Consider the following 228,627-nt stretch of genomic DNA (forward strand, 5'->3'; position numbering starts at 1 on the left):
TGGAGCCGGGTAGCCGTGAAAGAAGGGCTGACGCTTGCCCAAGGCTACACCACTGAACTTTTGCTCACATCAGTAATCGTCATGATAGTGCTCAGCGAATTGAACTACAGGTTTGTCGAGGTTCCATTGCGACGGAAAGGTGCCGAAATAGCACGTCAGAAGATGGAGAGCGTTTTCACCGATGGCGTGGCCAGCAACCACCACGCAAAAACAAGGACGCCGCGGAAAGAATTTTCGTAATCAGAAAAGTGAACGGATTATTTATAGATGAGTAATGAAATATTCGAAAACCACTGACAAAATAAATCCCGCTTCGGCGGGCTTTATGCGCTTTAAATATTTGTTCTGATTGCGAATGTGGGAAACGCAATATTGAGAATAGATGCTTTTGGCCGCTCTCTGCCGGACACGGTTACAAAGCCTTCCGGTCAAATCCGATGCAATCGGTGGTCAAGCGGAGTGCAATTTCGCGCCTGACGACCAAACCAGTACTGCCCACGCAAAAAACCCTTCCTGCGTTTCAACACAGGAAGGTTTTTTTTGTTTGCGGCCGATCAGTCTTTAGCCTGGCTCAACTTGGTGAACAGCTCGGTCGGTACTTTCTTGCCGTTGGAAATGAACTGGTTGGTGCGGAACTTGTACACCTCACCCTCGGACAGGAAACCGTCGCCGTTGGTGTCCATCGCCTTGAATTCCTCAGTGCCCTTGGGCGCCACCGCCAGCAGTTCCTTGAGCGACACGCGGCTGTCATCATCGGTGTCGGTGCGCGCGAAAGATGCATCGCCGCACTTGCCTTCACCGCACTTGCCCTCGGCCTGGGTCTTTTGCGCGCTGGCTTCGGCACCGCACTTGCCTTCGCCACACTTGCCTTCGCTGGTCTTTTCCGCAGCGGCCAGTTGATAGCCTTGAGGCAAGGCTTCAGCGGAAAACACGGTGGAAGCGAAATTGATACCGCCGACCAGTGCAACAGCGATCAGGCCAACGCGGGTTTTGTTCGGGAACTGGATACGAGACATGTTGATACTCCGGAGCAATGGCGTGGCTGGACCATTCTGGTCGTGCCACAAGGGTTAACTAACCTGGTTGCGAGGTGCGTTGTGCATCTCGCTTTGGCAGGTCTATTGGGCCCCAGTGGTGTATCCGGGCTGTATCCGCAAAGCGCTGGTTTTGTATGGCTGTATCAAGATGCCGCGCCTTGATACACGGCGATACAACAAAAGCCTCAAGCTACTACCCTTCATTGACGACCTAGACCTTACAACTCAAGGAGCGTCAGACATGAACGGTAAATGTATAGCAGCGGGATTGAGTCTTTTGTTCGCACTCAGTGGTGCGTGCCTGGCGGCGCCGGGCACCATCAGGTTTCAAGGCAGCATTGTCGAGCCGGGCTGTCAGTCACGCGTAGGGACGGATGGCACATTCGAACTTTACCAATGCTCTGCCCAGAGTCGCGCGATGGGGATTGAGGCAAACACCATCGCGCCAACCGCCAGTGTTAGCGCTGTCGGTCAAACCAGTACCCACGTCAAACTGCTCGCTGACAGTGGTCGAGAAGGTCGCTATTTCGATCAGCAGTATGTGTTGGTGGATGATGCAGGCTCGCCGGTCCGTTCCGGAAACTACTTGATTACCCTCAGCATGCCTTGATCACGGGGCGCGCGCAGGACGTCTTCGTCCGACCGAAGCACCTGTTTAAAAAGGTTGTAGGTTATTTCCTGAGGGCTACAGGACCTTGCGTCGTTGCCTACGGTTACGCCAGAATCCGCCGGCTTGTGCGTCCGGGAGCTGCTCAGTAACTTGGTTCGCGTCACTGCCCATCAGTGATCGGGTTTAGTCGCCCGTGGTTTTCTAGTGAAGTGCACAAGCTCTGTCAGTCAGGCATTCCCATGCTTGCACTTGATGGTAGCTGTGCGCAGGTTGCCTTCGGGCGCGCCGGTTTGCTAGATCCCCGGTCGACTAACCTGCGTACAGCTGCCTCCCCTTTCGTTTAGTCGCTAGAGGGGTGGCGCTCCATACAAGGATCTAGCTTATGTTCAAGGTCACCCCCAACCCGCCGGACACCGATCCGACTTCCCCATACGAACCCGATTCAAACAAGCTCAACGAGGCCGCCGAACGCGCGCTCGCCTTCCATTTCCCCTCGACTGCCGACATCAAAGCCACTCCACGTACACCCAGCACTTTGTTTACCGTGGACCCTGAGGTCGATACCGAAACCCTGGTGGTTTATCTGGTCGAAACGCTGGCCTCGGTCGATGTGATGGTGCATCAGTTGGTGGATCATCTGGACGGCGGATCGCGCAATGCCCTGCTGGGGATTTCCAACAGTGTGATGTTGGCGGAGATCACGGCGAATCGGGTGCTGGACCAAATCGACCCGCGCGAATAAACACTGAGTCTGTGGCTAACGCTGACCCTGTGGCGAGGGGGCTTGCCCCGGCTCGGCGGCGAAGCCGTCGCAACACCTGACTGCACCATCTGACTGAAGAAAAGCGGGGGGGCCGCTTCGCAGCCCAACGGGAGCAAGCTCCCTCGCCACAAATGTCGGCAGGCTCAATTAGCGCAACAACACATACATCGCACTGAATCATTGGCAGACACTAACTCTGTAGCTAACACCGCCCCCGTGGCGAGGGAGCTTGCTCCCGCTGGACTGCGCAGCAGGCCCTGCTTTTCAGGTGAAGAGCTGGGGCCGCTACGCGACCCAGCGGGAGCAAGCTCCCTCGCCACAGGTTTTGTGTGTTTGATGTTGGCTGGGCTATCACTAGTTCGGGTCCAGCAACCCACCACTCCAGTTACGCGACACCCGGCTGCCGGTGAATTTCGCCACCCCCATGCCCTGGGGTATCAGGCGATCGCGATAGCGCGTCACCAGGCGCCCCGCTTGTTCGGCGTGCAGCACCACTTCGGAGGATGGATCACCCGGCCGCCCGAGAATCCGTGCAAAGCGCTGGCCTTCCTCGACGAAATCCCCCAGCTCTTTTTCGAAGATCAGCACGCCGGGTTGCGGGGCGATAATGGTTTCCATGTGGCCCATTTCCACGGCTTCGACGGGCCAGTCCGCGGGCGCCACTGACTCATCGATGACGCCGCACCCGCACAGCCAGTTGTACAGCCCTGCGGCATCCGACTCGGCGAAACGATCACTGACATCGCCCTGCCCGCGCAGCTCCAGGGTGGCGGCCATGCGCCCTGCTGTGGCTCCGTCGCGTATCCACGGGGCAATGATGGTTTCCTCGAAGGAGCCATCGCCGCCGTCATCCCAGATGATCGCCACGTCCATCTTCATCGCCGCCGCCAGTTCGCGCCCACGGGGCCAGAAACTGCGGTGTACGTAGAGGTACGGCAAGGCCTCGTCATCGGTGTGCAGGTCGAGCATCACATCGGCCGGGGCGGCCAGTTGCACCAGTTGCTTTTGCCATTGCTGAACGCAGGTCGAAGGTCGTTCCATGGCTGCCGACTGGTCGAACGCGCGGTTGAAGTTTTGCCCGGTGGCGTCGTGATAGCGGCCGAGGATCCGCCCCTGGCGAAACTGCCCGATGCCCAGCGGATTGGCCTGCGGTACCACAGTCACCTGGCCCTTGAGCCGGCCTTGGGCCTCGGCGACCTGAAGCCGTTGCATCAGCAGGTGCAGGACCAGCATCCCGGCGATTTCATCGGCATGAACGCCGGCCTGCAGGTGCACGTTTGGCCCGCTGCCGTCACCTGCATAGCGCCAGGCACCGACCCGCACGGCGTCACCGTTGTTGTTGCGAACACTGAACGAAATATCCTGCGGCATTGGCTTTCCCTCCCGACATGAACCTTGAAAAACGTTGTATCGCTGCTGCCGAAGCTGGTGATTGAACAGACGTTCAACTAAGCTCGGCATCGTGGAACCTCACCCAAGGACAGCCTTGTGACAACCGATGCCCCGAAAAACCGCCGCGCCGAACCCGATGACCGTCGCGAAATGCTGGTGGCCGCCACCCTGCGTTGCCTGGGTCGCGACGGTCACGCCGGGATTTCCGTGCGACGCATCGCCACCGAAGCCGGGGTCTCCGTGGGGTTGCTCAACCATCACTTCGGCAGCATCGAGGCACTGATCGCCGACACCTACCAGCGGCTTGCAAGCGAACTGACCACCGCCCTGCTCCAGGAAATCGAGCAGGCACAGACACCCGCGCAAAAGATCGATGCCTTCCTGGAAGGCTCGTTCTCGCCCAGGGTCATGGACCCGAAACTGCTCGGCGTGTGGGTGGTGTTCTGGAGCCTGATCCGTCACTCCGAACACGTCAGCCAGTCCCACGAAAAAAGTTACCGCGCCTACCTCGATCTGATCCGCCAGTTGCTCGACGGGCTGGCCGCCAGCGAAGGCTTCGTGATTCACGACACCCGCCTGGCGGCCATCGGCTTATCGGCGATGCTCGACGGTCTCTGGCTCGAGTGGTGCCTGAACCCCGAGACCTTCAGCGCCGCCAACGGACTGCATATCTGCCGCTGCTGGATAAAGGGGTTGCGTCACGGAGCATTCAGCTCCGACGACGTCCTGTGACGGATGCCGACCGAAGATCATCGCCAGGGTGCCACTGACGGCGATCAGCCCGGCGCCGATCATCAACGACATGTCCATCAGCGTGCCCCAGACCAGGCTCGACAGGGCAAACGCCCAGATCAGCCCGGTGTATTCGAACGGCGCGAGCAAGGTCGCGGTGGCGCGGCGGAAACTGGCGAACAACAGGAACTGGCCGATGCCGCCCACCAGGCCGGCGCCGAGCATGCCCAGCCAGGCGGGCGTCGGTGATGGCGTGTGGGTCCAGGGCAGTGCGACCGCCATGCAGATCACGAACACCACGTTGGTGATCAGCATCTGCTCCAGCACTGAGGTCTGCTCATCCACCTGACGCAGTTGGATATAGGTGAACGCCCAACACATCGCCGCCAGCAGGGTCAGTACGATCGGCAACGGATCGGTCATGTGGTCGGGGCGACAGGCAATGACCACCCCGACAAAACCGAGGATCAGGCTGAACCACTGCCAGCCGCTGGCGCGCTCCTTGAGGATCACCGCCGCCAGCACCGTGACCATGATCGGCGCGGAAAAATACAGGGTAGTCATCTCGGCCAGGGTCAGGTCCCGGGCCGCCGTGTAGTACAGCACCCAGGCGACGATCGACAACAGGCCGCGCACCACCAGCAGGCGCCGGCTGGGTGAATGCCAGGCCTGGCGGATGACGCGCAGACGGCCTGCCAGCAGCACCGCCACGACCACCACGGCGGCGCGCCAGAACAGAATGGTGACCACCGAATAGTCAGCCACCAGCCATTTGATCAGCGCATCCTGAAACGACAGGAACGCATAGCCCAGGACGCACAGGCCAATGCCTTGCAGCGAGCGGTCAACCGTTGGCGAACTCATCAGGCCGACCTGCGCACGGGCGTCCCGCGCCGCTCGGCAAAGGCAAACAGCGCTTCGATCACGAACGTCAGGCAGACATACACCCCGGCCACCAGCAACAGGGGTTCGTACACTTGCAGGGTTTGCGCGCGGACCACGTTGGCGGCGCCGAGCAGATCGATCACGGCGATGGTCGAGGCCAGCGCCGTGGACTTGAGCAGCATCACGGTTTCCCCGGCCAGGGTCGGCAGCAACAGGCGCATCGCCCGGGGCAAGCGTACCCGCAGCAAGGACTGGCGCGCGGTCATGCCGAAGGCCGAGGCCGCTTCCATTTCACCCTTGGGCACCGCCAGCAGGCCACCGCGAATCACTTCGCCGACATAAGCCCCCACCGACACCACCAGGGCGAACACGATGTACCAGTAACCATCGCGCAGGTACGGCCAGAGGAAACTGCCGCGAATCAGCGGGAACTGGGCAAACAGGCTGCCCAGGCCGTAGTAGAAAATGTAGATCTGGATCAGCAACGGCGTGCCACGGGTGACGCTGGTATAGAACAGGCTGACCTTGGCGATCACCCTGTTTTTCGAGATCCGCGCCAGTGCCACCAACACCGCCAGGACAAAACCGAACACACTGGCGATCAATAGAATCGTGAGGGTGGTTTGCAGCCCCCGGCCCAACAGTGCCGCGTATTCAACTATCCACGCTGGAATCATTTCATTCTCTCTGCCGGTTCAGTCAACAAGAGGCATCCAGCGACGAATGCGTCGCTCCAACCGTCCCGAAAGGTAGTTGGACACCAGCGTCACCGCGTAATACAACGCGGCGGCCGTGAGGTAGAACAACAGATAGTGGCGCGTCGACCCCGCGCCTTGCTTGGCGGTGTACAGCAGCTCGTTGGTGCCGACCACGCTGATCAGCGCACTGTCCTTGACCAGGTTGATCCACAGGTTGGCCATCCCGGCCATGGCGTAAGGCGCCATGATCGGCAGCGTGACCCGGCGAAACAGCCCGAAACCGTTGAGGCCGAACGCCTTGGCCGCTTCGATCTGGCCGAAGGGAATCGCCTGGATCGCCGCGCGGAAAATCTCCGAGGCGTAGGCGCCCTGCACCAACCCCAGCACCACGATGGCCGCCAGCGGGCCGCTGACATCGACCACGCCGTAGCCGAGCTCGGTCATCAGCGAGTTGAGGAGCATGGAGCCGACGTAGTACAGCAACAGAATCAGCAGCAACTCCGGCACCGCCCGGAACAACGTGGTGTAGCCGCGCATCAGCGCTGCAATCGGCTTTGGTGCGCCGAGCTTGAGGCACGCCACCACCAGTCCGATGGCCAGCCCGAGCACAAAGGCCCCGGCGGAAATCTGCAGGGTCATCCAGAGCCCCTTCAACAGCGCACTGCCCCATCCCTGCTCGGTGAAATTGATCAGATCGAACATTGCCGGCATTTCACTCTCCAGTTGGAGGACACGGTCCCCTGTAGGAGCGAGCCTGCTCGCGATAGCGGTGGTTCAGCCACCCGGTTGGTGACTGTCATGCCCTCATCGCGAGCAGGCTCGCTCCTACAGGTTTTTGCTTGTATGCCTGGGATCAGAACGCAGGCTTCACGCTGGTGCCGAAGTAGCTCTGGGACAGCTCGTCGTAGTCCTTGCTCGCCAGCAATTCCTGGATGGCCTTGTCCAGTTTGGCCTTGAGTTCGGTGTCGTCCTTGCGCATGCCGGCCCCTACGCCTTTGCCGAATATCGGGTCGTAAGGCACGGTGCCGAGGTAGGCCAGGTCCTTGGCATCCGGGGTCTTGATGAACGCGGCCATGGCGGTGCCGTCGGCCATCATCAGGTCGATGCGGCCGGCAATCAGGTCGGCGTTGGCCGAGTCCTGGGTGTCGTAGTACTTAACGTCGGCGATTTTTTCGTAGTAGGTCTTCAGGTAGCTGGCGCTCACGGTCGAGTTCTGCACGCCGATGATCTTGCCCTTGATGTCGTCCGGGTACTTCTTCACCGACGCCTCTTTCGGGCCGACGACGGCAATCGCCGAGTCGTAGTAGGCCTTGCTGAAGGCGATCTGTTTTTCGCGCTCCTCGGTCACCGACATCGAGGAAAAGATCACGTCGATCTTCTTCGCGAGCAGCGACGGAATGATGCCGTCCCATGCCACTTCCTTGATCTCGCAATCGGCTTTCATTTCGCTGCACAGTTTGTGGATCAGGTCGACTTCGAAGCCCTTCCACTCACCGTTGGCCTGTTTTTCGGTGTACGGCGGATAGGGTTCCGCTGCCACCGCGAACCTGATCGGCTGTGCTTGAGCTGAGCTCATGCCGACCAGCATTACGCAGGCCGCACCGGTCAACCAGTTTGCAAAACGTCGATTTCCCATGTTGTTTTCCCGTCTTTTTATGATGAGTTAGCGAGTCTGATGAGCGTTGACGAATTGTCGGCAACGCTCGCTGCGTGGGTGTACGAACACTTCGTCCGGCGAACCGGTTTCCTCGATCAGCCCTTGATGCAAAAAGGCGACTTTGGAAGAGACATCGCGTGCGAACGCCATTTCATGAGTCACCAGGATCATGGTCCGGCCTTCTTCGGCGAGGGAGCGGATCACCCGCAGCACTTCCCCGACCAGTTCCGGGTCGAGTGCCGAGGTGGGTTCATCGAACAGCATGACCTTGGGCCGCATGGCCAGGGCCCGGGCGATGGCCACCCGTTGTTGCTGTCCCCCGGAGAGAAACGCCGGGTACTCGTTGCGCTTGGCCGCCAGCCCGACGCGTTCGAGCAGGGCTTCGGCCCGTTCAGTGGCCTCCGCACGGCTTTCACGCAGGACCTGGGTCGGCGCTTCGATGAGGTTTTCCAGCACCGTGCGATGGGGCCAGAGGTTGAAGTTCTGGAACACCATGCCCAGGCTGGAACGGATGCGCACCAGCTGTTTGGCGTCCGACACCAGCGGTGCGCCGGGACGATTCTGGTTAAGGTGAATGCTTTCGCCATCGACCAGGATGCGTCCCTGATCCGGCACTTCGAGCATGTTGATGCAGCGCAGCAAGGTACTTTTGCCCGAGCCACTGGCACCGATCAGGGAAATCACGTCGCCTTCGCGGGCAGTCAGGGAAACGCCCTTGAGCACTTCGATATTGCCGAAGCGTTTGTGCAGGCCATCGACCTCGATCATGGTCTTGACCGCGACCGGTTCGACGGTCGCGGTGCTGGTCACCGTGCCGATTACCGGCCTCGGCGCTTCACCATTGAGCACCTGGACAAAGCCGCGAATGCGCTGGCAGGCCTGGGCCAGGCGCTCGTCACTCAAGGTGAACGACAGCCGTACAAACCCCTGGGCCGGCTCACCGAATGCCGCCGCATCCAGCACCGAGACACCGGCTTCGCGCAGCAGGCGCCAGGCGAATTCCAGCGAGGTCAGGCCGGTGCCGCGCACGTCCACCAGCACGAACATGCCGGCATCGGGGTTGAGCACGCTGATGCCCGGGCAATCCGCCAGGCCGGACACCACCAGATCGCGGCGCCGACGATAGATCTCGCGCATGCCGTGGGTGACTTCGTCATGGGACTGCACGGCCTTGAGCGCCGCTTCCATGACAAACCCGGGCAAGCCGTACAGCATGCTCAGCACCAGGGTTTCGACATGGTTGACCAGGGCTTCATTGGCCACGACCCAGCCGATGCGCCAACCGGTCATGGCATGGGATTTGGACAGACTGCCGATCACCACGCAGCGCTCGGCCATGCCCGGCAACGCCGCCAGGCTCAAGTGTTCACGCTCGTAGGCGAGGCTCTCGTAGACCTCGTCCACCACCACCCACAGGTCATGGGCGATGGCGAGTTCGGCGATGGCTTGCAGCTCTTCGCGATTGAGTACCACGCCGGTGGGGTTGTTCGGGTTGGAGAAGAAGATCGCCCGGGTGCGCGGGGTGATGGCCTTGGCCAACACGGCGGCATCGAGGCGGAAACCCGAGTCCGCTGCGCAGGGCACCCGCACCAGCGTGGCGCCGGACGCCTTGAGCGTGGCTTCGTAGGTGACGTACATCGGATCGAAGGCAATCACTTCGTCGCCGGCACCGAGCAGGCACATCGAGGTGGCGAACAAGGCGTTCTGCGCACCTGCCGTGAGAATGACGTTCGACACCTGCAGCTCGCGGTCGATCAGTTGGCTGTAGCGGCCGGCAATGGCCTCGCGCAAGGCCTGGCGGCCGGCGATTTCGGTGTAGTGGGTATCCCCTTCACGCAAGGCGTGGATCGCGGCATCGGTAATGAAATCGGGGGTGGGGAAATCCGGGTCGCCGACGCTGAGGATGATCACGTCCTCGCCTTTGCGCTGCGCCGCGCTGGCCGCGTAGTGGATATCCCAGGCGGCAACGCCTTGGCCACTGATCCGTTCAACAAAGGGTGAAAACCGCATGCCAGTGCCTCGTTCGAATTGAAGAAACGCAAGCCCGCAACCAGCCGGGGGAAGGTGGCCCCCAACATAGTCCAGACTGAACACTCGTTCAACAGAAAACTCGCGAGGCTTCGCGTTCAGCGCAAACAGGTCGTTTTCACGACAGTCGCGCCGTTTTTCAGCACGGCGCGATCAAGCGACGTGAAACGATTTTGCTGACCGCTCCCAGCGCCAGAGCCAGGAGAATCAGCCCCGCGGCCACCGTAAACGTCAACCGCATCCCCTGCGAGATGGCCTCAGGTTGCGCCTGCAAAATATCGTCGCTGGCCGTGGAAAAGGCGAACACCGCGCCCATGACCGAGGCGCCCGTGACCAACCCGAGATTGCGCGACAACCCGAGCAAACCGGAAACCACACCACGCTGCTGCGGCGCAATGTCCGACATCACGGCGGTATTGTTGGCCGCCTGGAACAGCGCATAGCCGGCGGTGAGGACCACCAGCGGCGCGAGGTAGCCGAGTACGCCGAGACTCATCGGCACGACAGGAAGGATGCAGGCGCCGGTCAACATGGCAATCAGCCCGACCGTGCTTGAACGCTGTGCGCCCCAGTGATCGACCAGCCGCCCTGACGGCACGCCGGCCAGTGCTGCCACCAGCGGACCGGCCGACATCACCAGCCCGGTAGCCGCCACGCTCAAACCCAGCGCACCCGACAGATAGAACGGGCCGACCACCAGGGTGGCCATGACCACCGTGGTCACCAGGGTGCTCATGGCGAACCCTGCACTCAGCAGCGGATTGCGCAACATCGCCAGTTTGACCAGCGGCGACGCGGCGGTCTGCTCGACGAACACGAACACCGTCAGCCCGATCACCGCGACCAGCAGCAGCGCTGTATTGAGCGGGCCGAAGCTGCCACGTCCAAGGGTCATTGCCAGCGCGTAAGCCAACAGGGTCAGGACCAGTACCAGCGTGCCGAGCGCGTCGAAGTCTGGTCGGGTGGCCTTCATCTCGTGGAGATCCACCGGCAAAAAGCGCCAGGCCAGTCCCATCGCCAACACCCCCAAGGGTACGTTGAGCAGAAAAATCCCCTGCCAGCCCACCTGGGCAATCAACACGCCGCCAAGCGTCGGCCCCAATGAGGTGCCAATCGCCGACATCGTGCCGAGCACGCCCATCGCGCTGCCCGTTTTTTCCTTGGGCACCGCCCCGCTCACCAGCGCCATGGTCAGCGCCATCATGGTCGCCGCGCCGACGCCCTGTAAGGCCCGGGCAGCAATCAGCAACCACAGGTTGGGCGCCAGGGCGCAGAGGATCGAGGCGACGGTAAACAGCGCAATGCCTATCAGCAGCAATCGCCGCCGCCCCATGAGGTCGCCGAGCCGGCCAACGCTGACGATCAGCGCGGTGATGCTCAGCAAATAGGCGAGCACCACCCACTGCACGGCCTGGAACGACGCTGAAAACGCCTCGGCCAATGTCGGTAAGCCCACGTTGGCAATGCTGGTGCCCAGGGATGACAGCAGCATGGATAACGATAGGCTGGCCAAGCCGCCCCGGATCGATATGGACTTCATTTTCTCGTGACTCCGTAAACAGGTTGTCCGAAGCCTAAGCCCGGCCATAACATGGCGGAAGACGCAGCATTTGCACTTTATACGTGCATATAACGCCACCTCATCCACAAATCATTGTGGGAGCCCTGTGGCGAGGGGGCTCGCTCCCACAGGAATTGGTCCAATGCCCGATCTGAATCTGTTGATCACCCTGAACGTGTTGCTCGAAGAAGGCAGTGTGGCCCGCGCTGCAAAGCGTTTGCGCCTGAGCCCGTCGGCCATGAGCCGGGCGCTGGCGCGATTGCGCGAAACCACGGGCGATCCGCTGTTGGTGCGGGCCGGGCGCGGGCTGGTTCCCACGCCCCGGGCGCTGGAGCTGCGTGAACGGGTCGGCGCGCTGGTGCAGGACGCCGAAGCCGTCCTGCGCCCCGCCGAGGCACTGGACCTCGATCAACTGGTGCGCACCTTCACCCTGCGCACCAGCGACGGCTTCGTGGAAAATTTCGGACCGTCACTGATCAACCGCATCCACCAGGAGGCACCCGGTGTCCGCCTGAATTTCGTGCAGAAGCTGAACAAGGACAGCACCCTGCTGCGCGAAGGCTCGGTGGATCTGGAAACCGGAGTGATCGGCGAATCCACCAGCCCGGAAGTGCGGACCCGGATGCTGTTTCGCGACCGGTTCATTGGCGTCGTGCGCAAGGGCCATGCACTGACGCGAGGCGAGATGACGCCTGTTCGTTATGCCGCCGCCCGGCACATCCTGGTCTCGCGCCGGGGCCACGAGAAAGGCGTAATGGACGACGCCTTGAACGAGCTGGGACTGAAGCGGGACATCGCCACCATTGTCGCCGGTTTCTCTTCGGCGATTGCATTGGCGCGGGCTTCAGACCTGGTCGCCAGCGTACCGCAGCGGCACGTCGGCAACCTGTGCCAGGGGATGTATTGCTTTGCCCTGCCGTTCCCCACGCCGCCCATCACGGTTTCGATGCTGTGGCACCCGCGCATGGACGCCGACCCGGCCCATCGCTGGTTGCGCGGTTGTGTGTGGGAGGTGTGCAGCCAGCAATGACCCGATGGCCCGCCTATTCCTTCAGGATCAGCAGTGCTTCGCCTTTTTTCACGATGTAGGTCGCCAGCTCCGAGGCCTTGCCCTGGCCCACGTTCTTCGCCACATGGGCGACGCCTTCGGGGATGTACAACGAATCACCGGCCTTGAGCGTCACCGATGCCCGACCTTCCAGCTGATACTCAAAAGTGCCGCTGATCACATGAGCCACCTCTACGCCCGGGTGAGCATGTTTGGGCGAGGTCACGCCCGGATCGAAGTCCACGAGCACCTGAAGGACTTCGCGGTTGGCGGCGCCCAGGTCTTGGCGTACCAGGTCGGTGCGATGCAGGCCCTGCTGCCAGCTTTTCATCGCCGGGGCCGGCTGTGCTTCCTGGGCTTGAGAGAGGCTCGCTACGGTGGCGAGCCCTGTGGCGGCCAGGACCAGACCAAGCTTGCCAAGGGTGTGACGGGTGTGGGTACGCAACATTGTCTTTCCTCCAGTTGAACCACGCCAGACCGCGCCGAAAATGGCGCGATACCGGTAGTTCCATTTGAAGGCCGCCGTGTATCGCCCGGGTGTCGGGAAACGGCGGTTTTGTATGCCCGGGTAACGGCGGGCGTTGCGGATACCTGCGGATACAAACGGGCCGGCACGCCATCGTGCCCACTGGCATCGTGGTCAATGCCGAAAATGAAGTGACCGCGACCCGATCCCACTCAGGTCGCGGCAAGTTCTGCTTTTTGACTACGCCAGATCGAAGCGATCCAGGTTCATCACTTTGCTCCACGCAGCGACGAAGTCCTTGACGAACTTCTGTTGCGCATCGGCGGTGGCATAGAACTCAGCCAACGCACGCAGTTGCGCGTTCGAACCGAACACCAGGTCAACCCGGGTGCCTGTCCACTTCACCGCACCGGTCTTGCGATCGCGCCCTTCATACTCTTGCCGGGCATCCGACACCGGCTTCCACTCCACGCCCATATCCAACAGGTTGGTGAAGAAGTCGTTGGTCAAGGCTTCCGGACGCGTAGTGAACACACCGTGTTTGCTCTGGCCGACATTGGTATTCAACACCCGCAGCCCACCCAGCAATACCGTCATTTCCGGGGCGCTGAGCGTCAGCAGTTGCGCCTTGTCGATCAGCAGTTTTTCGGCCGGCACACGGTACTGTTGCTTCAGGTAATTACGGAAACCATCGGCAATCGGTTCAAGGAAACCGAAGGAGTCGACATCGGTCTGCTCCTGGCTGGCGTCCATGCGTCCTGGTGTGAAAGGCACCGTCACGCTTTGGCCGGCATTTTTCGCGGCCTGTTCCACGCCCACGCCACCGGCTAGCACGATCAGGTCGGCCAGGGAGATTTTCTTGCCACCACTATTGAACTCGTTCTGGATGCTTTCGAGTTTTGCCAGCACGCGGGCCAGTTGTTCTGGCTGGTTGGCCTCCCAGGACTTCTGCGGCGCCAGGCGCAAGCGCCCGCCGTTGGCACCGCCGCGTTTGTCGGAGCCACGGAAAGAGGAAGCCGCCGCCCAGGCCGTAGAGACCAGCTGCGAGACTGACAGCCCCGAGGCGGCAATTTTGCCCTTGAGCGCGGCAACATCGCTGTCATTGACCAGCGGATGATCGACAGCAGGGATCGGGTCTTGCCACAGCAGCTCTTCGTTCGGCATTTCCGGGCCGAGGTAGCGCGAGAGCGGCCCCATGTCACGGTGAATCAGCTTGTACCAGGCGCGAGCGAAGGCATCGGCCAACTGGTCCGGGTTGGCCAGGAAGCGCCGGGAAATCGGCTCGTAGATCGGGTCGAAACGTAGCGACAGGTCCGTGGTCAGCATGGTCGGATCACGCCGTTTGGACGGATCAAAGGCATCCGGAATGGTGCCGGCGCCAGCGCCGCTTTTCGGCTTCCACTGGTTTGCCCCCGCCGGGCTCTTGGTCAGCTCCCATTCGTAACCGAACAGGTTTTCCAGGTAGTTGTTGCTCCACCGGGTTGGCGTGGTCGTCCAGGTCACTTCCAGACCACTGGAGATGGCGTCGGCACCGCTACCGGTACCGAACGTGCTCTTCCAGCCCAGGCCCTGCAGTTCGAGGCCGGCGGCTTCGGGCTCAGGCCCGACATGGTCGACAGAACCGGCACCGTGGGTTTTGCCGAAGGCGTGACCGCCTGCGATCAGCGCGACGGTTTCCTCGTCGTTCATGGCCATGCGCGCAAAGGTTTCACGGATGTCCTTCCCGGCGGCGACCGGATCAGAGTTGCCTTCAGGGCCTTCGGGGTTTACGTAGATCAGGCCCATCTGCACGGCGGCGAGTGGGTTTTCCAGATTGCGCTCTGCGGGAGTTTGCCCGGCATCTTTGCCATAACGCACGTCGCCACCCAGCCACGTGCTTTCCGAGCCCCAGTAGACGTCTTCGTCCGGTTCCCAGACATCCGGGCGGCCGCCGGAAAAACCAAAGGTCTTGAAGCCCATGGATTCCAGTGCGACGTTGCCGGTGAGGACGATCAGGTCGGCCCAGGAGATTTTATTGCCGTACTTTTGCTTGATCGGCCACAGCAGCCGACGGGCCTTGTCGAGGCTGACGTTGTCCGGCCAGCTGTTGAGCGGTGCAAAACGTTGCTGGCCGGAACCGGCGCCGCCCCGGCCGTCACCGGTGCGATAGGTGCCTGCGGCGTGCCAGGACATGCGGATAAAGAAAGGCCCATAGTGACCGAAGTCCGCTGGCCACCAGTCCTGGGAATCGGTCATCAATGCGGTCAGGTCTTTTTTCAGCGCCTGGAAGTCCAGGCTCTTGTAGGCTTCGGCGTAGTTGAAGTCGCCCCCCAACGGATCAGACTTGGGCGAGTGTTGACTCAAGATCTTCAGGTTCAGTTGGTTCGGCCACCAGTCGCGGTTCGTCGTGCCACCGCCAGCGGCGTTATTGAACGGGCATTTCGATTCAGTTGACATGGCATCTCCTCTTGATTTTGTTTTCAGCTAATCATCCTTAAGCGTGGATCCGGATCACCGATTGAAGAAATAGCTTTTCGGTATGGGATCCATAGCCTTGAGGCTATGACGGCCCAGTGATCAGTCGCTCCAGAACATCCATTAAAGTACCGGACGGGGAAACTGTCGCTTCATCTGGGGGAGATAGCTGATAAACAGCTCAAATCAGTCAGGATATTGGCAATGCTTCCATGATCCGGGACAACAGTGGCGACGACGATTCGGACCGCCATGGCGCCTGCGCCATTCAGGGCATTCCTGCACTCAATAAAAAACCGGCCTTTCAGCCGGTTTTTTCATTTCACTCAACAGCACTTCGGTCCGGCTTTACTGCCGTAACGGGCCTCCTGGCGCTCGCGGAAGAACGCCTCGTAGTCCATCACCGGTTTGTCCGGGTGCTTGGTCTGCATATGCTCGACGTAGTTGTCGTAGTCGGGCATGCCGACCATCAGGCGCGCGGCCTGACCGAGGTATTTACCGAGGCGACTCAGGTCATTGAACATGATCAGGCATCCGGCAGCGCTTGATATGGCGCTTCTTTATCCGTGCGTTCCTTGGTGCCCCAGGCAGCAATGCCGACCTTGAGCGCGAAGAACAGGATGCTGAACACCACGAACAGGAACAAAGCGGTCAGCGTTGCATTGGTGTAGGCGTTGAAGATCACGTGCTGCATCTGGTCGATGCTCTTGGCCGGGGCCAGCACCTGACCATTGGCCAGCGCATCGCTGTACTTCTTCGCCAGGGCCAGGAAGCCGATCGCCGGGTTGGCGTCGAACAGCTTGATGAAGCCGGCGGTGGTGGTGCAAATCAGCAGCCACACGGCCGGCAGCAAAGTCACCCACACATAACGCTGGCGCTTCATCTTGATCAGCACCACGGTGCCGAGCATCAACGCGATACCGGCCAGCATCTGGTTGGAGATGCCGAACAGCGGCCACAAGGTGTTGATGCCACCCAATGGATCGATCACACCCTGATACAGCAGATAACCCCACATGGCCACGCAACCGGCGGTGGCCACCAGGTTGGCGGTCCAGGATTCGGTGCGCTTGAGCGCCGGCACGAAAGAACCGAGCAAGTCCTGGAGCATGAAGCGCCCGGCACGGGTACCGGCGTCGACCGCAGTGAGGATGAACAGCGCTTCGAACAGGATCGCAAAGTGGTACCAGAACGCCATGGTGTTTTCACCCGGCAGGACGCTGTGCAGGATCTGCGCGATACCGACCGCCAGGGTCGGCGCACCACCGGCACGGGCCAGGATGGTGGTTTCACCGATGTCGTGGGCTACGGCTTGCAAGGCTTCCGGGGTAATGGCGAAGCCCCAGCTGCTGACGGTTTGCGCAACGGTCACCGCATCGGCACCGACTACAGCGGCCGGGCTGTTCATGGCGAAGTACACGCCCGGATCGATCACGGAAGCCGCGACCATGGCCATGATCGCCACGAACGATTCCATCAGCATGCCGCCGTAACCGATGTAACGGGCATGCCCCTCACTGGCAAGCAGCTTGGGCGTGGTGCCGGAAGCAATCAGCGAGTGGAAACCGGAGACCGCGCCACAGGCGATGGTGATGAACAGGAACGGGAACAGCCCGCCCTTCCATACCGGGCCGGTGCCGTCGATGAACTGGGTCAGCGCCGGCATTCTCAGCTCGGGCATGGTCACCAGAATGCCGATCGCCAACGCGACGATGGTGCCGATCTTGAGGAAGGTAGAGAGGTAGTCACGCGGTGCCAGAATCAGCCACACCGGAAGAACGGCAGCCACGAAACCGTAACCGATCAGCATCCAGGTGATCTGCACTCCGGTAAAGCTGAACGCCTTGGCCCACACCGGGTCAGCGGCAATCTGCCCGCCCAGCCAGATCGAGCCCAGCAGCAGGAACACGCCGATGATCGAGATTTCACCGATGCGGCCCGGGCGGATGTAGCGCATGTAGATGCCCATGAACATCGCGATCGGGATCGTCGCCATGACCGTGAACATGCCCCAAGGGCTTTCGGCCAGGGCTTTCACGACGATCAGCGCCAGCACCGCGAGGATGATGATCATGATCAGGAAGCAGCCGAACAGCGCGATGGTGCCAGGGATGCGGCCCATTTCTTCACGGACCATGTCGCCCAGGGAGCGACCGTTGCGGCGGGTGGACATGAACAGGACCATGAAGTCCTGCACCGCACCGGCCAACACCACGCCGGCAATCAGCCACAGCGTGCCGGGCAGGTAGCCCATCTGCGCCGCCAATACCGGGCCGACCAGAGGGCCTGCACCAGCGATGGCGGCGAAGTGGTGACCGAAGAGTACGTGTTTGTTGGTCGGCACGTAGTCCAGACCATCGTTATTGAGCACAGCCGGAGTGGCCCGATTAGGGTCGAGCTGCATCACTTTATTGGCGATGAACAGGCTGTAGTAGCGGTAGGCAACGAGGTAGATGGCGACGGCTGCGACTACGATCCACAGGGCGTTGATCGCTTCGCCGCGGCGCAAGGCCACGACACTCAGCGCAATCGCTCCCAGGACAGCCACGGCAAACCAGGCGAGGTGTTTAGCCAGATGGGGCATAACGTGTCTCCTGCCGACAGCCAGTGACTGCGGCGGTAATTTTTATAATTGTGTCCGCAGTGCGGAGCTGGCCCAATATCCGCGCATGCCGTCCACAAATAAATCCGCGTTACTACGTACGTGGCGTCTACGTAGTTCTACGTAGACGCCACAGATCCCCTGTGGATTGACTACTGGATCTGGAGCCATCTCCGGTCAAATGTGGGAGCGAGCTTGCTCGCGATAGCGGACTGTCTGCCACATCACTGCTGAATGTGCCGCCCTCATCGCGAGCAAGCTCGCTCCCACAGGTTCTGCATTTCAACTGAATGGACATAACGGCCACCGGTCATTCCGTCCAGCAGCGCTACTGGCCGAGCGCCGGTTTGGCATATGATCCCGAGCCTTCGCGCGGGCAGGAGTCAACATGCAGCTCAAACACAAGATCGTCGCCCTCGGGATTCTGCCGCTGGTGCTGGCCATTGCCGTCATCTGCGCGCTGGTGATATCCCTCAACCGCCAACTGGGCGATCAACAGGCGCAACTGATCGAAGACAGCATTCTGGCGAGCAAGCGCGCGGAACTGAAAAACTACGTGGAAATGGCGCAAAGCCTGATCGCGCCGCTGTACGACGACGGCCACGGCAATGCCTACGCCCAGCAAAAAGTGCTGGAAGAACTGCGCAAGCTCAGCTTCGGCATCAACGGCTACTTCTTCGTCTACGACCACGAAGGCCGCAGCCTGATGCATGCGCGCCAGTCGGAACTGGTGGGCCAATACCTGTGGGACATGAAAGACCCCCACGGCCTGCCGGTGATCCAGGCGCTGCTCAAAAGCGCGCAATCGGGCGAAGGCTTTCAACGCTACGCCTGGAACAAGCCCTCTTCCGGCCAGGTGACCGACAAGCTCGCCTACGTGGTGATGCTCGATCGCTGGGGCTGGATGCTCGGCACCGGCATCTACCTCGAAGACGTCGAGCGCGCCACCCAGCAGGCCCGCGCCGAAGTGGCCATGGGCATCCGCAAGACCATGATGGCGATTGCCGTGGTCGCCCTCGTCGCGGTGCTGTTTGTCTTCGCCACCGGCATGACCCTCAACGTCAGCGAACATCGCCTGGCGGACAAGAAACTGCAGCGCCTGACCCAGCGCATTGTCAGCCTGCAGGAGGAAGAACGATCCCGGGTGTCCCGCGAGTTGCACGACGGCATCAGCCAGGTGCTGGTCTCGATCAAGTTTCAGTTCGAACTGGCCAGCCATCTGCTGGAACGCGGACAAGCCCACGACAAGGGCTTGAGCACGCTAAAGGACGCCACCGAACGCCTGGGCGATGCCATCGGCGAAGTGCGCAGTCTCTCCCACGACCTGCGCTCATCCTTGCTCGACACCCTCGGCCTGCCGGCGGCCATCGGCCAATTGGCTGCCGAGTTCGAGCAGCGCAGCGGGCTGACCGTGACCTATGACGAAAATGAATTCGACTGCCAACTGGTCGACGGCGCGGCTGTGTCGCTGTTCCGCATCGTCCAGGAAGGCCTGACCAATATCGAACGCCACGCGCAGGCGAAGAACGTGTCCATTACACTGCGCGGCTGCGACGAGTCCGTGCGGCTGACGGTGGTCGATGACGGTATCGGTTTCAACGTCGCTCAGGTCGAACGTCGTCAGGCGGGCATTGGCTTGCGTAACATCCGCGAACGCGTCGAACATTTTGGCGGGCGCTTCGATTTGATCTCGATGCCGGGCAGAAGTGAGCTGGACGTACGGCTGCCGATGAAACCTGGCGCAAAACTACAAGAGTGAAACCTTGCATGAACCTGCCCTCCCCGATCCGCGTCGCCCTGGTCGACGATCACTCCCTGGTCCGCGACGGTATCAAGGCGCTGCTGGCCGTGATGTCGCCCCTGGAAATGGTCGGCGAAGCGGAAAACGGCGCCGATGCCATCGAGATGGTCGGACGCTGCCAACCGGACCTGCTGCTGGTCGACATCAGCCTGCCGGACATGAACGGCCTGGAGCTGACCCGCGTGCTGCGCAGCCAGTACCCGTCGCTCAAGGTGCTGGTGCTGAGCATGTACGACAATTACGAATACGTCAGTGAATCGGTGCGCTCCGGCGCCAGCGGCTACGTGCTGAAAAACGCCCCTTCACGGGAAATCATCGCCGCCATCGAAGCCATCAGCAGCGGCGGAACCTTCTACAGCGCGGAAATCGCCCAACGGCTGATCGCCGACAGGAACACCGATAACGAACTGACCCCGAGGGAAAGCCAGGTCTTGTCGAAAATGGCCCAAGGCTTGAACAACAAGGAAATGGCCCGGGAACTGGACATCAGCGTGCGCACGGTGGAGACACACCGCTTGAGCATCCGGCGCAAGCTCAACATCGACAAGCCGGCGGCGTTGGTCAAATACGCGATTGATCACGGACTCATCTCCCGCTAACACCTCTAGCCCTGTGTTCACTGCAAAAACCTGTGGGAGCGGGCTTGCCCGCGATGGCGGATTCACATTCAACATTGGTGGCGACTGTCACACCGCTATCGCGAGCTCGCTCCTACAGGGACAAGCAAATCATCCATTGACTGCATCAATAGTCACCATCAACTCAATGAAGTTCTCTTAAAAAATCCACGGCGTAACATCTGCTCCATACCAACCCATAAGCACCCCGGAGCACACGATCATGAAACGCCAGACCCTCCTCAGCATCGCTTTCTCGGTTTTCGCAGTTAACGCTTTCGCCGCAAACTCCGCTCAACCAGTGGTCGCTGAAGGCGGCTCGGATCGTCTGATTGAAGGCCGTGTGGCCGAGGGTGGTTCCGATCGCCTGATCGAAAACCGCGTCGCCGCCGATGGCTCCGACAAACTGCTGCAGAACCGCGTTGCCGAAGGTGGCTCTGACAAACTGCTGCAGAACCGCGTCGCCGAAGGCGGCTCTGACAAATTGCTGCAGAACCGTGTTGCCGAAGGTGGCTCGGATCGTCTGATCCAGAATCGCACTGCCTGAATAAGTTGCTCTGCCACCGCCCCACAAAAAAACCGGCCTGATCAGCCGGTTTTTTTGTGTTGGTCAGCCTGACAGTGCCCTGAGACCCTCAGGCCAGGCTCTCGACAGCCTCACCGCTGCTTGCCCGTTGAGCATCCAGCAGCACATCCAGAGTGATGAGGAACAGGTCGTGGCTCATGATGCCGGTGCACACCGTTGATAGAATCTGATTCCCCGCCTCGTCTTTTAGAGTGACCTTCTCACTCCAGACATTTAAATCGACTGAAGAAAGGGCCGATACCGGGACTTTACGTCCATCAACTTCCAGAAACTCACGTGTCACAATAATTGTTTGTGTGACGACATTCAGGAAGTCCCCCCCGATTCGCTTGCGCCAGACCTGCCCAGTCGGCACATACTTGAAAGTCACTGCAGCGCCAGACTCAAGCTTGTTCATCACAACCGGCAAACGCTCGCGGACGTGCAACTCACGCACCAACTGCTGAAAGTCCTGAAAGCCTTTCAGAGACTCGATGACGCGATGAAATGGCTCACTGTCATTACGACGGTACGCCAGGTTGGTGATCAGGCCAGTGAACGCAGCTTGCCCTGAGGCGAACAGGTAAAGGTCTTCTATTTCAGCAAACGCCGTATATTGTTGCTGCTTCCCCGTGAGAGCAACAATGCCGTGTTCATAAACCTCATAATGCGTCCCGCGCAACTTTTTCTGCCAAGTATAAAGTCCGAACAGAACGGCCGAAATGACGACCAGCAAGCCACTGACGGAATAGATCAGCAACTGCGGGCTGGAACCACGGCTGGTGTTCGCCCCGGAGCTGGCCACCGGCAACATGGTACCCAGGTACAACACAAATCCCGCCAGGCCCAACAAGACGATTGCGAACAAAAGCATGAAGATCAGAAAGCCTTTGCCGTGACGGAAGGTAGTGATCAGTTGACCTGTCACTGCTGGTGTGGGTGTGGGTGTGGGTGTGGGTGTGGGTGTGGGTGATTGCTGCATGAGATGGTTACTTCCCTAGTAGTTGATTTAAAAACACAGTAATCCAGACAACTATGTCTCATTGAGAGTCGTTATCTGTGAATACACTGTCGACTCCATTGCAAACCTTCAGATACAGGTTGTACGGTTCAGCCCATTGATCACAAAATCAAAGGGCTGCCCAAATAATTTAGCATCTCGCTCGACGGAATTGTTAATCTTCCACTCTAATTAGACAGACCTTCAAAAAGTTTGGCTGTTTCTTGCGCCCCAAACCGCCTTTTCAATACAACCTCTTTCCCCATATACACTCAACAACTCTGTGTAATTTCCTTAAAAGCGACTCCTCTTAGCCCTTGTGACTCTACAGCGTCTTTGAATACTTGACTGACATATAGCACTTGCGGATTTTCAGGGACGCGAAAAATCTCACCCTTATAACTTTCGGGGACTTTTAACACCGCCTTGTATACTACGTAGCCACCCTCCCCCTTATCAAAATCCGATTGATCAACATCAAATGCATCTGATAGTTGCTCGGTAATAAACACTGCGACATCCCCCGCACGCGGCCCGAGCAGATTAACCCTAGGAAAAACCTGCAAAAAACCAAGCGCACCATATGCTTTTTCAGAGACAACCAAGATAGGCCTAAAAAAGGTAAAAAAATCAGAAAGTGCGGATTTATTTTTATCATCGCTATTATAAACGACGCGATAAACCTGCTTTTCAGACTCTAAGGTTGCGTCACCATACGCGAGCTTTGTAGCGAACTCTTGCAGACTTTCCACCTGATCCGCATCGACCAATGTTTTATATTTGTCATTTTGCGTTATTGAATAAATTTTCATAAATCACCCAAATAATCCGGACCACTGAGCATCGCGAGGACTCGTAAGCAATGTATTACGAATCCTATCGATCGTCTTCAAAACCATCGGCTTACCACCAGCCTTATCTGCACTAATTATAAGCTGGTTAACACTTTCAAAATAAGAATTTGGATGTTTACCATTATGCAGGATCCCCGGCACGCTCGAGTCAACGTTATTGCGATTAGGCAAAAACACTCCATTGACCGCATCATCCACATGAATATCATGCTTTGCCAGAACCGCTCTCGCAGGAGCTGCAAGCTTAGCGGTATCACCAACGATATGATGAGCAGCAGAGTTTGCGGGGCGGGGAGTTCCACCTTTTGTCATATTGTTACTTAGTGCCTTGGAGCAAAGCCCCAGTGGATCGATCCATCCCGTAGGACCAGGAGCATATTTATATAAATTATCTCCCCCATCCAACCCAATCGGATCCTGCGTAACAAACCGCCCCACCTCCGGATCGTAATACCGAAACGTGTTGTAGTGCAGCCCCGTCTCGTCATCGAAATACTGCCCCTGAAACCGCAGGTTCTGCTCGACCTCATTGACCGCCAGCTTTTCAACCGCCCCCCACGCCTTGTACGTCGCCTGCCAGACAATGCTCCCGTCCGCGTCAGTCATCTCCAGCGGCGTACCGATCTGGTCAGTATGGAAGTAGTAAAGCTTCTGCTCTTCACCTTCCGCCTGGTCGACCCGCGCCAACGGCGCATAACTGCCCGGCTCATACAGATACAGACTGCTCTGCCCCGGACGCTCCTCACGCAGCATCCGCAAGCCCTGCCACAAAAAGTGCTTCTGCTCGGTCTTGCCGTTGACCTCTGAAACCTTGGCAACCCGCCGCCCGAGGCTGTCGTACCGATACGCACCGGTACTTTCCAGCTTGCCGTTGACCAGCGTCTCGGCCCGCACCAAGCGATTTTCACAGTCATAAACAAACGTCTGCAGCTTGCCCATGCCGCTGTGTTTTTCAATCAGGTTGCCCCACGCATCGTAGGCATATTCCTGGTCCCGCCAGCGCTTGAGGCGGTTGTCCTTGACGTGGTCAAACTGGCTGGTGTTGAAGTTCAGCCGGTTCGCCGCGGCGTCGTAGCGGAACTCTTCGCTGTCGAGCAACTGGCCGGTGTCGCGGCTGTGCAGTTGGCCGTTGGCTTCGTATTGGTACTTGATCTCGCCACGCAGTTTGTCGAGGGAGCGGGTCAGTTCGCCGGCGGGGTCGTATTGGTGACGGCGATGGATCGGGTTGTAGGCGTGCTCGACCAGCAGGTCGGGCTGGATGCCGGGGTTGTGGATTTTCGAGAGCTTTTCCGCCGGCAGGCGCGAGGCGAACTGCCAGCTCTTGCGGCCCAGGGCGTCGTAGCCGAAGCAGCTGGTGAGTGTGCCTTGGGTGCGCAGGACTTCGCGGTGCAGGTCGTCGCGCTCGATGTCGCTGATCAGTTGCCCGTCGAGGTTGAGTTGGTGCAGGTGGCCGCTGCCGTAATACAGGTGATTGAGGTGTTGGCCGGTGGGCAACGTCAGCGTGGTGAGGTTGCTCAGTGGATCGTATTCGTAGGACAAGGCGCCTTGCGCTGTCGTCTCCTCAATCAAGCGACCTAGCAGGTCGTAGGAGAATTCGAGCTTCTCTTCGCTGACCCCGAGCTGCTTGCCCTGCGCGGTTGGCAGGCGCTGGATCGACAGCAGGCGATCAGCGTCGTCATACACATAGTCCTGACGGGCATCGGCATTGAGCTTGGCCAGCAACCGGCCAATACGGTCGCGCTCGAACTCGGTGCGCCGTTGTGGCCGCTCGCCGCGTTCGCCGTAGCCGGTTTCATCGACCTGGGTCAGATGTCCGCCGAGGTTGTAGCTGAAGCGCCGGGTCAGGTTGTCGATGCGTTTTTCTTCGATCAACCGGTCGCACGCATCGTAGGCGAACTGGTACGCCGCGTTGTTTTCGTTGATCAGTGCGGTAAGGCGAATCGCCGGGTCGTATTCGTAGCGGATGCGCTGGCCCTTGGCGTCCTGGCGGCTGCTCGGCAGGCCGCGGGCAGTGCGCAGCAGTCGGGTGGTCTGGCCTTTGCCGTCGGTGTGCGTCAGCACCTGGCCGAGGGCGTTGTAGGTAAACGACTCGGCGCTGCCGTCCGGGTGGTTGATGCGCAGCACTTCGCCGTCGGGTTTGCGTTCCAGCGTGGTGGTCTGGCCCAGCGCGTCGGTGACGGCGACCAGATGCTGGCGCTCGTCGAAGCGGTACGTGGTGTTTTTACCCGAGCAATCCTGGAAACGTTCGACCTGGGCCAGGGTGTTCCACCACAGGTATTTGGACTTGCGCGTCGCATCGATGATGGTGTGCGGCAGGCCGTCATCGCCGTTGAGGTATTCGGTGGTGTGGCCGAGGGCGTCGACTTCGGCGATGAGGTTGCCCTTGTCGTCGTAGCGGGCTTGCCAGGTGCTGCCGTCGGGGTAGTCCACCTGCGTGATCAGCGGGGTCAGGTGGTGATAGCGGTATTTGATCGCGCGCCCGAGCGGGTCGGTCTCTTCGAGCAGGCGCGAGTACTCGTCGTACTTGAGCGTGATCCTGTTGCCGTCGGGTAACGTCAGGCCGGTCATGTTGCCCGTGTCATCGATGTCGATGACGTAGTGCTCGCCACCGAAGTCGCGGCTGGCGGTGACGCGATGATCGGCGTTGTAGTGAATCTCGGCCTCGCGCCCGAGCACGTCGGTGACCCGCGTGACTCGTGCCTTGATGTCGTAGCGGAACTGGAAGCGCTCGCCATCGCTGGTCCAGTGCTCAACTACCCGTTGCTGGCCGTCGAAGTGTTCCCAGCGATAGTTGCAGGTCAGGCCCAGGGCGTTGCTGTGGGTAGCCATTACGCCGTCGATGTAGCTGAAGCGGCGCACTGAATCGCCGTTGCGGTTGATGACTTCAGTGAGCTGGCCGTTGTCGTCGTAACGGTACTGCACCAGGGTTTCAACGGCCTCGTTGTCGACCACGCGCCTGACGTCGGTCAGGCGGCCCAGCGGGTTGTCGTAATGCAGATGCACCCGCACGCCACCGGTGGCGCTGATGTCGGTGAGCGTGCCTTCGGCGGTGTGGGTGAAATGCAGGAAGTGGCCCAAAGCGTTTTCGATGCGTTGCAGCTGAACGGGGATGTTGTCGTCCGCGATTTCGCCGAAATAGAAAAAGCTGTTGTCGAGGGTTTGCAGCAGGTAGTGGCCGCCTTCGGTGCGGACCAGATACACCTGTTCATGGGGGTTGTAGATGCGCTCCCCCGGCTGCACGTCCACGAACGGAACGCTGCGCCCCTGATTATCGGTGAGGTAAACGAAGGTGCCACTGCGACGCAGGCTTTGCTCCCAGGGCAAGACCCAGCCCTTGCCGAGCACGCTGTCGACGCTCAGGTCGCTGGCATAGAAGCGCGACCATTGAATCGGCATCAGGCCCGGCAGGCTGAAGTCGGTTTCGTCGGTAATGACCTTGCGGCCCGTGGTGGCGTCGACCGGGTTGCCGATCAAACCACCCACCGCACGCTCGATAGCCGGCCCCACGACGTAACGCGAGGCAACCTCACCGGCGACGAACCCGGCGGTGAATTTCAGGGCGCAGGGCATGATGGCTTTCATGCCGGCCTGGGTCCCGGCCTTGATCAATTGGGCGATACCGCCCGCCGCACCGGCGACCGCCATGAGGATGTCAACCGTGGTCCGCAGCCAACCGGGAATCTCGTCGTCCACTGGCAGATAGCGGTAGGTGCCACCACCGATGAATACATTGTCCGAACCGCTGGAGAGTGTCGCACCGCAAGTCATCTTGTCGCCCTTGCGGGCGGCCGCCGTGCCGTTGATGAAGACGTTGGTCGAGCCCTCGGCGACCTTTACCGGACCGGGATGCTTGTCACAGGCGCCCGTGCTCTTTTCGACGTGAGCCGCCTTGCGACTGTTGATGAACACGTTGGGCGACGCGGTGACGATGGTCCCCGCGGGTGAAGAAAACATACTGCCTATCTTCTCCCCGGCCGCGGTGAGCAGGCTACCTCCGACGCCTGCGGCCAAACCCGCCAACAAAGCCACGCCAAACCCGCAGGTAAACGTCGCGATCGCCACCGTGGCGACCAGCGCTATGCCAAGCGCTGCGCCGATGAGAAACCCGCCCAGGGCGCTGGTGTGCGACAGTTCATCGCCAAACCTTGCGGCTTCGAACATGGCCGTTACTCCTGTGCGCTGGAGTCGGTCTGGGGGACGCCGGGCTGGCGAGGCTGAAAGCTCGCCAGCAGGTCTATCCAGTTCTGAGTCTGCTCGCTGCTGAAGTCAGCCTGGGCGGTGGTGGAAAAAATGATCGCGCGTCCAGGCTCGATCAGAAACGCCGCCTGGCGCTGATAGAAAGGTCGGCCATCGGTCATGTAATACGCATCGATCTGCACGCCCTCGATCGGCGCCGTGGTCGACAGCGCAACGGCCTTCTTCCCCAGCAGCGTGTAGCCGCGCAGCCTGGACGCGAGCATCTTGATCTGACGTTCGACATAGGCTTTGAGCACTTCGCCGGGCAGCAATGTGTCCCGGGAAATGGTGATGCTCAACGGCGCCGGAATACTCGACCCCAACACAAACATGTTCACCGTGCGGTCCTGAAAACCTTGCGGCAACGCGATGCTGCCTTCCTGCAACTCATAATCCATTCTGGGTAACTTCCTTGAATCAAAAAAATTTGGCGTTCAGCGCACGGCAAGGCCGTCGAGCATGCCGTCAAAATCAACCAGCCAGAGACTGAGCACGGGCCGGGCCGGATCGATCTCGCAAGCAATAGTCAGCCATTGCGCATCGTCACGCCCGGCGACAGGCACCAAGGCACCGACAAGGCGCGCGTGGCGATCGGCATGACCGGACTTGAAATGCAGATCCACGGACTTCGCCGCACTGCCGGCCACGCTGACATCGCGCTGGCGGATGATGCGCAGGTCCGGGTGTTCCTCGCGAAACGCCTGCACCGCAGCCTCGAAAAGCTGCTCCAGCGTCTGCCCCTGTTGCACATCTCGACGCTTGATCATCAGGCTGACCGGCTCACCTTCGTGCTCGAGGGTGGTCTGGACCTCCCGGAAATTGAACCCCGTCGGGAATGCCAGGTTGAAACCACCGAAGGTGAAACTGCTGGGCGTATCTTGCAGCGCCACCACAGGTACGGGTTCCGGCTCGGGCTCAGGCCGAACGAGGAGCGCGTTCTGCTGGGCAAGGCGTTCGGCCTCCTCCCGCGCAATACGCTTTTCGGAAATGCGATCGTAGAGACTGACTCTGGTCATGGCGCCGTTACCTCAATCATTGACCCTGACCTCGGAACCGGTGATCTGGGTCGTGCCGGTACTCGTAGTGGTGATCGCCTTGCCTTTGATCTCGATGCCGTCCGGCGTGAGGGTGATGCTGCTGTCCCCCACCTGAAGAATGATGTGCTGATTGGCACTGACCTGAATGAACTGGTTATCGACCTGAATCGTCAGCGAGCCTTCCTGGACATTCATCACCGTGTCTTTCTTGATCGTTTCGGTGTGCGTACCACCGACAGTGATCGTGCGGTTGCTGCCGACATTGTGGGTCTCGTCGACCTCGATCTCGGTGTCCATGTTGCGCTCGGCATGCATGATGATCTGCTCGGCGCCGGACTTGTCGTCGAAGCGGAAGAAGTTCGCGTTGCTGCCCTTCCCCTTCATCGACCGCGTCAGGAATCCGCTCTGGGTCTTGTTCGCCGGCAGCGACCATGGCGGGGTGTTCTGGCTGTTGTAGAGGCTGCCCATGATCAGCGGGCGGTCGGGGTTGCCGTCGAGGAAAACGACAACGACCTCGTCACCAACGCGGGGAATCAGGATACTGCCGAAACCGCCACTGGCACCGGACTGCGCGACGCGGACCCAGCAGGAACTCTTGTCGTTGAACTCGCCGTAGCGGTCCCAGTGGAACTGTACTTTTACCCGGCCAAGTTCGTCGGTGTAGATCTCTTCGCCGGGTGGGCCGACGACGATGGCGGTTTGTGGACCACTGATCAAAGCCCGCGGGGTACTCATCGGTGCTTTGAATGGAATCTTGCGGCGGATACAAATGAATTGGTTCTGGTAGAACGCCTCTCCGTCACCGGTATAGTTATTACGCCCGAAGTGTTTCACGCTCAAAATCAGGAACTGCCTATCCTCTACAGCACCTTTGTCATGATCGTAATGTTGAGTCAATTCGAAATAGTAGCCAGGCTGCATGGCACGACAGTTACTTTTGCCCTGAAAGGTCTTGCCCTGTACTTCCATTGCCTCCAAACGATTGCGTGCTATTTGTTGACCATGCTCTGGATCTGAATAGCCGTAGAGCCCTTCGTACTCAAACACCTCGTACTGCCCCACATCGCCTTGCTTGGCGATAGTCTGGAGTTGCACCTGATTTGGGAAATTAGGCTGTTTGTAATCAAATGACTTCAATGACAGTCGTGTCGAATGGAGAGTACGCTGCGATGACCATTCAGTAATGGAGTCAGACTCTTCAGTGACAGAGGCCGTGTGGAAACGGATAGTCGGCTGATCGGGCAACGGTTCAAAGTTAAGGCTCTCATCAAAAATGACCATGCGATGATCATCTTCACTGTGCTCGAAATTAAAAAACAAGCCTTCCTGCTGCAGGAGTCTGAGTACAAAATTGAGGTCCGACTCCTGATACTGCGTGCAATAACTGACAGGTTTTAAAGGCCGGCTCAATCTAAACTCATAGCTGGCCAAACTGAGGTAATAGGAAAAAACCTCTGTGATGATCTCTTCAATGGTCTTATCTTGAAAAATCCGCGAATCACGACGCCGACTCAGTATCCACAACCAAGGTACAACCTTGGCCACGTATTTGGCGACACCGGCGTTGGCACCAACGTGATTGAAGTGCGAACAATGGCCATTGATAATTTTCGTGCCACCATCCGCTAAAGCTATTTCCATGGACACTTTCTTGCCGATCAACTTTTTAAGTTCGATCGTGGCGTCGGTGGACAAAAGCTGCAATTCATATTCAAACAGCAGCGAAAGCCCCTCCTCACCGCCGAAGCTTTCCAGGATCAGTTCCTGCTCAGGTGGCAACGGGGAATCGAAGGTGATGAGCCGATTATTCTGAGCGGTAAACTGCCCGATGAGTTCCGATATCATGCGTTGCATCCTGCAAAAATTGGCCTGAAGTCGGCGATGGAAACCTCTTGAAAGTTCTTTGTCAAGGCAACGAAACACTTCAGAATGATGGCAATTCGCCTGTTTGATTTTATTTTTCTGTCAGTGCACCCTTCGCCACGGGAGCTTGCCACGTACGGCGAGCAAACATGCATACAGGGAGTTCGTCATGAGTTTGAGTGAGACACAACTCAAGCAGCTGGACCGAGACATGGACAGTAATCAACGCGAAATGGTCGTCCTGAGCATGGACGACGCAAACGCGATGATGGCAGAACGCAATGCCTCCTCAAGTCCTGGCACACAGTCACCGCAAATTTGTTACCGAACGCAACCGGGCATGCTGGATGGTCTTTGGGGAAGCACCCAATCCATTTACAACGCAACCATACATCCTTTCGTCAATACCACATGGGGTACACCGGTAGCCCTGGGCGCCTATGACGCTTACAACGTCACTCGCTTACTCAATGATATTGGCGGGTTTGGGACCAAGATTCGGGTTCTGATTAAAAACGGAAAGCAGTATGTCGTTCTGACCGGATATCCGGGATTACGGAACCGTTTGAAAGGCACTCGCTATGGGATTCGAAATGCTCAACTAGTTGAAGTTGGTATAGGTAGATATGGCATTCGCGGATCCTCGATAAAAGGATTTAAACTTTCTTGCTATGTTGCGGTTGGTATTGAAGTTCTGGAATGGGCTTTCAATGACGAGGCTGTTCTTACTGACTTGTTTGCGGGTGTTGGTGTTGAGTTGATTAAAGCAGGGATTGCGACTGCGGTTGGGTATGCGGCTGCAATGATAGCCGGAACCTTACTTACCTTCGCTGCACTTCCGGCCGTAGTCGGTGCCATCTTCGTATTCGCCATCGGTTTCGGCCTGAATACACTGGATGAAAAATATGACATTAAAAACAGTATAAAATCCGGAATGCGTTATGCCGTGGACAACGTGCGCCATCTGCATGAACAAGTGACCAGCATTAGCGCTAAAGACCTGCAGCTTTATACAGAAAAAGTCGCTGCCAGCATCATAAACGAAATTATTGATCAGACATACGACAAAACAAAATCCTGGATCCTCCGAAAAATCCAGCCCGGCGATCTGCCGCTACCTAACTGGCCACCCCCTCCAGAGCTACCCAACCTTTCAAATTTTAAACTCCCTAAGTTCTAGGTTTCTAATGAACAGAAAATCATGCGCTTCTGAGCATACCATGTCTCCGCTAGCCTTCAGATCCCTTGCAGTAGCCTTCTTTTTTTGTATGATTCTGACCGGCGCTTTTTCACTGTATTGGCTTTGGGATGACGTGTTGCCAATCTACGGGCGCATCTACCGAAACGCTCCTGTTGTAGAGACTCCCTATTTAGCGTTCGCCCTACTTATGGCGCCTCCTGGTCTCTTGGGCGCTATCATAGGAGCCTCCATTGCCGCGTGGACTGGAAAAAAATTTGATCCGCCCAATAACTCTTTTTTACATCGATTTACAACACTAATGATATACCTCTCCGTCAAGACAATAATTTATATTGTGCCCGCCATAATGGTCCTGACCACGCTTACGTTGCTCTACAAAGACTATACCCCTTGCCCAAAACTACTGAGATCAGGTTCGGCATGGCATTTATTCTGGGTTAACGATGAAAGAGCATGTTTTAAACCCACTCGCTACATCAATGATAACTGGCCTTGTAAAATGATCGGCAATCAGGAGGTATGCATACAGGTGGACGGCAGGTGAACAGGGATAACACTCAATCCATCTATTTCGCAACCGTACCTCCTTTCGCCAATACCACTTGGAGCACGGCGCTAGTCTTGGGCGCTTTTGATTCATGCAGTATCAGCCGTTTGCCCAGCGATATTGGCGAATTTTAATCAAGGTGCGCGATACGTCATTTTGACCGGATATCGGGCTCTATGGGATTCGAAATGCTCAACTAGTTGAAGTTGGTATAGGTAGATATGGCATTCGCGGATCCTCGATAAAAGGATTTAAACTTTCTTGCTATGTTGCGGTTGGCATTGAAGTTCTGGAGTGGGCTTTCAATGACGAGGCTGTCCTTACTGACTTGTTTGCGGGTGTTGGTGTTGAGTTGATTAAAGCGGGGATTGCGACTGCTGTCGGATATGCAGCCGCAATACTTCTCGGAGCCTTTATTACCTCCGCCGCATTTCCGGTCGTAGTCGGAGCTATTTTTGTATTTGGCGTTGGCATCGGATTAAATGCACTAGACAGTAATTTCGGCATCAAATACAGTGTAAAATCTGGAATGCGGTATGCCGTGGAAAACATACGTAAGCTACATAACCAGGCAACCAAAATTACCGCTAAAGACCTGCAACTTTATACGGAAAAACTCGCTGTCAGCATCATCGATCAACTCCTTGACCAAGCATACGACGAAACAAAAAACTGGATCCTCCGAAAAATCCAACCCTCCGACATCCCTTTGCCTGGGTGGCCAAAAGCCCCCGTGCTACCCGATCTATCAAAATTTCAACTTCCTAAATTTTAGGTTTCTGATGAATAAAAAGTCCTATGCAACTGAACCAACCTTGTCTCCGTTCACTTTCAGATTACTTGCGCTCGGCCTTATTTTTTGCATGATCCTGATGTTTTTTCTATCATTATATTGGCTTTGGTATGATGCGCTACCAATCTACGGACGCATCTACCGAAATGCTCCCGTTATAGAAACCCCGTATTTAGTGTTTACCATGCTTATGGCACCTCCTGGCCTCTTGGGCGCCATCGTGGGAGTCTCCATTGCGGCGTGGAATGGCAAGAAATTTGATCCACCCAATAACTCTTTTTTAGATCGATTCCAAACACTAATGATTTTTTTATCAGTCAAGATATTAGTTTATATCGTCCCTGCTATTATGATCCTGACCACGCTTACTTTACTCTACAGAAACTACACACCTTGCCCAAAGCTTCTTATCTCTGGGTCAGCTTGGCAGTTGTTTTGGGTAAACGATAAAAACGCATGCTTCAAGCCCACTCGCTACATCAACGACCACTGGCCATGCAAAATGATTGGCAATCAGGAGGTGTGCATACAGGTGGACGGACGATGATGGCTTAAGACCCGACCAAATCTGACTACATTCTTCAAATACCCCGAACGTCCTTACATCACCTTGTGTCAATGGTTTCAAGGGGGGGGACACGCAATCCATCTACAACGCAACCGTGCATCCGTTCGTCAATACTACCTGGGGAGTTCCGGTAGCCTTGGGCGCCTATGATGCTTACAACATCGGCCGCTTGCTCAGTGACATTGGCGGGTTTGGGACCAAGATTCGGGTTCTGATTAAAAACGGAAAGCAGTATGTCGTTCTGACCGGATATCCGGGGTTGCGTAACCGATTGAAAGGAGCTCGCTATGGGATTCGAAATGCTCAACTAGTTGAAGTTGGTATAGGTAGATATGGCATTCGCGGATCCTCGATAAAAGGATTTAAACTTTCTTGCTATGTTGCGGTTGGTATTGAAGTTCTGGAATGGGCTTTCAATGACGAGGCTGTTCTTACTGACTTGTTTGCGGGTGTTGGTGTTGGTGTTGAATTGATTAAAGCGGGGATTGCGACTGCGGTTGGGTATGCGGCTGCAATGGCGGCAGGAGCATTTTTTACCGCCGCTGCATTTCCGGTCGCAGTTTGAACACTTGTTGTATTCGGCATAGGTATTGGGTTAAACGTTCTGGACGCTAATTATGGCATCAAAAACAGTGTGAAATCCGGAATGCGTTACACTATTGACAACATAGAAAAACTACACGAGCAGGCGACAACAATCAGCGCTAAAAACTTGCAAATTTATACCGAAAAAGTAGCCACCAGCATCATAAACGGACTTATTGATCAGGCTTACGACGAAACAAAATCCTGGAACCTCCGAAAAGTACAGCCCTACGTTCTTCCACTACCTAGCTGGCCTAAAGCCTCGGAACTACCAAATATTTCAAAATTTAAACCTTTTAAATTTTAGGTCACTTATGAATAACAAATCATGCGAATCTGCACACGCCATGTCACCGCTGACCTTCAGATTCGGTGCTTTGGCCTTTGTCTTTTTCATGATACTGATTGGCATATTTTCGCTATATTGGCTTTGGGAACACGTGCTGCCTATCTACGGCCGTATTTACCGAAACGCTCCCGTTGTAGAGACTCCTTATTTAGCATTCGGCCTACTGATGGCGCCGCCCGTTGTATTGATCGGGGTCATAGGAGCCTCTATTGCCGCTTGGACGGGGAAAAAATTTGACCCGTCAGAAAACCCATCCTTATTTCGCCTCCAAACACTAATGTTATACCTCTGCTTTAAAACAATAATTTATGTAGTGCCAGCCATCATGATCCTGACCACACTTACACTGCTCTACAGAGACTACACCCCATGCCCTAAACTTCTTATCTCTGGGTCAGCTTGGCAGTTGTTTTGGGTAAACGACAAAAATGCCTGCTTCAAGCCGACTCGCTACATCAATGATCACTGGCCTTGTAAAATGATCGGCAATCAGGAAGTGTGCATACAGGTGGATGGAAGGTGAATTGCATGAAAAACAGCCAGGTTAAAGTTGATGATGGGAGCGGCCCAGCCAGTTTCGTCACGGAGACGGCGCCGCACTTTATATATTGATTTTTATACAAACCCAAGATCATCTCGGCGAGTGCTTAAAAGTTATCCTGACTGACATCTTAACAAGTCCCTGACCGTTAATTTTTAGCCTCCTAAATTCCAGGCTCACAATGAACAACAATGCAAGTTCGTCCGAACGCATCATTTCAGCATTAAAATTCAGACTAATAGCACTTACAGTTATTTTGTCAGCTTTAATTGTCGGAGCTTTATCAGCGTACTGGCTTTGGGAGGACATGTTACCTATTTACGGACGCATCTATCGAAACGCTCCGATTGTAGAAACTCCCTACTTGGTTTTCTGCCTACTGATGGCGCCGCCTGCCCTGCTGCTTGGAGTCATAGGCGCTTCAATTGCTGTGTGGACTGGAAAAAAATTTGACCCGCCAAATAACTCGCTCTTACACAGATTCTCAACACTAATGATGTACCTCTCGGTCAAGACAATAATTTATATTGTGCCCGCCATAATGGTCCTGACCACGCTTACATTGCTCAACAGAGGCTACACTCCTTGCCCAAAGCTGCTTATCTCTGGGTCGGCCTGGCAACTGTTTTGGGTAAACGACAAAAACGCATGCTTCAAGCCGACCCGCTACATCAATGACCACTGGCCTTGCAAGATGATTGGGAAACAGGAAGTCTGCATACAAGTCGATGGGCGATAAGTCATCAGAGTAAAAATCCTTAAGTGAGCCCCCAATGACAAAGCTCCTGAATCGTTTGAAGATACTGTTCGGACAAAAAATTGTCCCTCCACCAGCCTCCACCGAACAGGTGGTTGATACAGCCCCCGTGTTCGAATTGAACAAGACACTCTCGCCAATGGAAGAGAACCTGGCTTGGCTGCCAATCAATAGTGATCCAGAGGTTTTTGTATCGTTAAAACCGCCCGCCTGCCCGGATCTAAGGCTTGTGGATAGCCACCTGCTGCTGCGCTATCGGTTGTTTGTCACCGAGAACACCCCGATCCGGGCGGCATCAGCGACACAGATAAACTACGATGAAGCCAGCCAACTGGCTCGATACTTATATGAGCAAGGAACGGACCTGGGTTATTGTCGAGGTACTGAATCCACCTTCGAAATCTATTGGCTCATGCAATGTGCTTCCATTGTTGCGCTACTTGGCTGCGGACGACAATCGGAACAATTCCTCTTATATAGTAAATATGTTCATTACTATCAGGACTTCCCCTTGATTAGAGAACAGGTTCAAATGTTTGATGAATACGTTGCCCTGGGCAATAAGGCATATGCGGGAGATGGCAGGAAACACTGACCAGTTGACTCATTGACGTCGCTGTACGATGGCATGGCCTCACTCAACGACATTGTCCTGCGTCAGAATGCAACCCCCCTGTCGGACGAAAATAACGAACTGCAGAGGCTGCTATCAGACCCGCCTGCCCACGCCTGCCGATGCTGACAGCCCTTACGACTGCCAGCACAGCCCTCCCTCAAGCCTGCTCAAATCGCTGTTGCAGCAAGTGCCGCGCAGCGCCTGCACTGAGGTAGGCGCCAATCAGTTCCGCCAGTTCCTTACCCTTGAGTTTTTTGTCGTCGCGGCAGAATTGAATCAACTGCAACTGGACCCGGCGCTTTTTCCTGTTGAGCTTCGCATTGGGCGAAAAGAACGAGCGCGAGGCCAACTCAGGCAAGGGGGCGTCGTCTTCCAGCAGCAGATCCAAGTGCACCCCCTGCCCCACTTGCAGAGCAAAATCGGCGATGTGCCGGATCGGCAATGGCGCCTTGAGATTAGCGAAAACGAAGTGCTCGGGAGTCAGCAGCAAAGCAGTCTTGTTCGCCCGCTTGAGCATGCGCACCGAGAACGGCAGCAGGCACGCCATCAAGACGACCAGCCCGCCGCCAGCACCCTGCATCATCGATTTGCTCTCCCCCAAAGCCGGCGGCGACAGCAACGGCAAAATCAGTAGACCCAAGCCCGACAGCAACAGGAGCGTGAAGCAAATCAGGGTAATCCACCCGCGCAATCGTGCGCCTTCATGCAGACGGACTTCGTCCGCGACACTGTCGGCCTGGGCACGCAACTCTTCCACGGCCGTGGCGTCCTGCTCCACGTAATGATCGAGAAAATCCTCGGTCATGCGGGCACGCAACGCCTGGGGATCGGCGAAATAACGATCCATCGCGACACAGGCTTGTGCCGCGATGATCGGGCGAGTCCCACGGCTCACCGCTTCTTCGAGCGCGACTTGCAAGGAAGTAACTCGCTCGCCATTGGATGGATGAGTGTCCGACGGATGAGGCAGGCTGGTGCCATTTCCTCCTCGGGCAGGGTCAGTGACTGCGCGGCCAGCTCCTGCACCACACTGGTCGGCAAGTCACGGGACAGGACTTGCCCGGCACTCGAGTTGGTCGCGCGGGCCACATGGGTAAATACACTCTGCTGCAACAACGGGTCGATGGCAGAGATGCGCACCAACGCCGAGGCCGCGGCGACATTCCCCGCCAACTCTGCGCCCGCCGCGTCTGCCGCCAATTCCCGCACGCGGCTCCAATGGTTCACCGCATGGTCGAACCGCTCGAGAAAAAACTCACCGAGCATGAAGGCCGGCCACAGTATCGTGCGTTGCAGCACATCGCTATGGAGCAAGGTTTCGGCAATCACCCCAAGGCTGCGGCCAATGCCATCGTAGATCGGCACGAAGCGCAAGCTGTATTCGGTATCGGCGCCGGCGAAGTGCGCCAGTTCGTGCCCGATCACCGCGCTGGTTTCTTGTGTATCGAGCAGTCCCAGGTACACCATCGGCACGTGCAGGGTTCTGCCCTTTAGCGTGGTCTGCGACGGGAGCAGATCGACGTCGCTTGAGGTGACGTAAAAACCTTCGGCCATGCCCAGAACGATGTGCTCGGGAGGTAGTGCGCCGAGTCGATCGGCCAGGCCGCGAACATACGCCCATAACTGCGGAGCCTGTTCTGCCGAGACCTCCTGACAGAGGACGGGCATCGGCGTCGACTCGAACATGTGCAGCATCACGGGTAACTGCTTGCCCATCTGCCAGATCGAGTACAGGAAGCCGAATATCACCATCATTGCAATGGCTATCAACTTGATTTCACCTGCGAGCATTTGTCCCGCATGCCAGAACACCAGGCTTTCGAAAGTCAGGATGCCCGCGACTGCCGCACCCATGAAGACGATATGGCCCACCAGCAGGTAAGGCAGGGTACGACTGACTTCCGTAAAGTTGTACAGCAGCTGTTCACGAGACCGGCTTGCACGGGATCCGGCCCAACCGAGCCAGAGCAAACCCGATACGCCGATCAGCGAGGCCATGATGCCAAGGACGACGACACCTTTGGCCAAAAAGATTCTCACCGCATTTACCGGGATCAGAGTGTCAAACGCATCTTCGACCTCCTCCAGACGAGACAAGGCCAACACTACGTCCACCCGTTCACCGTCGAAATCGACTGAGATAGCGCTGGAGCCTCGTTTCCTGGAAAGCGCCTCGAGCTGCGGACGAATATCGATCAGGTCAGCCCGGACCCTGGCGAACTGCCGACCGGCCTCACTGCTGCGTTGCAACTCCCAGATGCCAATCAAACCAAGGCAAAGCGGCAACAGAACAAGTACGGCAATGAGTTTCAAATGCTTCATGATACTTGGCCTCAATCGTTGCGTCGCCCATATAGCCATGGCGAGCAAAAAATCCGTTTAAAAAAGGCGTGGAAGTCCTTTCGCGATTGCACAACCCGCCATGAAGTTACCAAGGCGAAGTTGTACCTGGCGCTTTATACAGAAATGCCACCGACCTGTAACTCTCACCCCCCCAAACACTCGTTCATTCACCCATTCCTTCCGGACAGCGGACACCCCGCCTCATCGATACTTCTTACAAACAACCTCAAAACTTCCCACAAAACTTGTTTTTTCAGCGATGGCACCCGCTCGCTTTTGGTGAACCGGCTCACCTATTTACAATTTGAATTGCACAAAAAATTGGATCCAACACTCTTGCCAAACCCTTGATACAGCTGGGTTTCACGACTCTTTGTAAGTTATTTCCTACAAGTAGTGGCACGTAGACAGTATTGCGATATGTATCAAAAACGCGAAAAAATCCGCTCCCGATTTGAACTTCTCGATTTCTTTGCTGCCCTACACAACGCTGATGGCAACTCAATATCTTTATGCCAGCAAGCCAGACTAAAACATTTCTGGCCGCAAGTTTTTTTGATGTCAAACATCAGCAATCACAACTCGTGAACAGGTGTTCAATCGAGAAATTAGTAGCTCTTCACGCCCAGGTTAATCCGGGTAGCGATCGTGGAGTGTTCAAGGACGATGTACCGATGACTCAGACGTTTTTTGATGTTGAAGCATTGATCAAGCTGCGAAGCCAGACCCGGGCCATTTCCGATGCGCTCAAGGCGCAGGCTTCGGATTATCTGGCGACCCTGGCTTTGCTGATCCGTCCGCAAGCGTTTTTCGGTGAGTACCTGCAGGGTGCGCAACGCAGCAGCGGGCGTGAGACCCAGCACCACTTCAAGGAACTCAAGGAGCTCTACGACCGCATCGGCTCAGGCGCTCCGTTCCAGCTGGTCAACGAACTCGAAGTGCCCCTCAACCTGCTCAGTACCACCCCGCAACTGTTTGCGCTGGAGTACGACAAGGTGCTGTCCCAAAGCGGCCAATCCATTCGCATCACCAGCCCCGTGCGCTGGGTGGTGGGGTTCAGTTCGTTCGACCTGGCCCGTTTTCGCACTGTCATCAAAGACCCCAATCGCAGCAGCGCCGAGCTGTACCGCTTCGTGGTGCATTACCTGGTGCTGTTCTACTGCCTGAGCAAGTCGCCCGGCATTAGCCGCCTGCTCGAAGGCCTGCGTTTTCCCGTCAGTTTCGAACGTTTGAAGGAGTTCGGCGACCTGCCCTTCTGCGTCATCAGCTCGCCGGTTCGCTCGCAACTGCCCGACGAGGCGGTGATCCGCAGCAGCACCCAGATTGCCGGCAACACCAGCTTCGAAGAGTTGGTGGGCCACGCAAACATCATGGAAATGAACGATGAAATTCGTCAGCGCCTGCTGCTGACGATCGAAGGAATGTAACGCGCTCGGCCACCCATTGAACCGACACGCAAACGACTTGCAGCGATTTGTTCGCACAGGAGATCACGATGGCGAAGAAGGAAAGTACCCAGCACAAACTCGACCGCGTTCGCGCGCCTCGGGTCCACATCACCTACGACGTGGATATCGGTGACGCTCAGGAAAAGAAAGAGCTGCCCTTTGTCGTCGGTGTGCTGGGCGATTTCTCCGGCAACCCGCTGGAGCCGCTGCCGAAGCTCAAGGACCGCAAGTTCATTTTCATCGACCGCGACAACTTCAACGGCGTGCTCAAAGGCATCAAGCCGCGCCTGACCTACCGCGTCGACAACACCCTGGCCAAGAACGGCACGCAGCTGGGGGTCGAGCTCAACTTCAACGCTCTCGAAGACTTCGAACCGCAGAACGTGGTCAAGCAGGTCGAGCCGCTGCGCAAGCTGCTGGAAGTGCGCAACAAGCTGGCGGACCTGCGCAACAAGATGGGCGGCAACGACAAGCTCGAAGAGCTGCTCATGGACGTTTTGCAGAACACCGAGAAGTTGAAAACCCTGGGCAAGGAATTCGGCCGCGAAGCCGCCGTTCCAGCCACCGACGGCAAAGCGTAGGAGCCTGACGATGAACGACAAGCAAACCGTGACTCAACAGGACAGCACGCTGGTTGAAGTGGACAGCTTCACCGCGCAATCCTCGCTGCTCGACAGCATCATTTCGCAAAGCCGCGTGGCCCGCTCCGAAACCGAGCGCAGCCGCACCCGCGACCTGATCGGCGAATTGGTCAACCAGATCCTGGAAGGCGAAATGACGCCGAGCAAGGACCTGATCGCCGTGCTCGATGCGCGCATCGCCGAGATCGACGCGATGCTCTCCGAGCAGATGAACGAGATCATGCACGCCAGTGAGTTCCAGCAGCTGGAAGCGTCCTGGCGCGGCCTGAAGTATCAGGTCGACCAGACCGAGACCAGCACCACACTGAAGATCCACCTGCTCAATGCGTCGAAGAAAGACCTGGTGCGCGACCTCAAGGCCGCTTCCGAATTCGACCAGAGCGCGCTGTTCAAGAAGATCTACGAAGAAGAATACGGCACCTTCGGTGGTGCACCGTTCGGCATGCTGCTGGGTGACTACGAGTTCAACCGCAGCCCGGAAGACATGTACCTGCTCGAAGAGATTTCCCACGTCGCCGCGGCCGCCCACGCACCGTTCATCTCGGCGGCCTCGCCTGAGCTGTTCGGCTGGGATTCGTTCACCGACATGTCCGGCCCACGGGACCTGGCGAAGATTTTCGACACCGTCGAATACGCCAAGTGGAAGTCGTTCCGCGCCTGCGAAGACTCGCGTTATGTCGGCCTGACCCTGCCCCACGTGCTCGGTCGCCTGCCTTACGGCCCAAATACCACGCCGGTCGAGGAATTCAACTTCGTCGAAAGCGTCGATGGCCGTGACCACAACAAGTACCTGTGGATGAACGCCGCCTACGCGCTGGGCACCCGGGTCACCGACGCGTTTTCCCGCTACGGCTGGTGCGTGGCGATCCGTGGCGTCGAGGGTGGCGGTCTGGTGGAAGGTCTGCCGACCCACACGTTCAAGACCGATGACGGTGAAATCGCCCTCAAGTGCCCGACCGAAATCGCCATCACCGACCGCCGTGAAAAAGAGCTGTCGGACCTCGGTTTCATTCCGCTGGTGCACTGCAAAGGCACCGACTACGCCGCGTTCTTCGGCACCCAGTCGGCGCAGAAGCAGAAACAGTACAACACCGACATCGCCAACGCCAACGCCCGGCTTTCCGCGCAGTTGCAGTACATCTTCGCCACTTCACGCATCGCCCACTACATGAAGGCGATCATGCGCGACAAGATCGGCAGCTTTGCTTCACGCAAGGACGTCGAGTTGTTCCTCAACAAGTGGCTGTCGAGCTACGTGTTGCTGGACGACACCGCGAGCCAGGAAGCCAAGGCCAAGTTCCCGTTGCGCGAAGCCCGCGCCGAGGTGTTCGAGGTGCCGGGCAAGCCGGGGGTATACAAGGCCGTGACCTACCTGCGCCCGCACTACCAACTGGACGAGCTGACCGCTTCGTTGCGCCTGGTCGCTGAATTGCCGCAATCGACCCGCGGCTGATCGAGCACATTGCCAGGGAGGCAATATGACAAGTCAACACAAGCTGTTGCCATCTCTGCTGGACCGATTGCTGGACGATCGTCCGCATCAGTCCATCGAAACGTCATCGCAGCGCTTGTGTTCGCTGGCCGATTACAAGGCCAGCATCGTTCGCGACCTGGAAATCCTGGTCAACACCCGCCAGTCCCTGGTCGCCAACGAGCTGGACGGTTTCGTCAACCTGAGCGGCAGCATCCTCGACTACGGCATGCCGGACTTCACCAGTCGCAGCGTGCTTGATCCGAAGGATCGCCTGCTGATCCAGCGGCAGCTGGAGAAAGCGATCACGGACGGCGACCGGCGCTTTAACAGCGTCAAAGTGCAACTGCTCGCCCAACAGACCGGCCAACGCATGCTGACCTTTCGCGTGGACGCGGTCCTGCGCCTGCAAGACGTCACCCGTCAGGTGTCCTTCGACGCGGTGCTGCAGGTCAACACCCAGGAATACAAAGTGCAGAACCTCAACTGATGCTCGACGAACTGCTGCCCTATTACGAAAAGGAACTGTCGCACCTGCGCTTTTTGGGCCAGGAGTTCGCGAGCCAGTATCCGAAAATCGCTTCGCGGTTGCTTATCGAGGGCGATAACTGCGAAGACCCGCATACCGAGCGCTTGATCGAGGCCTTCTCGTTCCTGTCGGCGCGGGTGCACAAAAAACTCGACGACGAGCTGCCGGAAATCGTCGAGTCGTTTCTCGAAGTGCTGTACCCGCATTACCTGCGCCCTACCCCGTCGATGTCGATCGTCGAGTTCAACCTGGGCAAGCAGGAAAAAGTCACCGAAGCCTTCCGCGTGCCCCGGCACACCGAACTCAGCGCCAACCCGATCGATGGCGTGGTGTGTAAATTCCGCACCTGCTACCCGGTCGAGCTGTGGCAGGTGGCGGTGCAACAGGCGTCGTTCATCGAGATGGAACGTTCGGCGTTCAATGGGCACAGCGCCGACCTGGTGGCGCGCTTGCGCATCGGCCTGGTGGCCACCTCAGACGTGATGTTCGGCAAGCTGGAGCTGGACAGCCTGCGGTTCTTCCTCGACGGCGAAAGCACGTTGATGCTGCAGCTCTACGAACTGCTGTTCAACAACCTGGCCAAGGCCACGCTGACCTTCGAAGATCAGGGGCGTACGCGCGAGGTCGTCTTGCCAGCCAACGCGTTGAAAGCCGTCGGCTTCGGTCGGGACGAAGGCCTGGTGGACTACTCCGAGCGCTCGTTCCTCGGTTACCGCCTGCTGCACGAGTACTTCACCTTCCCCGACAAGTTCATGTTCTTCGACCTGTCGGGTTTTGCGCGCATTCTGGCCGGCAAAAATCTCGAGAAAGTCGAGGTCAATTTCTACTTCTCCGACTACGACCTGAGCGATCGCCTGGCGCGTCTGACGCAGAACATCGGGCGCAATAACTTCAAGCTCAATTGCACGCCGATCATCAACCTGTTCCGCCAGCAGGCCGAGCCGATCAAGTTGACCCACGCCCAGCACGAGTACGCAGTGACGTCGGATGTGCGCCTGCAAGGCTCGGCCGAAGTGGTGTCCATCGATCGCGTACGACGGGTGCGCAAGGTGGGCAGCATCGATCAGGTGGGCACCTGCCATCCGTTTTTCGAACCCCGTGGCGATCAAGGGACGGGCCAGAGCTTCTGGATTGCCCGGCGCCGTGCGCTACAGAGCGGCCAGCGCGATGGCTCGAACGTGTTTATCCGAGTGGTGGATCGCGAGCTGGGGCTGATGGAGGCCAACAACGATACGTTGAGCATCCGCCTGACCTGCAGCAATGCCGACCTGCCCCTGATGTTGCCGTTCGGTGGCGAGCGCGGTGATTTCAATATCCTGGGCAACTCGGTGATCAAGGACATCCGCTGCCTGCGCAAACCCACCGCCACCGTCCGGGTGCCGCTGGGCAACGGCGTGATCTGGCGGCTGATTTCACACCTGTCGCTGAACCACATGTCGCTGGTGTCCCGTGGTCGCGAAGTGCTGCTGGAACTGTTGTCGCTCTACAACTACCGCAACGTGTCGGCGATCCGCAAACAGATCAACGGCATCGTCTCGGTCAACAGTGAACCGGTAGTCGCGCGCATCGGCCACCCGCGGCCGAACTTCGTTCGTGGTGTCGGCATCACCCTCAATTTCGATGAAAGCCAATACACCGGCAGCGGTGTGTTTCTGTTCGGCATGGCGCTCGATCACTTCTTTGGTCAGTACTGCTCGATGAACAGCTTTACCCAATTAACCCTTCGCAGCTTGCAGCGCGAAAAGAGAGTCGTCCAATGGCCACCGCGAACCGGCGATCAACCCCTGGTCTGATCGACCAGGCAAGGGCTGAGCCGCACCGATTCGAGTTTTTCCAATTGGTGCGCCTGCTTCGCCTGCATTACAGCAGAACCGGGCGCATGGACCTGCAAACTCGACCGCACGAAGACCCCCTGCGTTTTCGCTCGCAGCTGTCGCTCAACTTCCCGGCCAGTGAAGTCAGCGATCTGCAGTTCGAGCGTGAAGGCAAGGTGTCCGTGGCCGGCCTGCCGCTGTCCGAAGTGCAAGTCACCTTCATGGGCCTGGTCGGGCCCTCGGGTGTGTTGCCGCGCCCGTACACCGAGCTGTTGATCGAGCGGCACATCCAGTACCGGGATGACGCGGCCCATGCGTTCCTCGACATCTTTTCGCACCGCATGACCACGCTGTTTTACGAGGCCTGGCAAAAGTACAAGTTCTACATCGAGTACGAACGCAACGGCACCTCGGATTTCGACCGTTACCTGCTCAACCTGGTGGGGCTCGGCCCCGAGGCGCAGAAGCAGAAATTCGACAGGCAAGGCTCGCCCCTGCGCCGTGAATTGTTCAGCTATTTCTCCGGCCTGTTCGCGCAGAAACCGCGCAACGCGTTGAACCTGGAAGCGATGCTGACTTTCTATTTTTCCCTGCCGTTCAAGGTCAAGCCGTTTGCCGGTCGCTGGTTGAAACTCGACGCCAGCCAATGCACACAACTGGGGCGCAAGAACGCCGTGCTCGGGCAAAGCGCCGTGGCCGGCAACCGGGTCTGGGACTACCAATCGTGCGTGCGCATCGAGACGGCACCACTGGAGCTGGCCGACTATCAACGCTTGCAGCCGGGCAGCGTCGACTACCAGAAGCTGGTTGAGCTCGTGCGCTTCTACGTCGGCGCGGAACTCGACTTCCAGTTGGCGCCCAGGCTCAAACCGCAGTCCGTGCCCGTCGCCCGCCTGGGTCGTCAGGGCAACGTTTCCCTGGGCCGGCTCGGCTGGCTCAAACGACCAGGCGTCGACGTTGAACCATCCCGCTGCGCCCTCTTCCACATTCCTTTTGATGGGGTCTCCCTGTGAACCTGAAGTCCCTGTTCGCCAAGCTGAACGACACCAGCCGTACCGCCACCGAAAGCGCTGCGGCGCTGTGCCTGTCGGAACACCACTACGATGTCGAAATCGAGCACCTGTTGTTGCAATTGCTCGACAGCCACGACAACGACCTGCCGGCCATCCTGCGTCATTACGACGTAGTGCCTGAACGCTTGCAGGCGCAATTGGTGACGGCACTGGGGACCTTCAAGAAAGGCAATACGCGCACCCCGGCACTCTCCCCGCACCTGACCCGCATGATCGAACAGGCATGGGTCCTGGCCTCCATCGAGTTCGGTCAGGCGCAGATCCGCACCGGCCATCTGTTGCAGGCGTTGCTCGATGACGACGAGCTGCGCCGGGTGGTCATCGCCGGCGCCGCCGAGCTGGAGAAAATCAACGCCGACGATTTGCGCGTGAATCTCAACGCGTTGGTGGAAGGCAGCGCCGAGTCGCAACAGGCCAAGCCACTGGACACTACCGGCGGAGCTAGCACCAGCCCAATCAAAGGCAACGGCAAAACCCCGGCCCTCGATCAATACACCATCAACCTGACGCAAAGCGCTCGCGAAGGCCGGATCGATCCGGTGCTCGGTCGTGAGTTCGAAGTGCGGCAGATGGTCGATATCCTCACCCGCCGCCGCCAGAATAACCCGATCCTGACCGGTGAAGCGGGCGTCGGCAAAACCGCCGTGGTCGAAGGCCTGGCCCTGCGCATCATCCAGGGTGACGTGCCGTCGGTGCTCAAGGGCGTCGCCGTCCACACCCTGGACCTGGGCCTGTTGCAGGCCGGTGCCGGGGTGAAAGGCGAATTCGAAAACCGCCTCAAGTCGGTCATCGAAGAAACCAAACGCAGCCTGCACCCGATCATTCTGTTCATCGACGAAGCGCACACCCTGATCGGCTCGGGCGGCCAGGCCGGGCAGAACGACGCCGCCAACCTGCTCAAGCCAGCCTTGGCTCGCGGGGAACTGCGCACCATCGCGGCGACCACCTGGGCCGAGTACAAGAAGTACTTCGAGAAAGATGCCGCCCTCGCCCGCCGCTTCCAGGTGGTGAAGGTCGAAGAGCCGGACGAAGACAAAGCCATCCACATGCTGCGCGGCCTGCTGGCCAAGATGCAGGAACACCACAAGGTCACGGTGATGGACGAAGCACTGGTGCAGGCCGTGCGCCTGTCCAATCGCTACATCACCGGGCGCCAACTGCCGGACAAGGCCGTCAGCGTGCTGGACACCGCGTGCGCCCGGGTCGCCCTGGGGCAATCGGCGCAGCCTGGGCCGCTGGAAGACTGCAAGCGCCAGATCGACAACCTGCAGGCGGAAATCTCGGTACTGCAACAGGAAGCCGCCAAAGGCAGCGACCATGCCCGACGCTTGAACACCCTCAATACCGAACTGCTCAGCGAACAACAGACCCGCGATGCCCTCGAACAGCAATGGCAACGCGAGCTGCAACTGGTGGAGAAACTCGGCGCTCTCAGCCACCCGGAAAATCACTCACCCGATGCAGGCGAAATTGCCGCGGTGCGCGCCGAACTGACCAGCGTCCAGGGTGAGCAACCACTGGTGCATGCCCTGGTGGATGGCGGCACCATCGGTGAAGTGATTTCCGGCTGGACCGGCATCCCGCTGGGCAAAATGCTGCGCGACGAAATCGAAACCGTGCAACGCCTGCCTGAGTTGCTGGGCGAGCGAGTGCTCGGCCAGGACCACGCACTGCAGGAAATCGGCAAGCGCATCAAGATTTCCCGCGCCCGCATGGAAGACCCGAACAAACCGATCGGCGTGTTCCTGTTGCTCGGCCCGAGCGGCGTCGGCAAGACCGAAACCGCACTGGCGCTGGCCGACACCCTGTATGGCGGCGAGCGTAACGTCATCACCATCAACATGTCCGAGTACCAGGAAGCCCATACCGTATCGAGCCTCAAGGGCTCGCCACCGGGCTACGTCGGCTACGGCGAGGGCGGCGTGCTGACCGAGGCGGTGCGACGCAAGCCGTACAGCGTGGTGCTGCTCGATGAAGTGGAAAAGGCCCACCCGGACGTCCTCGAACTGTTTTTCCAGGTGTTCGACAAAGGCGTGCTGGATGACGGCGAAGGTCGCGAGATCAACTTCCGCAACACCGTGATCATCCTCACCTCCAACACCGGGACCGACCGCATCATGCAGTGGTGCCTCAATGCCCAGCCGCAACCGACGCCGGAAGACATCGTCGACGGGCTGCGTGACGTGTTGAACCAGGTGTTCAAGCCGGCCTTCCTCGGCCGCCTGACCATCGTCCCCTACTACCCGGTCAAGGACGCGATCCTTGAGCGCATCGTCGCGCTCAAGCTGGAGCGCATTCGCCAGCGCTTCGAGCGCAATCATCAAGCCGTCTTGAGCTATGACGAGGCGCTGGTCAAGGCCATTGCCTCGCGCTGCACGGAAGTCGACAGCGGCGCCCGCAACATCGACAACATTCTGTCCAAGACCCTGATGCCGGAACTGGCCCAGCGGGTCCTGGAGCGCATGGCGCAGGACAAACCGATTCAGAGTTTGAACATCGAGTTGGGCAGCGACGGCGATTTCGCCTATCGCCTGAACTGATCGGGCATTTACAGGTAGTGGTCATGGACAACAGATATTCAGGGAAGCGTCCCGAAAAGACGGCGTTGGCTAAATGCCTGACGGCAATGGCGATGATGGCGGTACTGAGCGCCTGTGGCGTCACCGACCGGGTCGGCAAGCGGGTCGACGATACGTGGGCCGGCGACATGCTGTTCGACGACAACGAGAAAGTCATCCTGACGTCCGACGGCGGTAACCAGCTCAATCCCGACGCGTCCGGCAAGCCGCTTTCAGTGGTGCTGCGCGTGTACCAGCTGACGTCGCTGGAGCGCTTTGCGTCGGTGGATGCCGACTCGCTGTGGGACGACCCGCAAAAGGCTCTCGGCAATACCCTGCTCGAAAACCGCGAAATCACCTTGTTGCCGGGCATGGGGCAAGTCGACAAGTGGCCGCTGAACAAGGCTGCGGGCTATGTCGGCGTCGCGGCTTTTTTCCGCACCGACGACAACAGCCGCTGGAAGGTCGCGTTCGACGCCAACTCCCTGCGCAAGGACGGCATCTGGTTCTCCTCCGACGGCCTGCGGGTGCTGGTGGACAACAACACCGTATCCGCCGTCAGCGGTGTCGACGTGCTGAACAAACCCAAGACCCAGGAGCAACTGGCCAAGGCCGCCGCCCAGCCCGACCCGTCTGCCGAACCGACACTGACCGAACGTGTTCAGGACGCCGTGGTGCAAAAGGTCCAGGACAAAGCCGTTGGCTCTGCGCAAAAAGCCGTGGACTCGAAATTGAATTCATTATTGGAAAGCGCTCAATGAGTAAGCAAAGCCGGGTGATGTGGTCCGAAGGCATGTTCCTTTTGCCACAACATTTCCAGTATCAGGATGAGTTCCACCAGCATCAGCTGGCGCAGGCGACCCTGCGCAACACGCCTTTTCACTGGGGCGTGCAGTTGCTGGAAGTGGACGAGGAAGCCCTCGCCACCGGTTCCCTGCAGCTCAAGCGTCTGAAGCTGGTGTTCCCCGACGGCAGCTTGTTCGACGCGCCGCAGCACGACCCGCTGCCGGCGGCCCGGGACTTGAAGGACCTGCTCAAGGGTAACGACCTGAAGGTCTACGCCGCGCTGAAACTGCCTGAGCCTTTCGGCCTGAACTACGTCGAAGACGGCCAGGAGCAAAAAACCGGGCGGCGCTTTCGCAAGCAGTTCGACACCTTGCCGGACCTCAACGAAGGCGACCTGGAAAACGAAATCACCAGTCTGCGCCTGAACGTGGTGATGCTGATCGACGGCGACAACCTCGATGGCTACACCTGGTGCCCGATTGCCCGGCTGTCGCGCAACAACATTGGCGGCTTCAACCTCGACGGGCATTTCGTACACCCGACGCTGCACCTGGGCACCCACGACACCCTGATCGGGCTGGGCAAGCGTTTGCTCGGTGCCTTGCAATCCAAGAGCAAGGCGCTTTCGGGCCGTCGGCGCGAGCGCGCGGACCAGATTGCCGAGTTCGGCTCCAGCGACGTGACCCTGTTCTGGCTGTTGAACACGGTGAACCGTGCCCACCCGGCCCTGGCGCACCTGCTCGCGCATCCGCGCCTGCACCCCGAGCGCTTGTATCTGTTCCTGGCCGAACTCGCCGGCGGCTTGCTGACGTTCTCGCTGGACACTCAGCTCAACGACATCCCCGAGTACGACCACCACGACCCGGCGGCCTCGCTGGTCAAGCTCGACGAAATGATTCGCGTGCTGCTCGATAACGTGGTGCCGAACCAGTGTGTGGTGATCAACCTGACCCAGACCAAACCCTCCTACTGGCAAGGGCAGTTGCACGACCCACGTCTGGCAGAGGCGGACTTCTACATCTCCGTGCACGCCGACATGCCGGGCTCGAGCCTGCTGGAACTGGTGCCACGGGCGTTCAAGGTCGGCTCGCCGGAAGACATCGAAGTGGTGGTCAACAGCGCCATGCCGGGGGTCACCCTCAATCATTCGACCCGCCTGCCCAATGCGATTCCGGTGCGACTGGACAATCACTACTTCTCCATCGAGCCCCATGGTCGGGTCTACGAACGAATGATGAGTGCCCAGGCCATCTCTTTCTATGCGCCCAGCGCGTTCACCAACCTCAAGCTTGAACTGATGGCGGTACTCAAATGACCGAAGCCGTACTGCAAGGCGCCGTTACCGCCGCCCGTGAAAAACCGACCCTCAAAGATCTGGTGCAGGACTTCATCAGCATGGCGCTGATCGTGCGCAAGGGTCGCCAGGTGACTTCGGTCAGCGCCTTCGAGGCGAGCGTCGACACCTTCTTCAAGGCGCTGGAACGCGATGCCCGTGGCGCCAACTACAGCGTTGAACAGGTGAAAGACACCCAGTACGCCCTGTGCGCGTTTCTCGATGAAAGCGTGCTGCGCCCCCTCGAACCGGGTGTTGAAGCCAACCCTTTGCGCAGTCACTTTGAATTGCAGCCCTTGCAGTTCCGCTATTTCGGCGTCCACCTGGCCGGCGAAGGCTTCTTCGAAAAAATCGATGCACTGCGTGGCGACGTCAAACAGAACCTCGACGTGCTCGAGGTTTACCACCTGTGCCTGGCCCTGGGTTTCGAAGGTAAGTTCAGCCTCGGGCAAAAGGACCAGTTGCGCTACGTGGCCAATACCCTGGGCCAGGATATCGCACGTTTTCGCAAAACGCCCAAGGCCCTTTCGCCTGATTGGGCGTTGCCCGACCAGGTTTCGCAGATGCTGCGCCATGAAGTTCCCCTCTGGCTCTACCTGGCGCTGATAGCGCTGGTCTGCACGGGTGTCTACCTGACGCTGGACTGGCTGCTGGCCAAAGACCTGGCCGCATTGTCCGAACAAATCAGCCAGCTGTTCAGTGCCTGAAAACAGGTCAGGTAATCGAGTCAGGAAGACATGAAGACATTATTGCGCTCGTTGAAAAGTTTTTGGTTCCTCGTTTCCGTCCTGTGGCTGGCGAGCCTGGCGGTCTGCTGGTTCGTGGCCCCGCACGTAAGTCGGCTGCGCGGTTATGCGCCGGAGGCAATGGCGATCGTCAGCGCCTTCTACCTGCTGATCATTGTGCTGCGTCAGTACAAGCGCATCCGCGCCGAGCACAACCTTGAAAACCTGGTACAGATCGAAGTCGATCGCTCGCTCAAATCCACCGGTGAATTCCGCGATCAGCAAGTGCTGCGCGAACGCCTCAAACACGCCATCGCGATGCTGCGCGCCGACCGCTCGGCCGGTGGCGGCGGCTCGTCGGCGCTTAACGATTTGCCGTGGTATCTGGTGATCGGCATGTCGGCAGCGGGCAAGACCTCATTGCTGACCCGCTCCGGCCTGTCCGCCAGCATTGCCAGCAGCGCCAACGACACTGAAAGCGGCACCCGGCATTGCGATTGGTATTTCAGCCCCGAGGCCGTGATGATCGATACGGCCGGCCGTTACCTGCGGGACGATCCGTCGGTCAGTGAATTCGCCGCCTTCCTGCGGCTGCTGAAAAAGCAGCGCAGCAAAGCCGCGGTCAACGGTCTGGTGTTGGTGGTGAGCCTGCCTGAACTGCTGGCGTACAGCGCGGCCCAGCGCAACGAACTCGCCGCGCAATTGGTGTCGCGCATCGAGGAGTACAACGATTGCCTGGACGCCAACCCGCCGATCTACCTGATGCTGAGCAAGACCGATCAACTGCCGGGCTTCAGCCAGGCATTTGAAGGCCTGGACCTGAACGAGCGCCAGCAGCCGCTGGGCATGACCTTCGGTTTGTCCGAGATCCGCAACCAGGGCCTGCACACGGTGCTGGATGTCAAGCTGGCCAACCTGCACAGCCATATTCGTCGTCACGTCGACGCCCAGATGATTGCCTTGGGTGCCGATGCCAACAGTGCCTTGCTGAACTTCCCGAACTATTTCACCGAGCTGTCGGGGGTGCTGGAACAGTTTCTCCAGCACTTCGCAGAGACCCGTCGCAACGGTGCGCCACTGTTGCTGCGCGGGCTGTATTTCACCAGTGCCCTGCAGACCGACCAGCAACTGAGCCAGGTGTATGAAGACGACCTGGCCGAGTCGTTCGCATTGCAACCGGAACAAGAGCAAGCGGAACATGAGCAACCGCAGCAAAGCAGCGGCAAGAAAATCAGCGACCGCAGCTACTTCATCACCGATACGTTCCGTCGGGTGATTTTCCCGGACCGTGACCTGACCCTTTATCAGTCGCGCCTTGGCAAGAACACCTCCGCCAGCCCTGTCCTGCTGGGCCTGGCGGTGCTGACTGGAGTCGCGTTCATTGGCTGGCAAGCCCTGTCGTTCCAGAACAACCGTCAGTGGCTGGCCTCATTGCGCGAGCAACTGACCGAGCTGCAACAGTCCCCGGACCGCGCCGGGCTGCTCGCCTCGGGCCAGGGCCTGGAACTGCTGCGCGACCAACTCTCGGCCATCGAGAAGCACCACGCCAAAGGTGTGCCGTTGCAACTGGGCGCAGGCCTTTACCGCGGTGACGACATCTACCGCGTCGCACAGACCGCCTACTTGCAGCAACTGCGTACCCAGGCGCTGGAGCCTGTCACCCTGCAACTGCAATTGCAGATGCGCGCTTTCAATGAATTCGCCAAGACCATGGATGCGCAGAACAGCTTTGCGCCTGCATCTTCCAAAGCCAACTCAGTCAAAGCTCGCGCATCGGGCCAGAAACTGCCAATTCGCTTGAGCAACCTGCCGCGCAGTACCGGTGATGTGGCCAGCCGCCTGAGCGGCGCAGCCAAGGGTGCCGCCCACAAGGCACGGGGCGAAGCGCTAACGGCACTGCGCAACCCGGCCACGGCGAGCGACGCCGCGGATCTGTCGGCGACCACCGGCGGATTGTCGTTGTCCGAAGAAATGCTCGGGCGACTGGATGAGCGCCAGGTCGCATCCATCATCGAGTCCTATAACGCCCTCAAGCTCTACCTGCTGCTGACGCAACCGGGCACCCATCCGGACCCGGAGTTCGTCGGCGTCGCGTTGCCGGTGGCCTGGGCCAATACCGCCAGCGCCGAGAATCCTGTCAGCACTACGGTCATCGAGGACAACTCGCCGGTCTACGTGCAATTGCTCAAGAATGGCCAGGCACCGACCTTGTCGCGTAACGAACAGCTCATCAGCGAAACCCGCAACAGCCTGAAGTCCTTCATGATTTCCAGCTCGCTGGTGGACCGTGAATACCTGCGCCTGCAACTGGAATCCAGCCGGCAGTTTCCGGCGGTCGGCTTGAGCGACCTGGTGCCAATGCCCGGCCGTCAGTTGCTGTACGGCACCGAGGCGGTCCCGGCGATTTTCACCCGTCAGGGCTGGGAGCAGTTCCTCAAGCCTGAGCTGATCAAGCTGGTGTCGGGCAACCTGCAAAACGAATCGGACTGGGTGCTCGATGGTGAAGGCGGCGACAGCATCGTGCAGAAAGCCAACTTCATCCGTGAGTTCATGACGCGCTACAAGCGTGACTACACCCAGGCCTGGTACACCTTCATCGACAGCGTGGGCGTTCGTCATTTCACCGACATGGCCAATGCGACCCAGCAGCTGTCGCTGCTCAGCGACGTGCAGAACTCGCCAGTGAAAATCCTCCTGGCGGCGGTCAACGACAACACCCAATGGGACGTCCCGGCCCCGCGCGAAACCCTGCCGGCGGGCATCAAGCCCGATGACGGATTCTGGAGCGGGATCTTCGACGGCAAAAACACTTCGCCAGGCGCGCTGATTTCGCCTTTGCCGGCGGTCGACGACGGCAGCCTGGCCAAACGCTTCGAGCCAGTGTCGCGAGTGTTCGCCGTGCAGAACGCCGAAGGCGCCGACAGCACGATCATGGACCGCTACCTCGCGGCCCTGCGCAAGCTCAAGGTGCGGATGAACAACATCCAGCGCTCCCAGGATGTTGGCAAGAGCAGCAAGCAGCTGATCAGTGAAACCCTCGAAGGGCTGCCAAGCGAAGTGACCAGCGTGCGCAACTATGTCGAGACCACCGTCGATACCAGCCAGGGCGGCCTGTCCGATTCGTTGCAGGGCCTGTTCAGCCTGCCGATCCAGTTTGCCTGGGAAACCCTGCGCGACCCGGCCGGCCAACAGATTGCCAAGGCCTGGGCGCAGCAGATTGCCAAGCCCTGGGAGCAGGTCATGGCGCACCGTTACCCGATTGCGCCCGGCAGCCGCAATGAAGCCTCGGTCAAGGATCTGCAGCGTTTCGTCGACCCGGAATCCGGGCTGCTGCCGAACTTCAAGCGTAACGAAATCGGCAACCTGTCCGGTGGCGAAGGCCTGGGGATGAGCAGCAACAGCAAGGCAACGCCGCTGGTCAACCCGAACATGGTCAACAGCATCGACAAGGCCAGCTCGTTGGGCCAGGTGATCGCCAGCCTGTCGGACCGCGACAACGGCTTCGAGATCATGCTCGAGCCCTCCGCCAACCTGACCGACATCATCTTCACCCTCGACGGCCAGGTGCAGCATTACCGTAACGGCAAGACCAGTTGGAGCCGCTTCTCCTGGCCGGGCACGACCACCACGCCGGGCGCACGCCTGGATGTGGTGACCCTGACCGGCGAACGCATCACGGTGTTCGACTACCCGGGCCGCTGGGGCCTGCTGCGCATGAATGACAGCGCACGGGTCAACGATCTGGACGGTATCCAGCAACGCTTCAGCTGGAACACCAGCAGTGGCCCGGTCAGCCTCGCCGTGCGTAACTACGGCGGCGTCAAGCTGACTGACCTGGCCAACGTCAAGGCATTGAGCGCGCTCAACGCCAAAGAAGGTCAGGCGCTGTGAGCAGTTGGAACTTGAACCGGGGAACCGGCCAATGATCGGCTGCTTTGGCAAGGTGCCCGCGAGCCCGGATTTCGTCAGCCTGCAAGGTGCGGGCGACGACGTCTGCGAGTTCGACAGCTGGCTTCAAGGTGCGCTGGCCGCCCTGCAGCATCGCGAAGACTGGCGCGAGCTGTTCGACGCGTTGCCGGTGTGTTTTTTCAGCTACCGCGCACGCAGCGGCAACTGGTTGCTGGGCGGGTTGATCAGCTCGAAGGATTCGAGTGGACGGCGTTATCCGTTCTTCATTTTCCAGACGCTCAAGGCCAGCGAAACCGAGCCTCTGGTCAATCCGTTCACCCTGGGCGAACTGTTCAGCGCACAGATCAGGCCGTTGCTGCACATGGCGGTCCAGGGCGAAGGCGCGTCGGTGCTGTTCGAGCGCATCAAGGCCCTGCGCCCGCTGCAAGGCCAGGACTTCGAGTTGTTCCGGCGCGTGCATGACAAGTTCCTGGTGAACTTCAACCTGCGCGATATCAGTACCGCGCTCGAAGGGGCCTACCCGGAGTTCGTCACCAACGCAGTGCTGACCCGGCTTCAGGCCCTCAGACGGCACCTGGCTCACGCGACGCCCATCGGCATCGCCCTGCCCTTGCCGGCGGAACGGGGCTTGAAAAATCCGACAGCCGATCTGTGGGTCACCTGGCTGACGCAGATGACACCTGAACGTGCCGTGCCGCAGATCAGCCTGTTGGCGGACGACTTCATGCGTCCCCGACTGATCTGCTTTGCATCACGAAATACCAGTGATGCCTATCGCCTGCTGACCGGCAGCAATGAGCGCTCGCACAGCTATGACGTGCTGGCGTCCTTCGAGGCCTTTGACGAGCAGCATCGCAACCACGTCTTTCCCGAAATCGACCGCCCTCTGGGTGACGTTATCGACCGTTTTGTCGATGCCCTGGATTCGAAGTCCGTATGAACAAGATCAAGTATTACTTCTTGCGCTATCAGCCCTACATTCTCGGGGTGTGCTTTTTCCTCACGATCTTCGTGGTGTGGGGCATCGGGCGCGCGTTCGACTTCAGTTCGCTCAACAGCCTGTTGACCGGCATCGGCGTGTTCCTCGGTCTGTCCGCCAGCTATGTGCTCCTGCTTTATCGGGGCGCGTCCCGGCATCACAACCTCGAAGGCCTGCTGCGCGAGGATGCCGATCAGGCGGTGTTGAACGCGAGCCCGGCGGATCGCGAAGAAGTCAGCCTGTTGCGCGAGCGGTTACTGCAAAGCATCGAGCGCTTGCACAGCAACAAGCCACGGGGCAGCAACCCCAAGGATGCGCTGTATGCCCTGCCCTGGTACCTGGTGGTGGGTCAGCCTGCGGCGGGCAAGAGCACCATGCTCTATCAGTCGGGTCTCAACTTCCCTTACGCCGAGCGTGAGGGTGTGCGCGTCGCAGGCCTGGGTGGCACCCGCAACTGCGACTGGTTCTTCAGCTCCGAAGCGGTGCTGCTGGACACCGCCGGCCGCTACATGAACAACCAGGAAGAGGCCGGCAAATGGCGCGCGTTCCTCCAGCTGCTGCGCCAGCATCGCCAGCGCCGGCCGCTCAATGGCCTGATCGTCACCGTCAGCATCCACGACATCCTGCAAGCTTCGCTGGAAGATCAGGAGCGCATCGCCAAACGCCTGCGCGAACGCATCCAGGAAACCCATGCCCTGCTGGAAGTGCGCCTGCCGGTGTACCTGGTGTTCACCAAGTGCGACCTGGTGCCCGGTTTCGCACCCTTCTATCGCCAACTCGATGAAACCGCCCGCGGTGAAGTCATGGGCAAGACCTTCTCCCACAAGGGCTATGAGCAGGCCGACTGGGGCCATCGCTTCGGCGTCGCGATGGACGAACTGGTCAGCTATTGGCAACAGGTGGCGAGCCAGCAGTTGGTCACGCAAGACATCCAGATCACCCGGCAGGATTCGGCGGTGTATCGGTTCCCGCTGGAACTGGCAGCCCTCAAGCCAAGGCTTCAACTGTTCGTCGATGCCCTGTTGCGCGCCAACCCTTATCAAAGTGCGGAACTGCTGCGCGGCTTCTATTTCACCAATGCGCTGGACGCAGACCAGCCGGAACTGGGCGGACACGCACGCCAGGTGACCGAGCGTTTTTCGCTGGAAAGTGATCAGGCGATCGCCAACGGTCACGCGCAACCGCGCCCTTTGTTCATCAACAGTCTGTTCCGCAAAGTCATCATTCCTGACCAGCATCTGGTGGCGCTCTACACCACCAACCATCGCGAACGTCGGCGCCGAGCGACCTGGATCGGCGGTGCCGCAGTGGTCGCGGTGCTGTTGTGCAGCCTGTTGGGCTGGTCGTACGTCAACAACAAAAACACCCTGCAAAGCCTCTCGGCAGAACTGACTCAGGCTGGCGTCGACGACCGTTCAGTAGCCGCTCAGTACACCGATTGGCAAACCCTGGACCGCCTGCGTTTCTGGACCGCGCACTACTACGCGCAACACCACGACGAAGGCGTGCCGCTGCGCATGCGTCTGGGGCTTTATCAGGGTTACAAGGTCGAGCCGCTGGTGCGCAGCCGCTATTTCGACCGCCTGGAAAGCGTGATGCTCAAGCCCACGGCCAACAACCTGACCCGCTCGTTGTACTTGCTGACCACCCTCAAGGTCTATCAGCGCAATGCCAAAGAGCTGATGCCCGTGACCGGCGTGGACAGCGTCGAACCCAAGGCGCTGCCCAACGACAATCGGGCGCAATCCATTGCCGCGTTCGGCAAGGCGACGCTGGACACCTACGTCATGTTGTCCCGTGCACAACGGGAAAAGGCCGACCCTGGGTTCCTGAAAGCGAAAATCCCGGATTACTGGTATCCGGCAATTGCCCGCCAGGTCGGCAACGCCAGTGTCGCCGCCTCGGACTATGAATTTGCCAGCCGCCAGATCAATTTCTACAGCGACCAGATTCACCAGCCGGACGTGCCGCGGATCCTCGACAACGCGTTCCTGATCTCCAGTTCGCGCAATTACATCAACAGCCTACTGACCCAGTCGTTGCGCTCGATCGAAACCATCACGCTGGAGTCGGACACCCTGTTCGCTTTCGCCCGTGCGGATTTCCAGAGCCTGAAGACTGAAGGCCAAAGCCAGCTCAGCGCGATCGCCGGCAAGCTGCTCAGTACGCCCAACATCGGAAAAATCATCATCGCCGGGCACGCCGATCAGCTCGGCGATCCCCAAGGCAACCTGCAGGTTTCCAAACAGCGAGCGCAAACCATCAAGACCTATCTGGTGGGCAAAGGCGTACCCGGCGAGCTGGTCGAAGCCGTCGGCGAAGGCAGCAACAAGCCCTTGGTCAAGTGCGATATGCAGCAGCCAAGGGCCCAACTGATCCGCTGCCTTGAGCCTAACCGGCGGGTAGAAATCGAAGTGCGGGCACTCAACTGAGTCGCCAGCGCTTGTTGTAGAAAAACCGGCGCCTGGGTTCTCGCCGAGGCTGCCGTAACACACCTCTCTTGATCGTTTCAAAGAGGTTAAAGCGAAGGGCTGTGATCTGTTTGCAGATAACACCCTTTAAATGAAGGTAAGGAGAAAATAGAAATGGCATTTGACGCATACATCCAGATCGACGGCATTCCAGGTGAAGTTCTGGACGACAAACACAAGGATTGGATCGAAGTGCTGGGCTACGAGTACGGCGCAACCCAGGCGACTTCCGCGACGGCCAGCTCTTCGGGCGGTGCTTCGTCGGAGCGTGTTGCGTTGAGCGACTTCAGCATCCGCAAAGCCGTGGACAAGGCCTCTCCCAAGCTGTTCGAAGCCTGCTGCAAAGGCACCCACATCGCCAAGATCCAGCTGAACGTGAACCGCGCCGGTGGCGACAAGGTGACCTACCTGACCATCAACCTGGAAGAGGTCGTGGTGTCGTCCGTGAAAGCGGTCGCTGGTGGCAGCCAGAACGGTGAAGATAAATCCGTTGGCGATCTGCCGATCGAAGAAATCACCTTCAACTTCGCGCGCATCAAGACCACCTACACCCAGCAGAGCCGTGCCGATGGCCAGGGCGGCGGTAACGTCTCCGGTGGTTGGGATCGCACCACGAACAAGCCTGTCGCATAAAACCGTGGTAATGACGGGCCGCGCACGCGGCTCGTTTTCGGCACCGTGCCTGCCCGGCGGGCGCGGTGTTCTTTTATTCTGATCAGAGTTTCCCATGTCTGAATTTCTCAACGACCTTTCGCTGGCCGAACTGACCGCGCCCATCAATGAGGGGAGCGGCGAAGACCTGAGCTTTTCCACCTTGTTCGATCAGGTGAAAGAAGCACGGCGAGCAGACCCCGATTACCTGACCCAAGGTGACTGGCAAACCGATCTGAAGTCATCCGACTGGGATCTGACCCTCACCCTGGCTGCCCAGGGCCTGGCTCGACAGAGCAAGGACCTGATGCTCGTCGCCTGGCTCAACGAGGCCCTGGCGCACAAGTACCATTTCACCGGTATCACCTTCGGCCTGACCCTGGCCGAACGCCTGCTGGACAATTTCTGGACCGGCCTCTTCCCCTCCCTCGAGGATGGGGTCGATGAACGCGCTGCCCGGCTGGCGTGGATGAAGACGTCGCTGGCGGATGTGGTGGGCGGACTGCCCATCACCCAGGGCCAACCGTACGGCCTGCTGCGCTATGACGAATCCCGGCACGTCGAAAACCTGGCGTTGCAGAACCCCCAGGCCATGCGCGCCGCCCTCGACGAAGGCAAGATCAACGCCGAGGTGTTCCAGCGTTCGGTGGTGCTGACCGACTCCGATCACCTGCGCCAGAAAGCCGGCGAAATCGCCGCCAGCCTCAATGCCTGCCAGCAACTGCAGAGCACCGCCGACAGGCTGTTCGGCCACGACGCGCCGAGCTTTGCCGGGCTCCATGACGTGTTGTCCCGCGCAGGCCAACTGGCCGAGAAACTGCTCAAGGATCGCGGCATCGAACTGAACCCGGCCCCTGTCGCTCCCACCCCGGCCGTCTCCGAAAGCGCTGGCGCACAACCCACAGGTGCCGCAATGACCCAGACCCAGCAAGACATTCCAGTCACGCCGCTGCGCACCACACCGCAAACCCGCGACGAGGCATTCACCCTGCTCGCGGGTATCGCGCAGTTCTTCAAGCAGACCGAACCCCAGAGCCCTGTCCCCTACCTGATCGAACGCGCGATCAAATGGGGCAACATGCCGCTCGAGGGTTGGCTCAACGATGTGATCAAGGACAGCAATGTGGTGGACAACATCCGTGATGTGCTGGGGACGAAGGAGGCGAAGTCCTGACGACCATCAGGTAACGCCATCCCCTTCCTTCTAGCCCACCCTGAAAGATCAATAGATAACCTGTGGCGAGGGAGCTCGCTCCCGTCGGACTGCGGAGCAGTCCCTCTATTTATTGGCCATTTCGCTCTGGAGCGCCCAACGGGAGCAAGCTCCCTCGCCACAGATACAGCGTTCGCCCCTTCCTCAACAACATTCCCCCCCACCCGGCGTAAACCCGTGCCTGCCGTTTGTCCGCTGCTGCCCGTGGCGCACATTTTTGCGTGCCATCCAGCCAGAAACTCCGTTCAGGGACTTGTGCTTCCGGTATTATGGTATACCATCAGACGCACAGACACCCAAACCTCTACGGAGCAGCTCATGAGTTTCGAAATCCGCAAGATCGTCAGCTATGTCGAAGAAACCTTTATTGAAGGCGGCAAAGCCACCGATAAGCCCGTGACCATGGTCGGTCTGGCCGTGGTGATGAAGAACCCCTGGCTGGGCAACGGTTTCGTCGAAGACCTGAAACCACAGATCCGCGCCAACTGCTCCGACCTCGGCGCACTGATGGTCGAGCGCCTGGTGGGCATCATTGGCGGCGCCGAGAAGATCGAGGCTTACGGCAAGGCTGCGGTGGTCGGCGCCGACGGCGAGATTGAGCACGCTTCGGCGGTGATCCACACCCTGCGCTTCGGCAACCACTACCGCGAAGCGGTCAAGGCCAAGAGCTACCTGAGCTTCACCAACAAGCGCGGCGGCCCGGGCACTTCGATCCAGATCCCGATGATGCACAAGGACGACGAAGGCCTGCGTTCGCACTACATCACCCTGGAAATGCAGATCGAAGACGCACCGCGTGCCGACGAGATCGTCGTGGTCCTGGGTTGCGCCGACGGCGGCCGCCTGCACCCGCGCATCGGCAACCGCTACATCGACCTGGAAGAGCTGGCAGCCGAAAAAGCCCAGTAACCGGCCAGCAGAACGACAACAAGAAGGCATTGCAGGAGCGCTCCATGATTCGGCTCACCGCTGAACTCACCCCGGCTGGTACCAGTTACCTGGCGACCGGCCAAGGCCAGCCCGTGGTCTTGATCCACGGCGTGGGCCTGAACAAAGAAATGTGGGGCGGCCAGATCGTCGGCCTGGCCACGCAGTACCGCGTCATCGCCTACGACATGCTCGGCCATGGCGCCAGCCCGCGCCCTTCGATCGGCACGCCGCTGCTCGGCTATGCCAACCAGTTGCTGGAGCTGCTCGACCATCTGCAACTGCCCAAGGCCACGGTGATCGGTTTTTCCATGGGCGGGCTGGTGGCGCGGGCCTTTGCCCTGCACTACCCGCAACGCCTGGAAGGCCTGGTGGTGCTCAACAGCGTGTTCAACCGCAGCGCCGAACAGCGCGCCGGGGTCATCGCCCGCACCAGCCAGGCTGCCGAACACGGGCCGGACGCCAATGCCGAAGCGGCGCTGTCGCGCTGGTTCAGCCGCGAATACCAGGCGGCGAACCCGGCGCAGATCGCCGCGATTCGCCAGACCCTGGCCGGCAATGACCCTCAGGGTTACCTGACCACTTACGAACTGTTCGCCACCCAGGACATGTACCGCGCCGACGACCTGGCCAGCATCCAGGTGCCGACGCTGATCGCCACCGGCGAACTGGACCCCGGCTCGACCCCGGAAATGGCCCGGCAACTGGCCGAACGCATTCCCGGCGCGACCGTTGCCGTGCTCGCCGAGCAACGGCATATGATGCCCGTAGAGTCTCCGCGCCTGGTCAACCAGTTGTTGCTGGAGTTTCTGCAGACCGCGCACTCCCAACAAAACCAGATCAAGGGGATCGTTGCATGACACTCGCACGCTTCCAGATGTGCATCGGCGGTGAATGGGTCGATGCCCTGTCCGGCAAGACCTTCGAAAGCCTCAACCCGGCGCTGGCCAAGCCTTGGGCCGAATTGCCCGATGCCGACGAAGCCGATGTCGAGCGCGCCGTACAAGCCGCGCAAACCGCTTTCGACAGCCCGGCCTGGCGCGGTTTGACCGCCACCGCGCGCGGCAAATTGCTGCGCCGCCTGGGCGACCTGATCGCCGAGAACAAGGAACAACTGGCGCAGCTGGAAAGCCGCGACAACGGCAAGCTGATCCGCGAAACCCGCGGCCAGGTCGGCTATCTGCCGGAGTTCTTCCACTACACCGCAGGCCTGGCGGACAAGCTCGAAGGCGGCACCCTGCCGCTGGACAAGCCGGACCTCTTTGCCTACACCGTGCACGAAGCCATGGGCGTGGTCGCCGCGATCATTCCGTGGAACAGCCCGCTGTACCTGACCGCGATCAAACTTGCGCCGGCCCTCGCCGCGGGCAACACCATCGTGATCAAGCCGTCGGAACACGCCTCGGCAACGATTCTTGAACTGGCGCGTCTGGCGCTGGAAGCCGGGATTCCGCCGGGGGTGGTCAACGTTGTCACCGGTTATGGCCCGAGCACCGGCGCCGCCCTCACCCGCCATCCGCTGATCCGCAAGATCGCCTTCACCGGCGGCGCGGCCACGGCGCGGCATGTGGTGCGCAGCAGCGCGGAGAACTTCGCCAAGCTGTCGCTGGAACTGGGCGGAAAATCGCCGAACATCATCTTCGCCGACGCCGACCTCGACAGCGCGATCAACGGCGCCATCGCCGGGATCTATGCCGCCTCCGGGCAGAGCTGCGTGTCCGGTTCGCGCTTGCTGGTGCAGGACGAAATCTACGACGAGTTCGTCGGTCGTCTGGTGGAACGCGCCCAGCGCATCCGCATCGGCAACCCCCAGGACGACAACAGCGAAATGGGCCCGATGGCCACCGCGCAGCAACTGGCCGTGGTCGAAGGCCTGGTGGCCGATGCCATCGCTGAGGGCGCGCGCCTGCGCCTGGGCGGCAAGCGTCCGGCCAATCTGGGCGACGGCTGGTTCTACGAACCGACGCTGTTCGAATGCGACCGCAATTCGATGAAGATCATGCAGGAAGAAGTCTTTGGCCCGGTGGCTTCGGTCATCCGTTTCAAGGACGAAGCCGAAGCCCTGGCGATTGCCAACGACTCGCAGTTCGGCCTCGCCGCCGGCATCTGGACCCGCGACCTGGGCCGCGCCCATCGCCTGGCCCGGGACGTGCGTTCGGGGATCATCTGGGTCAACACCTACCGCGCGGTCTCGGCCATGGCGCCGATCGGCGGCTTCAAGAACAGTGGCTATGGACGCGAAAGCGGCATCGATTCGGTGCTGGCCTACACCGAGCTGAAAACGGTGTGGATCAACCTGTCCCAGGCACCGATGCCTGATCCCTTCGTGATGCGCTAGGAGTCCTGGAAAATGATCGAACCCGGCATTTACAAAGACGTGATGAGCTCATTTCCGTCCGGGGTCACGGTGGTCACCACCCTCGACCCGGAAGGCGGCATCGTCGGCATCACCGCCAGCGCCTTCAGTGCGTTGTCGATCGACCCGGCACTGGTGCTGTTCTGCCCCAACTACGGCTCCGACACCTACCCGGTGCTGCGCGACAGCAAGCAGTTCGCGATTCATTTGCTGTCCGCCGAGCAGACTGCCGAAGCCTATGCCTTCGCCGGTAAAGGCAAGGACAAGGCCAAGGGCATCGAGTGGCACTTGAGCGATTTGGGTAACCCGATCCTGGCCAAGGCCACGGCGATCATCGAGTGCGAACTGTGGCGCGAATACGACGGCGGTGATCACGCGATCATCGTTGGCGCGGTGAAGAACCTGATCCTGCCCGCGCAACCGGTGACGCCGATGATCTACCACAAAGGCAAGCTGGGGCCGCTGCCCACCCTGGCCTGACGGATCTACACAATCCCTTGTGGGAGCGAGCTTGCTCGCGATGACGGACTGACATTCAACATGTATGTCGACTGATACACCGCTATCGCGAGCAAGCTCGCTCCCACAGGTACTGCACCAGACTGATAAGTCTTCATTCTTTCCAGGAGCCGGCATGAGCCCAGCAGCCTCGCAACTGTTCCGCCAACAGGCCTACATCAATGGCCAATGGCTGGACGCGCCGGATGGCGCCTATCAGGACATCTTCAACCCGGCCACCGGTGAACTCATCGGCCGGGTGCCGAACCTCGGTGCCGAGCATGCGCGCCTGGCCATCGACGCCGCCAACAAAGCCTGGCCGGCCTGGCGCGCACTGACCGCCAAGGAGCGCAGCAACACGCTCAAGCGCTGGCATGCCTTGATGCTGGAAAACGCCGACGCCCTGGCCGAAATCCTCACCCTCGAACAAGGCAAGCCACTGGCAGAAGCCAAGGGCGAAATCCTCTACGCCGCGAGCTTCATCGAGTGGTTCGCCGAAGAGGCCAAGCGCATCTACGGCGACACCATCCCCAGCCACAAGGGCGATGCACGCATCGTGGTCACCAAGGAGCCGATTGGCGTCGTCGCGGCCATCACGCCGTGGAACTTCCCGGCAGCGATGATCACCCGCAAGGCCGGCCCCGCGCTGGCGGCCGGTTGCCCGTGCATCGTCAAGCCGGCCCCGGAAACGCCGTTCTCGGCACTGGCCATGGCCGCACTGGCGGAACAGGCTGGCATTCCAGCGGGCATCTTCAACGTGATCACTGGCGATGCCATTGCCATCGGTGGCGAGCTAACCGCCAGTCCAAAGGTTCGAAAACTTTCGTTCACCGGTTCCACCGCCATCGGCAAGCTGCTGATGGCCCAGTGCGCGCCGACCCTGAAAAAAGTCTCGCTGGAACTGGGCGGCAACGCGCCGTTCATTGTCTTCGACGACGCTGATCTGGAGCGCGCCGTTGAAGGCGCGCTGATCGCCAAATTCCGCAACGCCGGGCAGACCTGCGTCTGCGTCAATCGCTTCCTGGTGCAGGACGGTATCCACGACGCCTTTGTCGCGCGCCTGGCCGAGCGGGTTTCACAACTCAAGGTCGGCAGCGGTTTCGATGATGGCGTCACCCAAGGGCCGCTGATCAACGAGCGTGCCGTGGCCAAGGTGGAAGACCATGTGCAAGACGCGCTGGATCACGGTGCGCAACTGCTGTGCGGCGGTGAACGCCATGCATTGGGCAATGGCTTCTTCCAGCCGACGGTGCTCATCGGCGTCACCACGCAGATGAAGGTCGCCCGGGATGAAACCTTTGGCCCGTTGGCCGCCGTGTTCCGTTTCGACACCGAGGCCCAGGCCGTCGAGATGGCCAACGACACCGAGTTCGGACTGGCCGCCTATTGCTACACCCGCGACCTGGGCCGCGCCTGGCGCATGAGCGAAGCGCTGGAGTACGGCATGGTCGGGATCAACGAAGGGCTGATTTCCACCGAAGTCGCGCCGTTCGGCGGCATCAAATCCTCAGGCTTGGGCCGTGAAGGTTCCAAGTACGGCATCGAGGATTACCTGGAACTCAAATACACCTTGATGGGCGGCCTCTGAGCCCACGGGAGCTACGCAAATGAACAACGAAAAGTATGAACAAGGCCTGAAGATCCGCACCCAGGTGCTGGGCGAAGCCTACGTCAACCGTTCCATCGAAAACGCCGACGACTTCACCCGACCGTTGCAGGAAATGGTCACCGAATATTGTTGGGGTCATGTCTGGGGTCGTGAGGGTTTGTCGCTCAAGGAGCGCAGCATGATCAACCTGGCGATGATCTCGGCCCTCAACCGGCCCCATGAACTCAAGCTGCATGTGCGCGGCGCCTTGCGTAACGGCCTGAGTCGTGAGCAAATACGCGAAATACTGCTTCAGGTCGGCATTTATTGCGGTGTCCCCGCTGCCGTAGACAGTTTCCGGCTCGCCCGTGAAGCCTTCGCCGAAGCCGATGCCGAGGCCTCCAGTTAACCCTTGGCTGTTTGATCTGACCGGGCACCCAGATTCCCGTAATCGAAGTGCTCTTTTTGCATGGACAGCCACAATCAGAGCGGACCCCATGAAACGCCTGCCACTCGACGACAGCTTCAAGGTCAATCGCAACCCCGTTACCCTGCGCGAAATCGTGCTGGATAAACTGCGAAGCGCCATCATGAACTTCCAGCTCCTGCCGGGAGACCGTCTGGTCGAACGCGATCTGTGCGATCGCCTGGGCGTCAGCCGTACTTCCGTGCGCGAAGCCTTGCGTCACCTTGAATCCGAAGGCCTGGTGGAATTCGCCGATGCCAAGGGCCCGCGTGTCGCGATCATCACCCTGGCCGATGCCGTGGACATCTACGAGCTGCGCTGCGTACTCGAAGGGCTGATCGTGCAACTGTTCACCCTGCGCGCCAAGGCCAAGGACATCAAGGCCCTGGAAAAAGCCCTGGAAGAAAACCGCAAGGCGCTCAAAGACGGCGAACTGCAACAGGTCATCGACTCGGTGCAGGGTTTCTACGATGTGCTGCTCGAAGGTTCGGGCAACCATGTCGCGGCCACTCAGCTGCGCCAGTTGCAGGCACGCATCAGCTACCTGCGCGCGACCTCGGTGTCCCAGGAAAACCGTCGTGGCGCCAGTAACCAGGAAATGGAGCGCATGGTCGAGGCGATCAAGGGCGGTGACCCGCTGGCCGCCCACCAGGCTTGCGTCGACCACGTGCGTGCGGCCGCTGCCGTGGCCCTGGATTACCTCAAGCGCAAGCAGGAAGAAACCGGCGACATCCCGGCGATCACCCAACCCATCGCGCTGAAAGAACCGCGCATAGGTCGCTGACATGTTCAGCCCGAGCTTTTGCCCCAAGTGCGGCAGCGCAGACCTTAGGTCACAGGTGCCGCCGGGCGATACGCACGAGCGCCTGATGTGCCGCGGTTGCGGCTACATCCACTACATCAATCCGAAGATCATTGCCGGCTGCATCATCGAGCAGGACGGCAAGTATTTGCTGTGCCAACGCGCGATTCCGCCGCGTCCGGGCACCTGGACCTTGCCGGCGGGCTTCATGGAAAGCGGCGAGACCACCGAGCAGGCGGCCTTGCGCGAGGTCTGGGAAGAAAGCGGCGTGCGCGCGGAAATCGTCTCGCCCTATTCGATTTTCAGCGTGCCGCAGATCAGCGAGGTGTACATCATCTTCCGCGCCATCGCGCTGGAGATTACCGGGCAGTACGGGCCGGAAACCCTCGACTACCGATTCTTCGCGCCCGAGGAGATTCCCTGGGACAGCATCTACTATCCGGCGATCCGGCAGATCCTTGAGCGTTATATCGAGGAGCGGCAGGCTGGGGTGTATGGCATCTATATGGGTAATGATGACAGCGGCAAAATCCATTTCATCCGCTGATAGCCGTGGATTTTGATCTGCCACCTGTGGGAGCGAGCTTGCTCGCGATAGCGGTGTGGTAGGCGGCATGGATCTTTACGGGTGTACATATCCGTTTCTGCGGTAACGGCCACTTATGGTTCCGCTCTTACAGCCAGCCCTTTCAAGGTCTTCGTTTAGAACCTCCTAAAACTCCAGTCAGGGTGACGAAAACGATGTGGGCAGAAGTTCTAGCACGGTTTGAAAAAAAGACACCGGCCAGTGTCATGACCAAGTTGATACTGGAGCAGGCTGTTCCTGCCGAATGGGTTGATCAGGTGTTCGAAGAACACCGTCAACGCCAATACCCGCGTGAGCTTTTGTTTTCGACCATCGTTGAACTGATGTCCCTTGTTTCATTGGGTTTGCGCCCTTCCTTGCATGCCGCTGCCCGCCAGATGGATGACCTACCGGTTACCTTGGCGGCGCTCTATGACAAGGTCAGTCGCACAGAGCCTGCATTGCTGCGGGCGTTGGTCACAGGGAGCGCTGAGCGCCTGACCCCGACGATAGAGGAGTTGGGTTGTCCCGCCATTTTGCCTGGCTGGCAATTGCGCATTGTCGACGGTAACCACCTGCCTTCTACCGAAAAACGCTTGGGGGCTTTGCGCCGGGAACGAGGTGCGGCCCGGCCAGGGTTTTCAGTCGTGGTCTACGACCCGGACCTGGATCAGATCGTCGACTTGCAACCTTGCGAGGATGCCTACGCGAGTGAACGCGTCAGCGTGCTGCCGTTGTTGGCCCGCGCTACTAAGGGTCAGCTGTGGATGGCCGATCGGCTGTATTGCACGCTGCCCGTCATGCAAGCCTGCGAGGAAACGCAGGCTTCGTTCATTATTCGCCAGCCAAGCAAACATCCACGGTTGATGGAGGAAGGCAGCTGGCAAGAACCTGTGGCGGTTGAATCCGGCACGGTGCGCGAGCAAATCATCGAACTCAAAGGTGGTCATCGCTGGCGCCGAGTTGAACTGACCCTGCAAACACCTACCGAATCAGGCGACTGCGTGATGTGGTTCTGGAGCAACTTGCCCGACACCATCAGCGCCGTGCAAATCGCCGATTTATATCGTCGTCGCTGGAGTATCGAAGGGATGTTCCAACGCCTGGAATCGGTGCTGGACAGTGAAATCGAAAGCCTTGGCGCTCCCCGGGCGGCCTTGCTGGGTTTTGCTTCGGCGATCTTGGCCTACAACGTCCTGGCAGTGCTCAAACGTAGCGTGGAACAGGCTCATCGCGAGACATTGCCTGAAGGTTGGGAGGCTTCGATCTTCCATCTGACCGTGCAAGTGCGTAGCGGTTACGAGGGCATGCAGATCGCGTTACCCTCAGATTACCTGCCCCTTCAAACGACCCTGGAAACGCTGGCAATGCGACTGTTGGCGCTGGCCAGGAATATCAAGCCCAAGCAAGTGGCCAAAAGCATACGCGGTCCCAAAATCGCCAAACCCAAGGAGTGGCTGGACGGCAAAGCTGCGCATGCTCATGTGTCGACCGATCGGGGGCTTAAGGCCCATAAAGGGAAAACACCTTGAAAGGGCTGGCCGTAATTGGATGGACTCGCCCGCGCCGAGGCGTCAATGCGCCACGGGGGCAGTCTAAGAAGCCACCGACAGCGAGGGCGAATCCATGAAAAAGAATACGACGGTTAAACAGTCCCTGTCTCCAACCGATCTATCGACATGCACGACAGTGGCAGTCGATCTTGCCAAGCAGATATTCCAGGTCGCGGGGGAAGATGCCCTTGGCCAAGTGCTTTACGAAGAGCGAATCAAGTCGCGTGAAGCCTTTCATACCTTCCTGCGCAAACTGCCGCCAACCGTAGTGGTGCTGGTAGAAACGGGCCCAGGCGCTCAAGCATGGGCGCGGCAGCTACAGGCTCAGGGCAATCTGGCGCGAATTCTTCCGGCGCAACTTGTGGCCAAGCACCGCAGCGGCGCCAAAAATGATCGTAATGATGCCCGGGCCATATTGCGTGCGGGGCGCGACAGCAAAATTGCGGCGGTCCCCATCAAAAGTGCCACAGCACTGGCCATGCAGGCCTTGCACCGTGCCCGGCAGGGTTATGTCCGTCGGCGCACAGCCATGAGTAACCAGATGCGGGGCTTGCTGATGGAACACGGTATAACCCTGGCACAAGGTGATGTCGCTATCAGTCAGACCCTGCCTCGGGTGCTGGAAGACGCGACACAACCATTGCCAGACATATTGCGTGAGCTGATAGACGAGCTGCTGGGCGAGTGGCGTCAGTTAGGCGAACGGATCAACGTGCTGACCGGTCGCCTGGAGAGCGCCGCGAACGAGGATAAAACAGCCCGGCGACTGATGACCGTGCGCGGTATCGGCCCGATCATCGCCACAGCGCTTTTGGCCAAGGAGACCGAACCTGAACGTTTTGCCAATGCACGCCAGTTCGCGGCCTACTTTGGCATGGTGCCTGAGCAGAACAGCAGTGGGCAGAAGATTCGCCTGGGCAGGATGAGCAAACGAGGCGACAGCTATGTGCGCAGCCTGATGGTTCAAGGGGCTCACGCGGTATTGAGGCATTTGCGCCCTGATTCAGAGCAGCCCGACGATCGTCGGTTGCAACGTTGGCTGGGTCGACTGGGACGCAAGGAAGCGGCGATACGGTTGGCGAACCGCAACCTTCGAATCGTTTGGGTGCTGCTACAAAATGACCAGACTTACCGCAGCCAACCGGCCAATGGCCGGCCAGCTGCGCCAAGTTACTGATCGACAGCGTTCTGCCTCCGGGGCGCCAAGGCGCTCCAGCCCCTGCTAGAAAACATTGACCCCAGGTCAGACCGTCGCGGATCGATGCCTGCGCCCTTACCGGCCTTCGAGGCCTGAACGTAATCGGCATGCCGCGAGCTCAACCAATGTTGGCCAGAAGCCGAAGACAGCTTCCTCGAACAGGCCTTATACATAGATGCAACCGGGTAGCAGTGTTTGAAAAGCAGGTAGACCGTAGGGGCGAGTCCATACATAAGGGCGAAACCGCCAGCCGCCGTTACCGCAGCAACGGATATGTACTCAGTCGCTTTTCAGAGCGGCGCCATGCCCTCGACAATAATCACCTCAGCCAAAGCCACCCCCTCACGATACCCCCTCGCCTCCTGATACAACGCCGAGTGATAGCAAGCCACCGCCTGCTCATAGGAATTAAACTCGATCACCACACTGCGCTGCGGCGTAGACCTACCTTCCATCGCCTCGCTACGCCCACCCCGCGCCAGAATCCGACCGCCATACAGGGCAAACGCCTTCGGCGCCCGCTGGGTGTATTGGCTGTATTGATCGGGGTCGGTGATATCCACGTGAGCAATCCAGTACGCCTTCATAGTGACCTCTCGGTTTGTTTTGTATTATGGTATACCACATTACCAATCCAACAAACACTGAGACTCCAGCATGGCCTTCAACAGCATCGAAGAAATCATCGAAGATTACCGCCTCGGCAAAATGGTCCTGCTGGTCGACGATGAAGACCGGGAAAACGAAGGCGACCTGTTGCTGGCCGCCGACTGCTGCACGCCCGAAGCGATCAGCTTCATGGCCCGAGAAGCCCGGGGCCTGATCTGTCTGACCTTGACCGACGAGCACTGCAAACGCCTGGGCCTGGAGCAGATGGTGCCAAGCAATGGCAGCGTGTTCAGCACCGCATTCACCGTGTCCATCGAAGCCGCTGTCGGCGTCACCACCGGCATTTCAGCGGCGGATCGGGCACGCACCGTGGCCGCTGCCGTCGCCGCCAACGCCGGCCCTGCCGACATCGTGCAACCGGGCCATATCTTCCCGTTGCGCGCCCGCGAAGGCGGCGTGCTGACCCGTGCCGGCCATACCGAAGCCGGATGCGACCTGGCACGCCTGGCCGGCCATACCCCGGCCTCGGTGATCGTCGAAGTGATGAACGATGACGGCACCATGGCCCGCCGCCCGGACCTGGAAGTGTTCGCGCGCAAGCACGGGATCAAGATCGGCACCATCGCCGACCTGATCCACTATCGCCTGAGCACCGAACACACCATCGTGCGCATCGGTGAACGTGACCTGCCGACCGTGCACGGCACCTTTCGTCTGATCACCTTTGAGGACCGCATCGAAGGCGGTGTCCACATGGCCATGGTCATGGGTGATCTGCGCCGCGACGAACCGACACTGGTGCGCGTGCATGTGATCGACCCGCTGCGTGACCTGGTCGGTGCCGAGTACAGCGGACCGACCAACTGGACGTTGTGGGCAGCCTTGCAGCGCGTCGCCGCCGAAGGCCACGGCGTGGTGGTGGTGCTGGCCAATCACGAATCTTCCCAGGCGTTGCTCGAACGGGTGCCGCAATTGACCCAGCCGCCCCGGCAGTTCAGCCGGTCGCAATCGCGGATCTATTCGGAAGTGGGCACCGGTGCGCAGATCCTGCAGAACCTGGGCGTCGGCAAATTGCGCCACCTCGGCCCGCCACTGAAGTATGCGGGCTTGACCGGGTATGACCTGGAAGTGGTGGAGAGCATTGCGTTTACCGAGTGATTCCGAGCCCTGCCTAAGACCTGTGGCGAGGGGGCTTGCCCCCGTTGGGGCGCGAAGCGCCCCCCAGCGTCATTAAGACAGACCCAGTCACTCGATTGTGCGACTGCTTCGCAGCCGAACGGGGTGGTGCGGCATTCCGGCAAGCCCCCTCGCCACAGGTCTGCATTCGATTACAGGAAAAAATCCACCTTTGGCTGATAGCCGGTACGGCAAAGTGCTTGCACAAAGTTTGGAATACCATAATATGATATTCCATAGACCGAACAGTCAGTACTGACTCGACGGGCCTACTGCTCCCGATAGGCGGGCACTCCAAAGCCCCGCTCATAAACACAACAATGAGGGCGTGAAAATGGTGTTGAACAAACGTGCGACCGCGGTTCTTTTTGCGGGACTGCTGAGTGTGACCAGCCAGGCATTGCTAGCGGCTGAAAGCGTCAACTTCGTGAGTTGGGGCGGCAGCACCCAGGATGCGCAGAAGCAGGCCTGGGCCGACCCGTTCAGCAAGGCCAGCGGCATCACCGTGGTGCAGGATGGCCCGACCGACTACGGCAAGCTCAAGGCCATGGTCGAGAGCGGCAACGTGCAGTGGGACGTGGTCGACGTCGAAGCCGACTTCGCCCTGCGCGCCGCCGCCGAAGGCTTGCTCGAACCCCTCGATTTCAAAGTCATTGAACGCGACAAGATCGACCCGCGTTTCGTCAGCGACCACGGTGTCGGTTCGTTCTTCTTCTCCTTCGTCCTCGGCTACAACGAAGGCAAGCTTGGCGCCAACAAGCCTCAGGACTGGTCCGCGCTGTTCGACACCAAGACCTATCCCGGCAAACGCGCCCTCTACAAATGGCCAAGCCCTGGCGTGCTGGAACTGGCGCTGCTGGCCGACGGTGTAGCGGCGGACAAGCTCTACCCGCTGGACCTGGACCGTGCGTTCAAAAAACTCGACACCATCAAGAAAGACATCGTCTGGTGGGGCGGCGGCGCGCAGTCGCAGCAGCTGCTGGCCTCCGGTGAAGCGAGCATGGGCCAGTTCTGGAACGGCCGGATCCACGCCCTGCAAGAAGACGGCGCCCCGGTCGGCGTAAGCTGGAAGCAGAACCTGGTCATGGCCGACATCCTGGTCATTCCCAAGGGTTCGAAAAACAAGGACGCTGCGATGAAGTTCCTGGCCAACGCCAGCAGTGCCAAGGGTCAGGCGGACTTCTCCAACCTGACCGCCTACGCCCCGGTCAACGTCGACAGCGTGGCGCGCCTGGACTCGGCGCTGGCCCCTAACCTGCCGACCGCTTACGCAAAGGATCAGATCACTCTTGATTTCGCGTACTGGGCCAAGAACGGTCCGGCCATCGCGACACGGTGGAACGAATGGCTGGTCAAATGAAAATGACGGCAACCGCGTCTCGTCCATCCACTGCCACCGGGAGCGCCACTGGCGCTGCCGGTTCGGCGCCCGCCAAGGCAGCTGTGATGACGCAATCTGCTTCCTTGGCCCAGCGCTGGCGTGGCGCGAGCAACCTGGTGCCCGCCCTGCTGTTCCTCGGCCTGTTCTTTCTCGCGCCGTTGATTGGCCTGCTCTTGCGCGGCGTGCTGGAACCGGTGCCGGGCCTTGGCAACTACGAGCAACTGTTCGCCAACTCGGCCTATGCCCGGGTGCTGCTCAACACCTTCTCGGTGGCCGGCCTGGTGACGTTGTTCAGCCTGTTGCTGGGCTTCCCGCTGGCCTGGGCGATCACCCTGGTGCCGCGTGGCTGGGGTCGCTGGATCCTCAACATCGTGCTGCTGTCGATGTGGACCAGCCTGCTCGCCCGCACTTATTCCTGGTTGGTGCTGTTACAGGCCTCCGGGGTGATCAACAAGGCGTTGATGGCGATGGGCATCATCGATCAACCGCTGGAGATGGTGCACAACCTCACCGGCGTGGTTATCGGCATGAGCTACATCATGATCCCGTTCATCGTGCTGCCGTTGCAGGCGACCATGCAGGCCATCGACCCGATGATCCTGCAGGCCGGTTCGATCTGCGGCGCCAGCCCCTGGACCAACTTCTTCCGGGTGTTCCTGCCGCTGTGCCGGCCGGGGCTGTTCTCCGGTGGTTTGATGGTGTTCGTGATGTCCCTCGGTTACTACGTGACCCCGGCGCTGCTGGGCGGTGCGCAGAACATGATGCTGCCCGAGTTCATCATTCAGCAGGTGCAGTCGTTCCTCAACTGGGGCCTGGCCAGCGCCGGCGCCGCGTTGCTGATCGTGATCACGCTGGTGTTGTTCTACTTCTACCTGAAGCTCCAGCCGGAATCCCCGGTTGGCGCCAGCAACGCGAGGTAAGCCGTCATGCTCCTGACCCCCAATGCCATGAGCCGGCGCATGCGCTTCGGCCTGTATGCCACCACCGGGCTGATCGGTCTGTTCCTGCTGCTGCCGATCGTGTTCATCGTGCTGCTGTCGTTCGGCTCGTCGCAATGGCTGGTGTTCCCGCCACCGGGCTGGACGCTGAAATGGTACGGCCAGTTCTTCTCCAATGCCGACTGGATGAACGCGGCCATGGCCAGCCTGAAAGTCGCGGTACTGACCACGTTCTTCGCCGTCGCCTTGGGCTTGCCCACCGCGTTTGCCTTGGTGCGCGGCCGTTTTCCCGGCCGGGAAATGCTCTACGGTCTGTTCACCCTGCCGATGATCGTGCCGCTGGTGATCATCGCCGTGGCGGTGTACGCGCTGTTCCTGAAACTGGGTTACACCGGGACCATGTTCGCGTTCGTGGTCAGCCACGTCATCGTCGCGCTGCCGTTCACCATCATCTCGATCATCAACTCGCTGAAGCTGTTCGACCAGTCGATCGAGGATGCGGCGGTGATCTGCGGCGCCTCGCGCCTGCAAGCGGTGTTCAAGGTGACCTTCCCGGCGATCCGTCCGGGCATGGTGGCCGGCGCCCTCTTCGCCTTCCTCGTCTCGTGGGATGAAGTGGTGCTGAGCGTGATGATGGCCAGCCCGACCCTGCAAACCCTTCCCGTGAAAATGTGGACCACCCTGCGCCAGGACCTGACGCCCGTGATCGCCGTCGCCTCGACGCTGCTGATCGGCCTCTCGGTATTGGTCATGGTGATCGCCGCCGCTCTGCGCCGGCGCAACGAAATCAGCGCTTGAGCGCCAGGAGTACGACATGAGTGCAGTGATCAAAGATTCCGCGCAGCAAAATGACAAACCCCTGGTCAGCCTGCGTAACCTGAACAAGCACTACGGCGACTTTGCCGCCGTGGACAACATCTCGCTGGACATCAAGGACGGCGAATTCCTCACCTTCCTCGGCTCCAGCGGCTCGGGCAAAAGCACCACGCTGTCGATGCTGGCCGGCTTCGAAACCCCGAGCAGCGGCGAGATCCTGGTCAACGGCCAGTCGCTGGTGAACGTGCCGCCGCACAAGCGTGATATCGGCATGGTGTTCCAGCGCTACTCGTTGTTCCCGCACCTGTCGGTACGCGACAACATCGCCTTCCCGCTGGCCATCCGCAAACTGGCCACCGCCGAGCGCGAGCGCCGGGTCGATGCGATGCTCAAACTGGTGCAACTCGAGCAGTTCGCCCATCGCCGCCCTTCGCAACTCTCCGGTGGTCAGCAGCAACGAGTCGCCATTGCACGGGCGCTGGTCTATGAGCCACGCATCCTGCTGATGGACGAACCCCTCGGTGCACTGGACAAGAAACTGCGTGAAGACTTGCAGGATGAACTGCGTCAGCTGCATCGGCGCCTGGGCATCACCATCGTCTACGTGACCCACGATCAGGAAGAAGCCATGCGCCTGTCCCAGCGCATCGCGATTTTCAGCCACGGCAAGATCGTCGGCCTGGGCAGCGGCTATGACCTGTACCAGAACCCGCCGAACGCCTTTGTCGCCTCGTTCCTCGGCAACTCGAACTTCCTCAAGCTCAAGGCCCAGGGTAATGCGGTGGCGACCTTCGAGGGGCAACCGCTGTCGATCCGCCTCACCGCCGGCCTGCAAACCGATCAGGACGTGCTGCTGATGGTGCGTCCGGAAAAAGCCCTGGCCCTGAGCAATGAACAAGCCCTTGCCGAACCGCTGGCCGCCGGCTGGAACGAAGTCTCGGCCAAGGTCGTGGAAGTACTGTTTCTCGGCGAAAGCCAGACCTGCAGCGTGGTCACCGCCGGTGGCACCTCGATGACGGTCAAGGCGCTGTCCGCCGCCGGCATGCCACTCAAGGCCGGCGACCCGGTGCGAGTGCGCTGGGCCACGGCGGATGCCTGCGTGTACACCGAGTGGGCCGAAAGCGACCTGAACAAGGCTGCCGGCGCTCACTGATCCATTGGCCTGCGCGCGCGGGCCACTATAATGAGTCACCCTCGGGCCATCACAACGTCGGGTTGTGGTGGCCTTTTTTCTGTCGCCTGTAAGATAAATTGGACAACGGATTCCTAAAATCCCGGTTTAATGCTAAATAGTGCTCAGTATTTTTAACACCCGACCCTGTCGTGCCACACAGTGCAACGAGAATAACGATATGAAAGTCCATTTCGAGAAAAGTGAAGTGTTTGGGACCCTCCACCTGCAAGCGGCGGTGGCAGCATGATCGAAGTTACCGAAGTTTCCATTGCCGAGCTGCGCGCTGCGCTCGAATCCGGCCAGACCACCTCGGTTGAACTGGTCCAGGCTTATCTCGCGCGGATCGACGCCTATGACGGCCCCGAAACCCCTACCGCGCTGAACGCGGTCGTGGTTCGCAACCCCGAGGCGCTCGCCGAAGCGCAGGCGTCCGACGCCCGTCGCGCCAAGGGCCAGACCCTGGGAGCGCTGGACGGTATCCCTTACACGGCCAAGGACAGCTATCTGGTCAAGGGCCTCACCGCCGCTTCCGGCAGCCCGGCCTTCAAGGACCTGGTCGCCTATCGCGATGCGTTCACCATCGAACGTCTGCGTGCTGCCGGGGCCATCTGCCTGGGCAAGACCAACATGCCGCCGATGGCCAACGGCGGGATGCAGCGCGGCGTCTACGGCCGCGCCGAGAGCCCGTACAACGCTGACTACCTCACCGCCCCTTTCGCCTCCGGCTCATCGAACGGCGCGGGTACTGCCACTGCCGCAAGCTTCGCGGCTTTCGGCCTGGCGGAAGAAACCTGGTCGAGCGGTCGTGGCCCGGCCTCGAACAATGGTTTGTGCGCCTATACGCCTTCGCGCGGGGTGATCTCGGTGCGCGGCAACTGGCCGTTGACCCCGACCATGGACGTGGTCGTGCCGTTCGCCCGGACCATGGCCGACCTGCTCGAAGTGCTCGACGTGGTAGTGGCCGATGACCCGGACACCCGCGGCGACCTGTGGCGCCTGCAACCCTGGGTGCCGATCCCGAGCTCGTCCTTGGTGCGCCCCAAATCCTACGCGGCGCTGGCCGCCAACAGCGAAGCGCTCAAAGGCAAGAAGTTCGGCATCCCGCGCATGTACATCAATGCCGACCCTGAAGCCGGCACCTCAGAAGCACCGGGCATCGGTGGCCCGACCGGCCAACGCATCAACACCCGTCCTTCGGTGATCGGGCTCTGGGAGCAGGCGCGCAAGGCCCTCGAAGCCGCGGGCGCCGAAGTGCTCGATGTGGACTTCCCGCTAGTCTCCAATTGCGAAGGCGATCGTCCTGGCGCGCCGACCGTGTTCAATCGCGGCATCGTCTCCAAGGAATTTTTACACCATGAACTGTGGGACCTGACCGCCTGGGCCTTCGATGATTTCCTGCAAGCGAACGGCGATCCCAAACTGAATCGCCTCGTCGATGTCGACGGCCCGCAGATCTTCCCTCACGACCCGGGCACCCTGCCCAACCGCGAGGGCGACCTGGTCGCCGGCATGGACGAATACGTGCGCATGGCCGAGCGTGGCATCACCCCGTGGGACCAGATCAGCACGATGCCGGACGGCCTGCGCGGACTGGAAAAGACCCGCAAGATCGATCTGGAAGACTGGATGGATCGCCTGGGCCTCGACGCGGTGCTGTTCCCGACGGTCGCCGATGTGGGCCCGGCGAATGCCGATGTCGATCCGCAATCGGCGGATATTGCCTGGAGCAACGGTGTGTGGGTCGCCAACGGCAACCTCGCCATCCGTCATCTGGGCGTGCCAACGGTCACCGTGCCGATGGGCGTGATGCCGGACATCGGCATGCCGGTCGGCCTGACGTTTGCCGGGCGCGCCTATGACGACTCGTCGCTGCTGCACCTGGCGTCGGCGTTCGAGTCGACCGGAAACAAACGCATGATCCCGCCGCGTACCCCGCCATTGGTCGCTGACAAGCGCTGACCCGTAAAACCGTGGCGGCTCACTCGAGCCGCCATCTTTTGGCGAATGCTCAAGGATCAACCTGAGCCATCAGTTCGGGAATCGATTCCGGCCGCTTGGCATAACGCTGCGCCAGCACCGCACAGACCATCAGTTGAATCTGGTGGAACAGCATCAGCGGCAAGATCAGCAAGCCAATGGTGCTACCGGCAAACAGCACCTGCGCCATCGGCACACCGGTCGCCAGGCTTTTCTTCGAACCGCAGAAGAGAATGGTGATGCGGTCTTCCTGATTGAAGCCGAATGCCTTGCCGAGCACGGTCGCGGCCACCAACACTAGCGCCAGAACGATGCAGCAGACCAGCACCAGCCCGACCAGATCCAGCAATGGAATCTGCTGCCACAGGCCTTCGATTACTGCCTCGCTGAACGCACCGTAGACCACCAGCAAAATCGAACCCTGATCGACGAACTTCAACCAGCCCTTGTTGCGCGCCACCCAGTTGCCGATCCAGCGCCGCGCGATTTGCCCGGCAATGAACGGCAGCAGCAACTGCACGCTGATCTTGAGGATGGCGTCCAGGGTCGAGGCGCCTTCGCCGTGGACATTCAGCAGCAGGGTCACCAGTAACGGCGTGAGGAAAATCCCGAACAGGCTGGATGCCGCCGCGCTGCAAATCGCCGCCGGGATGTTGCCCCGTGCCAGCGAAGTAAAGGCAATCGCCGACTGCACTGTGGCGGGCAGCGCGCACAGGTAGAGCATGCCCATGTACAGGTCATTGCCGATCAGCGGCGACAGCAGCGGCTTGAGCGCCAGGCCGAGCAGCGGAAACAGTACGAAGGTCAGGCTGAACACCAGCAAATGCAGGCGCCAGTGCCCGGCGCCAGCAATGATCGACTCGCGGGACAGCTTGGCGCCATGCAGGAAAAACAGCAGCGCGATGGCGATGTTGGTCAGCCAGCCAAAACCGACCGCGACCTGACCGCTGGCGGGCAGCAGGCTGGCGAGCGTCACGACGCCGATCAGGGTCAGGGTGAAGTTGTCGGTTAACAAACGGGGGCGAGTCATGGGGTTGATCATCCGGGGGTTGCCAGTACGTGAAAGCGACTCTAACGTGACCGGGAGTTACCGACTAACGCCGATGAGCCAGCTGATGCCGCCTAAAGGACATGACAAGAGTGTTCGACGCAGTATTCCCGGGCTGTCCAGCCTGCCACGACCGCTCTATGGCCGTACCGAATCGCTGCCCAATCGCGCCCTGACCCGGCGTCACAGCCATCCGTGGGTGCAGCTTTCCTATGCAATTCAGGGCGTGCTCGAAATACAGACCGGCGCCGGGCGATTCGTCGCCCCGCCGGAGCGTGCGGTGTGGATTCCGGCGGGCATGCCGCACCGGGTATTCAGCTCGCCGCGCACGGAAATGCGCAGCCTGTACATCGATTGCAGCGTTTCGACATGGGCGCCACCGGGTTGTCATGTGTTGGGGGTCAGCGATTTGTTGCGCGAGTTGATCCGTGCCTTCAGTCAGATTCCGGTGGAATACGATCAGAACGGTCCGCATGGCCGGTTGGCCCAGGTGATTCTGGATCAGTTGGCGCAAGCATCGCAGATCGATTTGATGCTGCCCCTGCCCCAGGACAGCCGATTGCGGCAAATCGCACAGAGCCTGGAGTCGCATCCGGAGCAACAAACCACACTCAGTCACTGGAGCGACCAATTCGGCGTCACAGAGAAAACCCTCAGTCGCCTGTTCCTGCGCGACACCGGCCTGACGTTTCGCGCCTGGCGCCAGCGTTTGCGCCTGCTCGGCGCCCTGACGCCACTGGAACAGGGCGAGCGAGTGACCGACGTCGCATTGGCCTGCGGCTACGACTCGACATCAGCGTTTATCGCAGCCTTCCGCCAGCAGTTTGGCGAAACACCGGGGGAATTCTTTCGATAAATTCGACACAGGACGACCTGTAGGAGCGAGCTTGCTCGCGATGGACTTAAGAGCGCCGCGTTTAGCCAGTAAACACGCGTTATCGTTAACGACCATCGCGAGCAGGCTCGCTCCCACAGAGATTTCACATAAATATCCCGGTGTTACTGATCGGACTTGATACTGGTCCAGACCCGGGTGCGCACCCGTTCAAGCTTTTGCGGCAATGGCTGCACGACGTACAGCGTCTTCAATGCCTCGCTGGTCGGTGTCAGGTTCGGGTTGCCGGTGATGTCCTTGTTGATCAGCGCCAGCGAGTCCTTGTTGGCATTCGGGTAGCCGAGGAAGTCGCTGATCGGCGCGATGACTTTCGGGTCCAGCAGGTTGTTGAGGAATTCGTGGGCCTCGGCAACGTTCTTCGCGCTTTTCGGGATGGCGAAGGTGTCGAACCAGATGGGAGCGCCTTCTTTCGGCAGGCGCCAGTCGACGACCACGCCGTTGCCCGCTTCTTTGGCGCGATTGCCGAATTGATAGAAGCTGCCGGAGTAACCGATGGCCACGCAGATATCGCCGTTGGCGATGTCGGTCATGTACTTGGCAGAGTTGAAGTAGGTGACGTAGGGGCGAACCTTGAGCATCAGCGCCTTGGCTTTTTCGTAGTCATCCGGGTTCTGGCTGTTCGGGTCCAGCCCAAGGTAATGCAGGGCCAGTGGCAGGATCTCCGATGGCGAGTCAAGCATGGCGACGCCACAGGCCTTGAGCTTCTCCATGTTCTCGGGCTTGAACACCAGGTCCCAACTGTCCACCGGCGCATTCTCGCCCAGCGCCGCCTTGACCTTGGCCGGGTTGAAGCCGATCAGCACGGTGCCGTACATGTAGGGCACGCCGTACTGGTTGCCCGGGTCGTTCTTGTCCAGCAGCTTGAGCAACGCCGGGTCCTGGTGCGACCAGTTCGGCAGTTTGGACTTGTCGAGTTTCTGGAACACGCCCGCCTTAATCTGGGTTTCGATGAACTGGTTCGACGGCACCACCAGGTCGTAGCCCGAGTTGCCGGTCAGCAACTTGGCTTCCAGGGACTCGTTGGTGTCGAAGGTGTCCCAGGTCACCTTGATCCCGGTGTCCTTGGCGAAATCCTTGGGCACGGACGGCAGGATGTAGTCCGCCCAGTTGTACACCCGCAATTCGCGCTGTTCGGCGTGCACCGCGCTGGCCAGCAGCGACAGTCCGCAAACGGTGGCGCCCAGTATGCGTTTCATTGAGTCCATGGATCGTTTCCCCAAGTGTGGCGTGAGTTGGATGGTTTTTATGTTCTGTACACGGCAGCGGCCTTGAAAATAGCCAAGGGCAAGGAAGTGAAGCATCTGGTTGTGATTTCAGCCTGGGTGGCCGATTCAGCCACCCGCGTCTGATTCTTGCTGACGGCGCCGCCGGTTCACAGCGTGAGGCAGGCCAAAAGGAGATCGAAATGGCCAAAATAAATGTCCGCTTTGATCAGCGGCGCGAGGCCTTTCACCGAAGGTTAGTCCAAACAGCCGATGCCCGGGCAGTCTCCTTGTTGCTTATTGCGCATCACACCAATAACAAGATCGCGAGGCTTCGATGCGTGCTCCACTCCTGCTTGCCCTGCCCCTGCTCGGCCTGCTCAGTGCCTGTTCCGAACCCTATGACCCACAACCGCTGGCCAGCACCGGCAATGCCACTGCATTGATCGGCAGCGCCGCTGTCCCCCGACCGCTGAGTGGCGCCATACCCGCCAACCCCTTCATGGCCAGCAACGGCAGCAGCTACATGCATGCCGACGGTTACAGTTCCGACACGCACCCCGGCCCCGGTCCACTGGGCGGCGACATGCAAGTGAGCAGCCGTGACGGCAGTCGCAAGCCCGGCGGCATGTGCCCGATTCATACCTTCGATCAGCAGGGCCGCCTGGTGGTGCTGTGCGCCAACCTGATGCAGTTCGAACTGCAACTGCTCGAACCGCGCACCCTCAAGCTGTTGGCCCGCTACCCGCTGCCGCCGCGTCCGTCGACCTTCCACGCGCTGATTACCCTGGACCCGGACAAGATCATGGCCGACACCTCCGGCGCCTATTTCTATGTCGACGAACAGAATCGCGTGGTCATCGCCGATGCCGAGCAGCACATCCAGCGCGTGGTGCATCGTCAGGATGAATCCGGTGCGTGGTCGTTCGAGGAAGTCGACAGCTGGGACCTGAGCGACAAGGTTCCCCACGATTGCGTGCGCCCGACCTCCTGGTTTCCCAAGGGTGAGTGCGACCCCATCACCGGGGTCATGCCCGATCACCAGGGCTTGATCTGGTGGATCACCCGACGCGGGCGCATCGGCACCCTGAACCCCGACACCGGCAAGGTCCAGGGCATTCAACTGGCCAACGAAGAAATCCAGAACGGCATGTCGGTGGCGGCCGATGGTGTCTATCTGGTGTCCGATCACGCCATGTACCGCTTCGCCGCCGATGCCGAGGGCAAGCCCGTGCAAGGCTGGCGCGAAGTCTACGACCGTGGCACCGGGCGCAAGGTCGGGGCGATCAATCAGGGCAGCGGCACGACCCCGACCCTGCTCGGCGAGCACTACGTCACCATCACCGACAACAGCGACGGGCGCATCAACCTGCTGGTCTACCGTCGCGAGCAGGATTACGCCGGCAATCGCCTGATCTGCAAGCTGCCGGTGTTCGACAACAATGCCTCGGCCACCGACAACTCGGCCATCGGCTGGGGGCGCTCGATCATCCTCGAGAACAATGCCGGCTACACCAGCGCCTTCGCGCAAAAGGACTGGCAGGCCGTGCACGGCGGCATCAGCCGCATCGACATCCGCGCCGATGAGTCGGGCTGTGATCGGGTCTGGGAATCGAAGGAACGTTCGCCTTCGGTGGTCCCCAAACTCTCGGTGAGCAACGGCCTGCTGTACTTCTACACCTTCGAGCCGCAGCCCGACGGCGAGAACGCCTGGTACCTGATGGCGCTGGATTTCGACAGCGGCCAGACCCGGTTCAAGGCGCTGAGCGGAGTCGGCCAGGCGTTCGACAACAACTGGTCGCCGATCACCCTGGCGCCGGATGGCACGGCCTATGTCGGGACTTTTGGTGGCTTGGTTGCGCTTTGGGACAAGGAGCAACCACGCGTGAGCGCAAGCAGCGGCCAACCTTGATTTGTGGGAGCGGGCTTGCTCCGGGCGGCGATCCGACGATGAGGCCGGTACCTTCACGCAGGTCAATGTCAGGCTATCGATATCGCTCGAGGTGAGGGTCTACTGAATGGCTTGTGAAACTCTTAAAACATTTCGAGGCGCTATTATCAAACACCGTGAAAGTAGTTTTCGTGGAAGGATAAGGCTTGTCGCGCAGGGGTATGGACGATCACTGTTTTTGCATATCGGTGCGGCGGATTTTCATCATACTGACATCATCGGCAGCGTTCGCTGGCTGCCTGTTTGTCCCGACAAGAGCGACACCCCATGAACGATCAAATAGAGCTGTTCGGCGCGAACACCGGCAACACGCTACGGGCCGCCATTGCACTTGAAGAGGCCGGTATTGCCTACACGGCACGCAGGCTCGACCTGTACGCACAGGAGCATCGTGGGCCAGACTTCCTGGCGCTTAACCCGGCCGGGAAAGTCCCGACCCTGATCGATCACGGTACGACACCGGCGCTGGTCATCAACCAGTCAAATGCAATCATCCAGTACGCCGATGCCAAGGCGCCGGGACGGCTGGCTCCGGCGCAGCCGGGACCTGAGCGAATCCGGGTGATTGACCGCTATTTCTTTTTCGTCACCGATGTCATCGCCCCCAGCCATGCCGCGTTTTTTCTGCACCAGGCGGGGCAGGACAAGGCAGCGGCGATCATCGATCTGCGGGTGATCGAGCAACTGACCTACGCAGAAAGTTTTTTGACTGGCGAATTCATGGCCGGAGCGCAGTTCACCATGGCCGACATTTCAGCGTTCACCATCGCCACCGCGTTCCGTGACCGGCTGGACTGGAAGCAACTTCCACAGCTATCGCGCTGGTTCGACTCGATCGAAGCCAGGCCGGCGGTACAACGCGGCCTGAATGCGTTCAAGCATTCCTGAGCGGTCAGCGAAAGCAAAGTGCCCGGCGAAGTGCCGGGCATTTTCAGACGCACACGAATCGTTTTTTTGTCAGTCGGTGTAGCCGAACTTCACCGAACGGCTTTCCTGCGCCTGGCTCCGCGTAGCGAGGCAGTAATACAACGGACACGTCACCACCAGCCCCACCAGCCACGACAGGTCCGCGCCGTCTACCAGATTGGCGTACGGTCCGACGTACAGTGAAGTATTGGCGAACGGCAGCTGCACGACGATGCCGATGAAGTAAGCGATGATCGCGTGCAGGTTGAAGCGGCCGTAGATACCGCCGTCAGCGCGGAAGATCGAAGCGATGTCATAGCGGCGACGCTTGATCAGGTAAAAGTCGATCAGGTTGATCGACGCCCATGGCACCAGCACCAGCAGCAACGCCAGAATCAACCCGATGAACTGCGAAATGAAGTTCGCCGAGGCACCCAGCGCCACCACGCAGCAACCCGCCAGCACGATGCTCGACAACACCACGCGCACCTTGATGCTCGGCGTCCACTGGCTGGCGAAGGTCTGGATCGAGGTGATGATCGACAGCACCGCGCCATACAGATTCAAGGCGTTGTGGCTGATGATGTTGAGCAGGAACAACACCATCAGTATCGGCCCCAGCCAACCGGTGGACTGCTTGACCGCCGCCATCGCCTCGGTGCCTTCCGGGGTCGCCAGTACGGCCACGGCGCCGAAGGTGAACGACAGGATCGTGCCCAGGGTCGCCCCCAGGTAAGTGGCGAAGAACGGCCGGGTGATGCCGATATCCGCCGGCAGGTAGCGCGAGTAGTCCGACACGTATGGCGAGAAGCTGATTTGCCAGATGATGCCCAGCGACACCGTGGCCAGCCAGCCGGACAGGTTGAATCCGCCGCGGGTGAAGAAGTCCGCCGGCAGATCATGGGCGAAGATATAGAGGAAACCGGCGAGCAAGGCACTACCCATCACCCAGGTGCCGATGCGATTCAGGGTATGGATGAAGCGATAACCGATCACGCCGATGGCCGTGGCGCTGAGGGCACCGATGAGAATGCTCGCCGGCACCGGGACCGACGGTGCAATGCCGACAATCGATTTACCCGCCAGCACGATGTTGGAAATGAAGAAACCGATGTAGATCAGCGCTGCGAAGAACACGATCAGCAGCGCGCCATAGCGGCCGAACTGACCACGGCTCTGCACCATCTGCGGAATGCCCATGCACGGCCCCTGGGCCGACGCCAGCGCAATCACCACGCCGCCGACCATGTGCCCGAGGGCAATCGCCAGCAAACCCCAGAACAGGTTGAGGTGGAACACCTGGACCACCATGGCGCCGGTGACGATGGGCAGTGGCGCGATGTTGGTGCTGAACCACAGGGTGAAAAGATCGCGGGCCTTCCCGTGGCGCTCTGCGAGTGGAACGTAGTCGACCGTATGGTTCTCGATCAACGGATCTTGCCGGGACATCTGGGACATGTGCATGAACTCGAGTTTGTCTGTTCTTATCTTTGTATGAAGCCAAACCGGGGGGACTCTCTGGCCGCCCTCAGATGCCGGCCATATTATGGTATTCCAAACTTTAAACAAGACTGATCCGGTCTTTGAACAAGCAACTGAGCCGCTATCCTGCCAGCCCTTGCTAGCTGAAAGCCCAGTAAACATTGAGTTTCCGACGAAAGCCGTACGTTTATCGGTTCACCTAAAAAGACCTTGCAATCGATGTATTACGGTATACCATCAGACCTACAAACACATAAAAAACGCGTCACATCACCCGAGGACCGTCCAATGATCGATGCCGCCATCTACAAACAAGTCATGGGCTCGTTCCCGTCCGGAGTGACCGTGATCACCACCCTGGATGACGACGGGCAAATCGTCGGCCTGACCGCCAGCGCCTTCAGCTCGCTGTCGATGGACCCGGCCCTGGTGCTGTTCTGCCCCGACTACAGCTCCGATTCCTACCCGGTCCTGATCAAGAACAAACGTTTTGCCATCCACGTGCTGTCCGGCGGACAACAAAGCGAAGCCTATGCCTTCGCGCGCAAGGGCAAGGACAAGGCCCAGGGAATCGAGTGGACGCTCAGCGAGTTGGGCAACCCGATTCTGGCCAATGCCACGGCGGTCATCGAATGTGAGCTGTGGCGAGAATATGAAGGCGGTGACCACGCCATCATGGTCGGCGCGGTGAAAAACCTGATCGTGCCCCGGCAGAGCAGCGGGCCACTGGTGTATTGCCACGGCAAGATGGGCGCCCTGCCCGTTCTAGCCTGATTTGACATTTCGGCTGCGGTTATCAAGTATTATGGTATACCAACAATCATCAATGCCCTGCGCCGACGGGCCAATAACAATAGATCCGAGGTAAGCGTCATGAAGTTTTCCCTGTTCGTACACATGGAACGTTGGGACGAAAGCGTCAGCCACCGCCAGTTGTTCGAAGACCTGACCGAACTGACGCTGATGGCCGAGGCCGGTGGTTTCAGCACCGTGTGGATCGGCGAACACCACTCCATGGAGTACACCATCTCGCCAAGCCCGATGCCGCTGCTGGCTTATCTGGCGGGCAAGACCACCACCATCCACTTGGGCGCTGGCACCATCATCGCGCCGTTCTGGCATCCGCTGCGGGTGGCCGGTGAATGCGCGTTGCTCGACGTGATCAGCAACGGGCGCATGGAAGTCGGCCTGGCCCGTGGCGCCTACCAGATCGAGTTCGACCGCATGGCCGGCGGCATGCCGGCATCCTCCGGTGGCCAGGCGTTGCGGGAAATGGTCCCGGTGGTGCGGGCACTGTGGAACGGCGACTACGCCCATGACGGCGACATCTGGAAATTCCCGACCTCCACCAGCGTGCCCAAGCCGATCCAGCAGCCGAACCCGCCGATGTGGATCGCCGCCCGCGACCCCGACTCGCACAACTTCGCCGTGGCCAACGGCTGCAACGTGATGGTCACGCCGCTGATGAAAGGCGACGAGGAAGTCCTCGACCTGAAGAACAAATTCCAGGCCGCGCTGGACAACAACCCGGGCGTGCCGCGCCCGCAACTGATGGTGCTGCGTCACACCCACGTGCACACCGCCGACGATCCGCAGGGCTGGGAAGTCGGGGCCAAGGCGATCTCGAAGTTCTACCGCACCTTCGATGCCTGGTTCGGCAACAAGACCACTCCGGTTAACGGTTTCCTCGCACCGAGCCCGGAAGAGAAATTCGCCGGTCGCCCTGAATTCGAACTGGAAAGCCTGCACAAGACCGCCATGATCGGCACCCCGGAAGAAATCATTCCGCGCATCAAGTACTACCAGGAACTGGGGGTCGACGAATTCAGCTTCTGGTGCGATAACAGCCTGCCCCACGCTGAGAAGAAAAAATCCCTGGAGTTGTTCATCAAGCACGTGGTGCCAGCGTTCCGCTGATTGCGTCACCCTGCTCCCGGATGCGAGGCCAGGGCTCAACACACCTCAACTGTGGGAGCGAGCTTGCTCGCGATGAGGTCGGCACATTCAACATTGATGTTGCCTGACATGCAGCCATCGCGAGCAAGCTCGCTCCCACAGGGGATTGAGGATTCTCGCAATGCCGGCGTCACCACAAAAACTGTGGGAGCGAGCTTGCTCGCGATTGCAGTCTGACAGTCGAAATTGATGTGCCTGGCACACCGCGTTCGCGAGCAAGCTCGCTCCTACAGGGGTCGATTCCAATGATGACTGGTCGTCTCCCATCACTCGCCCTTCCCTCCGGCGCCGCTCGGGCTTACCTGCGCGGTGAATGGACTGCTTCGCACCTGCATTTCAAGCGCCTGCGCGCCAGCGTTTCGGCCAAGCAGAACGGTTTCTGGCAAATAGTTCACTGAGCCCACCCGAACAGCCAATCACGCACCCCGCGTCCCGCCATTGCATGGCGCGTACGGTGCATCGTGTTTCGCCTTTGATCAGGTTTGCCCAATGAACAATAACAACGCGCTGTTGATCATCGACATGCAACAGGAGGACGGCTTCGTCCTGGAAAACCTCGACAGAGTGGCTACCAATACCGCCACCCTGCTCGATACCGCCCGCCATCAGCGGATGCCTGTCATCTATACCCGCCACATCAATCTGGCCGACGGCAGTGACCTGCCCCACGGCGAACCCCTGGCCGCCGACGGTGGCCCCTGCAGTTACCGCGCCGGCACCCGCCAAGTGGAAATCATCGAGTCGCTGACGCCGCAACCCGGTGAATTGATCATCGACAAGGGCCGTTACAGTGCCTTTCACCGCACCGACCTCGATGCCCGACTCAAGGCAATGAAGGTCGACACACTGATCGTCTGCGGCGTGCTGACCGACGTCTGCGTACTCACCAGCGTGTTCGATGCCTTCGCCCTGGGTTATCGCGTGCGCCTGGTCAGCGATGCCTGCACCACGACCACCGAGGCCGGGCATTACTCGGCCCTGCTGATCATGGCCAACTGGGTCTACGCGCTGGAAATCCTCACCACGAACGAATGCCTGCGCGCCCTGGAACACCGCGACTACCTGAGCCTGATCCCCGAGCGTCCGGACCTGTTTGCCCACCAGCCCCATGAGTTGCAAAGCACCATCGCCCGTCTGCAATCCCGTCTCGTCCGGACTCAGGAGTGATCGCCATGCAAGTCGAAAAAAGAAGCATCGATTTCATCCCCGAGACCGAACGCCACGGCAAGCCGGGTTCGCTGTTCTATATCTGGTTCGGCGCCAACATGAACATCACCACCATCGCCTCCGGCGTGTTGCCGGTGGTGATGGGGCTCAACCTGTTCTGGAGTGCGCTGGCGATCATCATCGGCTCGTTGCTGGGGGCGATTTTCATGGCCTCCCACTCGGCCCAGGGACCGAAGCTGGGCATTCCGCAAATGATCCAGAGCCGGGCGCAATTCGGCGTGTTGGGGGCGGTGTTGCCGCTGCTGTTCGTGATGCTGATCTACCTGGGCTTCTTCGTCAGCAACACCTTGCTCGCGGCCCAGGCGCTGGAGTCGGTCAGCCCGCTGCCGATGTCCGGCAATATCTACCTGATTGGCGCGTTGTGCTTCGTCGTCGCGCTCTATGGCTATCGGTTGATTCACCGCTTGCAGAAGCTGCTGTCGATTCTGTCGCTGGTGGTGTTCGTGGCGGCCACGGTGCTCGCCTTGCAGTTGCCGATCCCGGCCGAACAATGGCTGCCAACCGGCTTCTCGCTGTCGAAGTTCCTGGTGGCGGTGAGCATTGCCGTGACCTGGCAACTGTCCTACGCGCCTTATGTCGCTGACTATTCGCGCTACCTGCCGAGCAACACGCCGACCGCCCAGGTGTTCTGGTACAGCTACGCCGGCACGGTCAGCGGTGGCGCATGGATGATGATTCTCGGGGCAATCCTGAGCGTCGGCATCGGCGACTTCTCCAGCAACGTCGGCGGGCATGTCGCCGGTCTGTTCGGCGCTGGCGCGGTGCTGCTGTTCGCCTACATCGTCTACGGCCAGGTGTCGATCAACGTGTTCAACCTGTACGGCGCGTTCATGTCGACCATCACCGTGATCGAACCTTTCGCCCGACTCAAGGTGACCCCGCGAGTACGCTGCGTGTTCATGCTGCTGATCAGCCTGGTGGCCACGGCCCTGTGTACCATCAGTCAGGACGACTTCATCAGCTTCTTCCTCAACTTCATCTTCTTCATGAGCTACTTCCTGATCCCGTGGACGGCGATCAATCTGGTGGACTACTACTGCCTGCGCAAAGGCCAATACCGGATTGACGATATCTTCGACCTGAACGGGATCTACGGGCGGGTCAACTGGATCGCCTGCGGCAGTTTCCTGCTGGCGATTGCCCTGGAAATTCCGTTCATGAACACCACGCTGTACGTCGGCCCGGTGGCCACGGCGCTGGACGGTGTGGATCTGGCGTGGATCGTCGGGTTGTTGGTGCCGGCGTTGAGTTATTACTGGCTGATGAAGCTCGGCAAGCGAGCGCCGATGATGGAGTCAGCGGCCGACTAAATTTCAGGCAAAAAAAATCCCAGGCAGCTGATGGACGCCTGGGATTTAAAAATGCATAAACCGTGGTGGTGAACGCGGCGCGGATATTACGGAATATTTCAGCCTGTAACAAGATATTTTTTATTCACTATCCAGATACTAATCCTTCTAACCCCTTCAATATCCACATGTTTTCTAGGGGCGACTAGAGGAACCAGCGATACTCCCTCGCGCTGATGTCATGCAGAAATGCCAGATGATCCTGACGCTTGTTTTCGCAATAGACGTCCACAAACTCCGCCCCCAAGCCTTCGCGCAGCGATGCATGATTTTGCATGGACTGCACCGCTTCGAGCATTTCCAGCGGAAAATCGATGCCACTGCCGCGGTCTTCGTTGAGCGGTGCAATCGGCTCGCGCTCCCCTTCCAGGCCCTGTTCCAACCCCACCAGAATCGCCGCCAACGCCAGATAGGGGTTGGCGTCGGCGCCCGCCAGGCGATGTTCAATGCGCAGGTTCTTGATGTCCGACTCTGGAATACGCAAGCAGGCATCGCGATCCTCGAAGCCCCAACTGGCGCGGGACGCAACGTTCACGGTGCCGCTCAAGCGGCGCATGGCGTTGTGGTTCGGGGCAAAGATCGGCATACAGTGCGGCAACACATCCAGGCAACCGGCCACCGCATGGCGTAGCGCCCGCTGGCCGTTCGCCGCCAGCAGGTTGTTGCCGGCCTGGTCATACAGGCTGACATGTACGTGCATGCCGCTGCCGGGGTGCTGCAAGTAGGGTTTGGCCATGAAGCTGGCGCGCAAGTTGTGCTTGAGCGCCACACCCCGGGTGCTGCGGCAGAACAGAGCGGCCCAGTCGGCGGCGCGCAGGCCGTCATCGCAATGGCCGAAGTTGATTTCGAACTGGCCCGGGCCGAGCTCGGCGGTGATCACCGTGGCATCGACGCCTTGTTCCCGTGCCGTCTCGACCATTTCATCAAGTACCGGGGCGAAGCGCGACAAGCGTTCGATGTGCATGTTCGGCTGATCGTCGGCATCGCCGGTCAACTCATCACGGGGGAACTGCGGCAGACCATCCTTCAAGCGGCTGTCGAACAGGTAAAACTCCAGCTCGAAGGCCACCACCGGGAAAATGCCTTTACGCTTGAGTCGGTCCAGCACCTGCGCCAGCACTTCACGGGGTTCGAATTCGATGGGTTTTTCCGTGCCGTCGGAGGTGATCAGCATCTGGCCCAAGGGCTGCTTTTCCCAGCTCACCAGCTTCAAGGTGCCGGGTACCAAACGGCGCAGCGCATCCGGGTCACCATCGTTGAAGCAGTAATCACCGATCTTGAACAGCCCGCCCTGGGTGCCGAGCAGCACGCAGTTCTGCGGCAGCTTCAGTGCACTGCCGGCAGCGACTTTTTCCAGCATCTCGATCGGGTAGCGCTTGCCGTAGAAATGCCCCGGAATGTCCAGGGAGATCAGGTCGACGTAACGCACTTCGGGGTTGCAGTGGCGGAAGTTGCGAACCTCGGCCAGCAGTTCAGAGCACACAGCATCCATCGTTTTGTTCCTTGTTGTTATCAGGTGTAAACCCAAAGCACACGGGTCAGTTGGTCGGACAGGTTGCCGTAGCGGCAGTGCGCATGGCTGGCCAGTTGAAAGCTGTCACCGGGATGCAGGGTCACCGGTTCGTTGTCGTCGAGCCACAGGGTCAACTGCCCTTCCAGGACGTAACCGCCCTGCTCCGAGCTGTCCTTCATGTGTCGGTCACCGCTGCTGGCGCCGGGTTCGAGCTGGCTTTCGAGCATCGAAAAGGACGCGCGCATCTTTGGCGAGACGAGGATGTCGGTGATGCCGTCGGCGTAGTACAGCGTGCGGCGCTCGTCCGGGCGGGTGACCCAGGACAAGGCCATGGGTTTGGGCAGGCTGTAGAAATAGGTGGTCGGCACGCCGAGGGTTTCGCTGATGGCAGTCAAGTCCGCCACCGTCGGGCGCGACAGACCGCGCTCGACCTGGGACAGAAAACCGACGGAGCGACCGATTTTGTCCGCCAGTTCCTTCAGGGTGTACTTTTTGTGTTTGCGCAGGTCCTGGATCAGGATCGCCAGCGCCGAGATTTCTTCTTGCATGTCCATCTAGAGGCTTCCAGAAAGTGTCGCTTCAAATGCTGTCGCGCAGTCGATACCAGGCCTTGCCGATGGCTTCCAGCGGCGCGGCCAGGTATTTGCCGCCGGGAAAACTGCCGTTGTTCAGGCCTTGGTACAGGGACAACTCGTCGGGCTGACCGAGTACCGCGTCGGACACCGCCCGCGCCGCGGCGAGTGTCGGCAGCACGCCATGCCCGGAATACCCCTGCATCCAGTACAGATCGCCTCGCCGCCCGATATCCGGTGTGCGTTTGAGGGTCAGGTCGATGTGTCCGCCCCAGGCAAACTCCAGCTCCACGCCGGTGAGTTGCGGGAACACGCGCTCGAGGAACGGCCGGGTCGCGGCGGCGATGTCCTTGGGCATTCCGCCCAGGTAAGTGCAACCGCCGCCGAACAGCAGGCGGTTATCCGGGGTGCGGCGGAAATAATCGAGCACGAACTGGTTGTCGGTCACGCACACGTTGCTTGGCAGCAGCGCGGTGGCCTGGTCCCGGGTGAGCGGCGCGGTCGCGACCTGATAGGTCCCGACCGGCAACACACAACTGGCCAGTTGCGGGTCGAGCCGATCAAGATAAGCGTTGCACGCCAGCACTAGCACATCGGCGCGAATACGACCGCGCTCGGTGGTCACCACAAACCCGTCACCCTCCTCGCCATAGCTCAGCGCCTTGCTTTGCTCGTGGATGCGCCCACCGGCCCGCTCAATCGCATCCGCAAGGCCGAGGGCCAGTTTCAGCGGATTCAAATGCCCGCCCTCGGGATCGAACAGGCCGGCCTGATAACGTTCGCTGGCCACCCACTGCGGCAAATCGCTGCGCTCGATAAATTGCAGTGTGTCGTGGCCCCACTTGTGGCTGGCCTCATGTTGCCATTCGGTCAGCAGGCCTACCCGACGGGGCATCACCGAGGTCCAGAGATGACCGGCGCGGTAGTCGCAATCGAACTCATGGCGGCCGGGCAAATCACGCAGCTCGCGCGCGGCCCAGCGCATGCCGTCCCACAAGCGCCGCGCCCGTTCGTAACCCAGCGCCGCTTCCAGCGGTGGCATGTCACACGACCAGCCGAGAATCGCCTGGCCGCCGTTACGCCCGGACGCGGCCCAGGCCACCCGGCTGGCTTCGAGCAAAGTCACGCGCTTGCCGGCCAGCGCCAGGCGCAAAGCCGTGTGCAATCCACTGAAACCGGCCCCGATGATCAGCACTTCAGTGTCTTGCTCACCTTCCAGTGCGGCTCGATTGACCAGACGATCGGCGCAGGTGTGGGCGTAATAGCTGGCGACGTGTTGGGCGGACTGCTGAAACATGCAAGCCTCATGAAATTTTCTATTTGTAATTTCATGAAAAAATACACGGTAAATTTCACACAGGCAAATGGCACGCAAAAAAATCCCGCCCAAGAGGACTTGGGCGGGAGGTTTATTCAGCGCGCGTCAGCGAACGTATCAGGCAATCGGGATCAACGGATCCGCCGCGGCCCACGCGGTGTCGCGGTTCGCCGCTGGCGGGTAGATCCATTGGGTGTTGATCTGGGTTTTCAGCGACTTGGCCTCCTCCTTGACCAGCTTGACCTGACGATCCCAGCCCTCGGTGTACACCGCGCCCCAGGCGCCCAGATCGAGGCAGGTGACCGATTTTCCTCCTCTCGCGTTTACAAGCAGTCGCGCACGATTTTGCGCAGGTCGCCGGACTTGGCCCAAGGTGGCCCCTGATACAGCGAAACCCGGCTGCCGTCCTTGTACTTCACGATATCCACCACTTCGTCGGCCGTGATTACGCTGGGCGCGGTGATACGAAATCCGTTGGATATCGAAACCTGGGTGGTATTCGATACTTCCTTTTGCCAGGCAGGCAACACGCACGCCGCATACTCTTTTGGCGTCTTCTCGCTGTGCTTGCTGACATTCGGCTCGCCCGGAACCAGTGACGCCGGCAACGAACACCCGCCCAGCAATGCCAACACGACTCCCCCCATCAACATCCGCATGCTGCTTCCTTTAATTTGAAATAAGAAAATGTAGCTCGCCGTCGTCCCTACAACCATCCCCAACGATTCAGCGACTTTCATTGATATCACTTTGCCCGGTTAGTTCCTTGCGTTCAGATAATGTAAGACAGCGTACTCTCATGTTCGCATTTATTTTCCCGACCAAAGGAAACCCCGCTGATTCAGACGAATACAACATCCGGTGCGGTAAACGGGTCTAAAATTCCGGAGTGAGGAGTTCAGGAGGTCATCATGTGGCTTAACGAATCGGAACAGGAACTTCGGCGTGACCTGCAAGGGCTTGCGTCGGATTTGCGCTGGTCGGCCGTGGAGCTTTTGCGCATAGAGCAGCAATTGCGCCTGCTCGGCAACGAAGCCGACGCACAAGCCGTTCAGAAACTCTGTGCCTTGTTTCAGGGCGATGAAGAAAAACTGTCCGGCTACGCCGAGGAAGTGAAGGCCAAGGTCATTAGCCGCAACAAGGTTCAATAGCGGGAGCGCTGCCATGAACAGGCCTCTATTTGCGCTGGTCGTCGCACTGACCGCGTTGGCAGGCTGCAGCACCAACTCGATCTACCAGGACCAGCCGTTGGTCGCGAAAGTCGACACCGGCATGACCCAGGAGCAAGTCCGGCAAATCGGCGGCCAGCCCCTTGCGGTCACCGACCGGACTGTCGAACCCGGCACGTGCTTTGACTACAAGCTGACTCATGCCGACCATCAGCAGTCGTACAACGTCAGTTTCGATGGTCGCGGCATGGTCGACCACAAGAGTTTCATGACCTGCGCGGAATGGAGCCACACGCAGCTAAAGGCCCGGGAACCCTCCCGCCCCAGCGGAGGCGGCGGCTATTAGCACCGTTCCATAATGAAAAAGCCCCGGAGAACCGGGGCTTCGGGCATGACTTCATTTTGCTTGATGGCTGCCCGCAGGCCTGCCAGCACGAGCCCTGTTGCCGGGCAACGACGCGGCAAACGCCAGTGCTTCTTCCCGACTATCAAACGAGCCAAGCCGATCGCCGTGGGTGCATACCCGCCAGGGGCCGTTGCTCACGCGGAGTACGTCATAGCCGTTCATGTGCATTTTGTTCAGCATCGGAACACTCATGGTCACCTCCTCCTGGGCAGTGATATCAGGTTGACTTGCTAACCTTACACCCACCCTTATCCAAAATACCGACCAGACGTCGCCACGGAAATTCCCCATTCGGGTTGTACTTGGACCCTAGCCCTTGGCCAACGCCGTCGCTGCCCTGTCGATCAAAGCCGCCACTTCGGCGGGCATCGACGCCAAGGACGCATGGCTGGCGTTCAAGGTCAGAATCTCCCGGGCGTTGAGCCGCGCGGCCATCCATTGCTGGTTTTGTGGCGCGATCATTCGGTCGTCAGACGAAATCTGGTACCACGATGGCTTTTTCTTCCAGGCCACCGTGCCAATGGTGTCACCGAAGGTGCTCGCCAGCGGCGCTTTCTGGGTGATGCCCATGACCGCCCCTTCGGTCGCCGGCAGGTCCTGGCAGAAGCTTTCGTGGTAGAGCTCGGGCTTGACCCACAGATAACCGTCGCTGTCGGGAGCCAGGTTGGCCGCCGCCGCCGGGAAATGCCGTTGCGTGATGCCGCCGGGACTTTCACCGGCGTCCGGCGCGAACGCGGCGATGTACACAAGCCCGACCACATTCGGCTGGTCGCCGGCTTCGGTAATCACCGCACCGCCATAGGAATGCCCCACCAGCAGCACCGGCCCCGGCACCTGGGCGACCATCTTGCGTGTGCGCTCGGCATCCTCGGCCAAGGACGTCAGCGGCAACTCTACGGCACGAATGTTCGTGTCGCCCCGGCTGAGCAATTTGACGATGACCTTGTTCCAGTGGGCAGCGCCGCCCCAAAAACCATGGACCAGCACAATCGTGGGTTTGTCACTCATCACCATGACTCCGTTTGTGGATGGGTTTGTCTGTCGCTCGCGTCAGCCCTGATCGCCACCGCCCACGGGCATGACCATGCCGGTGATATACGACGCTTCGTCGCTGGCCAGAAACAGAATAGCCCCTGCCTGCTCATCCAGGGTGCCGTAGCGTTTCATCAGACTGCTGTCGAGGGTCTGGTCGACGATCTGCTGGTACCAGAGTTTTTCCTGCTCACTCTGCTCGGCACCGTTGCGGGGTATGCGTCGCGGCGGTGCTTCGGTACCGCCAGGCGCCGTGGCGTTGACCCGCACGCCGCGACCGGCGGTTTCGAACGCCAGACAAGCGGTCAAGGCATTGACCCCACCCTTTGCCGCACCATAGGGCACGCGGTTGAGGCTGCGGGTGGCGATGGAGGATACGTTGACGATCGCTCCGCTGCCCTGCTCCAACATGAATGGCAGCGCGGCATGGCAACACCACAAGGTCGGGAACAGCGAACGGCGAACCTCGGCCTCGATCTGCGACGCTTCATAATGCTCGAACGGCTTGGCCCAGATCGTCCCGCCGACGTTATTGACCAGCACATCGAGGCGTCCGAAGCGCTCGACGGCGGTTTGCATCACCCGACTGCATTCCTCGTATTGTTCAAGGTCGGCGGTCAGGGCCAGTACCTGGGTGGTTGGCGCCAACTGTTGCTGGACTTCGAACACCAGATCGGAGCGATCCACCAGGATCAGCTTCGCCCCTTCGGCGGCCATACGCTCGGCCACCCGGTGCCCGATACCTTGGGCAGCGCCGGTGATCAGGGCGACTTTGTCTTGAAATCTGTTCATGTGTACCTCATCGGGCAATGACGATGTATCGGTCGAAATCCAATCCTGTGGGAGCGGGCTTGCTCGCGATGGCGGACTCATCCGCAACATCTCTGTTGAATGTTCCGGCCTCATCGCGAGCAGGCTCGCTCCTACATTGGATCTTTGCCAATCAGGGAATTTGTGCAGGACTCACGCTGCGCTGGCAGCGAACTTTTCGTAGTAGAAGTTCGCCGGTGCGATGCCTTGTTCGCGAATGAACTGGCTGACGGCCTCGACCATCGGCGGCGGGCCGCACAGGTAGACGTCAACGTCGCCATCGTTCAAGTGCTTCGGCTCGATGTGCTGGGTCACATAGCCCTTGAGCGGGTGCTGGCTCTCGGGGCTGGCGACGCAGGCGCTGAAGGTGAAGTTGGGGATGCGCGCGGCAAAGGCTTCGAGGCGGTCGATTTCCACCAGGTCGAAATCGTGGGTCACGCCGTAGATCAGATGCAGCGGATGATCACTGCCCTGCTCGGCGATCTTCTCCAGCATCGCGGTGAACGGCGCCAGCCCGGTGCCACCGGCCAGCAGCAACAGCGGCCGACGGATGTCACGCAGGTAGAAGCTGCCCAAGGGACCTGCCAGGCTCATGCAGTCGCCGGCCTTGGCCATGCCGGTCAGGAAGCTGCTCATCAGGCCACCGGGCACGTTGCGGATCAGGAAACTGACCTCGCCGTCGCGCTGCAACGAGCTGAACGAATAGGCACGGGTCTGCTCGCTGCCGGGAATCCCCAGGTTCACGTACTGCCCCGGCAGGAACGCCAGCTTGCTCAGGGCATCGCCCTTGATCGACAGCGCGATGGTGCTGTCGGACAACTGGCGCACAGCGCTGATGGTGGCGTCGTAGCTCACCTGACGGGTGCGGCAGACTTCGGAGGACGTCGGCACCCGCACCACGCAATCGCTTTGGGCGCGCATCTGGCAGGTCAGGACAAAACCCTGCGCGGCCTCTTCAGGGCTGAGGGCGTCTTCGATGTACTCCTCGCCCAGATCGTATTGACCGACTTCGGCAAAACACTTGCAAGTACCGCAAGCGCCGTCGCGGCAGTCCAGCGGGATGTTGATGCCCTGGCGGTACGCGGCATCGGCTACGGTTTCGCCGGCGTTGGCGTCGACGAACCGGGTGACGCCGTCTTCAAAATTGAACGCAATGGAATGGGTCATGACGGCAGTCTCACAAGTGGTAGACATCGATGACCTGGCGAACGTAGTCGTTCTTCAGGATCACTTTCTTGGCCTTGATGAGCGGGTTTTCACCGCGCACGTCGAGGGTGTAGAAACTGCTGCCGAAATAGCTGTCGACGGTCTTGTAGCGAAAACTCAGGGTGTGCCAGTTGAAGCGCACCTTGCACAGTCCGTCGACCTGTTCGAGCAGCTCGATGTTGCTGATGTTGTGGGAGGTACGGGTGTCCGGCACGCTGGCGCTGGAGCGCTCGGTCTTGATGCGGAAGATGCGGTCTTCCAGGCCCGTGCGGTTGCCGTACCAGATCAGCGAGATTTCCCGCTGCGGGTCTTCGGTCAACTCGTCGTTGTCGTCCCAGGACGGCATCCAGAACGTCGCGTCAGGGGCGTAAAGCTCCAGCCATTCGTCCCACTGACGATCGTCGAGGTAGCGGGCTTCGCGATAGAGAAAGTCGCGCACGGTATCAAAGGAAATGCTCATTGCACGTCCTCCACGGCGATCAGCTTCGATTGCTCGGCCGCCAGGGCCTTGAGCATGGTCTGCTGCCAGTATTTGTGTTGCAGCACGAACAGGCCTTCGTCCTCGGTGCGCACGCCGCTGAGCAGCGGATGCAAGTCAATTTCCTTGGCGGCCTCGTCGGCGCCTTCGATCCAGTGTTCGGCACCGCGGGACATGTCGTTCCAGGTGGTGACGCTGCCCTGGTAGCTGGTCTGGCAGGAGCGGAACTCTTCCAGATCGTCCGGCGTGGCCATGCCGCTGACGTTGAAGAAGTCTTCGTACTGACGAATCCGGCTGGAACGCGCGTGGTCGCTCTCGCCTTTGGGGGCGATGCAGTAGATGGTGATTTCCGTGCGGTTGACCGAGATCGGCCGGGCGATGCGGATCTGCGAGCTGAACTGGTCCATCAGGTACACGTTCGGGTACAGGCACAGGTTGCGCGAATTCTCGATCATCCAGTCGGCGCGGGCCTTGCCGAAGTCTTGCGCCAGCTCATCGCGACGCTCGTACAGCGGACGGTCCTCGGGGTTGGCCCAACGGGTCCAGAGCAGCATGTGGCCCTTGTCGAAGGAGTAGAAACCACCGCCCTGCTTGGCCCAGCTGCCGGCGCTCATGGTCGGATTGCTGTCGCCGGCCTCGCGCTGCTTGCGCTGGTTCTGGGTGGCCGCATAGTTCCAGTGCACGGAGCTGACGTGGTAGCCGTCGGCGCCGTTTTCCGCGGTGAGTTTCCAGTTGCCTTCGTAGATGTAGCTGGAGGAGCCGCGCAGCACTTCCAGGCCATCGGCGGACTGGTCGACGATCATGTCGATGATCTTCGCCGACTCGCCCAGGTGCTCGACCAGCGGCAGCACATCGGCTTTCAGGCTGCCGAACAGGAAGCCGCGATAGGACTCGAAACGCGCAACGCGGGTCAGGTCGTGGGAGCCTTCGCAGTTGAAACTCGCCGGGTAACCGGCGTTGGCCGGATCCTTGACCTTGAGCAGCTTGCCGGAGTTGTTGAAGGTCCAGCCGTGGAACGGGCAGGTGTAGGAGCTTTTGTTGCCGGACTTGTGCCGGCACAGGGTCGCGCCGCGATGGCTGCAGGCGTTGATGAAGGCGTTGAGCACACCGTCCTTGTTGCGCGCGATGAAGATCGACTGGCGCCCCATGGTGGTGGTGTAGAAATCGTTGATGTTGGGGATCTGGCTTTCGTGGGCCAGATAGAGCCAGTTGCCCTCGAAGATGTGTTCCATCTCCAGATCGAACAACCGGGGGTCGGTGAACATCTCGCGTTTACAGCGATAGAGGCCCTGCTCGGGATCGTCTTCAAGCAGGGAATGCACGTATTCGGGTCGCAGGGTCATGGCCGCCGCCTCCATTGTTATTGTTCAGGCAGGGGTCATGCTAGGACGGGGCGATGGGGCGGACTATCCGCGGGGTGCAGACCTTTATCCGTTTTGTGCAGTTGGGGGCGTGACGTTAAACCTTGTGGCGAGGGGGCTTGCCCCCGTTCGGCTGCGTAGCAGTCGTTCGTCCTGCAAATGCGGTATGACTGACATCCAGTCGGGGGCCGCTTCGCGACCCAACGGGGGCAAGCCCCCTCGCCACAGGTTGTGCGGTGAACTCAATGCCGGCGCTTGAGGGTATCGGACGGCAACTCGCCGAACTGCTTGCGGTAGCTGTCGGAGAACCGCCCCAGGTGCAGGAAGCCGTAGTCCATCGCCACTTCGGTGACGTTGCGCACGTTGCAGGTCGGGTCGCTCAGGCAGGCGTTGATGCGTTCCAGGCGTTTCTGGCGCAGGTAGTTTTTCGGCGTAAGGCCGGCATTGCGCTCGAACAGTCCGTACAACGAGCGCAGGCTCATGTGCGCCTGGCGTGCCAGGGCTTCGCTGTCGATGTCCTGCTTGAGGTTATTGGCGATGTAATCGGCAATCGCCTCGAACGTGGCCGTCTGCGAGCCCAGTTCGAGACGACAGACATTGGTTTTCATCAGGCTGAGCATCTTGCTGACGATGATCTGCGTGTAATGCTCCTGCACCCTGGGGATCTGCTCGGTGGATTCGGCCTCCTGGCAGATCATCGACAGCAGGTTGACGAAACCTTCCAGTTCATTGAGCTGATAACGGTTTTCCAGAAACCGCACGCCCTGCCCCGGATAGCGCCAGCGCTGCTCATCGCAGACCGATTCAAACAAGCGGGTCGGGACTTTGAGGATGAACTTTTCGCAATCGGCGGAATACGTCAGGTCCACCGGATCGTCGGGATTGATCAGCAGCAATTCGCCGGGAGCGAAGTAATGTTCCTGGCCGTGGCCGCGCCACAGGCAGTTGCCGCGCAGCAGCACTTGCAGGTGATAAATGCTGTCCAGCGCACCTGACGTCACGCGCACACTGGCGCCGTAGCTGATGCGACACAGGTCGAGGCTGGCGAACTTGCGATGGTCGAGACTGGCCAGCGGGCTGCCGGCACGGGGCATGAGGATGCAGTGGTTACCGACGTGCTGATTGACGTAGCCCGACACCGCATAAGGGTCGGCATGGTCGAATACTCTGCTGCGCTGACTCAACAGTTGAGCTTGCATCATCGGGTCACTCTCATTGTTGTTATAGGTTGCGTCGGGCCATTCTAGAACAGTGCATCAGTCCCTTGAGATATTTCCGGCCAGTTGCACAAACACCCTGTAGGAGCGAGCCTGCTCGCGATGACGGAGTGCCAGTCAACATGGATGTTGAATGTAAAACCGCTATCGCGAGCAAGCTCGCTCCCACAGTGTGGTGATCCCACAGGGTCGTGCTATCAGTCCTCGAGTGCACGAACCCGCTCGTGGCGCTGTTGCTCTTCAGGCTGGGCCGACGACTGCAGGGTGAAATCGAATTCGATTTCGGCAAAGCGACCGCTGACACCGTGGGCCGCCGCACGCGCCTGGTCATCGCTGAAGGTAATCCTGGCGATCAGCTCGTCACGGGTGGCGTAGGCGAAATCGTCGTGCAGGTATTGATCACCGTCGAGGTTGATCTGGGTAGTCAGGTGGCGATGGTCCGGCGCGGAAATGAAGAAGTGTACGTGCGCCGGGCGCTGGCCATGACGGCCCAGTTGATCGAGCAGTTGCTGGGTCGGACCATCCGGTGGGCAGCCGTAGCCCGACGGCACGATGCTGCGCAAACGGTAGCGGCCTTCGGCGTCGGTAACGATGCGGCGACGCAGGTTGAACTCCGACTGCGTGGTATCGAAGTACGAGTAGGTGCCACCGGTATTGGCGTGCCAGACGTCTACGACGGCACCGGCCAGGGGTTCGCCAGCGGTGTTGAACACGCGGCCTTGCATGAACAGGGTCACACCCGGATCGACGCCATCGTCGAGGCGCGCTTCGCCTTCCGACAGCGGCGCGCCCGCCACGTACAGCGGGCCTTCGATGGTACGCGGGGTGCCGCCGGATTTGCCAGCCTGCTCGTCTTCGGCGTCCATCAGCAGGTCGAGGTAATGTTCCAGGCCAACCCCGGCCACCAACAGCCCGGCTTCCTGGCGCGCACCCAGCACGTTGAGGTAGTTGACGGCTTTCCAGAATTCTTCCGGAGTCACGGCGAGGTCTTCGATGATGTTCACCGAATCACGCAGGATGCGGTAGACCAGCGCTTTGGTCCGTGGATTGCCGGCGTCGTTGAGCAGGCCGCTGGCTTCTTCGAGAAACTTCTGGACTTCGGCAGTGTGGGAAATCTTGACGTTCATGTTGAAGGGTTCCTCATCTTGTAATTATTAGCGTAGCGAACTGAGCAGGCTGGGCTCAGCGGTCATCGTCACGGATGGAAGAAGGATGCCGGCACAGCGCGTCGATCTCGATGGCCATGTACGGAAACAGTGGCAATTGCATCAACAGGTCATGCAGCTCCTGAACGCTGTCGACATCGAACACGCTGTAGTTGGCGTAGTGTCCGGCGATGCGCCACAGGTGGCGCCACTTGCCCTGCTCCTGCAGACGCTGGGCCAGGGCTTTTTCGTCAGCCTTGAGTCTGGCTGCCGCTTCGGGATTCATGTCGACCGGCAGGTTCACGGTCATTTTTACGTGGAACAGCATAATGCTCTCCTCAGGCTTGATGAATGGTCTTGTCGCGGCGGAAGAACGCCAGGCGCTCTTCATCCAGGCTCAGGCCCAGACCCGGTGTGTTCGGCACATGCAGCTCGAAATCGCGATACACCAGCGGTTCGCTGAGAATGTCTTCAGTCAGCAGCAACGGGCCGAACAGCTCGGTGTCCCACGCCAGCTTGTTCAGGGTGACGAAGGCGTGAGCCGAGGCCATGGTGCCCAGGCCACCTTCAAGCATGGTGCCGCCGTACAGGGCGATACCGGCCGCTTCGGCGATGGATGCGGTACGCAATACAGCGCGTGGGCCACCGTTCTTGGCGATCTTCAGGGCGAACACCGAGGCCGCGCCTTCGCGGGCCAGGTTGAACGCATCTTCCACGCATTCGATGGATTCGTCGGCCATGATCGGCGCCGGGCTCATGGCGTTGAGGCGAGCCATGCCGGCGCGGTTGTTGCGCGAGATTGGTTGTTCGATCAGGTCGATGCCGTTGGTGCCGAGGATCCGGCAGGCACGTATCGCCACTGCTTCGTCCCAGGCCTGGTTGACGTCGACCCGCACGCTGGCGCGGTCACCCAGGGCTTTCTTGATCGCAATCACGTGGGCCAGGTCGCGGTTGACCTCACCGGCGCCGATCTTCAGCTTGAAGATGCGGTGGCGACGCAGGTCGAGCATTTTTTCCGCTTCGGCGATGTCCTTCTCGGTGTCGCCGCTGGCCAGGGTCCAGGCCACCGGCAGCGCATCGCGAACACGACCGCCGAGCAATTCGCTGACCGGCAGGCCGAGGCGTTTGCCCAGGGCATCGAGCAGTGCGGTTTCGATACCGGATTTGGCGAAGGTGTTGCCGCGAATGCTGCGCTCCAGGCGCAACATGGCAGCGTTGACGTTGTTGCTGTCCTGGCCGATCAACAGCGGTGCGAAGTGCGTGTCGATGTTGGTCTTGATGCTGTCCGGGCTTTCATTGCCATAGGCCAGGCCACCGATGGTGGTGGATTCGCCGATGCCTTCGATGCCGTCGGCGCAACGCACGCGGATGATCACCAGGGTCTGGTTCTGCATGGTGTGCATCGCCAGCTTGTGCGGGCGGATGGTCGGCAGATCGACGATGATCGTCTCGATCGACTCAATGGCTGTTGCAAGCATTTCGATACCCGTCAGGTTCTTGAAGTTCTGGAATCGATTCTCGTACGGCTTTTTTCCTGAAGCCAATATAGAATTGGTCTGACTTGATACCTTAAAGGTATGCAACCGATCCGCGTCTGGAGGTTCCATGGAACTGCGTCACCTGCGTTATTTCCAGGTATTGGCTCAAACCCTCAACTTCACCCGCGCGGCCGAGTTGCTGCACATCGCCCAGCCGCCCTTGAGCCGGCAGATCCAACAACTGGAGGACGAACTGGGGGTGATGCTGCTCGAGCGCGGCCGACCGCTGAAGTTGACCGACGCCGGGCGGTTTTTCCATGAGCACTCCACCGCCCTGCTCGAACAACTGAACAAGGTCTGCGAGAACACGCGGCGTATCGGCCTGGGTGAAAAGACCTGGCTGGGTATCGGCTTTGCGCCGTCAACGTTGTATGGCGTGCTGCCGGAACTGATCCGGCGGTTACGCAGTGGTGAGCCACTGGAGCTGGAGCTGGGGCTGTCGGAAATGACCACGTTGCAACAGGTGCAGGCGCTCAAGGCCGGTCGGATCGACATCGGTTTCGGCCGAATCCGTATCGACGACCCGGCCATCATCCAGACCGTGCTCACCGAAGACCGCCTGGTCGCCGCCCTGCCCGCCGGCCATCCGTTGCTTGCCGGCCCCATCAGCCTGCGGGATCTGGCCAGGGAACCCTTTGTGCTGTACCCCGGCAATCCACGGCCGAGTTACGCCGACCATGTGATTGCCCTGTTCGAGTCCTACGGCGTGAGCATCCACGTCGCGCAATGGACCAACGAGCTGCAAACGGCGATCGGGCTGGTGGGGGCAGGCATCGGGATCACGCTGGTACCGGCCTCGGTGCAGTTGCTGCACCGCGACGACATCGGCTTCACCCCGCTGCTGGAAGACAACGCCACCTCGCCGATCATTCTCAGCCGACGGGTGGGCGATGTGTCACCGGGGTTGAACCACTGTTTGCGGATGATTGATGAGCTGCTGCCGCGAGGCTGACAATAATCAGCCCGCAAACGCCCGGCGCCCTGCCTTCATTTCGGTACGCAACTCGCCGACAAAGTCAGAGATGGCGCGCACGCTGGTCAGCTCCGCCGTCGAAACACCGCTGATCAACAGCTCCACTCGCTTGGTGACGGGATCGCAGACTTCGATGCGCAAAAGTCCGAGATTCTCCGTGCACTCGCACGACAGCGGCTCAAAACCGGACTCTACGATGTTGCAAAGAACTGAAATCGGAAGCATGGCCGGTCCCTCGGGCGACAGTCAATTCGGTTGGATCCGTTTCAGCATAGTTACACTCTGCCGATTTTGCGCCAGTAAATTGCCGTCAATTTTGTTATACCGCTCGCATTTCCGGCCATTCAGCGGGAATTACCACCCCAGATCCAGTTCCAGAACCCCGGCAATTCCACCGGCTGCGAATCGTCGCGCACGGTTCGCGCCATGGCCGCCCGCTGTAGCGCAGCCTGATCGTCGTAAAACGGTTTGTCGGCAGTTTTCACCCCGGTCTCCCGGGCGCTGTCGAGCAAAATCTGCAGGTACTCACGGGTATGCCGGGCGGTATAGCGGTTGAGGTCGTGGAAGGTCACCACCACCGGAATCACGCCATCGACCACCGGTAACTCGCCGCGGGCAATGCGTTCGCGAACTTCGGACATCGAACGCAGCATGTGCGACCGGCGCCGGGGGCTGGCGTTGAAGCCCCAGATCTTGCCGTCATTGGCGCTCAAGTCGGTGAGCAGCACGTGCAGGCCATGCTGCTGATAAGCGGCAAAGGTACGTTTGTCGTAGTTCCAGAATGGCGGGCGCAACAGGGTTGGCGGAGCGCCGGTGATCGTGGCGATGTCGGCGCTGCCATCGGTGAGGGCCTGTTCCAGCTCCTGCGGCTCCAGCGAGCGATGATTGGTGTGCCTGGGCGTCGCCGTATGGAACCCCAGAACATGACCTTCGGCGTGTTCGCGCCGCATGATGTCCCGGCCCAACTCGCTGCCACCCGCCCGCGGTGCACGGGTTTGCACGAAGAACACGGCTTTGATGCCCGGTTGCAGCGGGTTTTGCGCCAGGCTCTCGAGCACCGTGACGGTCGGGTTCCACCAGCTCGAGGCACTGGGACCGTCATCGAAGGTCAGCAGAAAACGGATGGGGGGTTGCGCCTGCAAACGCTGTTCGGTCCGCGGAGTCATTTCAATCGGTGCTGCGATACAACCCAGCAGACCCACTGCCAGGGCGCACACCGTCAAACACTTGAACAATGGTTTCATCTTTTGCCTTGGGCCAGACCATCACGGTCGGTTGGATAGGGTACACAGGGTTTGGTTCCGGTGCTTGCCAGGCCCGTTTCGCCGCGAGCAACTAAACTCAAAGCTTCGGTCGGAGCGTCTTAACCGGAGTGTCAGGCCATGTGCGGACGACTGTCGCAATACCGTGGAATCCACGACTTCGTAGCGGTGCTGAGCATCCCCGACGCGCTGATCAATCGCGTCGGCAACGAACCCCTGGGGCACTATAACGCCGCCCCCACCACGCAACTCGCCCTGCTGCACCTGGAAAACGAGCGGCTGCATGCCGACGCCGTGCGCTGGGGCTGGCGACCGCACTGGGCGACGGATCGCACGGAGCCGGTCAATGCCCGGGTCGAGAAAGTCGCCCACGGCCCGTACTTCCGGGCGATCTGGCCCCATCGCGCGATCTGCCCGATTGATAACTGGTTCGAATGGGTCGACACCGGTGAGGCCAACAAGCAACCGTGGTTGATCCGGCGGCGGAATCGGGCACCGATTTTCTGCGCGGCCATCGGCCAGTACCCCATCGGCGGAGCGCCTCACAGGGAGCACGACGGTTTCGTCATCCTGACGGCCGACAGCGCGGGCGGCATGCTTGACGTGCATGACCGGCGGCCGGTGGTGTTCTCGCCCGAACTGGCGCGGGAATGGCTGGACCCGGCCACGCCCAAGGAGCGAGCCGAGGAAATGGCATTATCCCAGGGCGAGGTCAGTGATGTATTCGAGTGGTACAAGGTCGACAGTGCCGTTGGCAATGTCAGGAACCAGGGCGCCGCGCTGATCAAGGAAGTTCCATGAATCTGTCGATAACGACAAAGCCCCGCTCAATGGCGAGGCTTCGTTGGATTCCCGTGCCGCTCAGAACTTGCGGTCAGGCTCTGACAATTCCTTACCGTCGTCAGGATGCTTCCAGTCCGGTATCGAACGTTTCTGCTGCTCAATCTCTTCTTCCGTGGGTTCGTCCTCGTCTTCTTCCAGGTCCGGTTGCTTGGGTTCATTGGCCATGTTCACCTCTCTTCCTGAAGGGATCGGTCATCAACTTAAGCTTAGATCAGTTCCCCTGCCCCGCTCAAAGCCACCAGCGCAGCAAAAAGAAGAAGCCCATGCTCAACAGCATGCTGAGCAACGTATTGCGCGTGTAGAGCACCAGTGCGACCGCCACCAGCGAGCTGATCAGGTAGGGATTGTCCCAGTGCAGGTTCAGCTGTTTTTCCGGCATGAACACAATCGGCCCGCAGATGGCCGTCAACATGCCCGGTACGGCAAACCCCAGGAACTGCCGGGCATTGCTGCTCAAGCGTAGCGGCAGTCGCGGTTCCAGAAAAACATAGCGGTTGAGGAACACCAACACGCCCATTCCGATAATCAATGCCCAGACCATCATGTGCGGCCACCGTAGAATTTATTGCAGACAAACCCGGCAGTCATGCCCGCCAGCCCCGACAGCACCAGCGCCGAGCCCCATTGCCAGTAGCTGAACAGCACCGAGCAGAACAGCGACACCGCCACGCACACCACAGTCGGCACGTTGCGCACCACCGGGGTGATCAGGGCGATGAAGGTCGCCGCGATGGAGAAATCCAGGCCCAGGTGTTCAAGGCCGGGAATGCTGCTGCCGAGCACAATGCCCGCCAGGGTGAACAGGTTCCAGGCGATGTAGAACGTCAGGCCCACGCCCAGGGCGTACCAACGGTTGAACTGCTGTTTGTCGTGCTGGCTGGTCAGGGCGAACAGCTCATCGGTGAGCAAGAACCCCAGGCCCGCGCGCCAGCGCCCCGGCAAGGGCGAAATCACCGAGCGCATGCTCATCCCGTAGAGCAAATGCTGGGAGGTCAGCAGCAGCGTGGTCAGCAGGATCGAAAAAATCCCGGCACCGCCCTTGAGCATGCCGATGGCCACCAGTTGCGCGGCGCCGGCAAACACAATGCTCGACAGGCCCTGGCCTTGCAGGGGCGTGAGGTTGGCTTCGATGGCCATGGAACCGGCCAGCAAGCCCCAGGGCGCGGTGGCCAGGGACAACGGCATGATCGCCGCAGCACCGCGCAAAAAGGCACTGCGCGGCATGATTGAGTTGGACATAACGTTCTACAGACAGGGATAGACCCCAGACTTTGCCAGCAGTCGCGGCCGAAGGCTTGAACAATCTTGCTCACTGATACGCGGCGTGCCATTCATCGGTTGCCCGCTTGATTCACCAAAGTGGTAACAACATGATGGCGCTGCATTTTCATCGAGGCAGGCCCTTCATGAGTTCAGTGGAAACCGACAGCGACGTTTATAAAACCCTGCTTGAGTCGACCCGGGCGATTCCCTGGCGCATCGACTGGAAAACCATGACGTTCAGCTACATCGGGCCACAGATCGAAGAGCTGCTGGGCTGGAAACAGCACAGCTGGGCCTCGGTCAACGACTGGGTCGAGCGCATGCACCCGGATGACCGCGACTACGTGATGGACGTCTGCCTCTCGCAATCGCGCGCCGGCATCGATCACGAGGCCGACTATCGCGCACTCACTGAAAGCGGCGAGTACGTCTGGATCCGCGATGTGGTGCATGTGGTGCGCAAGGACGGCGAAGTCGAGGCGCTGGTGGGTTTCATGTTCGATATCAGCGAGCGCAAGAAAACCGAAGAGCACCTGGTCCGCCTGCAAAAACAGCTCGAAGAGTATTCCTTCCAGGACGGCCTGACCGGCATCGCCAACCGGCGCATGTTCGACACCGTGCTGGAACGGGAGTGGAACAATGCCCAGCGCACTGCCTTGCCGTTGTCGGTGATCGTGCTGGATATCGATTACTTCAAGCAGTACAACGACCATTACGGCCACATCAAGGGCGACGAATGCCTGCGTCGCGTCGCTCAAACCTTATCCCTGGCGGCCAACCGGCCACGGGATTTCATCGCGCGGATCGGTGGTGAAGAGTTTGTCTGGCTGCTGCCGGAAACCGATGCCGAGTCCGCGCGGCTGGTGGCGCACAAGTGCCTGCACCTGATTCGCCAGCAGCAGATCCCCCATGAGTTCTCGAACGTGTCGAGGCTGCTGAGTGTCAGCCTCGGCGTCGGCACCACCCTGGCGTCGATGCACGCGACGGCCCTGGAGTTCGTCGAACAGGTCGATCATCTGCTCTACCAGGCCAAGCACAATGGCCGGATGCGTGCAGAGTTCGCTGATTTTCGTGATTGACAAACGGCGCTCCGCCTTTTAAAACTGGGCGCCTCACTCAGGGTGTAAGCAAGTATGTCCGCAACCTTCAATCTCGACTCTTCCGTCATTGGCTTGATTGCCAAGGCGCAAGGTTGCGTTGCGCACGCCCTCAAATCGAAGAAACAGTCGCTCATGTGACCGGGGCGCGCTGTCCCGTCAGATGAGCTGACAGGACATTGAGCGCAACGGACCACCCTCCCCTTGCTTACTTTCCTTCCATGCCCCTGACGGTGACGAAATCGGTCAACCATCAGGAGAAAGTGCATGTCAGCGTTTCAAGGTATCTGGGTTCCACTGGTCACACCCTTCCACAACGGCGCCATCGATTTTGTCGGCTTGCGCCGGCTGGTCAGCCATCTGCTGGAAAAAGGTGTCGACGGCCTCATCGTTTGCGGCACCACCGGCGAACCGGCGGCGATGGGCAAGCATGAGCAACTGGCGGTGCTCGATGCGGTGCTGGAGCTGGTGCCGGCGCAACAGGTGGTCATGGGCCTGGCCGGTAACAACCTGACCGAGTTGTTGCAGTTCCAGAGCGAGATCCTCAAGCGCCCGGTAGCTGGCCTGCTGGTACCGGCACCGTATTACATCCGCCCATCCCAGGCCGGCCTCGAAGCGTTTTTTCGTACGGTCGCCGATGCCTCCAGCGTTGCGCTGATTCTCTACGACATCCCTTACCGTACCGGTGTGGCCTTCGAACAGGCGACCCTGCTCAACATCGTCGCCCACGAGCGGATCGTCGCCATCAAGGATTGCGGCGGCAATTTTTCGAACACCCTCGCCTTGCTCAATAGCGGCCATGTCGACGTGCTGTGCGGAGAAGACAACCAGATCTTCAATGCCCTGTGCCTGGGCGCCAAAGGCGCGATTGCCGCGTCGGCGCATGTCCATCCGGAACTGTTCGTGCAGTTGCACCGGCAGATCCGCGACAACCAATTGGCGGAAGGCCGCGCCACGTTTTTCCGTTTGCTGCCGCTGATCAACAGCCTGTTCCTGGAGCCCAACCCGGCCCCGGTGAAAACCGCGCTGGCCCTGGAAGGCTTGATCGGTGACGAACTGCGCGCGCCCATGCAACGCAGCAGTGAATCGATGACCGAGCATCTGAAGGACGTGCTCAGGGCATTGGATCACGACAATCGATAGAGCGCCGGCCTGCGGCCCGAGTACCATGGAGCGATTCGTTCAGCCTTCAGGGGCACCGTCATGCTGTACCGAATCGCCGCCGATGGGCTGATGCTGTTCCACTTGCTGTTCATTGTGTTTGTGTTGTTCGGCGGGTTGCTGGTGCTCAAATGGCGCCACCTGATCTGGTGGCATCCGCCCGCCGCCGTCTGGGGTGTGGCGGTGGAGTTGCTCCACCTGCCCTGCCCGCTGACCGACTGGGAAAACCGCATGCGCCATGAAGCCGGGCAAACCGGCTATGGCGGTGGATTCATCGAGCATTACATTTGGCCGGTGATTTACCCGGCGGGCCTGACACCCGGCATTCAGTTGGGATTGGGCGTCGTGGTGTTGCTGATCAACGTGCTGATCTATCTTCGATTGATCAAGCGATGGGCCGTCTGAATCTTCAACCAGCCTGACGGACCGGCTTGCTGCCCCTCAGTTGGCAATCACGCTCATGTTGCGCCCACTGGCCTTGGCCACGTATAGCGCCTTGTCTGCCGCACCAATCAGGTCTTCGGGATGGACCTGGGAAGCAGCATTGCAGGCACACACGCCAACGCTGACGGTTACGGTGCCTTCCGGGCTGTCACTATGGGCAATGTCGGCCAGCAGTACCGCGCGGCGGATTTTCTCCGCCACCAGAAATGCCCCGACGTAGTCGGTGCCGGGCAGCACCACGGCAAACTCTTCGCCACCATAGCGGGCGGCCAGGTCACCGGGGCGCTTGATGTTGTCGGTGATGATCGCACTGACCTTGCGCAAACACTCATCACCGGCCAGGTGGCCGTAGCGGTCGTTGAAGGGTTTGAAATGGTCGACATCAATCATCAGCAACGCCAACTCCGACTGGCTGCGTCGGGCACGGCCCATTTCGGCATCGATGAAAGCGTCGAGCTGACGCCGGTTGGCCAGCCCCGTCAACGCGTCCTTGAGGGCCAGGCCTTCGAGGTTGCGATTGACCTCCAGGAGCTTGTCCTGGGTGTCCAGCAACTCGACCTGCACCAGGTTCTGCTGCTTCATCAGATTGATTAGCCGAACCCCCAGTACCCCGAGAAAACCCAGCAACAGCGTGACGATGCCAGCGCTGAGCGCCGTCTCCTTGCGCCAGCTGTCGAGCGCTTCATCCTTGTTCACCGCGGTAAAAACGATCAGCGGATAACCCTCGACCCGGCGATAGCCCGTCACCCGCTCGACGCCGTCGATGATCGACCTGATCGTGGCCGTACCTGCGTCGCCCTTGGGCAACAACTGGGTGAACAACGGGCTCTTGGCGAGGCTGGTGCCGATATCCGCCTCCTTGAAGGGTCTGCGAATGACAACGGTGGCATTGTCGGCGATCAGGTTGATCACGCCGTTACTGCCCATGTCGATGCTGTCGTAGAGCAGCAGGAAATGGCTGAGGTAAATCGACGCCAGCGCCACCCCGGCGAAGCTGCCGTCGGGATGATTGACCCGGCGTGAAACCGTCACGATCCACTCACCGGTCGAACGGCTCTTGATCGACGGCCCGATGTGCGGCCCACGGCTGGGGTTATCGCGATGGAAGATGAAGTATTCGCGGTCGGAATTGTTGACGCCGGTCTGGCCGGCACCATTGGAGTTGGCGATCCACTGCCCTTTTTCGTCGAAAACAAAGACACCGTGGAGCTGGCTCAGCTCACTGCGCTGGGCGTTGAGCAATAGCGGCAGCCGGGATTGATCCACACCGTCCTGTTCCAGACGGTCGACCAGGGTGAACAACAACGTGTCGGCCTGCTTGATCGTGGCCTGCGCTTGCGATGCCAGGGTCTGCGCAAGGTTGGACATCGCCACTTCCTTGTCCTGCAGGTGGTACTGGCGTGAGCTCCAGGCTTCCCAGATCACGAGAACCACCATCGACAGGCACACCGCCACCAGCAGGGTCACCGCCGAGCGGACCTTGAGCCGGGGCACGGCTGGCCGGAGCATTTCAATATGATCGTGGATCGACGGTTGTCCCATGGTGCTCCCTGATTGTTGGTAACAGCGCGAACCTTCCTGATCGCCGCTTTTGCTCACAATGCCTGATCCAGGCTCGCAATGATGTTAGCCCCTGACCGGCTTTACCGCCTCCAGCCATGCCGGATCCAGCCGCGTCTGTTCGGTATCGATGCCCAGCGCTTGCATTCGTTCCTCGTGCTGATCCGTTTCGCGGATCAATTGGCCGTGGTCGCTGGAGTTGCCGTCGAGCTGATGCATCTGGTTCAACCCCAAATGGTAGAAACGCAACAGCTTCATCGCAACCGGATCGCCCTTTTCCACGGCCGCCGTTACATGATGCATGACATTGGTAACGCTCATCAGGCTGCGCTTGAGTTGCCAACTGTAGACCGCCGGCGCCATCCATTCCTGGTGCCAGAATACCTTGCGCATCAGCACCGCCATCGCCAGCACCGCAACGAACACACCACCGACGTTGAAACGCAGGTTGTCGCCCCCAGGCTCGCCGAACAGCGCCACCGCGGCCGTTGAGAAAACCATCGCCAGCGCCAGAAAGATCAGGGCAATGATGACCGTGCTGCGCCGTGCCTGTTGCCGGTAGGTGTCGGCGTTCATCGGCTGGATTTCGAACATTGCGTCGGGTTTCCTTGGGTCCGGGACAGAAAGACAGCGGGCCATTATCGCCTCTGCGCGGGATTTAGCTATGCTGGGGCACCTTTTCATCTTTTCATCGTCAAGCCGGGGACATGGCAAGACCGCGCAGTTCGTGCCATCTTCTTTCATGAATACACATTATTCGGATGCCATTCGTAGTTGCTGTGTGAATGGCATCGTTTTAAGGATCAATGAATGACCCAACGCCAAGTTATCAACGCCTCCGTCAGTCCCAAAGGCAGCCTGGAAACGCTCTCGCAACGGGAAGTCCAGCAATTGAGCGAAGCCGGTTCCGGCAGCACCTACAACATCTTCCGCCAATGCGCCCTGGCCATCCTCAATACCGGCGCCCATGTCGACAACGCCAAGACCATCCTTGAAGCCTACAAAGACTTCGAAATCCGCATTCACCAGCAGGACCGGGGCGTGCGCCTGGAACTGCTGAACGCCCCGGCCGACGCCTTCGTCGACGGCGAAATGATCGCCAGCACCCGGGAAATGCTGTTCAGCGCCCTGCGTGACATCGTCTACACCGAAAACGAACTCGACAGCCAACGCATCGATTTGAGCAGCTCCCAGGGCATCAGCGACTACGTCTTCCACCTGCTGCGCAACGCCCGCACCCTGCGTCCCGGCGTCGAACCGAAGATCGTGGTGTGCTGGGGCGGGCACTCGATCAACACCGAAGAATACAAATACACCAAGAAAGTCGGCCACGAACTGGGCCTGCGCAGCCTGGACATCTGCACCGGTTGCGGCCCCGGCGTGATGAAAGGCCCGATGAAAGGCGCGACCATCGCCCACGCCAAGCAACGCATCCACGGCGGCCGCTACCTGGGCCTGACCGAACCCGGGATCATCGCCGCCGAAGCGCCGAACCCGATCGTCAACGAACTGGTGATCCTGCCAGACATCGAAAAACGCCTGGAAGCCTTCGTCCGCGTCGGCCACGGCATCATCATCTTCCCGGGCGGTGCCGGCACGGCGGAAGAATTCCTGTACCTGCTGGGCATCCTGATGCACCCGGGCAACGAAGGCCTGCCCCTCCCGGTCATCCTCACCGGGCCGAAACATGCCGCACCGTACCTGGAACAACTGGACGCGTTCGTCGGCGCCACCCTGGGCGACGCCGCCAAGCAGCACTACCAGATCATCATCGATAACCCGGCCGAAGTGGCGCGGCAGATGACCCAGGGCCTCAAGGCAGTCAAGCAGTTCCGCCGCGAGCGCAACGATGCGTTCCACTTCAACTGGCTGCTGAAAATCGACGAAGGCTTCCAGCGCCCGTTCGACCCGACCCACGAAAACATGGCCAACCTGAAACTGAGCCTCGACCTGCCACCCCATGAACTGGCGGCCAACCTGCGCCGAGCGTTCTCCGGCATCGTCGCCGGCAACGTCAAGGACAAGGGCATCCGCCTGATCGAAGAGCACGGGCCCTACCAGATCCGTGGCGACGCGGCGATCATGCAACCGCTGGACCTGCTGCTCAAAGCCTTCGTCGCCCAGCACCGCATGAAACTGCCGGGTGGCGCGGCGTATGTGCCGTGTTATCGAGTCGTTGCGTAACAAATTCGGCGTAGAAATGCCGACATGAGCTTTACCGTCGCGAACCGCAGTGAAAGCTGCGGTTCGCGGCACTCCATGGAAAGAAAAAATGCGCCAACGCAATTCCGCCAGACTGCTGGTGATCAATCCCTCGCGACAGGTTCTGCTGTTTCACTTCCAACACAAAAACGATGCCCTCGCTGGCCAAAGCCACTGGGCGACACCCGGTGGAGGTCTTGAGCAAGGTGAATCCTTCGAGGCTGCGGCGGTTCGTGAACTGTTTGAAGAAACCGGACTGAATGTCACTACCGTGGGAGCCAGCGTTGCAGAGCGGCGTTTTCCGATGATGTTGCCCAGTGGTGAAACGGTGCTGTCGGTTGAGCGGTATTTTGTGGTTCATACCGACAGTGAACGCCTGTCCCGTGAGGGGTGGACGGCGAACGAAGTCCGGGTAATGGCGGACCATAAGTGGTGGTCCGTAGCCGAACTGCGAGAGACCCGAGAAACGGTGTGGCCAGAGCAGTTGATCAAGATGCTGGAAAACGCCTGAAGCGTACACGCGAACACAACCCCTGTGGCGAGGGGCTTGTCGGGCCGCCGCACCGCCCCGTTCGGCTGCGCAGCAGTCGTTTATCCATTCAGCGCGGTGTACCTGACAAACCGCATAGCTTGTTTTGGGGCCGCTGTGCAGCCCAACGGGGGCAAGCCCCCTCGCCACAAAGGCTCAGTGGTTAATCCAGCGGGGGCAACATTATCCAGTGCGCGGTTGACTGCCAGGTCGGCCAGCATGATCACCTGCTGGATACCCAGCAACATGCTGCGCTGGGGGCCGTCCAGAAACGTGGCGAAATCAGTCGCCATCACGCTTGCTGAAGCCAGCGATTCACAGGCGTGGGCCAAGAGGCTTTCGGTGTCGATGTTCGGGGCGATGATGAACATCGTGCTGGGATTGTGCGGTGCGTTGTTTTTGAGGATGGCGGGTTTGAGGTGCAGACCGGATGCACGTTGAGTGGTATCGGTTTCTGATTCGGGGGGATTGGGTGTGGGTTTGAACATGGTGGAGCTCCTGTAACGGATCAAACAACCCCAACAACCCCCTCCCCATGCATCTGCCGCAACAAAGCCAACCCACCCTCCAGAAAAGCCAAATCCCCAACCATCCCCGCCTCGACCGCCAATCCTTGCAACTGCTCACGCCCGGTCAACTCCGGAAACTCACCAACTCGCAGCAACAACCGCCACGCCAACGGACTCAGTTCAGAAAACCTCACACTCCATTCCTCGGCACGACGCACCAGCAACAAGGTCGGCTGAGCAGGTAAAACGTCCGGCTGATAATCAGGCCCCACCTGCTGCACCGGCCAGGCATAAACCAACGGCCAGGCCAGCGGCGACACCTGCAAGGGCCGATCCAGCAGCAACGCGGCATCACCGCCAACCAGAGGCTCGGCGTCAGACTGTTGCAGCGCCATTTCCACCCACTCGTAATGCGCCAGCTCGACCATGAACGGCGGCCACGACCCATCGCTCAACGCCAGAGGCCCGGCCCCGAGAAACTCGACAAACTCCTGAGCAATCTCACCAAATTTCGGCGTGCGAGCGCGGTAGTCCCGCAGAAAGATCCGCACCAGCGAACGCCAGCGTTCATCCCCCAGAATCTTCACCAGCACCAGAAAAGTGCCACTGAGCAACGAAGACAGGTTGGCAAACACCAGGTCCCGGTAAACCTGTGCCCGCGCCGGGTCCATTTCGGTGGGTGGCGCGTTGTGTTCAGGGTCACGCAGGTACAGGCCCAGGGTGGTTTGTTGATGCAAAAGACTCGACTTCTCCACGGTTCAAACCTCCTGTTGCAAGCGGCGAATGGTCTGCAATTCCGCCACCAGTTCGGCGAATACCGGAAAGTTGAAATCCCGCTCCAGCAGGGTCGGTTGAGCACCGAACCGGGCGTAGGCCTGGGACAGCAACGACCACACCGCCGGTTTGACCGAAGCGCCATGGGTGTCGATTTTCAAGGTGTCGGACTCGTCGAAATGCCCGGCAATGTGCATCGCCACCACCCGGCCCGAATCGATGCCCGCCAGAAACGTATGCGGATCGAAGCCGTGGTTGATCGAATTGACGTAGACGTTATTGACGTCCAGCAACAGGTCGCAATCGGCCTCGCGCAGTACTGCATTGGTGAAGGTCACCTCGTCCATGTCCTGTTGCGGCGCTGCGTAGTAAGAGACGTTTTCCACCGCGAGGCGCCGACCGAGGACGTCCTGGGCCTGACGGACACGCCTCGCGACGTGGTGCACCGCCTCTTCGGTAAACGGCAGTGGCAACAGGTCATACAGGTGGCCGTCATCGCTGCAATAGCTCAGGTGCTCGCTGTACAGCGGCACGTTGTAGTGATCAAGGAAGCTGCGCACCTCATGCAGAAAATCGACGTCCAGCGGCGACGGACCGCCAAGGGATAGGGACAAGCCGTGACAGGACAACCGATAGCGTTCAGCCAGGGCGCGCAATGCCGCACCATGGGCACCGCCGATGCCGATCCAGTTTTCCGGTGTGACTTCCAGAAAGTCGAAATCGCCTGCCGGTGCGGCCTGGAGGTCTTTCATTAAACCGCGACGCAGGCCAAGCCCTGCGCTGGCCTTGGCTACGGGGGGAATGGAGGTCTGCATGGTGTCGATCTCACAAAATGTTCAAGGACGCGAGCCGGTGCCCGCCATGAGACAGAGTTAATCGAAAGGGTGTATCTGGACTGTGTTCGGCTGGGGTCTGAAGTTGCGCGGGACTGTATCGAAAGGCCGGTGAGATACAGTGCAATACACAGCACAAATCCCCTGTGGGAGCGGTGTCCGTCAGGAACATGTAGTTTTCGTCGCGCCAGGCCGCGCGGTACGGGGCCCGGACTAAACTTACTGCACACAGGACCCGCTTGGTGCCCTGTACATTCCCACGACCACCGCCCAGCGGCGAACGCCTCGCCAAACAATGCCCCTGGACCGTGATCCTGCTGAAGGAGCACACATGATGGACGAGGCCAGACTCAACGATTTCATGGGCAAACTGATTAATGACATGGGCGGCGCGGCGATGCTCGCCAACGTCATCCTCGGCGAAGAGCTCGGCCTGTACCGGGCGATGGCCGACAGTCAGCCGATCACCCCCGAAACCCTTGCCGAGAAAACCGGCTGCAACACCCGTCTGCTGCGCGAATGGCTCAGTGCCCACGCCGCCTCGGGCTACATGGAACACCAGGACGGCCAGTTCCGCCTCCCCGAAGAGCAAGCCATGGCTTTGGCAAACGAAGACTCACCGGTTTATGTGGCGGGCGGGATCGGCGTGGTCGCGTCGTTTTTCCATGACAAGGACAAACTGGTCAACGCCATGCGCGGCGACGGCGCCCTGCCCTGGGGCGATCACCATCCGTGCATGTTCAGCGGCACCGAACGTTTCTTCCGCCCCGGCTACAAAGCCCATCTGGTCGCCGAATGGTTGCCGGCCCTCGACGGCGTGGTGGCCAAACTGGAAGCCGGGGCCAAAGTGGCGGACATCGGCTGCGGCCATGGCGCCTCGACGGTGATAATGGCCCAGGCGTTTCCGGATTCGCGCTTCGTCGGTTTCGACTACCACGCGCCGTCCGTTACCGTTGCCACCCAACGGGCCGAAGAAGGGGGTGTATCCAGCCGGGCCAGGTTCTTCCAGGGCACGGCGAAAAGTTACCCCGGCAGCGACTACGACCTGATCTGCTATTTCGACTGCCTGCACGACATGGGCGATCCGGTGGGTGCGGCCAAACATGCCTATGAGTCGTTGAAGGACGACGGCACGGTGCTGCTGGTCGAGCCTTACGCCAACGATTTGCTCGACGACAACGTCAACCCGGTCGGACGCCTGTTCTACGCGGCCTCGACCTTCATCTGCACGCCCAACTCGCTGTCCCAGGAAGTCGGCCTCGGCCTCGGTGCCCAGGCCGGTGAAGCGCGGTTGCGCAAGGTGTTCAGCGAAGCGGGTTTCACTCAATTCCGTCGGGCGACTGAAACGCCGTTCAACCTGATACTGGAGGCACGTAAATAATCCCCGCCGCCATCTCTGTAGGAGCGAGCTTGGTCCGGGCGGCGATCCGACGATAAACGCGATCACGCCGCGGGGTGTCAGGTTTACAGTGTTATCGTTGACGACCATCGCGAGCAAGCTCGCTCCTACAGGTTTACCGGCATGCTCGACCGCCAGACCCGTGACCAACTCGATCGCCTCCATCAGCTCATGGCGGATCAGCCGTTTGCCGTGCTGACCGGTGCCGGTATGAGCACGCCCTCGGGTATCCCGGATTATCGCGACAGCCAGGGCGTGCGACGGGGCCGACAGCCAATGATGTACCAGGAATTTCTCTCGGCCCCGGAATCCCGGCGACGCTACTGGGCGCGGGCGATGCTCGGCTGGCCGAGGGTGCGTCTGGCCCAGCCGAACGTGGCCCACGACACCCTGGCCCGTTTGCAAGGCACGCGACAGATCAGCGGGTTGATCACCCAGAACGTCGACACCCTGCACGACCAGGCCGGCAGCCGTGACGTGATCGAACTCCACGGCAGTCTGCACCGGGTGTTGTGCCTGGATTGCGGCCAGCGTAGTGAGCGCGACTCGATCCAGCACTTGATGGAAACACAGAACCCGTACCTGGCCGGCGTCGACGCGGTGCAGGCGCCGGACGGCGACACCTTGCTCGACCCGGCCTTCGAAGCACGTTTCCAGGTCCCCCGCTGCCCGCATTGCGCCGGGGAACGGATGAAGCCGGACGTGGTGTTTTTTGGCGAGAACGTCGCACAGGCCACGGCGGCCAAGGCGATGGCCGCCGTCGAACAGGCTGCGGGGCTGTTGGTGGTCGGCTCGTCGTTGATGGCCTATTCGGCGTTTCGCTTGTGCCGGGCGGTGGTGGATCAGGGCAAGCCGTTGATTGCGATCAACCTGGGCAAGACCCGGGCGGATGAGCTGCTGGATATGAAGATCGAAGGGTCGTGCGAGCGGTTGTTGCCCTTATTAGCCGAACGCCTCTCATCCTGATCAACCAAAAAAACCTGTGGGAGCGAGCCTGAACTCGCGATGGAGTGTCAGTTAACATCAATTTATCTGATACACTATCGCGAGCAGGCTCGCCCCCACAGTGGTCCGCATTCATCTCAGGAAAATCGTTGCCCCAGATTTTCCTCTTTCAGCACATCAAACAACGCCTGCGCCGCCGCCGACAGTTCTCCCCCCGGCAACGTCAGCACCCCCAGCGCCCGCTCCACCACCGGGTCACCCAAGGTAATGCAACGCGCCCCCAGTTCACGCATCTGCCCGGCACACAAGGCCGGCACCGCGCTCACGCCCAGGCCACTGGCGACCATGCGCCCGACCGTCGCCAGTTGATGGCTTTCAAACTCCACAGGCAGCTTCATGCCGCGGGCCTGCAAGTGCTCTTCCAGCATCACCCGCACCGTCGACGGACGCTGCAAGGTAATGAACGGTTCCTTGAGCAGGGTCTGCCAGTCGATATCGTCGAGTTCGGCCAGCGCCGAATCCAGGGGCACCACCGCGACGAATCGGTCGATGTACAACGGCGTGAATTGCAGCGACGAGCTCTGGGTCGGCTCGAACGCCACCCCCAGTTCAACCTGGCGGTCACGGACCATTTCCAGTACCTGCTCGTTGATCACGTCATTGACCGTCACGTTGACGTTCGGATAGCGGGCGCGGAACGTCTTGAGGATCGGCGGCAGCAGGTTGCCGGCGAACGATGGCATCGCCGCCAGGGTCACGCGACCGCGCTGCAGGGTGAAGCGTTGACGCAATTCATCCTCGACATTGTCCCAGTCGGCGATCAGCCGACGCGCCAGCGGCACCAGGGATTCGCCTTCGGCGGTGAGCGCCACGTTGCGCGTGGTGCGGGTGAACAAGCGCCCGCCCAGGCCCTCCTCCAGCGCCTTGATGGTCAGGCTCAGGGCCGATTGCGACAGGTGCAGGCGCTCGCAGGCCACGGCAAAGCTCAGGCTCTGGGCCACCGCCAGAAAGGCGCGGATCTGCTTGACGGTCATGGGGCAATGCTCCAGTTGTAAGCTACAGGTTCTAAGCTGAAAAGGACGGGGCAGCACATTATTGAGCTTTATCAATCAATCCGCTCTAAAAAACAACTTAACAAATGAATCTTGCAGCGAGACACTCCTTCCCATTCGGCTAGCCAGCCGCCCACAAAGAATAAAAGAGGTGCATATGGCAGGTTTCGACAAGCGCGTGAGTTCCTACGAGGAAGCTCTGGCAGGTCTTGAAGACGGCATGACCGTGATCGCCGGCGGCTTCGGCCTGTGCGGGATCCCGGAAAACCTGATCAACGAGATCAAGCGCAAGGGCACCCGCGATCTCACCGTGGTTTCCAACAACTGCGGCGTCGACGGTTTCGGCCTCGGCGTACTGTTGACCGACCGCCAGATCAGCAAAGTGGTGGCGTCCTACGTCGGCGAAAACAAGCTGTTCGAAGAGCAACTGCTCAAGGGCGAAATCGAAGTCACCCTGACCCCGCAAGGCACCCTCGCCGAAAAAATGCGCGCAGGCGGCGCCGGCATCCCGGCCTTCTTCACCGCCACCGGCGTTGGCACTCCAGTCGCCGAAGGCAAGGAAGTCCGCGAATTCCATGGCCGCAAGTACCTGATGGAAGAATCCATCACCGGCGACTTCGCCATCGTCAAAGGCTGGAAAGCCGACCATTTCGGTAACGTGATCTATCGCCACACCGCACAGAACTTCAACCCGCTGGCGGCCACCGCCGGCAAGATCACCGTGGTCGAAGTCGAAGAAATCGTCGAACCCGGCGAGCTGGACCCGGCGCAGATCCACACCCCTGGCATCTACGTCGACCGGATCATCTGCGGCACGTTCGAGAAGCGCATCGAACAGCGCACCGTGCGTAAGTGATCCCCTGCCCCCGGACCGAATGAAGGAATAACGACAATGGCACTTTCCCGCGAACAAATGGCTCAACGCGTCGCCCGCGAAATGCAGGACGGCTTCTACGTGAACCTGGGCATCGGCATTCCGACCCTGGTCGCCAACTACATCCCCGAAGGCATGGAAGTCATGCTGCAGTCGGAAAACGGCCTGCTGGGCATGGGTCCGTTTCCTACCGAAGAAACCATCGATGCCGACATGATCAACGCCGGCAAGCAAACCGTGACCGCACGGACCGGCGCGTCGATTTTCTCCTCCGCCGAGTCCTTCGCGATGATCCGCGGTGGTCATGTCGACCTGACCGTACTGGGCGCCTTTGAAGTGGACGTGCAAGGCAACATCGCCTCGTGGATGATCCCCGGCAAACTGGTCAAGGGCATGGGCGGCGCGATGGACCTGGTTGCTGGCGCCGACAACATCATCGTCATCATGACCCACGCCTCCAAGGACGGCGAATCCAAGCTGCTGTCCCAATGCAGCCTGCCGCTGACCGGCGCTGGGTGCATCAAGCGCGTACTGACCGACCTGGCCTACCTGGAAATCGAAAACGGCGCGTTCATTCTCAAAGAACGTGCACCGGGCGTCAGCGTCGAAGAGATCGTCGCCAAGACTGCCGGTAAACTGATCGTGCCGGACCACGTGCCGGAAATGCAGTTCGCTGCCCAGTGAGGAATCATTCCATGCAAGAAGTCGTCATTGTTGCCGCCACGCGCACCGCGATCGGCAGCTTCCAGGGATCCCTGGCCAATGTGTCCGCGGTTGACCTGGGCGCTGCGGTGATCCGCCAGCTGCTGGCGCAAACCGGCCTGGACCCTGCGCAAGTCGATGAAGTGATCATGGGCCAGGTGCTGACCGCCGGCGCCGGGCAAAACCCTGCGCGCCAGGCCGCGATCAAGGCCGGCCTGCCCTTCGCCGTGCCGGCCATGACCCTGAACAAGGTCTGCGGCTCCGGCCTCAAGGCCCTGCACCTGGGCGCCCAGGCGATCCGCTGCGGCGACGCCGAGGTGATCATCGCCGGTGGCCAGGAAAACATGAGCCTGGCCAACTACGTCATGCCCGGTGCCCGCACCGGCCTGCGCATGGGCAACGGGCAAATCGTCGACACCATGATCAGCGATGGCCTGTGGGATGCGTTCAACGATTACCACATGGGCATCACCGCCGAGAACCTGGCCGAGAAGTACAGCCTGACTCGCGAGCAGCAGGACGCGTTCGCCGCCGCCTCGCAGCAGAAAGCCGTGGCCGCCATCGAAGCCGGACGTTTTGTCGATGAAATCACCCCGATCCTGATCCCGCAGCGCAAGGGCGATCCACTGTCCTTCGCCACCGACGAGCAGCCACGGGCCGGCACCACCGCCGAATCCCTGGGCAAACTCAAGCCAGCCTTCAAGAAGGACGGTTCGGTGACCGCCGGCAACGCCTCGTCGCTGAACGACGGCGCCGCCGCCGTGATCCTGATGAGCGCGGAAAAGGCCAAGGCCCTCGGCCTGCCGGTACTGGCGAAAATCGCTGCCTACGCCAACGCAGGCGTCGACCCGGCGATCATGGGCATCGGCCCGGTGTCGGCCACCCGCCGCTGCCTGGACAAGGCCGGCTGGAACATCGACCAGCTGGACCTGATCGAAGCCAACGAAGCCTTCGCCGCGCAATCGCTGGCGGTGGCCAAGGACCTGGAATGGGACTTGAACAAGGTCAACGTCAACGGCGGCGCCATCGCCCTGGGTCACCCGATCGGTGCCTCGGGTTGCCGCGTGCTGGTGACCCTGCTGCATGAAATGCTCAAGCGTGACGCCAAGAAAGGCCTCGCCACCCTGTGTATCGGTGGTGGTCAGGGCGTGGCGCTGGCGCTCGAACGGGCGTAAGCCAACAGCGTTCAACAGACGGCGCGGGGACCCACGAAGATCTGTCGCCGTCTGGAAAACTGTGGCGAGGGGGCTTGCCCCCGTTGGAGTGCGAAGCGCTCCCAAAATACTCGACCAATTCCGAGATTCTGGGGCTGCTACGCAACCCAACGGGGGCAAGCCCCCTCGCCACATCCCGGGTTCTTTTTTGCCTGCGTTTTTTTCAGGTGGACCGAGTCATCGTTCTTCGGCGGCCCGATCTGTCACCCCAGAAACTGCTGAATCAGCCATGGCGGGTTGACCTCATCGCGGAATGCCCAAAAAACGTATGCGCAAAAGACCTTTCGCACAATTTTCAAAGGGCTTGAATTTTGTATACAACATTCGCATACAAATAAAGCAATCTACCCGATGCAATGTTACCGTTGCCACCTCACACAGGTCGGAGACGTGCGCGTGTTGATCCTCAAATTGCTGGTAATCCCAGGCTTCCTGCTGCTGATTTCCCTGGCTGGCAAACGCTGGGGGCCGAGCGTGGCCGGTTGGTTGTCGGGGTTGCCGGTGGTGGTCGGGCCGATCCTGTTGTTCCTCGCCCTCGAACAAGGCCAGGCGTTCGCCGCGCAATCGGCTACCGCCGCGCTGTCAGCCATGTTCGCGATGATTGCGTTCTGCGTGACCTACGCCCAGGTCGCACAACGGGCCGGATGGCCGCTGGCGCTGCTGATATCGCTGTCGGTCTGGGCACTGGTGGCGGTTGTCCTGTCGCTGATCCCGGCCTCCCTGGTGTTTTCGGTGTGCGCCGCCGCCACTGCGCTGCTCGCCGCACCGTACCTGTTCCCCACCGTGCAACCGGTGCTCAGCGGCCCGGCGCCGAAATCCGACAAGCTCCTGTTGCGCATGGTGGCCGGTGCATTGCTCACCCTGGTCGTCACTTTGCTGGCCAGCACCGTCGGCGACCGCTGGAGCGGCCTGCTGGCGGTGTTCCCGGTATTGGGCAGCGTGATGGCGGTGTTCTCCCAGCAAACCCGTGGCCCGGCCTTTACCGCCGCGCTGCTGCGCGCCACCGCCACCGGCATGTACTCGTTCGCCGCCTTCTGCCTGGTGTTGGCGCTGGCCCTGCCGACGATGGGAATGAACGCGTTTGTGCTGGGCATCGCGGTATCGGTGGCCATGCTGGGTGTTACCAAGCGCCTGCTGGCGCGGCCGGCCGGGCTGACGACGAACACTGAAGGAGCTGCCATCAAACGCTAAGCTGCATCGGGTCATCGGGCTGTCCTCAGCATAGGTGGATACTCGACTCGGGTGACCGCTCGGTAGAGCACACTGGAACCCATCGCAACCTCCATGGGATGATCGCGCCCTACTGCGCGCCCATCCCTGGAGATCCCGATGTCATTGTTGAGTAAAAAAGCCCTTGTCCTGCTGCTGGCCGCCGCTACCGGCCTTGGGGCTTTGAATGCGCAGGCCGCCAAGGCCACTTCCAGCGATGCGCCCGCCCACAAAGTCTCGATGCTCGGCAGCAAGTTCACCTTCAACCTGCCCAAGGGTTTCATCGCCAACCCGCTGCCTGCCAGCCCGGACGGTGCCAGCGGCACCCTGTACAGCAACGAGACCACCAAGACCGTGGTGATCGCCGCAGAAAACACCCTGCCCAACGGTATCAGCGTCAAGGACAACGACGGCGGGTTCCTCGACGGCACCGTGGCCGATTTCGATGCGGCGCAACACAAATCCCTGCCCGACTACAACAAGCTCAGCGAGAAAGCCCTGACCCGGACAACCGGGCTGGGCCTGCGCCAGATCGACGGTACTGCCACGCAGGGCGGCGGCATGACCCTCACCACCACGCTGATGGCCGCATCCGGCACTCGCATGGCGGTGATCCAGGTGATTTCCCGCCCAGGTGACATGGCGGCCCACGAAACCCTGATCAAACAGATCGTCAGCGGAAAATGAATCTCAGGGATTGAGGCGCTGTAACCAGGCGCTCAAATCCTGTATCTCGTCGGCGCTGATGTTGTGACCGACACCGGGGTAGGCGTGAAACTCGGGTTCGAGTGACACGGTCTGCAACAGGCTGTTGGCTTCGGTGCCGTCGCTCAATGGCAGGCGTTTGTCCTGCTCGCCATGACCGATGAAAATCGCCAGCGACTGGCGTTTTTCATCCGGTTGGAGCTCGGATTTGAGCACCGGCAGAATCCGCCCGCTCAACGCAGCGATCCCACCGAACGCCTCGGGATGCCGCAGGCCTGTTTCGTAGGACATGATCGCGCCCTGGCTGAAACCGACCAGGAACACCTTCTCGGGTTCGGTGTGATATTTCTTCGTGGCCTGTGCGACGAAATCCAGCAACAACTGGCCGCTGGACTTCAGATCATCGGTCTCGCCGTTGTAGGCCCCTTCGCCCTTCTTGCGGAACCACTGGTAACTGCCCTCCTGCATCACCATCGGCGCCCGCACCGACAGGTAGGTGTAGGACGCGGGCAAGCCGTCCTTGATGTCGAACAGGTCCTGCTCGTTACTGCCGTAACCGTGGAGGAAAATCACCAGGGGCTGATGGTTCGAATCGGCGCTGGCCTGCGCCAGGTACTTGAGCGGCAAGTCGGTTTGCAGCGGGGTTTGGGCGTGGACAGCGGTGGATACCAGGAGCGTGAGCAGCGCGAGCATCTTCAACATGGGTCTTCCTTCACTGAATGCAGGATTCGGGGAAGAGCCTAACACTGGTCAGTAGGCAGGGACATCTCGGGTGTGGCTGATGCCGCCTTCGCGGGCAAGCCCGCTCCCACAGGGAACGCGTAAACCCTGTGGGAGCGGGCTTGCTCGCGAAGAGGCCAGAACAGACGGCGAAGTACCTGGATCAGTCGTTGATCAACTTGCCCACCCGAATCGGCTCGCGCCCGGCGACCTTCGCCTGCCAGCTGCCTGGCTGGGTGTAGCGCCCACGGTCGATGGCGAACAGCACGCCACTGGTGCCGGCCTGCACGGTGGTGACCTTGTCGCTCAACGGGTCGACCACCTCGAACAGCGCATCGCCCTTCTCCACCCACTCCCCGGCCTCACGCAGGAAGCTGACCACACCGTGATGCGGGGCGAACAGGTATTGGGTGCCTTCGAATGGCATGCCTTCACAGCATTCGGCCGGTGCCGCCGGCCAGGTGCCGGAGATGAAACCCCGTTCGGCGAGGAACCCGAGGATGGCCTCGCAATTGGCCTGGGCCTGGTCGACCCGGGTGTCGCCCATGCTGCCCAGCTCCAGGGTGGTCGCCAGGTTGGCCGGTGGAATCGCTGCCGCCGGAAATGCCCTGGCCAGGCGCAACCATGGCGAAGAACAGGACTCATCGAACGAGCTGCCGCCGGAGTCTTCACACAACAACGCCACGCCGGCCTGCAAACGCGCCGCCAGGGATTGCCACTGCGGCCAGTGCTGCGGCAACGCGTAGATGTGGATCGCCGCCTCGAAATCGCAATGCAGGTCGAGGGTGATGTCGGCGTCGCAGGCATGGCGCAACAACAGGCGGTGCATGGCTTCCAGCTGCGATAGCGCTGCCGGCAAGCCGTCGAGGACCTGGCCCATGGTCTGGCGAATCAGCGCGATGTTGGCCTGGGCGTCGGTGCCCAGGCGATCACCGATCAACTCGGCCACCGGCGCACTGAGTTCGACGAACGAGCGGTTGAAGTTCTTGCCGCTGCCGAGCTCGAAACGCCCCAAGTGGCTGCCTTGCAAGTGCTGGTCGAGGCCAATGGGATTGGCCACCGGCACCAGTTCGATCACACCCGTCAGTTGTCCCTGCTGTTCAAGTTCGGTCAGCCGTTTCTTCAACTCCCAGGCGGTGCGCATGCCCGGCAATTCGTCGGCATGCAGGCTGGCCTGGATGTAGACCTTGCGCGTGCCCGCGCCATAACGAAACACGCTGAGGGTGCGCTCGCTGCCCAGGTGGCTCCAGGGCAGTTTGTGGTCGATGCGTTGCATGGAGGAACTCCTGATATCTGTACGGCGAGCGCTGAAAATGATTGCACAAAAAAAATGGCAACCGCGCCAACGGTTGCCACTTTTCCAAACGGCTGGATTACTCGCCGTAAACGTCAAACTTGAAGTACTTGTCCTGCACTTGCTTGTACTTGCCGTTGGCGCGGATTTCGGTGATCGCTGTGTTGAATTTATCGGCCAGGGCGGTATCGCCCTTGCGCACGGCAATGCCGGCGCCGCCACCGAAGTATTTCGGATCGTTGTACTCAGGACCGACGAAGGCAAAACCTTTACCGGCGTCGGTTTTCAGGAAACCGTCGTCCAGGTTGACCGAGTCGGCCAGCAGCGCGTCAATACGGCCGGACACCATGTCCAGGTTGGCTTCCTGCTGGGAGCCATAGCGCACCAGGACAATCCCCGCCGGTTGCAGCACTTCAGTGGCGAAGCGGTCGTGGGTACTGGCGCGCAGGACACCGACTTTCTTGCCCTTGAGCTCGGTCAGCGGGTCCTTGACGTCGCTGCCTTCCTTCATCACGAAGCGTGCCGGGGTGTGGTAGTACTTGATGGTGAAATCGACGTTCTTCTTGCGGTCGTCAGTGATGGTCATGGACGACAGGATGGCGTCGATTTTCTTGACCTTCAGCGCCGGGATCAGGCCGTCGAACTCTTGCTCGACCCAGGTGCACTTGACTTTCATCTGCTCACACAGCGCATCGCCGATATCCACGTCGAAACCGGTGAGTTTGCCGTCAGGGGTTTTCATCGAGAATGGCGGGTAGCCGGCTTCGATACCGATGCGGATCGGTTTGGCGTCTTCGGCCACCGCGGTCAGGGACAACATCGACAGTGCCAGGGCACCGAACATCACTAGCTTCTTCATTTATAACTCCTGTGTGCGGAGGCTTTTATTGGCAGCTTCGATTGGCAGCGTTCGGTCATCGCTTCGTGAGCGGGAACCGAAGTGGCCGGCAGTCTAGAGCGGCTACAGGAGGGCAAATTACGTCGAGGCGACAATTATTTATAGAAAAGTGGCGCCCGGAGAGAGGCGGCGGGGTGAACGCGCCATGACGGTGCAAAGTCTGTCAGACATATCGCTATTTCAGACCGGACCTACAGGTTTTCCGGCTCCAACCGACAGGATGAGCTGACTGGCGATGCCCGGTGTTTTGCGGCACATTGAGCACCCTTGCGTCCCATCGAGAGTAGCGTGATGCCCACGTTGAACCTGATCCAGCACCACCCCGCCGAAGGTCCGGGGGCCATCGGCATCTGGGCCGAATCCCGAGGGCTGACGTTGAAGGTGTTTCGCGCCGACCTCGGCCAATTGCCGCCCGTCAGCGCCGATCCCGTGATCCTGTTGGGTGGGCCTTATGAATCCAACGCCGGTCCGGCCTGGCTGGAAGCCGAACGGCAATGGCTCAGAAACAGTCTGGATCAGGACGCGGCCGTGTTCGCCATATGCCTGGGGGCACAGTTGCTGGCGTTGAGCCTGGGCGGGAATGTACGACGGATGGACCGGAGCGAAACCGGATGGACCACCGTGACCTTTATCGATGGGCAAACGCTGAAGGTGCTGGAGTGGCACGAAGACGCCGTCGACCTGCCGCCTACCGCGCAGCTGTTGGCCAGCAGCGAGCACTGTGCGCAGCAGATGTACCGCGCTGGGCCGACGCGGCTGGGGTTGCAGTTTCACCCGGAGTGGAACGCAGAGTCGGTGGCCCTGCTCAATGCGCATTTTGGCGATGAGTCGCCGTTGCCCCGGGGGCCGCAGGAGACTGAAGCTTACGCAGCAGTGGCCAAGTGGTTAGAGGCGACACTGGATGAGTGGTGGGCAGCCGCTTCCTTTCGCTGAAGTACATACCTGTGGCGAGGGGGCTTGCCCCCGTTGGGTTGCGCAGCAACCCCAGAATCTCGGTAATGGTCGAGAGTTTTGGGAGCGCTGCGCACTCCAACGGGGGCAAGCCCCCTCGCCACAATGATCAATGGTGTTTGGGTATCAGCATTCGCAACCAATCACGTCACGAGCGGGTCGTTGCTCAGTGACACTCAACCCAAACCCCTCATCCAGCCACCCGGTCACGCCGCCGATCATCTCCTTGACCGGATAACCCAGGGCCGCCAGTTTCACCGCCGCCTTGTTCGCGCCGTTGCAGTGAGGCCCAGCGCAATACACCACAAACAGGCTGTTCTTCGGATAACCCGCCAAACCTTCGGCAGTCAGCAAGCGCCCGGGAATGTTGATCGCTCCCGGTACATGCCCGCGCTCGAACGCCAGCGGGCCACGAACATCCACCAGAATGAAATCGACTTCGCCAGCCTGTTGGCTGCCGTGGACGTCGGAACAATCGGTTTCGAAGGTCAGACGGTTGCTGAAATGCATCAGGGCAATGGCCGAGGGGGCGGCGGGAATTTCGCGAACCAGGCTGGTCATGGGCTGTACTCCAAAGAAGCGGTGGGTGTGGGAAGACTTTATCCGCCACCCACTTGCGGCTACAGTGGCGCACAAGACACTCACCGGGAACTTTCCGCCAAATGCACCCCACCCCAGGAATGGTCGCGATTCTGGCCTACGACGGCCTGTGCACGTTCGAGTTCGGTATTGCCGTGGAGATCTTCGGCCTGCCACGGCCTGAATTCGATTTTCCGTGGTACGAGCATCGCATCGTCGCGGTCGATCAAGGTCCGATGCGTGCCATGGGCGGCATCCAGGTACTGGCCGATGGCGGCATGGAATTGCTTGCCGAAGCCCGCACCATCATCATTCCCGGCTGGCGCGACCGCAGCGCCACGGTGCCCACCGAGCTGATCGCCGCCCTGCGCCAGGCCCATGCGCGGGGGGCGCGGTTGCTGTCGATCTGCTCCGGTGTTTTCGTCCTCGCCGCCACCGGGTTGCTCGACGGGCACGGTGCGACCACGCACTGGCGCTATACCTCGGAACTGGCCGAACGGTTTTCCGGCATCCTGGTGGACCCGGACGTGCTGTATGTCGATTCCGGCCAATTGATCACCTCCGCCGGCAGCGCGGCAGGCATCGATGCCTGCCTGCACCTGGTGGCACGGGATTTCGGTACGCAGGTGGCCAACTCCGTGGCCCGACGCCTGGTCATGTCGCCGCAACGCAGCGGTGGCCAGGCGCAATTCATCCCGATGCCGGTCAGTCCTACACCGCGCAGCGATCTTTCCCGCGTCATGCAGTGGGCTCGTGAGCGTCTGCATGAGCCGCTGGAGGTGCGCGACCTGGCCAGCGAAGCCGCCATGAGCGAACGCACCTTCCTGCGTCGTTTCACTGAAGCCAGCGGCCAGTCACCGAAAACCTGGTTGCAGCACGAACGCCTGGGCCGCGCCCGCGAACTGCTGGAAAGCAGCGACCAGAACACCGAGCAGATTGCCGAGCGTTGTGGTTATCGCTCGGTGGAAAGCTTTCGGGTGGCATTCCGCACGGTGGTTGGCGTGCCGCCTTCGGTGTATCGGGAGCGGTTTGGGCGTGGGGGCAATTCTGGTTTTTGAGGTGTTCTCAAGGCTTGCGCAACAAATAGGTATCCATGATCCAGCCATTGGCCAGCCTTGCAGCCTTGCGCACCCGTTCGATTTCATCCGCCACATCCCTGAGCTTGCCGCTGATCAGGATTTCATCCGGCGTCCCCAGATAGGCCCCCCAGTAAATCTCGGTGTCCTGATCCACCACCTGCTGGTAAGCATCCTGGGCATCGAGCATCACCACCAGGCTGTCGGCATCGCTCACCTGCCCTGCCGCCAGACGCCGGCCGGTGGTGATTTCAACGGAGCGGCCAATCTGGTTGAGCGACACTTTGTGTTGTGCCGCCAGTGCCTGGACGCTGGTAATGCCGGGAATCACCTCGAACTCGAACCCACAGGTACCTGAGGCCTGGATCGCCTGAAGGATACGGAGGGTGCTGTCGTACAACGCAGGGTCGCCCCACACCAGAAAACCACCACACTGGCCGTCGGACAATTCCTCGTTGATCAACCGTTCGAAGGTCTGTTGTTTGGCCAGGTTCAAGTCGTCGACACTGGTCTTGTAGTCCACCTCACCGCGCTCGCGCTCAGGGCAGTGGGCTTCGACAAAACGGTAATCGCGGTCGGTGATGTAGCGTTCGCAAATCTCGCGGCGCAGATCGATGAGTTTGTCTTTGCTCTGGCCCTTGTCCATGAGAAAAAAAACATCGACCTGATTCAACGCCTTCACCGCTTGCATCGTGATGTAGTCGGGGTTGCCGGCACCGATCCCGATGACCAGGAGTTTTTTCATCACAGCAAGTCCTCGGGGTCGGTGCCCGGCAAGCGTAGCCGCCAGCAACCATGGAACCGCAACTCGACAGCCGACAGGGGTTCGACGTCGATCAGGTTGGACGCTGCCCCCCGCAACACCTGCGTCAACGCGGCGCGGATGACGAAAGGATGGGTAATGGCCACGATGTGCCCCGGCGTTGATTGCAAGGTTGTCAACCACGCGCCAACCCGCTTGCCCAGTTGCACCAGCGACTCACCACCGTGGGGCGCCGAAGCCGGGTCTTCCAGCCAATCCTGGAGCGCCTGGGCTTCAGTTTTTTGCAACTCACCGATGCGCACACCGGCCCAGCGCCCGAAGTCGCAGTCCCTCAGTGCGTCGACAATCTGCGACGCGCTGCCGAACAGTTCAGCGGTTTGCCGGGTGCGCAACTCCGGACCACAGACAAGACGTGGAGCGCCCTTGAACTGGTTGCAACGGGAAAGCCTGAGCGCTTGCCAATCCATCTCCAGAGGCTCGTCCAGAGGAAAACGCGCCAATTTCTGTGCGACGGTTCGAGCGTGGCAAATCAGGGTTAAACGGGTTGCCTGCACCAGCAATCACTCCAGGGATGGAAAGGAACGACGGCGTCAGGTGAGCGCCATCGCGCAATTGTGCCGCAACACAGCAGGCCCGGGGGGTGTTTAATTTTCCTGCTTGAAACGGATTCCTTCAGTCATTTCCTGTCAGATTTTCTGTCATGACTGACCGCAACGCAGGCAATCACCTACAAGACTTTACGACATCGCCGTAGCCCCTTGGCACAGGCACTTCGCCCCTTTTTCGGGCACGAGCAGACCACGCGAAAATTCACTAGACAGGCAGTACGCGATGATTAAATACTCCTTTCAACGGACTGTTAAAACACTTTCCACGCTCATCCAGCAGGAGCCCGGATGCCCTTTCTCGAACACCCGATCAACGCGCCCGGCCAGGCACCGCCTGCGAACCGTCTGTTCCTCGTTTAATGCGGTCCATCTCAAGAAACATCCGACAAGAAAAAGAGTGGCGCCTGACAACGTTCAGATGACACCGATTTAATGTGTAGAAAAACCGACAGTGATCGTCAGGCTCGGCTCAAACCGCCGAATCGTTTGATACAGGAGTGTCTCCATGCTGGTCTTGCGTCCAGTCGAGTTGGCCGACCTGCCCCAGTTGCAGAGGCTGGCCCGTGAAAGCCTCGTGGGCGTCACGTCCCTGCCCGACGATAGCGAACGGTTACGCGGAAAAATCCTCGACTCCTGTGCCTCGTTCGAAAAAGACGTCGAGACTCATGGCCCGGAAAACTATTTTTTTGTACTCGAGGACCTGACGACACGGCACCTGGTCGGCTGCTCGGAAATCCTCGCCACCGCGGGATACAACGAGCCGTTCTACAGCCTGCGCAACCGGCACTTCACCAGTGCCTCGCGGGAACTGAACATCGAGCACGGCGTACCGGCCTTGTCGTTGTGTCACGACCTCAGTGGCCACACCTTGCTGCGGGGCTTTCATATCGATGCCGCGCGGGTGCGCAGCGCGCATTCCGAACTGCTGTCGCGGGCGCGCCTGCTGTTCATCGCCGCCCACGCGCGGCGCTTTTCCGACACGGTGATCACCGAGATCGTCGGCTACAGCAGTGATGAAGGCCACTCGCCATTTTGGGACGCCGTGGGCAAGCATTTCTTCGACTTGCCCTATGTCGAGGCCGAACGGCTTTGCGGCTTGCAAAGCCGCACCTTTCTCGCCGAACTGATGCCGCAGTATCCGATCTACGTGCCCATGCTGCCCCAGGCGGCACAGGACTGCATCGGCAGCATCCACCCCGATGGCCAGGAAGCCTTCGATATCCTCGAACGGGAAGGCTTTGAAACCAACAGTTACGTCGATCTGTTCGATGGAGGTCCGACACTCTATGGGCGCACCTCGGGCATTCACTCCATCGCCCACAGCCAGTGCGGTGTGACGCAGTCTGGCCCGGTGATCGATGCCCGTGGCAGCTTTCTGGTGAGCAACGAGTCCTTGAAGGATTATCGGGCCATCGTCGCCGATCTTGATTACATCCCCGGGCAACCCGTGATCCTGGACGCCGCCATGTGCGAGGCGCTGAAGGTGACCGAGGGCAGCCCGGTCAGGCTGGTTGCCCTGTGAACACCCAGCAGATTCAACGCCCGAGCACACGCGCACAAGGAACCGCCGCATGATTGTCCGTCCGGTCCAGATCACCGACCTGCCCGCTCTGTTCACGCTGGTGCGTCAGGCCGTTCCGGGGCTTACCAGCCTGCCGGCCGACGAAGAACGCCTGGCCCATCGGATTCGCTGGGCCCAACGCACCTTCGCCGGGCAGGTCGACCGGGCCGATGCCGATTACCTGTTCGTGCTCGAGGATGACGAGCAGCAAGTGGTGGGCGTCAGCGCCCTGACGGGTGGCGTCGGCCTGCGCGAGCCCTGGTACAACTATCGGGTCGGACTGACGATCAGTGCGGCACCGGACCTGGGTATCCAGCGCCAGATCCCGACCCTGTTCCTGAGCAACGAATTGACCGGCCAATCGGAAGTCTGCTCGCTGTACCTGCGGCCCGATCAACGCGGGGGAAGCAACGGCCGTTTGCTTTCCCTCGGGCGCCTGTTGTTTGTGGCCGAGTTTACCCAGCTATTCGGCAACCGGCTCATCGCCGAACTACGCGGCAGTACCGACGAACGAGGCGGCTCGCCGTTCTGGGACAGCCTCGGCCGGCACTTTTTCAAGATGGATTTCAGCCACGCCGATCATTTGTCCGGGCTGGGCAACAAATCCTTCATTGCCGAACTGATGCCGCGCCAGCCGCTGTACACCTGCCTGCTCACCGAACAGGCCCAGGCGGTGATCGGCAAGGCCCACCCCAATACCGGGCCGGCCCTGAAAATCCTCAGCGCCGAGGGGTTTGCGCACAAGGGCTACATCGATATCTTCGACGGTGGGCCGGTCATCGAAGCCCCGGTTTCCGGGATCCGCACCGTGCGCGACAGTCAATCGCTGCTTCTGGCCATCGGCGCGCCGGACGATAAAGCGCCTATCTGGCTGATCCACAATCGCCGCCTGGAAAACTGTCGCATCACCTGCGCCCCGGCCCGGCGGGTGGGCAACAGCCTGGTGGTCGATCGCCTGACCGCCAAGCGCCTGCAGCTGCAACCCGGTGACTCGGTGCGTGCGGTACCGCTGCTTGACCAGCGGCAACAGGCCGTGGCGGCGTGACCTATCAGTTCCATCGCAGCGACGTCAATCTGCCTAACCCAGCAAATTCGTCATCATTCTCCCCCGGCGCGCGTGATAGCCTTTTATTCCTTCGGCGTTGACACTTTTGCTCAAGCCCTTCCATTCCATTGGTGGAACTCATATGTCCAGGCTTTCCCATCAAGATTTGCGCCGCAATTTTCGCCAACTGTTCGCCTCCAACACCTGCTACCACACAGCCTCGGTGTTCGACCCGATGTCGGCCCGCATTGCCGCCGACCTGGGCTTCGAAGTCGGGATCCTCGGGGGATCGGTCGCCTCGCTGCAAGTACTGGGGGCCCCTGACTTTGCCTTGATCACTCTCAGCGAGTTCGCGGAACAGGCCACCCGCATCGGCCGTGTCGCCCAGTTGCCGGTGATCGCCGACGCCGACCACGGCTACGGCAACGCGCTCAACGTCATGCGCACCATCGTCGAACTCGAACGGGCCGGCGTCGCCGCACTGACCATCGAAGACACGCTGCTGCCCGCGCAGTTCGGCCGCAAATCCACCGACCTGATCACGGTCGCCGAAGGCGTCGGCAAGATCCGCGCGGCGCTCGAAGCCCGGGTTGATTCGGAAATGGCGATCATCGCGCGCACCCACGCCGGGATTCTGCCGGTGCAGGAAATCATCAGCCGCACCCGGCAATACCAAAGCGCCGGAGCCGACGGGATCTGCATGGTGGGCGTAAAGGACTTCGACCATCTGGAGCAGATCGCCGAACACCTGAGCGTGCCGCTGATGCTGGTGACCTACGGCAACCCGCTGCTACGCGATGACAAGCGCCTGGCGGAACTGGGCGTACGCGTGACCATCGACGGTCATGGCGCGTACTTCGCCGCGATCAAGGCGACCTACGACAGCCTGCGCGAGCAACGCCAGATCCTCACCCAGACCTCAGACCTGAGCGCCACCGAGCTGACGCACACCTACACGCAACCCGAGGAATACATCCGCTTCGCGGAGGAGTTCATGAGCGTGAAGGAATGACGGTTTAAACCGACACGCCGCCATCGTCGGATCGCCGCCCGGAGCAAGCCCGCTCCCACAGGTCTTGCGCTGGACAGTCACACCGAGTCGAGCAGTTCGCGATGGGGTTTCCCGTTCCCGCAGCAGATCACCCGATTGCGCCCAGTGGTCTTGGCTTCGTATAGCGCATGATCGGCGTCGTTGAGCCAAAGCGTCGCATCGGCGTGGGCCGGGTTGAAGGACGCCATTCCAATGCTCAGGCTGACTTTCAGCGCCGGATTCTGCTCGTACCCCAAAGTGGCGAAACGATCGCGCAGGGCATCCATGACGGCGACGGCGCGGTTCAGGGGCAGGTCCGGAAGGATCACGCAGAACTCGTCACCGCCGTAGCGCCCTGCCACATCGGTCGCTCGCAGGTTCTGCTTGAGCATTTTGCTCAACTGTCGCAAGACGATGTCGCCGGCAACATGGCCGTAGGTGTCGTTGATGGCCTTGAAATGGTCGATGTCGATCAGGGCGATCGCCCCGCCTTTTTGCTGGCGTTTGCAACGCTGGAACTCGACCTCCAGCTGGTCCTTCCAGGTGCCATGGTTCAGCAGGCCTGTCAGGCTGTCGGTGCGGCTCAGTGCCAGCAGTTCACGCTTCTGACAACCGAGGGTATGGGCCTGGCGGAAGCAGATCCAGCCCAGCGCCAGCGGATACAGGCACAGCAACGGCAAACAGGCATAGAGCTGCACCGCGCTGGTGGCAGGAATGAACGCCGGGGCGAAAATCTGCAGGCCCACGCCCACGCCCAGGATTTGCGCGGCTGTCCCGGCCAGCAGGAAACGCAAGCCGCCTATGGCCACGTTGTTCATGGCCATCATGGAAATGGTGGTCGCGCTGGGCAGAGGATTGAATTGCATCGCGGCAATCCAGAAGCCGCCAAGAAAAGCATCGATCAGCAGATTGCGGTGTTCGGCATGATAGGGCGTCCTGGCCCGGCGCGCCAATTGGTAAGCCAGGTGCGGCCAGACCAGGCCATTGAACCACATGAAACCCCAGACCCAGGGTGCCGGATCGAGTGGATACATTGCCGCGCTCACGCACACCAGCCCCAGGGCCAACCCCAGGGTCCGCGATGTATAGAGCCTCCTGGCCAATGAAAATCCCTTTCCTCCCGATTTTGCCATAGGGCCTCTGTGCCACTCGACGGAATGCGATTACAGCCTGTGCCTGTGCGCTGGAGTCTATCAGGGCGAGATTAAATAGCCATCACCGGCTGACAGGCTGAATATCGCGACATCACGCTCACATAAAAGCAAAAGCCTCGCCCCAGAAACGGCTATACATGAAAGAAGGGATTGATCGATGACCATAAGAGGAGGCCCATGCAGACCTTTCAAGTATTGATCATCGGCAGCGGGTTTGGCGGCCAATGTGCAGCAATCAATTTGCTCAAGGCCGGCATCGACGATTTTCGCCTGCTGGAGCGGCGGGATTTCTTCGGCGGTACCTGGTGCCAGAACACCTACCCCGGCGCGGCAGTCGATGTGCCCTCACCGCTGTACTCCCTGTCTTTTGCTCCGTATCGCTGGACACAAATGTTCGCCGAACAGGCCGAACTGCACCGCTACACCCGCCACGTGGTGGAACACTTCGGCCTGCGGGACAAAGTGGAGCTGGACGCCAATGTCGAGCGCGTCGAATGGGACGATGCCAACAAACGCTGGACGGTGTACACCGCCGGCAAAGGCACGTTTTGCGCGCAGTTCCTGATCAACGCGACCGGGCCGTTGAGCCAACCAGTGGTTCCGCACTTCGACGGACAGGAACGCTTTCAAGGTAAAACGTTTCACACCAACAACTGGGATCACCACTACGACTACCGGCAAAAACGCGTAGCCATCGTCGGCAGCGGCGCCAGTGCGGCCCAGGTCATTCCAGCCATCGCTCCGGACGTCGGGCACTTGCATGTGTTCCAGCGCACGCCCCACTGGGTTTTGCCCCGGGCCGACCGCAGCTTTGGCCGTTTCCAGCGCTGGCTGCTGGGGTTCAAGCCGGCCTACAAGCTGCTGCGCTGGGGGATCTACTGGCAGTTCGAAACCCGGGTGATTGCCTTCAAGTATTCGAAACCGGCGGTGCACATGGTCCAACGCCAGGCCCTGCGCTTTCTCAAACGCCAGGTGCCGGACGCCGAACTGCGGCGCAAGCTGACGCCGGACTACACCATCGGCTGCAAACGGGTGATTCTGTCCAGCACCTTGTACCCGGCACTGGCACGCGACAACGTGACGCTGCACAGCCGCGAGCAAGGCATCGCGTCTATCGACGAAACCGGCATGGTTACCCAGGATGGCCAGCACATCGACCTGGACCTGATCGTCTGGTCCACCGGCTACGATGCCACCGACGGGGTTATTTCCTACCCGGTAACGGGCAAAAACGGCACCCGTCTCAAGGAGGTCTGGGCGCAATTCCCGCGGGCCTACCTCGGCACCGCCCTGCCCGACTTTCCCAATCTGTTCATCGTCACCGGGCCGAATACCGGCATCGGCCACACTTCGGCGCTGTTCATCATCGAATCCCAGATGAATTACATCCTCGATTGCATTCGCACCTTGAAGACTCAAGGTTTACGCAGCATCGAAGTTCGCCATGAGGCGTAACGTACCTACACTGAAATGATCCACCGGGAAATGGAACGCACCGTGTGGAAATCCGGTGGTTGCCACAGTTGGTATCAAAGCAAGAGCGGTCATGTGATTGCCATGTTTCCGGGATTCAGCTTCAGCTTTCATCGCTTGACCCGAGCGCTGAAACCCGCCGATCACATTTTGTCCTGAGTAGATAGAAGGGAGACGCGTGATGCTTTTGTTGTTCGTCGTTCTCGCAGTGTTCGTCGCCTGGAGCTGGCTGACCTACCCGGCCATCGGCTACTGGGTCTATGACTTGAGCATGGCGGCCGAGGCCAAGCTGTACCGGCTGCACAAGATCGTCGTGCCCATCCCCGAGATGACCGTCTCGACCTGGCAAGGCGGGCCGTACGAGGCCACCAGCAGTGTGCTGATGCTCCATGGCTTCAGCGCCGACAAGAACCTATGGCTGCGTTTCGCCCGACACTTTGTCGGCAGCCATCGGGTGATCATCCCGGACATCGCCGGCCATGGCGAAACCGGCTTCAAGGCGGGCGGCGGCTACGACATCCCGCTGCAGGCCAAGCGCATGATCCAGCTGCTGGACGTGTGTGGGGTGGAGAAAGTCCATGTCATCGGCAACTCCATGGGCGGCTACATGGCAGCCTGGCTTGCGGCCAAGTATCCGGAGCGCATTGTGTCCGTGGCCCTGGTCGACCCGGCCGGGGTCACTTCGCCCGAGCCCAGTGACCTTGAGCGGCATTTGGCCAAGGGCCACAACCCGTTTCTGATTCATTCGCGCGAAGAGTTCCGGCGTTTCTACGCCATGACCATGGCTTCGCCACCCTGGGTACCGAAGCTGGTGCTCGATGCCGTCGCCCAGCGCTATGAACAGTCCCGCGAGGAGCTGGAAGAAATCTTCCGGGAATTGCGCGCCAGCCCGCCGATGGAACCGCACCTGCCCGACATCACCGCTCCGGCGCTGTTGCTGTGGGGACGCAAGGACCGGCTGATCGATGTCAGCAGCGTGGCGGTCTGGAGCAAGGGCATCGTCGACCTGCGCGTGCATATCTGGGACGCCATCGGGCACATGCCCATGGTGGAAGCGCCATACGGTTCGGCGCGCCTGTATCGCGAGTTTTTGGCATCGCTGCGTTCGGAGAGCCCACAGGATCAACGACTGCATTAGGCACTCAGTCCTTTGCAGAATGAAGTTCGTCAGAAACTTCGTTTGTCGGCGTCGCGCAAGGCTGCGATCTTTTGTCCATCCTTTACGTCACCGCGCCAGGAATCCTGTTCATGAACAACCCGAACTTCGTCAGCCCTGACCTGATCCGCCAACGCTTCTCCAAAGCGATGTCCGACATGTACCGCGAGGAAGTGCCGTTGTACGGCGCATTGATGGAACTGGTGGAACAGACTAACCGTCACGTGCTGGACAGCGATGGGCAAATCCTGCGACAGCTCACCAGCACCGGCGAAATCGAACGCCTGGACCTGGAACGTCATGGGGCGATCCGCGTCGGCACCGCCGATGAACTGGCGACCCTCGCCCGCCTGTTCGCGGTGATGGGCATGCAACCGGTGGGTTACTACGACCTGACACCGGCCGGCGTACCGGTACATTCCACGGCGTTTCGCGCGGTGCATGAAGCGTCGCTGCAGGTCAGCCCGTTCCGGGTGTTCACCTCGCTGTTGCGCCTGGAACTGATCGAAGACCTGGAGCTGCGAGCGTTCGCCCAGTCGATGCTCGACCAGCGTTCGATCTTCACCCCCACGGCTCTCACGCTCATCGAACGCGCCGAATCCCGGGGTGGCCTGACCGAGCAGGAGGCCCTGGAGTTCGTCGAGCAGGCACTGGAAACGTTTCGCTGGCACCACAGCGCCACCGTCACCGCCGAACAGTATCGACAGCTCAGCGCCCAGCATCGCCTGATCGCCGACGTGGTGGCGTTCAAGGGCCCGCACATCAACCACCTGACACCGCGGACCCTGGACATCGACATCGTCCAGGCGCAGATGCCGGCCCATGGCATCACCCCCAAAGCGGTGATCGAAGGCCCGCCTCGCCGCCAGTGCCCGATCCTGCTGCGCCAGACCAGCTTCAAGGCCCTGGACGAGCCGATTGCCTTCACCGATCAAAGCGAGGCACGCGGCAGCCACAGTGCCCGTTTCGGCGAGATCGAACAGCGCGGTGCCGCCCTCACGCCCAAAGGCCGCGCACTCTATGACCGCTTGCTCAACGCCGCACGGGACGAACTCAAGGACTTCCCCAGCGAAGCCAACGCCGCGCGCTACAACGCCCTGATGGCGCAGCATTTCAGCGAGTTCCCTGACACCTGGGAAGGCATGCGCCAACAGGGCCTGGCCTACTTCCGCTACTTCGTGACGGAAAAAGGCCTGGCGGCGGGCGACCTGAAAAACGCGCCCCTGGAAGACCTGCTCAGCGACGGTTACCTGCGGGTTGAACCACTGGTGTACGAAGACTTCCTGCCGGTCAGCGCGGCGGGGATTTTTCAGTCAAACCTGGGGGACGCGGCACAAACCCGTTACGGCGCCCATGCCAATCAGCAGGCGTTCGAACAGGCCCTGGGGCGTTCGACGATCGATGAGCTGGAACTGTACGCCGAGAGCCAGCGGCGTTCGATCGAACAGTGTTTCACCGCGCTGGCCGATGTTGTTCAAGTCAATACAAAACATTACTGAACGATTTGTTACAACTGAATAAAAAAGGGCGACCTGCAGGTCGCCCGTTTTTTTATATCCAAAACTTTCAATACAACAAATAAAGTGTTCGCCCAGTGCAATGGCCTCGGCAATCCATGCACTGGTAAAGAGCCCTGACACTGGGCGAACGGAAAGTATTTTAGTAGAAGCGGATTAATATGTCCGTGCCGCAAAGATGAAATTTATCGACACAATGTTTAACAAGATGTCGATTTAAATACTATGCAACACGGCAGCTCAAACTCACCAGTTCGACCATTATGGGCTGATCATTCCTATACAAAACTTGCACAAAAATAATCAGCCCGTATAGAACCATTACTCGATATCAGTGCTTGCTGGTCACCGTCAATATGTCGGTATAAACCACGTTGACGCTTTGCCCGACTTTCAAGTCCTTGAGTTTGGCCTGGACTTCAGGTCGTTTGACGTCGACGGTCTTGGACTTGCCTTCCGGGTTTTCGAAGGTCACCTGGTTTTTCTTCAGGTCGATGTGGGTGATTTTCAACTGCACTTTCACCTGGCGGTAAGCTTCGCCGCCCGGGTTGGCGCTGCCTGGCGCTGCGCGGATTTCGCCGGTGGCTTCGGCGGTGCCGGGCAGGCCTTTGTCGATATCGGTGTCGAGGTAGGCTGCAACGGCGCTGGTGACTGTGATGTCGACCGTATCGCCGGCCTTGAGGTTATCGAGGTTTTTCGCCTTGTCGGTCAATTGCACCGGGAACTCGTTACCCTGCGGGCCTTTAAGAACCACGGAATGGTTCGCGGCATCAACCGAAACGACTTTGGTGGAGATCTGATCAGCCACAACGACTTCGGACAACGGGATATCGGCGGCAACCGCGCCAAAACTGGCGGCAGACAGCATGGTAGCGAGGGTGATGGCTTTGGTCAGTGCATGGCGTTTCATAGGCAGAACATTCCCTGTGATAGATGGCAACAGACGGCGTTGAAACCAGGCTCAACGCCATGTGTGCGAGTGAGCATAGACGCTGTTGAGCGAGTGGTCGCGCCGGGACGGTGATTTTCCTCGCACGAGCGCCTAGTACCCGGTCATTTCCAGATAGCCCTGCCCTGCATGGCTGCCGCTGAGGCGCACCGGGCCTTCCCAGTAGGGAATGCGCAAGTCCATCCAGGCCTGGGGATTGAGCGCGGTAATGGCGATATCGAGGTGCCTGGCGGGGATTTTGATCGACCAGCGAATGGGCATCGTGCGCCCGGCAACCCGGGCGCTGTCTTGCGGCGTGAGGATGATGTCGCGGGCGTGCAGCAATTGTACCTGGCCCCGGGCGTCGATCCAGGTGCCGGTGAGGTAAGGCTCGCCGTCCTTGTGCCGCATGCGATACAGCATCACCTGCTCGCCGCTGTCCAGGTGCAGGGAGAGCCAGTCCCAACCGGTCTGGTTGCTCGTCAGGGGTTGGCTGCTCCATTCGCGGTCGAGCCAGGCCGGGCCACTGACCTGAAAGATTTTGCCGTCGATGTCCAGAGTGCCGCTGGCCTGAAAAAACGGCTGGCTGTAGTAGTAAGAAGCCTGGCCCTGCTCGGACTTCTGGCTGAACCCCCGGTCTCCCTGAAGCACCAGCGGCCCCGTCGCGGTCAACCGCAGCCGGTAGCTGAAACGCTGGTCGCGAGCACTGAGTAGCACGTCGGCCAACGGGTCGTCGGCAGTCGCCTGGCTGCGCAATTGCCAGTCGTCGATCCATGCATAGAACGGCGCAACGCTGACACCGGCCTGACCGACGCCGCCACGGGCATAACGTTCGGCCGCGTGATGCACCGTCGCCGACGTCACCGCCGCGTGGCCGAGCCAGATCGTCTGATTCTGCCAACCCGCCACCTCGGGGCTGGCTTTCAACGCGCTGCGGAACAAGGTCCATTGCGCGCCGAACTCATTGCCCTGATCGTCCTTCAGGTTGGCCGTGACGTACCACCATTCGATGCGAAAGCCGTCGTGCGGGCCGTGATCCGCCGGGAAGCTGAACTCCCGACCGGGCACCACCGGGGTGAACGCGGCGGCCTGGCTGCCCAGCCCGGCAAAGCCCTTTTGCTCCAGTGCCGGTTGATCGCAACCGCTCGCCAGCAGCGCCAGGAGCAACACGCCGACTTTAATCTTCATGGGCAAACGTCCGCAGCAGGTCCGCCGGTTGCGTGCGGTACAAACGGTACAACGGCCAGGCCGAGGCCAGTAACGTCGCCACCAGCGCCAGCCCCATCAATTGCAACAGTTGCAATGGAAACACCCGCAACGGCAGGCGCCAGCCAAAGGCCTGCACGTTGATCACCGTGTCCAGGCACCACGCCAGGGCGATGCCCAGCGGCAACGCCAGCACCAGGGTCAATATCGCCAGCAACCAGGTTTGCCCGAGGTTGAGCAACATCAGATGCCGACGCCTCACGCCCAGCGCCCACAGCGGCGCCAGTTGCCCGAGGCGGCTCTGGCTTTGGGTCAACAGGCTGATGAACAGCGCTACGCCGGCCACGCACAGCGTCAGGCTGTTGAGCGCGGCGGTGGCGGCGAAGGTGCGTTCGAAGACTTGCGTGGACCAGCCCTTGAGCCGCGCCTGATCGACGATGCGGCTGTCGTCCAGGGTAAAGCGCGCCTGCAATGCCGTGACGAACGCCGGGATCGCCCCCGGCTCGATGCGCAGGTTGAAGCGGTTCGGTGTCAGTTGCGGCCAACCGCTGAGCAGGTGGTTGATGTTCACCAGAATGTGCCCCTTGGGATTGCCATAGTCGGCGTAGATCCCGACGACTCTCGGCGACCACGGACCGGTGGGAGTCGGCAGCGTCAGGTGATCGCCCAGTTGCACTTGCAGGCGCCGGGCCAGTTGTTCGCTGAGCATCACTGCATCGTCCTTGGCCAGTCGCTCCCAAGGGTTGTCGCCCAGAGCTTCGAGCAGCGGCCAGTGCTGGCGATAGGTCGGATGGTCGATGATCCCGGACAAGTCCGTCGGCCAGCCCTGCAACTGGATCGAAACCTGCCAGTTGGGCAGCACTGCCGCCAGTTGCGGCTGCTGGTCGAGCCAGCCGTGCAGCTCCCGGGACTGGGTCGGGTTCTGGGGATTGAGGTAAAGCTCGGCCGTCAGCCGTTGTTCGAGCCAGTCGCTGAAGGTCTGGCGAAAGCCTGCGGTCATGCTGCCGGCACCTATGTTCGCCGCCATGGCCAACAGCAGCGCCATCAACGCCAGGCTCAGGGCCGGCAGTTGCTGGCGGCAATCGGCGACAAACCACTGGCCGAGCACCGAGCGACTGCGCTGCGAAACGAGATTGAGCAGTGAACTGAGCACCACCGGCAATGCCAGCGCGGCACCGATCAACAGCGCGGCCATCAGTACGAAGCCACTGATAAGACTGTCGCCGAAGATCAACGCCAGCAGCGCGATCACCCCGGCCAATGCCGCCACCCAACCCTGGCGTCGCAACCAGCGTGCATGGGCCTGGTGCCAGGCCTGCGGGTCGGCCAGCGCCAGCAATGGCAGACGCGCCGCCCGCAACAGGCTGTTGGCCCCGGCCAGCAACGCGCCGACCAGACTCAAGCCGATCCCACTGAACCACCACGACAGGCTGAGGCTCAACTGCCCCGCCACTTCGGCGCCGTACAAGCCACGCAGGCTGGCGGCGACATCGGGCAACAGCACGCCGGCCAGCAGGTAGCCGCTGACCACCCCGGCCACACCGCCAATCAGGGCCAATCCACCCAATTCCACGGCGAGACAAGCGATCAGCATCCGCGCACTCACACCGCAAGCACGCAGGGTCCGCAGCAGGCTTCGCCGTTGCTCCAGTGCCAGCCCGATGGCAGCGTGCACGATAAACAGGCCGACCACGAACGACAGCACCCCCAGGGCATCGAGGTTCAGGTGGAAGCTTTCGGTCAGGCGCGTCAGGTTGTTTTCTTCGCCGGCGCGCTTGAGTTGCAGTTGCCCTTTGAACGGCTCCGGCAGCGGCGCGGTGAAATCCTTCGGTAACAGCAGCCGCGACAGTTGCTCCGGCAACCCCAGGACCTTCTGGGCAAACCCGATGTCCACCAGCAGCACGCCGGGCGCCATGTCGGCCTGTACATGCAGCGGCGGCAGTGCCGCGCCCGCCAGGTTCTGTGGCCGGTCACCTTCGCGCAAACCCAGTGCCTGCAAGGTCTGGGGCGATATCCAGGTACTGCCCGGCGGACTGAAGAAGCCGACCACCTGTTCAATCGCCAGGGCCTGCCCGGCCACCGCCGCGCCCGCCGGCAGCGACACAGGTTCGATGCCCATCAACTGCAAGCGCTGCTCTTCGTGCCCCTTGAGCGTGACCCGGCCTTGCAGCACCGGTGACACCGGCCACCCCGCGCGCCGAAGATCGATAAACCATTGCTGGGCGAACGTGCCGCCTCCAGGCGCACCGAGGCTGGCCTGAGGTTCGCCGCCGATCAACTGACTGGCGCGGGCGTAGCTGTCGCGTGCCTGGCTGTTGAGTGCCTGGACGCCGGTCAGCAGACCGGTGGCCAGCCACAACCCGGTCAACACACTGAAAAACTGTACCGGGTGCTGCCGCCAGTGGCTGAGCAGCGCGCGCAGGGTTTCGCCAAAGATGCGCATGTCAGCGGTCGCCCATACCGGCCAGGCGACCGCCGCACAGCAGGGCTTTTTCCGCCAGCCGCGCCGCCACACCGGGACTGTGGGTGACCATCAACAGGCTGGTGGGGCTGTCATCGAGCAATTCCAGCAGCAACTGCAACACCTCGGCGCCGGTGGTTTCATCGAGGCTGCCGGTGGGCTCGTCGGCCAGCAGCAGTGGCGGGCGCGACGCCAGCGCCCGGCCCAGCGCGACCCGTTGCTGCTGACCGCCGGACAGTTGCTCCGGGTAGCGCCGCAGCAGCTCACCCAGGCCCAGGCGTTGCACCAGGTGCGCCTGCCAGCGTGGGTCATGACGCCCCGCCAGGCGTGCCTGAATCGCCAGGTTGTCTTCGACCCGCAGGCTGCCGATCAGGTTGAATTGCTGGAACACCAGGCCGATTTCCGTACGACGCCAGTTCGCCAGTTGCCCTTCATTCATCTGCTCCAGGCGATGCTCGCCACTGCGGATGCTGCCGCGATCGACCTTGTCCAGCCCGGCGATCAGGTGCAGCAAGGTGCTTTTGCCACTGCCCGACTCGCCCATCAGCGCCAGGCTGCTGCCAGGCCTGAGCGTCAGGTCGACGCCTTGCAGCACCGGCAGCGGCCCCTGCGGTGTGGCGTAGCTTTTGAAAACGCCATGGACTTCAAGCATGGGGTCAACCTGCTGGATATGCATGGGCCAAGGATAGCGGCCCTGAATGGTTTTTGTCCGCTGACGATCATGGCCCCGACCGGCCATCGTCCTACCCTCGAAGCTGGTCTGACCATAACGATAAAAAACGGAGACGCCATGCCTCGTTTCACCTTGAGCCCCCGTGGGCTGCTCGCTTGCCTGATCACTGCCTGCCTTGCGCAATCGGTGGTCGCCGCCGACGCACCGGTCGCGGCCAGCCCGCAAACCACGGCTAGTAACGCCGCCGTGCTGCAACAACTGCCCTTCACCGACCGCACCGACTACGAGTCGGTCACCAAGGGCCTGATCGCGCCGTTCAAGGGCCAGGTCAAGGACGCCTCGGGCAAGGTCGTCTGGGATATCCAGGCCTATGACTTCCTCACCAAGGATAAGGCCCCGGCGTCGGTCAATCCGAGCCTGTGGCGCCTGGCCCAGCTCAACGCCCATGCCGGGTTGTTCGAAGTCAGCCCTCGGTTGTATCAGGTGCGCGGCCTCGACCTGGCGAACATGACCATCATCGAAGGCGATGACGGGCTGATCATCATCGACCCGCTGACCATGGCCGAAACCGCCAAGGCCGCGCTGGACCTGTACTACCAGAACCGCCCGCACAAACCGGTGGTGGCGGTGATCTACAGCCACACCCACGTCGACCACTTCGGTGGCGTGCGCGGGGTCATCGACGAAGCCGACGTCAAGGCCGGCAAGGTCAAGGTGTTCGCCCCCGCCGGGTTCATGGAACACGTGATGAGCGAGAACGTCTACGCCGGCAACGCCATGAGCCGCCGCGCGCAGTTCCAGTTCGGCAGCCTGCTGCCCCGTGGCGATCACGGCCAGGTAGACGCGGGACTGGGCAAGAGCTCGCCGAGCGGCGGCACCGTCACCCTGATCCCGCCCACCGACCTGATCGACAAGGAACTGGAAACCCGCACCATCGCCGGCCTCGACGTGGAATTCCAGTTGACCCCGGGCACCGAGGCGCCGGCGGAGATGAACCTGTACCTGCCGCAGTTGCGCGCCTTGTGCATGGCGGAAAACGCCACGCAAATGATGCACAACATCCTCACCCCGCGAGGCGCGCAGGTGCGTGACGCCAAGGCCTGGGCCGAGTACCTGGACGCCAGCCTGGCGCGTTACGGCGACAAGAGCGACGTGCTGTTCGCCCAACACAACTGGCCGACCTGGGGCGGCGAGCGCATCCGCACCTTCCTCGCCGACCAGCGCGACATGTACGCCTTCCTCAATGACCGCACCCTGCACCTGCTGAACCAGGGCCTGACGCCGCTGGAAATCGCCGACTCGATCAAGAAACTGCCCGGCAGCCTCGACCAGAAGTGGTACACCCGTGGCTACTACGGCTCACTGAGTTTCAACACCCGGGCGGTGTATCAGCGCTACATGGGTTTCTATGACGGTAACCCGGCCAACCTCAACCCGCTGCCGCCAGTGGAAACGGCCAAGCGTTCGGTCGAGGCCATGGGCGGCGAAGCGGCGGTGCTGGGGAAAATGCAGGCGGCGATGTCCAAGGGTGAGTACCGCTGGGCCGCGCAATTGGGCAATCAGGTGCTGTTCGCCAACCCGGACAACGGCGATGCCCGCAAAGCCCAGGCCCAGGCGCTGGAGCAAATGGGCTATCAAAGTGAAAACGCCACCTGGCGCAACATGTACCTGACCGGTGCCATGGAACTGCGCAACGGCGTGCCACCCAATGCGGGCACGTCGGTATCGGTGGACATGGTGCGGGCGATGAGCCCGCAGATGTTCTTTGACTTCCTGGCGGTGCGCCTGGACAGTGAAAAGGCCGTAGGCCACGACCTGACCCTGAACTGGACCTTCGATGACCTGAACCAGGACTTCAACCTGACCCTGCGCAATGGCGTGTTGACCCACCGTGCCGGGCTCAATGCTCAGGCGGATGCCAGCGTGACCATGAGCAAGGCCACCCTGGAACAGATCAGCCTCAAGCAACTGGATATCCCGACGGCGATCCAGAAAGGCCTGATCAAGTTGCAAGGCAATGGCAAGAAGCTTGGGGAGTTGATGAGCAGCCTCGATACGTTTGCGCCGCAGTTCAATATCGTGACGCCTTGATACCGTCCTCGCGAGCAGGCTCGCACAGGAATCCGTGCTGTTCACAGCATTTGTGAACGACACAGGTCCCGTGTGGGAGCGAGCCTGCTCGCGATGGCTATCTGGCAGGCGGCATGGATATTTGAGGGTGTACATATCCGTTTCTGCGGTAACGGCGGCTTATGGTTCCGCTCTTACAGCGGGTCACTTGGAAAAGCCCCAAGTAACCAAGGGCTCTTGCCCCTGACGTTCGGTGCCTCGCTGTGGCTCGGCATGCCCTCGCTCCGGTCCTGCTCCGTGGGCCCGCCGCCATCGGCCATCCATGGCCGGGGGCGGCTAACCCGGCATCCATGCCGGGTTGCCCACTGCGCAGAACCTCCTCTCGGCCTCACGAGGGGGCGTACACCGCAACAGCACCCGAGGCGGCCTACCGGCCGACCTGACTCTTTGGTCCGTACGCATTTCAAAACTGTGGAAGCGAGCCTGCTCGCGATGCGGTTCAGGCAGACACCACTTCAACCTTCGGCATTTGCCAGCGTTGATTGACCACTTGCTGCCCAGGTCCATACAAGCGCAGGACCAGGGTGAACGCCCCGCTTGCCGGCGTCGGCAACCAGTTGCTCTGCTCTGGCGGAGTGGCGTTCTGCAGGATCAACGTCAACCCGCCGTCCTCGTCCATCTGCATGTGATCGCGGCTGCTCAGGCAGTAACGATTGATCGGGTTGGCCACCAGTTGCCGGTCCGGCAAGTCATACAAGGTCAGCGACCAGAACTCACTTGCCGGCGGTAATTGACCCGGTGCGAAACGCAGGCGATAGCTTCGCCCGCCCTGCAAGGGTTGCCCCTGATTATCCAGGCGAGTGCCGGTGTAGAAGGCCTCTTCCACGCTGTTGCCGTAGATGCCGACATTCGCCGCGACAGCGCGGTTGAGGTAATTGCCGTTCAGCGCTTCGCGCGTGCCGAACAGGCCGAGGGTGGTGCGTACCTGGCTCACCGCGGTTTGCAGTTGCGCCTGGGCGTCCTGAATCCCGGAGAGCAGTGCCTGGCGCGTTGCTGGCGGCAACGTCACCGGGTCGAAAGCCTGGCCGGGCACGATGCCGATCCGGGCAAAACGTGCGCGCAAGGCTTGTTCGGACGGCTGCGTGGGGCACAGGCTGAGGATCTGGTTCAGTGCCGGGATAAACTCCAGCCCCAACCCGGTCTTGCTGTCCCAGGGTTGCCAGTCAATGGCTCGCGCAGCCACGGGCGGTGCACTGCCGGTGTATTCATGCAACGAACGCAAACCGTATTGCTGCTGCAAGGCCCGCACCGCCGGCAGGTCCCCGGCGTTTTTCAGGCCCGTTCTCCCAAGCACCATGACGATTTCGGTTTCACTGCGCAGCACCGCCTTGACGCCGTCCGGTGTCGGGCCTTGCCAGCCGGGTCCGGCGATCAGGTAATTCCCCGCTTCGCGACCGGTGCTGAGCACGCCGACATAGGCAAAGTTGTGGGTGTATTGGTCGACCAGTTGAAGCACGTAATAGCGCTCGTCATCGACCGCCGGCACGCTCAATACCTGTGGCTCGCTGCGCAGGTCGAGCCAGGCCCAGGAGTACGGCGTGTCGTTGTTCGGCGTGACGATGTCGCGGTTGTTCGGGGTGAACAACTCAGTGTAATGACGAAAGCGGTTGAAGCCGCCGACGTACTCCGGCGCGGCCGGGTTGAGCGCCTGTTTTTCCATGGTCTGGTAATGCATGAGCATGGGGTAGGCGTAAATCCACGCCTCTTTGGCAATCTGCCGCAGGTCATCGGAATCAGCGGCCAGCAACCAGCGTGGAAACATCAGGCTGCCGCCCAATACCCCCATGCCGCCCAGCACCCGGCGGCGACTGAAAATCAGGTTCATGATTCGATCCTCGTTATCGTCGGCAACTGATAACCCCCGTCCAATGCCCCGCCCTTGGGCAGGTACAGGCGCAACAGCAGGTTGAACGGACCTTGCGGCGTCGGCAGCCAGTTGCCCTGCGGCGCAGCCTTGGGCGCATCGGCTTGCAGGATCAGGGTCAAGCCGCCATCGGCATCGTATTGTAGACCAGGGCTGCGATCGCCCAGGGCGTAACGCTGGATCGGGTTGGCCACCAGCAACTGGGTTTTGCCGTCATACAGGGTCAGCGACCAGAACGCATTCACCGGCGGCAATTGCCCGGCGGGAAAATGCAGGCGATAGGTGTGTTGGCCGTTGAGCGCCTGCCCCTGGGCATCGTGCAACGCCATCGGGTACTGCGCTTCCACCGCATCGTTGGCGTAGATGTAGCGCCAGGCGACCGCGGCACGGGTCAGGTCATCGTCGCCGTATTTGCCGACGTTGGACGGCGACGGCAACCAGCCCTGCCGTTCCACCGACAGCTGGCTGGAGGCTGTGCGGACCTGTTCGCGACCGGATTCGGCGCCTTGGGCGACGGCTTCGCTCAAGTCCGCCGGGGCCTGGAATTCGCTCCCCGGCTTCACGCCGATGGCGGCGAAACGGGTCAGTTTCTGTTGTTCGCTGGCGGTCCATTGGTGCAAGGGGGCCAGTGCGTTGAAGGTGCTGAACAGCGCCTGCGCCGGCCCTTGCTTGCTGTCCGTATACGCTGGCAGTTGCAGCGGAGCCAAGGGTTCAGGGGCCGCGCTGCCAGTGACTTTGGACAGCGGTTGCAAGGCGTAGCCCTTCAGCACTTGCGCGGCGTCTTTCTGATCCGCTTCGCCCTTGACCTCGGTCCGTCCCAACAGGAAGACCAGCCGGCTCGGCGAACGAATCACCGCGCTGAAACCCGATGGCACTGGCCCCTTCCAGTCCGGCCCGACGATCAGGTAGCGCCCCGCCTGATCACCTGTGGCGCGGGTGCCGATGTAGTCAAGGTTGTCGGTGCGCATGTCCACCAGTTGGAAGCTGTAGTAGCGCCCATGCACGGCCGGCACGTCCAGCACCATAGGTTCGCTGCGCAGATCGAGCAAGGCGCGGGAATAGAAGGTGTCGTTGTTGGGCGACACCACTTTGTTGTCTTGCGGACCGAGCAGGCGCGGTTCGCTGTAGAGGCGGTTGAACGGCAGGTTCGCGGCGATGGCACTGAGCACCTTGTCGTGTTCGACGGTGGCGTAGGCGAACACGTAGGCTTCCTGGGCCAGGGCTTTCGCTTGCTGTTGATCCAGGGTTGCAGCGTGAACAGTGCCCAGGCTCGCGCCCAGGGCCAGAGCGGATATCCAGTAGCGCATGGCAGATCTCCTTGGCAGGTAAATATCAACACACCGGCCCCTGTGGGAGCGGGCTTGCCCGCGAAGAGGCCGGTACATCCAACATTGATGTTGTCTGACACACCGCCTTCGCGGGCAAGCCCGCTCCCACAGGGACTTTCGGTGATGCTGCAATACGATTTACTTGGCCCAGCGCCGCAGGTCCGACGGGGTGTAGTCGTCGGTCTTGGCGGCGAAGCCCACGCGCATCGGCTCGGTCTCTTCGTTGGCCAGGCCGCCGGCGTAGTAGCGTCCGGAGATCAGGTCATAGGAGGTTTCCAGCACGTTGTAGGTGAAGCCGTGGTCGTACTGCTGGATCGCGTGCAGTTCACCGCTGCGCCACAGTTCTCCGCGGCTGTCGTGCTGGTCCGACTGGGCGATTTGCCAGCTGTCTTCATCGACATAGAACCGGCGCTTGGCATAAATGTGCCGGGCGCCCGGCTTGAGGGTTGCTTCCACCACCCACACGCGGTGCTTCTCGTAGCGGGCCAGGTCCTGATTGACGTGGTTGGGCTTGATCACCGCGTCGTACTTGAGGTCGCGGCTGCCGATCTTGTAGCTGTTGTAAGGAATGAACAGCTCTTGCTTGCCCACCAGCTTCCAGTCGAAACGGTCCGGCGCGCCGTTGTAGCCGTCGATGTTGTCGGCGGTGATCAAGCCGTTGCTGTAACGGGCGCTGTTGTCGTAGGCGATCATCGGCGCACGACGCACGCGACGCTGCCCCGGCAGGTATTGCCAGGCCGAGCGCGGCTCGGCGACCTGATCGATCGGCTCGTGCACCAGCACCGCCTCGCCGGACAGACGCGCCGGTTCCAGCACCCGGCTCTTGAACATGAACAGGATGTTCGAGCCCGGCTCCAGTCCGCCCACGGTGTCGGCGAAGTTGATCAGCGACTGGTTGCGCACGTAACTGGTGGCGCCGTTTTCACGCACCAGCGCGGCGCTGCTGATGCGCTCGTAGCTGCCGCCGCGATAACGGGTCATGTGGTTCCACATCACCTCCAGGCCTTCGGTGGGCAACGGAAACGGAATGCCCCTGGCGTAGTCATGCAAGCCGTTGCCGCCGTCGGCCATGCTGGTCTTGGCGACGTTCTCACGACTGGCCACCAGTACCTCCTTGGGCAGGTTGGCGCTGCGATGGCTCGGGTAGATGTTCATCTTGTAGGTGTCGGGAAAACGCTTGAACAACGCAATTTGCCCGGGGCTGAGAAACTTCTCGTACTGCGCCACGTTCTTCGCCGTGACGGTGAACAAGGGTTTCTCGGCGGCATACGGATCGCTGTAGCCGCCCTTGCTGTCGACGGTGCCGGCGTTGACGGCAAGCCCTCCGGTCCAGGCCGGAATGCTGCCGTCGGCACTGGCTGCCATTTCCGAGCCCATGGGGGTCAGGGACTTGCCCAGCGCCGCCGAATCGGTGCCTTTGGCCTGAGCCAGGCCAACGGTGCAGGCCAGGGCCAGCACGCACAATTGCATACGCATAACGGTTCTCCTTAGAAGTCTGCCTTGAAGCTGACGGATGCGAAATCGCGGTCGTCGAGGGTGCTGTAGTCGTTGGAACCGAAGAACGTGTTGTAGGCCAGTTCCACGCTGTAATCGTTCATGTAGACGCCGGTCAGGCTCACGCCCAGCGCCTGCTGCCCTTCCTGGAACGGCCCTTGCGGATCGTAGGAATAGCCCGAGATGTCATGCCGCCAGTTGACGGCCGGAATCAGGTTGATACCAGGCAACACATCGCTGTATTCGAGGCTGGCGCGCAGGCGATAACCCCACGACCAATCGGTGGCAAAGCCCTTGTCGGTGCAGTATTGGTTGGTCACACCGGACGCCACCGTGTTGCACGGCGTGCCGTTGCGCGGGGCGCTGCGGCCGAACGCAGCGTTACGGCCCAGGCGCTCGTCCCCCAGATCGTCGATGTGCACGACCCCGGCTTCACCGAACAGACTCAGGCGCGTGGCACCCAGCACGTTGTCGATGGCCTGGGTGGCCGAACCGGTCAGTTGCCAGACCCCCTTGCGTTCCCACGCATCGAACTGGCTGCCATTGGTGGTGCTGAAACCGGGCGGCAGCTGCACCCAGGAGCTGCCCCCCGGTCCGGAAATCACGGCGACGTTGACGTCGGGCGCGTTGATCGCGATCGGCATGTTCGGCCGGTAGCTCAGTTCACCGGCCAGGGAAATCCCGGTGACAGGCTCGACGCCGTTGAGGCTGATACCGTACAGGCGAATGTTTTCCGGGAAAGCCGCCGCATAGCTCGGCCCCTGGATGCCACCGGGGAAGGTGCCGGGCAAGGCGGTGTTCCTGGCGTTAATGGTGAAATACGGCAACCGCGAGTGATAGTTGATGTAGTAGATCGCCGCTTCCGCATCGTTGAGCGCCGGGATCATCTGGCGCAGGGCGAAACCGAACTGGCCGTTGTCGGACGGCGACTCGTTGCCCCGGGACGTGGCGAACAAACCGGCGGCCTGCATCTGTTGATCGGTCTGTATCTGGCTCAGGTACAGCGGTCCGCAACCCGGCTGGATCACATCGCTGCTGGCGAAGAAAGTGCCGCAACCGTCAAGTACGCTGGGGCGCCAGTTGTACTGGTAGAAACCTTCGAGGTTGGTGGTGTCGGTCAGGCCGAAGCTGAAGGAGACCATCTCCACCGGCAACTGGCCTTCCTTGATTTCCACGCCGGGACGGTTGAACGCCGAGATGTCCAGCGGGTTGATCACGTTGATACCGTTCTGGATCAGCAGCGCTTCGCCCCAGGACAACACCTGGTTGCCGACCTTCACGCTCAGCGGATGCCCGGCCACCTGGAAGTCTTTCCAGACGTAGGCGTCGAGCACTTCGAAGCCCTTGAATTTTGACAGGTCGTCCCAGCCCGAATCATCGAAATCCTTGAAGCGGCCATTGCCGGTTTCATAGGCATGGTCGTACCAGTACTTGAAGCGAATGAATGCGCCCTGGCCCTGGCCATCGAGACTGACATCGGTGAGGCCCTTGAAGAGTTGCGAGATGGGGTCGCCCTTCTCGAAGTTCAGCCGGTTGTCGTCGGCGCTGACGCTGGTGCCATTGGCATTCACGCCCTGGGCCTGCAAGGCGTTGGCGCGGGTCATCAGGCTTTTGTCGGGGTTTTGCGTCGACCAGCTGCTGCCCAGGCTCAGGCTGGTCTTGGTCGACAGGCTCCAGTCTTCGTTGAGGTCGAATGTGGTGGCGTAGGTTGGCCCCGTCAGTAGGGCAAGAATCGCCAGCGCAAGGGGTTGCGGGCGGGTATGGCCAAGCCGGTGAAGTCGTTGGCGGACTCCGGCTGTGGCCGAGCGTTTTTTTATCATTATTGGGCTCCGGTCAGGTTTGCTCAGCCCGGACACGGTGCCCAACTATCGGGCGGGACACGCAAGCGATGGCCGACAAAAAATAATCATCGGGATGGCTGCGTGGCAGGCGGTATTTGTTTTGAAGGTGTACATATCCGTTTCTGCGGATACGGTTACCTGTGGGAGCGAGCCTGCTCGCGATGGCTTTGTGTCAGGCGATGAGTGTTTTGTGGGTGTACATATCCGTTGCTGCGGTAACGGCGGCTTATGGTTCCGCCCTTATGTATGGACTCGCCCCTACGGTCTACCTGCTTTTCAAACACTGCTACCCGGTTGCATCTATGTATAAGGCCTGTTCGAGGAAGCTGTCTTCGGCTTCTGGCCAACATTGGTTGAGCTCGCGGCATGCCGATTACGTTCAGGCCTCGAAGGCCGGTAAGGGCGCAGGCATCGATCCGCGACGGTCTGACCTGGGGTCAATGTTTTCTAGCAGGGGCTGGAGCGCCTTGGCGCCCCGGAGGCAGAACGCTGTCGATCAGTAACTTGGCGCAGCTGGCCGGCCATTGGCCGGTTGGCTGCGGTAAGTCTGGTCATTTTGTAGCAGCACCCAAACGATTCGAAGGTTGCGGTTCGCCAACCGTATCGCCGCTTCCTTGCGTCCCAGTCGACCCAGCCAACGTTGCAACCGACGATCGTCGGGCTGCTCTGAATCAGGGCGCAAATGCCTCAATACCGCGTGAGCCCCTTGAACCATCAGGCTGCGCACATAGCTGTCGCCTCGTTTGCTCATCCTGCCCAGGCGAATCTTCTGCCCACTGCTGTTCTGCTCAGGCACCATGCCAAAGTAGGCCGCGAACTGGCGTGCATTGGCAAAACGTTCAGGTTCGGTCTCCTTGGCCAAAAGCGCTGTGGCGATGATCGGGCCGATACCGCGCACGGTCATCAGTCGCCGGGCTGTTTTATCCTCGTTCGCGGCGCTCTCCAGGCGACCGGTCAGCACGTTGATCCGTTCGCCTAACTGACGCCACTCGCCCAGCAGCTCGTCTATCAGCTCACGCAATATGTCTGGCAATGGTTGTGTCGCGTCTTCCAGCACCCGAGGCAGGGTCTGACTGATAGCGACATCACCTTGTGCCAGGGTTATACCGTGTTCCATCAGCAAGCCCCGCATCTGGTTACTCATGGCTGTGCGCCGACGGACATAACCCTGCCGGGCACGGTGCAAGGCCTGCATGGCCAGTGCTGTGGCACTTTTGATGGGGACCGCCGCAATTTTGCTGTCGCGCCCCGCACGCAATATGGCCCGGGCATCATTACGATCATTTTTGGCGCCGCTGCGGTGCTTGGCCACAAGTTGCGCCGGAAGAATTCGCGCCAGATTGCCCTGAGCCTGTAGCTGCCGCGCCCATGCTTGAGCGCCTGGGCCCGTTTCTACCAGCACCACTACGGTTGGCGGCAGTTTGCGCAGGAAGGTATGAAAGGCTTCACGCGACTTGATTCGCTCTTCGTAAAGCACTTGGCCAAGGGCATCTTCCCCCGCGACCTGGAATATCTGCTTGGCAAGATCGACTGCCACTGTCGTGCATGTCGATAGATCGGTTGGAGACAGGGACTGTTTAACCGTCGTATTCTTTTTCATGGATTCGCCCTCGCTGTCGGTGGCTTCTTAGACTGCCCCCGTGGCGCATTGACGCCTCGGCGCGGGCGAGTCCATCCAATTACGGCGGGGCACTTTCGAAGAGCGCGAAAGTAACCAAAGCGCTTTGCCCCTTACATTCGGTGCCTCGCCTAGGCTCGGCATGCCCTCGCTCCGGTCCTGCTCCGTGGGCCCGCCGCCATCGGCCATCCATGGCCGGGGGCGGCTAACCCGGCATCCATGCCGGGTTGCCCACTACGCAGAACCTGCGCTCGGCCTCACGAGGGGGCGTACACCGCAACAGCACCCGAGGCGGCCTACCGGCCGGCCTGTTCGCGGGTTTCGTTCGTCTGTGAGCTACCTGGTAGGCTGTCAGGCCGCCTTCGCTGGTAAGCCAGCTCCTACAGTTGATCGGCGTACACCCACGCTTCTCACCACTCATCAGGCCGAGCGTTAGCTCGCCTGCAGCTTTTGATCTTGATCCACCCGCCCCCTCGGGAGGCTGAGTGGAGGTGTTCATCCGGGGATGGGCGCGCAGCGCCGTTCGACGCAGTCGAACTCATTGCATGTAGGTCGAAGCGAAGCCGACCGGAGGGCAATGCCCCCGGATGAATACCGGAGCGAAGGAACGCCGAGCCTTAGCGAGGGCCGTACGTTCGGGGCGAGCGTTTTTTGCTTACTTTTTTAGGCGCTTGTAAAAAAGTGAGTCGCCGTAAGGGCCAGCCCTTTCAAGGTCTTCGTTTAAACTCCCCCAAAACTCCAGTCAGGGTGACGAAAACGATGTGGGCAGAAGTTCTAGCACGGTTTGAAAAAAAGACACCGGCCAGTGTCATGACCAAGTTGATACTGGAGCAGGCTGTTCCTGCCGAATGGGTTGATCAGGTGTTCGAAGAACACCGTCAACGCCAATACCCGCGTGAGCTTTTGCTTTCGACCATCGTTGAACTGATGTCCCTTGTTTCATTGGGTTTGCGCCCTTCCTTGCATGCCGCTGCCCGCCAGATGGATGACCTACCGGTTACCTTGGCGGCGCTCTATGACAAGGTCAGTCGCACAGAGCCTGCATTGCTGCGGGCGTTGGTCACAGGGAGCGCTGAGCGCCTGACCCCGACGATAGAGGAGTTGGGTTGTCCCGCCATTTTGCCTGGCTGGCAATTGCGCATTGTCGACGGTAACCACCTGCCTTCTACCGAAAAACGCTTGGGGGCTTTGCGCCGGGAACGAGGTGCGGCCCGGCCAGGGTTTTCAGTCGTGGTCTACGACCCGGACCTGGATCAGATCGTCGACTTGCAACCTTGCGAGGATGCCTACGCGAGTGAACGCGTCAGCGTGCTGCCGTTGTTGGCCCGCGCTACTAAGGGTCAGCTGTGGATGGCCGATCGGCTGTATTGCACGCTGCCCGTCATGCAAGCCTGCGAGGAAACGCAGGCTTCGTTCATTATTCGCCAGCCAAGCAAACATCCACGGTTGATGGAGGAAGGCAGCTGGCAAGAACCTGTGGCGGTTGAATCCGGCACGGTGCGCGAGCAAATCATCGAACTCAAAGGTGGTCATCGCTGGCGCCGAGTTGAACTGACCCTGCAAACACCTACCGAATCAGGCGACTGCGTGATGTGGTTCTGGAGCAACTTGCCCGACACCATCAGCGCCGTGCAAATCGCCGATTTATATCGTCGTCGCTGGAGTATCGAAGGGATGTTCCAACGCCTGGAATCGGTGCTGGACAGTGAAATCGAAAGCCTTGGCGCTCCCCGGGCGGCCTTGCTGGGTTTTGCTTCGGCGATCTTGGCCTACAACGTCCTGGCAGTGCTCAAACGTAGCGTGGAACAGGCTCATCGCGAGACATTGCCTGAAGGTTGGGAGGCTTCGATCTTCCATCTGACCGTGCAAGTGCGTAGCGGTTACGAGGGCATGCAGATCGCGTTACCCTCAGATTACCTGCCCCTTCAAACGACCCTGGAAACGCTGGCAATGCGACTGTTGGCGCTGGCCAGGAATATCAAGCCCAAGCAAGTGGCCAAAAGCATACGCGGTCCCAAAATCGCCAAACCCAAGGAGTGGCTGGACGGCAAAGCTGCGCATGCTCATGTGTCGACCGATCGGGGGCTTAAGGCCCATAAAGGGAAAACACCTTGAAAGGGCTGGCCGTAATTGGATGGACTCGCCCGCGCCGAGGCGTCAATGCGCCACGGGGGCAGTCTAAGAAGCCACCGACAGCGAGGGCGAATCCATGAAAAAGAATACGACGGTTAAACAGTCCCTGTCTCCAACCGATCTATCGACATGCACGACAGTGGCAGTCGATCTTGCCAAGCAGATATTCCAGGTCGCGGGGGAAGATGCCCTTGGCCAAGTGCTTTACGAAGAGCGAATCAAGTCGCGTGAAGCCTTTCATACCTTCCTGCGCAAACTGCCGCCAACCGTAGTGGTGCTGGTAGAAACGGGCCCAGGCGCTCAAGCATGGGCGCGGCAGCTACAGGCTCAGGGCAATCTGGCGCGAATTCTTCCGGCGCAACTTGTGGCCAAGCACCGCAGCGGCGCCAAAAATGATCGTAATGATGCCCGGGCCATATTGCGTGCGGGGCGCGACAGCAAAATTGCGGCGGTCCCCATCAAAAGTGCCACAGCACTGGCCATGCAGGCCTTGCACCGTGCCCGGCAGGGTTATGTCCGTCGGCGCACAGCCATGAGTAACCAGATGCGGGGCTTGCTGATGGAACACGGTATAACCCTGGCACAAGGTGATGTCGCTATCAGTCAGACCCTGCCTCGGGTGCTGGAAGACGCGACACAACCATTGCCAGACATATTGCGTGAGCTGATAGACGAGCTGCTGGGCGAGTGGCGTCAGTTAGGCGAACGGATCAACGTGCTGACCGGTCGCCTGGAGAGCGCCGCGAACGAGGATAAAACAGCCCGGCGACTGATGACCGTGCGCGGTATCGGCCCGATCATCGCCACAGCGCTTTTGGCCAAGGAGACCGAACCTGAACGTTTTGCCAATGCACGCCAGTTCGCGGCCTACTTTGGCATGGTGCCTGAGCAGAACAGCAGTGGGCAGAAGATTCGCCTGGGCAGGATGAGCAAACGAGGCGACAGCTATGTGCGCAGCCTGATGGTTCAAGGGGCTCACGCGGTATTGAGGCATTTGCGCCCTGATTCAGAGCAGCCCGACGATCGTCGGTTGCAACGTTGGCTGGGTCGACTGGGACGCAAGGAAGCGGCGATACGGTTGGCGAACCGCAACCTTCGAATCGTTTGGGTGCTGCTACAAAATGACCAGACTTACCGCAGCCAACCGGCCAATGGCCGGCCAGCTGCGCCAAGTTACTGATCGACAGCGTTCTGCCTCCGGGGCGCCAAGGCGCTCCAGCCCCTGCTAGAAAACATTGACCCCAGGTCAGACCGTCGCGGATCGATGCCTGCGCCCTTACCGGCCTTCGAGGCCTGAACGTAATCGGCATGCCGCGAGCTCAACCAATGTTGGCCAGAAGCCGAAGACAGCTTCCTCGAACAGGCCTTATACATAGATGCAACCGGGTAGCAGTGTTTGAAAAGCAGGTAGACCGTAGGGGCGAGTCCATACATAAGGGCGAAACCATAAGCGGCCGTTACCGCAGGAATGGATATGTACACCAACTCCATCACCCTACAAACCAAGGCGAAACTGCTTGGGCGTAATCCCGAACTGCTTGCGAAACGCCCGAATAAAATTACTCGGCTGCCGATACCCCAACCGCTCGGCAATCCGCTCGATCGGCTGATCCCCCGCCGTCAACCAATGCCGCGCCATCTCCAGGCTGTCACTGCGAATATGTTGCGCCACGGCAGTCTGCCAGTGCCGCAACATGCTCTGATGCAAAAACCCATTGGCCCCAAGCAGAGGCTCATCGAGACTGGTCGCCGGCAGGCTCAGACACGGATGTGAACCCTCCAGCACCTCGACACCAGCGCTACGCAACCACCGCCCCGCAGCCTGTTGCGGCGTCAGGTGTACCGCGACGAACACCTCGGCCGGCGCTCGCCCCAAACGTCGGGCGATGTTGCGCACCAACGTCAGGGTCGCCGCATCGAGGCCGAAAAAATGCGGCTGCAGGTCAACGCTGCGCAAGTGCAAGCGGGCCTGCCCGTCACTCTCCTCCAGTTCCGCCACTACGTAGTTGGTCACCCGTGGCAGGAATTCAGTGAAACACGCCAGGCTCCCGCGCAGTGTGGCGGCGGAGTCCAGCAGAATGTTCAACCCCCGCAACGTAGTGGTTGCCATGCCGTTGACCAGATCGCAGCCAAACGACACCCCCGCGCCCGCACGCTCGCATTCACTCCACAGGCGTTCGACCAGGTGCACGGGCACATGCAGGTCCTGCCCTTCGAGCAACGACAGGCAGATGCCGGCCCGTTCCAGCAGTTGGTCCTGGCACAGGCCGGACTGCCGGGCATGGCTGAGGATGGTGCGGGTGAAGGCGCTGGAAATGAACGGTTGGCTGGTCATGGCAAGTTACGGCGAGAAGACAGGCGTGTACTTATGCCAGCCTCTGTGCTATCGATCCAATGCATTAAAAGTATCCGCCGAATGCAGGAGACGCATGATGGACCTACGACAACTCCGCCACCTTGTCGCCCTGGCCGATTACCGCAACTTCGGCCGGGCCGCCGAGGCGATCAACCTCAGCCAACCCGCCTTCAGTCGCAGCATCCAGACCCTGGAGCGCGACCTCGACTGCGCGCTGGTGGAACGCAGCAGCCGCGAATTCCGCCTGACTGGCCAGGGTGAACTGGTGCTGCAACATGCCCGGCGCCTGCTCGCCGGCAGCCAGGCCCTGCACAACGAACTGACGCAATACAACGGCCTGACCGGTGGCGAGTTGCACTTCGGCTGCGGCCCGTATCCGGCCCAGGTGCTGGTGCCCGAGGCGCTGGCGCAATTCATCCAGGCCCACCCGGCGATCCGCATCAGTTTCCACCAGGGCGACTGGGAGCAACTGGCGGTCTGGCTTCGTGAGCAACAGATCGAATTCCTCGTGGCCGACGCGCGGTACTTCACTGGCGACCCGCAATACCAGGTACAACTGTTGCGCCCTCGACGCGGGCGATTCTTTTGCCGTGTCGGTCATCCCTTGGTGCAGCAACAGAACCTGCCCCTGCGCGCCCTGCTCGACTACGCGGTGGTCGGCACGCGAATACCGCCGATGATCCGCAAGATCCTCGCCGACGTGCAGGGCGAGGCGGACTTCAACCCGAGCGTGGAATGCGCGCAATTCGACGCCATCCGCCGCGTGGTGATGCGTTCCGACGCGGTAGGCATCGCCACCGTGGAAGCCTTGGCCGAACTGGTGGACCAGGGCCTGATTCGCCTGCTGGAATTTACCGACGTGCCCAAGGAAGACCCCGGCCTGCAATTGCACTACGGCATCGTCAGCCGCGCCGGGCATTCCCTGACACCGGCCGCGCTGGCGATGGTCGATGCGGTGCTGTCGGTTGACCGGCGCTTGTTGGCGTCGAACTAAGGCCTGCCTGCAACGCCGCAATCCTTGTGGGAGCGAGCCTGCTCGCGAAGGCGTCGTGTCAGTCGCCATCACTATTGAATGACACTCCGCTTTCGCGAGCAGGCTCGCTCCCACAGGGTTCGTCGCAGCTTTGAAGTCACGCACGCCGCGCCAGCGCCTGCAATGCCCGGGGCTCACCGAGGGCGCGCAGCAGGCAGTGCATCGCCTCCTCGCGGCTGCGCTCGAAGCGATAGCGCGACTCGATGTACAGCGCCAGTTTCAACTCCACCGGTTCGTCCAGGGGCAGCGGCACGTGCTGCAGGCCCAGAACGTTGGCGACCCGGCTTGGCAGGCTGATGCCGAACGGCTGGCGATCGGCGATAAGCTTCGCGGCCAGGGTGCTTTGGGTGCTCATTGCCACATTCCGGCGCAGACCTTTCAAGCCAAGCTGCAAGTCCACCGGGCTGAGCCCGTCGCGGCGGCTCGACACCTGAATCTGCGGCTGCTCCAGATACGCCTGCAGGGTGCGCGGCGGTTCCTTGAGCGCAGCGCCATAGGCGAACACGTAATGGTCGGCGGGCAATGCCTGTTTGTGCAGGCCGGCAAGCCCGGCCAGCGGCTGGTCGAGGTCGATCAGGATATCCAGCTTGCCGCTGGCCAGGTCCTGCAAGGCATCGCGGCGCCGCGGCTGGAAATAACGCACCTGCCAATCGGCGTGGGGCGATTCGAGCAAGGCATCGAGCAGCACCGGTTGCAGGCAGTCCAGACAACTGATGCGCAGCAGCGGATTGCTCTGCCGCGCGGCGGGAATCATGCGCAAGCCATCGCGCAACGACTCGAGCGCGGCACGCACGTAGTCGGCCAGCCGATGGGCCACCAGTGTCGGCGTCACCCCCAGGCGACTCTTGATGAACAGCGGGTCGCCGCACAATTCCCGCAGGCGCCGCAACGCATTGCTCATGGCCGGTTGCGACAGGCACATCACCTCGGCCGCACGGGTGACGCTGCGCTGCTGGTAAATCGCATCGAAGGCGAGCAACAGGTTCAAATCGAGCTGGCGTAAATCAAGCATGGTCTTGCTCCGGCAAATCGCTTAACGTCGGGCAGCCTAACCAGTGTTGCGGAACAAGCTGTGAGCCCTACATGACAAAAAGTGATCAGCGGCTGCGCGATCAATCGATACCCAATGCGTTCTACGCGCCGACCCTGCTGCCGGCCATCGAAGAATTGCTGGCGCGCGGTGTGCCCCGCGAAAGCATCGAGGGCCTGTTTCATCGCAGCCTGTTCGAATTGCGCACGCCATTCATGCGCATTCCGCTGTTCATGTCGCGGCGCTTCTGGGCGTTTGCCCTGGAACAGACCGGCGACCCGCTGATCGGCCTGGCGGCCGGTCGGCGCTTCGTGTCCACCGCCACCAATGGCCTGACCTACCTGTTCGACGTGGCCGCCTCACTGGACAGCGCCTGCCAGTATTTCGTGCGCTTCTTTCCGTTTTTCAACGGGCACTTCCAGGCGCGGATCGTGCGCGGCGACGACAGCGTCGAATTGCACCTGCTCGACTGCGGCAGTGTGAAAACCCACGCAGCAACCACCGATTACATCCTCATCAGCCTGTGCAGCATGTTGCGACGCAAATTCCTCGCCAGTGGCCTGGAGCGTGATCCGATTCTGGGCGTCGGGCTGGCCGGTGCTTGCACGGCCAATGCGCAGGAACATCAACAAGCCTTTCGCGCACCGGTGCAATGGGGGCAAGCGCAGCACTCGATCCGCCTTGATCCACAGCTGTTCGTCATCCCGTTAACGCCGGGCAATCATGACCTGGAACACACGCTGGTCGAGCTGCTGGAGCAGACCCGACGCAACAGTGAGCCGACCTTGCTGGAGCAAGTCTGCGACCATTTGATCAGCAACCTCGCCGAGGCCAACTGGCAGCAATTCTGCACCACCCAGCACTTGCTCGAGCGCACCGCCGCCCGACGCTTGAAGGCGTTGGGCTGGCGTTTTTCAGAGTTGCTCGACGAGTACCGCCGCTACCGGGCCGAAGACTTTTTGCAGGGAACGGACCTGGAGCTGGTGGAGATTTCCGACCGCCTCGGTTACAGCGATGTGCAAAGCTTCAACCGTGCCTGCCTGCGGTGGCTGGGGTGCGCGCCGGGCGCCTGGCGAACCCGGCGAGGTCAATAGAAAACCACGCCCGTTCGCCACCGGTACCTTTGGTTTTTGCGTCCCCCCATTTTTGTCGTATGCAAGACCGTAGTACGACACCGAACACCTGTAGGAGCGAGCCTGCTCGCGATGGGGCCAGCAGGACCAACACACTGTTGAGCTCAGGGCATCAGCTCTTCACCACCACCCACGTAAAGCACAACGGCAACTGCGCCACCTGCTGTTGATAGCGGTCATAGAGTTCTTCGCGGTTGGAGTGTGGGTATTCCCTGAAGTGACGGATCTGCAGCCCTGCTGCAATGGCGGCGCTGAAGAGGTCGCCCAGGGTGTGGACGAACCAGTAGGACGGCGCGGCCGGCTGTTCGATCTTGCCTTCGTAGACGATCGGTTCGTGCTGCACGAACGGTTCGCGCCGGAAGTAGGAGCTGGCCGGGCGAAAAGGATCGGCGGCCTCGGGGTCGAACATTTCCAGGAACGGGTGGGTTTCGTACACCACCAGCGCGCCACCCGGCTTCAGCGTGCACGCCACATGGCGGAAGAATTCGCCGATGTCCGGCATCCAGTTCAAGACGCCAATGGTGATCAGCGCCAGGTCAAAGCGCTCCTGCAGTCCAGCCGGCAAGTGGTGGATGTCCGCTTCGATGAATTGCGGCGCGTGGGGCGAGCGGGACGCCAGTTCCCGTGCCTGCCCGAGAAATGCTTCTGACTGGTCGACGCCCACCACGCTGCGCGCCCCCAGGGCGAACAGCGACAGGCTTTCACGACCGTTGTTGCAGCCCAGTTGCACCACGTCCTTGCCGTCGACACCTGTCTGGCTCAGCAAAGCGGTCAGGGTGTCATCCAGACAGGAAAAATCCGCGTGTTCCACGCCCCTCAACAAGGCTTGCCATTCGCAGGAGTCCTTGTGGTGACGGGCGGAGTCATTCCAGGCCTCGCGGTTACTGGCGATGGCTTGTTCTTTTGTCGGCATTTCCATTGCACGCTCCTGGGTCCGGGTCGTCGATTTGACCGGCCGGAGTCTAGATCAACCTCATCCTGGCAGGTGTTGCGAACTTGTAATTCGCGCAGCACTGACGGCTGTACACGGCGCCAGCTATAGTTAAAGACCTTGGGGGGAATGTGGTTAAACCGATCCAGCAGGTGTTGCCATGAAAAAGACCGACCTGACGCTGTTGCTTGCCCTCTGCCTTGGCGCGCCCGCTGTCGCCCACGCCGACGACATGCCCACCACCAACTACAGCAGCGAATTCAACTATTACGGCGCCGACCAGCCCTTCGCGCACCCCGTACCACCGTCCATGAACATCGTGCCGCCGGGTTCGTACATCCCGACCGCGCCCGGGGAATTCATTCCGGTTTCAAATGAACACGTATTTTCCGACTCACGCTTGCCGACAGTGGCCGACGCCACGGTTCGGGTGTTTATCCGCTCCTACGATCCGGAGCGTGGCGTATACGTCAACCAGGAAGTCGAGAACCCCGGCTGCATGCTGTCTTGTCTGAGGCAGGGACCGGTGTTGCAGTGAGCCTTACCACTGGCGTTTGTCAGGACGGGCGAGGCCGAGTTTTTCGATCCGGTAGCGCAACATGTCACGACTCAGGCCCAGCAGCCGTGCCGATTTGGTGACGTTCCAGTCAGTCTTGTCGAGCATCTTGCGCACCATGTCGCGCTCCACTTCCGGCAGGTTCATGGAATCGCTGCCGTTGAAGGACGGACGCGGTTCGCTGAAGTGTGGCGGCTCGTGATGAAACATCGGTGGCTCATCCGTCAGGCTCAGGCAGACGTTCAACTGATGAGCGGCGATGGTGTCGCTTTGCGCCAGCAACACGGTTTGCTCCAGCATGTTGCGCAATTCGCGCACGTTGCCCGGCCAGCTGTAGCTGAGCAGCAAATCTTCGGCCTGGTCGCTGAAATACAGGTTCGGTTTGCCGTAGCGTTTGCCATGCAGCGCCAGGAAGTGCCGGGCCAGCAGCAGGATATCGGCGCCACGGGCATACAGGCGCGGCACCTTGATGGAAATGATGCGCAGGCGGAAGAACAGGTCGCGGCGGAATTTGCCTTGCTGGACCATCTGTTCGAGATTGCAGTTGGTGGCGCTGATCACCCGCAGATCGACTTTGCGCTCCTTCACCGAACCGACCCGGCGAATGGTCCGGTCTTCCAGCAGCTTCAGCAGCTTGGCTTGCAGCAGCAGGTCCATTTCACCGATTTCATCGAGGAACAGCGTGCCGCCATCAGCCGCTTCCACCAGCCCCATGCGACGATCCTTGGCGTCGGTGAAGGCGCCCTTCTCGTGGCCGAACAGTTCCGACTCCACCAGATTGGACGGGATCGAAGCACAGTTGAATTCAATGAACGGGCCTTTGGCTCGCGGGCCGTCGAAGTGCAAGGCCCGGGCCACCAGTTCCTTGCCGGTGCCCGTCTCGCCTTCCACCAGCACCGGCGGCAGGTCGCTGTTGGCCATGCGCCGCTCGGCGTCGAGCAACTGGGTGATGGTGCCCTTGAGGTACGCCATCGGTGCCGACTCGCCAATCAGTGCCTGCACCCCCGACTTCTGGGCCTCGCGCTCCTGATAAAACGACAACGTGCGCTCCATGCGGTCGGTGGCCAGGGCCTTGTCCAGCAGCAGCTTGAGCTCTGGCAGGGCCACTGGCTTGGTGACGTAGTGAAAGGCGCCCTCTTTCATCGCCACCACGGCGTCTTCAACATTGCCGTAGCCGGTCATCATGATCACTTTCAGATCCGGCGCGCTGATGCGCAGCTTCTGGATCAGGTCGTGACCACTCATGCCCGGCAACGAGTTGTCGGTCAGTACCACGTCAGGCGCGAAAGAACCCAATTGCTCCAGAGCATCTTCAGCCGAGTGGCAGACGGTCACCTCGAAGTCCTTGCGCTCCAGGTAAGTCTGAATATTCTCGGCGAGGATTTCGTCATCCTCGACCAGCAGAATGCTGTGCTCCATATTCCCCTCCCGTTGCCACTTTGAAATTGAGACAAACACGGGTTCCTTCCTGCTCCCGGCTGGTCAGTTCGACCGAACCGTCAAATCGCTCCATTATTCTTTTGACCAGGGCCAGGCCCACGCCCAACCCACCTTGCTTGGTGGTGAAAAACGGCTTGAAGACCATTTGCTGCTGTTGTCTGGACATGCCCTTGCCGGTGTCGGTCAATGTCATTCTCACATCGCCGGACACCGAGGAATCGATCTCGATCGTCAGCACGCCACCCTTGGGCATTGCTTCCAGTGCATTGGCAAACAGGCTATTGAGTATTTGCGTGAGCAGCACCTGCTGGCTGACGACCGGTGGCACGCTGACTGGGGAGAACCGCACTTCGACGTCCGAACGGCTGATCAGGGACTCAAAGGCACTCAGGGTGTCTTCGAGGGCCAGCACCAGATCGACCGTTTCACAGTCGTCATTCATCGGCCGCAACGACACCAGCAATTCACGAACCCAGCGCGACATGCGGTCGACCTGACTGATGATGTCGCCAATGTTTTTCTGTGCGGTCTGGCTGGCGATGTCCTGGGCCAGTTCGGCGCTGGAACGGATATTGGCCAGCGGGTTGCGCAAGCTGTGGGCCACCGCCGAGGACATCTCGCCAAGGGCGACAAAGGTCTCGTTGGCGATCAGTTGTTTCTGCTGGCTCTGCAACAGCGTCGCCGCGCGTCGCACGATCCAGAACAGCCCCAGGTAAATGGCCGCCCCGCCGATCAGCGTGGCCAGCCAGATCGCCTTGAAGCCACGCTGGATGCGCTCCACCAGATCCAGTGGCTCCTTATAGATTTCCACCATGGCAACCACTTTGCTTCGGTCGGCGTTGAACATCGGAATGTAGTTCTCGACGAACAAATACTCCGGTTCGCGCAACAGGCGCTGCTCGGGGCGCTCCTCATCGATTTCGTGGTAGTTGGTGGACACTGGCGATTTCATTTCAAAGGATTCGTCCAGCTCAAAGTCGTCTTCGATGCGCACGCCGATCAACTCGGGGTTGGTCGACCAGACCACGGTGCGGTCCAGGGCGTACACCGTCGCCAGCAGGATGTCCGGCAGATGCTCCACATGGTCGAGAAACTCAACGCGCGCGGCGGCCCGGGATACGGAGTTGACGTCGGGGTAGGCATCGTCCATGCGCGGGTCGAGCATTTCGCCCATGGTCCGCCCTGGGGCAATGCCGGCATGCCGGATTTCGGCCTCGCCAATGGACTGGATGAACTGCGCGGTCAGCATCGAATCACGCTCGATACTTTCATCGACAACAAAGCGCGTGGAGATGTAACCCAGCCCCAGCGCCACCACGGCGATGATCAGAAAGCTTGCCAGGGAGAACCAGCGCAGCAAGTTGAACTGCGGCCGCCACCCCTTGCGTTGTGCTGCCGGGGCCTGCGGCGCAGCTACTTTTTGTTGTTCGAGTATCTGCATGGCTGTGTCCTGGGTACTTGAAATCGAGCCTGTTCAGCCGCTTTCAGGATCAGTGTAGGTGGCATTGATAGCCTTGACCGGCCCGCGTAATTTTTTTGACGCTATTGCACCCGCGGTGTCTCGGGTTGCGCGACCGAATGATGTTGTTCGGGCTCCTCGTTACCACTGGCCAATGGCGCCGCTGGCGGATGCTGACGGTCGGTTTCTTCCCGCAGGAAATCGATGATGGACTGGGCGGATTTCGCATCCAGGCGCAAGTTGGGCATCGTGATCCTGTTGTAGCGCTCGAACAGTTCCATCGCAATCGGGTCCTTTTCCGCGAGCATGCGGTCAGGTTCGCGGATCCAGCGCTTGAGCCAGGCCGGATCGCGCTGATAGGTCACACCGATCAGGTCCGGGCCGATGCTGCGCAGGCCGATGCCCTGCCCGTCCAGCGGACCGAGGCTGTGGCAAGACGCGCAGCGGGTGCGAAACAGCTCTTCGCCATTGCTCGGCGGGCGAATTTCCGGTGCATCGACATAGCTTTCTTCCACACTGGGCTGTTTCCAGTTATGCAGGGTATTGGCCAGTTGGTCGGCCAGAATCCACGGATTTTCGAACGGCGAGGCTTTCATCCAGCGGCCCGTTGCCTGGTTGCCGACGATCAGGCTCAGGTTGTGGTCCTTGTTGCGCCCGTTATCGACGCCTTCGATGAACAGCCCCAGTTTTTTGCGCAGGTCGGTGACGTCGGCGAATTCCCCGGTGAGGAATTTCCACCCGGGCCCGACCTGGAAGCGTTGCGCATAGGCCTTGAGCACCTCGGGGGTATCACTCAAGGGGTCGATGCTGATGGAGTAGAAGAAGATGTCCTTGCCGACCCGATCCCCCAGCAGTTTCTGCACCTGGCGCAGGCGCGCGGTTTCCAGGGGGCAGGAGTCGCTGCACGAGGTGAAGACGAAGTTGATCACCACCACCTTGTCTTTGATCAGGTCATCGAAAAAACGCAGCTGCTGTCCGTCCTGGTCGGTCAGCAGGGTGTTGGGGAAATAGTCGGCACCCCACGGGGTGACGGCTTCAACGACAACCGTTTCGCCAGTGGATGCCGGGGCAGGTGCGGGCGTCGACGTCGGCTGGCTGGCGACCAGCAACTGGCTGGCCAGTAAACCGGTCACCAGCATCAGCACCAGGTGCATGCCCAAGGCGCGTGAGCGTGGTGAATGCATCTCTTTTTTTTCCATCACCAGCCGCCTCGATGTGGTGAAGGGGGGTAATGGTGGTTTTGCAAGGACCTCGCCAATCATGTGCTTTTGTATAAAAAAAGTACTAACACTCGACAAAACAATGATTTATCAAAATCAATGGGCGATGACCGGGGAGATGACCGGGGATTGATACCCGATGTTGGGGGTAGTTCATCCCCGTTTTCAGGGGGCCAGAACAAACGACAGGCGCACAGTGGTGCCCTCGCCTTCACTGCTGTCGAGGGCAACCGCACCGCCAAATCGCTCCATGATCCGCTTGACCAGCACCAGCCCGACGCCCAGCCCGCCCTGTTTGGTGGTAAAGAACGGCCGGAAGGCCATGGCGCGCTGTTCTTCGCTCATGCCTTTACCGGTATCGCTCACCCTCACGCTGACGCGCTGGGCATCGCGCGGTTCGATCCGGATGGTCAGCGTGCCGCCGTCGTCCATGGCTTCCACCGCATTGGAAAGCAGGCTGTTGAGGATCTGGGTCAGTTGCACGTGCTGGCTCAGCACCATGGGCGTCTGGTCCGGCTCGAACACCACGTTGACCCTGGCCTGGCTGATCTGATGCTCGTAAGCCATCAGGCTGTCATGCAGGGCCGCCACCAGGTTCACCGGTTCTGCCTCGTCATTGAGCGGTCGCAGGGACTGGAGCAACTCCCGTACCCAATTCGACATGCGATCGACCTGACCTATGATGTCGTTGATGTTCCTGTGTGCCGGGCCGCTGTCGAACTCTATCGCCAGCTCGGCGCTTGACCGGATGTTCGCCAACGGATTGCGCAGACTATGGGCGACCGCCGAGGACACCTCCCCCAGAGCCACAAAGGTTTCGTTGGTGATCAATTGCTTCTGCTGCGTCGCCAGCAGGATCGCCGCCCGCCGCACGATCCAGTACAGCCCCAGGTAAATCAGACCGCCGCCCAGGGCGGTTGCCAGCCAGATCAGCACCAGGCCGCGCTCCATGCGGTTGATCAGGTCCTGCGGTTCCTTGTAGATCTCGACCATCGCCGTGACGGTGCTGCCATCGGCATCGAACAGCGGAATGTAGTTTTCGATGAAGGTGTATTTGGGTGGCTCCAGGAACTTCTGCTCCATGCGGGATTTGTCCGCACCGTGGAAACTGGTCGACACTGAAGTCTTGGCGTTGAATGCGCGGTCGAGGTCTTCATCGGCACGGATCGTGATACCCATCAAGGCCGGGTTGGTCGACCAGATCACCATGCGGTCGGGGGCGTAGATGTTGACCAGGATCACGTCCGGCAAGTTTGCGATATGGTCAAAGAATTCACCCCGGGCACTGGCACGGGACAGCGGGTCGACGTCGGGAAAGTCCTTGTCCTTTCGTGGGTCGAGCAAATCGCCCATGGTCCTGACGTTGGGAATCGACACATGGCGCACCTCGGCCGAGGCAATCGCCTGGATGAATTGTGAGGTCAAGAGCGCATCGCGCTGCACGCTTTCGGTAATCACGAACCGCGTGGATACCGCCCCCAGCGCCACCGCCACCGTGCCGATCACCACCATGCTGACCAGTGAAAACCAGCGCAGCAGATTGAACGGCTCCTTGCGCGTGTTCAAGCGAACTTCGCTGTCGGTCGCAAGTACTTTGGCGATTGTGTTCATGGACACGGTTCCCGGAAACCCCCTATAGGTTTATAGCCCAGCCATGGCCGTTTGCCCGAACCTGGGGACTGCGATACCCCACCCACCCCGCGACCCCGTCACCCCCAAAGCAGGGGACAGTTGCCCGCGCCATAACCTCCCGTACTGCCGCCAACGATTGCGCCAAGGCCTTTACTGCGGGCTTCTCACGCTCGTTTTCGCCGATTGGTATGGAAGTTGCCGAACTCCCTGCCAACTGCCCCATCCCCAAGGGGCAGGTACTTCGACAGAGGGAATACCCATGCACCCGTTACTGTGCAAAACCGCGACCGCCCTGGTTATGACCGCTCTAGCCCAAGGCATGGCCCAGGCCGCGCTGTTTGCCGTTGACCCCGGACCCTACCTGCCAGCCAATGGCAATTTTGCCGCCTGGTATCAAGACAGCCACGGCCGAACCCTTGACCTGTGTTTATCAAAGGCTGTCAGTTCCAGGGTTGCCAGCGCGCCAGGCGCCCCGACTTACATGTGCTCGCTGATCCCTAATCCCGGCATTTTCGATGACACCCAACCGTTGGTCTTCCCGACCAATTTCCCCGACGAAGCGTTCTGGGCCACAGGCGAAACGACCATCGTCGATGCCGCCCGAGGCATCGACCTGACCTATGTCTCGGCGCTCGAAGCAGCCTTCAGTGGTGGGGACCCACTGGAGGGCGACCAGATCAGCTTTGCCCGTATCCGTGTTCGCATCGACGTGCCCACCGCCGGCACTTATGTCATCACCCACCCCTACGGCGTCGAAGTGTTCAACGTCGACACTCCCGGCCGGCGGGCGATCAACATGACCCGGGACATTGGCATCGGTGCGCCAAAAACCTACGACGGCGCGCTCAAGGGCGACGTCGGGCCGTTCCTGCGCAGCGTCAATGGCCCCTACACCGAGACCAACCCGGGCACTGGCCAGGCCGAACAATTCGTCGGCGATCCGAACCTCACCGAAGCCGTCACCGGCAGCCCGTTCAACACCAACTACGTGCGCATCGAAGGCCCCAATGGCCTGGATTTGCGCACCAACCTCTTCGCCGTATCCGGCAAGTTGTCGACGGTGGTCCGGCCGACCCCGGTGATCGCCGAGCGCAGCACCTACTCGCGACAGGCCGGCACCAGCGCCCCGGTGGCCCAGCAGGACGTGTTCGTGCTGGCCCCGCCGCCACCGGCCACCGTGACCCTGGACAGCAACAACCCGGTGCTGAACTTCACCGAAGCGAACACCACCGGCCACTGGTATGCGCAGTCGCCGAACAATCCAACGCTGCCGGGCACCTTGCAGGTGACCGCCGACAACCACCTGGCCATCGCCAGCAGCACGCCGACCATCCTGCCCATGCCGCTGACCGACCTGGTGACGATCGCGCGCGCCGAGTACAGCCTGAGCACCGGGCAAATCACCATCGTGGCCTCGACCAGCGATGAAACGTCGCCACCGGTGCTCACCGCTACCTCCGGCACCGGTATCGCCATCGGCGCCCTGAGTGGTGACGGCGCCGTGAAAAGCCTGGCCACCGGCATCTCGCCGATTCCGCCAGCCCAGGTTCGTGTGTCGTCCTCCAATGGCGGCAGCGATACCGAAGAAGTGGTCATCGTGCAATGAACGCCCACATGCCCGGATCCTCATCAGGAGGCATCATGAACAAATGGCCACGCCTGGCGCTCAAAGCCCTGGGACTGACTCTATCGCTGACCGGCAGTGCTTTGGCGCAACTCGCCGCCGTCGATCCCGGACCTTACACCTTTGCCACCGGGAAATTCCCGATCTGGTATCAGGACAATAATCAACTGTCGATGGAGCTGTGCCAGTCCCGCGCCGCCAGCTCACGGGTGGCCGCCAGCGTGCCACCGGCCTACATGTGCACCCTGCTGCCGACACCGGGCATTTTCGACGACACCCTGCCGATGGTGTTCCCGGATAACTGGCCAGACGAAGCCTTCTGGTTCCTTGCCGAGACCAGCATCCCCGACAACACCGCAGGCTACGGCATGGACGTCTATGTCGCCGGGATCGAGGCTGCATTCGCCGGTGGCAACCCGCTTGATGGCGACCAGGTCAGCTTCGCGCGGATTCGTATGCGGGTGAACATTCCCGTTGCCGGGACCTACACCATTACCCACCCCTATGGCGTGGAAACGGTCAACGTCACCACCACCGGGCGTCGTGCGATCAACATCACCAGGGACGTCGGCATCGGTGCGCCGGGAGTTTTCAGCGGTGCGGTCAACGGTGCGATCGGGCCGTTCCTGCGCAGCGTCAACGGCCCCTACACCGAGGTGAACCCGGACACCGGCGCCGTCGAAACCTTCGTCGGCGACCCCAACCTCACCGAAGCCGTGACCGGCAGCCCCAACAACACTAACTTTGTGCGCATCCAGGGTCCGGCCGGGACTATCCAGACCAACCTCTTCACCCTGTCCGGCAAGGTGCTCGACAACCGTGCGCAAACCGCGGTGGACATGACCCGTGCCACCTACCGCCGCATTGCCGGCACGGGCGGCGCCACCACCCGGGTCGAAGTGTTTGCCAAAGCCGCCAACGGCTCGACCCTGTGCTTTCGCGAAAGCATCGCCCTGGTCCCCGGCCCGCCTGTGTCGCCTTGCCAGACCAACATGGTGAGCGACAACAACGGCGTGTTCTTCGCCCAGCATCTGCTGGCCAACGGAGCCGTGCCGCCGGTCGTGGTGGTCACCGCCACCAACCCCGCCGGGACCACCCGCCCGACCGCGGTGTCGAGCAAGCTCTCGGACGTGGTGAAAATCCAGACCGCCCGTTACAGCTGGAGCAACCACAGCCTGCTGATCGAGGCCACCTCCACGGACGAAGTGGTGGTACCGGACATGGTCGCCCAGGGTTACGGACGGCTGTCGAAAACCGGAATCCTGCAACGCCTGACGGTGGCTGACCTGACCCAACCCCCTGCAACCGTGACGGTCAAATCCGCCGCCGGCGGCAGTGACACCGAGCCGGTCGTAGTCGTCGGCACGGCGCCGGACACCGGTGCGAACCAGGCACCGATCTCCGTCGCCGATACCGGCGGCACCAGCTTCGGCGTGCCGATCACCCTCAACCTGCTGGCCAACGACAGGGACCCGGACGGCAATACGCCGCTGAGCATTACCGCGCTGACCCAACCGGCCACCGACCAGGGCACCGTGGCATTGAGCGGCACTACGGCGGTGGTCTACACCCCTCCGGCTGTCGTCAACGCGCCGCTGACCACGACCTTCACCTACAAGGCTCAAGACGTCAAAGGGCTGGCTTCGACGACAGCGGCAACCGTGACCATTACCGTGGCGCCTAACCGGCCTCCGGTGGCAGTCGCCGATGCCGTCACGACACTGGGTGTGGCGATTCCAATCAACGTGCTGGCCAACGACAGCGACCCGGAAGGCAATGTGCCACTCGCGGTCGCCAGCTTCACTCAACCGGCAGGTCGCGGCACCGTCAGCAGTAACGGCACGGTGCTCACCTATACCCCACCGGCCACCGTCACCACGGCCTTCACCACGACCTTCAGCTACATCGCCCGGGACAGTTTCGGCGCCCAGTCGACATCGCCGGCCACGGTCACGGTGCAGGTCTCGCCACGGCCTGCTGCGGAAACCTTCGCAGTGACCACCGCAACGGTGAGAGCCCGCTCCAATAACCGCTTCACCTGGGACTTTGCCGGCACCTCATCGGTGACCACCGGCAACACCATCACCATCAAGGTCACCACGCCGACCGGGCTCGTCACCCTGGGCACCACCACCGTACCGGTGAACGGTCGCTGGCGGTTGACGGTGAACAACACCACCACGGTCGTTCCGTCGGCGAACCCGACCGCCACGATCACCTCGTCCCAAGGCTCCGTGCGGACGGTGCCGGTGATCGCCAACTGAGTCCGTGCCCCATTAACCACGTTGGTTGATGGGGCCGGCTTCAACCCTGAGGACAAGACCATGAAAACGTCGACCGCGCACCGCTCTGCCTGCTTGCGCTCTGCAGCAGTGCGGGCGGTTGTTAGAAAAAGTTGTTGGATGGGCGGCTAGCGCACCAGTCGTTCGGCCAACGCCTTGGCCTGGCTAGCCACGTCGGTAACGGCGGTACTTTCCCACCACACGCCGCGCAACGGCGGGCCCATGGCAAACAGACGACTGGCGGGGTGACCCTCGGCGTTCAGGACCGCGCCATCGACTTCCGCGGCGATGCCCAGGGCCAACGGCCCCGGCCGGATCAGGCCACGGGCGAGCAGTTGCCGGGGCAACGGTCGCGCGACCCGGCGCCAGTCGTATTCGATACCACTGGAGTTGATCAAGGCGGCACCACTGACCACACAGGTCTGCGCCTCGCCGCGCCGTCGAAGGCGAATACTCACCTCGCCATTCAGCGAGGGCTCAAGGCCCTGGTAAGAGGCTGCGTGAATACGTAACCGCCCTTCCTTATACAAGCGCTCCACCAGTTCGGCGCTCAAGGGTGGCGAGCGGTGGTGATGGCTTTCCCACCACGGCCGCACATGCCGCACGAACTGCCGACGCTGCACATCTGTCGCCTGATGCCATAAGCGACCGATATGTGCCCGCACCGTGTCCAGTGGCGCCTGCCAGTCGATGCCCCGGGCGATGGCGTCCCGGCAGTGTCGACGCAGCTCGCGCATCAACTGGCGAGGTGTGCGGATGCCCTGATCTTCAGCGAGAAAATCCACCCAGGCCGGTGGCTGGCGACGCACATGGGGCAGCAGGCCATGGCGGGAAAACACTTCGATGGGCCCGCGATGCCCGGCCTGTTCCAGGGACACCACGGCGTCGACCATGGTCAGGCCCGAGCCGATGATCATGACCGTCGATTGCGGATCGAGCCGCTGCATGGCCGCCACGTCCCACGGGTCGAGGGCCGCCGCATTCAAGCCGCTGGACCGGGTTTGTGGCGTGCGCGCGGCGGGAAACATCCCGGTGGCCAGCACCGCAAAAGCGCCCTGCACGCATCGGCCGTCGCTCAAGGTCAAGCGCACGGCGTCGGCATCGGTTTGCAAATCGACCACTTCGGCCTGCACATGCTCGACGGTCGAACCGTTCAAGGCGCCCACCGCCTGCGCTTGTGCCAGGCGCTGCCGGGCGTACAGGCCGAATACGCCCCGTGGCGGAAACAGTTCGCTGATCGGCACGTGCTGCTGATCCGATTCCGGCCAGCCGCCCGCCTCGATGTACCCGGTCAACCATTGGGTCAGGTCGTCGGCATTGTCCGGGTCGACACTCATCCGCGCCGCATTGCCGTTGAGCGTATGACCTGGCTCCACCGCGCTGTAGGCTTCACCCCGCCCCAACTCGGCCCGGGGCTCGATCACCAGCACCCGGCGTCGGCCCGGCAAACGCATCAACTGCGCCGCCAGCATGGCGCCACTGAGGCCGCCGCCGACTATCAGGATGTCGGCGTCATTGGTCAAGGTCTGGCCCATCGTGCACTCCCTGTTCAGATCACCACATTACGCACAAACTTCGCCGCCACCGCCCCGTCGTTGCGATAACAGTGCGGCTGGTTGCTGGCGAACATGAAGAATTCACCCGCCGCGATATTCTGCGCCTGGTCGCCGAGCATAACGGTCAGGCAACCTTCGAAGACATAAATCTGCTCGCTCCAGCCATCGGCATCCGGCTCTGACGGATACACCTCGCCCGGTTGCAGGCACCATTCCCACTGCTCGACTTCGCGGCTGGCGTGGGCCTTGGAAAGCAACACCGCCCTGCTGCCGAGAATCGTGCCGGTCCAGGCCAGTTCGTTGATACGGCTGGGATCGCGGGCGTCGGGGGCCTGGATCAGATCACTGAAGGCGACGTCGAGGGCTTCGGCCACACGGTCGAGGGTGGTCAGGCTGACGTTCTTTTCCCCCGCCTCGATCGCCACCAGCATTCGACGGCTGACACCGGACTTTTCCGCCAGCGCCGTCTGGCTCAAGTCGGCGGCATGACGCAAACGGCGGACATTTTGACTGACGTGCTGGAGCACCGATGCCCGTTGGGTAGAATCTTTGTGCACTATATTGCTCACTGAGTGGGGTTGGGCAGTATACTGCGCAACATTCGACGCATTGTGCGTCCCCCTCCAGTAGCGTGCAAGGTCATGACGTCGGTGAACTCCCCAAAGGCTTCCTCCCGTATTACAAGGTTCAGCAAGGCCGAATGCGTGCTGGTGCTGATCACCATGGTCTGGGGCGGTACCTTCCTGTTGGTACAGCATGCGATGACCGTCAGCGGTCCGATGTTTTTCGTCGGCCTGCGTTTTGCCGCCGCCGCGAGCATCGTCGCCCTGTTTTCCTGGCGTCATCTGCGCGACCTGACCCTGTTCGAACTCAAGGCCGGGTCGTTTATCGGCGTGGCGATCATGCTCGGCTACGGCTTGCAGACGGTCGGGTTGCAGAGCATTCCCAGCAGCCAATCGGCATTCATTACCGCGCTGTACGTCCCGTTTGTGCCGTTGCTGCAGTGGCTGGTGCTGGGGCGGCGTCCGGGGTTGATGCCGAGCATCGGCATCATGCTGGCCTTTACCGGGTTGATGCTGCTGTCCGGGCCGTCCGGTGCGTCGTTCAATTTCAGCCCCGGTGAAATCGCCACCTTGATCAGCGCCGTGGCCATTGCGGCCGAGATCATCCTGATCAGCACCTATGCCGGCCAGGTTGATGTGCGCCGGGTGACGGTGGTGCAACTGGCGGTCACTTCGGTGCTGTCGTTCCTGATGGTGGTGCCGACCAACGAGACGATTCCGGACTTCTCCTGGTTGCTGCTGTGCAGCGCGCTGGGGCTTGGGGCGGCGAGTGCGGCGATTCAGGTGGCGATGAACTGGGCACAGAAAAGCGTGTCACCGACCCGCGCCACGCTGATCTATGCCGGCGAGCCGGTATGGGCCGGGATTGTCGGGCGCATTGCCGGGGAGCGCTTGCCGGCCATTGCCCTGGTCGGGGCCGGGTTGATTGTAGCGGCGGTGATTGTCAGCGAGTTGAAGACCAAGGGTAAGGCTGCGGTGGCTGAGGAAGAGCTGGAGCAGGAAACACAGCGGTAAACCGCCGCTTCTGCATCGCCTGATAGATCGCCATCGCGGGCAAGCCCGCTCCCACAGTGTCCGCGTCGTACACAAATTATGTGAACGCCTCTGGACCTGTGGGAGCGGGCTTGCCCGCGAAGGGGTCGGTACAGGCGCCCCCTCTCTGAAACAATGTGAATCAGGACTTTTCCGTCTACGGTGTAGGATTCTGCGACAGCTTGACGTTTGGTGATCCGGGAACTGGCACGTATGATGCTTCACAAACTTCCGCAGATTAGAAGCCTATGTCCCTGATAGTTCTACTGCTTCTGCCTTTCATAGGCAGCTGTTTGGCGGCCGTGTTGCCGCACAATGCCCGTAACGCCGAATCCCTGCTGGCTGGCCTGATCGCCCTGATCGGCACCGTTCAGGTCGCCTTCCTGTACCCGCAGATCGCCGATGGCGGCGTCATTCGCGAAGAGTTTTCATGGCTGCCCAGCCTGGGCCTGGACTTCGTCCTGCGCATGGACGGTTTCGCCTGGCTGTTCTCCATGCTGGTGCTGGGCATCGGCTCCCTGGTTTCGCTGTACGCCCGCTACTACATGTCGCCGAACGATCCGGTGCCGCGATTCTTCGCGTTTTTCCTGGCCTTCATGGGCGCCATGCTCGGGCTGGTGATCTCCGGCAACCTGATCCAGATCGTGTTTTTCTGGGAGCTGACCAGCCTCTTCTCGTTCCTGTTGATCGGCTACTGGCACCATCGCGCCGATGCCCGGCGCGGTGCCTACATGGCGCTGATGGTGACCGGTGCGGGCGGTCTGTGCCTGCTGGCGGGGGTCATGCTGCTCGGCCATGTGGTCGGCAGCTATGACCTGGACAAGGTCCTGGCCGCCGGCGACCTGATTCGCGCCCATGACCTCTACCCGATCCTGTTACCCCTGATCCTGATCGGCGCACTGAGCAAAAGTGCGCAATTTCCCTTTCACTTCTGGCTGCCCCACGCCATGGCCGCGCCGACGCCCGTGTCGGCGTATTTGCACTCGGCGACCATGGTCAAGGCCGGGGTCTTCCTGCTTGCGCGGCTATGGCCTTCGCTGTCGGGCAGTGAAGAATGGTTCTACATCGTCAGTGGCGCCGGTGCCTGCACCCTGTTGCTCGGGGCGTACTGCGCGATGTTCCAGAACGACCTCAAGGGCTTGCTGGCCTACTCGACCATCAGCCACCTGGGCCTGATCACGTTGCTGCTGGGCCTGAACAGCCCGCTGGCCGCCGTCGCCGCGGTGTTCCACATCCTCAACCACGCGACGTTCAAGGCCTCGCTGTTCATGGCCGCCGGGATCATCGACCACGAAAGCGGCACCCGCGATATCCGCAAGCTCAGTGGCCTGTACAAGCTGATGCCGTTTACCGCCACCCTGGCCATGGTCGCCAGCGCCTCGATGGCCGGCGTGCCATTGCTCAACGGTTTTCTCTCCAAAGAGATGTTCTTCGCCGAAACCGTGTTCATCAATGCCACGCGCTGGGTCGAACTGAGCTTGCCGATCGTGGCAACCATTGCCGGTACCTTCAGCGTGGCTTACTCCCTGCGTTTCACTGTGGATGTGTTCTTCGGTCCGCCCGCGACCGACCTGCCTCACACCCCCCACGAGCCACCGCGCTGGATGCGCGCGCCGGTCGAGTTGCTGGTGTTCACTTGCCTGCTGGTGGGGATCTTCCCGGCCCAGGTGGTCGGCCCGCTGCTCGCGGCGGCGGCGCAACCGGTGGTCGGCGGCACGCTGCCCGAATACAGCCTGGCCATCTGGCACGGCCTGAACGCACCGATGATCATGAGCCTGATCGCCTTGTCCTGCGGCTCCGTGCTTTATCTGCTGCTGCGCAATCAATTCAAGCGCGGGCGCTTCGACCGTCCGCCCGTCATCGGGCGCCTGGACGGCAAGCACCTGTTCGAATACGCGCTGGTCGCCATCCTGCGCCTGGCCCGACGCCTGGAACCGCGGATTGGCACCAAACGCCTGCAAATGCAGTTGTTCCTGGTGGTGCTTGCCGCCGTGCTGGCCGGGTTGATTCCCATGCTGCACAGCAGCCTTCACTGGGGTGACCGGCCGAAAATCCCCGGGTCGATCGTGTTCGTCACCTTGTGGTTGCTGGCCATCGCCTGCGCCCTTGGCGCGGCCTATCAGGCCAAGTATCACCGTCTCGCGGCCCTGACCATGGTCAGCGTCTGCGGTTTGATGACCTGCGTTACCTTCGTCTGGTTTTCCGCGCCGGACCTGGCCCTGACCCAACTGGCGGTCGAAGTGGTAACCACGGTGCTGATCCTGCTGGGCCTGCGCTGGTTGCCACGACGGATCGAGGAGGTCTCGCCGTTGCCGGGCAGCCTGCGCCGGGCGCGGGTGCGGCGTATCCGTGACTTGCTGCTGTCGACCTCGGTCGGTGTCGGCATGGCGCTGCTGGCCTACGCCATGCTGACGCGCCAGACCCCCAACGACATTTCCTCGTTCTACCTGAGTCGCGCCCTGCCCGAAGGCGGCGGCAGCAACGTGGTCAACGTGATGCTGGTGGACTTCCGTGGTTTCGACACCCTCGGTGAGATCACCGTACTGGTGGCCGTGGCCCTGACTGTGTTCGCCCTGCTGCGCCGCTTCCGCCCACCGAAAGAAAGCCTGCAACTGCCGGCACAGCAACGCTTGCTCGCGCCGGATGTGGTCACCGACCTGGTCAACCCGCGTCACGCCAGCGACACCGCGCTCGGCTTCATGATGGTACCGGCGGTGCTGGTGCGCCTGCTGTTGCCGGTGGCGCTGGTGGTGTCGTTCTACCTGTTCATGCGCGGGCACAATCAACCGGGCGGCGGCTTTGTCGCCGGGCTGGTGATGTCGGTGGCGTTCATCCTGCAATACATGGTCGCCGGCACGCAGTGGGTCGAGGCGCAAATGAGCCTGCGGCCACTGCGCTGGATGGGTACCGGACTGATGATTGCCACGGCCACGGGCCTGGGTGCGATGGTCGTCGGCTATCCGTTCCTGACCACCCACACCTGGCATTTCTCGTTGCCGCTGCTGGGTGACATTCACCTGGCCAGCGCGCTGTTCTTCGACATCGGTGTGTACGGCGTGGTAGTCGGCTCGACCCTGTTGATCCTCACCGCCCTCGCCCACCAATCGGTGCGCGGCCACAAAACCGCCGCCCAACCCAGATCCGTTGCCGCCAAAGGAGCCGTCTGATGGAAGAAGTCATCGCAATCGCCATCGGCGTACTGGCCGCGTCCGGCGTCTGGCTGATCCTGCGCCCACGGACGTTCCAGGTGGTCATGGGCCTGTGCCTGCTGTCCTACGGCGTCAATCTGTTCATCTTCAGCATGGGCAGCCTGTTCATCGGCAAGGAACCGATCATCAAGGACGGCGTGCCACAGGACCTGTTGCACTACACCGACCCGCTGCCCCAGGCACTGGTGCTGACGGCGATCGTCATCAGCTTTGCCATGACCGCCTTGTTCCTGGTAGTGCTGCTGGCCTCCCGGGGCCTGACCGGCACCGACCATGTGGATGGCCGGGAGCCCAAGGAATGATGGCGATGACCCACCTGATCGTCGCGCCCATTCTGCTGCCGCTGCTGACCGCCGCGATCATGCTGATGCTCGGCGAGAAGCACCGGCCGCTCAAGGCCAGGATCAATCTGTTCTCCAGCCTGCTCGGGCTGGGCATTGCCGTGGCGTTGTTGCAATGGACACAGACCACTGGAGTGCCCGGCTCCATCGGCGTGTACCTGCCGAGCAACTGGCAAGTGCCGTTCGGCCTGGTGCTGGTGGTCGATCGCCTGTCGGCGCTGATGCTGGTGCTGACCGGCATCATCGGCGTCAGTGCCTTGCTGTTTGCCATGGCACGCTGGGACAGCGCCGGCTCGAGCTTTCACGCACTGTTCCAGATCCAGTTGATGGGCCTTTACGGCGCGTTCCTCACCGCCGACTTGTTCAACCTGTTCGTGTTCTTCGAGGTGTTGCTGGCCGCGTCCTACGGGTTGATGCTCCACGGCTCGGGCCGGGCGCGGGTGTCGTCGGGGCTGCATTACATCTCGATCAACCTGCTGGCCTCGTCGCTGTTCCTGATTGGTGCCGCGCTGATCTATGGCGTTACCGGCACGCTGAACATGGCCGACCTGGCGGTAAAAATCCCGCTGGTGTCCGAAGCCGATCGCGGCTTGCTTCACGCCGGCGCGGGGATCCTGGCCATCGCGTTTCTGGCCAAGGCCGGCATGTGGCCGCTGAACTTCTGGCTGGTGCCGGCCTATTCCTCGGCCAGCGCGCCGGTGGCGGCGATGTTCGCGATCATGACCAAGGTCGGCGTCTACACCTTGCTGCGCCTGTGGACGCTGCTGTTCTCCGCCGAGGCCGGCGCATCGGCGTTCTTTGGCGGCGACTGGCTGATCTACGGCGGCATGGCGACCATCGTCTGCGCCGCCATTGCGACCCTCGCCGCGCAACGCCTGGAGCGCATGGCCAGCCTGAGCATTCTGGTGTCGGCGGGCATTCTGTTGTCGACCATCGGTTTCGCCCAGCCGAACCTGGTCGGCGCGGCGCTGTTCTATCTGTTCAGCTCGACCCTGGCGTTGAGCGCACTGTTCCTGCTGGCAGAACTGATCGAGCGCTCGCGCTCGGCCAACGAGATCCTGCTCGAAGATGAAGCCGAACTGCTGCCCCGTCCTCTGGAATCCTTGCACCCGCCCAAAGGCACCAACCTCGACGACGACCAGAAAGCCGTGGTCGGCCAGGTGATTCCCTGGACCATGGCGTTTCTCGGCCTGAGTTTCATCGCCTGCGCCTTGCTGATCATCGGCATGCCACCGCTCTCCGGCTTTATCGGCAAACTCGGGCTGATCGGCGCCCTGCTCAATCCGCTAGGACTGGGCAACAGCGGCGACACGCCGATTTCCAACGCTGCGTGGGGTCTGTTGGTGTTGTTGATTGTGTCCGGACTGGCGTCGCTGATCGCATTCTCGCGCGTGGGCATCCAGCGTTTCTGGACGCCTGCGGAACGGCCATCGCCCCTGCTGCGACGCCTGGAATGCGTACCGATCTTCGCCCTGCTGGGCTTGAGCATTGCGCTGACCTTCAAGGCCGATCCGCTGCTGCGCTACACCCAGGCCGCCGCCGATGCCTTGTACAACCCGCAGCAATACGTGATGGCGGTGCTCGACACGCGCGTCGTACCGAACCCGTCGGCCGTAGCGGCCCCGCAGGAGGTGCAGCCATGAAGCGCCTGTTTCCGGCACCGCTGCTGTCGCTGGCCCTGTGGCTGCTGTGGCTGCTGCTGAACCTGTCGATCAGCCCCGGCAACCTGCTGCTGGGTGCCGCGCTGGGGTTCTGTGCGCCACTGATGATGCGCAGGCTGCGTCCGCTACCGGTGCGCATCCGTCGTCCCTGGGTGATCCTGCGCCTGGTCCTGCTGGTCGGGCGCGATGTACTGGTGTCCAACCTCGCCGTGGCCTGGAGCGTGCTCAATGCCGGTCGCCGCCCGCCCCGCTCGCAATTCATCAAGGTGCCGCTGGACTTGCGGGACGCCAACGGCCTGGCCGCGCTGTCGATGATCACCACGGTGGTGCCCGGTACAGTCTGGTCGGAGCTGGCGCTGGACCGCAGCATTCTGCTGCTGCACGTCTTCGACCTGGACGACGAGGCGCTGTTCATCCAGCACTTCAAGGCGACCTACGAACGTCCGTTGATGGAGATCTTCGAATGAGCCCCTTGCTGTCGAATGCGATCCTGCTGAGCCTGTTCTTCTTTTCCCTGGCGATGATCCTGACCCTCATCCGCCTGTTCAAGGGGCCGTCGGCCCAGGACCGGGTCCTGGCGCTGGACTACCTGTATATCGTCGCGATGCTGATGATGCTGGCACTGGGCATTCGCTATGCCAGCGACACCTACTTCGAGGCGGCGCTGCTGATCGCCCTGTTCGGTTTCGTCGGCTCGTTCGCCCTGGCGAAATTCCTGCTGCGTGGCGAGGTGATCGAATGAATACGCCATTGTCGTTGTGGGTGGAGATCCCGGTGGCGATCCTGCTGGTGCTCGGCAGCCTGTTTGCCTTGATCGGCGCCACGGGCCTGCTGCGCATGAAGGACTACTTCCAGCGCATGCACCCGCCGGCCCTGGCCTCGACGCTCGGCACCTGGTGCGTGGCGCTGGCGTCGATCATCTACTTTTCGGCGCTCAAGTCCGCGCCGGTATTGCACGCCTGGCTGATTCCGATCCTGCTGGCGATCACCGTCCCGGTGACCACCCTGCTGCTGGCCCGGGCGGCACTGTTTCGCAAGCGCATGGCCGGTGATGATGTGCCGGCCGAGGTGAGCAGTCGGCGGAGTGAGAGTGGTAGTTAGACCCAGGCCACCGCCAACAACCCCACCCCCAGCACCACACACAACGGCGAGTAAACCCAGGTGTCGAGCCGGGCAAACTCCGAGCCTTTGACCTCTTTGAAAAAACCCACCAGTTCCGAATCGCCAATAGCCCGGGCAAACAGCAAAATCGCAATCGCGCTGATCACCCACTGCAACGACCAGTGATGCAAGGGTGGCAGGCACCAACCCACCCGCAAGCACACCAGCACGGCAATCGACAGCAACAGCCCGGCCACCACCAGGGTGATCCAGCCTCGTGGCTTGAACGCCGGCCTCAGTTGCGCACTGCCCTCCTGCGGTACTTGCGGGACCGCCGCCACCGCCGCCCATTCGCCACCCAACGCCCAATAGACATGCACCAGACTGATCACGGCGAAGATCGTCACCAGCGACTGAGCCAACAACAGGGTCATGGTTCAGAGATCCTTGAAAGGGATATGAACAGAACAGGCTAGTCGGCTTTTCCTGAAGTGCGCGGCCGCGTGCAAGACCAAATGCTCATACCGGCGCCAGCTCACATTCCGGCGGAGACTTTATCTGCCACGTCCTTTGGCAGCCAGGCCCGCCAGACGTCCGGATGGGCCTTCATGAACGCCTCTGCCGCCTGGCGCGGCGGCGTATGTTTCTCGCTCATCTCGGCCAGAGCCTTGTTCAGCGGATCGATCGGAAATTCGACCTTGGCAAAGAACTCGGCAATCTGCGGATATTGCTTCTGGAAGGGAGTGGACACACCGATCGACAGCTTGGAGGCCAGGGAACGGGTCGGCCGTGGATTGGGGTTATCCGCGTCGGTCAAGGTCTTCCAGGCTTCGGCGTCGAACGGTGGCTCTTCGAGTTGAATCAGCTTGAAGCGGCCGAGCAACGGCGTGGGTGACCAGTAGTAAAACAGCACCGGCTTGCCACGATGAATGGACGAACTGATCTCGGCATCCAGTGCCGCGCCCGAACCGCTGCGGAAGTTCACGTAGCTGTCGTCCAGCCCATACGCCTTGAGCTTCTGCTTGTTGACCACTTCCGAGGTCCAACCGATCGGGCTGTTGAGGAAACGTCCCTTGGTCGGGGCTTCCGGGTCCTTGAACACGTCTTTGTAACGCGGCAAGTCGCTGACGCTGCGCAGGTCCGGCGCCAGCGGCTTGATGCCCTTGGCCGGATCGCCCTTGATCACATATTCCGGCACCCACCAGCCTTCGGTAGCGCCCTTGACCGTGTCGCCGAGGCTGACGACCTTGCCTTCGGCTTCCGCCTTGACCCACACCGGACTGCGACCGGCCCACTCTTCGCCAATGACCTGGATGTCATTGTTGGCCAGCGCGGTTTCCAGGGTGATGGTGGTGCCCGGCAAGGTGTCGGTCGGCAGCCCGTAGCCCTTCTCGACAATGATGCGCAGGACATCGGTGATCAGGCTGCCGCTTTCCCAGTTCAGGTCGGCGAAGTGGATCGGCGCCTGGGCGGCAGACACCGGGACGGGTGTCGCCAGCAAACCGAAGGTGGCCAGGACAGCGGCCAGCAACCGTCGAAATCCGTTCATGCTTTTGCACCTCGTGCTGTTCTCAGCAATAGCAGGATGGCCTGGCAGTAGACCGCAAAGCCTCTGAATACTCAGTCCAATGACTGTAGTAGAGGTTGCTGCTTTCGAGGTGCGTGGATCAGTTTTCGCAAGTTTCCTGCAAACGCATCAGCTCTCGTCTGACCATACTGGCGTACTCCGCCGGTTGCAGTTGGTAAAGTTGTGACGCCACCCAATTCAGCCACCCCCCCTGCAGAATGGTCTTCTGCCCGAACAACCGCCGTGCTTCGTCTTGAGCGCTGGCCAGGTTCTGTTCGTGGAAGTCGGCGCGGGTCAGGGTCATCACTCGCTGGCCTTGAAGGTCACCAACTCGCCCTTGCGCCATTTGGCCGCCTTGGCGGTCACGGCCTTGAGGGTCTTGGTCAGGCCTTCCTGCAACTGTTGATGGGCAGCGAACACCATCACCACGCTGTGCCCTTCCTTGAACACGATCCCCTGACCGTCGGCCGTGGTCACGAAGGCGTAGTCGCCAATTCCGTAAACCGTCAGCTTGATGTCGCGGAACTTGATGTCCAGCTTGCCGCCTTCGCGACTGGGCAGCACGGACGCGCTGAAATGATCGCCGACCTTGAGCTTGAGTCCGGGCTTGTCGTCCACCACCAGGGCTGATTCGGTGTCGATTTCGGCAATGTAAATGCCTTCAGCGTTCTGTTCGGTGATGTAAACGAAACGTGACTGAAACTGCTTGACCAGCTTTGCGCGCAAATCACCCAGCACGAACAGAGCATGCATATCGAGATTACTTACTGCCAAGGAAACATCCCCACATCTGAATAATGGTGCCGTGCGCGAAAAATGAACGCACAGCCAAAAAAGCGGCAATGCCGAAGGTGTAGCCAAAGAACCCGGGTTGAAGTCCTGAATGAGCAGTGCACTCATTCATCACGAAGCTTGAGAAGACTACTGGAACGTCTCTCGCGTCGTCCTGACTGGTGTTCGTCACAGGCTGAAGGAAAACACCCTTCCTGCTGCCAGAAAATTATGGACTATCAACTTCAGGGAAAAATCTCATCAAGAAAAAAACTTTTCCTACATATCGTCCGCAAAAAATTGCTTTAGATAAACATCATTCACCCACCAGTGAGGGTGATTCTAGAGCAGCGATGCTCTTGGCGACTAGCCAAAACGACGTACATACGTCGGTAAAACAATGAAAAGGACTTCATATGTGCACGCTGACACACTTTGCCTATCCCTTGCTGCCTGACTCGGAAACAGCTCCGGCCCTACGCCCGACACGGCCCTGCCTACATGAACCAGCTCCCGATGCCCCGACCCGCCCGCGATTTCAGGTGGTGATGGCAGGCATTGCCTTCTTTCACATCAAGGATATTTCTACAGGCTGTGTAAGAGGTTTCCGAGCCAATCATAACGAAGCCTGTGCCCTCGCCCGGTTTCTTGAATCACACGGTTGACATGCCCACCGCGCTCGCTTCTATCGACGTTTCGTCTGCCCGCCGACTTATCTCAGCCGTCGACGGGCAACTACTGCCATACTGCCCGCCCAATAAAACGGATCCGCAGAAATCGGGTTGCGTTGACAACAACAATGTTTTTCCAAGGGAAGTCTGCAACGTGACGGAATTTGATATCGGCGAGTTTTTTATCCGGGGTGAAGCCAGAGAAGTCGAAGGTGAATTCCAGGCCGTGATTGTCATGCGCGCCAAACCACCGCTCAAGACCGTGACCTATCACCAGGTCGAAAAGGATCGCTGGTTCAAAACCCCGGATGTCGCCGCCATCGCGGCACAGGAATCGGCCAGGGAACTCAAGGCCGCGGTCGATGCGGGTGCATTGAAAGCCTGATTGTCGGGTTGGCGGTGAGCGAAGACGCAGACCGGGCGCGGGTGGTCGACGACCTGAACCTGCGTATGCACCAGACCCGTTGACAACCTTAATGCAGGCTGCCAGACCTTTCGGCGCTCAATTGCGCCAGCCAGGCAGCCTTGCACTCCTCCGCTTCGTCGCGACTGGAAAACGCCGTGCCCCGGCGCTCGCCATTGAGCAACACCACCCAGCAAACCTTGCGTCCCATGGAGCGCAGATTGGCAGGTACTCCGCTGCCGATCATGACCGCGACATCAACTTTGCCTTGCATGCTGACCTCCCGAATTTCATTAGCAACCTAATTAGTAGGTATGTTAATTAGTTTTCCGGCGAGGAAACAGCAAAACCCTGCACAGGTTAATTGCAGAATTTGTAACAATCGTCCGACAGCCCGGGTTTTCTAGCGCGGCCTTTCCGGTTTGTAACCCAGGCGCAAACCACCCCAATGCCGGCCCTTGAGCATGATCGGCACCGAAAGATCGTGCATCAACTCGCCGGTATCACGGGTATAGGTTTGCAGCAGTACGGCCTTCTGATGGCTGCCACAGCGGATCCCGGTGCGGTCAGCGAACTTGCGTTTGGTCCGGTTCTGCAAGGCATCGACCTGCGCATCTCCCGTCAACGGCTGGCTGAACACCTTGTTATGGGTCGGCACATAACCTTGTTGGGTGCAGGCGATGGCGAACACCAATCCTTCGTGACGCGGTAACAACGCTTCCTGGATCGCTGGCAAAACCTGATCGGTGTAGCGGTCGAAACGCGTCTGGTACTTGGCCGGACTGGTATCGGGGATGACCTGATAATTGCGGTCGAACAGATCGTCGAAACTGATTCGACCGGCATCGATATCCGCCTCGAAACGCGCGGCAATCTGGCTCGCGGCATCCAGGGCCAGGTCATAGATCCGCTGGTGATAGTCATCCAGCCCCACTTCGGCAAGACGCTCGCTGATGGTTTCGGCCTGTCCCTCCATTTGCACCGCCGCATGGGCCAGGCGCTGAGTCTGCTGGTCGCTGACCACCAGATCGCTGCGCATCTGTTCGATGGCGTGAAACAGACTGTCGAGTTGTACACGGTTGGTGTCTGCCCCTTGGGCGATTTCTCCGACCTGGGACTCGACGCTGGCCGCCAGTCGGGCAATGTTCTCCAGGTGCTGGCCCGTGCGCTCGACCTGCTCGACACCGGAGTCAAGGTCGCTGGACAGTTGACGGATCTGCTCCACCACCTGCGCCGTGCGATGCTGGATGTCGGCCACCATTTCGCCCACCTCCCCCGTGGCGGTCGCCGTGCGTGCGGCGAGCCCGCGAACCTCGTCGGCCACCACGGCAAACCCGCGACCGTGCTCCCCTGCCCGCGCCGCTTCTATCGCGGCGTTCAACGCCAGCAGGTTGGTCTGGCTGGCGATGGATTGAATCACCAGGGTCACCCGCTGGATATCATCACTGCGCAGGCTCAAGGCTTCGATCAGTTCACGGCTGTTGCTGGCGCGCTGGCTGAGCTGATGCATGCGCGCAATGGACTCGATCAATTCCGTACGCCCGGCCACTCCGCTTTGATGAGCTTCGCTGGCGGCACTGAGCGCCTGGCGACTGAGCGTCGAGGTGGCCTGTTCGGTGGTGATCATGACCTCGGCATTGCTGACGATCTGTGCCGCCGCCGTGAGCTGCGATTGCAGTTTGTCCGCCAGTTGCCGAACCGAAAACGCCACACCGGCGGCCGACAGTGCGTTATGACTGGTGGTGTAGGAAAGATCGCGAGTCAACTCGCCGATGGCACCGGAGTTGTCGGGGGAAGCAGCCTCCGGGGTCGCGCGCGAGCGCAGGCGAGGCAGCCAGACAATCAATACGGTCAGGGGCAGGCCAAGGTAGAGCGACCATCCGCCTAGCGTCATGCCACTTAACAACAGCATCAAGGCGATGCTTTGCAGCGTTGGCGTCAGCCAGCGGTTTTTCGGCAACAGCACTGGAGCGGGCACTGCCGCAACCAGAGACCCGTCTCTTGTCATCATCGTCACCCCGTAAAGCTTCTAATTGTTGTCTTCGCATTAAACGCCACCATAAAGCCATTATCCATGAGCCTTTAGTCGCGAACGTTGCAGCAGATCAATAGAAGAACCGGGAAATCGAAGACGGCAGAAAACAAAGATCGCAGCCTGCGGCAGCGCCCTACTTCAATTGCGTAGGAGCTGCCGCAGGCTGCGATCTTTTCAAAGGCAGTCCATCTTGATGGACTGCCTCGCGGAATCAGGCCTGACGCTGGTGCTTGTCGATTTGCTCGTGGCGTTCCTGAGCTTCGATGCAGTACTTGGTGGTCGGGCTGATCAGCAGGCGCTTGAGGCCAATCGGCTCGCCGCTGTCGTCGCACCAGCCGAAGCTGTCTTCCTTGATGCGCTCAAGGGCTTGTTCCAACTGAGGCAGCATGCGCTGGTCGCGATCGATCGCGTTCACCAGCCAGGTGCGCTCTTCTTCAACCGAAGCCGCGTCTGCCGGATCGGCCGGGGTGTCCAGGCTTTCGATGGCAATGCGGTTCTGCTCGATGCGCTCATGGGTTTCGACTTTCATGTTCTGCAACAGCCCGGAGAAAAAAGCATGTTGCTCGGCATTCATGTAGTCATCCGCCGGCATGGCCAGCAACTTGTCCTTTGTCATTGATATCTCTATAAAAAAACGTGCATTAAGGCGAATAAGGGAGCGTTCCGGCAGACCTGGGCAGGCCATCGGAAAGGCGCCGTTTGTTCCAAGCGCCACCCGGCACTCAATTTACGAGGGGCGGCAGTCTACGGCCGACTCGAGGCCTCAGCAACTGAAAAGACTGCGAATTTGTCCGACAAAGCCCTGAAAATGCTCTAAGGCAGGCTTTGAGGCGGTAATCGGAGTGCGTTTATAGCAAGAAATTCAATCGAGCGGCTGTATATAGAAGACAAACGGCCGGCACCGGGCATTATTCACGGTCATTTGCAGGGCCGCGAACCTCAGCTAAGGTTGTCCCTCCCGAAATGGCCATATAAAGGAAAGGACCATGAAGCTGATCGGTATGCTGGACTCGCCCTATGTCAGGCGCACCGCCATTTCTGCCAAATGCCTGGGAATCGCCCTGGAACACCGATCGGTCTCGGTGTTCCGCCACTTCGAACAATTCCAGCAGATCAACCCGGTGGTCAAGGCGCCCACCCTGGTGCTGGATGACGGTGAGGTGTTGATGGACTCGACGCTGATCATCGACTACCTGGAAACCCTGGCCGAAAACAGCCTGATGCCCGTCGAACCGAGCCTGCGTCTGCGCGCGCTACGCCTGATCGGCCTGGCCCTGGCCGCCAGCGAAAAGTCCGTGCAGCTTTACTACGAGCGCAACCTGCGGCCCGAGGAGATTCAATTCGAACCTTGGGTGCAGCGGGTCGAAGGACAGCTGAAGGCAGCCTATTCGGCGCTGGAGCGGGAGCTGGAAAAACAGCCACTGAAGACTGACGGTTCGCTTGAGCAGGACGGCATCACAGTGGCGGTGGCCTGGAGCTTCACCAATCTGGTGGTACCGGACCAGGTGAGTGCGGCGCAGTTTCCGCGGATCGCTGCATTCACGGCGTATGCCGAGGGGCTTGAGGTGTTTGTCAGTACGCCGATTGACTGACGGATTCGTTTTGCCTGATCTGGCCCCATCGCGAGCAGGCTCGCTCCCACAGTAATTTTCGTCGTACGCGGACTATGTGTTCGACATCAACCCATTGTGGGAGCGAGCCTGCTCGCGATGACGGCAGATCAGTCGACACATGCATTGTTTATTTGCGCTTATAGCTTTTGTTGCCACTGGGTGTCAGGCAATAAACGCCGCCTCTGGGCCCGGTACAAAACGAACCGGTGCCACAGGAGCAGCCCTGCGTGTCCTGGATAAACGCTTGTGGACTCGCCTGGGTCTGACCACCGAACATTGCCGAGCAACTTTTCTTCGAACCACTGATGGAGCCGTCATTACACAGGAACAGATCGCCGTCGCATCGATCGATTCCACCTTTCTTCCCGGAACAGGGTGTATTGCCAGCCCAGGCAGGCGAACTGAAAACACTGAACAGCAGCAGACAAATCGGCATCCAGCCACAGCGGATCGAGTTGCGCACAATGCAGCACCCCCATTGAAATTATGGCCCAATGATATCAACGTTGCGAACTGCGACCCCAGCTAGATGAAAGTTAATTTATTAAGTCGCGGGCAATTCTTGGCAAAATGCTCGCAACTTCGTAATGAACTGCTTATCAGGCCAGCCCTATGACCCGCATCTTGACCATCGAAGACGACGCCGTGACCGCCCGGGAGATTGTCGCCGAACTGAGCAGCCACGGCCTCGACGTCGACTGGGTCGACAATGGCCGCGAAGGGCTGGAGCGTGCGGTCAGCGGCAACTACGACCTGATCACCCTCGACCGCATGTTGCCCGAGCTTGATGGCCTGGCGATCGTCACCACGCTGCGGACCATGGGCGTGGCCACGCCGATCCTGATGATCAGCGCCCTGTCCGACGTCGATGAGCGCGTGCGCGGCCTGCGCGCGGGCGGCGACGACTACCTGACCAAACCCTTCGCCACCGATGAAATGGCTGCCCGGGTCGAAGTCCTGCTGCGCCGGCAGAACACCGTGACGGCCCAGGCCACCACGCTGCGGGTAGCGGATCTGGAACTGAACCTGATCAGCCACGAAGCCAGCCGCGACGGCCAACTGCTGACGCTGTTGCCCACCGAGTACAAACTGCTGGAATTCCTGATGCGCAATACCGGGCAAATCCTCTCGCGGATGATGATTTTCGAAGAGGTCTGGGGTTACCACTTCGACCCCGGCACCAACCTGATCGACGTACACATCGGCCGTCTGCGCAAGAAGATTGACCCGCCTGGCAATGCCCCACTGATTCGGACCGTGCGAGGCTCGGGTTATGTCATTGCCGAACCCGTCTAAAGGCTGGCGCTCCTCCAGCAGCCGTCTGCTGGCGCTCTACAGTTCGCTGTTCGTGATCTGGAGCGGGATCCTCATGGGGGTCATGTACTACGAGGTTTCCGCTTACCTGGACAACCTGGCCAAGCATTCGCTGATGCAACGCCAGCACCTGTTTTCGCGTTTCTCCGACGAGCAACTGGTGGACGCCCTCGCCGTCAGCATGACCTTCGACATCCGCGGCATCGACGCCTACGGCCTGTTCGATGCCCAACACCGTTACCTCAGCGGCGCCCTGCGCTACATTCCGGACGGCTTGCCGCTCGATGGCAAGATCCACATGCTGCGCGATTGCGATGCCTCTGACGACAACGACGAACAGACGCTGCCCACCGACAGCTGCGATGCCGTGGCAACCCGCACCCTCGATGGCCGCTGGCTGGTGCTGGTGCGCGACAACGGTTCGTTGTTCGCCGTGACCCGGATCATCCTTCACGCCTTGTTCTGGGGGATGACCCTGACCATCGTGCCGGGCATCGTCGGCTGGTATTTGCTGCGCCGGCGCCCATTGCGGCGCATTCGCGGGATTCAGGCCAGTGCCGAAGCCATCGTCGCTGGCGACCTGAGCCGGCGCTTGCCACTGTCCAATCGGCGTGACGAACTGGACATGCTCGCCGCCATCGTCAACGCCATGCTCGAACGCATCGAGCGCTTGATGAACGAGGTCAAGGGCGTGTGCGACAACATCGCCCATGACCTGCGCACACCCCTGACCCGCCTGCGCGCGCAGCTTTACCGCATGCAGCAGCAAGCCGGCGAAGGCTCGCAGCAGGCCATGCAACTGGACCTGGTGCTGGCCGAGGCCGATACGCTGATGGCGCGCTTCCGTGGCTTGCTGCGAATTTCCGAACTGGAAGACCGCCAGCGCCGCTCCGGCTTTGTGCAACTGGACCCGGTGCCGTTGTTGCAAGAACTGCATGAGTTCTACCTGCCCCTGGCGGAAGACGACGGCCTGGTGTTCCAACTGCACCTGCCCGCGTCATTGCCGCCCCTCCATGGCGACCGGGCACTGATGTTCGAAGCGGTGGCGAACCTGCTCAGCAACTCGATCAAATTCACCCCGCCCGGCGGCGCGGTGATCCTGCGTGGGGTCAACGACGGCGGGCACACGCGAATCGAAGTGCTCGACTCCGGCCCGGGCATTCCCGAAGCGGAACGTGAAGCGGTGTTCCAGCGCTTCTATCGCGCCGAGGCGGGCAATCACAAAAGCGGTTTCGGGCTGGGGCTGTCCATCGTCGCGGCGATTGTCAGCCTGCACGGGTTTACCCTGGAAGTGGGCAACAGCGAACTGGGTGGCGCGCGGCTGGTGCTTGATTGTCGGGAGAGTTTGATACCGCAGGCCTGATACAAATCCGCCTGATTGGACACAGTACTTGTGGGAGCGAGCTTGCTCGCGATGGCGGTGTATCAGGTAAAAATGTATCGCCTGACACTCCACTATCGCGAGCAGGCTCACTCCCACAGGGGATTGGTGGTGTTTTCCGCTGGGAGCTTGCAAAAAGCTACCGTGAAAAAATAAACGGCATTAGGTATGGCAGCGATAGATTAAAACTCAAGAAAACCAGAGATGAGATTTTCAACAGTCATTTCTATATTGATTACAGCTATCGTTAAACCTACAGCATCCACGAAGTTTGAAAATTTACTGTTTTCGCCATAAACCGAACGACCTGAGCCAAGTGGGTATGATCCACTGATCAACGATACCGATCCGGCAAAACACTGGTCGCACTGGAAAATTGCACAGCACATGGCGGCGCCACTATCGGGGCATTGAGCGACTGCAGGACCACCGGCTCGGACTCGCGCAAATACACCGGCATGTCGGTCACCGGTGGCATGGCCGGAATCTCGAAGTACATCTGCACCACCCAGCCACGGTGATAGCTGGCGTGGTTGACCACGTGCATCAGCATCGCGCCGGCGCTCATGGTGCCGCTTTCGCCCGAGACAAAGGTGAATTCCAGGGGCTTGTCCAGGGAGGCGTCGGTCTGCCGGGCGCTCCAGTCGCAGTACCAGCGATCGATGGCTTTTTGCGCCATGCGCAGTTCGGACAGGTCGGCATGCAGCAGGTCGTGTGAGGTCTTGAAGCCATGCCCCCGGCCTTCGAGGTGCGCCTGCCAGATGCAATCGACCACGTACACGTGATTGAGGGTGCCGATCATGTTTTTGAACACCGACACCCGTTCTTTCTTGACTTCGCCCGGTGGGAGCGCCGCGAGGCTGTCAAAGAGGCGCTGATTGGCCCAGCGTTTGTAATCGGCCAGCAGGCAGGCAGTGCGTACGGTGATCATCAGAGTTCTCCGATGGCGGTAAGCGCACCCACTAGCATAGACCCGATGGCCGCACAGCAGTGCCAGCCCTGATCATCGGTCGTCCAGGCGTTTCACCACGAGTTCGGCGAGTGCCAGGCAACTGGTCAGCCCCGGTGATTCGATGCCGAACAGATTCACCAGCCCCGGCACCCCATGTTCGGCGCGAGCGCTGATGAGAAAGTCGGCAGCCGGTTCAGTCGGCCCGCTGATTTTCGGGCGAATGCCGCTGTAGGCCGGTTGCAGGCTGTTGTCCGGCAACCCCGGCCAATAGCGGCGGATCGCCTGATAGAAGCCCTCGGCGCGGCGGGGTTCGACGCGGTAATCGATGTGCTCGACCCATTCGACATCCGGCCCGAAGCGCGCCTGCCCGCCGAGATCCAGGGTCATGTGCACACCCAGTCCGGCGCTCTCCGGGGCCGGATACACCAGGTGGCGAAACGGCGCCCGGCCACTGAAACTGAAATAACTGCCCTTGCACAGATGTGCCCGGGGAATGAATTGCCCCGGCAGACCGACGATGCTGCTCGCTACCTCGGGAGCGGACAGCCCTGCGCAGTTGATCAATTCGCGGCAGCACAGCGTCATGGGTTGACTGCCGCCCATGTGCAGTTCGAAACCCTGTTCGATGCAACGGGCCGACAGCAGCGGCGTGTGCAAGGCCAGCGTGGCACCAAACCTCTGGGCATCGCCCTGGAGCGCCAGCATCAGTCCGTGGGAGTCGATAATGCCGGTAGACGGCGACCACAGCGCCGCGACGCAGGACAACGCCGGTTCAAGCTCCCGGGCCTGCGGGCCATCCAGCCATTGCAGGTCATCGACACCATTGACACGCCCCTGCTGCAACAGACGCTGCAAAGCCGAGCGCTGCTGCTCATCGGTGGCCACGATCAGCTTGCCCACTCGCCGGTAATCGACACCGTACTCATCGCAATAGGTATAGAGACGCTGCTTGCCTTCCACACACAGCCGCGCCTTGAGGCTGCCGCCGGGGTAATAGATGCCGGCGTGAATCACTTCCGAGTTACGCGAGCTGATGCCCGTGCCGATACCCCCATCGGCTTCGACCACCAGCACTTCCCGCCCGCTCATGGCCAGGGTCCTGGCCACCGCCAACCCGACCACGCCGGCCCCGATCACCACGCTTTGAATATCGACGTTCAACGACCTTGCCTCCCTCTCACCCCGTTCCTCGCTAATGCAAGGGAACTCTCGGCGACCGCCACGCATCCTAAACTATGTGGTACTTCCCTTATGCTTCATGCTGTCGGAGGACACCGTCATGCGCCGGATGTTTATCATTTCTTCCCTGGTACTTTGTTTACCCTTCGGCTCGGCTCTGGCCAAAGTGGATGCGGGTGACGTCGCCACTTCCGCCGGGGTTTCCGCCTCGCTGTACTCGACGTTCAAAGACGACAAACTCATGATTCCCGCCCGGGATGACGCATCCAGCTTCGTCGCCAGCGGCGGTGCGATTCGTGGTGCTTACCTGGAGTCGGTGTTGAAAAAGATCCGTCAGGACAATCCCGCCCTCAACAACGCAAGCGACGAAGATCTGGCCCGCGCCATTCTCGTCCAGGAAGGCGTTGCCACCGATCACTGAAGATCGTCATTGCCAGCGGTGGGGCTTGTGACACCGGGATAGCGTTTCCAGCCCTACCTGGCGTGCGTGCCAGTGGACAAGCGTGCCCACCCGGCCACGAGTTGCGCGTTGATACTCACCCCACCGCACACCACGATCACCACGTCATTGGCGTCGGCAATCGCCGGGTGGTCCAGGTAGGCAATCGCCAATGAAACCCCGCACGCCGGCTCGACCAGCTGACGCAAATCATTGGCGTAACGCACCACGCCCATGATCGCCTCATCATCACTGAGCACCACGCACTCATGGGAGAAATCGCCGATGTGCCTGACCGGCCAGGCGGCCACTTGCGCGGCGCCCAGGGACGTGGCGACGGTGTCGATTTTCGCCAGTTTGACCGGGTGCCCGGCCGCCATCGCCGCGGCAAAAGACGCCGCGCCTTCGGTTTCGCAGGCTACGATGCGGCAATCGGTGTGCCGATGACGAATCAGGCCAGTGAGCAGCCCCGCCAGCAAGCCACCGCCGCCCACCGATGTCACCAGCACATCCACTGGCGGGCAGTCTTCAAGGATTTCATCGACCATGGTGCTGTGCCCTTCCCACAACACCGGGTGGTCAAAGGCCGGCACAAATTCACAGCGTGGGTCCTGGGCGAGTTCCCGTGCCCGTTGATTGGCTTCGTCCCAGACCTTGCCGTGGACGATCACCTCGGCGCCGGTATTGCTGATCCGCGCCCGGGTGCTTTGCGGGGTGGTGTGCGGCACCACGATGCATGCCTTGAGCCCCAGGCATGCAGCGGCCATGGCCGTAGCCAGTCCCGCGTTACCGCCGGAGGGACAGACCACCTTGCGCTTGCCCTGCTGCGCCGCCCGGCTGCACAGCAACCCGATGCCGCGTATTTTGAACGAGCCGCCAGGTTGCAGGTTTTCCAGTTTCAGCCAGATTCGGCGGGTCGGGGTCGAGAGGCCAGGGTGCAGGATCAAAGGCGTGCGGATGTGAAGCATACAGGCTCCTGTTTCACGCCACCGGCTTGTCGAACAGGTCAACGAGCCCGCGGTGAACGGTCCTCTCATGCAAGTTTAGTTCACCCGGTCTAGGGGCGACCGTCCCGGCGGTCCGGCGCAGGTTGCGATCTCTTACCCATGGAAACTCGACGGCCAAAGAACGATCAAAAGATCGCAGCCTACGACAACTCCTACGTAAGTCTATTCGTGGAGGCACCATGAAAATCTCGGCCAAACTGGCGTTTTTCGCCGTCGTCGGCACCCTCGCCTACCTCGCCCTGGCGATCTGGGGACTGGGTGGTTTCGCAGCTTATTTGAGCCACGGTTCACTGGTCGTCGTTGCCCTGGCCACCCTGATCATGGCTGTCGCCTCTCTGTTCACCGAGGTCAACCTGAGTTCGGGGGAACGCGAAGACCGGGCCAATCGCTGGGTCATCCCGGCCTTCGGCGTGATCGGGTTGCTGAGCGGTTTTCTGCCGGCCTATACCGACCGCATCGATTTCTGGACCTTTGGCGGTGAAGGCGTGCGCTGGCTCGGCGCACTGTTGTTCATCCTGGGCGGCGCGCTGCGGTTGTGGCCGGTGTTTGTGCTGGGCAAGCGCTTCAGCGGGCTGGTGGCCATTCAGCCAGGGCATCGACTGGTCACCGACGGAATTTACCGCAACCTGCGCAACCCCAGTTACCTGGGGATGATGGTCATCGGCATGGGTTGGGCACTGGCCTTTCGTTCGGGGGTCGGGCTGATATTGGTGGCGCTGACGCTGATCCCGCTGATCGCGCGCATTCACTCGGAAGAAGCCTTGTTGAAGGCGCAGTTCGGCAGCGAGTACGAAGCCTATTGCGCCCGCAGCTGGCGGCTGATCCCCGGGCTTTACTGAAGAAACGCAGGCCCCTGTGGGAGCGAGCCTGCTCGCGATGGCGGTGTGTCAGCCAACATTAATAGCCACTGACATGACGCCTTCGCGAGCAGGCTCGCTCCTACATTAGATTTTGTGCAGGCCAAGGAGCCCATCGGCGTGCACGCGAACACCCATAAGCTCATAGTCGGCCAACGTCGCATGAGGCGTCTCAATAGGCTGCTCATGGGTCGCCGTGACAATCATCAAGTTCGCCCCCGCCGCCTCGGCCGCCAGAATCCCCACCGTGGCATCTTCAAAAACCAGGCACTGCCCTGGCTCGACACCCAGGCGCCGGGCCGCGAGGCGGTAACCCGCGGGGTCCGGTTTGCCGGCAGTCACATCCTCTGCGGTGATCATGACGCCAGGCTCGGGAATCCCCGCCGCCACCATCCGCCGCAACGCCAGTTCCCGCGGGGCGGAAGTGACGATGGCCCATTGGCTGGCTGGCAAGGACCGCAAGAATTTCGCCGCGCCAGCCACTTCCAGTACCCCCTCGACGTCGACGATTTCCGCTTCGGTAATCCACGCGGCTTCGGCCTCGGCATTCACCCCGGGCAAGCCCAGGCGCCTGATGGTATCGATGGCGCGGGCGCCGTGAATGGTCGGCAGGAAGCTGTCGACATCGACGCCATGGCGCACCGCCCAGGTTGTCCAGACCCGCTCGGCGGCGGCAATGGACGTCAGGACGGTGCCGTCCATGTCGAACAGAAAGGCACGGTAGGTCGAGTTGAAAACAGAGTGATCGGACAAGGAAAGGAGCCTCGCAGGTGCCGGACGGATTTGCCCGGCAATGTAGCATCTGCGCGCAGGTCAGTTGAGTCGTTTGGACTTGAAGGTCTGGCCCACGCAATCGAGCAGCCCGCCAATCATCCAGGGTTTCTTGATGAACGAGACCTCGTGCCGCACGCCTGCGCTTTCAGGAGTTTCGAAGCCAGACATGATCATGATCGGCTTGTCCGGCCAGCGATCGCCGAACTGGTTGGCCAGGTCCGCGCCGTTGAGCGTGCCGGGCATGGTGATATCTGTCAGCAGCATGTGCACCTGCGGAGCATGCTGGTCCAGATAGATCGCTGCCGCGTCCGCACTGATTTGCGGCTCGACGACAAAACCCTCCTCCTGAAGAATCTCACAGAGAAACTCCAGGATCAGCGGGTCGTCCTCAACCACCAGAATCAACCCGCCAGAAAGATCCCCACCCGCCGTCGGTACTCGACTCATGACCGTGCCGCTCCCTGATTGCCTCATTGATTTCGCGGGTACTAATCCGCCACCTAAAAGGTATGAGCAGCGGACTCGACGGAAATTCATTTTTGTTGCAGCCAGGTGACCGGCTTCAAGCGTCCTGATCAATCTTGCGCATCAGGCGGCACACTATCCCTGAAGCCCTGCGGAAAAAACCTGTGGCGAGTGGGCTTGCCCCCGTTCGGCTGCGAAGCAGTCGTAAACCCGGAACATCCAATTGAATGCTGGAAATGCCGGGGCCGCTTCGCGACCCAACGGGGGCAAGCCCCCTCGCCACAGGGCTCCCACATGTACCGCGGTGGTTGGACTTACTGCGACATTTCGCTTTTTTTCATAGCATCCTTGGACATTTCGTCTTTTTTCATCCCGTCCTTGGACATGGCGTCCTTGGACATCGAATCGGTCTTCTTCATCGCGTCTTTTTTCATTGCATCCTTGGACATCGCATCCTTGGACATCGAATCCTTGCTCATGCTGTCATTACTCATCGTGTCAGCTGCGAACACAGAGGCAGCACCAACGGCCAGGCACATGGACAGAACAACAGTGGTCAACTTTTTCATGATGAAACTCCTTGGAGCGTGGGTTGTGGAGAAGTGAAATGGCCAGGCACCCGTCAGCTGCCACCGAACCAGTTGTAGCCCTGGTCTTCCCAGTAGCCGCCGCTGTAGGTGTTGCTGACGAAAATCGCCTGAATGTGTTTGGGGTTCTTGTAGCCAAGCTTGGTGGGCATGCGCAGCTTCATCGGGAAGCCGTATTCGCGCGGCAGCACTGCGCCGTCGTAAGTCAGCGTCAACTGAGTCTGCGCATGCAGCGCGGTGGCCATGTCGATGCTGGTGTAGTAGTCGTCGGCGCATTTGAAGCCGACGTATTTGGCATCGGTGTCGGCGCCGATGCGCTTGAGGAAATCGCTAAAGCGCACGCCGCCCCAACGCCCGATCGCGCTCCAGCCTTCGACGCAGATGTGCCGGGTGATCTGCTCGGTCTGGGCCATGGCGCGCAGCTCTTCGAGGCGCCAGCTGCGTTTGTCGGCGACCAGCCCGGTGACTTCCAGGCGGTAGCTCTCCTCTTCCACTGTCGGCGCCTCGTCTATGCCGTAAAAGGCATTGAAGGGAAACGGCCGGGTGATCATCGATTCGGGATAGGTCGGCGCCATCGCGTTGGGGTCGAACAGCCAGCCCTGCACCCGGTCATTGAAGCGCGACATGGACGACAGTGCGGTCTCGACGCTGTCGTTGTCGGTGATGTTGCAACCGGACAACATCGCCACACTGCCAAGGGTCAGGCCGCGCAACAGGAACGAGCGGCGCGAGCGGTCTTCGATCTGCGGGGCGAGGATCTTGCGGGCATCGGTGAGGATCGACGCCTCGTCCAGCCCGGGTACCTGAATGCGCTTTTTCATACCTGCTCCTTGCGGCCGACGATCATGGCCAACAGCGTTTTTGGAACCAGTGCGACCATCACCAGATGCACCGCCACGAAGGCCACCAACAGGGCCATGGCGAAGAAATGCACACGACGTGCGCCCTCGTAGCCGAACAGCAACTCACGCAACAGCGGGAACTGCACCGACTTCCACAACACCAGCCCGGAGAGCACCAGCAGGAGGATGTCGACCATCACGAACAGGTATGCAAAACGCTGCACCTGGTTGTAATGACTGAGGTCGGCGTGCCCGAGTTTTCCGCGCAAGGCCGTCCACAAGTCATGCAGCACGCCTTTGGGCGAAACCGGGAAGAAACGCCGCTTCAGGCGCCCGCTGAACAGGTTGAAGGCCAGGTAGATCAGACCGTTGATCGCCAGGAACCACATCGCCGCGAAATGCCATTGCAGCGCACCACCCAGCCAGCCGCCGAGGGTGATCGAATTGGGAAAACTGAAGTCGTAGATCGGCGAGGCGTTGTAGATGCGCCAACCGCTGGTGACCATCACCAGCACCGCCAGGGCATTGAGCCAATGGGTCAGGCGTAGCCAGCGTGGATGACTGGACTTGGGTGAAGCAGTGCTCTGCGACATGTCCGGCTCCGGTTTGTTGTTGTTCGTTGGAGCCGAGTATGGGAGCCGGAAGATCGCCAAATCCTCACGTAAAGTTAAATTAAACGTGATAACTGCTCATTCACTGCCAACCAAAACCCTGTAGGAGTGAGCCTGCTCGCGATAGCGGTCTGTCATTCAACATTGATGTCGACTGATGGACCGTCATCGCGAGCAGGCTCACTCCTACAGGGTTCTGTGGTACTCCGCCGGTTGTGCAATTATGGTTAAATGCCGCCCCCACAAATGACCGACCCGACCCGATGAACCCTGAAGCCCTCGCCACCCTCAACCAGCACCTGCTGACCGCCCTGGCAACCGCCCCCGCCGAAACCCGCCGCCTGTTCCACGGCCGTGGCCGCTGCTGGCCGGGGCTGGAGCAGGTGACCGTGGACTGGTTGCAGGGCGTGGTGCTGGTGGCGCTGTTCAAGGAGCCGGAAGCGGCGCAACTGGAAGGCTTGAAGCATCTGCTGATGGCGATAACCGAGTCAGCGCAATGGGTCCAGTCCGGTGCCCACACGCTGTTGCTGCAACATCGCTACCTGCTGCAAAGCACAACCGAGTGGCTGTTGGGGGACCTGATCGAGGAAATGACCATCACCGAGGGGGGGCTGAAATACCGGGTGGACCTGGGCCGCAAGCAGAACACCGGGCTGTTCCTCGACATGCGCTACGGCCGCGATTGGGTCCGCGCCAATGCCGAGGGCAAGCGGGTGCTGAATCTGTTCGCCTACACCTGCGGTTTCTCGGTGGCGGCCATCGAAGGCGGCGCGAGCCACGTGGTCAACCTCGACATGTCGAGCCCGGCCTTGAACCGCGGCCGTGACAACCACCGGCTCAACGGCCACGACATGAGCAAGGTCAGTTTCCTCGGCCACGACCTGTTCAAATCCTGGGGCAAGGTGATCGGCAAGGGCCCGTACGATCTGGTGATCATCGACCCGCCGTCGTTCCAGAAAGGCAGCTTCTTGCTGACCAAGGACTACCAGCGCGTGCTGCGCCGGTTGCCGGAATTGCTCAGCCCTCAAGGTACCGTGCTGGCGTGCATGAACGACCCGGCCTTTGGTGCTGATTTCCTTATCGATGGCGTGACCCGCGAAGCCCCGAGCCTGCGGTTCGAACAGCGGCTGGAGAACCCGCCGGAGTTCCCGGATGCGGATGTCGAGTGTGGGTTGAAGGCGTTGGTGTTTCGGCAGTAACACCGAGCCTGTGGGAGTTCAGCGCGGCCGCAACACCAACGCAAACAACTCGCCATGCCCGTTCACGTTGAGCTTGTGATAGAGGTTGCGCCGGTGCACTTTCACTGTCTCCGGGGAGATGCCCATTTGCTGGGCGATGGCCTTGCTTGAGAAGCCCTGGAGAATCAGGCGCGCGGTTTCGATTTCCCGCAGGGTCAGGCGTGCGTCGAAGCGATCGAGCAAGGTCGCCAGGTCGCCGGCCGGTGGTTCGGCGACCTGTCCTTCCGGTGGTAGCAATTGCAGATGTCGGCGCATCGCTGCCAGCACCCAGTCACGCACGCACAGCAGGCGGCCCTGTTCCTCGAGGCTGAAGCGTGTCGAGCGCCCCAGGGACAGGCCGAGCACGGCGCCATCGACGTTGACCATGAACTGCAACTCGTCGCCACCGACCACGGTGCTGAAGTAACTCAGGTAGTACTCGCTGTGCTGGAACTGGTCTGGGGCCACCGATTCGAGGCTATGCAAGCCGTCGGCGATGCCCGCGCAGGCGGCTTGATAGAACGGATCGAGCAGGTACATGCCGGCGCGGTAGTCCGCCAGCTCTTCCTGCTCATCAGCGTTGCCCTTGGCATCGAAATCAATCAGCAGGCGCGGCACATGGCCCGGGCGCATCAGCGCCACCAGCGCGTTGTCCAGCGGCACCAGCAAGCGCAAGGTATCCACCAGCGCCCGCCAGAAACCGTCCTGCCCCACCGCCGTGAAGACCCGCGCCAGCCCCTGGTGCACTGGCAACTCTTTCAACAACGCGTCCACGCACTACCCCTTTTGAGTAACCCATGATGGGAATGGGTGAAGGCCACCCCGGCCGATACGCTGAGAACTCCTGATTACCACCGGCCGCCACAGGCCAGGAGTGCCGCATCATGAGTCGTCACCGCTTGTATTTCAATCTGGGGTTTGGCGCCTGTCTGGCGGTTTCGCTGTCGGCTTTTGCGGTCGAAGCCCCGACGGTGCACGTGTACAACTGGTACGACTACATCGGCCCTACCACCTTGCAGGACTTCAAGCGTGACACCGGGATTGCGCCGGTCTACGACACTTTCGACAGCGCCGAAGTGCTGGAAGGCAAGTTGCTCACCAGCCGCAGCGGCTACGACGTGGTGGTGGCCAGCAACTTCAGCTTGCCCACGCTGATCAAGGCCGGCGCCCTCGCCCCCCTGCCCCGTGCGCAGATGCCGGACTTCAAGAACATGGACACCGATCTGCTGGCGAAACTCGCCAACAACGATCCGGGCAACCAGTACGCCGTACCGTACCTGTGGGGCACCAACGGCATCGGCTACAACATCGACAAAGTGCGCGCGCTGCTGGGCGACAAGGCACCGGTGGATTCCTGGGACCTGGTGTTCAAGGAAGAGAACCTGGCCAAGCTCGGCGAATGCGGCGTGGCCATGCTCGACTCGCCGTCGGAGATGCTGCCGGTCGCCCTGCACTACCTCGGCCTGCCGCCCAACAGCACCAACCCCGAGGACTACAAAAAGGCCGAAGCGCTGCTGCTCAAGTTGCGTCCGCACATCGCTTACTTCAACTCGTCGAAATTCATCAGCGACCTGTCCAACGGCAACATCTGCGTGGCGGTCGGCTGGTCCGGCGCGATGCTCGAAGCCAAGAACACTGCCGAGCTGGCCGGCAACGGCGTGAAGATCGCCTACAGCCTGCCCAAGGAAGGCGCGCCAGTGTGGTTCGACACGCTGGTACTGCTCAAGGACGCACCGCACCCGGAACAGGGGATGGCCTTCATCGACTACCTGATGCGCCCCGAGGTCATCGCCCCGGTCAGTGACCACCTCAACTATCCCAACGGCAACCGCAGCGCCACCACGCTGGTGGCCGAAGCGACCCGCAGCAACCCGGCCGTCTATCCGCCCGCCGAAGCCATGGCCACCCTGTTCACCCTCCAGCCACTGCCACCCGCTACCGAGCGCGTGCGTACGCGGATCTGGAGCAAGGTCAAAAACGGTCAGTGACGAGGACACCACAAAACCCTGTGGGAGCGGGCTTGCCCGCGATGGGGCCATCACATTCAACATCAATGTTGCCTGACATACCGCTATCGCGGGCAAGCCCGCTCCCACAGGGGATCTGCGGTGCCAAGACGACCGGGTAACACCCTTTTTTCTGCCACGATTCGAAGATGAGAAAAACCATGAAACCACGCGCCCGTGACCTGAACATCCCGATCGGCCAACTGCAACCCGGCCCGCTCAATGCCATCACCGACGTCCCCGGCGTACGGGTCGGCCACAGCGATGTACGAGGCCGCACCACCAATGGCCGCGACATCCTCACCGGCGTCACCGTCATCGAACCGCGCGCCGGCTCCACCAGCCAGCAACCGTGTTTTGCCGGTGTGCATGTGCTCAACGGCAACGGCGATGCCACGGGGCTGGAGTGGATTCGCGAAGCAGGCTTGCTGACCAGCCCCATCGCCTTCACCAACACCCACAGCCTGGGCGTGGTGCGCGACGCGCTGATCGTGCTCGACCGCGAGCAGCAACCGGATGACGGGCGCCTGTACTGGAACATGCCAGTGGTGCTGGAAACTTTCGACGGCTTGCTCAACGACATCAACGGTTTTCACGTGAAGCCTGAACACGTGGCCCAGGCCGTGCATTCGGCGGCGGGCGGCCCGGTGGCCGAAGGCAATGTCGGCGGCGGCAGCGGCATGATCTGCCACGAATTCAAGGGCGGCATCGGCACCGCGTCGCGCCGCTTGAACGGCGCCCAGGGCGGCTGGACGGTGGGGGCGATTGTCCAGGCCAACCACGGCATTCGCAATGAATTGCGAGTCGATGGCTACCCGGTCGGGCGCTACATGGAACAGGTCGATTCGCCGTTCCTCAAGGCCTCGCTGCCCCATCCGGGCATGGGTTCGATCGTGGTCTGCCTGGCCACCGATGCGCCGTTGCTGCCGCACCAATGCACCCGCCTGGCCCAGCGCGCCAGCCTCGGCCTGGCCCGCACCGGCGGCGGCAATGAAGACCACAGCGGCGACATCTTCATCGCCTTCGCCACCGGTAACGATCACGTGCCACCGGCTGCCTACGAGAGCAAGAAAGCGCCGACCACCCACAACCTGAGCATGGTCAACAACGACCACATCAGCGAGCTGTTCCTGGCCGCCACCGAAGCCGTGGAAGAAGCCATCATCAACGCCCTGCTCGCCGCCGAAACGGCCGAAGGCAACGGGCATGGGGTGCAGGGGCTGGATGCCGAAACCCTGCTCAAGGCGTTGCATCGCGCCGGCTGGCCGGGGGATGCGACTAGCGGTACTTGAGTCAAACACTCGGTCTTTTTAGGATGAACTTACGCAGCCGCTTGCCTGTGCAAACCGCTGCGTAGGTGGTGAGTGCACTGAACCCCTATCAAGCTCACCGCTTGCTTCATGCGCATCTTGAGCCTCACGGCTCCACTTCCTCCCCATCAAGAGCTTTGAGGCTCTTTTTTTACCTGCGAAAACCATCTATCTATCAATACATCTCCAATGTGGGAGCGGGCTTGCCCGCGAAGAGGCCATCACATCCAACATTAATGTTGGCTGACAGGCCGCCATCGCGGGCAAGCCCGCTCCCACAGGAGATTTGTGAGGTTGAGCAGAGTGCGACTAGACCAACCGAAGTCGAGGACCACTCGCCGGCACCGCATCGTCACCCAACCGCCCCCGCACAAATTCATTGGCCTTGCGCGTCAACTGGTCCAGATGCCGGTCGCGCTGTTTTTCCGCGTCGGTCATGGCTCGCTTGCCATACTTTTGCAGCAGGTAGGTATGAATCTGCCGCACCTCCAGCGAACTGTAGATCGACGCCACATCCAGCAGCGCCATCAAGCCATCGGTGGCGTGGTCGCGGGTGTTCATCAACACCTGGGTTGCACGCACGCCCACCACCTCAAAGCCCATCGCCTCGAAATACGGCACCTTGGCCACCGCGCAGGTCAGCTCGGCATGGGGATAGCGGCCGACCATTTCCCGCAGCATCCGCCGGGCCACGCCCTGGCGACGATACTCGGCCTGCACCGCCATATACGCCACGCCGCAGGCCTCGGGGTCGTCCTGCACCGGCAGGTACAGCACAAAGCCAGTCACCTTTTGCGGATCGTCTTCGTCGGTGGCGACGATCAACTCCACGGCAATGCCTTTTTCACCGTTCAGCGCCTCCAGATACAGGTGCACCTCATAGCCGATCGCGTATTGATAGAGGTTGTACAGCAGGTTGCTGGGCGGGATGGCGACCATGCTGATGTCAGTCAGGTTGTCGACCACCATCTGCAGGATCTGGCTATTGATGTGCTCGGGGCACGGGGTCTTGAAATGGCTGATCAGGGGCATTGCGGTGACAGGCTCCGGGAGGCAAGGGCCGCCTATCATAGCGCGCCTGGCACGTCCGGTCCGAAGGTGATGGACGGACATCCTCTCTCATTGAGCCATGCGCATCGCCGGCGGACGCCTGGTTGCGTTTTCAAGGCTCACAATAGTGAGTCCGGCACACATTGTGCTGGATGAACTTGCCTCTTCGTGATCAGGCCCGCTCCCACAGGGGACTGCGGTTTTGCCCACTCCTCGATCTTCTGCGGGAGCTCGCCTGTTCGCGAAAGCCTCCACCACCCCACCGGACTGGGGGTGTGAGTGGGGGGAGAATGGGTGGGTCAAAGCCCCCAACTTTGAGGATTCCCACCCACTGCGCCACTAGTACCAATGTCCAAACCGCCAGCCTTTTGATATCAAACAGGTTTTTGTCTCCCCCCGGATTTCCCTGCGATTGGCGCACCTCTTGCAATGGGCCAATGGCCAACGTCAGCCACCCCGGCGCGCGCCTAGGGGAACAACATGATAAAAATGCCTGACCTCAAATCGCTCGGCTTTTTCAGCAAACCGGGCATCGCCGCTGTGATGCTGATCAACGTCAGCCTAGGCACCGTCAACGCAGCACCGCTGGATGATTTCGGCCCGCCACCGCCGACGGACCCCTCAGCGTTTACCAATCCCCCAGCCGACCCCAAGGCCGCGGTGGATGCCATAGAGGCCATGCCACCCGCCAACCAGGGCGCCTACGCCCTGCCCAATGGCGTTTTTGGCACCCGCACCACGCCAACGACCGACAACGTGCTGCCGCCAGCCCTGCAGACATCCTTCAAAATCCCCACCAATGGCAAGCCCAGCCCATTGTTCGGGGCCCAGCCGTACACTCAGCAACTGCTGCTGTTCGAAGAATTCGGCACGGAAAAACTCGACCCGACACTGCCGGCACCGCCCCTGACCTTCCCGGTTCCGATCGTCGGCCCGGCGCCCACGCAGGATCCGAACAACATCGCCCGCAGCGGTCCTTCGGCCGCGGCGCTGGAAGCCTTCATGCGCCAGCCGGGGCTGTACCCGTTCCCGTCGCAGTTTTCCAACGTGCTGGACCGCAACCCCTGGAAAGCGCAGATCGAAGCCTTCCTCAACCGCCATCCGGTCGGTTCACCGGCCGAAGGTCGTCCGCCGGGAAAAGGCTGGTCGCACCAGCGCTGGAACGAGTTTTACCCACAGGTCGCCTTCAAGACCGCTCAAGCGGGCGCCAAGCTCAACGGCGGCATGCGCGACCGCCGGCAGTTGCACAACTACGCCGTCGGTGAGTTCGGGCCTGGCGGGCTCTACAACCAGACCTCGGACAACCCGATCATTGCGGGCACCACCAAAGGCATCGACACTCGCTTTCACCCCAACATGCCGATTCAGAACCACAAGGCGCTCTGGACCTTCGACGGCACCTTTCCGCCAAAACTGCTGATGGTGCGGTACGGCCAACCCGTGCTGATGCGTCACTACAACGCCCTGCCGATCGATCCGTCGGCCAACATGGGGTTCGGCCTGCACACCCTCAGCACCCACGAACACAACGGCCACTCCCCGGCCGAAAGCGACGGCTATGCCAATGCGTTTTTCTTTCCGGGGCAGTACTACGACTATCGCTGGCCGATCCAGTTGGCCGGTTACGACACCATCAACACCAGCGCCCAGGATCCGCGCGCGGCGTTCCCCTGCGCCCCGGGCGAAACCCTGTTCGTCAACGATGCCACGCCGGGCCTCAAGACCTGCAACAACGGCACCATCAAGATCCGTGGCGACTGGCGCGAAACCATGAGCACCCACTGGTTCCACGACCACATGCTCGATTTCACCGCCCAGAACGTCTACAAGGGCAACGCGACGATGATGAACTACTACAGCGCCCTGGATCGCGGTAACGAAGCGCTGCAAGACGGCGTCAATCTGCGCCTGCCCAGCGGTTCAGCACTACCCTGGGGCAACCGCGACTACGATGTGAACCTGCTGGTGGCCGACAAGGCCTGGGACGCCAATGGTCAACTGTGGTTCAACCCGTTCAACACCGATGGCTTTCTCGGCGACCAGATCCTGGTCAACTGGCAGTACCAGCCACGCCTGAATGTGCGGGCGCGCAGCTATCGTTTCCGCATCCTCAATGGCTCAGTGTCACGTTTCTTCAGGATCGCGCTGGTGCGTGAAATCGTCGGCACCGGTGGCGAATTCCCCGGCCCGACCGGTTCCGGCCTCTCCTATACCCGCGTGCCGTTCCACTTGATCGCCAACGACGGCAACCTCATGGAACACGCCGTGCCGTTCGACGGCAGCATGGACCTGGACGCCGACGGCGATGTGCAGGACCACAACGCTATCCTTCCCAGCCAGGGCATCGCCGAGCGTTTCGACATCATCGTCAACTTCGCGAAAAACGGGATCAGCACCGGCGACAAGCTGTACTTCGTCAACCTGATGGAGCACCACGACGGCAAGGGTCCGGAAAGTCTGCCGCTGAGCCTGGCCGATGTCCTGTCCGGCAGGTACAAGGCGGTGCTCAAGCTGGGCAGCAAAGGGCTGGAGTGGGACGCCGGCGACCCGGCGGTAGGCAAGTTCATGCAGATGGTGGTCCAGCCTTATGCTGGCCAGGACGTGAGCATGAACCCCGCCGACTTCGAACCCGCCAAGCCGGGCAAGGCGGCGGGTAAAACCATGATTGCGCTGACCCTCAACCGTGACGACCCGACGGTGCAGGCCAAACTGAAACTGGCGCGGCATCGCGAGTTCACTTTCGGCCGCTCCGACGGCACCGACGAAGAACCCTGGACGATCAAGTCCGACGGTGGGTTCGGCTTCCAGATGGACCCTCGAATCATCAGCGCCGCTCCGCAACTGGCCAACGGCCCGACCCCTGCCGGGTTCTCCGGCGACGGCACCCTGGAAGTGTGGAAAATCAGGAACGGCGGCAACGGCTGGAGCCACCCGGTGCACGTGCACTTCGAAGAAGGCATCGTCCTCAACCGCGACGGCAAGGCGCCGCCGGAATGGGAAAAATGGGCGCGCAAGGACGTCTATATCATCGGCGATGGCATCGACAGCTCGGTGGACGTGGACATAGCGATCCGCTTCCGCGAGTTCGCCGGGACCTACATGGAGCACTGCCACAACACCCAGCACGAGGACACGTCCATGTTGCTGCGTTGGGATGTCGAGCACCCCGGCCAGTTCCAGTTGATGCCAACGCCCCTGCCTGGCTGGGACGGCGTCACCTACGTCAACTCCGCCGCGCTGCCGACTTTCCGCACTGGCGATGAACGTGTCGAGGACGTCGATAACCAAAAACCGATCGCCAACGCCGACAGCGCCGTCAGTAACACCGGCCAACCGGTGATCATCAACGTCCTGGCCAACGACACCGACCCTGACGGTAACGTGCCACTCAAAGTGGTGGGTCTGGAGCAACCGGACTCCGGCAAGGGCGTGGTCAGCACCGATGGTACGCGTGTGACCTACACACCACCGGCCACGGTCCCCGCGCCGTTCACCGCGACCTTTACTTATAGGGCCGCCGATGCCAAGGGCGCGGAGTCGGAACCGGCGACGGTGTCCGTGGCGGTCTCGGCAACGATCAACGAGAGCCTGATCGTCACCAGCGCTACCGTCACTGCCCGCCTCAACAGCCGCTGGTATTGGGTCTTGTCCGGCACCACCTCCCGTGGCACGGGCAATACCATCACGGCGACTGCCACCACCGCAACCGGTACGGTGAACCTTGGCGCCGCTGTCATGACGCTTACGCCGACCGGCGCGCGCTGGAACATAGCGGTGACGACAGTCGGCACTGGTCCGTCGCCTAACCCGACGGCAACCATCAAATCGGCCTTCGGCAAAACCGTGACGGTGCCGATAAAGGTGAACTAGAGCGGATTGATCGACGCCCGGTCCATGCAATGTGGATCGGGCGTTTTTCTTTTGTGCAGCGTACTGTGGGACGGAGATGGGGTTTGTTGACGATCGGTTCTATCGGCAAAGTGCCTGGCAGCTACCGCTGCGGCGCCACCATCCGAAAACGGATATTGATCTCGTTGGACACCACACTGTCCGCCCACTCGCCCTCGCCTATCTTGAAGTCGTCACGCTTGAGCACCAGTTGGCCCTCGAAGATGCCGATGGCGCTCTCCGACTTCAGCAGCACCGGCACACTCACTTCCCGAGTGAGCCCGCGCAGGGAAAGCTTGCCGGTGATGGTGTAGCGTTTATCGCCCTGGGCCTTGATGGACGTCGACTCGAAGGTCGCCACCGGATAAGTCGCGGTGTCGAACCACGCCGGTTTTTGCAGCTCGGTGTTGGCGTCGCTGCTGCCGGCATCGATGCTTTTCAGATCGATGGTCAGCGCGGCATGGGCGGCGCCGGGGTTATCGGTGTCGAAGTCGAGTTTGGCCTTGAACTTGCCAAAGGTGCCGTAGGCTTTCGAACCCATCTGCACATAGGTGAAGCTCAAGGTGCTGGCCCTGGCGTTCACCTCCTTGTATTCCACGGCTCCAGCAAACGGCACCAGGCCGAACACCAACGTGCCGGCCAGAGCGACGAAACGCGCGGATCGAAGGTTCATGGCACTCTCCGGGAGGGCTCCCGTCTTGAGTTGGCGTGCCGCACAGATCGGGTGGCATCAGATGGACTAAAGCAAACAACCGGCGTTTATTCCACCTCACCCGTTGATTTGCGACCACCTGCCCGAGCTACCCGCCCCCCTCGCGCTGCCACGCCCGCTGCAACAGGTCGATCACCTCGGCATCCGAGGTCTGGGAAAAATCCATGTACCAATGGCCAATCGACATGAACCACTCGGGCATCAGCGGGCAGATCAACTCATCCACCTCGCTGCGCAGCGCCTGCACCGTTTCGATCGGCGCCACCGGCACCGCCACCACGATGCGCGATGGCGCCTGCACCCGCAGCGCCTGGATCGCCGCCCTCATCGAAGCGCCGGTGGCCAGGCCGTCGTCGATCAGGATCACCACCTGATCCTTGATCTGCACCGCCGGCCGCTTGCCCCGGTAGACCTGCTCGCGGCGCAACAGCTCGCGGCTTTCCCGTTCGACCACCGCGTCGAATGCAGCCTTGGCAATCGGATGCACCCGCAGCGCCTCTTCATTACGAATCTGGACACCACCGCTGGCAATCGCTCCCATGGCGTACTCCGGGTGGGACGGCACGCCAAGCTTGCGCACCAGCATCAGGTCCAGGCGAACCTTCAGCGCCGTGGCCACCTCATAAGCCACCGGCACGCCGCCACGGGGCAAAGCCAGAACGATGACATCGGAGCGATTGGCGTAAGGCAGCAACGGCTCAATCAAACGCCGCCCGGCTGCCGGCCGGTCTTGCAGGACGGAATGGGACAAGGGGCTCATTTGAAACCTCCCCAGGCGATGGCGCCTGTTGGCTCACAGCCCCCAAATTGTCGACCTCATGCAGGCCGACATCAAGCGCAATGGGCTATACCAACCGCTCAATCTTCTGATGCTGCCACACCAGTTTGTAATACAGCGTCTGCAACACCAGCATCCCCAGATACGCCACCGGAAACGCCATCCACACCCCTTGCAGCCCGAACTTCGCATCCAGCAGATACGCCGCCGGCAACTGCACGCCCACCACGCACACAATGGAAATCGCCACCGGCACCATCACCGTGCCGCTGGCGCGCATGATCCCGCCGATGATCGCCTGAAAGCCAAACACCAACAGGCTCCAGAGCATGATGTGCAACAGGTGCTCAGCCATGTTGAGCGTCGCCTCTTCAGTGAGGAACGACGCCAGCAACCAGCTCGATAACAAGTACCCGAGCACCACCAGGCCACCGGTCAAACACACGTTAATCATCAGTCCAGTCTTCAAAATCGGCCCGATGCGCTCGATGCGCCCTGCCCCAATCGCCTGCGCCCCAAGGATCGACGCGGTAATCGCAATCGACAGCGCCGGGAACTGCACGTAATTGACGATCTGCGTCACCGCGCCATACGCCGCCGTCGCCTGGGACCCGTGCTGGTTCACCAGCGCCAGAATCACCAGCTCCGACAGCGACAACACCACCATCTGCAACCCGGTGGGCAAACCGATGCGCAACACCTTGCCGAGAATCGCCATGTCCAGCTTCATCGCCGCGAAGAACTCGCGGTCCGGTGCCAGTGGATGGCCCTTGCCAAGCAAGCGCCACGCCAGCAACCCCATCGCCACAAGGTTACCCACCAGCCCGGCAATCGCCGCACTCTGAATCCCCATCGGCGCAAAACCCAACCACCCGCGAATCAACGCCGGCGTCAGCGCCAGCCCGACAATGGTCGACACCACCAGCGCCAACAACGGCGACAAGGTATCGCTCACCCCGCGCAATAACTGCGTGAACAACACAAACACCAGCAATGACGGCATGATCCATAACATCACATGGGCATACGCCACCGCATCGTCCAGCACATCCGCCGGCGTCCCCAACCCCACCAACGCCGACCGCGCAAACACACTCCCCACCACCGCCGCCACCAACCCGATCAACACCCCCAACAACAACGTCGCCCCGGCAATCGCCTTCACCAGATGCGTCTCCCGCGCCCCCCACGCCTGCCCGATCAACACCCCCGCGCCCGCGCCAAGGCCGATCACCAGGGCGATGAAGAAAAACACAATGGGGAACATCCCCGACACCGCCGCCAGCGCCTGGGTGCCGAGCATCTGGCCGATGTAGATGCTGTTGACCGTGCCGGACATCGATTGCAGGAAATTCGACAGGACCATCGGGGCGAGGAAAAACAGGTAGGTTTTCCAGAGGGGGCGTTGGGGGTTCGGGGTTTGCATTCGGGAAGGTCCATCTCGACGGCGTGAGCGATGATTAAGGATAGCGTGGGAGGCTGAATCCAAGGGGCCGTGAACATCTCAGGTCTGTGTTTATATTTCCAGCGACGTTATGTGAAAGGTCTGAAGTTTCATCGTCGCGAGTCCTACATGAAGCTCGGAATGCCTCACCTTCCCTCGCTGATCTCATGGGGCTTATAGTCGGCGCCGTCGCTCAGAAAGCGATTCGGGTTTGGCGACCTGACAACAGAGAATGACCGACTGACGGCCTTGAGCCCATCAAACTGAGATCATTCAAAATGAATCGATACATGCCCCTCACCGGAATCGACCTGGTTCCGGCCTCCCTGCTCATCGACACCCAAGCCCCACTCGACGTACTGCAAGCCATGGCGGATTACCGCATTCGCACTGTCACCCAGGTACTGGAAAACATCGCCTACCGATCCGAACTCGGTTGCGACACCGTGGTGTTGGAGGACTTTTCCAAGTTGCTGGTCATTCCGTTGCGCGATGGTTGTGACTTGATGGATGTGATTGGGCGGCGGTTGCGAGCGCAGGCTGCGGAGTAGCAATATTCCCGTAACAAAGAGAAGAGCCGCTGCGGCAGCGGCTCAACCTGGGAAACCTTCGATGATTTAAACAACTGGACAAGGGAACCGGATGACCACGAAATGATGGCTACTGTCACCGTTCTCTGGCACCTGCGTTCAGGCACTTGGTGCTGTCAATCAAAGGTATATTTGCCTTCGAGCATGAATGCCGGCTCTCTCCAGTTGGGCCCTCTCACAACTCCGCCCCCACTATATTTGATAAAACCGGCATCACACATTTTCTGGACAAGGTTCAATAGCCCTATGTTGTTCTCCACATGCGCCCAGTTAGCCCGATTATAAAGGCCATCAAGCCGAGGAAAGGAGATGCCTAATTCATTTTTGGTAAGAAATAAAATTACCTCTTCAGGTTTCTCGTTTAGTACGATGGTTTTTATGGCGCTCATCGTTTTATTCCTCCTGTTTACTTAGACTCTCTGTCCGTTTGTTTGTTATCGGCCTCTATAGCCTCGGGCGTGTAGAGTAGTTCAAAATCATCTTTTAGCTTGTAGTCTTCCAGTGTCGCTGCGTGGGTGTTGTTCCAAATGACACCGTCGTTCGAGTTTACACCGTCAGCTACACCTAATGCTCTGAAACGTTCGAGTTCTCTGAGCTCATGAGTATAGAAACGCTTGTCGACTGCCATAATTATCAATTCACCCCGTAGGATTTTTTCCAATCGATCAATCATGATGGCATTGGCGTCCGAAGGCCCAAAGCGTCCCGTATGTAATTTTACCAGGTCAATACCCGCTTGGCTCACGGTAGCACTTGTCCAATCGAGATCGAGGATTGGGCCTCCAGCTTTGGCAGGATTGAAAAGTCGACCGCTGTATTTTCCCCTTGTGGTTGCTCCTTCATAAGGACTATTAAAAACAACGTAGATTGGCGGCAGACCGCTTTCAATCGGAAAGCAGTAAATGCAATCCCTGAAATCAGGCAATTCGACCGCGGGTAAGGTTTCAGGCTGCACAAGCAATGGCGACAGCGTAACTCCAGTGTAAGTCGGTACTTGCGCAGGGCGGGCAGGCGAAGTTGTCGAGCCGTTTCCCAAGTGAATAATTGGAAAACTGAGGATAATGGGCGGTGTATCGTTTGACGTGAAACTGTAGGCGCTGGTCGTTGGATCGAATGCCAATGCTCGCACTGGCACTTTTTCCGAGACACTCCCTCCAGCCGGGGTTGCAACAAGTGTGTATTGGTTAAGGTCGCCAAAAATCCGATAAGGAAGGTCAATGGTTCCTTCGGTAGCGGCGATTTCATTCAGGTTTGACGGCAGCTTTGGCAAAAAAGTGCTACCGGATAATGTGAGAACGGTTTGAGGAAAGCGTTCGCCGTTAGCAAGATCAGGTGAATAGAACAAGGCCCCGATCCCAACAGCAGTGGCCCGACTGATAAGGGCCTCCCCCAACCCTGACAACAACTTAATGCCTCCATGGATCACTGCCCCGAAGGTCCAACCTTCGGCGAAATGGATGGCAATGGCACCCGCCACAGTTCCCGCTTCTATGCCATTACCAATATGTAACCTGTAGGTGTAAGCGACTTCGCCCCTTGCCAAGGCGTGATGGATTGCAGCGTCTTCAGTTGTGGAAGCATCCTCCAGAATGGAGATGGCTTCGACAAGGATTCGTTTAACGTAGGCGGCAGTTAGCGATAATAGGTATTCTTCATAAAAGCTTTGTCGCAATGCCATATCGTCTTCTGCATCCGTATTCGATGCAAATCCTGCGGCACTCATTTCTCTGTTTAGCGACAATGCGTCTAAACCATTATATAGTAGTGCATCATGCCAACTTCTGTGGATTCTGGCCCGTTGCAGAAGCTCTACGATGATCGCTTTCTTTTTTAAGGCAGCTTCCAACGCATTGAACTCCTGCCCATCAATGGCTGCGACTATGCGTTTTTCTAGATAACTTCGAACATTCGGTGTAGCACCAGAAAAAACACTCGTTATCTGATCGTGCACCGAAAGCCCTATCGCCTCCAACTTTTGGTATGCGTTACTGGGGTTTTTGGTACTCTCAATACTATGGGGCGTAGTAACTGCCGGGACAGTCCCATCCCAAAACAAAACACTATCGAAGCTTGAAGGAAAAACTTGGGCTTCTGTAGCTTGAACCTGTCGAGATTCAGGCGTTATTAAAGGTGAATAATGTGTAATTGGTTTTTGCATATAGCACTCCATGCAACAATATTAATTCCATAAAATAGACAGAACAAAAGTTATGTCGCAACAACGTAGCAATTTCAATACTTCAATATTTACTGCATGCATCGCGCGAAAAATAGCATTAGGCCCAAACAACCTCTGCGGCTTCCAGCAAAATCCTCACAGTTGGCCATTCCGTTGCACGATGGTTGTGACTTGATAGATGTGATTAGGCGGCGGTTGCGGGCGCTGGCTTCTGAGTAAAGGAAAACGGGCATCAAAGGTGCCCGTTTTTTTGTCTGACGAGAAAAGTGGTTTATTTGTTCTGAGGCCCGATCCTGGCGAAGCGCGCCAGGCTTCATCTTTTTTTCGTCGGTTTGACGCATGGATGCCTTATGGAGATTAACCGTACAAAGCAGTTAGTCCGTGGATCAACTCCACACAACACCCCTCTTGAGCTCCTCATCCATGTGCTGGAGGCATCCCTCGAATTGATATCGCTTCCTGAGAATGATTTCTGCTGGTCTTTTTGGGCTGACAGCGATGAAGCAAAAGCAGAACTGGAGGGGTTGATCAACTCGCTTAGAGCTGGGGGGGCTGCCCGCAAGAACCCACTTTGCTGTACTTTTTGCGCCAACAGGTCCGCTGCAAGAACTCAGTCTCAGTAGTGGGTGGGCGGAAACCTTTTTGAAAGTCGCCAGTAAATATGACGAGGCAGAGGCACGGTTGTGGTGAGGGAATGATGCCGGCTTGGCGTATGCCAGAGTCGCAATACCAAGCACTTCCAATGATGGCTTTGGATCGTTTTCAGCGCTTCGGGGCAGGCAAAAATCGGCCAGAAACAGCCAGTCATGACCGGCAGAGAACGGCCAGAAGCGGTCACTCACAGCAGATGTCGATATCAGCCTTGTTCGATAAAGGATAAGAATCCAGTTTAGCTTTTGACGCTTGCCCACTCTTTAATCAGCTCTGGAAAGCCTGCACCGGCGAAGTCATCGCCTAACCTGCGAGCTCGGCCCGTTCAGATTCATCCAGATGCTCCAGCAGCACCGCTATCGTTGCATCCCGCAGCTTGATTGCCTCTATCCAGCCCGGCCCCTGCGCCAACAGCGCAGGGCAGACATTGACGTGGATTGCACCGTGGCGCGGGAACCACTGACCGTCGCGCAGCACCCTGCGCGTGCCGCGGATTGCGACCGGCAGCAGCGGCACGCCGACACGCGCGGCGAGCACGAAGGCGCCCATGTGGAAGGTGCGCAAGCCTGGTTCCCGGGTAAAGGTCCCCTCGGGGAAGAACACCAGCGGCTGGCCAGCCTGTAGCGCCTCGGCCAGGGGCTCGGTGTCTGCGGCGCTGCGCTGCAGGTCGAAGCGTTCGACAAAGCGGGCGCCGAGCTTGCGCAGGAACAGGCCGGCAATCCACTGCTCAGCCAGTTCGCGCTTGGCAACGAAGCTGAACTGCGGCGGCAGGGCTGCGCAGAGAATGATGCCGTCGAGGTAGCTGGCATGGTTTACGGCCAGCACGCTCACCCTTGACTCTGGCAGGCGCTCCAGCCCCGTGACGCTGAACGGCACCCCCGCCAGGCGCACGAACAGCCGTGCGGCTGCGCGGGTAAAGCTGCGGCACCAACGCTGGCGCGGCAGGAGCGCGACGCCCAGCCAGGTCAGCGGTGTGACCAGCCAGAACAGCAGCCAGATGTAAGCGGCATACAGCGCGGCACGGCAGCTCCGCCAGCTGCGGCCGATATGCCCGCGTACGGCCTGCAGCACCAGGCGCAGTAACTGACGCCACACAGCAAGGTGCGGCCGATCCACTTCGCCTCGCTCATACAGTTCGCGGCTGGCAGCACGGCGAATCTTGCCGCTGGAGGTCTTCAGTACGCTATGCGGTGGCGCCAGAACGATGTCGTCAGGCGGCACACCGGTGAGGTCGACCACGATGCGATTGACTTCCTGCTGCAGGCGTTGCCGCGCGGCAGCTTCCTTCTCGTAGCTTTCCGCCAACACCACCAGGCGCTCGGTGCCGGTGGCCGGGTCAGGACTGCCGAACACCGCAATGCAGCCTTTGCGCAGACCGGGCAAGTTGCCGACCGCCGCTTCGACATCATAGGGATAGATGTTGCGCCCGGCACGGATGATCAGGTCCTTGGCGCGGCCGGTCAGGTAGACCTCACCGCCTGCCATGTAGGCGAAGTCGAGCGAGTCGAACCAGCCATCGTGCAGCACCCGGCGGGTCTCTTCGGGGTTACGGTAGTAGCCACCGGTGGTGGACGGACCGCTGAATTGCAGATGACCTTCGCTGCGCTCTGGGACTTCGACCCCGCTGCCATCGACGATGCGAATCTGATGGCCCGGCAGCGGCCGGCCGCTGGAGACGAAGCGCAGCGTTGCGCTGGCGTCGGCTTCGGCGGGCAGCGCATGGCCGCGGGCCTGGAACGCCTCGCGCTGCACCCGGTCGATCAGCGGCCCTCGGTTCAAAGGAGGAAACGCCACGCCCAACGTGGCCTCGGCCAACCCATAGACCGGCGCCAGCGCGGTGGGCGCCAAGCCATAGCGAACGAAACGCTCGGTGAAGCGTTGCAAAGTATCCGGGCTGACCGGCTCGGCACCATTGAAGGCCACGCGCCAACTGCTCAGGTCCAGGCCCTCGAGGTCGGCGTCAGCGAGTTTGCTCAGGCACAGTTCGTAGGCGAAGTTGGGCGCCGCCGACAACGTGCCGCGCAAGCGATCGATGGTCCATAGCCAACGCGCCGGCCGCGCAAGGAAAGCCAACGGCGACATCAGCACCAGGCTGTAGCCGTAATACAGGCTGCCCAGCCAGGCACCGATCAGGCCCATGTCGTGGTACATGGGCAACCAACTGACGAACACGTCCTGCGGCCCCACCTTCAGCGCCCTGCCCATGGCGCGCAGATTGGCCAGCACGTTGGCATGGCTGACCATTACACCCTTGGGCTGGCCAGTACTGCCCGAGGTGTACTGCAGGAAGGCGATGTCATCCGGTTGCCGCGCCGGTGTGACACACTCGCCCCCCGCGCCTGTCAGCTCGGCCACACTGGCGATGCGAGTCAGACTCGGTACCTGCGGCTGGAGCAATCGGGCGAGCAGCTTCGCTTGCGGCACAGTAATCAGCACTTTGACTTCGGCGTTGCGCAGGATGCCGGCCTGGCGGCGCAGATGATCCTCTATCTGCGACAGGCGTAGCGGTGGGTAGATGGGCACCGGCACACCACCGGCCAACAGAGTTCCGAAAAAGCCATGGAGAAAGTCGCGCCCGGTGGGCAGCATCAGGGCCACGGTCTGACCCGCCTGCAAGCCACTGCGTTGCAGTCCTGCGGCAACGGCCAGAGCGTCCTGGTGCAAGGCGCCATAACTGATGTCCTCCAGCTGCTCACTTTCATCCAGCAGGCGCACATGGGGACGTTGCGGCTGATGGCGCACATGCCATTCCAGCACCTCGATCAAGGTCCGCGCGGCGTCCGGCGTCTGCCCCGTTGCTGTCGGGGCCTCGCTGGAGTCGCTGGAGGACAACGGACGTACCGACTCGGCACCCTGTCTGCTGTGCAGTACGCGCAGTACATCGCCGGGGGTTTCCGCCGAGGCGAACAGACTTTCCGGTAAGCGCACAGCGAATTCGTGCTCGATACGTGACCACAATTCGACTCGGGCCAGACTGTCTACGCCCAGGTCCCGGTCCAACACGCTGTGCAAGGTGACGTGCAAACCTTCTGCCACCTGCGGGCGCAACTCGACCACGGTGCGCCGGACAATTTCGAGCAATTTCTCCGCGTCCCCATCGGAATGGGGAACGGCGCACGTTTCTGGAGGCGGACGAGACATCGGCGGCCCCTCATGACAGGACACTCTGTGTGTAGATCCTTGCCAATTGCCATTATGCGCCTATGGCGGCGACTGGGAATGCCATCATCGATTGCTGCGCTCGCGGGATGGCGGAGCCAGGGCTAGGCTCTCAAGGACGCAGCGCCTATGGAGAGATCGCCATGCCAGCCAGCCTTGCCCCCGGAGTGACACGCCGAGAAATCTGGGCCTGGGCGATGTTCGATTTCGCCAACTCCGGCTACACGACAGTGGTGATCACAGCCGTCTTCAATGCCTACTTCGTCGCTGTGGTCGCCAAGGGCGAAGCCTGGGGTACGCTGGCTTGGACCAGCGCCACTGCCCTCTCCTATGTCCTGATCATCCTGACCGCGCCGCTGATCGGCGCCTACGCCGACGCCTTCGCCTGCAAGAAGCGCCTGCTGCTGTTCAGCACGCTCGGTTGCGTCGTCTTCACTGCTGGACTCGCGCTGGCCGGGCCGGGGGAGCTCGGTGTCGCGATCCTGTTCATCGTGCTATCCAACTTCTGCTTCGGCTGCGGCGAGAACCTGATCGCCGCCTTTCTGCCCCAACTCGCCCGTGCGGAGGCCTTGGGCAAGGTGTCCGGTTGGGGCTGGGGGTTCGGCTATCTCGGCGGTCTGGTCAGCCTGGGCGCCTGCCTGGCCTTTGTCAGCCGGGCCCAGGCGCAGGGCCAGACTGCAGCGCAGTTCGTGCCGGTGTGCATGCTGATTACCGCGGCCCTGTTCGCCGTAGCCAGCGTGCCGACCTTCCTGTTCCTGCGCGAACGCAGCCAGCCGCAGCCAGGGCGCGGCGACATACCTATGGCGCAAGCGGCGCTGGCGCGCTTTGCGCAAACGCTGCGCGAAGCCGACCGCTATCGTGACCTGCTGCGCTTCCTTGCCTGCACCGTCTGCTACCAGGCCGGTATCTCGGCGGTGATCACCCTGGCGGCCATCTATGCCAATCAGGTCATGAGCTTCAGTACCCAGGACACGCTGCTGCTGATTTTCGTGGTGAACATCACGGCCGCCATCGGTGCCGTGCTGTTCGGTTGGCTGCAGGACCGCCTCGGCCATCGCGCCACGCTGGCGCTGACCCTGCTGGGCTGGCTCAGCATGGTCGGTCTGGTCTGGTTCGCCAGTGGCCCCGGGCTGTTCTGGCTGGCGGCCAACCTCGCCGGCCTGTGCATGGGCTCAAGCCAATCGGCCGGCCGCGCGATAGTCGGTCTGCTGGCGCCGCCGACGCGCCTGGCGGAGTTCTTCGGCCTCTGGGGGCTGGCGGTCAAACTGTCGGCAATCCTCGGCCCCATGACTTACGGCCTGACCAGTTGGCTGTCCGGTGGCGATCACCGCTTGGCGATGCTGATCACCGGCAGCTATTTCGTGGTCGGCCTGCTGATCCTGGCCGGCGTCGACCTCGAGCGCGGGCGGCAGGCAGCTGTCAGCCGTACCGAGAATCTCGGAAAGTGAGAGGGATTGTCCATATTGAGTCAGTTTTCGCCTGTCGCGACTGCCTCAATTCGGCCATATACGGACGGTCGAACGCTTACTTTTCTCGATGGCTATTGCAAAGGCTGGATTGCAGCGCTCCGGCTACCGGCGAACGCACTCGTGCCAAGCCAGCGCCACAAGTTTTCCGCATCCTGCACAGCGCCGTCTACACGCAGCTCTCGCGACTGAAGAACCTCCCTTGGTGTGCGATCGCCGGTCCACACCTCGGTCAACGCGCGCACGCTAGAGTCCACGACGAGCGTGAGTTCGCGTCCGGGGTCGTCGCGGCACAGATCTGCCACACCATGTTCGACCACAAGCCACCACTCTTGCTCGCCGGACCGCGCGTCGCGGAACTTGAAGTGGATGACCACCGACCGGGACGGGAACATCTCGATGCGCGCGAACCGGCGCACGTCCCACATGAGCAGGCCCGCGTCGAGTTCGTTATCGCGAAGGCGACTGCCGATCCAACGCGCGCCCCAATGGCCTAGCGCCATGATGATGGGGCGCAATTCCTCGCCTGCGTCGGTCAGGCTGTACTCCCAGACTTTGCCTGCGGCCGTGCGATGTATAACACCGATATCTTCCAGGTGGCGCAGCCGCTGTGCCAGCAAGCTGGTGGACATCCGTGGTACGCCACGGTGCAGTTCATTGAAGCGCTTACTGCCGCATAGCAGCTCGCGCACGACCAAGGGCGTCCAGCGCTCGCACAGTGCTTCAGCACCGCGCGCGACCGTACAAAACTGACCGTAGCTTTCTTCCATCGCCTGTACTCCGCAACTACAACGCTTCAGATTCTGAACTAGCCTCGCGACTTCGCCACGTGCACGCTCAAACCTGCGAAAGCCACCGTCTCAGGAGAACGCCATGACCAAGATAGCCATCATTCAGCGGCCGCCAGTGCTGCTCGATCGCAGCGCGACAATCGCCCGAGCCGTGCAATCGGTCGCTGAGGCCGCGGCGGCGGGAGCCTCGCTGATCGTTTTACCCGAACAGTTCATTCCAGGTTACCCGTCATGGATCTGGCGGCTGGCGGCGGGAAGGGACGGGGCTTTAATGGGCCAGTTGCATGCACGGCTGCTGGCCAACGCCGTCGATATTGCGAACGGTGACCTGAGCGAATTGTGCGAAGCCGCCAGCGTTCACGCCGTGACGATCGTGTGCGGCATCAATGAATGCGAGCGGCGCCATGGCGGCGGCACGCTCTACAACAGCGTAGTCGTAATCGGTACGAACGGCGAAGTGCTCAACCGCCACCGCAAGCTGATGCCAACCAATCCCGAGCGCATGGTGCATGGCTTCGGTGATGCAAGCGGGTTACGTACGGTCGATACACCGGTCGGCCGTGTTGGCACACTCATCTGCTGGGAAAGCTACATGCCGCTGGCACGCTATTCACTGTATGCCCAAGGGGTGGAGATCTACATCGCACCCACGTATGACAGTGGCGATGGCTGGATCAGCACGATGCGCCACATTGCACTAGAAGGTCGATGCTGGGTGATCGGCAGTGGCACCTTGCTGCGCGGCAGCGACATTCCCGACGACTTTCCGGCTCGCATGCAACTGTTTCCCGATCCGGACGAGTGGATCAACGACGGCGACTCGGTGGTGGTCAACCCTCAAGGCCGGATCACAGCCGGTCCCTTACACCGAGAGGCAGGCATTGTGTATGCGGACATCGACGTCTCACTCGTGGCGCCAGCGCGGCGGACGCTCGACGTCACCGGGCACTATGCGCGCCCTGACATTTTCGAACTGCAGGTGCGACGCACGCCGGCGACAGCGGTGCGCTACATCGACGGGTGAAGCCAACCAACGCTCAGGCGATCCATCCCAACTTCGGCGGTATGCGTAACAACTGATGAAGGAGTCATTCCATGAGCATTCAAAGGTCTTACAAAGGCAGTTGTTTTTGCGGCGCAGTCGAGTTCACCGTCAGCGGTGAGCCGGCCGCAATGGGCTATTGCCATTGCGAGTCGTGTCGACATTGGTCAGCCGCGCCGGTCAATGCCTTCACGCTGTGGAAACCCGAGGCGGTGCAAGTAACTCGGGGGGCTGACAACATTGGCACCTACAACAAGACACCGCAGAGTTATCGCAAATGGTGCAAGAGTTGCGGCGGGCACATCTTCACCGAACACCCCGGGATGGGGCTCATCGATGTGTATGCCGCTGTCATCCCGGATCTCGCGTATTCGCCAGGCGTTCACGTCCACTATCAGGAGGCCAGGCTGCGCATCAAAGACGGGCTGCCCAAGCTGAAGGATATCCCCAGCGAATTGGGGGGATCGGGCGTCAGCGTGGACGAATAGCGCTGGCACCGATGGGTGTGATCGGGCGGCAGTTTCGGGCGCAGGTGGCGCAAGGTCTACTCTGAGCGCGTCGAGAATGCGCGCTCCAGTCGCGTACGACAGTGCCGCGTGCCTTTGGCCCTCGCAGTGCACATGCTTGCAGTCGGTATCACTGTCGCGGCTCCATCTCTACAGGCGGCGGAACAGACTGATCCGGCCGAGACTGGAAGTTATTTGACCCTGGCGCCTATCGCTATCACGGAGACTGCCACCCAAGAGCGAATCGGCGTCACCGAAGACACCCACTCTTTCACCACTGACGCTGCGCGCACGGCGACACCGTTGAGCATGTCGCTGCGCGAAACTCCGCAGTCGGTCAGTGTCGTCACCCAGCAGCGCATTCAAGACCAGGATCTGCGTACGATCCTCGACGTGGTCAACAATGCCACGGGTGTGTCGGTCAACCGTTACGAGACCAGCCGGGCACAGTTCAACGCCCACGGCTTTGAGCTCAACTCGCTGATGATCGATGGTGTACCTACCATCTTCGAGCAGCCTTGGAGTTCAGGGGAAATCTTCAGCAGCCTGGCCATGTACGACCGCGTTGAAGTGGTCCGTGGCGCCAACGGCTTGATGACCGGCGCGGGCGACCCTTCCGCGTCTCTCAACATGGTACGCAAGCGCGCCTACAGCACTGACCTGAAGGGTTCGGTAGAACTGAGCGCCGGCACATGGGACACCTATGGCGTCGAGGCCGATGTGTCCACGGCGTTGAACAAGGAAGGCACCATTCGCGCACGGCTGGTCGGGGAAACCAACGAAGGCGATACCTGGATCGACATGAACTCCAACAAGCGCCAGACCCTCTACGGCACGATGGACATCGACCTGACGCCCGACACCACGCTGTGGTTCGGTTTGAGCCACCAGGAAAACAACGCCGACTCGCCGATGTGGGGTGGCCTGCCGGTCTGGTACGCGGACGGCAGCCGTACAAACTGGAGTCGCTCGAAGACAACCTCCGCCAAATGGAGCAAGTGGGACACCACCTACGATACCTACTTCGTCAATCTCGATCACACCTTCGCCAACGACTGGCAGGTCAACCTCAGCTACAACCGTGGCGAGCGAACCGGCGACTCTTCCCTGCTGTACCCCTCTGGCAATCCGGGCCAGAACGGTAGTGCCGGTATGTCTTCGTTCCCGGCGACCTACAAGACCAAGACCACCCAGGACGACTACGGCATCCGCTTCAATGGCCCGTTCTCGCTGCTGGGCCGCGAGCATGAAGCGGCCTTCGGTTATGTAGACAGCAAGCAGAAATTCGATGCCGATGCACTCAATGCGCAAACCGGCTTTGACGGTGTTGCCAACTTCGATGCCTACAACGGCGATTTTCCGGAACCGATCTGGGGCCCGCGGACAGACTACGGCTACAGCGAAACCCGGCAGGTAACTACGAGAAGATCCAGCAGGATGCCTATGCCCTGGTCAACCTGATGGCTCGCTACGAGATCACCGAAAACCTCTCGGCGCAGGTGAATGCTGACAACGTCACCGACGAGAAGTACTTCGACATCTTCGATGCCTATGGTGCCCTTACGTACGGCGCACCGCGCAGCATCACAGCTTCAGCGAAGTATCGCTTCTAAGGCACCAGGCGGGTCGGCGCAGTTCAATGCGGCCCCAAGTGACACGACGAAAACTCAAGCTCGCACCAGATTGGCCAGCAACAGCACCGAACCTTCCAACGCTTGGCGATTTGACTGCGAGCAACTTCCAAAATGACATTCGCCAGCCGAAAAACCAATTTCTGCGCGAGCAAGTGATCAGCCATCCATCACAGTATTTTCACATCCATTGGCATACGGTCGATCCAGCTCCTTTTGTGTTTTCCAGCCCGCACTCCCCATCGCGGGCTTTTTTTCGTCTACTCGATTCAATTCGAATGAAACAACAAGACGCCCCCAGCATTTCTTCGGCCATGAACCTTTGGATTTCAAATTGCGTAAAGGGGTCTATCAATGGGGCCGAAAAAACTGTTCGTTCACAACACATCCCCCAAGTGCCAATCGACCCAGCCCACAGTCGATTAGCTAAACTTCATGAGTAAACCACTTCGCGCGACCCTGAAAAATCAGGAGGCGAACCATGAGCAAACAACCTCAACCCCAAAGCCGCTCCAACCCTCAACCCAGATCCCGCCCGCTAGTGCCGAACCTGCCGAGCAAAACCGGCAACAAGTCCGGTGGTTTGCGCGGCAACTATCCGTCGAAAAAGTCGTAATGACCTCGGGTGTACGACAGGCCTTGCAACGGAGCCTGTCGTACTCCCCGTCACTTCAGCATTACTTGCCTCTATATCGGACATTGTTTTCCACAAGCGACGTCGTACCTGCCAAGAATGATGGCCAAGGGCTACGCTCTCCACGGCTTCTCAAATACACCTCGACCTTGCCGGCAATCGATTTGCCACAATGGCTCAAGCGATAAAAATCCTGTGGCGAGGGAGCTTGCTCCCGCTGGACTGCACAGCAGTCCCATTTTTTGGGGCCGCTTCGCAGCCCAGCGGGAGCAAGCTCCCTCGCCACGGGGTCGGTGTCAGGTTTTTCTTCCGGTATCAGTCCTACCTCAGCTTTTTCCCGGTTCGTATACATGGAGTAAGCGTACATGCCCTTCCCCCCTCGTTTCCTCGACCACTACCGCAAAGCCGACCGCATCATGCTGGGCCTGATCTGGCTGATGTTCGCTTTCGCTGTCGGCCTGGCGTTCTGGCACGACACCTTCAAGCAGGCGCTGCTGGTGGGCGGTGGCACCAGTGTGTTGTTGACGCTGCTGTATCGCGCCATCGGCGGGTCGCGGTTGATGCGCTGTTTACTGGGCGTGGGTTTGATGGTGATGGCGGCGCTGCATATCAATCAGGCCGAGGGGGTGATTGAGTCGCACTTCGGGATTTTTGCGTTGTTGGCGGTGTTGACGTTTTATCGGGACTGGCTGCCGATTCTGGTGGCGGCAGTGGCGATTGCGCTGCATCACGTGGTGTTTCATGTGCTGCAGCATCAGGGTTTTCCGGTGTTTGTGATGGCCCATCACGGTGGCTGGACGATGGTGTTCGTTCACGCCTTTTATGTGGTGATGGAGACCGTCGCACTGCTCTATCTGGCGCTGCACAGTCAGGCCGACGCGGTGGAAAGCCAGGACATGCTGGACAAGATGCTCGCCACCACGTCCCAGTTCACCGCTGGTGCCGGCCAGGGTGACAAGGCGCAAGTGCATGTGTCGCTGGCGCAGCGCTTCGATCAGTTCCTGGGGCAGATCACCGCGTTGGTGGACGGCGTGGTGCGTGACTCTCAGGGTTTGGGTCAGTTGGGCCAGGAGTTGGCCAAGGCCAGTAATACACTGGAGAAAGGCGCGAAGCATCAGTTGACGGAAATCGCGCAGATGACCAGTTCGATGCAGCGCATGGGCGATGCGATGGAGCACATCGTGGTGCATGTCGAGCATGCCGTTGAACATGCCGGCCAGGCCAGCGCGCAAGTCACCCGTGGGCAGGAAAGCGTGAACCGTGCGCGGCAGGAAATCACCCAG

212 protein-coding genes and 5 pseudogenes (2 of these 217 running past the window's edge) are annotated in these 228,627 nt (G+C 60.6%); 118 read left to right on the forward strand and 99 right to left on the reverse strand.

Annotated features, from left to right (window positions below; genetic code table 11):
* Positions 1–240, forward strand: the end of a protein-coding gene (locus AC3IX1_RS16550; protein ID WP_489384995.1) for an acyltransferase family protein. Its footprint begins 963 nt before the window's first position; only the last 240 of its 1,203 coding nucleotides appear in the window; its start codon lies beyond the left edge, outside the window; its stop codon occupies positions 238–240.
* 314 nt (positions 241–554) lie between these two features.
* Here AC3IX1_RS16550 and AC3IX1_RS16555 read toward each other — a convergent pair whose 3' ends face one another.
* A complete protein-coding gene (locus tag AC3IX1_RS16555) occupies positions 555–1,016 on the reverse strand; it encodes an HvfA family oxazolone/thioamide-modified RiPP metallophore (RefSeq protein ID WP_489384996.1) in 462 nt (153 codons plus the stop codon).
* Positions 1,017–1,278: 262 nt separating this feature from the next.
* On the opposite strand from AC3IX1_RS16555, the gene AC3IX1_RS16560 reads away from it, so the two are divergent.
* The gene (locus AC3IX1_RS16560; protein ID WP_489384997.1) at positions 1,279–1,647 is read left to right on the forward strand and encodes a type 1 fimbrial protein; all 369 of its coding nucleotides are present in this window, start codon (positions 1,279–1,281) and stop codon (positions 1,645–1,647) included.
* A gap of 382 nt (positions 1,648–2,029) precedes the next feature.
* Positions 2,030–2,389 (forward strand): DUF6124 family protein, encoded by a 360-nt coding sequence (locus tag AC3IX1_RS16565; RefSeq protein WP_489384998.1) that lies wholly within the window; start codon positions 2,030–2,032, stop codon positions 2,387–2,389.
* Positions 2,390–2,764: 375 nt separating this feature from the next.
* Here the strand turns inward: AC3IX1_RS16565 and AC3IX1_RS16570 are convergent, their stop codons facing one another.
* Positions 2,765–3,781 (reverse strand): M14 family zinc carboxypeptidase, encoded by a 1,017-nt coding sequence (locus tag AC3IX1_RS16570; protein ID WP_489384999.1) that lies wholly within the window; start codon positions 3,779–3,781, stop codon positions 2,765–2,767.
* Between the two features lie 171 nt (positions 3,782–3,952).
* Here AC3IX1_RS16570 and AC3IX1_RS16575 point away from each other — a divergent pair.
* Positions 3,953–4,438 (forward strand): annotated as a pseudogene (locus AC3IX1_RS16575) (TetR family transcriptional regulator C-terminal domain-containing protein); the annotation flags it as partial.
* On the opposite strand, the gene AC3IX1_RS16580 reads toward AC3IX1_RS16575, so the two are convergent.
* The 6 genes from AC3IX1_RS16580 to AC3IX1_RS16605 all read right to left on the reverse strand — a co-directional run bounded on the left by AC3IX1_RS16580 (position 4,394) and on the right by AC3IX1_RS16605 (position 11,342).
* Positions 4,394–5,398: a DMT family transporter gene (locus AC3IX1_RS16580; protein ID WP_489385000.1), complete on the reverse strand. Its 1,005-nt coding sequence runs from the start codon at positions 5,396–5,398 to the stop codon at positions 4,394–4,396. The pseudogene AC3IX1_RS16575 and the gene AC3IX1_RS16580 overlap by 45 nt on opposite strands.
* Complete coding sequence (locus AC3IX1_RS16585) at positions 5,398–6,096, reverse strand: ABC transporter permease (RefSeq protein WP_489385001.1); 699 nt, start codon at positions 6,094–6,096, stop codon at positions 5,398–5,400. Before AC3IX1_RS16585 ends, AC3IX1_RS16580 begins: the two co-directional genes overlap by 1 nt.
* An 18-nt stretch (positions 6,097–6,114) precedes the next feature.
* Positions 6,115–6,828 carry an ABC transporter permease gene (locus AC3IX1_RS16590; protein WP_489385002.1) on the reverse strand — a complete coding sequence of 238 codons (714 nt, stop codon included), beginning with the start codon at positions 6,826–6,828 and terminating at the stop codon, positions 6,115–6,117.
* 142 nt (positions 6,829–6,970) lie between these two features.
* Complete coding sequence (locus AC3IX1_RS16595) at positions 6,971–7,753, reverse strand: transporter substrate-binding domain-containing protein (RefSeq protein ID WP_489385003.1); 783 nt, start codon at positions 7,751–7,753, stop codon at positions 6,971–6,973.
* 27 nt (positions 7,754–7,780) lie between these two features.
* Entirely contained in the window at positions 7,781–9,784 is a 2,004-nt protein-coding gene (locus AC3IX1_RS16600; protein WP_489385004.1) for an aminotransferase class I/II-fold pyridoxal phosphate-dependent enzyme, read from the reverse strand.
* Positions 9,785–9,941: 157 nt separating this feature from the next.
* The gene (locus AC3IX1_RS16605; RefSeq protein WP_489385005.1) at positions 9,942–11,342 is read right to left on the reverse strand and encodes an MFS transporter; all 1,401 of its coding nucleotides are present in this window, start codon (positions 11,340–11,342) and stop codon (positions 9,942–9,944) included.
* A 163-nt stretch (positions 11,343–11,505) separates the two neighbouring features.
* Between AC3IX1_RS16605 and AC3IX1_RS16610 the strand changes: the two genes are divergently transcribed.
* The gene (locus tag AC3IX1_RS16610; RefSeq protein WP_489385006.1) at positions 11,506–12,393 is read left to right on the forward strand and encodes a LysR family transcriptional regulator; all 888 of its coding nucleotides are present in this window, start codon (positions 11,506–11,508) and stop codon (positions 12,391–12,393) included.
* Positions 12,394–12,406: 13 nt separating this feature from the next.
* On the opposite strand, the gene AC3IX1_RS16615 is transcribed toward AC3IX1_RS16610, so the two are convergent.
* The 4 genes from AC3IX1_RS16615 to AC3IX1_RS16630 form a co-directional block, all read right to left on the reverse strand.
* Positions 12,407–12,859 carry a cupin domain-containing protein gene (locus AC3IX1_RS16615; protein WP_489385007.1) on the reverse strand — a complete coding sequence of 151 codons (453 nt, stop codon included), beginning with the start codon at positions 12,857–12,859 and terminating at the stop codon, positions 12,407–12,409.
* Positions 12,860–13,117: 258 nt separating this feature from the next.
* Entirely contained in the window at positions 13,118–15,313 is a 2,196-nt protein-coding gene (gene katG / locus AC3IX1_RS16620) for a catalase/peroxidase HPI (protein WP_489385008.1), read from the reverse strand.
* A gap of 344 nt (positions 15,314–15,657) precedes the next feature.
* The gene (locus AC3IX1_RS16625) at positions 15,658–15,855 is read right to left on the reverse strand and encodes a YbdD/YjiX family protein (protein ID WP_007976534.1); all 198 of its coding nucleotides are present in this window, start codon (positions 15,853–15,855) and stop codon (positions 15,658–15,660) included.
* 2 nt (positions 15,856–15,857) lie between these two features.
* Positions 15,858–17,915, reverse strand: coding sequence for a carbon starvation CstA family protein (locus AC3IX1_RS16630; protein ID WP_489385009.1), 2,058 nt, complete (start codon positions 17,913–17,915; stop codon positions 15,858–15,860).
* A 406-nt stretch (positions 17,916–18,321) separates the two neighbouring features.
* Here AC3IX1_RS16630 and AC3IX1_RS16635 point away from each other — a divergent pair, with 406 nt between their 5' ends.
* The 3 genes from AC3IX1_RS16635 (at position 18,322) to AC3IX1_RS16645 (ending at position 20,898) form a co-directional block, all read left to right on the forward strand.
* Complete coding sequence (locus AC3IX1_RS16635; RefSeq protein WP_489385010.1) at positions 18,322–19,692, forward strand: cache domain-containing protein; 1,371 nt, start codon at positions 18,322–18,324, stop codon at positions 19,690–19,692.
* A gap of 8 nt (positions 19,693–19,700) precedes the next feature.
* Positions 19,701–20,333 (forward strand): response regulator, encoded by a 633-nt coding sequence (locus AC3IX1_RS16640; RefSeq protein WP_414874418.1) that lies wholly within the window; start codon positions 19,701–19,703, stop codon positions 20,331–20,333.
* A 241-nt stretch (positions 20,334–20,574) separates the two neighbouring features.
* Positions 20,575–20,898, forward strand: coding sequence for a hypothetical protein (locus tag AC3IX1_RS16645; RefSeq protein ID WP_489385011.1), 324 nt, complete (start codon positions 20,575–20,577; stop codon positions 20,896–20,898).
* Positions 20,899–20,986: 88 nt separating this feature from the next.
* Here AC3IX1_RS16645 and AC3IX1_RS16650 read toward each other — a convergent pair whose 3' ends face one another.
* From AC3IX1_RS16650 to AC3IX1_RS16675, 6 genes are all read right to left on the reverse strand, one after another.
* Positions 20,987–21,898 (reverse strand): hypothetical protein, encoded by a 912-nt coding sequence (locus AC3IX1_RS16650; protein WP_489385012.1) that lies wholly within the window; start codon positions 21,896–21,898, stop codon positions 20,987–20,989.
* Between the two features lie 290 nt (positions 21,899–22,188).
* Positions 22,189–22,728: an imm11 family protein gene (locus AC3IX1_RS16655; protein ID WP_489385013.1), complete on the reverse strand. Its 540-nt coding sequence runs from the start codon at positions 22,726–22,728 to the stop codon at positions 22,189–22,191.
* A gap of 3 nt (positions 22,729–22,731) precedes the next feature.
* The gene (locus tag AC3IX1_RS16660; protein WP_489385014.1) at positions 22,732–26,931 is read right to left on the reverse strand and encodes an RHS repeat-associated core domain-containing protein; all 4,200 of its coding nucleotides are present in this window, start codon (positions 26,929–26,931) and stop codon (positions 22,732–22,734) included.
* 5 nt (positions 26,932–26,936) lie between these two features.
* Entirely contained in the window at positions 26,937–27,404 is a 468-nt protein-coding gene (locus AC3IX1_RS16665; protein ID WP_489385015.1) for a DcrB-related protein, read from the reverse strand.
* A gap of 36 nt (positions 27,405–27,440) precedes the next feature.
* A complete protein-coding gene (locus AC3IX1_RS16670; protein ID WP_489385016.1) occupies positions 27,441–28,022 on the reverse strand; it encodes a DcrB-related protein in 582 nt (193 codons plus the stop codon).
* Between the two features lie 12 nt (positions 28,023–28,034).
* Entirely contained in the window at positions 28,035–29,888 is a 1,854-nt protein-coding gene (locus tag AC3IX1_RS16675; RefSeq protein WP_489385017.1) for a type VI secretion system Vgr family protein, read from the reverse strand.
* A gap of 229 nt (positions 29,889–30,117) precedes the next feature.
* On the opposite strand from AC3IX1_RS16675, the gene AC3IX1_RS16680 reads away from it, so the two are divergent.
* From AC3IX1_RS16680 to AC3IX1_RS16720, 9 genes are all read left to right on the forward strand, one after another.
* The gene (locus tag AC3IX1_RS16680; RefSeq protein WP_489385018.1) at positions 30,118–31,086 is read left to right on the forward strand and encodes a hypothetical protein; all 969 of its coding nucleotides are present in this window, start codon (positions 30,118–30,120) and stop codon (positions 31,084–31,086) included.
* Positions 31,087–31,093: 7 nt separating this feature from the next.
* Positions 31,094–31,651 carry a hypothetical protein gene (locus tag AC3IX1_RS16685; RefSeq protein ID WP_489385019.1) on the forward strand — a complete coding sequence of 186 codons (558 nt, stop codon included), beginning with the start codon at positions 31,094–31,096 and terminating at the stop codon, positions 31,649–31,651.
* 331 nt (positions 31,652–31,982) lie between these two features.
* Entirely contained in the window at positions 31,983–32,429 is a 447-nt protein-coding gene (locus AC3IX1_RS16690) for a hypothetical protein (protein ID WP_489385020.1), read from the forward strand.
* Between the two features lie 7 nt (positions 32,430–32,436).
* A complete protein-coding gene (locus AC3IX1_RS16695) occupies positions 32,437–32,994 on the forward strand; it encodes a hypothetical protein (RefSeq protein WP_489385021.1) in 558 nt (185 codons plus the stop codon).
* Between the two features lie 157 nt (positions 32,995–33,151).
* A complete protein-coding gene (locus tag AC3IX1_RS16700; RefSeq protein ID WP_489385022.1) occupies positions 33,152–33,580 on the forward strand; it encodes a hypothetical protein in 429 nt (142 codons plus the stop codon).
* An 81-nt stretch (positions 33,581–33,661) separates the two neighbouring features.
* Positions 33,662–33,907: a hypothetical protein gene (locus AC3IX1_RS16705; RefSeq protein WP_489385023.1), complete on the forward strand. Its 246-nt coding sequence runs from the start codon at positions 33,662–33,664 to the stop codon at positions 33,905–33,907.
* A 7-nt stretch (positions 33,908–33,914) separates the two neighbouring features.
* Positions 33,915–34,472 carry a hypothetical protein gene (locus AC3IX1_RS16710; RefSeq protein WP_489385024.1) on the forward strand — a complete coding sequence of 186 codons (558 nt, stop codon included), beginning with the start codon at positions 33,915–33,917 and terminating at the stop codon, positions 34,470–34,472.
* A 199-nt stretch (positions 34,473–34,671) separates the two neighbouring features.
* Complete coding sequence (locus AC3IX1_RS16715; RefSeq protein WP_489385025.1) at positions 34,672–35,229, forward strand: hypothetical protein; 558 nt, start codon at positions 34,672–34,674, stop codon at positions 35,227–35,229.
* A 34-nt stretch (positions 35,230–35,263) separates the two neighbouring features.
* Positions 35,264–35,842 (forward strand): hypothetical protein, encoded by a 579-nt coding sequence (locus AC3IX1_RS16720; RefSeq protein WP_489385026.1) that lies wholly within the window; start codon positions 35,264–35,266, stop codon positions 35,840–35,842.
* A 178-nt stretch (positions 35,843–36,020) separates the two neighbouring features.
* On the opposite strand, the pseudogene AC3IX1_RS16725 reads toward AC3IX1_RS16720, so the two are convergent.
* Positions 36,021–38,185: pseudogene (locus AC3IX1_RS16725) on the reverse strand (M48 family metallopeptidase).
* Here AC3IX1_RS16725 and AC3IX1_RS16730 point away from each other — a divergent pair.
* From AC3IX1_RS16730 to AC3IX1_RS16855, 26 genes are all read left to right on the forward strand, one after another.
* Complete coding sequence (locus tag AC3IX1_RS16730) at positions 38,177–38,557, forward strand: hypothetical protein (protein ID WP_489385027.1); 381 nt, start codon at positions 38,177–38,179, stop codon at positions 38,555–38,557. The pseudogene AC3IX1_RS16725 and the gene AC3IX1_RS16730 overlap by 9 nt on opposite strands.
* Positions 38,558–38,880: 323 nt before the next feature.
* A complete protein-coding gene (locus AC3IX1_RS16735) occupies positions 38,881–39,633 on the forward strand; it encodes a hypothetical protein (protein WP_056723983.1) in 753 nt (250 codons plus the stop codon).
* A 68-nt stretch (positions 39,634–39,701) separates the two neighbouring features.
* Entirely contained in the window at positions 39,702–40,235 is a 534-nt protein-coding gene (gene tssB / locus AC3IX1_RS16740; RefSeq protein WP_007978739.1) for a type VI secretion system contractile sheath small subunit, read from the forward strand.
* Between the two features lie 10 nt (positions 40,236–40,245).
* Positions 40,246–41,748 (forward strand): type VI secretion system contractile sheath large subunit, encoded by a 1,503-nt coding sequence (tssC, locus tag AC3IX1_RS16745; RefSeq protein WP_489385028.1) that lies wholly within the window; start codon positions 40,246–40,248, stop codon positions 41,746–41,748.
* A 25-nt stretch (positions 41,749–41,773) separates the two neighbouring features.
* Complete coding sequence (gene tssE, locus AC3IX1_RS16750; RefSeq protein WP_489385029.1) at positions 41,774–42,256, forward strand: type VI secretion system baseplate subunit TssE; 483 nt, start codon at positions 41,774–41,776, stop codon at positions 42,254–42,256.
* Positions 42,256–44,088 carry a type VI secretion system baseplate subunit TssF gene (gene tssF / locus AC3IX1_RS16755; RefSeq protein WP_489385030.1) on the forward strand — a complete coding sequence of 611 codons (1,833 nt, stop codon included), beginning with the start codon at positions 42,256–42,258 and terminating at the stop codon, positions 44,086–44,088. Before tssE ends, tssF begins: the two co-directional genes overlap by 1 nt.
* Positions 44,052–45,122, forward strand: a complete 1,071-nt coding sequence (tssG, locus tag AC3IX1_RS16760; protein WP_489385031.1) for a type VI secretion system baseplate subunit TssG — start codon at positions 44,052–44,054, stop codon at positions 45,120–45,122. The genes tssF and tssG overlap by 37 nt, the downstream gene beginning before the upstream one ends.
* Positions 45,119–47,722, forward strand: coding sequence for a type VI secretion system ATPase TssH (gene tssH / locus AC3IX1_RS16765; RefSeq protein WP_489385032.1), 2,604 nt, complete (start codon positions 45,119–45,121; stop codon positions 47,720–47,722). Before tssG ends, tssH begins: the two co-directional genes overlap by 4 nt.
* A gap of 23 nt (positions 47,723–47,745) precedes the next feature.
* The gene (gene tssJ, locus AC3IX1_RS16770) at positions 47,746–48,501 is read left to right on the forward strand and encodes a type VI secretion system lipoprotein TssJ (RefSeq protein ID WP_489385033.1); all 756 of its coding nucleotides are present in this window, start codon (positions 47,746–47,748) and stop codon (positions 48,499–48,501) included.
* The gene (gene tssK / locus AC3IX1_RS16775) at positions 48,498–49,841 is read left to right on the forward strand and encodes a type VI secretion system baseplate subunit TssK (protein WP_489385034.1); all 1,344 of its coding nucleotides are present in this window, start codon (positions 48,498–48,500) and stop codon (positions 49,839–49,841) included. Before tssJ ends, tssK begins: the two co-directional genes overlap by 4 nt.
* Complete coding sequence (gene icmH / locus AC3IX1_RS16780) at positions 49,838–50,566, forward strand: type IVB secretion system protein IcmH/DotU (RefSeq protein WP_489385035.1); 729 nt, start codon at positions 49,838–49,840, stop codon at positions 50,564–50,566. Before tssK ends, icmH begins: the two co-directional genes overlap by 4 nt.
* 30 nt (positions 50,567–50,596) lie before the next feature.
* Complete coding sequence (locus tag AC3IX1_RS16785) at positions 50,597–54,475, forward strand: type VI secretion protein IcmF/TssM N-terminal domain-containing protein (RefSeq protein ID WP_489385036.1); 3,879 nt, start codon at positions 50,597–50,599, stop codon at positions 54,473–54,475.
* Between the two features lie 31 nt (positions 54,476–54,506).
* Positions 54,507–55,433: a type VI secretion system-associated protein TagF gene (tagF, locus tag AC3IX1_RS16790; protein WP_489385037.1), complete on the forward strand. Its 927-nt coding sequence runs from the start codon at positions 54,507–54,509 to the stop codon at positions 55,431–55,433.
* The gene (gene tssM, locus AC3IX1_RS16795) at positions 55,430–57,904 is read left to right on the forward strand and encodes a type VI secretion system membrane subunit TssM (RefSeq protein ID WP_489385038.1); all 2,475 of its coding nucleotides are present in this window, start codon (positions 55,430–55,432) and stop codon (positions 57,902–57,904) included. The genes tagF and tssM overlap by 4 nt, the downstream gene beginning before the upstream one ends.
* A 153-nt stretch (positions 57,905–58,057) precedes the next feature.
* Complete coding sequence (locus AC3IX1_RS16800; protein WP_489385039.1) at positions 58,058–58,576, forward strand: Hcp family type VI secretion system effector; 519 nt, start codon at positions 58,058–58,060, stop codon at positions 58,574–58,576.
* A gap of 94 nt (positions 58,577–58,670) precedes the next feature.
* Positions 58,671–59,768, forward strand: coding sequence for a type VI secretion system protein TssA (gene tssA, locus AC3IX1_RS16805; protein ID WP_489385040.1), 1,098 nt, complete (start codon positions 58,671–58,673; stop codon positions 59,766–59,768).
* 357 nt (positions 59,769–60,125) lie between these two features.
* Positions 60,126–60,716, forward strand: a complete 591-nt coding sequence (locus tag AC3IX1_RS16810) for an amino acid synthesis family protein (protein ID WP_007978708.1) — start codon at positions 60,126–60,128, stop codon at positions 60,714–60,716.
* A 44-nt stretch (positions 60,717–60,760) separates the two neighbouring features.
* On the forward strand, positions 60,761–61,594 hold the full coding sequence (locus AC3IX1_RS16815; RefSeq protein ID WP_489385041.1) for an alpha/beta fold hydrolase: 834 nt from the start codon (positions 60,761–60,763) through the stop codon (positions 61,592–61,594).
* The gene (locus AC3IX1_RS16820; RefSeq protein ID WP_489385042.1) at positions 61,591–63,072 is read left to right on the forward strand and encodes an aldehyde dehydrogenase; all 1,482 of its coding nucleotides are present in this window, start codon (positions 61,591–61,593) and stop codon (positions 63,070–63,072) included. The genes AC3IX1_RS16815 and AC3IX1_RS16820 overlap by 4 nt, the downstream gene beginning before the upstream one ends.
* Before the next feature lie 12 nt (positions 63,073–63,084).
* Complete coding sequence (locus tag AC3IX1_RS16825) at positions 63,085–63,570, forward strand: flavin reductase family protein (RefSeq protein WP_056723952.1); 486 nt, start codon at positions 63,085–63,087, stop codon at positions 63,568–63,570.
* A gap of 154 nt (positions 63,571–63,724) precedes the next feature.
* The gene (locus tag AC3IX1_RS16830; protein WP_489385043.1) at positions 63,725–65,176 is read left to right on the forward strand and encodes an NAD-dependent succinate-semialdehyde dehydrogenase; all 1,452 of its coding nucleotides are present in this window, start codon (positions 63,725–63,727) and stop codon (positions 65,174–65,176) included.
* Between the two features lie 19 nt (positions 65,177–65,195).
* Positions 65,196–65,585, forward strand: coding sequence for a 4-carboxymuconolactone decarboxylase (gene pcaC / locus AC3IX1_RS16835; RefSeq protein WP_489385044.1), 390 nt, complete (start codon positions 65,196–65,198; stop codon positions 65,583–65,585).
* An 88-nt stretch (positions 65,586–65,673) separates the two neighbouring features.
* The gene (locus tag AC3IX1_RS16840) at positions 65,674–66,426 is read left to right on the forward strand and encodes a GntR family transcriptional regulator (protein ID WP_046042558.1); all 753 of its coding nucleotides are present in this window, start codon (positions 65,674–65,676) and stop codon (positions 66,424–66,426) included.
* A 1-nt stretch (position 66,427) separates the two neighbouring features.
* A complete protein-coding gene (locus AC3IX1_RS16845) occupies positions 66,428–66,991 on the forward strand; it encodes an NUDIX hydrolase (RefSeq protein ID WP_489385045.1) in 564 nt (187 codons plus the stop codon).
* A gap of 245 nt (positions 66,992–67,236) precedes the next feature.
* The gene (locus tag AC3IX1_RS16850) at positions 67,237–68,541 is read left to right on the forward strand and encodes an IS4 family transposase (protein WP_489385046.1); all 1,305 of its coding nucleotides are present in this window, start codon (positions 67,237–67,239) and stop codon (positions 68,539–68,541) included.
* 94 nt (positions 68,542–68,635) lie between these two features.
* Positions 68,636–69,739, forward strand: a complete 1,104-nt coding sequence (locus AC3IX1_RS16855; RefSeq protein WP_489385047.1) for an IS110 family RNA-guided transposase — start codon at positions 68,636–68,638, stop codon at positions 69,737–69,739.
* 311 nt (positions 69,740–70,050) lie between these two features.
* Here AC3IX1_RS16855 and AC3IX1_RS16860 read toward each other — a convergent pair whose 3' ends face one another.
* Complete coding sequence (locus AC3IX1_RS16860) at positions 70,051–70,347, reverse strand: DUF1330 domain-containing protein (protein WP_489385048.1); 297 nt, start codon at positions 70,345–70,347, stop codon at positions 70,051–70,053.
* 70 nt (positions 70,348–70,417) lie between these two features.
* Here AC3IX1_RS16860 and ribBA point away from each other — a divergent pair, with 70 nt between their 5' ends.
* From ribBA to AC3IX1_RS16890, 6 genes are all read left to right on the forward strand, one after another.
* Positions 70,418–71,527, forward strand: a complete 1,110-nt coding sequence (gene ribBA, locus AC3IX1_RS16865) for a bifunctional 3,4-dihydroxy-2-butanone-4-phosphate synthase/GTP cyclohydrolase II (protein WP_489385049.1) — start codon at positions 70,418–70,420, stop codon at positions 71,525–71,527.
* A gap of 352 nt (positions 71,528–71,879) precedes the next feature.
* Complete coding sequence (locus AC3IX1_RS16870) at positions 71,880–72,905, forward strand: ABC transporter substrate-binding protein (protein WP_095967714.1); 1,026 nt, start codon at positions 71,880–71,882, stop codon at positions 72,903–72,905.
* A complete protein-coding gene (locus AC3IX1_RS16875) occupies positions 72,902–73,846 on the forward strand; it encodes an ABC transporter permease (RefSeq protein ID WP_489385050.1) in 945 nt (314 codons plus the stop codon). Before AC3IX1_RS16870 ends, AC3IX1_RS16875 begins: the two co-directional genes overlap by 4 nt.
* Positions 73,847–73,852: 6 nt before the next feature.
* Entirely contained in the window at positions 73,853–74,662 is an 810-nt protein-coding gene (locus AC3IX1_RS16880; RefSeq protein ID WP_007976227.1) for an ABC transporter permease, read from the forward strand.
* A gap of 16 nt (positions 74,663–74,678) precedes the next feature.
* Entirely contained in the window at positions 74,679–75,833 is a 1,155-nt protein-coding gene (locus AC3IX1_RS16885) for an ABC transporter ATP-binding protein (protein ID WP_414918094.1), read from the forward strand.
* A 264-nt stretch (positions 75,834–76,097) separates the two neighbouring features.
* Positions 76,098–77,813 carry an amidase gene (locus AC3IX1_RS16890; protein ID WP_489385051.1) on the forward strand — a complete coding sequence of 572 codons (1,716 nt, stop codon included), beginning with the start codon at positions 76,098–76,100 and terminating at the stop codon, positions 77,811–77,813.
* A 49-nt stretch (positions 77,814–77,862) separates the two neighbouring features.
* Here the strand turns inward: AC3IX1_RS16890 and AC3IX1_RS16895 are convergent, their stop codons facing one another.
* Positions 77,863–78,861 (reverse strand): bile acid:sodium symporter family protein, encoded by a 999-nt coding sequence (locus AC3IX1_RS16895; protein ID WP_489385052.1) that lies wholly within the window; start codon positions 78,859–78,861, stop codon positions 77,863–77,865.
* An 85-nt stretch (positions 78,862–78,946) separates the two neighbouring features.
* Between AC3IX1_RS16895 and AC3IX1_RS16900 the strand changes: the two genes are divergently transcribed.
* Positions 78,947–79,735, forward strand: a complete 789-nt coding sequence (locus AC3IX1_RS16900) for an AraC family transcriptional regulator (protein ID WP_489388753.1) — start codon at positions 78,947–78,949, stop codon at positions 79,733–79,735.
* Positions 79,736–79,878: 143 nt separating this feature from the next.
* Here the strand turns inward: AC3IX1_RS16900 and AC3IX1_RS16905 are convergent, their stop codons facing one another.
* The gene (locus AC3IX1_RS16905) at positions 79,879–80,979 is read right to left on the reverse strand and encodes a polyamine ABC transporter substrate-binding protein (protein WP_218480556.1); all 1,101 of its coding nucleotides are present in this window, start codon (positions 80,977–80,979) and stop codon (positions 79,879–79,881) included.
* 15 nt (positions 80,980–80,994) lie between these two features.
* Here AC3IX1_RS16905 and AC3IX1_RS16910 point away from each other — a divergent pair, with 15 nt between their 5' ends.
* The 3 genes from AC3IX1_RS16910 (at position 80,995) to AC3IX1_RS16920 (ending at position 83,815) form a co-directional block, all read left to right on the forward strand.
* Entirely contained in the window at positions 80,995–81,123 is a 129-nt protein-coding gene (locus AC3IX1_RS16910) for a hypothetical protein (protein WP_489385053.1), read from the forward strand.
* 190 nt (positions 81,124–81,313) lie between these two features.
* Complete coding sequence (locus AC3IX1_RS16915) at positions 81,314–82,888, forward strand: PQQ-binding-like beta-propeller repeat protein (protein ID WP_489385054.1); 1,575 nt, start codon at positions 81,314–81,316, stop codon at positions 82,886–82,888.
* Positions 82,889–83,194: 306 nt separating this feature from the next.
* Positions 83,195–83,815 carry a glutathione S-transferase family protein gene (locus AC3IX1_RS16920; protein ID WP_489385055.1) on the forward strand — a complete coding sequence of 207 codons (621 nt, stop codon included), beginning with the start codon at positions 83,195–83,197 and terminating at the stop codon, positions 83,813–83,815.
* A gap of 69 nt (positions 83,816–83,884) precedes the next feature.
* On the opposite strand, the gene AC3IX1_RS16925 is transcribed toward AC3IX1_RS16920, so the two are convergent.
* Positions 83,885–85,291, reverse strand: a complete 1,407-nt coding sequence (locus AC3IX1_RS16925) for a purine-cytosine permease family protein (RefSeq protein ID WP_489385056.1) — start codon at positions 85,289–85,291, stop codon at positions 83,885–83,887.
* Between the two features lie 312 nt (positions 85,292–85,603).
* On the opposite strand from AC3IX1_RS16925, the gene AC3IX1_RS16930 reads away from it, so the two are divergent.
* The 5 genes from AC3IX1_RS16930 (at position 85,604) to AC3IX1_RS16950 (ending at position 89,808) form a co-directional block, all read left to right on the forward strand.
* A complete protein-coding gene (locus AC3IX1_RS16930; protein WP_489385057.1) occupies positions 85,604–86,089 on the forward strand; it encodes a flavin reductase family protein in 486 nt (161 codons plus the stop codon).
* A 99-nt stretch (positions 86,090–86,188) separates the two neighbouring features.
* Positions 86,189–87,232: an LLM class flavin-dependent oxidoreductase gene (locus tag AC3IX1_RS16935; protein WP_007982502.1), complete on the forward strand. Its 1,044-nt coding sequence runs from the start codon at positions 86,189–86,191 to the stop codon at positions 87,230–87,232.
* Positions 87,233–87,516: 284 nt separating this feature from the next.
* Positions 87,517–87,669, forward strand: coding sequence for a hypothetical protein (locus tag AC3IX1_RS16940; RefSeq protein WP_008021288.1), 153 nt, complete (start codon positions 87,517–87,519; stop codon positions 87,667–87,669).
* A gap of 91 nt (positions 87,670–87,760) precedes the next feature.
* Positions 87,761–88,438, forward strand: coding sequence for a cysteine hydrolase family protein (locus AC3IX1_RS16945; protein ID WP_489385058.1), 678 nt, complete (start codon positions 87,761–87,763; stop codon positions 88,436–88,438).
* Positions 88,439–88,443: 5 nt separating this feature from the next.
* Complete coding sequence (locus tag AC3IX1_RS16950; protein WP_489385059.1) at positions 88,444–89,808, forward strand: purine-cytosine permease family protein; 1,365 nt, start codon at positions 88,444–88,446, stop codon at positions 89,806–89,808.
* Between the two features lie 184 nt (positions 89,809–89,992).
* Here the strand turns inward: AC3IX1_RS16950 and AC3IX1_RS16955 are convergent, their stop codons facing one another.
* The 5 genes and pseudogenes from AC3IX1_RS16955 to AC3IX1_RS16975 all read right to left on the reverse strand — a co-directional run bounded on the left by AC3IX1_RS16955 (position 89,993) and on the right by AC3IX1_RS16975 (position 93,909).
* Positions 89,993–91,339: a glutamine synthetase family protein gene (locus tag AC3IX1_RS16955; protein WP_489385060.1), complete on the reverse strand. Its 1,347-nt coding sequence runs from the start codon at positions 91,337–91,339 to the stop codon at positions 89,993–89,995.
* A 20-nt stretch (positions 91,340–91,359) separates the two neighbouring features.
* Positions 91,360–91,914 (reverse strand): helix-turn-helix domain-containing protein, encoded by a 555-nt coding sequence (locus tag AC3IX1_RS16960; RefSeq protein ID WP_007976194.1) that lies wholly within the window; start codon positions 91,912–91,914, stop codon positions 91,360–91,362.
* A gap of 25 nt (positions 91,915–91,939) precedes the next feature.
* Positions 91,940–93,229, reverse strand: a complete 1,290-nt coding sequence (locus AC3IX1_RS16965) for an NAD(P)/FAD-dependent oxidoreductase (RefSeq protein WP_489385061.1) — start codon at positions 93,227–93,229, stop codon at positions 91,940–91,942.
* Between the two features lie 138 nt (positions 93,230–93,367).
* Positions 93,368–93,559 (reverse strand): annotated as a pseudogene (locus AC3IX1_RS16970) (NAD(P)/FAD-dependent oxidoreductase); the annotation flags it as partial.
* 14 nt (positions 93,560–93,573) lie between these two features.
* Positions 93,574–93,909 carry a hypothetical protein gene (locus AC3IX1_RS16975; protein WP_150754713.1) on the reverse strand — a complete coding sequence of 112 codons (336 nt, stop codon included), beginning with the start codon at positions 93,907–93,909 and terminating at the stop codon, positions 93,574–93,576.
* A gap of 252 nt (positions 93,910–94,161) precedes the next feature.
* On the opposite strand from AC3IX1_RS16975, the gene AC3IX1_RS16980 reads away from it, so the two are divergent.
* Positions 94,162–94,401: a hypothetical protein gene (locus tag AC3IX1_RS16980; RefSeq protein WP_489385062.1), complete on the forward strand. Its 240-nt coding sequence runs from the start codon at positions 94,162–94,164 to the stop codon at positions 94,399–94,401.
* A gap of 13 nt (positions 94,402–94,414) precedes the next feature.
* On the forward strand, positions 94,415–94,765 hold the full coding sequence (gene osmE / locus AC3IX1_RS16985) for an osmotically-inducible lipoprotein OsmE (RefSeq protein ID WP_489385063.1): 351 nt from the start codon (positions 94,415–94,417) through the stop codon (positions 94,763–94,765).
* Positions 94,766–94,816: 51 nt separating this feature from the next.
* On the opposite strand, the gene AC3IX1_RS16990 is transcribed toward osmE, so the two are convergent.
* The 10 genes from AC3IX1_RS16990 to AC3IX1_RS17035 form a co-directional block, all read right to left on the reverse strand.
* Complete coding sequence (locus AC3IX1_RS16990) at positions 94,817–95,017, reverse strand: SPOR domain-containing protein (protein ID WP_489385064.1); 201 nt, start codon at positions 95,015–95,017, stop codon at positions 94,817–94,819.
* Positions 95,018–95,134: 117 nt separating this feature from the next.
* Complete coding sequence (locus AC3IX1_RS16995; protein WP_489385065.1) at positions 95,135–95,833, reverse strand: alpha/beta hydrolase; 699 nt, start codon at positions 95,831–95,833, stop codon at positions 95,135–95,137.
* 42 nt (positions 95,834–95,875) lie between these two features.
* Positions 95,876–96,649 (reverse strand): 1,6-dihydroxycyclohexa-2,4-diene-1-carboxylate dehydrogenase, encoded by a 774-nt coding sequence (locus AC3IX1_RS17000; protein ID WP_489385066.1) that lies wholly within the window; start codon positions 96,647–96,649, stop codon positions 95,876–95,878.
* 171 nt (positions 96,650–96,820) lie between these two features.
* The gene (gene benC, locus AC3IX1_RS17005) at positions 96,821–97,834 is read right to left on the reverse strand and encodes a benzoate 1,2-dioxygenase electron transfer component BenC (RefSeq protein ID WP_489385067.1); all 1,014 of its coding nucleotides are present in this window, start codon (positions 97,832–97,834) and stop codon (positions 96,821–96,823) included.
* Between the two features lie 10 nt (positions 97,835–97,844).
* Entirely contained in the window at positions 97,845–98,333 is a 489-nt protein-coding gene (benB, locus tag AC3IX1_RS17010) for a benzoate 1,2-dioxygenase small subunit (RefSeq protein WP_489385068.1), read from the reverse strand.
* On the reverse strand, positions 98,330–99,694 hold the full coding sequence (gene benA, locus AC3IX1_RS17015; RefSeq protein ID WP_489385069.1) for a benzoate 1,2-dioxygenase large subunit: 1,365 nt from the start codon (positions 99,692–99,694) through the stop codon (positions 98,330–98,332). Before benA ends, benB begins: the two co-directional genes overlap by 4 nt.
* 260 nt (positions 99,695–99,954) lie before the next feature.
* Positions 99,955–100,914 carry an AraC family transcriptional regulator gene (locus AC3IX1_RS17020; protein WP_489385070.1) on the reverse strand — a complete coding sequence of 320 codons (960 nt, stop codon included), beginning with the start codon at positions 100,912–100,914 and terminating at the stop codon, positions 99,955–99,957.
* A 212-nt stretch (positions 100,915–101,126) separates the two neighbouring features.
* Entirely contained in the window at positions 101,127–102,056 is a 930-nt protein-coding gene (catA, locus tag AC3IX1_RS17025) for a catechol 1,2-dioxygenase (RefSeq protein ID WP_489385071.1), read from the reverse strand.
* Between the two features lie 55 nt (positions 102,057–102,111).
* The gene (catC, locus tag AC3IX1_RS17030; protein ID WP_460123246.1) at positions 102,112–102,402 is read right to left on the reverse strand and encodes a muconolactone Delta-isomerase; all 291 of its coding nucleotides are present in this window, start codon (positions 102,400–102,402) and stop codon (positions 102,112–102,114) included.
* Positions 102,403–102,412: 10 nt separating this feature from the next.
* On the reverse strand, positions 102,413–103,552 hold the full coding sequence (locus AC3IX1_RS17035; protein ID WP_477799364.1) for a muconate cycloisomerase family protein: 1,140 nt from the start codon (positions 103,550–103,552) through the stop codon (positions 102,413–102,415).
* Positions 103,553–103,679: 127 nt separating this feature from the next.
* On the opposite strand from AC3IX1_RS17035, the gene AC3IX1_RS17040 reads away from it, so the two are divergent.
* Positions 103,680–104,564: a LysR family transcriptional regulator gene (locus AC3IX1_RS17040; protein ID WP_489385072.1), complete on the forward strand. Its 885-nt coding sequence runs from the start codon at positions 103,680–103,682 to the stop codon at positions 104,562–104,564.
* Positions 104,565–104,570: 6 nt separating this feature from the next.
* Here the strand turns inward: AC3IX1_RS17040 and AC3IX1_RS17045 are convergent, their stop codons facing one another.
* Both AC3IX1_RS17045 and AC3IX1_RS17050 read right to left on the reverse strand, forming a co-directional pair.
* Positions 104,571–104,810, reverse strand: a complete 240-nt coding sequence (locus AC3IX1_RS17045; RefSeq protein WP_056723537.1) for a DUF1652 domain-containing protein — start codon at positions 104,808–104,810, stop codon at positions 104,571–104,573.
* Positions 104,811–104,929: 119 nt separating this feature from the next.
* A complete protein-coding gene (locus tag AC3IX1_RS17050) occupies positions 104,930–105,829 on the reverse strand; it encodes a polysaccharide deacetylase family protein (protein WP_489385073.1) in 900 nt (299 codons plus the stop codon).
* A gap of 138 nt (positions 105,830–105,967) precedes the next feature.
* Between AC3IX1_RS17050 and AC3IX1_RS17055 the strand changes: the two genes are divergently transcribed.
* The gene (locus tag AC3IX1_RS17055; protein WP_489385074.1) at positions 105,968–106,648 is read left to right on the forward strand and encodes an SOS response-associated peptidase family protein; all 681 of its coding nucleotides are present in this window, start codon (positions 105,968–105,970) and stop codon (positions 106,646–106,648) included.
* Positions 106,649–106,708: 60 nt separating this feature from the next.
* Here AC3IX1_RS17055 and AC3IX1_RS17060 read toward each other — a convergent pair whose 3' ends face one another.
* The 3 genes from AC3IX1_RS17060 to AC3IX1_RS17070 form a co-directional block, all read right to left on the reverse strand.
* A complete protein-coding gene (locus AC3IX1_RS17060; protein ID WP_177336464.1) occupies positions 106,709–106,855 on the reverse strand; it encodes a hypothetical protein in 147 nt (48 codons plus the stop codon).
* 64 nt (positions 106,856–106,919) lie between these two features.
* Positions 106,920–107,231 carry an AzlD domain-containing protein gene (locus AC3IX1_RS17065; RefSeq protein WP_489388754.1) on the reverse strand — a complete coding sequence of 104 codons (312 nt, stop codon included), beginning with the start codon at positions 107,229–107,231 and terminating at the stop codon, positions 106,920–106,922.
* Positions 107,231–107,929 (reverse strand): AzlC family ABC transporter permease, encoded by a 699-nt coding sequence (locus AC3IX1_RS17070; RefSeq protein ID WP_007978998.1) that lies wholly within the window; start codon positions 107,927–107,929, stop codon positions 107,231–107,233. The genes AC3IX1_RS17065 and AC3IX1_RS17070 overlap by 1 nt, the downstream gene beginning before the upstream one ends.
* A 167-nt stretch (positions 107,930–108,096) precedes the next feature.
* Between AC3IX1_RS17070 and AC3IX1_RS17075 the strand changes: the two genes are divergently transcribed.
* The 3 genes from AC3IX1_RS17075 (at position 108,097) to AC3IX1_RS17085 (ending at position 110,616) form a co-directional block, all read left to right on the forward strand.
* Positions 108,097–109,032, forward strand: a complete 936-nt coding sequence (locus AC3IX1_RS17075) for a sensor domain-containing diguanylate cyclase (RefSeq protein ID WP_489385075.1) — start codon at positions 108,097–108,099, stop codon at positions 109,030–109,032.
* A 285-nt stretch (positions 109,033–109,317) separates the two neighbouring features.
* A complete protein-coding gene (gene dapA, locus AC3IX1_RS17080) occupies positions 109,318–110,193 on the forward strand; it encodes a 4-hydroxy-tetrahydrodipicolinate synthase (protein ID WP_489385076.1) in 876 nt (291 codons plus the stop codon).
* Positions 110,194–110,253: 60 nt separating this feature from the next.
* Entirely contained in the window at positions 110,254–110,616 is a 363-nt protein-coding gene (locus tag AC3IX1_RS17085; protein WP_489385077.1) for a DUF2784 domain-containing protein, read from the forward strand.
* Positions 110,617–110,652: 36 nt separating this feature from the next.
* Here AC3IX1_RS17085 and AC3IX1_RS17090 read toward each other — a convergent pair whose 3' ends face one another.
* Both AC3IX1_RS17090 and AC3IX1_RS17095 read right to left on the reverse strand, forming a co-directional pair.
* Complete coding sequence (locus AC3IX1_RS17090; protein ID WP_489385078.1) at positions 110,653–112,197, reverse strand: sensor domain-containing diguanylate cyclase; 1,545 nt, start codon at positions 112,195–112,197, stop codon at positions 110,653–110,655.
* Positions 112,198–112,281: 84 nt separating this feature from the next.
* The gene (locus tag AC3IX1_RS17095) at positions 112,282–112,809 is read right to left on the reverse strand and encodes a DUF3087 domain-containing protein (protein WP_489385079.1); all 528 of its coding nucleotides are present in this window, start codon (positions 112,807–112,809) and stop codon (positions 112,282–112,284) included.
* A gap of 216 nt (positions 112,810–113,025) precedes the next feature.
* Here AC3IX1_RS17095 and ppnN point away from each other — a divergent pair, with 216 nt between their 5' ends.
* On the forward strand, positions 113,026–114,399 hold the full coding sequence (gene ppnN, locus AC3IX1_RS17100) for a nucleotide 5'-monophosphate nucleosidase PpnN (RefSeq protein WP_489385080.1): 1,374 nt from the start codon (positions 113,026–113,028) through the stop codon (positions 114,397–114,399).
* Positions 114,400–114,487: 88 nt separating this feature from the next.
* Positions 114,488–114,928, forward strand: a complete 441-nt coding sequence (locus AC3IX1_RS17105; protein WP_489385081.1) for an NUDIX hydrolase — start codon at positions 114,488–114,490, stop codon at positions 114,926–114,928.
* Positions 114,929–115,119: 191 nt separating this feature from the next.
* On the opposite strand, the pseudogene AC3IX1_RS17110 reads toward AC3IX1_RS17105, so the two are convergent.
* The 3 genes and pseudogenes from AC3IX1_RS17110 to AC3IX1_RS17120 form a co-directional block, all read right to left on the reverse strand.
* Positions 115,120–115,434: pseudogene (locus AC3IX1_RS17110) on the reverse strand (DUF6124 family protein); the annotation flags it as partial.
* A 20-nt stretch (positions 115,435–115,454) separates the two neighbouring features.
* Entirely contained in the window at positions 115,455–116,210 is a 756-nt protein-coding gene (locus AC3IX1_RS17115) for an HvfC family RiPP maturation protein (RefSeq protein ID WP_489385082.1), read from the reverse strand.
* A gap of 3 nt (positions 116,211–116,213) precedes the next feature.
* On the reverse strand, positions 116,214–117,044 hold the full coding sequence (locus tag AC3IX1_RS17120; RefSeq protein WP_489385083.1) for an HvfB family MNIO-type RiPP peptide maturase: 831 nt from the start codon (positions 117,042–117,044) through the stop codon (positions 116,214–116,216).
* Positions 117,045–117,396: 352 nt separating this feature from the next.
* Here AC3IX1_RS17120 and AC3IX1_RS17125 point away from each other — a divergent pair, with 352 nt between their 5' ends.
* Positions 117,397–118,443 carry a class I SAM-dependent methyltransferase gene (locus tag AC3IX1_RS17125; RefSeq protein ID WP_489388755.1) on the forward strand — a complete coding sequence of 349 codons (1,047 nt, stop codon included), beginning with the start codon at positions 117,397–117,399 and terminating at the stop codon, positions 118,441–118,443.
* A 141-nt stretch (positions 118,444–118,584) separates the two neighbouring features.
* Entirely contained in the window at positions 118,585–119,427 is an 843-nt protein-coding gene (locus AC3IX1_RS17130) for an NAD-dependent protein deacetylase (RefSeq protein ID WP_489385084.1), read from the forward strand.
* A 116-nt stretch (positions 119,428–119,543) separates the two neighbouring features.
* Here AC3IX1_RS17130 and AC3IX1_RS17135 read toward each other — a convergent pair whose 3' ends face one another.
* A complete protein-coding gene (locus AC3IX1_RS17135) occupies positions 119,544–120,440 on the reverse strand; it encodes a LysR family transcriptional regulator (RefSeq protein WP_489385085.1) in 897 nt (298 codons plus the stop codon).
* 175 nt (positions 120,441–120,615) lie between these two features.
* Between AC3IX1_RS17135 and AC3IX1_RS17140 the strand changes: the two genes are divergently transcribed.
* The 5 genes from AC3IX1_RS17140 to AC3IX1_RS17160 all read left to right on the forward strand — a co-directional run bounded on the left by AC3IX1_RS17140 (position 120,616) and on the right by AC3IX1_RS17160 (position 125,144).
* Complete coding sequence (locus AC3IX1_RS17140; protein WP_046043267.1) at positions 120,616–121,314, forward strand: CoA transferase subunit A; 699 nt, start codon at positions 120,616–120,618, stop codon at positions 121,312–121,314.
* A 36-nt stretch (positions 121,315–121,350) separates the two neighbouring features.
* Positions 121,351–122,016, forward strand: a complete 666-nt coding sequence (locus AC3IX1_RS17145) for a CoA transferase subunit B (protein ID WP_008026717.1) — start codon at positions 121,351–121,353, stop codon at positions 122,014–122,016.
* A gap of 11 nt (positions 122,017–122,027) precedes the next feature.
* Positions 122,028–123,209: an acetyl-CoA C-acetyltransferase gene (locus AC3IX1_RS17150; RefSeq protein ID WP_489385086.1), complete on the forward strand. Its 1,182-nt coding sequence runs from the start codon at positions 122,028–122,030 to the stop codon at positions 123,207–123,209.
* A gap of 435 nt (positions 123,210–123,644) precedes the next feature.
* Positions 123,645–124,439 (forward strand): hypothetical protein, encoded by a 795-nt coding sequence (locus tag AC3IX1_RS17155; protein ID WP_489385087.1) that lies wholly within the window; start codon positions 123,645–123,647, stop codon positions 124,437–124,439.
* 138 nt (positions 124,440–124,577) lie between these two features.
* Entirely contained in the window at positions 124,578–125,144 is a 567-nt protein-coding gene (locus tag AC3IX1_RS17160) for a hypothetical protein (RefSeq protein WP_489385088.1), read from the forward strand.
* 3 nt (positions 125,145–125,147) lie between these two features.
* Here the strand turns inward: AC3IX1_RS17160 and AC3IX1_RS17165 are convergent, their stop codons facing one another.
* The 3 genes from AC3IX1_RS17165 to AC3IX1_RS17175 form a co-directional block, all read right to left on the reverse strand.
* Complete coding sequence (locus AC3IX1_RS17165) at positions 125,148–125,864, reverse strand: alpha/beta hydrolase (protein ID WP_489385089.1); 717 nt, start codon at positions 125,862–125,864, stop codon at positions 125,148–125,150.
* A 181-nt stretch (positions 125,865–126,045) separates the two neighbouring features.
* Positions 126,046–127,158: a succinylglutamate desuccinylase/aspartoacylase family protein gene (locus tag AC3IX1_RS17170; RefSeq protein ID WP_489385090.1), complete on the reverse strand. Its 1,113-nt coding sequence runs from the start codon at positions 127,156–127,158 to the stop codon at positions 126,046–126,048.
* Positions 127,159–127,255: 97 nt separating this feature from the next.
* Positions 127,256–128,035, reverse strand: coding sequence for an ABC transporter substrate-binding protein (locus tag AC3IX1_RS17175; protein WP_489385091.1), 780 nt, complete (start codon positions 128,033–128,035; stop codon positions 127,256–127,258).
* Positions 128,036–128,365: 330 nt separating this feature from the next.
* Between AC3IX1_RS17175 and AC3IX1_RS17180 the strand changes: the two genes are divergently transcribed.
* Positions 128,366–129,007, forward strand: coding sequence for a type 1 glutamine amidotransferase (locus AC3IX1_RS17180; RefSeq protein WP_489385092.1), 642 nt, complete (start codon positions 128,366–128,368; stop codon positions 129,005–129,007).
* A gap of 144 nt (positions 129,008–129,151) precedes the next feature.
* Here the strand turns inward: AC3IX1_RS17180 and AC3IX1_RS17185 are convergent, their stop codons facing one another.
* On the reverse strand, positions 129,152–129,586 hold the full coding sequence (locus AC3IX1_RS17185; protein ID WP_489385093.1) for a rhodanese-like domain-containing protein: 435 nt from the start codon (positions 129,584–129,586) through the stop codon (positions 129,152–129,154).
* A 101-nt stretch (positions 129,587–129,687) separates the two neighbouring features.
* Here AC3IX1_RS17185 and ftrA point away from each other — a divergent pair, with 101 nt between their 5' ends.
* Complete coding sequence (gene ftrA / locus AC3IX1_RS17190; protein WP_489385094.1) at positions 129,688–130,662, forward strand: transcriptional regulator FtrA; 975 nt, start codon at positions 129,688–129,690, stop codon at positions 130,660–130,662.
* A 7-nt stretch (positions 130,663–130,669) separates the two neighbouring features.
* Here ftrA and cobF read toward each other — a convergent pair whose 3' ends face one another.
* Both cobF and AC3IX1_RS17200 read right to left on the reverse strand, forming a co-directional pair.
* The gene (cobF, locus tag AC3IX1_RS17195; protein ID WP_489385095.1) at positions 130,670–131,425 is read right to left on the reverse strand and encodes a precorrin-6A synthase (deacetylating); all 756 of its coding nucleotides are present in this window, start codon (positions 131,423–131,425) and stop codon (positions 130,670–130,672) included.
* A complete protein-coding gene (locus AC3IX1_RS17200; RefSeq protein ID WP_489385096.1) occupies positions 131,425–131,997 on the reverse strand; it encodes a histidine phosphatase family protein in 573 nt (190 codons plus the stop codon). Before AC3IX1_RS17200 ends, cobF begins: the two co-directional genes overlap by 1 nt.
* Positions 131,998–132,556: 559 nt before the next feature.
* Here AC3IX1_RS17200 and AC3IX1_RS17205 point away from each other — a divergent pair.
* The 3 genes from AC3IX1_RS17205 (at position 132,557) to AC3IX1_RS17215 (ending at position 135,669) form a co-directional block, all read left to right on the forward strand.
* Positions 132,557–133,573, forward strand: a complete 1,017-nt coding sequence (locus AC3IX1_RS17205) for an arginine N-succinyltransferase (protein ID WP_489385097.1) — start codon at positions 132,557–132,559, stop codon at positions 133,571–133,573.
* A 49-nt stretch (positions 133,574–133,622) separates the two neighbouring features.
* Complete coding sequence (gene astA / locus AC3IX1_RS17210) at positions 133,623–134,657, forward strand: arginine N-succinyltransferase (RefSeq protein WP_489385098.1); 1,035 nt, start codon at positions 133,623–133,625, stop codon at positions 134,655–134,657.
* Between the two features lie 142 nt (positions 134,658–134,799).
* Positions 134,800–135,669: an isocitrate lyase/PEP mutase family protein gene (locus tag AC3IX1_RS17215; protein ID WP_489385099.1), complete on the forward strand. Its 870-nt coding sequence runs from the start codon at positions 134,800–134,802 to the stop codon at positions 135,667–135,669.
* Positions 135,670–135,746: 77 nt separating this feature from the next.
* Here the strand turns inward: AC3IX1_RS17215 and AC3IX1_RS17220 are convergent, their stop codons facing one another.
* The gene (locus AC3IX1_RS17220) at positions 135,747–136,820 is read right to left on the reverse strand and encodes a diguanylate cyclase (protein WP_489385100.1); all 1,074 of its coding nucleotides are present in this window, start codon (positions 136,818–136,820) and stop codon (positions 135,747–135,749) included.
* Between the two features lie 198 nt (positions 136,821–137,018).
* Here AC3IX1_RS17220 and AC3IX1_RS17225 point away from each other — a divergent pair.
* The 3 genes and pseudogenes from AC3IX1_RS17225 (at position 137,019) to hglS (ending at position 140,969) form a co-directional block, all read left to right on the forward strand.
* Positions 137,019–138,473: pseudogene (locus AC3IX1_RS17225) on the forward strand (flavin-containing monooxygenase).
* A 22-nt stretch (positions 138,474–138,495) separates the two neighbouring features.
* Positions 138,496–139,452, forward strand: coding sequence for an alpha/beta fold hydrolase (locus AC3IX1_RS17230; protein ID WP_489385101.1), 957 nt, complete (start codon positions 138,496–138,498; stop codon positions 139,450–139,452).
* 110 nt (positions 139,453–139,562) lie between these two features.
* Entirely contained in the window at positions 139,563–140,969 is a 1,407-nt protein-coding gene (hglS, locus tag AC3IX1_RS17235) for a 2-oxoadipate dioxygenase/decarboxylase HglS (protein WP_489385102.1), read from the forward strand.
* A gap of 349 nt (positions 140,970–141,318) precedes the next feature.
* Here hglS and AC3IX1_RS17240 read toward each other — a convergent pair whose 3' ends face one another.
* The 4 genes from AC3IX1_RS17240 to AC3IX1_RS17255 form a co-directional block, all read right to left on the reverse strand.
* Positions 141,319–141,897, reverse strand: a complete 579-nt coding sequence (locus AC3IX1_RS17240; protein ID WP_489385103.1) for a hypothetical protein — start codon at positions 141,895–141,897, stop codon at positions 141,319–141,321.
* A 132-nt stretch (positions 141,898–142,029) separates the two neighbouring features.
* Entirely contained in the window at positions 142,030–143,103 is a 1,074-nt protein-coding gene (locus AC3IX1_RS17245; protein ID WP_489385104.1) for a lipocalin-like domain-containing protein, read from the reverse strand.
* Positions 143,093–145,564 (reverse strand): ABC transporter permease, encoded by a 2,472-nt coding sequence (locus AC3IX1_RS17250; protein WP_489385105.1) that lies wholly within the window; start codon positions 145,562–145,564, stop codon positions 143,093–143,095. The genes AC3IX1_RS17245 and AC3IX1_RS17250 overlap by 11 nt, the downstream gene beginning before the upstream one ends.
* A 1-nt stretch (position 145,565) precedes the next feature.
* The gene (locus AC3IX1_RS17255; protein ID WP_489385106.1) at positions 145,566–146,234 is read right to left on the reverse strand and encodes an ABC transporter ATP-binding protein; all 669 of its coding nucleotides are present in this window, start codon (positions 146,232–146,234) and stop codon (positions 145,566–145,568) included.
* Between the two features lie 138 nt (positions 146,235–146,372).
* Between AC3IX1_RS17255 and AC3IX1_RS17260 the strand changes: the two genes are divergently transcribed.
* Positions 146,373–148,346, forward strand: a complete 1,974-nt coding sequence (locus AC3IX1_RS17260; protein ID WP_489385107.1) for an alkyl/aryl-sulfatase — start codon at positions 146,373–146,375, stop codon at positions 148,344–148,346.
* A 478-nt stretch (positions 148,347–148,824) separates the two neighbouring features.
* On the opposite strand, the gene AC3IX1_RS17265 is transcribed toward AC3IX1_RS17260, so the two are convergent.
* From AC3IX1_RS17265 to AC3IX1_RS17285, 5 genes are all read right to left on the reverse strand, one after another.
* Complete coding sequence (locus AC3IX1_RS17265; protein WP_489385108.1) at positions 148,825–150,210, reverse strand: DUF1254 domain-containing protein; 1,386 nt, start codon at positions 150,208–150,210, stop codon at positions 148,825–148,827.
* Complete coding sequence (locus tag AC3IX1_RS17270; RefSeq protein WP_489385109.1) at positions 150,207–151,556, reverse strand: DUF1254 domain-containing protein; 1,350 nt, start codon at positions 151,554–151,556, stop codon at positions 150,207–150,209. The genes AC3IX1_RS17265 and AC3IX1_RS17270 overlap by 4 nt, the downstream gene beginning before the upstream one ends.
* Before the next feature lie 159 nt (positions 151,557–151,715).
* Positions 151,716–153,053, reverse strand: coding sequence for a DUF1329 domain-containing protein (locus tag AC3IX1_RS17275; protein WP_489385110.1), 1,338 nt, complete (start codon positions 153,051–153,053; stop codon positions 151,716–151,718).
* An 11-nt stretch (positions 153,054–153,064) separates the two neighbouring features.
* Positions 153,065–154,891, reverse strand: a complete 1,827-nt coding sequence (locus tag AC3IX1_RS17280) for a DUF1302 domain-containing protein (RefSeq protein WP_489385111.1) — start codon at positions 154,889–154,891, stop codon at positions 153,065–153,067.
* Positions 154,892–155,408: 517 nt separating this feature from the next.
* On the reverse strand, positions 155,409–156,512 hold the full coding sequence (locus AC3IX1_RS17285; protein WP_489385047.1) for an IS110 family RNA-guided transposase: 1,104 nt from the start codon (positions 156,510–156,512) through the stop codon (positions 155,409–155,411).
* Between the two features lie 828 nt (positions 156,513–157,340).
* On the opposite strand from AC3IX1_RS17285, the gene AC3IX1_RS17290 reads away from it, so the two are divergent.
* Together AC3IX1_RS17290 and AC3IX1_RS17295 are read left to right on the forward strand one after the other, a co-directional pair.
* Positions 157,341–158,645 carry an IS4 family transposase gene (locus AC3IX1_RS17290; protein WP_489385112.1) on the forward strand — a complete coding sequence of 435 codons (1,305 nt, stop codon included), beginning with the start codon at positions 157,341–157,343 and terminating at the stop codon, positions 158,643–158,645.
* A gap of 94 nt (positions 158,646–158,739) precedes the next feature.
* Entirely contained in the window at positions 158,740–159,843 is a 1,104-nt protein-coding gene (locus tag AC3IX1_RS17295; protein WP_489385047.1) for an IS110 family RNA-guided transposase, read from the forward strand.
* Between the two features lie 315 nt (positions 159,844–160,158).
* Here AC3IX1_RS17295 and AC3IX1_RS17300 read toward each other — a convergent pair whose 3' ends face one another.
* The gene (locus AC3IX1_RS17300; RefSeq protein ID WP_489385113.1) at positions 160,159–160,998 is read right to left on the reverse strand and encodes an AraC family transcriptional regulator; all 840 of its coding nucleotides are present in this window, start codon (positions 160,996–160,998) and stop codon (positions 160,159–160,161) included.
* Between the two features lie 94 nt (positions 160,999–161,092).
* Between AC3IX1_RS17300 and AC3IX1_RS17305 the strand changes: the two genes are divergently transcribed.
* Positions 161,093–162,013, forward strand: a complete 921-nt coding sequence (locus AC3IX1_RS17305) for a LysR family transcriptional regulator (protein ID WP_489385114.1) — start codon at positions 161,093–161,095, stop codon at positions 162,011–162,013.
* A gap of 136 nt (positions 162,014–162,149) precedes the next feature.
* Here the strand turns inward: AC3IX1_RS17305 and AC3IX1_RS17310 are convergent, their stop codons facing one another.
* Positions 162,150–163,064 (reverse strand): LysR family transcriptional regulator, encoded by a 915-nt coding sequence (locus AC3IX1_RS17310; RefSeq protein ID WP_056723942.1) that lies wholly within the window; start codon positions 163,062–163,064, stop codon positions 162,150–162,152.
* A 71-nt stretch (positions 163,065–163,135) separates the two neighbouring features.
* On the opposite strand from AC3IX1_RS17310, the gene AC3IX1_RS17315 reads away from it, so the two are divergent.
* Positions 163,136–164,176: an AraC family transcriptional regulator ligand-binding domain-containing protein gene (locus AC3IX1_RS17315; RefSeq protein WP_489385115.1), complete on the forward strand. Its 1,041-nt coding sequence runs from the start codon at positions 163,136–163,138 to the stop codon at positions 164,174–164,176.
* Between the two features lie 151 nt (positions 164,177–164,327).
* Here AC3IX1_RS17315 and AC3IX1_RS17320 read toward each other — a convergent pair whose 3' ends face one another.
* Positions 164,328–165,134: a class I SAM-dependent methyltransferase gene (locus AC3IX1_RS17320; RefSeq protein WP_489385116.1), complete on the reverse strand. Its 807-nt coding sequence runs from the start codon at positions 165,132–165,134 to the stop codon at positions 164,328–164,330.
* Positions 165,135–165,306: 172 nt separating this feature from the next.
* Here AC3IX1_RS17320 and AC3IX1_RS17325 point away from each other — a divergent pair, with 172 nt between their 5' ends.
* Positions 165,307–165,684, forward strand: coding sequence for a hypothetical protein (locus AC3IX1_RS17325; protein WP_489385117.1), 378 nt, complete (start codon positions 165,307–165,309; stop codon positions 165,682–165,684).
* 3 nt (positions 165,685–165,687) lie between these two features.
* Here the strand turns inward: AC3IX1_RS17325 and AC3IX1_RS17330 are convergent, their stop codons facing one another.
* The 4 genes from AC3IX1_RS17330 to AC3IX1_RS17345 form a co-directional block, all read right to left on the reverse strand.
* A complete protein-coding gene (locus tag AC3IX1_RS17330; protein WP_489385118.1) occupies positions 165,688–167,121 on the reverse strand; it encodes a sigma-54-dependent transcriptional regulator in 1,434 nt (477 codons plus the stop codon).
* A complete protein-coding gene (locus AC3IX1_RS17335) occupies positions 167,090–168,583 on the reverse strand; it encodes a sensor histidine kinase (protein WP_489385119.1) in 1,494 nt (497 codons plus the stop codon). The genes AC3IX1_RS17330 and AC3IX1_RS17335 overlap by 32 nt, the downstream gene beginning before the upstream one ends.
* A 101-nt stretch (positions 168,584–168,684) precedes the next feature.
* Positions 168,685–169,785, reverse strand: a complete 1,101-nt coding sequence (locus AC3IX1_RS17340) for an SCO family protein (protein ID WP_489385120.1) — start codon at positions 169,783–169,785, stop codon at positions 168,685–168,687.
* Positions 169,786–169,986: 201 nt separating this feature from the next.
* Complete coding sequence (locus AC3IX1_RS17345; protein WP_489385121.1) at positions 169,987–171,432, reverse strand: sensor histidine kinase; 1,446 nt, start codon at positions 171,430–171,432, stop codon at positions 169,987–169,989.
* A 280-nt stretch (positions 171,433–171,712) separates the two neighbouring features.
* On the opposite strand from AC3IX1_RS17345, the gene AC3IX1_RS17350 reads away from it, so the two are divergent.
* Together AC3IX1_RS17350 and AC3IX1_RS17355 are read left to right on the forward strand one after the other, a co-directional pair.
* A complete protein-coding gene (locus AC3IX1_RS17350) occupies positions 171,713–173,059 on the forward strand; it encodes a hypothetical protein (RefSeq protein WP_489385122.1) in 1,347 nt (448 codons plus the stop codon).
* A gap of 35 nt (positions 173,060–173,094) precedes the next feature.
* Positions 173,095–175,341, forward strand: a complete 2,247-nt coding sequence (locus tag AC3IX1_RS17355; protein ID WP_489385123.1) for an Ig-like domain-containing protein — start codon at positions 173,095–173,097, stop codon at positions 175,339–175,341.
* A 146-nt stretch (positions 175,342–175,487) separates the two neighbouring features.
* On the opposite strand, the gene AC3IX1_RS17360 is transcribed toward AC3IX1_RS17355, so the two are convergent.
* Positions 175,488–176,894, reverse strand: a complete 1,407-nt coding sequence (locus AC3IX1_RS17360) for an FAD/NAD(P)-binding protein (protein WP_489385124.1) — start codon at positions 176,892–176,894, stop codon at positions 175,488–175,490.
* Positions 176,895–176,908: 14 nt separating this feature from the next.
* Entirely contained in the window at positions 176,909–177,472 is a 564-nt protein-coding gene (locus tag AC3IX1_RS17365) for a helix-turn-helix domain-containing protein (protein ID WP_489385125.1), read from the reverse strand.
* 84 nt (positions 177,473–177,556) lie between these two features.
* Here AC3IX1_RS17365 and AC3IX1_RS17370 point away from each other — a divergent pair, with 84 nt between their 5' ends.
* The 7 genes from AC3IX1_RS17370 to AC3IX1_RS17400 all read left to right on the forward strand — a co-directional run bounded on the left by AC3IX1_RS17370 (position 177,557) and on the right by AC3IX1_RS17400 (position 184,822).
* On the forward strand, positions 177,557–178,492 hold the full coding sequence (locus AC3IX1_RS17370) for a DMT family transporter (protein ID WP_489385126.1): 936 nt from the start codon (positions 177,557–177,559) through the stop codon (positions 178,490–178,492).
* 266 nt (positions 178,493–178,758) lie between these two features.
* Entirely contained in the window at positions 178,759–181,677 is a 2,919-nt protein-coding gene (locus tag AC3IX1_RS17375; RefSeq protein ID WP_489385127.1) for a monovalent cation/H+ antiporter subunit A, read from the forward strand.
* Positions 181,677–182,021 (forward strand): Na+/H+ antiporter subunit C, encoded by a 345-nt coding sequence (locus AC3IX1_RS17380; protein WP_007986256.1) that lies wholly within the window; start codon positions 181,677–181,679, stop codon positions 182,019–182,021. The genes AC3IX1_RS17375 and AC3IX1_RS17380 overlap by 1 nt, the downstream gene beginning before the upstream one ends.
* On the forward strand, positions 182,018–183,703 hold the full coding sequence (locus AC3IX1_RS17385) for a monovalent cation/H+ antiporter subunit D (RefSeq protein ID WP_489385128.1): 1,686 nt from the start codon (positions 182,018–182,020) through the stop codon (positions 183,701–183,703). The genes AC3IX1_RS17380 and AC3IX1_RS17385 overlap by 4 nt, the downstream gene beginning before the upstream one ends.
* Positions 183,700–184,188, forward strand: coding sequence for a Na+/H+ antiporter subunit E (locus AC3IX1_RS17390; RefSeq protein ID WP_095945850.1), 489 nt, complete (start codon positions 183,700–183,702; stop codon positions 184,186–184,188). Before AC3IX1_RS17385 ends, AC3IX1_RS17390 begins: the two co-directional genes overlap by 4 nt.
* Complete coding sequence (locus AC3IX1_RS17395) at positions 184,185–184,463, forward strand: K+/H+ antiporter subunit F (RefSeq protein WP_007986253.1); 279 nt, start codon at positions 184,185–184,187, stop codon at positions 184,461–184,463. The genes AC3IX1_RS17390 and AC3IX1_RS17395 overlap by 4 nt, the downstream gene beginning before the upstream one ends.
* Positions 184,460–184,822: a Na+/H+ antiporter subunit G gene (locus AC3IX1_RS17400; RefSeq protein ID WP_150756604.1), complete on the forward strand. Its 363-nt coding sequence runs from the start codon at positions 184,460–184,462 to the stop codon at positions 184,820–184,822. The genes AC3IX1_RS17395 and AC3IX1_RS17400 overlap by 4 nt, the downstream gene beginning before the upstream one ends.
* Here the strand turns inward: AC3IX1_RS17400 and AC3IX1_RS17405 are convergent.
* The 4 genes from AC3IX1_RS17405 to AC3IX1_RS17420 form a co-directional block, all read right to left on the reverse strand.
* Positions 184,819–185,256, reverse strand: a complete 438-nt coding sequence (locus tag AC3IX1_RS17405) for a DUF3995 domain-containing protein (RefSeq protein ID WP_489385129.1) — start codon at positions 185,254–185,256, stop codon at positions 184,819–184,821. The two genes, AC3IX1_RS17400 and AC3IX1_RS17405, sit on opposite strands and share 4 nt — an antisense overlap.
* 101 nt (positions 185,257–185,357) lie before the next feature.
* Entirely contained in the window at positions 185,358–186,371 is a 1,014-nt protein-coding gene (locus AC3IX1_RS17410; protein WP_489385130.1) for a glycine betaine ABC transporter substrate-binding protein, read from the reverse strand.
* Between the two features lie 118 nt (positions 186,372–186,489).
* Positions 186,490–186,693, reverse strand: coding sequence for a hypothetical protein (locus AC3IX1_RS17415; protein ID WP_489385131.1), 204 nt, complete (start codon positions 186,691–186,693; stop codon positions 186,490–186,492).
* Complete coding sequence (locus AC3IX1_RS17420; protein WP_007986246.1) at positions 186,693–187,163, reverse strand: hypothetical protein; 471 nt, start codon at positions 187,161–187,163, stop codon at positions 186,693–186,695. The genes AC3IX1_RS17415 and AC3IX1_RS17420 overlap by 1 nt, the downstream gene beginning before the upstream one ends.
* 413 nt (positions 187,164–187,576) lie before the next feature.
* Here AC3IX1_RS17420 and AC3IX1_RS17425 point away from each other — a divergent pair, with 413 nt between their 5' ends.
* Together AC3IX1_RS17425 and AC3IX1_RS17430 are read left to right on the forward strand one after the other, a co-directional pair.
* Positions 187,577–187,825, forward strand: a complete 249-nt coding sequence (locus AC3IX1_RS17425; RefSeq protein ID WP_489385132.1) for a hypothetical protein — start codon at positions 187,577–187,579, stop codon at positions 187,823–187,825.
* Between the two features lie 160 nt (positions 187,826–187,985).
* A complete protein-coding gene (locus AC3IX1_RS17430; protein WP_007973761.1) occupies positions 187,986–188,216 on the forward strand; it encodes a hypothetical protein in 231 nt (76 codons plus the stop codon).
* Positions 188,217–188,304: 88 nt separating this feature from the next.
* Here the strand turns inward: AC3IX1_RS17430 and AC3IX1_RS17435 are convergent, their stop codons facing one another.
* The 3 genes from AC3IX1_RS17435 to AC3IX1_RS17445 form a co-directional block, all read right to left on the reverse strand.
* Positions 188,305–188,508, reverse strand: a complete 204-nt coding sequence (locus AC3IX1_RS17435; protein ID WP_489385133.1) for a hypothetical protein — start codon at positions 188,506–188,508, stop codon at positions 188,305–188,307.
* Between the two features lie 129 nt (positions 188,509–188,637).
* Positions 188,638–190,245, reverse strand: a complete 1,608-nt coding sequence (locus tag AC3IX1_RS17440) for a methyl-accepting chemotaxis protein (protein ID WP_489385134.1) — start codon at positions 190,243–190,245, stop codon at positions 188,638–188,640.
* A gap of 235 nt (positions 190,246–190,480) precedes the next feature.
* Positions 190,481–190,885, reverse strand: coding sequence for a TraR/DksA family transcriptional regulator (locus AC3IX1_RS17445; protein WP_489385135.1), 405 nt, complete (start codon positions 190,883–190,885; stop codon positions 190,481–190,483).
* 370 nt (positions 190,886–191,255) lie between these two features.
* Here AC3IX1_RS17445 and AC3IX1_RS17450 point away from each other — a divergent pair, with 370 nt between their 5' ends.
* The gene (locus AC3IX1_RS17450) at positions 191,256–191,861 is read left to right on the forward strand and encodes a glutathione S-transferase (protein ID WP_489385136.1); all 606 of its coding nucleotides are present in this window, start codon (positions 191,256–191,258) and stop codon (positions 191,859–191,861) included.
* A 148-nt stretch (positions 191,862–192,009) separates the two neighbouring features.
* Here the strand turns inward: AC3IX1_RS17450 and AC3IX1_RS17455 are convergent, their stop codons facing one another.
* Positions 192,010–192,318, reverse strand: a complete 309-nt coding sequence (locus tag AC3IX1_RS17455) for a YdcA family protein (protein WP_489388756.1) — start codon at positions 192,316–192,318, stop codon at positions 192,010–192,012.
* Between the two features lie 176 nt (positions 192,319–192,494).
* On the opposite strand from AC3IX1_RS17455, the gene AC3IX1_RS17460 reads away from it, so the two are divergent.
* From AC3IX1_RS17460 to AC3IX1_RS17470, 3 genes are read left to right on the forward strand one after another with little or no spacing between them, the layout of a single operon-like run.
* A complete protein-coding gene (locus AC3IX1_RS17460; protein WP_090456447.1) occupies positions 192,495–193,178 on the forward strand; it encodes a response regulator transcription factor in 684 nt (227 codons plus the stop codon).
* Positions 193,156–194,559, forward strand: coding sequence for a sensor histidine kinase (locus AC3IX1_RS17465; RefSeq protein WP_489385137.1), 1,404 nt, complete (start codon positions 193,156–193,158; stop codon positions 194,557–194,559). The genes AC3IX1_RS17460 and AC3IX1_RS17465 overlap by 23 nt, the downstream gene beginning before the upstream one ends.
* The gene (locus AC3IX1_RS17470) at positions 194,529–194,828 is read left to right on the forward strand and encodes a hypothetical protein (RefSeq protein WP_489385138.1); all 300 of its coding nucleotides are present in this window, start codon (positions 194,529–194,531) and stop codon (positions 194,826–194,828) included. The genes AC3IX1_RS17465 and AC3IX1_RS17470 overlap by 31 nt, the downstream gene beginning before the upstream one ends.
* An 83-nt stretch (positions 194,829–194,911) precedes the next feature.
* Here the strand turns inward: AC3IX1_RS17470 and AC3IX1_RS17475 are convergent, their stop codons facing one another.
* Both AC3IX1_RS17475 and AC3IX1_RS17480 read right to left on the reverse strand, forming a co-directional pair.
* Complete coding sequence (locus AC3IX1_RS17475; protein WP_489385139.1) at positions 194,912–195,508, reverse strand: DinB family protein; 597 nt, start codon at positions 195,506–195,508, stop codon at positions 194,912–194,914.
* A gap of 72 nt (positions 195,509–195,580) precedes the next feature.
* The gene (locus tag AC3IX1_RS17480; protein ID WP_489385140.1) at positions 195,581–196,690 is read right to left on the reverse strand and encodes an NAD(P)/FAD-dependent oxidoreductase; all 1,110 of its coding nucleotides are present in this window, start codon (positions 196,688–196,690) and stop codon (positions 195,581–195,583) included.
* A 118-nt stretch (positions 196,691–196,808) separates the two neighbouring features.
* Between AC3IX1_RS17480 and AC3IX1_RS17485 the strand changes: the two genes are divergently transcribed.
* Positions 196,809–197,129 carry a DUF2388 domain-containing protein gene (locus tag AC3IX1_RS17485; RefSeq protein WP_477777995.1) on the forward strand — a complete coding sequence of 107 codons (321 nt, stop codon included), beginning with the start codon at positions 196,809–196,811 and terminating at the stop codon, positions 197,127–197,129.
* A 53-nt stretch (positions 197,130–197,182) separates the two neighbouring features.
* On the opposite strand, the gene AC3IX1_RS17490 is transcribed toward AC3IX1_RS17485, so the two are convergent.
* Positions 197,183–198,115 carry a pyridoxal-phosphate dependent enzyme gene (locus AC3IX1_RS17490; RefSeq protein WP_489385141.1) on the reverse strand — a complete coding sequence of 311 codons (933 nt, stop codon included), beginning with the start codon at positions 198,113–198,115 and terminating at the stop codon, positions 197,183–197,185.
* A gap of 218 nt (positions 198,116–198,333) precedes the next feature.
* Between AC3IX1_RS17490 and AC3IX1_RS17495 the strand changes: the two genes are divergently transcribed.
* Positions 198,334–198,993 carry a methyltransferase family protein gene (locus AC3IX1_RS17495; RefSeq protein ID WP_489385142.1) on the forward strand — a complete coding sequence of 220 codons (660 nt, stop codon included), beginning with the start codon at positions 198,334–198,336 and terminating at the stop codon, positions 198,991–198,993.
* Between the two features lie 105 nt (positions 198,994–199,098).
* Here AC3IX1_RS17495 and AC3IX1_RS17500 read toward each other — a convergent pair whose 3' ends face one another.
* From AC3IX1_RS17500 to AC3IX1_RS17520, 5 genes are all read right to left on the reverse strand, one after another.
* Positions 199,099–199,764: an HAD-IA family hydrolase gene (locus AC3IX1_RS17500; protein WP_489385143.1), complete on the reverse strand. Its 666-nt coding sequence runs from the start codon at positions 199,762–199,764 to the stop codon at positions 199,099–199,101.
* Positions 199,765–199,824: 60 nt separating this feature from the next.
* Positions 199,825–200,232, reverse strand: coding sequence for a response regulator (locus AC3IX1_RS17505; protein ID WP_489385144.1), 408 nt, complete (start codon positions 200,230–200,232; stop codon positions 199,825–199,827).
* A gap of 332 nt (positions 200,233–200,564) precedes the next feature.
* A complete protein-coding gene (locus tag AC3IX1_RS17510) occupies positions 200,565–200,819 on the reverse strand; it encodes a pentapeptide MXKDX repeat protein (protein WP_489385145.1) in 255 nt (84 codons plus the stop codon).
* 53 nt (positions 200,820–200,872) lie between these two features.
* Positions 200,873–201,658, reverse strand: coding sequence for a molybdopterin-dependent oxidoreductase (locus AC3IX1_RS17515; RefSeq protein ID WP_489385146.1), 786 nt, complete (start codon positions 201,656–201,658; stop codon positions 200,873–200,875).
* A complete protein-coding gene (locus AC3IX1_RS17520) occupies positions 201,655–202,272 on the reverse strand; it encodes a cytochrome b/b6 domain-containing protein (RefSeq protein ID WP_489385147.1) in 618 nt (205 codons plus the stop codon). Before AC3IX1_RS17520 ends, AC3IX1_RS17515 begins: the two co-directional genes overlap by 4 nt.
* A gap of 281 nt (positions 202,273–202,553) precedes the next feature.
* Between AC3IX1_RS17520 and AC3IX1_RS17525 the strand changes: the two genes are divergently transcribed.
* A complete protein-coding gene (locus AC3IX1_RS17525) occupies positions 202,554–203,489 on the forward strand; it encodes a class I SAM-dependent methyltransferase (RefSeq protein ID WP_489385148.1) in 936 nt (311 codons plus the stop codon).
* An 18-nt stretch (positions 203,490–203,507) separates the two neighbouring features.
* Here the strand turns inward: AC3IX1_RS17525 and AC3IX1_RS17530 are convergent, their stop codons facing one another.
* Complete coding sequence (locus tag AC3IX1_RS17530; protein WP_489385149.1) at positions 203,508–204,281, reverse strand: helix-turn-helix transcriptional regulator; 774 nt, start codon at positions 204,279–204,281, stop codon at positions 203,508–203,510.
* Positions 204,282–204,391: 110 nt separating this feature from the next.
* Between AC3IX1_RS17530 and AC3IX1_RS17535 the strand changes: the two genes are divergently transcribed.
* A complete protein-coding gene (locus AC3IX1_RS17535; RefSeq protein ID WP_489385150.1) occupies positions 204,392–205,495 on the forward strand; it encodes an extracellular solute-binding protein in 1,104 nt (367 codons plus the stop codon).
* A gap of 179 nt (positions 205,496–205,674) precedes the next feature.
* Positions 205,675–206,805: a DmpA family aminopeptidase gene (locus AC3IX1_RS17540; protein ID WP_489385151.1), complete on the forward strand. Its 1,131-nt coding sequence runs from the start codon at positions 205,675–205,677 to the stop codon at positions 206,803–206,805.
* 327 nt (positions 206,806–207,132) lie between these two features.
* Here the strand turns inward: AC3IX1_RS17540 and AC3IX1_RS17545 are convergent, their stop codons facing one another.
* Positions 207,133–207,855, reverse strand: coding sequence for a GNAT family N-acetyltransferase (locus tag AC3IX1_RS17545; protein WP_489385152.1), 723 nt, complete (start codon positions 207,853–207,855; stop codon positions 207,133–207,135).
* A 498-nt stretch (positions 207,856–208,353) separates the two neighbouring features.
* Here AC3IX1_RS17545 and AC3IX1_RS17550 point away from each other — a divergent pair, with 498 nt between their 5' ends.
* Positions 208,354–211,743 carry an Ig-like domain-containing protein gene (locus AC3IX1_RS17550; protein WP_489385153.1) on the forward strand — a complete coding sequence of 1,130 codons (3,390 nt, stop codon included), beginning with the start codon at positions 208,354–208,356 and terminating at the stop codon, positions 211,741–211,743.
* A gap of 121 nt (positions 211,744–211,864) precedes the next feature.
* On the opposite strand, the gene AC3IX1_RS17555 is transcribed toward AC3IX1_RS17550, so the two are convergent.
* The 3 genes from AC3IX1_RS17555 to AC3IX1_RS17565 form a co-directional block, all read right to left on the reverse strand.
* Positions 211,865–212,434 (reverse strand): YceI family protein, encoded by a 570-nt coding sequence (locus AC3IX1_RS17555; protein WP_489385154.1) that lies wholly within the window; start codon positions 212,432–212,434, stop codon positions 211,865–211,867.
* A gap of 127 nt (positions 212,435–212,561) precedes the next feature.
* Entirely contained in the window at positions 212,562–213,233 is a 672-nt protein-coding gene (locus tag AC3IX1_RS17560) for a phosphoribosyltransferase (RefSeq protein ID WP_489385155.1), read from the reverse strand.
* An 85-nt stretch (positions 213,234–213,318) separates the two neighbouring features.
* Entirely contained in the window at positions 213,319–214,677 is a 1,359-nt protein-coding gene (locus AC3IX1_RS17565) for an MATE family efflux transporter (protein ID WP_489385156.1), read from the reverse strand.
* 296 nt (positions 214,678–214,973) lie between these two features.
* Here AC3IX1_RS17565 and AC3IX1_RS17570 point away from each other — a divergent pair, with 296 nt between their 5' ends.
* Positions 214,974–215,246: a hypothetical protein gene (locus tag AC3IX1_RS17570; protein ID WP_095946406.1), complete on the forward strand. Its 273-nt coding sequence runs from the start codon at positions 214,974–214,976 to the stop codon at positions 215,244–215,246.
* 155 nt (positions 215,247–215,401) lie between these two features.
* On the opposite strand, the gene AC3IX1_RS17575 is transcribed toward AC3IX1_RS17570, so the two are convergent.
* The 3 genes from AC3IX1_RS17575 to AC3IX1_RS17585 form a co-directional block, all read right to left on the reverse strand.
* Positions 215,402–215,674, reverse strand: coding sequence for a hypothetical protein (locus AC3IX1_RS17575; protein ID WP_489385157.1), 273 nt, complete (start codon positions 215,672–215,674; stop codon positions 215,402–215,404).
* Positions 215,675–215,691: 17 nt separating this feature from the next.
* On the reverse strand, positions 215,692–217,443 hold the full coding sequence (locus AC3IX1_RS17580) for an S-type pyocin domain-containing protein (RefSeq protein ID WP_489385158.1): 1,752 nt from the start codon (positions 217,441–217,443) through the stop codon (positions 215,692–215,694).
* A 975-nt stretch (positions 217,444–218,418) separates the two neighbouring features.
* Entirely contained in the window at positions 218,419–221,196 is a 2,778-nt protein-coding gene (locus AC3IX1_RS17585) for an AMP-binding protein (RefSeq protein WP_489385159.1), read from the reverse strand.
* A gap of 221 nt (positions 221,197–221,417) precedes the next feature.
* On the opposite strand from AC3IX1_RS17585, the gene AC3IX1_RS17590 reads away from it, so the two are divergent.
* Positions 221,418–222,722 carry an MFS transporter gene (locus AC3IX1_RS17590; RefSeq protein ID WP_489385160.1) on the forward strand — a complete coding sequence of 435 codons (1,305 nt, stop codon included), beginning with the start codon at positions 221,418–221,420 and terminating at the stop codon, positions 222,720–222,722.
* Positions 222,723–222,814: 92 nt separating this feature from the next.
* Here the strand turns inward: AC3IX1_RS17590 and AC3IX1_RS17595 are convergent, their stop codons facing one another.
* Positions 222,815–223,510, reverse strand: coding sequence for a winged helix-turn-helix transcriptional regulator (locus AC3IX1_RS17595; RefSeq protein ID WP_489385161.1), 696 nt, complete (start codon positions 223,508–223,510; stop codon positions 222,815–222,817).
* 103 nt (positions 223,511–223,613) lie between these two features.
* On the opposite strand from AC3IX1_RS17595, the gene AC3IX1_RS17600 reads away from it, so the two are divergent.
* The 7 genes from AC3IX1_RS17600 to AC3IX1_RS17630 form a co-directional block, all read left to right on the forward strand.
* Positions 223,614–224,555, forward strand: a complete 942-nt coding sequence (locus AC3IX1_RS17600; protein WP_489385162.1) for a carbon-nitrogen hydrolase family protein — start codon at positions 223,614–223,616, stop codon at positions 224,553–224,555.
* A gap of 71 nt (positions 224,556–224,626) precedes the next feature.
* Positions 224,627–225,061, forward strand: a complete 435-nt coding sequence (locus tag AC3IX1_RS17605) for a GFA family protein (protein ID WP_489385163.1) — start codon at positions 224,627–224,629, stop codon at positions 225,059–225,061.
* A 132-nt stretch (positions 225,062–225,193) separates the two neighbouring features.
* Positions 225,194–226,540, forward strand: a complete 1,347-nt coding sequence (locus tag AC3IX1_RS17610; protein ID WP_489385164.1) for a TonB-dependent siderophore receptor — start codon at positions 225,194–225,196, stop codon at positions 226,538–226,540.
* Positions 226,540–226,692 (forward strand): hypothetical protein, encoded by a 153-nt coding sequence (locus tag AC3IX1_RS17615; RefSeq protein ID WP_489385165.1) that lies wholly within the window; start codon positions 226,540–226,542, stop codon positions 226,690–226,692. Before AC3IX1_RS17610 ends, AC3IX1_RS17615 begins: the two co-directional genes overlap by 1 nt.
* Before the next feature lie 38 nt (positions 226,693–226,730).
* A complete protein-coding gene (locus AC3IX1_RS17620; protein ID WP_489385166.1) occupies positions 226,731–227,153 on the forward strand; it encodes a hypothetical protein in 423 nt (140 codons plus the stop codon).
* Positions 227,154–227,191: 38 nt separating this feature from the next.
* A complete protein-coding gene (locus AC3IX1_RS17625; RefSeq protein ID WP_008017234.1) occupies positions 227,192–227,326 on the forward strand; it encodes a hypothetical protein in 135 nt (44 codons plus the stop codon).
* A 383-nt stretch (positions 227,327–227,709) separates the two neighbouring features.
* On the forward strand, positions 227,710–228,627 hold the 5' portion of the coding sequence (locus AC3IX1_RS17630) for a methyl-accepting chemotaxis protein (protein ID WP_489385167.1). It continues 579 nt past the right edge of the window; the window shows 918 of its 1,497 coding nt (coding positions 1–918); it begins with the start codon at positions 227,710–227,712; its stop codon lies off the right edge, out of view.

The organism is Pseudomonas sp. KH_046_2 (assembly GCF_057838985.1).

Bases quoted from the DNA above. Each gene is read 5' to 3' on its own strand.
- AC3IX1_RS16555 (WP_489384996.1), bottom strand. From the start codon at position 1,016: ATGTCTCGTATCCAGTTCCCGAACAAAACCCGCGTTGGCCTGATCGCT.
- AC3IX1_RS16560 (WP_489384997.1), top strand. From the start codon at position 1,279: ATGAACGGTAAATGTATAGCAGCGGGATTGAGTCTTTTGTTCGCACTC.
- AC3IX1_RS16565 (WP_489384998.1), top strand. From the start codon at position 2,030: ATGTTCAAGGTCACCCCCAACCCGCCGGACACCGATCCGACTTCCCCA.
- AC3IX1_RS16570 (WP_489384999.1), bottom strand. From the start codon at position 3,781: ATGCCGCAGGATATTTCGTTCAGTGTTCGCAACAACAACGGTGACGCC.
- AC3IX1_RS16580 (WP_489385000.1), bottom strand. From the start codon at position 5,398: ATGAGTTCGCCAACGGTTGACCGCTCGCTGCAAGGCATTGGCCTGTGC.
- AC3IX1_RS16585 (WP_489385001.1), bottom strand. From the start codon at position 6,096: ATGATTCCAGCGTGGATAGTTGAATACGCGGCACTGTTGGGCCGGGGG.
- AC3IX1_RS16590 (WP_489385002.1), bottom strand. From the start codon at position 6,828: ATGCCGGCAATGTTCGATCTGATCAATTTCACCGAGCAGGGATGGGGC.
- AC3IX1_RS16595 (WP_489385003.1), bottom strand. From the start codon at position 7,753: ATGGGAAATCGACGTTTTGCAAACTGGTTGACCGGTGCGGCCTGCGTA.
- AC3IX1_RS16600 (WP_489385004.1), bottom strand. From the start codon at position 9,784: ATGCGGTTTTCACCCTTTGTTGAACGGATCAGTGGCCAAGGCGTTGCC.
- AC3IX1_RS16605 (WP_489385005.1), bottom strand. From the start codon at position 11,342: ATGAAGTCCATATCGATCCGGGGCGGCTTGGCCAGCCTATCGTTATCC.
- AC3IX1_RS16610 (WP_489385006.1), top strand. From the start codon at position 11,506: ATGCCCGATCTGAATCTGTTGATCACCCTGAACGTGTTGCTCGAAGAA.
- AC3IX1_RS16615 (WP_489385007.1), bottom strand. From the start codon at position 12,859: ATGTTGCGTACCCACACCCGTCACACCCTTGGCAAGCTTGGTCTGGTC.
- katG (WP_489385008.1), bottom strand. From the start codon at position 15,313: ATGTCAACTGAATCGAAATGCCCGTTCAATAACGCCGCTGGCGGTGGC.
- AC3IX1_RS16625 (WP_007976534.1), bottom strand. From the start codon at position 15,855: ATGTTCAATGACCTGAGTCGCCTCGGTAAATACCTCGGTCAGGCCGCG.
- AC3IX1_RS16630 (WP_489385009.1), bottom strand. From the start codon at position 17,915: ATGCCCCATCTGGCTAAACACCTCGCCTGGTTTGCCGTGGCTGTCCTG.
- AC3IX1_RS16635 (WP_489385010.1), top strand. From the start codon at position 18,322: ATGCAGCTCAAACACAAGATCGTCGCCCTCGGGATTCTGCCGCTGGTG.
- AC3IX1_RS16640 (WP_414874418.1), top strand. From the start codon at position 19,701: ATGAACCTGCCCTCCCCGATCCGCGTCGCCCTGGTCGACGATCACTCC.
- AC3IX1_RS16645 (WP_489385011.1), top strand. From the start codon at position 20,575: ATGAAACGCCAGACCCTCCTCAGCATCGCTTTCTCGGTTTTCGCAGTT.
- AC3IX1_RS16650 (WP_489385012.1), bottom strand. From the start codon at position 21,898: ATGCAGCAATCACCCACACCCACACCCACACCCACACCCACACCCACA.
- AC3IX1_RS16655 (WP_489385013.1), bottom strand. From the start codon at position 22,728: ATGAAAATTTATTCAATAACGCAAAATGACAAATATAAAACATTGGTC.
- AC3IX1_RS16660 (WP_489385014.1), bottom strand. From the start codon at position 26,931: ATGTTCGAAGCCGCAAGGTTTGGCGATGAACTGTCGCACACCAGCGCC.
- AC3IX1_RS16665 (WP_489385015.1), bottom strand. From the start codon at position 27,404: ATGGATTATGAGTTGCAGGAAGGCAGCATCGCGTTGCCGCAAGGTTTT.
- AC3IX1_RS16670 (WP_489385016.1), bottom strand. From the start codon at position 28,022: ATGACCAGAGTCAGTCTCTACGATCGCATTTCCGAAAAGCGTATTGCG.
- AC3IX1_RS16675 (WP_489385017.1), bottom strand. From the start codon at position 29,888: ATGATATCGGAACTCATCGGGCAGTTTACCGCTCAGAATAATCGGCTC.
- AC3IX1_RS16680 (WP_489385018.1), top strand. From the start codon at position 30,118: ATGGACAGTAATCAACGCGAAATGGTCGTCCTGAGCATGGACGACGCA.
- AC3IX1_RS16685 (WP_489385019.1), top strand. From the start codon at position 31,094: ATGAACAGAAAATCATGCGCTTCTGAGCATACCATGTCTCCGCTAGCC.
- AC3IX1_RS16695 (WP_489385021.1), top strand. From the start codon at position 32,437: ATGAATAAAAAGTCCTATGCAACTGAACCAACCTTGTCTCCGTTCACT.
- AC3IX1_RS16705 (WP_489385023.1), top strand. From the start codon at position 33,662: ATGCGTTACACTATTGACAACATAGAAAAACTACACGAGCAGGCGACA.
- AC3IX1_RS16710 (WP_489385024.1), top strand. From the start codon at position 33,915: ATGAATAACAAATCATGCGAATCTGCACACGCCATGTCACCGCTGACC.
- AC3IX1_RS16715 (WP_489385025.1), top strand. From the start codon at position 34,672: ATGAACAACAATGCAAGTTCGTCCGAACGCATCATTTCAGCATTAAAA.
- AC3IX1_RS16720 (WP_489385026.1), top strand. From the start codon at position 35,264: ATGACAAAGCTCCTGAATCGTTTGAAGATACTGTTCGGACAAAAAATT.
- AC3IX1_RS16730 (WP_489385027.1), top strand. From the start codon at position 38,177: ATGCTTCATGATACTTGGCCTCAATCGTTGCGTCGCCCATATAGCCAT.
- AC3IX1_RS16735 (WP_056723983.1), top strand. From the start codon at position 38,881: ATGACTCAGACGTTTTTTGATGTTGAAGCATTGATCAAGCTGCGAAGC.
- tssB (WP_007978739.1), top strand. From the start codon at position 39,702: ATGGCGAAGAAGGAAAGTACCCAGCACAAACTCGACCGCGTTCGCGCG.
- tssC (WP_489385028.1), top strand. From the start codon at position 40,246: ATGAACGACAAGCAAACCGTGACTCAACAGGACAGCACGCTGGTTGAA.
- tssE (WP_489385029.1), top strand. From the start codon at position 41,774: ATGACAAGTCAACACAAGCTGTTGCCATCTCTGCTGGACCGATTGCTG.
- tssF (WP_489385030.1), top strand. From the start codon at position 42,256: ATGCTCGACGAACTGCTGCCCTATTACGAAAAGGAACTGTCGCACCTG.
- tssG (WP_489385031.1), top strand. From the start codon at position 44,052: ATGGCCACCGCGAACCGGCGATCAACCCCTGGTCTGATCGACCAGGCA.
- tssJ (WP_489385033.1), top strand. From the start codon at position 47,746: ATGGACAACAGATATTCAGGGAAGCGTCCCGAAAAGACGGCGTTGGCT.
- tssK (WP_489385034.1), top strand. From the start codon at position 48,498: ATGAGTAAGCAAAGCCGGGTGATGTGGTCCGAAGGCATGTTCCTTTTG.
- icmH (WP_489385035.1), top strand. From the start codon at position 49,838: ATGACCGAAGCCGTACTGCAAGGCGCCGTTACCGCCGCCCGTGAAAAA.
- AC3IX1_RS16785 (WP_489385036.1), top strand. From the start codon at position 50,597: ATGAAGACATTATTGCGCTCGTTGAAAAGTTTTTGGTTCCTCGTTTCC.
- tagF (WP_489385037.1), top strand. From the start codon at position 54,507: ATGATCGGCTGCTTTGGCAAGGTGCCCGCGAGCCCGGATTTCGTCAGC.
- tssM (WP_489385038.1), top strand. From the start codon at position 55,430: ATGAACAAGATCAAGTATTACTTCTTGCGCTATCAGCCCTACATTCTC.
- AC3IX1_RS16800 (WP_489385039.1), top strand. From the start codon at position 58,058: ATGGCATTTGACGCATACATCCAGATCGACGGCATTCCAGGTGAAGTT.
- tssA (WP_489385040.1), top strand. From the start codon at position 58,671: ATGTCTGAATTTCTCAACGACCTTTCGCTGGCCGAACTGACCGCGCCC.
- AC3IX1_RS16810 (WP_007978708.1), top strand. From the start codon at position 60,126: ATGAGTTTCGAAATCCGCAAGATCGTCAGCTATGTCGAAGAAACCTTT.
- AC3IX1_RS16815 (WP_489385041.1), top strand. From the start codon at position 60,761: ATGATTCGGCTCACCGCTGAACTCACCCCGGCTGGTACCAGTTACCTG.
- AC3IX1_RS16820 (WP_489385042.1), top strand. From the start codon at position 61,591: ATGACACTCGCACGCTTCCAGATGTGCATCGGCGGTGAATGGGTCGAT.
- AC3IX1_RS16825 (WP_056723952.1), top strand. From the start codon at position 63,085: ATGATCGAACCCGGCATTTACAAAGACGTGATGAGCTCATTTCCGTCC.
- AC3IX1_RS16830 (WP_489385043.1), top strand. From the start codon at position 63,725: ATGAGCCCAGCAGCCTCGCAACTGTTCCGCCAACAGGCCTACATCAAT.
- pcaC (WP_489385044.1), top strand. From the start codon at position 65,196: ATGAACAACGAAAAGTATGAACAAGGCCTGAAGATCCGCACCCAGGTG.
- AC3IX1_RS16840 (WP_046042558.1), top strand. From the start codon at position 65,674: ATGAAACGCCTGCCACTCGACGACAGCTTCAAGGTCAATCGCAACCCC.
- AC3IX1_RS16845 (WP_489385045.1), top strand. From the start codon at position 66,428: ATGTTCAGCCCGAGCTTTTGCCCCAAGTGCGGCAGCGCAGACCTTAGG.
- AC3IX1_RS16850 (WP_489385046.1), top strand. From the start codon at position 67,237: ATGACCAAGTTGATACTGGAGCAGGCTGTTCCTGCCGAATGGGTTGAT.
- AC3IX1_RS16855 (WP_489385047.1), top strand. From the start codon at position 68,636: ATGAAAAAGAATACGACGGTTAAACAGTCCCTGTCTCCAACCGATCTA.
- AC3IX1_RS16860 (WP_489385048.1), bottom strand. From the start codon at position 70,347: ATGAAGGCGTACTGGATTGCTCACGTGGATATCACCGACCCCGATCAA.
- ribBA (WP_489385049.1), top strand. From the start codon at position 70,418: ATGGCCTTCAACAGCATCGAAGAAATCATCGAAGATTACCGCCTCGGC.
- AC3IX1_RS16870 (WP_095967714.1), top strand. From the start codon at position 71,880: ATGGTGTTGAACAAACGTGCGACCGCGGTTCTTTTTGCGGGACTGCTG.
- AC3IX1_RS16875 (WP_489385050.1), top strand. From the start codon at position 72,902: ATGAAAATGACGGCAACCGCGTCTCGTCCATCCACTGCCACCGGGAGC.
- AC3IX1_RS16880 (WP_007976227.1), top strand. From the start codon at position 73,853: ATGCTCCTGACCCCCAATGCCATGAGCCGGCGCATGCGCTTCGGCCTG.
- AC3IX1_RS16885 (WP_414918094.1), top strand. From the start codon at position 74,679: ATGAGTGCAGTGATCAAAGATTCCGCGCAGCAAAATGACAAACCCCTG.
- AC3IX1_RS16890 (WP_489385051.1), top strand. From the start codon at position 76,098: ATGATCGAAGTTACCGAAGTTTCCATTGCCGAGCTGCGCGCTGCGCTC.
- AC3IX1_RS16895 (WP_489385052.1), bottom strand. From the start codon at position 78,861: ATGACTCGCCCCCGTTTGTTAACCGACAACTTCACCCTGACCCTGATC.
- AC3IX1_RS16900 (WP_489388753.1), top strand. From the start codon at position 78,947: ATGCCGCCTAAAGGACATGACAAGAGTGTTCGACGCAGTATTCCCGGG.
- AC3IX1_RS16905 (WP_218480556.1), bottom strand. From the start codon at position 80,979: ATGGACTCAATGAAACGCATACTGGGCGCCACCGTTTGCGGACTGTCG.
- AC3IX1_RS16915 (WP_489385054.1), top strand. From the start codon at position 81,314: ATGCGTGCTCCACTCCTGCTTGCCCTGCCCCTGCTCGGCCTGCTCAGT.
- AC3IX1_RS16920 (WP_489385055.1), top strand. From the start codon at position 83,195: ATGAACGATCAAATAGAGCTGTTCGGCGCGAACACCGGCAACACGCTA.
- AC3IX1_RS16925 (WP_489385056.1), bottom strand. From the start codon at position 85,291: ATGTCCCAGATGTCCCGGCAAGATCCGTTGATCGAGAACCATACGGTC.
- AC3IX1_RS16930 (WP_489385057.1), top strand. From the start codon at position 85,604: ATGATCGATGCCGCCATCTACAAACAAGTCATGGGCTCGTTCCCGTCC.
- AC3IX1_RS16935 (WP_007982502.1), top strand. From the start codon at position 86,189: ATGAAGTTTTCCCTGTTCGTACACATGGAACGTTGGGACGAAAGCGTC.
- AC3IX1_RS16940 (WP_008021288.1), top strand. From the start codon at position 87,517: ATGATGACTGGTCGTCTCCCATCACTCGCCCTTCCCTCCGGCGCCGCT.
- AC3IX1_RS16945 (WP_489385058.1), top strand. From the start codon at position 87,761: ATGAACAATAACAACGCGCTGTTGATCATCGACATGCAACAGGAGGAC.
- AC3IX1_RS16950 (WP_489385059.1), top strand. From the start codon at position 88,444: ATGCAAGTCGAAAAAAGAAGCATCGATTTCATCCCCGAGACCGAACGC.
- AC3IX1_RS16955 (WP_489385060.1), bottom strand. From the start codon at position 91,339: ATGGATGCTGTGTGCTCTGAACTGCTGGCCGAGGTTCGCAACTTCCGC.
- AC3IX1_RS16960 (WP_007976194.1), bottom strand. From the start codon at position 91,914: ATGGACATGCAAGAAGAAATCTCGGCGCTGGCGATCCTGATCCAGGAC.
- AC3IX1_RS16965 (WP_489385061.1), bottom strand. From the start codon at position 93,229: ATGTTTCAGCAGTCCGCCCAACACGTCGCCAGCTATTACGCCCACACC.
- AC3IX1_RS16975 (WP_150754713.1), bottom strand. From the start codon at position 93,909: ATGCGGATGTTGATGGGGGGAGTCGTGTTGGCATTGCTGGGCGGGTGT.
- AC3IX1_RS16980 (WP_489385062.1), top strand. From the start codon at position 94,162: ATGTGGCTTAACGAATCGGAACAGGAACTTCGGCGTGACCTGCAAGGG.
- osmE (WP_489385063.1), top strand. From the start codon at position 94,415: ATGAACAGGCCTCTATTTGCGCTGGTCGTCGCACTGACCGCGTTGGCA.
- AC3IX1_RS16990 (WP_489385064.1), bottom strand. From the start codon at position 95,017: ATGAGTGTTCCGATGCTGAACAAAATGCACATGAACGGCTATGACGTA.
- AC3IX1_RS16995 (WP_489385065.1), bottom strand. From the start codon at position 95,833: ATGAGTGACAAACCCACGATTGTGCTGGTCCATGGTTTTTGGGGCGGC.
- AC3IX1_RS17000 (WP_489385066.1), bottom strand. From the start codon at position 96,649: ATGAACAGATTTCAAGACAAAGTCGCCCTGATCACCGGCGCTGCCCAA.
- benC (WP_489385067.1), bottom strand. From the start codon at position 97,834: ATGACCCATTCCATTGCGTTCAATTTTGAAGACGGCGTCACCCGGTTC.
- benB (WP_489385068.1), bottom strand. From the start codon at position 98,333: ATGAGCATTTCCTTTGATACCGTGCGCGACTTTCTCTATCGCGAAGCC.
- benA (WP_489385069.1), bottom strand. From the start codon at position 99,694: ATGACCCTGCGACCCGAATACGTGCATTCCCTGCTTGAAGACGATCCC.
- AC3IX1_RS17020 (WP_489385070.1), bottom strand. From the start codon at position 100,914: ATGATGCAAGCTCAACTGTTGAGTCAGCGCAGCAGAGTATTCGACCAT.
- catA (WP_489385071.1), bottom strand. From the start codon at position 102,056: ATGAACGTCAAGATTTCCCACACTGCCGAAGTCCAGAAGTTTCTCGAA.
- catC (WP_460123246.1), bottom strand. From the start codon at position 102,402: ATGCTGTTCCACGTAAAAATGACCGTGAACCTGCCGGTCGACATGAAT.
- AC3IX1_RS17035 (WP_477799364.1), bottom strand. From the start codon at position 103,552: ATGCTTGCAACAGCCATTGAGTCGATCGAGACGATCATCGTCGATCTG.
- AC3IX1_RS17040 (WP_489385072.1), top strand. From the start codon at position 103,680: ATGGAACTGCGTCACCTGCGTTATTTCCAGGTATTGGCTCAAACCCTC.
- AC3IX1_RS17045 (WP_056723537.1), bottom strand. From the start codon at position 104,810: ATGCTTCCGATTTCAGTTCTTTGCAACATCGTAGAGTCCGGTTTTGAG.
- AC3IX1_RS17050 (WP_489385073.1), bottom strand. From the start codon at position 105,829: ATGAAACCATTGTTCAAGTGTTTGACGGTGTGCGCCCTGGCAGTGGGT.
- AC3IX1_RS17055 (WP_489385074.1), top strand. From the start codon at position 105,968: ATGTGCGGACGACTGTCGCAATACCGTGGAATCCACGACTTCGTAGCG.
- AC3IX1_RS17060 (WP_177336464.1), bottom strand. From the start codon at position 106,855: ATGGCCAATGAACCCAAGCAACCGGACCTGGAAGAAGACGAGGACGAA.
- AC3IX1_RS17065 (WP_489388754.1), bottom strand. From the start codon at position 107,231: ATGGTCTGGGCATTGATTATCGGAATGGGCGTGTTGGTGTTCCTCAAC.
- AC3IX1_RS17070 (WP_007978998.1), bottom strand. From the start codon at position 107,929: ATGTCCAACTCAATCATGCCGCGCAGTGCCTTTTTGCGCGGTGCTGCG.
- AC3IX1_RS17075 (WP_489385075.1), top strand. From the start codon at position 108,097: ATGAGTTCAGTGGAAACCGACAGCGACGTTTATAAAACCCTGCTTGAG.
- dapA (WP_489385076.1), top strand. From the start codon at position 109,318: ATGTCAGCGTTTCAAGGTATCTGGGTTCCACTGGTCACACCCTTCCAC.
- AC3IX1_RS17085 (WP_489385077.1), top strand. From the start codon at position 110,254: ATGCTGTACCGAATCGCCGCCGATGGGCTGATGCTGTTCCACTTGCTG.
- AC3IX1_RS17090 (WP_489385078.1), bottom strand. From the start codon at position 112,197: ATGGGACAACCGTCGATCCACGATCATATTGAAATGCTCCGGCCAGCC.
- AC3IX1_RS17095 (WP_489385079.1), bottom strand. From the start codon at position 112,809: ATGTTCGAAATCCAGCCGATGAACGCCGACACCTACCGGCAACAGGCA.
- ppnN (WP_489385080.1), top strand. From the start codon at position 113,026: ATGACCCAACGCCAAGTTATCAACGCCTCCGTCAGTCCCAAAGGCAGC.
- AC3IX1_RS17105 (WP_489385081.1), top strand. From the start codon at position 114,488: ATGCGCCAACGCAATTCCGCCAGACTGCTGGTGATCAATCCCTCGCGA.
- AC3IX1_RS17120 (WP_489385083.1), bottom strand. From the start codon at position 117,044: ATGCAGACCTCCATTCCCCCCGTAGCCAAGGCCAGCGCAGGGCTTGGC.
- AC3IX1_RS17125 (WP_489388755.1), top strand. From the start codon at position 117,397: ATGGACGAGGCCAGACTCAACGATTTCATGGGCAAACTGATTAATGAC.
- AC3IX1_RS17130 (WP_489385084.1), top strand. From the start codon at position 118,585: ATGCTCGACCGCCAGACCCGTGACCAACTCGATCGCCTCCATCAGCTC.
- AC3IX1_RS17135 (WP_489385085.1), bottom strand. From the start codon at position 120,440: ATGACCGTCAAGCAGATCCGCGCCTTTCTGGCGGTGGCCCAGAGCCTG.
- AC3IX1_RS17140 (WP_046043267.1), top strand. From the start codon at position 120,616: ATGGCAGGTTTCGACAAGCGCGTGAGTTCCTACGAGGAAGCTCTGGCA.
- AC3IX1_RS17145 (WP_008026717.1), top strand. From the start codon at position 121,351: ATGGCACTTTCCCGCGAACAAATGGCTCAACGCGTCGCCCGCGAAATG.
- AC3IX1_RS17150 (WP_489385086.1), top strand. From the start codon at position 122,028: ATGCAAGAAGTCGTCATTGTTGCCGCCACGCGCACCGCGATCGGCAGC.
- AC3IX1_RS17160 (WP_489385088.1), top strand. From the start codon at position 124,578: ATGTCATTGTTGAGTAAAAAAGCCCTTGTCCTGCTGCTGGCCGCCGCT.
- AC3IX1_RS17165 (WP_489385089.1), bottom strand. From the start codon at position 125,864: ATGTTGAAGATGCTCGCGCTGCTCACGCTCCTGGTATCCACCGCTGTC.
- AC3IX1_RS17170 (WP_489385090.1), bottom strand. From the start codon at position 127,158: ATGCAACGCATCGACCACAAACTGCCCTGGAGCCACCTGGGCAGCGAG.
- AC3IX1_RS17175 (WP_489385091.1), bottom strand. From the start codon at position 128,035: ATGAAGAAGCTAGTGATGTTCGGTGCCCTGGCACTGTCGATGTTGTCC.
- AC3IX1_RS17180 (WP_489385092.1), top strand. From the start codon at position 128,366: ATGCCCACGTTGAACCTGATCCAGCACCACCCCGCCGAAGGTCCGGGG.
- AC3IX1_RS17185 (WP_489385093.1), bottom strand. From the start codon at position 129,586: ATGACCAGCCTGGTTCGCGAAATTCCCGCCGCCCCCTCGGCCATTGCC.
- ftrA (WP_489385094.1), top strand. From the start codon at position 129,688: ATGCACCCCACCCCAGGAATGGTCGCGATTCTGGCCTACGACGGCCTG.
- cobF (WP_489385095.1), bottom strand. From the start codon at position 131,425: ATGAAAAAACTCCTGGTCATCGGGATCGGTGCCGGCAACCCCGACTAC.
- AC3IX1_RS17205 (WP_489385097.1), top strand. From the start codon at position 132,557: ATGCTGGTCTTGCGTCCAGTCGAGTTGGCCGACCTGCCCCAGTTGCAG.
- astA (WP_489385098.1), top strand. From the start codon at position 133,623: ATGATTGTCCGTCCGGTCCAGATCACCGACCTGCCCGCTCTGTTCACG.
- AC3IX1_RS17215 (WP_489385099.1), top strand. From the start codon at position 134,800: ATGTCCAGGCTTTCCCATCAAGATTTGCGCCGCAATTTTCGCCAACTG.
- AC3IX1_RS17220 (WP_489385100.1), bottom strand. From the start codon at position 136,820: ATGGCAAAATCGGGAGGAAAGGGATTTTCATTGGCCAGGAGGCTCTAT.
- AC3IX1_RS17230 (WP_489385101.1), top strand. From the start codon at position 138,496: ATGCTTTTGTTGTTCGTCGTTCTCGCAGTGTTCGTCGCCTGGAGCTGG.
- hglS (WP_489385102.1), top strand. From the start codon at position 139,563: ATGAACAACCCGAACTTCGTCAGCCCTGACCTGATCCGCCAACGCTTC.
- AC3IX1_RS17240 (WP_489385103.1), bottom strand. From the start codon at position 141,897: ATGAAACGCCATGCACTGACCAAAGCCATCACCCTCGCTACCATGCTG.
- AC3IX1_RS17245 (WP_489385104.1), bottom strand. From the start codon at position 143,103: ATGAAGATTAAAGTCGGCGTGTTGCTCCTGGCGCTGCTGGCGAGCGGT.
- AC3IX1_RS17250 (WP_489385105.1), bottom strand. From the start codon at position 145,564: ATGCGCATCTTTGGCGAAACCCTGCGCGCGCTGCTCAGCCACTGGCGG.
- AC3IX1_RS17255 (WP_489385106.1), bottom strand. From the start codon at position 146,234: ATGCTTGAAGTCCATGGCGTTTTCAAAAGCTACGCCACACCGCAGGGG.
- AC3IX1_RS17260 (WP_489385107.1), top strand. From the start codon at position 146,373: ATGCCTCGTTTCACCTTGAGCCCCCGTGGGCTGCTCGCTTGCCTGATC.
- AC3IX1_RS17265 (WP_489385108.1), bottom strand. From the start codon at position 150,210: ATGAACCTGATTTTCAGTCGCCGCCGGGTGCTGGGCGGCATGGGGGTA.
- AC3IX1_RS17270 (WP_489385109.1), bottom strand. From the start codon at position 151,556: ATGCGCTACTGGATATCCGCTCTGGCCCTGGGCGCGAGCCTGGGCACT.
- AC3IX1_RS17275 (WP_489385110.1), bottom strand. From the start codon at position 153,053: ATGCGTATGCAATTGTGCGTGCTGGCCCTGGCCTGCACCGTTGGCCTG.
- AC3IX1_RS17280 (WP_489385111.1), bottom strand. From the start codon at position 154,891: ATGATAAAAAAACGCTCGGCCACAGCCGGAGTCCGCCAACGACTTCAC.
- AC3IX1_RS17285 (WP_489385047.1), bottom strand. From the start codon at position 156,512: ATGAAAAAGAATACGACGGTTAAACAGTCCCTGTCTCCAACCGATCTA.
- AC3IX1_RS17290 (WP_489385112.1), top strand. From the start codon at position 157,341: ATGACCAAGTTGATACTGGAGCAGGCTGTTCCTGCCGAATGGGTTGAT.
- AC3IX1_RS17295 (WP_489385047.1), top strand. From the start codon at position 158,740: ATGAAAAAGAATACGACGGTTAAACAGTCCCTGTCTCCAACCGATCTA.
- AC3IX1_RS17300 (WP_489385113.1), bottom strand. From the start codon at position 160,998: ATGACCAGCCAACCGTTCATTTCCAGCGCCTTCACCCGCACCATCCTC.
- AC3IX1_RS17305 (WP_489385114.1), top strand. From the start codon at position 161,093: ATGATGGACCTACGACAACTCCGCCACCTTGTCGCCCTGGCCGATTAC.
- AC3IX1_RS17310 (WP_056723942.1), bottom strand. From the start codon at position 163,064: ATGCTTGATTTACGCCAGCTCGATTTGAACCTGTTGCTCGCCTTCGAT.
- AC3IX1_RS17315 (WP_489385115.1), top strand. From the start codon at position 163,136: ATGACAAAAAGTGATCAGCGGCTGCGCGATCAATCGATACCCAATGCG.
- AC3IX1_RS17320 (WP_489385116.1), bottom strand. From the start codon at position 165,134: ATGGAAATGCCGACAAAAGAACAAGCCATCGCCAGTAACCGCGAGGCC.
- AC3IX1_RS17325 (WP_489385117.1), top strand. From the start codon at position 165,307: ATGAAAAAGACCGACCTGACGCTGTTGCTTGCCCTCTGCCTTGGCGCG.
- AC3IX1_RS17330 (WP_489385118.1), bottom strand. From the start codon at position 167,121: ATGGAGCACAGCATTCTGCTGGTCGAGGATGACGAAATCCTCGCCGAG.
- AC3IX1_RS17335 (WP_489385119.1), bottom strand. From the start codon at position 168,583: ATGCAGATACTCGAACAACAAAAAGTAGCTGCGCCGCAGGCCCCGGCA.
- AC3IX1_RS17340 (WP_489385120.1), bottom strand. From the start codon at position 169,785: ATGCATTCACCACGCTCACGCGCCTTGGGCATGCACCTGGTGCTGATG.
- AC3IX1_RS17345 (WP_489385121.1), bottom strand. From the start codon at position 171,432: ATGAACACAATCGCCAAAGTACTTGCGACCGACAGCGAAGTTCGCTTG.
- AC3IX1_RS17350 (WP_489385122.1), top strand. From the start codon at position 171,713: ATGCACCCGTTACTGTGCAAAACCGCGACCGCCCTGGTTATGACCGCT.
- AC3IX1_RS17355 (WP_489385123.1), top strand. From the start codon at position 173,095: ATGAACAAATGGCCACGCCTGGCGCTCAAAGCCCTGGGACTGACTCTA.
- AC3IX1_RS17360 (WP_489385124.1), bottom strand. From the start codon at position 176,894: ATGGGCCAGACCTTGACCAATGACGCCGACATCCTGATAGTCGGCGGC.
- AC3IX1_RS17370 (WP_489385126.1), top strand. From the start codon at position 177,557: ATGACGTCGGTGAACTCCCCAAAGGCTTCCTCCCGTATTACAAGGTTC.
- AC3IX1_RS17375 (WP_489385127.1), top strand. From the start codon at position 178,759: ATGTCCCTGATAGTTCTACTGCTTCTGCCTTTCATAGGCAGCTGTTTG.
- AC3IX1_RS17380 (WP_007986256.1), top strand. From the start codon at position 181,677: ATGGAAGAAGTCATCGCAATCGCCATCGGCGTACTGGCCGCGTCCGGC.
- AC3IX1_RS17385 (WP_489385128.1), top strand. From the start codon at position 182,018: ATGATGGCGATGACCCACCTGATCGTCGCGCCCATTCTGCTGCCGCTG.
- AC3IX1_RS17390 (WP_095945850.1), top strand. From the start codon at position 183,700: ATGAAGCGCCTGTTTCCGGCACCGCTGCTGTCGCTGGCCCTGTGGCTG.
- AC3IX1_RS17395 (WP_007986253.1), top strand. From the start codon at position 184,185: ATGAGCCCCTTGCTGTCGAATGCGATCCTGCTGAGCCTGTTCTTCTTT.
- AC3IX1_RS17400 (WP_150756604.1), top strand. From the start codon at position 184,460: ATGAATACGCCATTGTCGTTGTGGGTGGAGATCCCGGTGGCGATCCTG.
- AC3IX1_RS17405 (WP_489385129.1), bottom strand. From the start codon at position 185,256: ATGACCCTGTTGTTGGCTCAGTCGCTGGTGACGATCTTCGCCGTGATC.
- AC3IX1_RS17410 (WP_489385130.1), bottom strand. From the start codon at position 186,371: ATGAACGGATTTCGACGGTTGCTGGCCGCTGTCCTGGCCACCTTCGGT.
- AC3IX1_RS17415 (WP_489385131.1), bottom strand. From the start codon at position 186,693: ATGACCCTGACCCGCGCCGACTTCCACGAACAGAACCTGGCCAGCGCT.
- AC3IX1_RS17425 (WP_489385132.1), top strand. From the start codon at position 187,577: ATGTGCACGCTGACACACTTTGCCTATCCCTTGCTGCCTGACTCGGAA.
- AC3IX1_RS17435 (WP_489385133.1), bottom strand. From the start codon at position 188,508: ATGCAAGGCAAAGTTGATGTCGCGGTCATGATCGGCAGCGGAGTACCT.
- AC3IX1_RS17440 (WP_489385134.1), bottom strand. From the start codon at position 190,245: ATGATGACAAGAGACGGGTCTCTGGTTGCGGCAGTGCCCGCTCCAGTG.
- AC3IX1_RS17445 (WP_489385135.1), bottom strand. From the start codon at position 190,885: ATGACAAAGGACAAGTTGCTGGCCATGCCGGCGGATGACTACATGAAT.
- AC3IX1_RS17450 (WP_489385136.1), top strand. From the start codon at position 191,256: ATGAAGCTGATCGGTATGCTGGACTCGCCCTATGTCAGGCGCACCGCC.
- AC3IX1_RS17455 (WP_489388756.1), bottom strand. From the start codon at position 192,318: ATGCCGATTTGTCTGCTGCTGTTCAGTGTTTTCAGTTCGCCTGCCTGG.
- AC3IX1_RS17460 (WP_090456447.1), top strand. From the start codon at position 192,495: ATGACCCGCATCTTGACCATCGAAGACGACGCCGTGACCGCCCGGGAG.
- AC3IX1_RS17465 (WP_489385137.1), top strand. From the start codon at position 193,156: ATGTCATTGCCGAACCCGTCTAAAGGCTGGCGCTCCTCCAGCAGCCGT.
- AC3IX1_RS17475 (WP_489385139.1), bottom strand. From the start codon at position 195,508: ATGATCACCGTACGCACTGCCTGCCTGCTGGCCGATTACAAACGCTGG.
- AC3IX1_RS17485 (WP_477777995.1), top strand. From the start codon at position 196,809: ATGCGCCGGATGTTTATCATTTCTTCCCTGGTACTTTGTTTACCCTTC.
- AC3IX1_RS17490 (WP_489385141.1), bottom strand. From the start codon at position 198,115: ATGCTTCACATCCGCACGCCTTTGATCCTGCACCCTGGCCTCTCGACC.
- AC3IX1_RS17495 (WP_489385142.1), top strand. From the start codon at position 198,334: ATGAAAATCTCGGCCAAACTGGCGTTTTTCGCCGTCGTCGGCACCCTC.
- AC3IX1_RS17505 (WP_489385144.1), bottom strand. From the start codon at position 200,232: ATGAGTCGAGTACCGACGGCGGGTGGGGATCTTTCTGGCGGGTTGATT.
- AC3IX1_RS17510 (WP_489385145.1), bottom strand. From the start codon at position 200,819: ATGAAAAAGTTGACCACTGTTGTTCTGTCCATGTGCCTGGCCGTTGGT.
- AC3IX1_RS17515 (WP_489385146.1), bottom strand. From the start codon at position 201,658: ATGAAAAAGCGCATTCAGGTACCCGGGCTGGACGAGGCGTCGATCCTC.
- AC3IX1_RS17520 (WP_489385147.1), bottom strand. From the start codon at position 202,272: ATGTCGCAGAGCACTGCTTCACCCAAGTCCAGTCATCCACGCTGGCTA.
- AC3IX1_RS17525 (WP_489385148.1), top strand. From the start codon at position 202,554: ATGAACCCTGAAGCCCTCGCCACCCTCAACCAGCACCTGCTGACCGCC.
- AC3IX1_RS17535 (WP_489385150.1), top strand. From the start codon at position 204,392: ATGAGTCGTCACCGCTTGTATTTCAATCTGGGGTTTGGCGCCTGTCTG.
- AC3IX1_RS17540 (WP_489385151.1), top strand. From the start codon at position 205,675: ATGAAACCACGCGCCCGTGACCTGAACATCCCGATCGGCCAACTGCAA.
- AC3IX1_RS17545 (WP_489385152.1), bottom strand. From the start codon at position 207,855: ATGCCCCTGATCAGCCATTTCAAGACCCCGTGCCCCGAGCACATCAAT.
- AC3IX1_RS17550 (WP_489385153.1), top strand. From the start codon at position 208,354: ATGATAAAAATGCCTGACCTCAAATCGCTCGGCTTTTTCAGCAAACCG.
- AC3IX1_RS17555 (WP_489385154.1), bottom strand. From the start codon at position 212,434: ATGAACCTTCGATCCGCGCGTTTCGTCGCTCTGGCCGGCACGTTGGTG.
- AC3IX1_RS17560 (WP_489385155.1), bottom strand. From the start codon at position 213,233: ATGAGCCCCTTGTCCCATTCCGTCCTGCAAGACCGGCCGGCAGCCGGG.
- AC3IX1_RS17565 (WP_489385156.1), bottom strand. From the start codon at position 214,677: ATGCAAACCCCGAACCCCCAACGCCCCCTCTGGAAAACCTACCTGTTT.
- AC3IX1_RS17570 (WP_095946406.1), top strand. From the start codon at position 214,974: ATGAATCGATACATGCCCCTCACCGGAATCGACCTGGTTCCGGCCTCC.
- AC3IX1_RS17575 (WP_489385157.1), bottom strand. From the start codon at position 215,674: ATGAGCGCCATAAAAACCATCGTACTAAACGAGAAACCTGAAGAGGTA.
- AC3IX1_RS17580 (WP_489385158.1), bottom strand. From the start codon at position 217,443: ATGCAAAAACCAATTACACATTATTCACCTTTAATAACGCCTGAATCT.
- AC3IX1_RS17590 (WP_489385160.1), top strand. From the start codon at position 221,418: ATGCCAGCCAGCCTTGCCCCCGGAGTGACACGCCGAGAAATCTGGGCC.
- AC3IX1_RS17595 (WP_489385161.1), bottom strand. From the start codon at position 223,510: ATGGAAGAAAGCTACGGTCAGTTTTGTACGGTCGCGCGCGGTGCTGAA.
- AC3IX1_RS17600 (WP_489385162.1), top strand. From the start codon at position 223,614: ATGACCAAGATAGCCATCATTCAGCGGCCGCCAGTGCTGCTCGATCGC.
- AC3IX1_RS17605 (WP_489385163.1), top strand. From the start codon at position 224,627: ATGAGCATTCAAAGGTCTTACAAAGGCAGTTGTTTTTGCGGCGCAGTC.
- AC3IX1_RS17610 (WP_489385164.1), top strand. From the start codon at position 225,194: ATGCTTGCAGTCGGTATCACTGTCGCGGCTCCATCTCTACAGGCGGCG.
- AC3IX1_RS17615 (WP_489385165.1), top strand. From the start codon at position 226,540: ATGGCTCGCTACGAGATCACCGAAAACCTCTCGGCGCAGGTGAATGCT.
- AC3IX1_RS17625 (WP_008017234.1), top strand. From the start codon at position 227,192: ATGAGCAAACAACCTCAACCCCAAAGCCGCTCCAACCCTCAACCCAGA.